At 53.8% G+C, this 230,686-nt stretch carries 219 protein-coding genes, 4 tRNA genes, 2 pseudogenes and 1 riboswitch (2 of these 226 running past the window's edge); of the genes and pseudogenes, 214 read left to right on the top strand and 11 right to left on the bottom strand.

Annotation, left to right across the window (positions count from 1 at the left end):
* Nucleotides 1–2,148, top strand: partial view of a helix-turn-helix domain-containing protein gene (locus ACI1P1_RS02405; RefSeq protein ID WP_416214740.1) — the 3' portion only. It extends 153 nt beyond the left edge of the window; only the last 2,148 of its 2,301 coding nucleotides appear in the window; its start codon lies off the left edge, out of view; its stop codon occupies nucleotides 2,146–2,148.
* Between the two features lie 56 nt (nucleotides 2,149–2,204).
* Here ACI1P1_RS02405 and ACI1P1_RS02400 read toward each other — a convergent pair whose 3' ends face one another.
* Nucleotides 2,205–3,062, bottom strand: coding sequence for a helix-turn-helix transcriptional regulator (locus ACI1P1_RS02400; RefSeq protein WP_416214739.1), 858 nt, complete (start codon nucleotides 3,060–3,062; stop codon nucleotides 2,205–2,207).
* Between the two features lie 222 nt (nucleotides 3,063–3,284).
* Here ACI1P1_RS02400 and ACI1P1_RS02395 point away from each other — a divergent pair, with 222 nt between their 5' ends.
* From ACI1P1_RS02395 to ACI1P1_RS02365, 7 genes are all read left to right on the top strand, one after another.
* Nucleotides 3,285–7,607: a hypothetical protein gene (locus ACI1P1_RS02395; protein WP_416214738.1), complete on the top strand. Its 4,323-nt coding sequence runs from the start codon at nucleotides 3,285–3,287 to the stop codon at nucleotides 7,605–7,607.
* Between the two features lie 451 nt (nucleotides 7,608–8,058).
* A complete protein-coding gene (locus ACI1P1_RS02390) occupies nucleotides 8,059–9,708 on the top strand; it encodes a type 2 periplasmic-binding domain-containing protein (RefSeq protein ID WP_416214737.1) in 1,650 nt (549 codons plus the stop codon).
* Between the two features lie 43 nt (nucleotides 9,709–9,751).
* Nucleotides 9,752–10,672 (top strand): ABC transporter permease, encoded by a 921-nt coding sequence (locus tag ACI1P1_RS02385; protein WP_416214736.1) that lies wholly within the window; start codon nucleotides 9,752–9,754, stop codon nucleotides 10,670–10,672.
* Nucleotides 10,673–10,693: 21 nt separating this feature from the next.
* Entirely contained in the window at nucleotides 10,694–11,590 is an 897-nt protein-coding gene (locus tag ACI1P1_RS02380) for a carbohydrate ABC transporter permease (RefSeq protein ID WP_416214735.1), read from the top strand.
* 97 nt (nucleotides 11,591–11,687) lie between these two features.
* Nucleotides 11,688–13,286: a DUF5060 domain-containing protein gene (locus ACI1P1_RS02375; RefSeq protein WP_416214734.1), complete on the top strand. Its 1,599-nt coding sequence runs from the start codon at nucleotides 11,688–11,690 to the stop codon at nucleotides 13,284–13,286.
* A gap of 129 nt (nucleotides 13,287–13,415) precedes the next feature.
* Nucleotides 13,416–14,006 carry an AAA family ATPase gene (locus ACI1P1_RS02370; RefSeq protein WP_416214733.1) on the top strand — a complete coding sequence of 197 codons (591 nt, stop codon included), beginning with the start codon at nucleotides 13,416–13,418 and terminating at the stop codon, nucleotides 14,004–14,006.
* A 28-nt stretch (nucleotides 14,007–14,034) separates the two neighbouring features.
* Nucleotides 14,035–14,430 (top strand): CBS domain-containing protein, encoded by a 396-nt coding sequence (locus ACI1P1_RS02365; RefSeq protein WP_416214732.1) that lies wholly within the window; start codon nucleotides 14,035–14,037, stop codon nucleotides 14,428–14,430.
* 2 nt (nucleotides 14,431–14,432) lie between these two features.
* On the opposite strand, the gene ACI1P1_RS02360 is transcribed toward ACI1P1_RS02365, so the two are convergent.
* Nucleotides 14,433–15,992 carry a YifB family Mg chelatase-like AAA ATPase gene (locus tag ACI1P1_RS02360; RefSeq protein ID WP_416214731.1) on the bottom strand — a complete coding sequence of 520 codons (1,560 nt, stop codon included), beginning with the start codon at nucleotides 15,990–15,992 and terminating at the stop codon, nucleotides 14,433–14,435.
* A gap of 152 nt (nucleotides 15,993–16,144) precedes the next feature.
* Entirely contained in the window at nucleotides 16,145–16,945 is an 801-nt protein-coding gene (locus tag ACI1P1_RS02355) for a DUF2935 domain-containing protein (RefSeq protein ID WP_416214793.1), read from the bottom strand.
* Nucleotides 16,946–17,807: 862 nt separating this feature from the next.
* On the opposite strand from ACI1P1_RS02355, the gene ACI1P1_RS02350 reads away from it, so the two are divergent.
* From ACI1P1_RS02350 to ACI1P1_RS02060, 59 genes are all read left to right on the top strand, one after another.
* Nucleotides 17,808–17,883 (top strand) — tRNA-Phe (locus ACI1P1_RS02350).
* A gap of 1 nt (nucleotide 17,884) precedes the next feature.
* Nucleotides 17,885–17,956: transfer RNA gene (locus ACI1P1_RS02345), tRNA-Arg, on the top strand.
* Between the two features lie 35 nt (nucleotides 17,957–17,991).
* Nucleotides 17,992–18,117 carry an alternative ribosome rescue factor ArfA gene (arfA, locus tag ACI1P1_RS02340; protein ID WP_416214730.1) on the top strand — a complete coding sequence of 42 codons (126 nt, stop codon included), beginning with the start codon at nucleotides 17,992–17,994 and terminating at the stop codon, nucleotides 18,115–18,117.
* Between the two features lie 355 nt (nucleotides 18,118–18,472).
* Complete coding sequence (locus ACI1P1_RS02335) at nucleotides 18,473–18,745, top strand: hypothetical protein (RefSeq protein ID WP_416214729.1); 273 nt, start codon at nucleotides 18,473–18,475, stop codon at nucleotides 18,743–18,745.
* Nucleotides 18,746–18,979: 234 nt separating this feature from the next.
* The gene (gene sucC, locus ACI1P1_RS02330) at nucleotides 18,980–20,140 is read left to right on the top strand and encodes an ADP-forming succinate--CoA ligase subunit beta (protein ID WP_416214728.1); all 1,161 of its coding nucleotides are present in this window, start codon (nucleotides 18,980–18,982) and stop codon (nucleotides 20,138–20,140) included.
* A 28-nt stretch (nucleotides 20,141–20,168) separates the two neighbouring features.
* On the top strand, nucleotides 20,169–21,101 hold the full coding sequence (gene sucD, locus ACI1P1_RS02325; RefSeq protein ID WP_416214727.1) for a succinate--CoA ligase subunit alpha: 933 nt from the start codon (nucleotides 20,169–20,171) through the stop codon (nucleotides 21,099–21,101).
* A 109-nt stretch (nucleotides 21,102–21,210) separates the two neighbouring features.
* Nucleotides 21,211–22,317: a DNA-processing protein DprA gene (gene dprA / locus ACI1P1_RS02320; protein WP_416214726.1), complete on the top strand. Its 1,107-nt coding sequence runs from the start codon at nucleotides 21,211–21,213 to the stop codon at nucleotides 22,315–22,317.
* Between the two features lie 42 nt (nucleotides 22,318–22,359).
* The gene (topA, locus tag ACI1P1_RS02315; protein WP_416214725.1) at nucleotides 22,360–24,465 is read left to right on the top strand and encodes a type I DNA topoisomerase; all 2,106 of its coding nucleotides are present in this window, start codon (nucleotides 22,360–22,362) and stop codon (nucleotides 24,463–24,465) included.
* A 162-nt stretch (nucleotides 24,466–24,627) separates the two neighbouring features.
* A complete protein-coding gene (gene trmFO, locus ACI1P1_RS02310; RefSeq protein WP_416214724.1) occupies nucleotides 24,628–25,944 on the top strand; it encodes an FADH(2)-oxidizing methylenetetrahydrofolate--tRNA-(uracil(54)-C(5))-methyltransferase TrmFO in 1,317 nt (438 codons plus the stop codon).
* Between the two features lie 564 nt (nucleotides 25,945–26,508).
* A complete protein-coding gene (gene hslV / locus ACI1P1_RS02305; protein WP_416214723.1) occupies nucleotides 26,509–27,051 on the top strand; it encodes an ATP-dependent protease subunit HslV in 543 nt (180 codons plus the stop codon).
* A 21-nt stretch (nucleotides 27,052–27,072) separates the two neighbouring features.
* Nucleotides 27,073–28,467, top strand: coding sequence for an ATP-dependent protease ATPase subunit HslU (hslU, locus tag ACI1P1_RS02300; protein ID WP_416214722.1), 1,395 nt, complete (start codon nucleotides 27,073–27,075; stop codon nucleotides 28,465–28,467).
* A gap of 44 nt (nucleotides 28,468–28,511) precedes the next feature.
* Nucleotides 28,512–29,291 carry a GTP-sensing pleiotropic transcriptional regulator CodY gene (gene codY, locus ACI1P1_RS02295; protein ID WP_416214721.1) on the top strand — a complete coding sequence of 260 codons (780 nt, stop codon included), beginning with the start codon at nucleotides 28,512–28,514 and terminating at the stop codon, nucleotides 29,289–29,291.
* Between the two features lie 245 nt (nucleotides 29,292–29,536).
* A complete protein-coding gene (flgB, locus tag ACI1P1_RS02290) occupies nucleotides 29,537–29,938 on the top strand; it encodes a flagellar basal body rod protein FlgB (RefSeq protein ID WP_416214720.1) in 402 nt (133 codons plus the stop codon).
* A gap of 2 nt (nucleotides 29,939–29,940) precedes the next feature.
* Nucleotides 29,941–30,399 (top strand): flagellar basal body rod protein FlgC, encoded by a 459-nt coding sequence (gene flgC / locus ACI1P1_RS02285; protein ID WP_416214792.1) that lies wholly within the window; start codon nucleotides 29,941–29,943, stop codon nucleotides 30,397–30,399.
* An 18-nt stretch (nucleotides 30,400–30,417) separates the two neighbouring features.
* Nucleotides 30,418–30,726: a flagellar hook-basal body complex protein FliE gene (fliE, locus tag ACI1P1_RS02280; protein WP_416214719.1), complete on the top strand. Its 309-nt coding sequence runs from the start codon at nucleotides 30,418–30,420 to the stop codon at nucleotides 30,724–30,726.
* Nucleotides 30,727–30,772: 46 nt separating this feature from the next.
* Nucleotides 30,773–32,353, top strand: coding sequence for a flagellar basal-body MS-ring/collar protein FliF (gene fliF / locus ACI1P1_RS02275; protein WP_416214718.1), 1,581 nt, complete (start codon nucleotides 30,773–30,775; stop codon nucleotides 32,351–32,353).
* A gap of 11 nt (nucleotides 32,354–32,364) precedes the next feature.
* A complete protein-coding gene (fliG, locus tag ACI1P1_RS02270; protein WP_416214717.1) occupies nucleotides 32,365–33,393 on the top strand; it encodes a flagellar motor switch protein FliG in 1,029 nt (342 codons plus the stop codon).
* Nucleotides 33,386–34,222 carry a FliH/SctL family protein gene (locus ACI1P1_RS02265; RefSeq protein WP_416214716.1) on the top strand — a complete coding sequence of 279 codons (837 nt, stop codon included), beginning with the start codon at nucleotides 33,386–33,388 and terminating at the stop codon, nucleotides 34,220–34,222. The genes fliG and ACI1P1_RS02265 overlap by 8 nt, the downstream gene beginning before the upstream one ends.
* Nucleotides 34,223–34,224: 2 nt before the next feature.
* A complete protein-coding gene (fliI, locus tag ACI1P1_RS02260; RefSeq protein ID WP_416214791.1) occupies nucleotides 34,225–35,538 on the top strand; it encodes a flagellar protein export ATPase FliI in 1,314 nt (437 codons plus the stop codon).
* Nucleotides 35,539–35,546: 8 nt separating this feature from the next.
* Nucleotides 35,547–35,987 carry a flagellar export protein FliJ gene (gene fliJ, locus ACI1P1_RS02255; RefSeq protein WP_416214715.1) on the top strand — a complete coding sequence of 147 codons (441 nt, stop codon included), beginning with the start codon at nucleotides 35,547–35,549 and terminating at the stop codon, nucleotides 35,985–35,987.
* A gap of 28 nt (nucleotides 35,988–36,015) precedes the next feature.
* Nucleotides 36,016–36,951 carry a magnesium transporter MgtE N-terminal domain-containing protein gene (locus ACI1P1_RS02250; protein WP_416214714.1) on the top strand — a complete coding sequence of 312 codons (936 nt, stop codon included), beginning with the start codon at nucleotides 36,016–36,018 and terminating at the stop codon, nucleotides 36,949–36,951.
* 41 nt (nucleotides 36,952–36,992) lie between these two features.
* Entirely contained in the window at nucleotides 36,993–38,321 is a 1,329-nt protein-coding gene (locus ACI1P1_RS02245; protein WP_416214713.1) for a flagellar hook-length control protein FliK, read from the top strand.
* Between the two features lie 37 nt (nucleotides 38,322–38,358).
* Complete coding sequence (gene flgD, locus ACI1P1_RS02240) at nucleotides 38,359–38,805, top strand: flagellar hook assembly protein FlgD (protein ID WP_416214712.1); 447 nt, start codon at nucleotides 38,359–38,361, stop codon at nucleotides 38,803–38,805.
* A complete protein-coding gene (locus ACI1P1_RS02235) occupies nucleotides 38,802–39,182 on the top strand; it encodes a TIGR02530 family flagellar biosynthesis protein (RefSeq protein ID WP_416214711.1) in 381 nt (126 codons plus the stop codon). Before flgD ends, ACI1P1_RS02235 begins: the two co-directional genes overlap by 4 nt.
* 108 nt (nucleotides 39,183–39,290) lie before the next feature.
* On the top strand, nucleotides 39,291–40,112 hold the full coding sequence (gene flgG / locus ACI1P1_RS02230) for a flagellar basal body rod protein FlgG (RefSeq protein ID WP_416214710.1): 822 nt from the start codon (nucleotides 39,291–39,293) through the stop codon (nucleotides 40,110–40,112).
* A 98-nt stretch (nucleotides 40,113–40,210) separates the two neighbouring features.
* Nucleotides 40,211–40,432 (top strand): flagellar FlbD family protein, encoded by a 222-nt coding sequence (locus tag ACI1P1_RS02225; protein WP_416214709.1) that lies wholly within the window; start codon nucleotides 40,211–40,213, stop codon nucleotides 40,430–40,432.
* Between the two features lies 1 nt (nucleotide 40,433).
* Nucleotides 40,434–40,913 carry a flagellar basal body-associated FliL family protein gene (locus tag ACI1P1_RS02220; RefSeq protein ID WP_416214708.1) on the top strand — a complete coding sequence of 160 codons (480 nt, stop codon included), beginning with the start codon at nucleotides 40,434–40,436 and terminating at the stop codon, nucleotides 40,911–40,913.
* A gap of 40 nt (nucleotides 40,914–40,953) precedes the next feature.
* The gene (gene fliM, locus ACI1P1_RS02215) at nucleotides 40,954–41,955 is read left to right on the top strand and encodes a flagellar motor switch protein FliM (RefSeq protein ID WP_416214707.1); all 1,002 of its coding nucleotides are present in this window, start codon (nucleotides 40,954–40,956) and stop codon (nucleotides 41,953–41,955) included.
* Entirely contained in the window at nucleotides 41,945–43,258 is a 1,314-nt protein-coding gene (gene fliY, locus ACI1P1_RS02210) for a flagellar motor switch phosphatase FliY (RefSeq protein ID WP_416214706.1), read from the top strand. Before fliM ends, fliY begins: the two co-directional genes overlap by 11 nt.
* Before the next feature lie 24 nt (nucleotides 43,259–43,282).
* The gene (locus ACI1P1_RS02205) at nucleotides 43,283–43,645 is read left to right on the top strand and encodes a response regulator (protein ID WP_113019117.1); all 363 of its coding nucleotides are present in this window, start codon (nucleotides 43,283–43,285) and stop codon (nucleotides 43,643–43,645) included.
* A 28-nt stretch (nucleotides 43,646–43,673) separates the two neighbouring features.
* Nucleotides 43,674–44,291: a flagellar biosynthetic protein FliO gene (locus tag ACI1P1_RS02200; RefSeq protein ID WP_416214705.1), complete on the top strand. Its 618-nt coding sequence runs from the start codon at nucleotides 43,674–43,676 to the stop codon at nucleotides 44,289–44,291.
* Between the two features lie 2 nt (nucleotides 44,292–44,293).
* Nucleotides 44,294–45,049 (top strand): flagellar type III secretion system pore protein FliP, encoded by a 756-nt coding sequence (gene fliP / locus ACI1P1_RS02195; protein WP_416214704.1) that lies wholly within the window; start codon nucleotides 44,294–44,296, stop codon nucleotides 45,047–45,049.
* A 37-nt stretch (nucleotides 45,050–45,086) separates the two neighbouring features.
* Nucleotides 45,087–45,356, top strand: coding sequence for a flagellar biosynthesis protein FliQ (gene fliQ / locus ACI1P1_RS02190; protein WP_416214703.1), 270 nt, complete (start codon nucleotides 45,087–45,089; stop codon nucleotides 45,354–45,356).
* Nucleotides 45,357–45,366: 10 nt separating this feature from the next.
* Entirely contained in the window at nucleotides 45,367–46,149 is a 783-nt protein-coding gene (fliR, locus tag ACI1P1_RS02185; protein WP_416214790.1) for a flagellar biosynthetic protein FliR, read from the top strand.
* 42 nt (nucleotides 46,150–46,191) lie between these two features.
* The gene (gene flhB, locus ACI1P1_RS02180; RefSeq protein WP_416214702.1) at nucleotides 46,192–47,289 is read left to right on the top strand and encodes a flagellar biosynthesis protein FlhB; all 1,098 of its coding nucleotides are present in this window, start codon (nucleotides 46,192–46,194) and stop codon (nucleotides 47,287–47,289) included.
* A 21-nt stretch (nucleotides 47,290–47,310) separates the two neighbouring features.
* On the top strand, nucleotides 47,311–49,344 hold the full coding sequence (gene flhA, locus ACI1P1_RS02175; protein ID WP_416214701.1) for a flagellar biosynthesis protein FlhA: 2,034 nt from the start codon (nucleotides 47,311–47,313) through the stop codon (nucleotides 49,342–49,344).
* Nucleotides 49,341–50,741 (top strand): flagellar biosynthesis protein FlhF, encoded by a 1,401-nt coding sequence (gene flhF, locus ACI1P1_RS02170; RefSeq protein WP_416214700.1) that lies wholly within the window; start codon nucleotides 49,341–49,343, stop codon nucleotides 50,739–50,741. Before flhA ends, flhF begins: the two co-directional genes overlap by 4 nt.
* Entirely contained in the window at nucleotides 50,734–51,612 is an 879-nt protein-coding gene (locus ACI1P1_RS02165) for a MinD/ParA family protein (protein WP_416214699.1), read from the top strand. Before flhF ends, ACI1P1_RS02165 begins: the two co-directional genes overlap by 8 nt.
* Before the next feature lie 46 nt (nucleotides 51,613–51,658).
* Complete coding sequence (locus ACI1P1_RS02160; protein WP_416214698.1) at nucleotides 51,659–52,915, top strand: protein-glutamate methylesterase/protein-glutamine glutaminase; 1,257 nt, start codon at nucleotides 51,659–51,661, stop codon at nucleotides 52,913–52,915.
* 88 nt (nucleotides 52,916–53,003) lie between these two features.
* Nucleotides 53,004–55,073: a chemotaxis protein CheA gene (locus ACI1P1_RS02155; RefSeq protein WP_416214697.1), complete on the top strand. Its 2,070-nt coding sequence runs from the start codon at nucleotides 53,004–53,006 to the stop codon at nucleotides 55,071–55,073.
* A 24-nt stretch (nucleotides 55,074–55,097) separates the two neighbouring features.
* Nucleotides 55,098–55,562 carry a chemotaxis protein CheW gene (locus tag ACI1P1_RS02150; RefSeq protein WP_416214696.1) on the top strand — a complete coding sequence of 155 codons (465 nt, stop codon included), beginning with the start codon at nucleotides 55,098–55,100 and terminating at the stop codon, nucleotides 55,560–55,562.
* Entirely contained in the window at nucleotides 55,563–56,183 is a 621-nt protein-coding gene (locus tag ACI1P1_RS02145; protein ID WP_416214695.1) for a chemotaxis protein CheC, read from the top strand. It begins immediately after the preceding gene.
* Nucleotides 56,180–56,674, top strand: coding sequence for a chemotaxis protein CheD (locus ACI1P1_RS02140; protein ID WP_416214694.1), 495 nt, complete (start codon nucleotides 56,180–56,182; stop codon nucleotides 56,672–56,674). Before ACI1P1_RS02145 ends, ACI1P1_RS02140 begins: the two co-directional genes overlap by 4 nt.
* 2 nt (nucleotides 56,675–56,676) lie before the next feature.
* Nucleotides 56,677–57,090: a hypothetical protein gene (locus tag ACI1P1_RS02135; protein ID WP_416214693.1), complete on the top strand. Its 414-nt coding sequence runs from the start codon at nucleotides 56,677–56,679 to the stop codon at nucleotides 57,088–57,090.
* Nucleotides 57,091–57,140: 50 nt separating this feature from the next.
* A complete protein-coding gene (locus tag ACI1P1_RS02130; RefSeq protein WP_416214789.1) occupies nucleotides 57,141–57,896 on the top strand; it encodes a FliA/WhiG family RNA polymerase sigma factor in 756 nt (251 codons plus the stop codon).
* A gap of 21 nt (nucleotides 57,897–57,917) precedes the next feature.
* Nucleotides 57,918–59,327, top strand: coding sequence for a DUF342 domain-containing protein (locus ACI1P1_RS02125; RefSeq protein WP_416214788.1), 1,410 nt, complete (start codon nucleotides 57,918–57,920; stop codon nucleotides 59,325–59,327).
* A gap of 15 nt (nucleotides 59,328–59,342) precedes the next feature.
* Nucleotides 59,343–59,672 (top strand): hypothetical protein, encoded by a 330-nt coding sequence (locus tag ACI1P1_RS02120; protein WP_416214692.1) that lies wholly within the window; start codon nucleotides 59,343–59,345, stop codon nucleotides 59,670–59,672.
* A 42-nt stretch (nucleotides 59,673–59,714) separates the two neighbouring features.
* On the top strand, nucleotides 59,715–60,278 hold the full coding sequence (locus tag ACI1P1_RS02115) for a hypothetical protein (protein ID WP_416214691.1): 564 nt from the start codon (nucleotides 59,715–59,717) through the stop codon (nucleotides 60,276–60,278).
* Nucleotides 60,265–60,780 carry a hypothetical protein gene (locus ACI1P1_RS02110; RefSeq protein ID WP_416214690.1) on the top strand — a complete coding sequence of 172 codons (516 nt, stop codon included), beginning with the start codon at nucleotides 60,265–60,267 and terminating at the stop codon, nucleotides 60,778–60,780. The genes ACI1P1_RS02115 and ACI1P1_RS02110 overlap by 14 nt, the downstream gene beginning before the upstream one ends.
* A gap of 219 nt (nucleotides 60,781–60,999) precedes the next feature.
* Nucleotides 61,000–61,698: a 30S ribosomal protein S2 gene (gene rpsB, locus ACI1P1_RS02105; RefSeq protein WP_416214689.1), complete on the top strand. Its 699-nt coding sequence runs from the start codon at nucleotides 61,000–61,002 to the stop codon at nucleotides 61,696–61,698.
* A gap of 153 nt (nucleotides 61,699–61,851) precedes the next feature.
* On the top strand, nucleotides 61,852–62,502 hold the full coding sequence (tsf, locus tag ACI1P1_RS02100; protein ID WP_416214688.1) for a translation elongation factor Ts: 651 nt from the start codon (nucleotides 61,852–61,854) through the stop codon (nucleotides 62,500–62,502).
* A gap of 152 nt (nucleotides 62,503–62,654) precedes the next feature.
* Nucleotides 62,655–63,383: a UMP kinase gene (gene pyrH, locus ACI1P1_RS02095; protein ID WP_416214687.1), complete on the top strand. Its 729-nt coding sequence runs from the start codon at nucleotides 62,655–62,657 to the stop codon at nucleotides 63,381–63,383.
* Entirely contained in the window at nucleotides 63,384–63,938 is a 555-nt protein-coding gene (gene frr / locus ACI1P1_RS02090) for a ribosome recycling factor (RefSeq protein WP_416214686.1), read from the top strand.
* Between the two features lie 70 nt (nucleotides 63,939–64,008).
* Nucleotides 64,009–64,782 carry an isoprenyl transferase gene (locus ACI1P1_RS02085; RefSeq protein WP_416214685.1) on the top strand — a complete coding sequence of 258 codons (774 nt, stop codon included), beginning with the start codon at nucleotides 64,009–64,011 and terminating at the stop codon, nucleotides 64,780–64,782.
* Nucleotides 64,783–64,800: 18 nt separating this feature from the next.
* Nucleotides 64,801–65,595: a phosphatidate cytidylyltransferase gene (locus ACI1P1_RS02080; RefSeq protein WP_416214684.1), complete on the top strand. Its 795-nt coding sequence runs from the start codon at nucleotides 64,801–64,803 to the stop codon at nucleotides 65,593–65,595.
* A 25-nt stretch (nucleotides 65,596–65,620) separates the two neighbouring features.
* The gene (locus ACI1P1_RS02075; RefSeq protein ID WP_416214683.1) at nucleotides 65,621–66,763 is read left to right on the top strand and encodes a 1-deoxy-D-xylulose-5-phosphate reductoisomerase; all 1,143 of its coding nucleotides are present in this window, start codon (nucleotides 65,621–65,623) and stop codon (nucleotides 66,761–66,763) included.
* A gap of 156 nt (nucleotides 66,764–66,919) precedes the next feature.
* Nucleotides 66,920–68,176: an RIP metalloprotease RseP gene (rseP, locus tag ACI1P1_RS02070; RefSeq protein WP_416214787.1), complete on the top strand. Its 1,257-nt coding sequence runs from the start codon at nucleotides 66,920–66,922 to the stop codon at nucleotides 68,174–68,176.
* A 22-nt stretch (nucleotides 68,177–68,198) separates the two neighbouring features.
* Nucleotides 68,199–69,647 (top strand): proline--tRNA ligase, encoded by a 1,449-nt coding sequence (gene proS, locus ACI1P1_RS02065; protein WP_416214682.1) that lies wholly within the window; start codon nucleotides 68,199–68,201, stop codon nucleotides 69,645–69,647.
* Nucleotides 69,648–70,044: 397 nt separating this feature from the next.
* A complete protein-coding gene (locus tag ACI1P1_RS02060) occupies nucleotides 70,045–74,385 on the top strand; it encodes a PolC-type DNA polymerase III (RefSeq protein ID WP_416214681.1) in 4,341 nt (1,446 codons plus the stop codon).
* Nucleotides 74,386–74,474: 89 nt separating this feature from the next.
* Here ACI1P1_RS02060 and ACI1P1_RS02055 read toward each other — a convergent pair whose 3' ends face one another.
* A complete protein-coding gene (locus ACI1P1_RS02055; protein ID WP_416214680.1) occupies nucleotides 74,475–74,951 on the bottom strand; it encodes a DUF2798 domain-containing protein in 477 nt (158 codons plus the stop codon).
* Between the two features lie 110 nt (nucleotides 74,952–75,061).
* On the opposite strand from ACI1P1_RS02055, the gene ACI1P1_RS02050 reads away from it, so the two are divergent.
* From ACI1P1_RS02050 to sleB, 28 genes and pseudogenes are all read left to right on the top strand, one after another.
* Complete coding sequence (locus ACI1P1_RS02050; protein WP_416214679.1) at nucleotides 75,062–75,484, top strand: MarR family winged helix-turn-helix transcriptional regulator; 423 nt, start codon at nucleotides 75,062–75,064, stop codon at nucleotides 75,482–75,484.
* Nucleotides 75,485–75,746: 262 nt separating this feature from the next.
* Complete coding sequence (rimP, locus tag ACI1P1_RS02045; RefSeq protein WP_416214678.1) at nucleotides 75,747–76,205, top strand: ribosome maturation factor RimP; 459 nt, start codon at nucleotides 75,747–75,749, stop codon at nucleotides 76,203–76,205.
* 49 nt (nucleotides 76,206–76,254) lie between these two features.
* Nucleotides 76,255–77,352 (top strand): transcription termination factor NusA, encoded by a 1,098-nt coding sequence (nusA, locus tag ACI1P1_RS02040; protein ID WP_416214677.1) that lies wholly within the window; start codon nucleotides 76,255–76,257, stop codon nucleotides 77,350–77,352.
* A gap of 54 nt (nucleotides 77,353–77,406) precedes the next feature.
* Nucleotides 77,407–77,718, top strand: a complete 312-nt coding sequence (gene rnpM / locus ACI1P1_RS02035; RefSeq protein ID WP_416214676.1) for an RNase P modulator RnpM — start codon at nucleotides 77,407–77,409, stop codon at nucleotides 77,716–77,718.
* Nucleotides 77,711–78,031 (top strand): L7Ae/L30e/S12e/Gadd45 family ribosomal protein, encoded by a 321-nt coding sequence (locus ACI1P1_RS02030; RefSeq protein ID WP_416214675.1) that lies wholly within the window; start codon nucleotides 77,711–77,713, stop codon nucleotides 78,029–78,031. The genes rnpM and ACI1P1_RS02030 overlap by 8 nt, the downstream gene beginning before the upstream one ends.
* A pseudogene (locus tag ACI1P1_RS29730) lies at nucleotides 78,028–78,165 on the top strand (translation initiation factor IF-2 N-terminal domain-containing protein); the annotation flags it as partial. The gene ACI1P1_RS02030 and the pseudogene ACI1P1_RS29730, both read left to right, overlap by 4 nt.
* Nucleotides 78,166–79,269: 1,104 nt before the next feature.
* A complete protein-coding gene (infB, locus tag ACI1P1_RS29725) occupies nucleotides 79,270–81,324 on the top strand; it encodes a translation initiation factor IF-2 (RefSeq protein WP_463605672.1) in 2,055 nt (684 codons plus the stop codon).
* A gap of 7 nt (nucleotides 81,325–81,331) precedes the next feature.
* Nucleotides 81,332–81,682, top strand: a complete 351-nt coding sequence (rbfA, locus tag ACI1P1_RS02020; protein ID WP_416214673.1) for a 30S ribosome-binding factor RbfA — start codon at nucleotides 81,332–81,334, stop codon at nucleotides 81,680–81,682.
* Entirely contained in the window at nucleotides 81,679–82,695 is a 1,017-nt protein-coding gene (locus ACI1P1_RS02015) for a DHH family phosphoesterase (protein WP_416214672.1), read from the top strand. Before rbfA ends, ACI1P1_RS02015 begins: the two co-directional genes overlap by 4 nt.
* On the top strand, nucleotides 82,692–83,639 hold the full coding sequence (gene truB, locus ACI1P1_RS02010) for a tRNA pseudouridine(55) synthase TruB (RefSeq protein ID WP_416214671.1): 948 nt from the start codon (nucleotides 82,692–82,694) through the stop codon (nucleotides 83,637–83,639). The genes ACI1P1_RS02015 and truB overlap by 4 nt, the downstream gene beginning before the upstream one ends.
* 30 nt (nucleotides 83,640–83,669) lie before the next feature.
* Entirely contained in the window at nucleotides 83,670–84,611 is a 942-nt protein-coding gene (locus tag ACI1P1_RS02005) for a bifunctional riboflavin kinase/FAD synthetase (RefSeq protein ID WP_416214670.1), read from the top strand.
* 154 nt (nucleotides 84,612–84,765) lie between these two features.
* Nucleotides 84,766–85,035 (top strand): 30S ribosomal protein S15, encoded by a 270-nt coding sequence (gene rpsO / locus ACI1P1_RS02000; RefSeq protein WP_113019150.1) that lies wholly within the window; start codon nucleotides 84,766–84,768, stop codon nucleotides 85,033–85,035.
* Between the two features lie 373 nt (nucleotides 85,036–85,408).
* The gene (pnp, locus tag ACI1P1_RS01995) at nucleotides 85,409–87,487 is read left to right on the top strand and encodes a polyribonucleotide nucleotidyltransferase (protein WP_416214669.1); all 2,079 of its coding nucleotides are present in this window, start codon (nucleotides 85,409–85,411) and stop codon (nucleotides 87,485–87,487) included.
* A 660-nt stretch (nucleotides 87,488–88,147) separates the two neighbouring features.
* Nucleotides 88,148–89,116: a helix-turn-helix transcriptional regulator gene (locus ACI1P1_RS01990; RefSeq protein WP_416214668.1), complete on the top strand. Its 969-nt coding sequence runs from the start codon at nucleotides 88,148–88,150 to the stop codon at nucleotides 89,114–89,116.
* A 121-nt stretch (nucleotides 89,117–89,237) separates the two neighbouring features.
* Nucleotides 89,238–90,185, top strand: coding sequence for a MerR family transcriptional regulator (locus ACI1P1_RS01985; RefSeq protein ID WP_416214667.1), 948 nt, complete (start codon nucleotides 89,238–89,240; stop codon nucleotides 90,183–90,185).
* A 267-nt stretch (nucleotides 90,186–90,452) separates the two neighbouring features.
* Nucleotides 90,453–91,523 (top strand): polysaccharide deacetylase family protein, encoded by a 1,071-nt coding sequence (locus ACI1P1_RS01980; RefSeq protein WP_416214666.1) that lies wholly within the window; start codon nucleotides 90,453–90,455, stop codon nucleotides 91,521–91,523.
* 91 nt (nucleotides 91,524–91,614) lie between these two features.
* On the top strand, nucleotides 91,615–92,895 hold the full coding sequence (locus tag ACI1P1_RS01975; RefSeq protein WP_416214665.1) for a M16 family metallopeptidase: 1,281 nt from the start codon (nucleotides 91,615–91,617) through the stop codon (nucleotides 92,893–92,895).
* 22 nt (nucleotides 92,896–92,917) lie between these two features.
* On the top strand, nucleotides 92,918–93,304 hold the full coding sequence (gene dut, locus ACI1P1_RS01970) for a dUTP diphosphatase (RefSeq protein WP_416214786.1): 387 nt from the start codon (nucleotides 92,918–92,920) through the stop codon (nucleotides 93,302–93,304).
* Between the two features lie 200 nt (nucleotides 93,305–93,504).
* Nucleotides 93,505–94,404, top strand: coding sequence for a dipicolinate synthase subunit DpsA (dpsA, locus tag ACI1P1_RS01965; RefSeq protein WP_416214664.1), 900 nt, complete (start codon nucleotides 93,505–93,507; stop codon nucleotides 94,402–94,404).
* On the top strand, nucleotides 94,401–94,997 hold the full coding sequence (locus ACI1P1_RS01960; protein ID WP_416214663.1) for a dipicolinate synthase subunit B: 597 nt from the start codon (nucleotides 94,401–94,403) through the stop codon (nucleotides 94,995–94,997). The genes dpsA and ACI1P1_RS01960 overlap by 4 nt, the downstream gene beginning before the upstream one ends.
* 85 nt (nucleotides 94,998–95,082) lie before the next feature.
* On the top strand, nucleotides 95,083–96,297 hold the full coding sequence (gene dapG / locus ACI1P1_RS01955; protein ID WP_416214662.1) for an aspartate kinase: 1,215 nt from the start codon (nucleotides 95,083–95,085) through the stop codon (nucleotides 96,295–96,297).
* Nucleotides 96,298–96,352: 55 nt separating this feature from the next.
* Nucleotides 96,353–97,243, top strand: coding sequence for a 4-hydroxy-tetrahydrodipicolinate synthase (gene dapA, locus ACI1P1_RS01950; protein ID WP_416214661.1), 891 nt, complete (start codon nucleotides 96,353–96,355; stop codon nucleotides 97,241–97,243).
* A gap of 284 nt (nucleotides 97,244–97,527) precedes the next feature.
* A complete protein-coding gene (locus tag ACI1P1_RS01945; RefSeq protein WP_416214660.1) occupies nucleotides 97,528–99,204 on the top strand; it encodes a ribonuclease J in 1,677 nt (558 codons plus the stop codon).
* Nucleotides 99,205–99,356: 152 nt separating this feature from the next.
* Nucleotides 99,357–100,088 carry a ClpP family protease gene (locus tag ACI1P1_RS01940; protein ID WP_416214659.1) on the top strand — a complete coding sequence of 244 codons (732 nt, stop codon included), beginning with the start codon at nucleotides 99,357–99,359 and terminating at the stop codon, nucleotides 100,086–100,088.
* Complete coding sequence (locus ACI1P1_RS01935; RefSeq protein ID WP_416214658.1) at nucleotides 100,085–100,312, top strand: YlzJ-like family protein; 228 nt, start codon at nucleotides 100,085–100,087, stop codon at nucleotides 100,310–100,312. The genes ACI1P1_RS01940 and ACI1P1_RS01935 overlap by 4 nt, the downstream gene beginning before the upstream one ends.
* A 201-nt stretch (nucleotides 100,313–100,513) precedes the next feature.
* Nucleotides 100,514–103,048, top strand: coding sequence for an FtsK/SpoIIIE family DNA translocase (locus ACI1P1_RS01930; protein WP_416214657.1), 2,535 nt, complete (start codon nucleotides 100,514–100,516; stop codon nucleotides 103,046–103,048).
* Between the two features lie 448 nt (nucleotides 103,049–103,496).
* Nucleotides 103,497–104,156 carry a general stress protein gene (locus ACI1P1_RS01925; RefSeq protein WP_416214656.1) on the top strand — a complete coding sequence of 220 codons (660 nt, stop codon included), beginning with the start codon at nucleotides 103,497–103,499 and terminating at the stop codon, nucleotides 104,154–104,156.
* Nucleotides 104,157–104,484: 328 nt separating this feature from the next.
* Nucleotides 104,485–105,291 carry a spore cortex-lytic enzyme gene (sleB, locus tag ACI1P1_RS01920; RefSeq protein WP_416214655.1) on the top strand — a complete coding sequence of 269 codons (807 nt, stop codon included), beginning with the start codon at nucleotides 104,485–104,487 and terminating at the stop codon, nucleotides 105,289–105,291.
* 55 nt (nucleotides 105,292–105,346) lie between these two features.
* On the opposite strand, the gene ACI1P1_RS01915 is transcribed toward sleB, so the two are convergent.
* On the bottom strand, nucleotides 105,347–106,387 hold the full coding sequence (locus tag ACI1P1_RS01915) for a YeiH family protein (RefSeq protein ID WP_416214654.1): 1,041 nt from the start codon (nucleotides 106,385–106,387) through the stop codon (nucleotides 105,347–105,349).
* A gap of 119 nt (nucleotides 106,388–106,506) precedes the next feature.
* Between ACI1P1_RS01915 and ACI1P1_RS01910 the strand changes: the two genes are divergently transcribed.
* From ACI1P1_RS01910 to ACI1P1_RS01645, 54 genes are all read left to right on the top strand, one after another.
* Nucleotides 106,507–107,406: a LysR family transcriptional regulator gene (locus ACI1P1_RS01910; RefSeq protein WP_416214653.1), complete on the top strand. Its 900-nt coding sequence runs from the start codon at nucleotides 106,507–106,509 to the stop codon at nucleotides 107,404–107,406.
* A 135-nt stretch (nucleotides 107,407–107,541) separates the two neighbouring features.
* Nucleotides 107,542–108,813: an EF-P 5-aminopentanol modification-associated protein YfmF gene (gene yfmF / locus ACI1P1_RS01905; RefSeq protein WP_416214652.1), complete on the top strand. Its 1,272-nt coding sequence runs from the start codon at nucleotides 107,542–107,544 to the stop codon at nucleotides 108,811–108,813.
* A 24-nt stretch (nucleotides 108,814–108,837) separates the two neighbouring features.
* Entirely contained in the window at nucleotides 108,838–110,127 is a 1,290-nt protein-coding gene (gene yfmH, locus ACI1P1_RS01900; protein WP_416214651.1) for an EF-P 5-aminopentanol modification-associated protein YfmH, read from the top strand.
* Nucleotides 110,124–110,873, top strand: a complete 750-nt coding sequence (ymfI, locus tag ACI1P1_RS01895) for an elongation factor P 5-aminopentanone reductase (RefSeq protein ID WP_416214650.1) — start codon at nucleotides 110,124–110,126, stop codon at nucleotides 110,871–110,873. The genes yfmH and ymfI overlap by 4 nt, the downstream gene beginning before the upstream one ends.
* 81 nt (nucleotides 110,874–110,954) lie before the next feature.
* On the top strand, nucleotides 110,955–111,215 hold the full coding sequence (locus ACI1P1_RS01890) for a DUF3243 domain-containing protein (RefSeq protein ID WP_416214649.1): 261 nt from the start codon (nucleotides 110,955–110,957) through the stop codon (nucleotides 111,213–111,215).
* 128 nt (nucleotides 111,216–111,343) lie between these two features.
* Entirely contained in the window at nucleotides 111,344–112,207 is an 864-nt protein-coding gene (locus ACI1P1_RS01885; protein ID WP_416214648.1) for a type 1 periplasmic-binding domain-containing protein, read from the top strand.
* 175 nt (nucleotides 112,208–112,382) lie between these two features.
* On the top strand, nucleotides 112,383–113,144 hold the full coding sequence (locus tag ACI1P1_RS01880; RefSeq protein ID WP_416214647.1) for a DUF3388 domain-containing protein: 762 nt from the start codon (nucleotides 112,383–112,385) through the stop codon (nucleotides 113,142–113,144).
* 67 nt (nucleotides 113,145–113,211) lie between these two features.
* Complete coding sequence (locus ACI1P1_RS01875) at nucleotides 113,212–114,072, top strand: helix-turn-helix domain-containing protein (RefSeq protein ID WP_416214646.1); 861 nt, start codon at nucleotides 113,212–113,214, stop codon at nucleotides 114,070–114,072.
* Between the two features lie 83 nt (nucleotides 114,073–114,155).
* Nucleotides 114,156–114,317, top strand: coding sequence for a hypothetical protein (locus ACI1P1_RS01870; RefSeq protein ID WP_181592634.1), 162 nt, complete (start codon nucleotides 114,156–114,158; stop codon nucleotides 114,315–114,317).
* A gap of 134 nt (nucleotides 114,318–114,451) precedes the next feature.
* The gene (locus tag ACI1P1_RS01865; protein ID WP_416214645.1) at nucleotides 114,452–114,943 is read left to right on the top strand and encodes a YajQ family cyclic di-GMP-binding protein; all 492 of its coding nucleotides are present in this window, start codon (nucleotides 114,452–114,454) and stop codon (nucleotides 114,941–114,943) included.
* A gap of 162 nt (nucleotides 114,944–115,105) precedes the next feature.
* Nucleotides 115,106–116,434, top strand: coding sequence for a 30S ribosomal protein S12 methylthiotransferase RimO (gene rimO, locus ACI1P1_RS01860; protein ID WP_416214644.1), 1,329 nt, complete (start codon nucleotides 115,106–115,108; stop codon nucleotides 116,432–116,434).
* On the top strand, nucleotides 116,431–117,009 hold the full coding sequence (gene pgsA / locus ACI1P1_RS01855; RefSeq protein ID WP_416214643.1) for a CDP-diacylglycerol--glycerol-3-phosphate 3-phosphatidyltransferase: 579 nt from the start codon (nucleotides 116,431–116,433) through the stop codon (nucleotides 117,007–117,009). Before rimO ends, pgsA begins: the two co-directional genes overlap by 4 nt.
* Nucleotides 117,010–117,100: 91 nt before the next feature.
* Nucleotides 117,101–118,354, top strand: coding sequence for a competence/damage-inducible protein A (locus tag ACI1P1_RS01850; RefSeq protein ID WP_416214642.1), 1,254 nt, complete (start codon nucleotides 117,101–117,103; stop codon nucleotides 118,352–118,354).
* A gap of 276 nt (nucleotides 118,355–118,630) precedes the next feature.
* Nucleotides 118,631–118,813, top strand: a complete 183-nt coding sequence (locus tag ACI1P1_RS01845; protein ID WP_416214641.1) for a hypothetical protein — start codon at nucleotides 118,631–118,633, stop codon at nucleotides 118,811–118,813.
* 599 nt (nucleotides 118,814–119,412) lie between these two features.
* Entirely contained in the window at nucleotides 119,413–120,468 is a 1,056-nt protein-coding gene (recA, locus tag ACI1P1_RS01840) for a recombinase RecA (RefSeq protein WP_416214640.1), read from the top strand.
* Between the two features lie 79 nt (nucleotides 120,469–120,547).
* Nucleotides 120,548–121,216 carry a RecX family transcriptional regulator gene (locus ACI1P1_RS01835; protein WP_416214639.1) on the top strand — a complete coding sequence of 223 codons (669 nt, stop codon included), beginning with the start codon at nucleotides 120,548–120,550 and terminating at the stop codon, nucleotides 121,214–121,216.
* Nucleotides 121,217–121,724: 508 nt separating this feature from the next.
* Nucleotides 121,725–123,269: a ribonuclease Y gene (gene rny, locus ACI1P1_RS01830; protein WP_416214785.1), complete on the top strand. Its 1,545-nt coding sequence runs from the start codon at nucleotides 121,725–121,727 to the stop codon at nucleotides 123,267–123,269.
* 127 nt (nucleotides 123,270–123,396) lie between these two features.
* Nucleotides 123,397–124,191, top strand: coding sequence for a TIGR00282 family metallophosphoesterase (locus ACI1P1_RS01825; RefSeq protein ID WP_416214784.1), 795 nt, complete (start codon nucleotides 123,397–123,399; stop codon nucleotides 124,189–124,191).
* Between the two features lie 137 nt (nucleotides 124,192–124,328).
* Nucleotides 124,329–124,589 (top strand): stage V sporulation protein S, encoded by a 261-nt coding sequence (locus ACI1P1_RS01820; protein WP_113019194.1) that lies wholly within the window; start codon nucleotides 124,329–124,331, stop codon nucleotides 124,587–124,589.
* A 126-nt stretch (nucleotides 124,590–124,715) separates the two neighbouring features.
* A complete protein-coding gene (locus tag ACI1P1_RS01815; RefSeq protein ID WP_416214638.1) occupies nucleotides 124,716–125,648 on the top strand; it encodes a dipeptidase in 933 nt (310 codons plus the stop codon).
* A 295-nt stretch (nucleotides 125,649–125,943) separates the two neighbouring features.
* A complete protein-coding gene (locus tag ACI1P1_RS01810) occupies nucleotides 125,944–127,689 on the top strand; it encodes a 2-oxoacid:acceptor oxidoreductase subunit alpha (protein ID WP_416214637.1) in 1,746 nt (581 codons plus the stop codon).
* Nucleotides 127,677–128,543, top strand: coding sequence for a 2-oxoacid:ferredoxin oxidoreductase subunit beta (locus ACI1P1_RS01805; RefSeq protein WP_416214636.1), 867 nt, complete (start codon nucleotides 127,677–127,679; stop codon nucleotides 128,541–128,543). Before ACI1P1_RS01810 ends, ACI1P1_RS01805 begins: the two co-directional genes overlap by 13 nt.
* Nucleotides 128,544–128,670: 127 nt before the next feature.
* Entirely contained in the window at nucleotides 128,671–129,240 is a 570-nt protein-coding gene (pduL, locus tag ACI1P1_RS01800; RefSeq protein WP_416214635.1) for a phosphate propanoyltransferase, read from the top strand.
* A gap of 184 nt (nucleotides 129,241–129,424) precedes the next feature.
* Nucleotides 129,425–129,886, top strand: a complete 462-nt coding sequence (locus tag ACI1P1_RS01795) for a MarR family winged helix-turn-helix transcriptional regulator (protein ID WP_416214634.1) — start codon at nucleotides 129,425–129,427, stop codon at nucleotides 129,884–129,886.
* Nucleotides 129,883–130,977 carry an SDR family NAD(P)-dependent oxidoreductase gene (locus ACI1P1_RS01790; RefSeq protein ID WP_416214633.1) on the top strand — a complete coding sequence of 365 codons (1,095 nt, stop codon included), beginning with the start codon at nucleotides 129,883–129,885 and terminating at the stop codon, nucleotides 130,975–130,977. Before ACI1P1_RS01795 ends, ACI1P1_RS01790 begins: the two co-directional genes overlap by 4 nt.
* 89 nt (nucleotides 130,978–131,066) lie before the next feature.
* Nucleotides 131,067–132,662 (top strand): tRNA (N6-isopentenyl adenosine(37)-C2)-methylthiotransferase MiaB, encoded by a 1,596-nt coding sequence (miaB, locus tag ACI1P1_RS01785; protein WP_416214632.1) that lies wholly within the window; start codon nucleotides 131,067–131,069, stop codon nucleotides 132,660–132,662.
* Nucleotides 132,659–133,099 carry a YlbF/YmcA family competence regulator gene (locus ACI1P1_RS01780; protein ID WP_416214631.1) on the top strand — a complete coding sequence of 147 codons (441 nt, stop codon included), beginning with the start codon at nucleotides 132,659–132,661 and terminating at the stop codon, nucleotides 133,097–133,099. The genes miaB and ACI1P1_RS01780 overlap by 4 nt, the downstream gene beginning before the upstream one ends.
* 22 nt (nucleotides 133,100–133,121) lie before the next feature.
* Entirely contained in the window at nucleotides 133,122–134,003 is an 882-nt protein-coding gene (locus ACI1P1_RS01775; protein ID WP_416214630.1) for a sugar phosphate isomerase/epimerase family protein, read from the top strand.
* A gap of 207 nt (nucleotides 134,004–134,210) precedes the next feature.
* On the top strand, nucleotides 134,211–134,870 hold the full coding sequence (locus ACI1P1_RS01770) for a stage V sporulation protein AA (RefSeq protein WP_416214629.1): 660 nt from the start codon (nucleotides 134,211–134,213) through the stop codon (nucleotides 134,868–134,870).
* Nucleotides 134,851–135,279 (top strand): stage V sporulation protein AB, encoded by a 429-nt coding sequence (locus ACI1P1_RS01765; protein WP_416214628.1) that lies wholly within the window; start codon nucleotides 134,851–134,853, stop codon nucleotides 135,277–135,279. Before ACI1P1_RS01770 ends, ACI1P1_RS01765 begins: the two co-directional genes overlap by 20 nt.
* A gap of 227 nt (nucleotides 135,280–135,506) precedes the next feature.
* Nucleotides 135,507–137,168: a spore germination protein gene (locus ACI1P1_RS01760; RefSeq protein ID WP_416214783.1), complete on the top strand. Its 1,662-nt coding sequence runs from the start codon at nucleotides 135,507–135,509 to the stop codon at nucleotides 137,166–137,168.
* 86 nt (nucleotides 137,169–137,254) lie between these two features.
* Nucleotides 137,255–138,586 (top strand): diaminopimelate decarboxylase, encoded by a 1,332-nt coding sequence (lysA, locus tag ACI1P1_RS01755; protein WP_416214627.1) that lies wholly within the window; start codon nucleotides 137,255–137,257, stop codon nucleotides 138,584–138,586.
* A gap of 158 nt (nucleotides 138,587–138,744) precedes the next feature.
* Nucleotides 138,745–139,179, top strand: a complete 435-nt coding sequence (locus ACI1P1_RS01750) for a peptidylprolyl isomerase (protein ID WP_416214626.1) — start codon at nucleotides 138,745–138,747, stop codon at nucleotides 139,177–139,179.
* A gap of 177 nt (nucleotides 139,180–139,356) precedes the next feature.
* Entirely contained in the window at nucleotides 139,357–141,441 is a 2,085-nt protein-coding gene (locus tag ACI1P1_RS01745) for a sensor histidine kinase (RefSeq protein WP_416214625.1), read from the top strand.
* A 2-nt stretch (nucleotides 141,442–141,443) separates the two neighbouring features.
* Entirely contained in the window at nucleotides 141,444–142,160 is a 717-nt protein-coding gene (locus ACI1P1_RS01740; RefSeq protein WP_416214624.1) for a response regulator, read from the top strand.
* A gap of 289 nt (nucleotides 142,161–142,449) precedes the next feature.
* Nucleotides 142,450–143,763: a hemolysin family protein gene (locus ACI1P1_RS01735; protein ID WP_416214623.1), complete on the top strand. Its 1,314-nt coding sequence runs from the start codon at nucleotides 142,450–142,452 to the stop codon at nucleotides 143,761–143,763.
* A gap of 71 nt (nucleotides 143,764–143,834) precedes the next feature.
* Nucleotides 143,835–144,035, top strand: a riboswitch (FMN riboswitch).
* A 157-nt stretch (nucleotides 144,036–144,192) separates the two neighbouring features.
* On the top strand, nucleotides 144,193–145,326 hold the full coding sequence (gene ribD, locus ACI1P1_RS01730) for a bifunctional diaminohydroxyphosphoribosylaminopyrimidine deaminase/5-amino-6-(5-phosphoribosylamino)uracil reductase RibD (RefSeq protein ID WP_416214622.1): 1,134 nt from the start codon (nucleotides 144,193–144,195) through the stop codon (nucleotides 145,324–145,326).
* Between the two features lie 20 nt (nucleotides 145,327–145,346).
* The gene (gene ribE / locus ACI1P1_RS01725; protein ID WP_416214621.1) at nucleotides 145,347–146,021 is read left to right on the top strand and encodes a riboflavin synthase; all 675 of its coding nucleotides are present in this window, start codon (nucleotides 145,347–145,349) and stop codon (nucleotides 146,019–146,021) included.
* 66 nt (nucleotides 146,022–146,087) lie between these two features.
* The gene (locus ACI1P1_RS01720; protein ID WP_416214620.1) at nucleotides 146,088–147,344 is read left to right on the top strand and encodes a bifunctional 3,4-dihydroxy-2-butanone-4-phosphate synthase/GTP cyclohydrolase II; all 1,257 of its coding nucleotides are present in this window, start codon (nucleotides 146,088–146,090) and stop codon (nucleotides 147,342–147,344) included.
* 2 nt (nucleotides 147,345–147,346) lie between these two features.
* On the top strand, nucleotides 147,347–147,814 hold the full coding sequence (gene ribH / locus ACI1P1_RS01715; protein ID WP_416214619.1) for a 6,7-dimethyl-8-ribityllumazine synthase: 468 nt from the start codon (nucleotides 147,347–147,349) through the stop codon (nucleotides 147,812–147,814).
* An 18-nt stretch (nucleotides 147,815–147,832) separates the two neighbouring features.
* Nucleotides 147,833–148,627 (top strand): segregation and condensation protein A, encoded by a 795-nt coding sequence (locus ACI1P1_RS01710; protein WP_416214618.1) that lies wholly within the window; start codon nucleotides 147,833–147,835, stop codon nucleotides 148,625–148,627.
* The gene (scpB, locus tag ACI1P1_RS01705) at nucleotides 148,596–149,201 is read left to right on the top strand and encodes an SMC-Scp complex subunit ScpB (RefSeq protein ID WP_416214617.1); all 606 of its coding nucleotides are present in this window, start codon (nucleotides 148,596–148,598) and stop codon (nucleotides 149,199–149,201) included. The genes ACI1P1_RS01710 and scpB overlap by 32 nt, the downstream gene beginning before the upstream one ends.
* Nucleotides 149,202–149,390: 189 nt before the next feature.
* Nucleotides 149,391–150,071, top strand: a complete 681-nt coding sequence (locus tag ACI1P1_RS01700; RefSeq protein WP_416214616.1) for a DUF2953 domain-containing protein — start codon at nucleotides 149,391–149,393, stop codon at nucleotides 150,069–150,071.
* A 96-nt stretch (nucleotides 150,072–150,167) separates the two neighbouring features.
* Nucleotides 150,168–150,659 carry a GerW family sporulation protein gene (gene ytfJ / locus ACI1P1_RS01695; RefSeq protein WP_416214615.1) on the top strand — a complete coding sequence of 164 codons (492 nt, stop codon included), beginning with the start codon at nucleotides 150,168–150,170 and terminating at the stop codon, nucleotides 150,657–150,659.
* Between the two features lie 271 nt (nucleotides 150,660–150,930).
* Entirely contained in the window at nucleotides 150,931–152,106 is a 1,176-nt protein-coding gene (locus tag ACI1P1_RS01690; protein ID WP_416214614.1) for a D-alanyl-D-alanine carboxypeptidase family protein, read from the top strand.
* A 38-nt stretch (nucleotides 152,107–152,144) separates the two neighbouring features.
* On the top strand, nucleotides 152,145–152,738 hold the full coding sequence (locus ACI1P1_RS01685) for a nucleoside recognition domain-containing protein (protein ID WP_416214613.1): 594 nt from the start codon (nucleotides 152,145–152,147) through the stop codon (nucleotides 152,736–152,738).
* A 6-nt stretch (nucleotides 152,739–152,744) separates the two neighbouring features.
* Nucleotides 152,745–153,278 (top strand): spore maturation protein, encoded by a 534-nt coding sequence (locus ACI1P1_RS01680; protein WP_416214612.1) that lies wholly within the window; start codon nucleotides 152,745–152,747, stop codon nucleotides 153,276–153,278.
* Between the two features lie 269 nt (nucleotides 153,279–153,547).
* Nucleotides 153,548–153,889 (top strand): hypothetical protein, encoded by a 342-nt coding sequence (locus ACI1P1_RS01675; protein ID WP_416214611.1) that lies wholly within the window; start codon nucleotides 153,548–153,550, stop codon nucleotides 153,887–153,889.
* Nucleotides 153,890–153,909: 20 nt separating this feature from the next.
* The gene (locus ACI1P1_RS01670) at nucleotides 153,910–154,680 is read left to right on the top strand and encodes a pseudouridine synthase (RefSeq protein WP_416214610.1); all 771 of its coding nucleotides are present in this window, start codon (nucleotides 153,910–153,912) and stop codon (nucleotides 154,678–154,680) included.
* 160 nt (nucleotides 154,681–154,840) lie between these two features.
* The gene (locus tag ACI1P1_RS01665) at nucleotides 154,841–155,368 is read left to right on the top strand and encodes a redoxin domain-containing protein (protein ID WP_416214609.1); all 528 of its coding nucleotides are present in this window, start codon (nucleotides 154,841–154,843) and stop codon (nucleotides 155,366–155,368) included.
* A gap of 47 nt (nucleotides 155,369–155,415) precedes the next feature.
* Nucleotides 155,416–157,062 carry a cytochrome c biogenesis protein ResB gene (resB, locus tag ACI1P1_RS01660; RefSeq protein ID WP_416214608.1) on the top strand — a complete coding sequence of 549 codons (1,647 nt, stop codon included), beginning with the start codon at nucleotides 155,416–155,418 and terminating at the stop codon, nucleotides 157,060–157,062.
* On the top strand, nucleotides 157,059–158,276 hold the full coding sequence (gene ccsA, locus ACI1P1_RS01655) for a cytochrome c biogenesis protein CcsA (RefSeq protein WP_416214607.1): 1,218 nt from the start codon (nucleotides 157,059–157,061) through the stop codon (nucleotides 158,274–158,276). Before resB ends, ccsA begins: the two co-directional genes overlap by 4 nt.
* A 74-nt stretch (nucleotides 158,277–158,350) precedes the next feature.
* Nucleotides 158,351–159,067 carry a response regulator transcription factor gene (locus ACI1P1_RS01650; protein WP_416214606.1) on the top strand — a complete coding sequence of 239 codons (717 nt, stop codon included), beginning with the start codon at nucleotides 158,351–158,353 and terminating at the stop codon, nucleotides 159,065–159,067.
* Complete coding sequence (locus ACI1P1_RS01645; RefSeq protein WP_416214605.1) at nucleotides 159,064–160,860, top strand: HAMP domain-containing sensor histidine kinase; 1,797 nt, start codon at nucleotides 159,064–159,066, stop codon at nucleotides 160,858–160,860. Before ACI1P1_RS01650 ends, ACI1P1_RS01645 begins: the two co-directional genes overlap by 4 nt.
* 197 nt (nucleotides 160,861–161,057) lie before the next feature.
* Here the strand turns inward: ACI1P1_RS01645 and serA are convergent, their stop codons facing one another.
* Nucleotides 161,058–162,644, bottom strand: a complete 1,587-nt coding sequence (gene serA / locus ACI1P1_RS01640; RefSeq protein ID WP_416214604.1) for a phosphoglycerate dehydrogenase — start codon at nucleotides 162,642–162,644, stop codon at nucleotides 161,058–161,060.
* A 458-nt stretch (nucleotides 162,645–163,102) separates the two neighbouring features.
* On the bottom strand, nucleotides 163,103–164,023 hold the full coding sequence (locus tag ACI1P1_RS01635) for a hypothetical protein (RefSeq protein WP_416214603.1): 921 nt from the start codon (nucleotides 164,021–164,023) through the stop codon (nucleotides 163,103–163,105).
* Between the two features lie 109 nt (nucleotides 164,024–164,132).
* On the opposite strand from ACI1P1_RS01635, the gene ACI1P1_RS01630 reads away from it, so the two are divergent.
* From ACI1P1_RS01630 to ACI1P1_RS01615, 4 genes are all read left to right on the top strand, one after another.
* The gene (locus ACI1P1_RS01630) at nucleotides 164,133–164,732 is read left to right on the top strand and encodes a CPBP family intramembrane glutamic endopeptidase (RefSeq protein WP_416214602.1); all 600 of its coding nucleotides are present in this window, start codon (nucleotides 164,133–164,135) and stop codon (nucleotides 164,730–164,732) included.
* Nucleotides 164,729–164,890 (top strand): hypothetical protein, encoded by a 162-nt coding sequence (locus tag ACI1P1_RS01625; protein WP_416214601.1) that lies wholly within the window; start codon nucleotides 164,729–164,731, stop codon nucleotides 164,888–164,890. The genes ACI1P1_RS01630 and ACI1P1_RS01625 overlap by 4 nt, the downstream gene beginning before the upstream one ends.
* A 327-nt stretch (nucleotides 164,891–165,217) precedes the next feature.
* Nucleotides 165,218–166,228, top strand: a complete 1,011-nt coding sequence (locus ACI1P1_RS01620) for a 2-oxoacid:acceptor oxidoreductase family protein (protein WP_416214600.1) — start codon at nucleotides 165,218–165,220, stop codon at nucleotides 166,226–166,228.
* A gap of 24 nt (nucleotides 166,229–166,252) precedes the next feature.
* A complete protein-coding gene (locus ACI1P1_RS01615; protein WP_416214599.1) occupies nucleotides 166,253–168,562 on the top strand; it encodes a thiamine pyrophosphate-dependent enzyme in 2,310 nt (769 codons plus the stop codon).
* A 63-nt stretch (nucleotides 168,563–168,625) separates the two neighbouring features.
* Here ACI1P1_RS01615 and ACI1P1_RS01610 read toward each other — a convergent pair whose 3' ends face one another.
* Nucleotides 168,626–169,381 (bottom strand): GNAT family N-acetyltransferase, encoded by a 756-nt coding sequence (locus ACI1P1_RS01610; RefSeq protein ID WP_416214598.1) that lies wholly within the window; start codon nucleotides 169,379–169,381, stop codon nucleotides 168,626–168,628.
* 33 nt (nucleotides 169,382–169,414) lie between these two features.
* Nucleotides 169,415–170,287, bottom strand: a complete 873-nt coding sequence (locus ACI1P1_RS01605; RefSeq protein ID WP_416214597.1) for a polysaccharide deacetylase family protein — start codon at nucleotides 170,285–170,287, stop codon at nucleotides 169,415–169,417.
* A gap of 170 nt (nucleotides 170,288–170,457) precedes the next feature.
* On the opposite strand from ACI1P1_RS01605, the gene ACI1P1_RS01600 reads away from it, so the two are divergent.
* From ACI1P1_RS01600 to ACI1P1_RS01490, 23 genes are all read left to right on the top strand, one after another.
* Nucleotides 170,458–170,775, top strand: coding sequence for a hypothetical protein (locus ACI1P1_RS01600; protein WP_416214596.1), 318 nt, complete (start codon nucleotides 170,458–170,460; stop codon nucleotides 170,773–170,775).
* A gap of 247 nt (nucleotides 170,776–171,022) precedes the next feature.
* Nucleotides 171,023–179,158 (top strand): discoidin domain-containing protein, encoded by an 8,136-nt coding sequence (locus ACI1P1_RS01595; RefSeq protein WP_416214595.1) that lies wholly within the window; start codon nucleotides 171,023–171,025, stop codon nucleotides 179,156–179,158.
* Nucleotides 179,159–179,522: 364 nt separating this feature from the next.
* A complete protein-coding gene (locus ACI1P1_RS01590) occupies nucleotides 179,523–180,125 on the top strand; it encodes a genetic competence negative regulator (RefSeq protein ID WP_416214594.1) in 603 nt (200 codons plus the stop codon).
* 270 nt (nucleotides 180,126–180,395) lie between these two features.
* Entirely contained in the window at nucleotides 180,396–181,094 is a 699-nt protein-coding gene (gene prsW / locus ACI1P1_RS01585) for a glutamic-type intramembrane protease PrsW (RefSeq protein ID WP_416214593.1), read from the top strand.
* Between the two features lie 59 nt (nucleotides 181,095–181,153).
* Nucleotides 181,154–181,312 (top strand): hypothetical protein, encoded by a 159-nt coding sequence (locus ACI1P1_RS01580; RefSeq protein ID WP_416214592.1) that lies wholly within the window; start codon nucleotides 181,154–181,156, stop codon nucleotides 181,310–181,312.
* Nucleotides 181,313–181,461: 149 nt separating this feature from the next.
* Entirely contained in the window at nucleotides 181,462–182,814 is a 1,353-nt protein-coding gene (ypeB, locus tag ACI1P1_RS01575) for a germination protein YpeB (RefSeq protein ID WP_416214591.1), read from the top strand.
* A gap of 215 nt (nucleotides 182,815–183,029) precedes the next feature.
* Nucleotides 183,030–183,683, top strand: a complete 654-nt coding sequence (locus ACI1P1_RS01570; protein ID WP_416214590.1) for a flagellar brake protein — start codon at nucleotides 183,030–183,032, stop codon at nucleotides 183,681–183,683.
* An 87-nt stretch (nucleotides 183,684–183,770) separates the two neighbouring features.
* Entirely contained in the window at nucleotides 183,771–183,992 is a 222-nt protein-coding gene (locus ACI1P1_RS01565; protein ID WP_416214589.1) for a hypothetical protein, read from the top strand.
* A gap of 186 nt (nucleotides 183,993–184,178) precedes the next feature.
* A complete protein-coding gene (gene cmk, locus ACI1P1_RS01560; RefSeq protein ID WP_416214588.1) occupies nucleotides 184,179–184,853 on the top strand; it encodes a (d)CMP kinase in 675 nt (224 codons plus the stop codon).
* 94 nt (nucleotides 184,854–184,947) lie between these two features.
* The gene (locus tag ACI1P1_RS01555) at nucleotides 184,948–185,502 is read left to right on the top strand and encodes a lysophospholipid acyltransferase family protein (protein WP_416214782.1); all 555 of its coding nucleotides are present in this window, start codon (nucleotides 184,948–184,950) and stop codon (nucleotides 185,500–185,502) included.
* Between the two features lie 86 nt (nucleotides 185,503–185,588).
* Nucleotides 185,589–186,866: a 30S ribosomal protein S1 gene (gene rpsA / locus ACI1P1_RS01550; protein WP_416214587.1), complete on the top strand. Its 1,278-nt coding sequence runs from the start codon at nucleotides 185,589–185,591 to the stop codon at nucleotides 186,864–186,866.
* 19 nt (nucleotides 186,867–186,885) lie between these two features.
* A complete protein-coding gene (fni, locus tag ACI1P1_RS01545) occupies nucleotides 186,886–187,977 on the top strand; it encodes a type 2 isopentenyl-diphosphate Delta-isomerase (protein ID WP_416214586.1) in 1,092 nt (363 codons plus the stop codon).
* 89 nt (nucleotides 187,978–188,066) lie between these two features.
* Nucleotides 188,067–188,672, top strand: coding sequence for a hypothetical protein (locus ACI1P1_RS01540; protein ID WP_416214585.1), 606 nt, complete (start codon nucleotides 188,067–188,069; stop codon nucleotides 188,670–188,672).
* A gap of 19 nt (nucleotides 188,673–188,691) precedes the next feature.
* Nucleotides 188,692–189,600 (top strand): YIEGIA family protein, encoded by a 909-nt coding sequence (locus tag ACI1P1_RS01535; protein WP_416214584.1) that lies wholly within the window; start codon nucleotides 188,692–188,694, stop codon nucleotides 189,598–189,600.
* A 21-nt stretch (nucleotides 189,601–189,621) separates the two neighbouring features.
* On the top strand, nucleotides 189,622–189,807 hold the full coding sequence (locus tag ACI1P1_RS01530; protein WP_416214583.1) for a capping complex subunit for YIEGIA: 186 nt from the start codon (nucleotides 189,622–189,624) through the stop codon (nucleotides 189,805–189,807).
* A 146-nt stretch (nucleotides 189,808–189,953) separates the two neighbouring features.
* On the top strand, nucleotides 189,954–191,273 hold the full coding sequence (gene der / locus ACI1P1_RS01525; protein WP_416214582.1) for a ribosome biogenesis GTPase Der: 1,320 nt from the start codon (nucleotides 189,954–189,956) through the stop codon (nucleotides 191,271–191,273).
* A 51-nt stretch (nucleotides 191,274–191,324) separates the two neighbouring features.
* A complete protein-coding gene (plsY, locus tag ACI1P1_RS01520; protein WP_416214781.1) occupies nucleotides 191,325–191,930 on the top strand; it encodes a glycerol-3-phosphate 1-O-acyltransferase PlsY in 606 nt (201 codons plus the stop codon).
* A 39-nt stretch (nucleotides 191,931–191,969) separates the two neighbouring features.
* Nucleotides 191,970–193,010: an NAD(P)H-dependent glycerol-3-phosphate dehydrogenase gene (locus ACI1P1_RS01515; RefSeq protein ID WP_416214581.1), complete on the top strand. Its 1,041-nt coding sequence runs from the start codon at nucleotides 191,970–191,972 to the stop codon at nucleotides 193,008–193,010.
* A gap of 96 nt (nucleotides 193,011–193,106) precedes the next feature.
* Nucleotides 193,107–193,391 (top strand): stage VI sporulation protein F, encoded by a 285-nt coding sequence (locus tag ACI1P1_RS01510; RefSeq protein WP_416214580.1) that lies wholly within the window; start codon nucleotides 193,107–193,109, stop codon nucleotides 193,389–193,391.
* 127 nt (nucleotides 193,392–193,518) lie between these two features.
* Nucleotides 193,519–193,863: a 2Fe-2S iron-sulfur cluster-binding protein gene (locus tag ACI1P1_RS01505; protein WP_416214579.1), complete on the top strand. Its 345-nt coding sequence runs from the start codon at nucleotides 193,519–193,521 to the stop codon at nucleotides 193,861–193,863.
* 362 nt (nucleotides 193,864–194,225) lie between these two features.
* Nucleotides 194,226–195,704 carry a stage IV sporulation protein A gene (gene spoIVA, locus ACI1P1_RS01500; protein WP_416214780.1) on the top strand — a complete coding sequence of 493 codons (1,479 nt, stop codon included), beginning with the start codon at nucleotides 194,226–194,228 and terminating at the stop codon, nucleotides 195,702–195,704.
* 243 nt (nucleotides 195,705–195,947) lie between these two features.
* Nucleotides 195,948–196,220, top strand: coding sequence for an HU family DNA-binding protein (locus ACI1P1_RS01495; protein ID WP_416214578.1), 273 nt, complete (start codon nucleotides 195,948–195,950; stop codon nucleotides 196,218–196,220).
* 232 nt (nucleotides 196,221–196,452) lie between these two features.
* Nucleotides 196,453–196,529, top strand: a tRNA-Pro gene (locus tag ACI1P1_RS01490).
* On the opposite strand, the pseudogene ACI1P1_RS01485 reads toward ACI1P1_RS01490, so the two are convergent.
* A pseudogene (locus ACI1P1_RS01485) lies at nucleotides 196,508–196,567 on the bottom strand (translation initiation factor IF-2 associated domain-containing protein); the annotation flags it as partial. The gene ACI1P1_RS01490 and the pseudogene ACI1P1_RS01485 sit on opposite strands and share 22 nt — an antisense overlap.
* 68 nt (nucleotides 196,568–196,635) lie before the next feature.
* On the opposite strand from ACI1P1_RS01485, the gene ACI1P1_RS01480 reads away from it, so the two are divergent.
* From ACI1P1_RS01480 to ACI1P1_RS01330, 31 genes are all read left to right on the top strand, one after another.
* A tRNA-Pro gene (locus ACI1P1_RS01480) sits at nucleotides 196,636–196,712 on the top strand.
* Nucleotides 196,713–196,826: 114 nt separating this feature from the next.
* Entirely contained in the window at nucleotides 196,827–197,057 is a 231-nt protein-coding gene (mtrB, locus tag ACI1P1_RS01475) for a trp RNA-binding attenuation protein MtrB (protein WP_416214577.1), read from the top strand.
* A gap of 105 nt (nucleotides 197,058–197,162) precedes the next feature.
* A complete protein-coding gene (locus ACI1P1_RS01470; protein WP_416214576.1) occupies nucleotides 197,163–197,675 on the top strand; it encodes a hypothetical protein in 513 nt (170 codons plus the stop codon).
* A gap of 106 nt (nucleotides 197,676–197,781) precedes the next feature.
* Nucleotides 197,782–198,651, top strand: coding sequence for a heptaprenyl diphosphate synthase component 1 (locus ACI1P1_RS01465; RefSeq protein WP_416214575.1), 870 nt, complete (start codon nucleotides 197,782–197,784; stop codon nucleotides 198,649–198,651).
* A gap of 7 nt (nucleotides 198,652–198,658) precedes the next feature.
* The gene (locus tag ACI1P1_RS01460) at nucleotides 198,659–199,402 is read left to right on the top strand and encodes a demethylmenaquinone methyltransferase (RefSeq protein WP_416214574.1); all 744 of its coding nucleotides are present in this window, start codon (nucleotides 198,659–198,661) and stop codon (nucleotides 199,400–199,402) included.
* A complete protein-coding gene (locus tag ACI1P1_RS01455) occupies nucleotides 199,392–200,258 on the top strand; it encodes a UbiA-like polyprenyltransferase (RefSeq protein ID WP_416214573.1) in 867 nt (288 codons plus the stop codon). The genes ACI1P1_RS01460 and ACI1P1_RS01455 overlap by 11 nt, the downstream gene beginning before the upstream one ends.
* Complete coding sequence (locus tag ACI1P1_RS01450) at nucleotides 200,258–200,896, top strand: UbiX family flavin prenyltransferase (RefSeq protein WP_416214572.1); 639 nt, start codon at nucleotides 200,258–200,260, stop codon at nucleotides 200,894–200,896. The genes ACI1P1_RS01455 and ACI1P1_RS01450 overlap by 1 nt, the downstream gene beginning before the upstream one ends.
* The gene (locus ACI1P1_RS01445; RefSeq protein WP_416214571.1) at nucleotides 200,862–201,719 is read left to right on the top strand and encodes a menaquinone biosynthetic enzyme MqnA/MqnD family protein; all 858 of its coding nucleotides are present in this window, start codon (nucleotides 200,862–200,864) and stop codon (nucleotides 201,717–201,719) included. Before ACI1P1_RS01450 ends, ACI1P1_RS01445 begins: the two co-directional genes overlap by 35 nt.
* Nucleotides 201,716–202,690, top strand: coding sequence for a polyprenyl synthetase family protein (locus tag ACI1P1_RS01440; protein WP_416214570.1), 975 nt, complete (start codon nucleotides 201,716–201,718; stop codon nucleotides 202,688–202,690). Before ACI1P1_RS01445 ends, ACI1P1_RS01440 begins: the two co-directional genes overlap by 4 nt.
* A 158-nt stretch (nucleotides 202,691–202,848) precedes the next feature.
* Nucleotides 202,849–203,292 carry a nucleoside-diphosphate kinase gene (ndk, locus tag ACI1P1_RS01435; protein ID WP_416214569.1) on the top strand — a complete coding sequence of 148 codons (444 nt, stop codon included), beginning with the start codon at nucleotides 202,849–202,851 and terminating at the stop codon, nucleotides 203,290–203,292.
* Nucleotides 203,293–203,539: 247 nt separating this feature from the next.
* Nucleotides 203,540–204,316 carry a CheR family methyltransferase gene (locus tag ACI1P1_RS01430; RefSeq protein ID WP_416214568.1) on the top strand — a complete coding sequence of 259 codons (777 nt, stop codon included), beginning with the start codon at nucleotides 203,540–203,542 and terminating at the stop codon, nucleotides 204,314–204,316.
* A gap of 122 nt (nucleotides 204,317–204,438) precedes the next feature.
* Complete coding sequence (locus ACI1P1_RS01425; RefSeq protein ID WP_416214567.1) at nucleotides 204,439–204,612, top strand: hypothetical protein; 174 nt, start codon at nucleotides 204,439–204,441, stop codon at nucleotides 204,610–204,612.
* Nucleotides 204,613–204,699: 87 nt separating this feature from the next.
* The gene (locus ACI1P1_RS01420; protein WP_416214566.1) at nucleotides 204,700–205,527 is read left to right on the top strand and encodes a phosphotransferase; all 828 of its coding nucleotides are present in this window, start codon (nucleotides 204,700–204,702) and stop codon (nucleotides 205,525–205,527) included.
* Nucleotides 205,528–206,346: 819 nt separating this feature from the next.
* Complete coding sequence (gene aroC, locus ACI1P1_RS01415; protein ID WP_416214565.1) at nucleotides 206,347–207,510, top strand: chorismate synthase; 1,164 nt, start codon at nucleotides 206,347–206,349, stop codon at nucleotides 207,508–207,510.
* Between the two features lie 3 nt (nucleotides 207,511–207,513).
* Nucleotides 207,514–208,614, top strand: a complete 1,101-nt coding sequence (aroB, locus tag ACI1P1_RS01410) for a 3-dehydroquinate synthase (protein WP_416214564.1) — start codon at nucleotides 207,514–207,516, stop codon at nucleotides 208,612–208,614.
* Nucleotides 208,615–208,617: 3 nt separating this feature from the next.
* The gene (aroH, locus tag ACI1P1_RS01405; RefSeq protein WP_416214563.1) at nucleotides 208,618–208,983 is read left to right on the top strand and encodes a chorismate mutase; all 366 of its coding nucleotides are present in this window, start codon (nucleotides 208,618–208,620) and stop codon (nucleotides 208,981–208,983) included.
* A 510-nt stretch (nucleotides 208,984–209,493) separates the two neighbouring features.
* The gene (gene trpE, locus ACI1P1_RS01400; protein ID WP_416214562.1) at nucleotides 209,494–211,038 is read left to right on the top strand and encodes an anthranilate synthase component I; all 1,545 of its coding nucleotides are present in this window, start codon (nucleotides 209,494–209,496) and stop codon (nucleotides 211,036–211,038) included.
* A 66-nt stretch (nucleotides 211,039–211,104) separates the two neighbouring features.
* Nucleotides 211,105–212,148: an anthranilate phosphoribosyltransferase gene (gene trpD, locus ACI1P1_RS01395; protein ID WP_416214779.1), complete on the top strand. Its 1,044-nt coding sequence runs from the start codon at nucleotides 211,105–211,107 to the stop codon at nucleotides 212,146–212,148.
* Nucleotides 212,138–212,938 (top strand): indole-3-glycerol phosphate synthase TrpC, encoded by an 801-nt coding sequence (gene trpC / locus ACI1P1_RS01390; RefSeq protein ID WP_416214561.1) that lies wholly within the window; start codon nucleotides 212,138–212,140, stop codon nucleotides 212,936–212,938. Before trpD ends, trpC begins: the two co-directional genes overlap by 11 nt.
* Before the next feature lie 8 nt (nucleotides 212,939–212,946).
* Nucleotides 212,947–213,648: a phosphoribosylanthranilate isomerase gene (locus ACI1P1_RS01385; RefSeq protein ID WP_416214560.1), complete on the top strand. Its 702-nt coding sequence runs from the start codon at nucleotides 212,947–212,949 to the stop codon at nucleotides 213,646–213,648.
* A complete protein-coding gene (trpB, locus tag ACI1P1_RS01380; RefSeq protein WP_416214559.1) occupies nucleotides 213,645–214,844 on the top strand; it encodes a tryptophan synthase subunit beta in 1,200 nt (399 codons plus the stop codon). Before ACI1P1_RS01385 ends, trpB begins: the two co-directional genes overlap by 4 nt.
* Complete coding sequence (gene trpA, locus ACI1P1_RS01375) at nucleotides 214,844–215,650, top strand: tryptophan synthase subunit alpha (protein WP_416214558.1); 807 nt, start codon at nucleotides 214,844–214,846, stop codon at nucleotides 215,648–215,650. The genes trpB and trpA overlap by 1 nt, the downstream gene beginning before the upstream one ends.
* Before the next feature lie 684 nt (nucleotides 215,651–216,334).
* The gene (gene hisC, locus ACI1P1_RS01370; protein WP_416214557.1) at nucleotides 216,335–217,444 is read left to right on the top strand and encodes a histidinol-phosphate transaminase; all 1,110 of its coding nucleotides are present in this window, start codon (nucleotides 216,335–216,337) and stop codon (nucleotides 217,442–217,444) included.
* Nucleotides 217,441–218,529: a prephenate dehydrogenase gene (locus tag ACI1P1_RS01365; RefSeq protein WP_416214556.1), complete on the top strand. Its 1,089-nt coding sequence runs from the start codon at nucleotides 217,441–217,443 to the stop codon at nucleotides 218,527–218,529. Before hisC ends, ACI1P1_RS01365 begins: the two co-directional genes overlap by 4 nt.
* 594 nt (nucleotides 218,530–219,123) lie before the next feature.
* A complete protein-coding gene (locus ACI1P1_RS01360) occupies nucleotides 219,124–219,717 on the top strand; it encodes an RNA polymerase sigma factor (protein ID WP_416214555.1) in 594 nt (197 codons plus the stop codon).
* Entirely contained in the window at nucleotides 219,714–220,334 is a 621-nt protein-coding gene (locus ACI1P1_RS01355) for an anti-sigma factor family protein (protein ID WP_416214554.1), read from the top strand. The genes ACI1P1_RS01360 and ACI1P1_RS01355 overlap by 4 nt, the downstream gene beginning before the upstream one ends.
* A gap of 191 nt (nucleotides 220,335–220,525) precedes the next feature.
* Nucleotides 220,526–221,647 (top strand): hypothetical protein, encoded by a 1,122-nt coding sequence (locus ACI1P1_RS01350; protein WP_416214553.1) that lies wholly within the window; start codon nucleotides 220,526–220,528, stop codon nucleotides 221,645–221,647.
* A 65-nt stretch (nucleotides 221,648–221,712) separates the two neighbouring features.
* Nucleotides 221,713–222,222, top strand: coding sequence for a gamma carbonic anhydrase family protein (locus ACI1P1_RS01345; RefSeq protein ID WP_416214778.1), 510 nt, complete (start codon nucleotides 221,713–221,715; stop codon nucleotides 222,220–222,222).
* 166 nt (nucleotides 222,223–222,388) lie between these two features.
* Nucleotides 222,389–222,589, top strand: coding sequence for an IDEAL domain-containing protein (locus ACI1P1_RS01340; protein WP_416214552.1), 201 nt, complete (start codon nucleotides 222,389–222,391; stop codon nucleotides 222,587–222,589).
* Between the two features lie 123 nt (nucleotides 222,590–222,712).
* A complete protein-coding gene (locus ACI1P1_RS01335; RefSeq protein ID WP_416214551.1) occupies nucleotides 222,713–223,336 on the top strand; it encodes a DUF1405 domain-containing protein in 624 nt (207 codons plus the stop codon).
* A gap of 42 nt (nucleotides 223,337–223,378) precedes the next feature.
* Entirely contained in the window at nucleotides 223,379–224,257 is an 879-nt protein-coding gene (locus ACI1P1_RS01330) for a sporulation protein YpjB (protein ID WP_416214550.1), read from the top strand.
* A gap of 18 nt (nucleotides 224,258–224,275) precedes the next feature.
* Here the strand turns inward: ACI1P1_RS01330 and ACI1P1_RS01325 are convergent, their stop codons facing one another.
* Nucleotides 224,276–225,145 carry a YitT family protein gene (locus ACI1P1_RS01325; protein WP_416214549.1) on the bottom strand — a complete coding sequence of 290 codons (870 nt, stop codon included), beginning with the start codon at nucleotides 225,143–225,145 and terminating at the stop codon, nucleotides 224,276–224,278.
* Nucleotides 225,146–225,396: 251 nt separating this feature from the next.
* Here ACI1P1_RS01325 and ACI1P1_RS01320 point away from each other — a divergent pair, with 251 nt between their 5' ends.
* From ACI1P1_RS01320 to ACI1P1_RS01290, 7 genes are all read left to right on the top strand, one after another.
* A complete protein-coding gene (locus ACI1P1_RS01320; RefSeq protein ID WP_416214548.1) occupies nucleotides 225,397–225,744 on the top strand; it encodes a nucleotide pyrophosphohydrolase in 348 nt (115 codons plus the stop codon).
* A gap of 46 nt (nucleotides 225,745–225,790) precedes the next feature.
* The gene (locus ACI1P1_RS01315) at nucleotides 225,791–226,309 is read left to right on the top strand and encodes a tetratricopeptide repeat protein (protein ID WP_416214547.1); all 519 of its coding nucleotides are present in this window, start codon (nucleotides 225,791–225,793) and stop codon (nucleotides 226,307–226,309) included.
* A gap of 53 nt (nucleotides 226,310–226,362) precedes the next feature.
* Nucleotides 226,363–227,166, top strand: coding sequence for a 4-hydroxy-tetrahydrodipicolinate reductase (gene dapB / locus ACI1P1_RS01310; protein WP_416214546.1), 804 nt, complete (start codon nucleotides 226,363–226,365; stop codon nucleotides 227,164–227,166).
* A 93-nt stretch (nucleotides 227,167–227,259) separates the two neighbouring features.
* A complete protein-coding gene (gene mgsA, locus ACI1P1_RS01305) occupies nucleotides 227,260–227,682 on the top strand; it encodes a methylglyoxal synthase (protein WP_416214777.1) in 423 nt (140 codons plus the stop codon).
* Nucleotides 227,679–228,380 carry a bacillithiol biosynthesis deacetylase BshB1 gene (bshB1, locus tag ACI1P1_RS01300; protein ID WP_416214545.1) on the top strand — a complete coding sequence of 234 codons (702 nt, stop codon included), beginning with the start codon at nucleotides 227,679–227,681 and terminating at the stop codon, nucleotides 228,378–228,380. Before mgsA ends, bshB1 begins: the two co-directional genes overlap by 4 nt.
* 33 nt (nucleotides 228,381–228,413) lie before the next feature.
* The gene (gene bshA / locus ACI1P1_RS01295; protein WP_416214544.1) at nucleotides 228,414–229,604 is read left to right on the top strand and encodes an N-acetyl-alpha-D-glucosaminyl L-malate synthase BshA; all 1,191 of its coding nucleotides are present in this window, start codon (nucleotides 228,414–228,416) and stop codon (nucleotides 229,602–229,604) included.
* Between the two features lie 4 nt (nucleotides 229,605–229,608).
* Nucleotides 229,609–230,686: the 5' portion of a CCA tRNA nucleotidyltransferase gene (locus tag ACI1P1_RS01290; RefSeq protein ID WP_416214543.1), read on the top strand. It continues 224 nt past the right edge of the window; the window shows 1,078 of its 1,302 coding nt (coding positions 1–1,078); the start codon lies at nucleotides 229,609–229,611; the stop codon falls past the right edge of the window.

Raw genomic sequence — 230,686 nt, 5'->3', positions numbered from 1 at the left:
AGCAATCTGAGATTGAAGGAGGGAATGGATTCCCTGGAGGACCAGATTATCAAGGCACAGGAAATTACGAACATCTTGCAGCAGGAGGAAACCTTTAAACACCTGTTTTTTTTGGAGGGCCCGCCCACCAGTGAATATTACGTGGATATGAATACCCTTCAAAACAAATTGAAAAGTCTGTCCCTGACCCAGGATATGCTGTCCAATGTATACATCATGTTTCGGGACAATCCCGTTTTTATCTCCAACTACATTTCGTCTGACGATTACGCGAATGTGTACAATTTGTATTTTAACTATCCCGAGCTGCCGGTGGGTCAATTTCATGATTTACTGTTTAAGGGAAATGCGCTGGTACGGTTGCTGCCATCTATGAAAACGGTTTCTTCTTATTATAACCGGGGCAGCTTCAACGGTTTGACGGCCATCATCAGCAATTCCTACTTTAACGCTACAGATCAGAAAAGTGTGATGGCTATTGTATTGGATGAAGCGGATATGATTCGCAATATTCTGCGCGAGGCCGATCTTGACGATCATTTCGCCTACATGGCCGACAGCCAGCAGCAGCTGCTGTTTTCGCATAACTACGCGGACAGTGAAGTGCTTAACCATGCCGAAAATATGGAAGAGATCACCCTATCCTCGAAGAAGTATATCACGCTTACCTATACCACTCCCAAGCTGGGACTGCAAACCGTCATTGGAATTCCGCTCTACACCTTCCAGCAAAATGTGAATGCCATCCTGGAATTGGTCACCCTCTACATCCTGATCGGCGCTGCCGTTATTGTGCTTCTGTCTGTGCTTTTTTCCATGAAGGAGACGTTGTGGTTGAAAAGGCTGGTGGAGGTTGCCTCCGATTCCACGGATACCAAGTTCAACGCCCGCAATGAATATTCGTACATCGATCATGCCTTTACCCATATCAGTGCTATCAATAAGGAGCAGCTGGACAAAATTGACTACCTGAATACGTCCGTCAAGAACTCGGTGCTGAAGCATTTGTTGATGCTTGGTGTGTATACGGAGCGGGAGAAGGAGGAGGCGGACAGCTATTTCGGGCAGCAATTTCAACGGTTTTGCGTGGCGAAGGTGGGATTTCGTCTGGATGAGAGTGATCAGGGCACCCGCAATATCCAGCAGAGGCTTGTCATTGAGCTGGAGCAATTGGTTAAGGAGACCATCAAGCATGAGTATACGGTGCTTAACTTCCATTCTAATGAAGTCATATTCGTTCTATTCCCGGAAGAAGAGATTACCATCGAGGTCATCAAGGATCAGCTGTCCGAGATGATCAGGGCGATGAAGAGCGAGCTTTTTTTGACCATAAATGTGGGGCTGAGCCGGATTGCCCAAGGCAATATGAATGCCAAGGCAGCGTATCAGCAAGCGAAGTATGCCTTCAGCAGCAATGAAAATGAGATTTCCAGCGGTGTTTATTTGTACGAGGCTTTGGCGGAGCAGACGGACAGCCAGATTTTTGACATGACGCTGCTGTTGAAGCTGAATGATGCCCTGATTGCCGGTGAAAAAGGAATTGTAAGCCGGCTGTTTGAGGATAGCATCCAAGGCTGTATGATGCGTCCGGCAACAGAGCAGCAGCTGCAAATGTTCTTCCTGCACCGGCAGGCTGTTTATAATGCCTACCGGATGATCGTCCATGAAGTAATAGATTCCGAAAAACGCTCCGTCATAACCATTCCTCAGTATGATCAGGTAACAGAGATAAGCAAGCTGTTTCTGGAGCTCAAACAGGCCGCGCTGCAAATATGTGATTATGTCGGTATGAACAAAAGGAGCAACAATGAACGGCTGAAGGTGGATATTCTCCGCTACATTCAGGACCATCATGGAGAGCTGTCGCTGTCGGCCAGCAGCATTGCCGAAGGCCTGCTTATTTCAGAAAAGTATGTTTTCTCCTTCATCAAGGAGCAGACCGGAAAAAGCCTGGGAAAATATATCGAGGAGATCCGCATCAATAATGCGGAGCGGTTACTTTTGGAGACGGATTATCCCAACAGCAAAATTCTGCACATGTGCGGATTCGGCAGTGAAAATACATTTTACCGCTCCTTCGCCAAAAGACATGCTGTTTCACCTAATGCCTGGCGGGAAATGAACAGAAATTTGCATCAGAAGCCATAGTGGAGCCTGGGCAGGATGCATTTTCCTTGTCCGGGATTTTCCGCATTCTCCTTGGCCTATCTATAGTCCGTACGGTAATGAAGCGGCGCTGTTCCATACCTTTTCTTGAATATCCGGCAAAAGTAGGTCACATCCGCATAACCGACCTTACTGGATATTTGGCTTACCGGCAGGGAGGTAGTCAGCAGCAGCAGGCTGGCCTCCTCCAGCCTTTTTTTGTTGATGTATTCGGTGATGGTATTGCCGGTATGGCTGCGGAACATTCTGGACAGATAGCTGGGAGACAGGTGAATCTCCGAGGCCAGCTTCTCCAGTTGGAATTGCTCCTGGTAATGCTGCTCCAGCCAATCCATGACGATCTCAATATGCCTGGAGGCCCTCGGCTGAAGGAGGTGGCCGGGGAGATGGCTGCCGGCAATGATTCTTGTCTGGAGATAGGAGAGGAAGGGGGCGAGAAAGGAGAAAAAATGCTGCCTCCGGTCCGAGTGAGGAGTCAAGGCAAGGGTTTCGTTCAGAAGGCGGAATTGGCTGACCAGCTCCAGATCCTGCCTCTCATTCAGCAGGAATACTTGCTCCTCCGGCTGCAAATGAATCAGGGAGGAGATGAAGGCATGTATGGACGGGAACAGAGCGCCAAAACGTTCATCCAGAGGCAGCTTGATTTTGAGAAGGGTACGGGTATAGGGAATATCCATATTGAAAGAATGGATCTGGAAAGGCTGATAAAACAACAGCATATGCGGCTCGATCCTGTATTGACGGCCGTTTAGGATAAGCTGGCCCATCCCTTCATGAACATAAAGGAATTCCATTCCCTCGTGAGCATGGATAAATTCTACCGGATGATCCTGGAAACGGTTGGCATAGGTAAACAAGAACACATCAAGCCAAGGCATGGGCGTTAACTGAATCATATGTATGCCTCCTCCTCTTGAAATCAACCATGTGCAGCCGACCGTTCCGCGGCCAGATGAAGAAGAATATCCCACTTTGCAGGCGCATCCGCATTGTAGCATAAATCAATATGTAAGCGCTACCGCGAAGTGGGAAAGGAAGTTCAATTCTTTCAAAAATTCCTATATCCGCCCCATGGTACAATTTGAATGAGTTATATTCAAACATAAGGAGGAATAAGGATGGTTTTTCGAAAAGCTTCGAGGGTTTTGCTTGTTTGGTTATGCGCTGTATTAATGCTGAGCTTCAGCTTTCCGGGGATGCTGTCGGCGGCAGCCGATCCGGAGGATGTGCCGGCAGGTGTTGAACTGACGGTTGACGCCGGCACAGTGGTGGCCCCGATGAAGGATACCATTCGTGGTACAAACATCGGACTGTGGACGAATAACGAATTTCATCCAGTTAGCAGCCGGTCAGAGAGGTATGTAAATTTAATCAAGGAGGCGGGGATTACTCTGGTGCGCTTTCCCGCCGGCAGTGAAGCCGACAGCATCTACTGGGACAGGACCAACTCCTATAAGTGGTACCAAGGGCCAAGTCCTTATGCCAAGACGCTGACAGCAGCTACCTTCGACAGCTATATGGACATGCTTCATGTGGTGGGGGCGGAGGCGCTGGTAACGGTGAATGCCAGGATTAACAACAGTGCGATGGCAGCAGATATGGTGCGATATGCCAATGTGGAGAAGGGCTACAACATAAAATACTGGGAAATTGGCAATGAGCCCGAATACTACAGCGGTGAGTTCAAAATCACCCCTGTGCAGTTTGCCCTCCGGATAGAGGAGTATACGGCTGCCATGAAGGCTGTAGATCCGTCCATTATCATCGTGGGTCCGGCCAATGGCGGTATCACGGGTTTGATGACGGGTTGGGTAAAGCCCACTTTAGAAAAGCTGCATACGGACAATAAGCCGGTGGATGCCATATCTGTCCATTGGTATCCGCTGGCGGGAGATCAGACCAATCCGGGGTCCTCTGCCTTTCCGAGCATTGAGAATCTGCTCACCTATGAAGGAACCGATTGGCAGCCATCCTACATGAACTGGGCGGACAAGGTAGCTGAAACCATGCCTGTGGATAATTTGATCAATTACCGCAATCAGTATGCCCCCAATGCCCTGATTGGGTTGACCGAATTGGGACAAGTCACCTCCAAGGGAGAAGGAGTTGCAGACAGCCTGGCAGGAGCTGTATGGCTTGCCGATATTTTAGGCAGATTTGCTTACCATCAGGTGGATTATATTACCCAATTCCTGCTTCAGGGTGACCAGACGTATTCCTTATTCAATATCGCCAAGGAGCTTCGGCCCGCTTATTATGTCTATCCCCTTATCACCCGTTACTTCGGTGACACCCTGCTGTCATCCAGCAGCAGCGACAACCAGAATTTCACCGTGTGGGCCAGCAAACGTACAGGAGAGGACAATAAGCTGTATGTCATGGTTATCAATAAGAATATAACCGAGGATTTGCCGGCAACGCTCAATCTTGCCCAATTTAATCCGCAATCTGCCGCATCGGCCTGGGTGCTCAATGGTCCGGCTGCCAATGCATTAACCGGGACCAATATCAACGGAGTCCAAGCAGCGGCTAACGGTACGCTGGGTGAAATTCCCGGTGCCCCTGTTTCAGGAGTGTCAGACAGCTTTACCAGAACCTATCCTGCCCATTCCGTTACTGTAATGGAGCTGACGGCCAAACCGGAGACCAAACAATCCACCCGCTACCTGGGGCAATATACGGAGGGAGTCAGTGAAAGGAAGACGGCAAAGGATTTTCCCGGAAATGCTACCCATACACCGGAGGGCTTCGGCAAAATATGGGCCACCGGATCAACCCAATTCAAAGTAAATATCCCCGAGACCGGCGTTTATGACTTCTCGGCGCTTGCTTACGGGGAAGGGGGCAATCCATCCTTTAATGTCCTGTTAGACGGACAGAGCGTTCCCGGCGCTTCGTGGGGCCTGACCAATAGCTGGAAGCAGTATCAGGGAAGTCTGGGAACGGTAACCGCCGGTATGCATACGATTCGAATTCACAACAATAGTCCGGCCGGTAATAATCTGGATCTGGCGCATCTGGATATCGTTGGCGCGGCACCGGCTCCGTTCAGCCAGATATTACCGGCTAACAATGCCACTATTGACTCCAGATCTGTAGTGCTGGATTGGAAGCAAACTATTGGAGGAAAGCTGTTTGCCCCCTTCGGAGCAGATGACTATTTTCTCACGGTAGCGGATAATCCGCAGTTTACCAATCCTGTGGTGAATAGAAGAGTCACTGCGACCAGCTATGAGTTAACTGGCCTGCAATATAATAAAACGTATTACTGGAAGGTGACTGCTAATAATACCAACGGCTTAACCCCCTCTGAAGCCGTGTTCAGCTTCACTGTGGATGGCGAAGCTGCCCGTTTTTGGGCCTCCTATGCAGATGGTGTCCAGGAGAGGAAAGCACCTTCCGACCTGCCTGGCAATCCGGTGAATACCCCTCAAGGATGGGGAAGAGTCGGGCCGGGGGAATCAGCCAAATGGTCTGTTCATTTCCCGGAAACAAAGGCTTATAATGTGACAGCCAGTGTATATGGCGAGGGTATGAACCCCTCCTTTCAATTGAAAATCGATGGTCAGAGCATCCCTGGCGCATCGTGGACCGCAGGAAACGCTTGGAATGCGTACACCGGCAGCCTGGGAACTGTTCCGGCAGGCATCCATACGGTTGAGCTCAGCAACAGTAGTACCTTGGAAGGGAGCGGCATCAATGTTTCGCATCTGGATATACTGGGTGCGGCTCCGGCTTTATTCAGCCTCGCTTCTCCGGCAAATCATGCAGCTGCGGGGCCAACTGTAACACTAGACTGGGCGCAGCAAGTGGATGGCAGGCAGTTTGCTCCCCAGGGAGCAAATGACTATACGGTTATGATCGCCGATAATGCAGGGTTTGCCAATCCGGTGTTGGAAACCACCGTTAACTCTACCAACCTGCTGGTGAATGATTTGGCCTACAGCTCTACGTATTATTGGAAGGTCATCGCCAATAATGCCAACGGCATCACGTCATCAGGAACAGCCTTCAGCTTTACGACCCCTGCAGTTCCTGCGGCTCCTGTGTTTACCCGCCATCTGGCTCAATATGCCACTGCCATGAGTGAACGGAAGCTGGCAGGGGATTATCCGGGAAACAGCAGCAGCACCCCCAATGGATGGGGCAAGATCTGGATGAGCGCGTCCGGTAAATGGTCTGTCCATATTCCCCGATCAGGCAGCTACAATGCTGTTATCCGGGCATTAGGGGAAGGCACCGCCACAATGGAAGTAAAAGTGAACGGAGTGACGGTTCCTGCTTCCTCCAGGGCTCTGACCAACAAGTGGGTGGATTATACAATAAGCTTGGGTGCACTCTCTGCAGGTAAGCATACTGTGGAAATCCGCAACAGCAGTGCCACTACAGGCAATAATGTGGATGTGGCCTGGCTGGATATCGCCGGGGCGGCACCTGCTCCCTTCACCTTGATGCAGCCGGCGAATGACGCCATCATGGATCCAGCAGCTGTGACGCTGGATTGGACCCAGGTGGTGGGCACCAAAGCCTTTGCTCCCTTCGGTGCAGCGCAATACAGTGTGGTTGTTGCCGATAATGCCGGGCTGCTTAATCCCATTATCAATGCCACTGTAACCGGGACCACCTATCAAGTGGATAACCTGCAGTATCAATCCACGTATTATTGGAAGGTGACCGCCCATAATGCCAATGGCTCTACACCGGCCAACGCTGTATTCCGCTTCAACACACCAGCTGCACCGGAAACATACGCAGCAGCCCGTTATCTGGGACAATACGCACCATCGATGACGGAAAGAAAAGCGGCAGCGGATTATCCCGGCAATACCAAGGATACACCAAACGGGTGGGGCAAAATCTGGATGAGCGCTTCAGGTAAGTGGACTGTCCATGCTCCGCGTACGGGTATCTACATCGCCGATATCCGGGCTTTAGGAGAGGGCACAGCAACCTTCGAGGTGAAAATTGACAGTGTGGCGGTTTCCCGCTCTTCCCGGACTCTGACCAACAAATGGGCAGATTATCAAGTAGGCCTGGGAGTTATGACAGAGGGCAATCATACAGTGGAGCTTCGAAATGCCAGTTCCGTAACCGGCAACAACGTGGATGTGGCCCATCTGGATATCTATGGGGCAGCACCTGGCCCATTCACCTTGATGCAGCCTGTGAATGGAGCAACGGTAAATCCGGCAGCTGTTACCTTGGATTGGACACAGATCGTTGGCAGCAGGCCATTCGCCCCTTTCGGTGCTGACTCGTACCAGGTTGAAGTCGCCGATAATGCCCAGTTGATCAATCCGATCATTAGCACCACTGTTACGGGAACCACCATTCAAGCAAACAATCTTTCGCACCAGGCCACCTATTATTGGAGGGTGACAGCTAATAATGCCAATGGCTCAACAGCAGCCGATTCCGTATTCCGCTTCACGACCGAGTAAGAAGAGGTAGTCAATCCATTCCGGTTCAAACGCTCACGTATTTGCGGGTATTTCCCTCCCGTACAACACGTGGGCGTTTTTGCGGGCGGGGAACTAAGAGACTGCGACGAAATAAAGTACCGCTAATTTGCTGACAAAACTTCCTGAGGGCTTTCCCAAAGGAAAGCCAGCTTCGTAAGCATCAGCTAACCATGGAGATTTTGTCAGCAAAAGCGGGTACTAATTTCCTCGCAGCTCCTAAAATTGTCTTTACTGTGTTCTTCCCCCTATTTACAATGGAAAATGAGATATAAAATCTTACTGTGTGAGAGTGTCATACAGAAATGCCAGTAGCCAATTCATACCCAATGACAGCAGATCTGAGGAATATCTGTATAAAGAAATTACGGAGCAGGTTATATTGAAAGCGGTTACGATAAGGAATGCACACATAAAAAGGAGGCGCTTTAGCTTGAAGAAAAAAGAAGCTTCATTCGGAAAAAGGTTTGCGGCTGCTGCTTTGCCTGTAGCCCTGGCGATTACGATGCTGGCCGGCTGCCAGTCCAAGGAGGAGCCCAAGGCGGCAGGAACAAGCCCTGCCGTCAATGAGGCCAGACCCAAAATAACGGTGGCCGTCACAGCCAATCCCAATGTGGAGGATTACGAAACTAACTTTTATACGAAGAAGATTGAAGCGGAAATGAATGTGGATTTGGATTTTGTTGTACTGCCCAGCAATGTGAATGAAGCCAAAACCAAGCTGTCCCTGATGATCTCCTCCGGACAGCCCCTGCCTGATGTGATTAACTTTTATCTGGATGCCACTACGTTGAACGACTATGCCACCAAGGGTGTCATTGTGAAGCTGGATGAGTATTACAAGAACCCCGCTCTTGCCGTGAATTTCAACAAAATCCCGGAGAAGGATTTTCTCCTGAAGAAATTGCAGCTTGCCGACGGCAATGTCTATTCCCTGCCCAAGTATATTAAGCAGGAATGGAATGAAGGCCCCAACCGCGCATGGATTAACACAGAATGGCTGAATAAATTGAATTTGCAGACCCCTACCACCACGGAGGAGCTTTATCAGGTTATGAAGGCCTTTGTGGATAAGGATGCCAACGGAAACGGCAAGAAGGATGAGATCGGCATGGTAGGCTCCAAGGACGGTTGGGCGCAACGGCCATTGGTTTATCTGATGAATTCCTTTATTGAAGCCAACCCCGACAGAAGCTTCTTCTATCTGAAAAACGGGAAGATTACCCCTGCCTTTACCCAGCCGGAATGGAAGCTGGGATTGGAATATATGAATAAGCTGGTCAAAGAGAATCTGTTATCCCCGTTAAGCTTTACCCAGGATCAAACGCAAATGAAAGCTCTGATTAACACCAAGGGCGGTATGGTGGGGATTGTGCCTTCAGGCAGCTACAGCGCATTCGATCCTGCCATTCTGGAGAATAAAATGACGCTTCTGTCACCCATGAAGGGACCCCAGGGGATTGCCTATTCACCCCGGAATGAAACCCTGCCGGATAAATTATGGGTTGTCACCAAGAATGCTAAGAACCCGGAGCTGGCCTTTAAGGTGGGGGATTACATGCTGGGTGCGGAGCCTTCCTTGATAAACCGTTACGGTGAAAAAGGAGTGGACTGGTCTGATGATCCGGCCATTGCTTCCCAGTATGTTGGGGAATTCGATGAAAGCGAAGGCTTGAAGGCTAAATATGCGGTGCTGAATCCGAAAATTTGGAACAATCCGCAAAACAAGCACTGGAACCAAATGTCTCCCGGTTATATTCCTTCCGAGGTTTCAAAGGCGGTTTCAGCACTGAAAAAGGGCGACACCAATGCTTCGCCTAACTGGCAACCCTTGTTCGCCAATCTTTATGTGCCTTTCTTCCCCAAGGAGCCGTTGTCCGCTCTCAGCTTCAACTCGGAGGAGCTGAAGAAAATCGCCAATAATAAAACGGCTATTGATCTGTATGTGAATGAGAGTGCAGTCGCCTTTATTACAGGCAACAAGCCGTTGTCCCAATGGGACGCGTATTTGAAGGAACTGGCCAAGATGGGGCTGGAGGATTATGTCGCAACCTCCCAGATCGCTTATGACAGAAGCAAATAACAGCGAAGGAGCCATTCCTCAACCGGCTGGAGGGACCAAAAGCATGTTATCCGAGAGCTTTAAGAAGCAATATTTGCAGAATTGGCAGCTGTATATATTCCTGCTGCCGTCCCTCGCCTTTATCCTTACCTTTGCTTACGTTCCCATGGCGGGGATTCAGATTGCATTTAAGGAGTACAACTTCAACCTGGGGATATGGGGCAGCGAATGGGTAGGATTAGCCAATTTCCGGCGGTTTTTTGACTCGTATCAATTCACGACTCTGCTGTGGAATACGGTCTCCCTTTCCTTTTATGCTCTAATAGCAGGATTTCCTCTGCCTATTATCTTTGCTCTGCTCCTTAATTCCTTCACCAGTGCCAAATACAAGAAGCTGGTACAGTCCATCTCCTACATGCCGCATTTTATCTCCACCGTGGTTATTGTCGGTATGCTTATCCAGCTGTTTAATCCGAGAACGGGGGCATTTGGCGCATTGTTCACCCTCTTCACCGATTCCATGCTCCCGGATGCCTTCGGAAAGCCCGGCGCTTTCCAGCACCTGTACGTATGGTCGGGCATTTGGCAGGGCATCGGCTGGGGCAGCATTATCTATATCGCCGCCCTGTCTGCTGTGGATGAGGAGCTTCACGATGCGGCTCAGATCGATGGGGCTACCCGCTTCCAAAGAGTCCGGCACATCGATTTTCCGTCTATCCTGCCAACAGCAACGATTATGCTGATCCTGTCGGTAGGGCATATCATGGATGTAGGCTTCGAAAAAGTATATTTGATGCAGAATGACTTGAATATTTCCAAGAGTGAGGTTATTTCCACGTATGTATATAAAGTGGGTATGACCATCGGTTCAGGTGATTTTTCCTTTGCTACAGCCATTGGGCTGTTTAACTCCCTGATCAATTTCGCTCTGCTGATCACCGTTAATCTGGCATCCAAAAAATTCAGCAATACAAGTCTCTGGTAGCTAGGGGGAGGAGAGAATCATATGGCAGCAGGAAAAATAAAATATTCGGCCTCAGATCGTATCTATTTCGGCATCTCAGGCTTTCTGTTAACCTTCGTGCTCATACTGGTATCCTATCCGCTGATTTATGTGTTATCGGCCTCCTTCTCCTCAGGAAGCGCGGTTTCCTCAGGGAAGGTACTGCTTTGGCCGGTGGATTTCACACTGGAGGGTTATCGGGCGGTTTTCAAGAACAAGGATATTGTCGGGGCCTATTTAAATACCATTTTCTACACATTCGCAGGTACGGCGTTGAATGTGACTATGGTGATGACCTGTGCCTATGCGTTATCCAGGCGTACGTTAAAGGGACGGAATGTGTTTATGTTTATTTTTACCTTTACGATGTTTTTCGGTGGCGGTCTGATTCCCTTTTATATTCTGCTGAAGGACCTGGGCATTCTGAATACAAGATTGGCCATGATCGTACCCGGTGCCTTATCCGTGTACAACATGATTATTGCCCGAACCTTTATCCAGTCCTCCATTCCCCATGAGCTTCTGGAGGCGGCAAAAATAGACGGCTGCAGTGACTTCCGCTACTTTTTCTCCATTGTGCTGCCCTTGTCCAAGGCGGTTATTGCCGTCATTGCCCTGTTCTCTATGGTTGGCCATTGGAATGCTTATTTCAACGCCTTGATGTTCCTGAATGAGAGAACCTTATATCCGCTGCAGATTATTCTGCGTGAAATTCTGATCATGAATCAATATGATCCTACGATGGTTATTGATCCTGAGCTGCAGGCTGCCAATGCCCAGGTAGCTGCCGTGTTAAAGTATGCACTTATTGTCGTAGCTACAGTTCCTATTCTCTGCGTGTATCCGTTTATTCAGAAATATTTTGTGAAAGGGGTTATGATTGGTTCGCTGAAGGGATAAGAAAAAAATGTAAATAATGTAAAATATAATCAGGATGGCAACGGCAGGCTGCTGAAACACGGATGCAGCCTGTTATTGCCATTCAGGGGAGGAAGCCATGGAATCGAGGACTCTTAACGTCCCCCAATACGGTCGGGCGGAGCTAACCCTGCACACAACGTCCGCCTTCGGCAATCCCTATACGGATGTAGATCTGAAGGTGGAATTTACGCTGCCGGATGGTTCGATCATTCTTGCAGACGGCTTTTATGACGGGGGGAACTGCTTTCGTGCCCGGGCTTATGCTTGCAGATGTGGGGTATGGAGGTGGCGCTCTTTGTCCAGCCACCCGGATATGGACGGACAGGCGGGAGAGTTCGCAGTGCATCCCTCACTTCTGCCGGGAAAGCTGCGGATACACCCGCGGGACCCTTATCAGTTTGCTTATGACAATGGGGAATGGTTTCTTCACATCGGCGATACGGGATACCGTTATCTGGCGTCTGCGGAAGCTGGGTGGCAGGAATATCTCGATCAGGCCGCTGCCTGCGGCTTCACCAAAATCCGCACCTGGTTCAGTCTGGGACGCAGCGATGTCAAGAATCTGCTGGAGCATAATCGAAAGCGGCTGAATCTGGCATATTGGCAGGAAATGGACCGCAGGTTGGCCTATGCCTGGAGCCGCTATCCCAGGGTGATGCTCCAGCTTATTCCCTTCGGCGAGGACCTGGAGGAGGTGCTGAATTATGGCGAGGGGGAGGAGGGCGCCCGGCTGATTCTGAAGAATGCTATCGCCCGCTTCTCCGCCTATTCCAATGTGCAGTGGTGCTTCTCCAATGATCTGCAGCTGGAAAGCAGTTTCTCGGGCAAGTCGGAGCGGGCAGGACAGGAGCGGGAAATGGAAATGGCCGACCGGCTTAAAACGTCCATTAACAGGGTTGGCGGGGACTCCGCCGTAATGGAGCCGTGGGGAACGCTACGGACCAATCACCAAAGCCGTTTCTCCGGCTACTCCTTCCTGGATGCTCCCTGGTCGGACCTGATTACGCTGGAGGATTTGGGTCAGGTGGACGGTGCGGCCTTGCTCCACTACCGCTCTCTATCCGCGCAGCCCGCTGTGCTGGATGAGGATCGTTATGAATCCTGGCGGGCCCCATGTCATCCGCGGTACTTCTTCCGCCGTCTTATGTGGGCGTCGCTGTTGTCCGGAGGCCACGCCACTTATGGAGGCTTGCGCACATGGGATGCTTATGATGGAGACTTGTGCGGCATGCAGGGGTATTTCAAAGCCTGCGGGGACGGTAAGCTGTCGGAGGGAGCCCATGACTTCGTCCATATTCACCGCTTCTTCCGGGAGACCGGTCTGTCTCTGGCGGGTATGATCCCGGATGATGGGGCGGCCGGTGCTGATCCGTTGCGGTGGAAGGCATGCAGGGACCAAGCGGGCTGCACGTGGATCATCTATCTGGCCAATCCCGACCAGTATGAGGGCCATGCGCCGGACGGCTTCGATGGTCTCTATACCGACGAACTGGCAGCACCGTCATGTGAACCGGCTTCTGTAGCACTACCCGCGTATGTCCTGGCAAACGCAGTCTCCGCCTGGTACAATCCCTCCACAGGGCAGTGGATCGAAGCTGACGGTAGCAAGCCGGTGATGATTTCGCCGGGTGGAGGGGATTGGGTGCTTTTGGTACGGGGTGGACAGGCCGTTTAGAGTAGATATGAACCCGGCTCCGGTAGCGGGTTCTTTCTTTTTATTCCTGGAAAATTTATCCCGGACGGAGTATACTGACAGCGATTCATTCATATCCGCTTATGGGCAGGGGAAGGAAAAATCTACTATATGATTCTTTGGATAAACGGGGCCTTCGGCTCCGGCAAAACGACCAGTGCCTATGAATTGCACCGGCGGCTGCCGGGTTCATTCGTGTATGACCCGGAGAATATCGGTTATTTCCTGTTTAAGAATATGCCGCGCCGGCTGCGGATGAAGGATTTTCAGGATTATCCCCAGTGGCGGCTGTTCAATTATGAGATGCTGAAGGACCTGGCGGGAAGGTTTGACGGGGTGATCATTGCCCCCATGACGGTAACCCACCCGGAATATTTCGACGAAATCATCGGCAGGCTGCGGCGGGAAGGGTTTGAGGTCCAACACTATATCCTGTCTGCGGAACGGCCGGTTCTGGAGAAGCGTCTGAACAAACGGCTCCAGAGGGGCGAAACCTGGGCCAAGGCGCAGATTGACCGCTGCCTGTATGCGTTTACCCACCATATCACGGAAGAGAAAATTATGACCGATCAACTCAGCATAGATGACGTGGTTCAAGAAATTGCCTCAAGAAGCGGACTGGTGCTGCTGCCGGACTACAGAAGCCCGTTGAAGAAGTGGAAGGACCGCATGTTTACGCTTCTCCGCCATATTCGCAAATAATGGTCCATTCCATAAGGAGGCCTGTACCATGGCCCTTGTCAAATCCCCCGGTGGCTCCATCTTTCCTTATTTCTACAAGAACGGAGAGATCCATTGTTTGAAATACGGCAGCTATTATGAACAAGAAGAGGCGCTAATCCGGCTGATGAAGGAAGAGGAGATGTTTTTGCTGAACCAGCCCAAGCGGCTTCCGGTTTGGGTGGACCTGTACAAAACCAAGCTCAACCCCCGGGTGCTGGGGGCTCTGCTGAATAACCTGGACACCCTCCAAAGCCGTATCCTCCGATTAGCTTTGGTTGGGATGTCCTTCGGGGCTAAGCGGAAGTGGGAGCGGCTCCTTAAGAACCGGGAAAGCGGATTTCCCTTTACAATCCGCCACTACAGCGACCCGGAGGAGGCCAAAACCTGGCTGGTGGGGGAGTGAGGCTAGCTTTTTTTGTCCAGCTTCCGGTACTGCAGCGCTTCGGCCAGATGGTTCAGCAGGATATCCCCGGAGCCTTCCAGATCGGCAATGGTTCTGGCCAGCTTAAGCACGCGGTCATGGGCGCGGACGCTTAAGCCCATGACCTGGAAGGCAGAGGCCAAGAGAGCCTCCGCTTCCGGAGCCGGACGGCAGAATTGGCGCAGCGCCCGGCCGCTCAGCTCTCCGTTGTACCGGTAAGATGATCCCTCATAACGCCGGTCCTGGATGCGCCGGGCAGACATCACCTGTTCACGCATCTCCTGGGAGGATAAATGGCCGCCCGTATCGGTAAATGCCAGATCCTCATAGCGGGTGCGCGGCACCTCCACATGGAGATCGATCCGGTCCAGCAAGGGGCCGGATATCCGGGAGCGGTAATGCGCCACCTTAAGCGGCGAGCAGGTGCAGGCCTCTGTGTCCGACTCGGTTCCGTAGAATCCACAGGGACAAGGGTTCATGGAGGCCGTCAGCAAAAAGTGGGCCGGATAGGTGTAGGTGGCCCGGGCCCGCCCGATGGTGACCTTTCGGTCCTCCAGCGGCTGGCGCAGCACCTCCAGGGACAAACGGCTGAATTCCGGCAGCTCATCGAGAAACAGCACACCATGATGAGCCAGGCTGATCTCGCCGGGCTTGGGGACGGACCCGCCGCCGGCCAAACCGCTGGGGGATACCGTATGATGCGGGGAGCGGAAGGGCCGCAGACGCAGCAGCTGGCCCCGGTCTGTCAGCCTGCCCGCCACACTGTAGATTTTGGTAACCTCTAGTGCTTCCTCATCATCCATCTCCGGCAGAATGGTGGGAAGCCGCCGCATCAGCATGGTTTTGCCTGTGCCCGGAGGCCCGATAAATAAGAGATTATGCTTGCCGGAGGCTGCAATCACCAGCGCCCGTTTGGCTTGGTGCTGCCCGCAGACATCCGCGTAATCCTCTTCTGAAGGCAGTCCGCTGCCAGAGTCCGCTGTTCTGCCCGCACTTGAAGGCTCCACAGACTCTTGCGTTTCCGCCCACACCCGGGTCAACACCAACGGATCCGCCAATTCCCGCAGCTCCCTTATCGTCACTACCTCCAACAGCCCCACAAGAGCAGCCTCCCTGGCATTTTCTATAGGCAGCACCACCCGCCTCAGCCCTTGCCGGGCAGCCTGATGCACCATGGACAGCACGCCCGACACCGGGCGCAGGGAGCCGTCCAGCGCCAGCTCTCCGATCCACAGGGTATCCGCCGCATCCTCTAACCGGATTTGCCCGCTGGCCTCCAGAATCCCCGCAGCAATGGCCAAGTCGAAGGCAGAGCCCTCCTTGCGCACATCCGCCGGAGCCAGGTTCACGGTTATCCGCTCCATTGGGTAAGTAAAGCCGCTGTTACGGATGGCCGCCCGCACCCGTTCCGTAGACTCCCGGATGGCGTTGTCCGGCAGACCCACCACCTGAAAAAACGGCAGGCCGTTGGCAATGTCCGTTTCCACCTCCACCAGCACACCGTCAATTCCGGCCACACAAGCACTCATTAATTTTCCGTACACGAAAAAGCACCCCCGGGACTATACCGGCCTGCGCCGTATGGCACAGTCAGTAAGAAGTCGGCAAGAGGTGCTTCCATCATAACCGTTTGAATTTATCTTACAGCAGCCGCAGCTGAATGTAAACAGGCTGAGGGACGGCCATCTAATATGAGTTAATACCGGAAGCTCGGGTTAGGGGCTGCGCTACCGGTGAGACATTGCTCAAACATTTCGATCAGTGTCAGGAACCGTTCTGCCTCGCGGTAAACATGATCCGCCAGCAGGGGATGGATGATGCTTTTGATCCGGCAGGCTTCAATGAGATCCCGGGCGGTTTTTTTGAAATCGCGCAGGCTGGTGACCGAAACCTTATTCTGGTCCAAAAACTGACTGAGGAGAGGCGGTGTTTGGGACTGGGGCCGCATAGAGCTGAGATCCAGAGCCTGCCACAGCAATTGGTCGAAATCATGGCTGAATTCCCTGGCCTGCTCCACCAGCTTTCGCTCAGAAGGATCCAGCAGATGGCTGATGAATTTGGCGTGATCGGCCATGATTTTGAGGAAAAACACATTCTCGTCGATAATCGCATCAGGCAGAGGCTCCAGGCAGCCTTGGTTCAGCTCAACCAGGCGGCTCCGGAAGTAATTGGCTTCTCTGCTGACGTGGTCCACCAGAAGGGGGAAGTTATTGCCGCCGGGCAGCTTGCAGCTTAATATCAGCCCCAATATCTTTCGCTTGAAGGCCCAAATGTGGGTTGCAGCAGTAAAAACTTCGGTGTTGAATTTGCGGATTTGCTCGGGGTCAGTGGCCGGCGAAAATGCATGGGATCTTGCTTCAATCTGCTCAAACAGGGCATAAAATCCGTTTGCCTCCTGAATCAACTGCGTGTCCTCACACCGAAAGCCCAGCTTCAGAAATAAAGAGTGCTCCTTCATGATTCTCGACCAAAACTGGATTTCGTCCAAGGAGCGCATCACAAAACCATCCACTGCCAGCCACCTCCCGTTTCTTCAAGTAATGTTTATGTTTCCTTTTCTTTTCCAATGACACATGATGAATTCTTTCCCTTGACAGTCAACATGAGCTTGCATTAAGATAAGTTAAATTCAGGAAAAAGAAAGGAGCGTGAGCGGGGATGAATAAGCTAATCTTTTCATTTACATTTAAAAGCATACGGCCCCGCTGCGTGTCCTTTTTCCAAATCCGTCTCTCCATAGCTGTGGGGGACATATAGGCAGAGCCGTGATGTGAACGGATTTGTCCGGATTGGAAAAGACCGCTGGGGAGCCGGCGGTCTTTTTATATTTTTGGAGGAATAAAAAAAGGCGAGGAAATAGAAGAAAAAGGGTTGACATCTATAAAATACCATGATAATATCAATTGTGTAAAGCGGTAACGCGTTAAACTTAAGAAGCGGTTAAAGACAACGATGAACGAAAAATTCTGGTGAAAGGAAGGGATAGGCGATGAGATTCCGGTCATTTTATGAGCATGAACGATTTAGTCACTTTTTTTCAAGCCTATTTCATACCCTGCATCAGTATATTTTACGTACATCGTTGGGGCTGTCCAATCCTTCGGCAAGGAGGACGGAGCTGACGTGATCATGAATCACGGACTGATTCTTCTTTGAATCCGTAGATCCGTAGATCCATAGAACCGTACGTAAAAGGCTGCTTGCATCCGGCAAGTGGTCCATTTGCACATACTTTTCCAAGGCTGAACCTGGAGAACAAGTGCAAGTGGCTACGGCTAAACAAGCGGTTTTTTTGTACCCCTACACGGAACGTATGTTCCTGTTTACTTTTTCAAGTTTAAGGCGCTTTTGGCAGCAATGGTTGGATAGCTCAGTTGGTAGAGCGATGGTTTGAAGAACCATGCGTCGCCGGTTCAAACCCGGCTCCGACCACCATGGGATCATGGCGAAATGGCTACCGCGGCGGGGCACGACCCCGTTATCACCGGTTCAAATCCGGTTGATCTCCACATATATGAAATTTCTTTAATGGAGGCTAAGCACATGAAACAGCGGCGCAGGACCGATATCGGCAGACAAACCTGGGTCCGGAGCCCGGTTACCAGAGTCAAACCCAATAAAAAAGGGAAGGGCTCTTATAACCGCAGCCGGAAAGAGAGTGGAGAATAAATGGTGTATTTCTCGGGCAATCGCAGATTTAGACAAAATAGTAATCCTTTTGACGGGATACAAAAGTGCGGATTTCATCCCTGGTGAGCAGTGGACATTCCGCAAAGCTGCCCACATACCGTTCCGGCCTGAAGCGGCTGCGGATATGCAGCATTCCTGCCCGTCGTATCTGCCGGCGGAGCGGAAGGTCCTCCATAAGGGAATGCCATAAGATCACTCCTTCCTGAATACTATATTCTTCTAAAATTCTGGAAGAGTGATAGTTTTTTCATCCCGCATAAACCTATTTTCCGTTGGCTCTTCCAAGAATAGATACACCTGTCTCTGGGGAATACTGGGGATAGAGGTGAGCATAATGACAGATAACCAAATGCAGGATAAGCCTTATTTTTGCCCCAATTGCCGTTCCAACCGGGTGAAGTTCAACGTGGTGACCACTTATAGCCAAAGCTTCATGAAGGATGCCATTACAGGCTCCGTAACGGTCCAGGAGGATCCGCTGCAGATTGCGGAACCGGAGCCGAATATTCAATGCCGGGTGTGCGGATTTACCGGTAATGAGCTCCGTTTTGTGAAGCAGGCGGAAAGGGAGCCGCGGCAAAACACCAATCCCGGACAAGGGCTGTAATGATGCAGGAACAGGCCAAAACACCGTGCTCACTGGAGCCGGTGTTTTTTTCTTAAAAATAATGATTCCCATTTAAAAATAAAGGCAAAGTTTCTTCGGACGTGATACAATATGAAAAGATTTTCTAAATTGTCATAATTGACGATTGTGTGAAGGATTATTTACCCAGGAAGGCGAATAAGGATTCAAGATGCATGACCCTGTTTCATAATGAATGAGGGAGGACTCGAAGCCATGAATATCCACGAGTATCAGGGCAAGGCTGTTTTGAAGCAGTACGGAGTCGCGGTTCCCGATGGCATTGTTGCGTTTTCAGCGGAAGAGGCAGTGGAAGCAGCTAAGGCTTTGGGGACGACCGTGGTTGTGGTGAAGGCGCAGATTCATGCCGGAGGCCGAGGGAAAGCGGGAGGAGTCAAGGTGGCCCGCAACCCCGATGAGGTCCGCAGCTTTGCCGAACAGATCCTTGGTAAGGTGTTGGTCACTCATCAAACCGGCCCTGAGGGCAAGGTGGTCAAGCGGCTTCTGATTGAACAGGGCTGTGACATCAAGAAGGAATATTACATCGGCGTGGTGGTGGACCGGGCAACAGGCCGGGTGGTGATGATGGCCTCCGAGGAAGGGGGCACCGAGATTGAAGAGGTGGCTGCCCATTCCCCAGAGAAGATTTTCAAGGAGGTCATAGATCCTGCTGTTGGACTTCAGGCCTTCCAGGCCCGGAAGCTGGCATATGCGATCCGCATTCCGGATAAGCTGGTGTCAAAGGCTGTCGGATTTATGACAGCGCTTTATCATGCCTTTATCGATAAGGATTGTTCCATTGCGGAGATTAATCCCCTGGTGGTCACCGGCGACGGCCAGGTGATGGCGCTGGACGCCAAGCTGAACTTCGACTCCAATGCGCTTTACCGGCACCCGGATATCCAGGCGCTGCGGGATTTGGACGAAGAGGACGAGAAGGAGATTGAAGCCTCCAAATTCGATCTGTCCTACATTGCGCTGGACGGCAATATCGGCTGTATGGTCAATGGGGCGGGCTTGGCTATGGCGACGATGGATATCATTAAATATTACGGTGGGGAACCGGCGAATTTCTTGGATGTGGGCGGCGGCGCGACAGCGGAGAAGGTGACCGAGGCCTTCAAGATCATTCTGAAGGATGAGAAGGTTAAGGGGATTTTCGTTAATATATTCGGCGGGATCATGCGCTGTGATGTGATTGCGGGAGGTGTCATCGAAGCGGCGAAGCAGGTGGGGTTGGACCGCCCGTTGGTAGTCCGTCTCGAGGGTACCAATGTGGAGCAGGGCAAGCGGCTTCTCGGGGAATCCGGGCTGAACATCATTGCCGCGGATTCCATGGCTGACGGCGCGCAGAAGATTGTGGCACAGGTAGGCTAATCGATATCCTTCCGGGAGGGCGGTTATTATGAGTATTCTGGTGAACAGGCATACCAAGGTAATCACGCAGAACATGACAGGGACCACAGGCATGTTTCATACCAAGGGCGGTCTGGAGTACGGAACCCAGATGGTGGCCGGGGCGGTTCCGGGCAAAGGCGGGCTGCAGGTGGATTTTTCCTTGGAAAATGGGACAACGGTCCAGCTTCCGGTGTATAATACGGTGAGCGAGGCCAAGGAAGCCACAGGCGCCAATGCTTCGGTGATTTATGTACCCCCCGCATTCGCGGCGGATGCCATCATGGAGGCGGTGGACGCAGACCTGGATTTATGCATCTGCATAACGGAGGGAATTCCGGTGCTGGATATGGTCCGTGTGAAACGGTTCATGGAAGGCAAACGCACCCGGCTGATCGGCCCCAACTGTCCGGGGGTCATCACGCCCGGAGAGTGCAAAATCGGCATTATGCCCGGATATATCCATATGCCCGGCCATGTAGGAGTGGTTTCCCGCAGCGGGACTCTGACCTATGAGGCGGTCCATCAGCTGACTACCCGGGGCATCGGGCAATCCAGTGCAGTGGGCATTGGCGGCGATCCGGTAAAGGGCTCCGAGTTTATCGATATTCTCAAGCTATTTAATGAAGATCCGGATACCCATGCCGTGATTATGATCGGTGAAATCGGCGGTACCGCCGAGGAGGAAGCGGCGGAGTGGGTGGCCGCCAATATGACCAAGCCGGTGGTGGGCTTTATCGGCGGCCAGACCGCTCCCGCAGGCAAACGTATGGGTCATGCCGGAGCGATCATCTCCGGAGGCAAAGGCACGGCAGCGGAGAAGGTGGCGGTGATGGAGCGCTGCGGCATCCGCGTTGCACCTACTCCTGCGGAGATGGGGGCTACACTTGTCGCTGTTCTGGAAGACAAGGGCATTCTCCAGCATTGTGTCACCAGCTCATAATTATGTACGGATAGGCAAGCAGCCTTCCGATGATTCGCGTAACGCGCGGATCTCGGAGGGCTTTTTTATTTTTACCCCATCTTATTCTATTAAAGGAGACCGAAACTCTATGAATCATCATCATGTACTTGTGGCCTTGCACGAAATGGAAGGGATCGGCTGGAAAACCATCCAGCGGCTTACGGACTATTTTCCGGACCTGGAGGAGCTGGCCGGGCTTACCCCCGGACAGTTGGCTGCGCTGCGGTTGGCGCCTGGAAAGGCGGAGCTCTTGTCCAGAGGTTTGTCCCGGGACTATCTGAACCGGATGGAGGAGGCGTATGCCGATTCTGTGGTTGTACCTATCGCCCGGGGGGATGAGGAGTATCCCCCGCTCCTGAATGAGACGGCAGCACCCCCGTGGGTGATCTATACCATCGGGCGGCGGGAGCTATTGAAGAAGTACGCTATCGCCATGGTAGGCACCCGCACCCCTACAGTATACGGCAAAAGAATCGCCTCCCGGATGGCGGAGGAGCTGTCGTGCTCCGACGTCTGTGTGGTCAGCGGCCTGGCCAGAGGCATCGACGGGGAAGCACATGAGGGTGCGCTGAAGGAGGAGGGGAGCACTATCGCTGTTTTGGGCTGCGGCATTGATGTGATTTATCCCCGGGAGCATACCCTGCTTTACCGGAAAGTCGCCGAGCAGGGTTTGGTGCTGTCGGAATATCCCCCCGGCACACAGGCAGCACAGGGGCTGTTCCCCCAACGCAACCGGATTATCGCCGGGTTGACCCTGGGGACGGTGGTGGTGGAGGCGGCGGCCAGGAGCGGCTCTCTGATCACCGCCAAATATGCGGAGGGGGAATTTCGGGAGGTGTTTGCCGTCCCCGGCCAGGTCACGTCTCCCAAAAGCAGGGGCACCCATGATTTGATCCGTGAAGACGGAGCTAAGCTGGTCACCTCCGCGGCGGATATACTGAAAGAATTCGGGCACCTGCCGGACATGGGCCGGAATAGCCTGAAGACGATGGCGTACACTAGAGAATACCTTCCTGTACTCACTGCCGAAGAGGAGCGGGTGGCTGCGGTTTTGGCGGATGGCCCCGCATCCATCGACGAGCTGATAGAGCGCTTGCAAACAAATTTTGGACATTTGCATTCAATTCTGTTATCTTTACAGTTGAAGAAGAGGATCGGGCAACTTCCGGGCTCGTTATATATGCTTCTATCTTAAGTCCAACAGGATACATCGAGTATCCAGGGGGGAGGAAGGCAAATGGCAGACTCTCTAGTTATTGTGGAATCGCCCGCCAAAGCCAAAACCATCGGCAAATACCTAGGCAGCAAATATATCGTGAAGGCCTCTATGGGCCATGTCCGTGACCTTCCGAAGAGCCAAATGGGCGTCGAGTTTGACAACAATTTTGAACCCAAATATATTACCATCCGCGGCAAGGGGGATATCCTCAAGGAATTGAAGGATGCCCGCAAAAAAGTGAAAAAAGTCTATCTGGCGGCTGACCCTGACCGCGAAGGGGAAGCGATTGCCTGGCATCTGGCCCATTATCTGGATCTGGATGATACGGAAGAATGCCGAGTAGTATTTAATGAAATTACGAAGCAGGCTGTGAAGGATGCCTTTAAGACGCCACGGCCCATCAATAAGGACCTGGTTAACGCCCAGCAGGCCAGACGTATTCTGGACCGGCTGGTTGGCTACAAAATCAGTCCGCTGCTCTGGAAAAAGGTGAAGAAAGGCCTCTCCGCAGGCCGTGTACAATCCGTTGCGGTGAAGCTGATCAATGACCGGGAAGACGAAATTAAGGCCTTTATCCCGGAAGAATACTGGAGCATCACCGTTCAGCTCAAGTCCGGGTCCAATACCTTTGAAGCCAAGTTTTATGGCACGGGCGGACAAAAACAGGAGCTGCATACGGAGGCTGAGGTCCAGGCTATTCTCCAGGGTCTGGAGGGTGCTGACTTCATCGTATCCGAGGTGAAGGAGAAGGAACGGAGCCGCAATCCCTCCGCCCCCTTTATTACCAGTACGATGCAGCAGGAGGCCGCCAGAAAACTGAATTTCCGCGCATCCAAAACCATGTCCGTGGCCCAGCAGCTGTACGAGGGCATCGATTTGGGCAAAGAGGGAATTGTCGGCCTCATCACCTACATGCGTACGGACTCCACCCGGATTTCCCCGGTGGCGCAGGAGGAAGCCAAGGGCTTCATTGTGGAAAAATACGGCGAAGCCTATTATCCGGAAACACCTCGGCAATATATCAAAAAAGCCGCTAACGCCCAGGACGCCCATGAAGGCATCCGGCCCAGCTCAGTGCTGCGGACACCTGAGGAAGTCAAGGGATTCTTAAGCCGCGACCAATACCGGCTGTATAAGCTGATTTGGGAGCGTTTCGTCGCCAGCCAAATGTCCTCGGCAGTGATGGATACCATGACTGTGGATATTCTTGCAGGAGCCTCCATGTTCCGTGCCGTCGGCTCCAAGGTGAAGTTCCCCGGCTTCATGAAGGTGTATGTGGAAAGCAGCGACGAGGAAGCTCCTGCCGGCGATGAGGAAAAGTTCCTGCCGCCGCTGGCTAAGGACAATGTGCTGAAGCGTGAGGCAGTGGAGCCTAAGCAGCATTTCACTCAGCCGCCACCGCGTTACTCCGAAGCCCGTCTTGTACGTGCGCTGGAGGAAATGGGCATCGGCCGTCCCAGCACCTATGCGCCGATTCTCGAGACCATCCAGAAACGGGGCTATGTGGCTCTGGAGGAAAAGCGCTTTATCCCTACGGAGATTGGGGAATTGGTAAATGAATTGATGGAGGAATTCTTTCCGGAAATTCTGGATGTGGGCTTTACGGCCCAGATGGAAGAAGAGCTGGATCATGTGGAAGAAGGCCGGGAAGACTGGGTCAAGGTATTAAACGGTTTCTACAAATCCTTCGAAAAGCGGCTGGAGGTCGCCGAAGAGGAAATGAAGGAAATCGAAATCCAGGATGAGGTCTCCGACGAGCTCTGCGAGAAATGCGGACGCCACTTGGTTTACAAAATGGGCCGGTTTGGCAAATTCCTGGCCTGCTCGGGCTTCCCGGACTGCCGTAACACCAAGCCGATTATCAAGGGTACCGGAGTGGTTTGTCCCTCCTGCAATACAGGCAACATTGTGGAGCGGCGCAGCAAGAAGGGCAGAGTGTTCTTCGGTTGTGACCGGTATCCCGATTGCGATTTCGTATCCTGGGACCGTCCGGTGGGACGGAATTGTCCGGAATGCGGCCAGATGCTGATTACTAAAACCAACCGCAGTGGTACGGTTATCCAGTGCTCCAAATGTGACTACAAAGAGGAGCCTGAGGAGGAAGCTGCGGATTTCGAGGATTAAGGAGCTGCATAGGCAGTCTCTACACGGTCAGATGGCGTGCTTCTATTAATGATGGTATGCTTAAACGGCAGACTGCTCTCGATGCGGTCTGCCGGACTTTGTTTTGTGCCCAATTTACAATTAAATGTAACGCAATAATAAGCAATGGGGGAAGGATTCACTGTGACTCAACAACAGCCTGTTATTGTTATCGGAGCCGGATTGGCGGGCAGCGAAGCCGCTTGGCAGCTGGTCAGCCGCGGTGTGCCGGTAATCCTTTACGAAATGAGACCGGTGGAGAAAACGCCGGCACATATTACAGATCAATTCGCGGAGCTGGTCTGCAGCAATTCTCTGCGGGCTAACGGTCTGACCAATGCGGTAGGTCTATTGAAGGAAGAAATGCGTACGTTAGGTTCGCTTATTATACGCGAAGCGGACAAACATGCCGTACCTGCCGGCGGCGCCTTGGCGGTTGACCGTGATGGTTTTTCCGGCGGTGTTACGGAAGCACTCCGCAGCCATCCTCTGGTGGAGGTGCGTAATGAAGAGCTTCGGGACATCCCGGCTGACGGAATCGTCATTGTTGCCTCCGGGCCCTTGACGTCCCCAGCGCTGTCGGAGAGCCTGAAGGCGCTGACAGGAGAGGAGTACCTGTATTTCTATGACGCGGCGGCTCCTATTGTGGAGAAGGATTCCGTAGACATGGACAAGGTGTATCTGGCTTCCCGGTACGATAAGGGGGAGGCGGCTTACCTGAACTGCCCGATGACCGAGGAGGAGTTCAACCGCTTCTACGATGAGCTGATTCAAGCGGAGGCTGCACCGGTAAAGGCCTTCGAGAAGGAGATTTATTTCGAGGGCTGCATGCCCATCGAGGTGATGGCCAAACGCGGGCGTCAGACCGTCCTGTTTGGTCCCATGAAGCCTGTGGGCCTGATCAATCCCCATACCGGCAAGCTCCCCCATGCGGTTGTGCAGCTTCGCCAGGATAACGCGGCAGGGACGCTGTTCAATCTGGTAGGCTTCCAGACCCATCTGAAGTGGGGTGAGCAAAAGCGGGTTTTCTCCCTGATTCCCGGACTGGAGCAGGCGGAGTTTGTCCGTTACGGTGTGATGCACCGCAACACCTTCATTAATTCCCCCCGGCTGCTATCGCCCACCTATCAGTTCAAATCACGGCCCAACCTGTTCTTCGCCGGTCAAATGACAGGAGTAGAAGGGTATGTAGAGTCTGCCGCCTCCGGCCTGGCTGCCGGTCTGAACGCCGCAAGGCTGTGGCACGGTCAGGAGCCGCTGGTGCTGCCGGCAGAAACCTCCATCGGCAGTATGGCCCATTATATCGTCTCTACCGAGTCGGGCCATTTCCAACCGATGAACGCCAATTTCGGGCTGCTGCCGCCTCTGGAGGAACGAATTAAGAATAAAAAGCTGAAGTACGAAAAACTGGCAGAGCGTGCCCTTCAAACAATTCAGAATTTTGTGGGCAATTTGCAGTGATGTCCCTTGTATGCCGTTCATGTGCTGTGTTACTATAATCGTATTGCGCTTATTAACCATTCGAAGGTTGCCGGCAGAACGTGTCTGTAACACGGCCTAGGCCGCATTTGGGCCTTCCGGTGTATCTCGTCAAACCATGTACCTGGACACCCCGCGGATGGCGCCGGCTTGAAGGCCCTCCCGGGGTTTTGCCGCGCCGGACATGTTTCTCGTCGAATGGGAATGACCATGGATGGAATACCGGGACAGGGACTGTGTACGAAAAAGTCGCGTTTTGATTATGAGCGAAGACTTTGGGCCAAAAGGAATTCTAACGGAAGTGAGCGACGTTATTTAGTTGTTTTGGGCCCGTTCTGAAAACTAACGGAAGTGAGCGCGCTTATTGTAGTTGGATGGAGGCGAAATCGGCCTTATTTTGCTAAATAAGGGCTGTGGGTTCCGTTAGCTTGGGAAATAAGCCGTTTAGGAGCGGATAACGGCTTTTGTGTCCGTTAGAATGGGCGAGGCCCGGCAGACGCTTTCGAAGTAGGCTTTGCTGACGCAAAGCCCTCAGGAGGGATTTTCATGGGTGAGTTTCACGCAACTACAATTTTTGCGATCCGGCATAACAATAAAGGCGCTATTGCCGGTGACGGTCAAGTCACCTTCGGCAACAGTATGGTGATGAAGAATACGGCCAAGAAGGTGCGCCGTCTGTACCGCGGCCAAGTCGCAGCCGGTTTTGCCGGCTCGGTAGCGGATGCCATTACGCTGTTTGAGAAGTTTGAAGGCAAGCTGGAGGAGCACCAGGGAAATCTGCAGCGTGCGGCAGTGGAGCTGGCCAAGGACTGGCGTTCGGACCGCGTTCTGCGCCGTTTGGAAGCGATGATGATCGTAATGGACAAGAAGGATCTCCTCCTGATTTCCGGCAACGGCGAAATTATCGAGCCGGACGACGGCATTCTGGCCATCGGCTCTGGAGGCAATTTTGCCTTGGCTGCCGGGAGAGCACTGAAGGCCCATGCCGGACACATGGAAGCCCGTGACATCGCCAAGGCTTCCTTGGAGATTGCGGCGGATATCTGCGTGTTCACCAACCACAACATTATTGTCGAAGAAGTATTGTAGAAACGGATGGAGGGATGGATCATGAAAGGCTCCGCGCTTACCCCTAGAGAAATTGTTTCCGAATTGGATAGATATATCGTCGGCCAGAAGCAGGCCAAGAAATCCGTCGCCGTCGCCCTCCGCAACCGTTACCGGAGAACCCTGCTCCAGGATGTGATGCGCGATGAGATCATCCCCAAGAATATTCTGATGATCGGCCCCACCGGTGTGGGAAAAACGGAAATTGCCCGCCGGCTGGCGAAGCTGGTGAATGCACCCTTCGTAAAGGTGGAAGCCACCAAGTTTACCGAAGTGGGTTACGTGGGCCGGGATGTGGAATCCATGGTCCGGGATCTGGTGGAGACAGCCATCCGTATGGTGAAAGCCGAAAAAACAGAAGCTCTGAAGGATCGCGCAGGCAAGCTGGCAGAGGAGCGGATTGTCCAGTTTCTGGTGCCTGGCGCCAACAAGAACAAGTCCGGACGCAATCCGCTGGAGATGCTTTTCGGCGGCCAGAAGGAGCCTGAGCGGGAGCAAGAGGAGCCGGATTCCGGTGTTACCGCCGGTCGTGCCGCCGTGCGGGAGAAGCTGGCCCGGGGAGAGCTTGAGAATGAACAAATTGAGATTGAGGTAGAGGATCATACCCCATCCATGATGGACATTCTGGGCGGCCAGGGCAATGATCAGATGGGCATGAATATGCAGGAGATGTTCAGCAGCCTGATGCCCAAGAAAACCAAGAAGCGCCGTCTTCCCGTAAGAGAGGCGCGCAAGGTGCTGATCCAGCAGGAAGCCCAGAAGCTGATGGACATGGATGAGGTGATTTCCGAATCCGTGCAGCGGGCAGAGCAGTCGGGCATTATTTTTATCGACGAAATCGACAAGGTTGCCAGCACCGGCAAGGGCAGCGGTCCCGATGTATCCCGGGAAGGGGTGCAGCGTGATATTCTTCCTATAGTAGAAGGTTCTACGGTTATGACCAAATACGGTCCAGTAAAAACGGATTATGTCCTGTTTATTGCGGCAGGCGCATTCCATATTGCCAAACCTTCCGACTTGATTCCCGAGCTTCAAGGGCGTTTTCCCATCCGGGTGGAGCTAGGCAGTCTGAACCATGAAGATTTTGTGCGGATTTTGAAGGAGCCGCAGAACGCGTTGACCAAGCAGTATACTGCTCTTCTGGAAACAGAGGGTATAACGATTACCTTTACGGACCAAGCCATTGACGAGCTGGCGCAAATTGCGGTGGAAGTAAACCAGCAAACGGAAAATATCGGTGCGCGGCGGCTCCATACCATTCTGGAGAAGCTTCTGGAGGATCTGTCCTTCGAAGCGCCGGATCTTCAGTTGGAGGCGTTCCAGGTGACGCCGGAATATGTCCGGGAGAAGCTGTCGGATATTGCCCGGAACCGTGATTTGAGCCAATATATTCTTTAATAAATCGCGGGGAATTGTTGAGTGAAAATAGGGGGATTTGAGAAATGCAATTGCTTTCGAAGACAAGACGGCTGAATCGGCTGCTGCAAAGGGCGGCAGGCAAAGCCTTGTCGTTTATGGAAATGACGGAGGTTTTGCGGGATGCTATGGCAGCCAGTGTGTATGTCATCAGCCGCAAGGGAAAAATTCTGGGCTGTGCAGCCTCCGGAATGTTGGTTTCATTGGAAACAAACCGGGTCCTGTTTCAGGACAAAAGACTCACTCCCGAGCAAAACCAGCTTCTTTTGAAGGTGGAGGAAACTGTTTCCAACCTCGATCCGGAGAATCCGTATGTCCAGGTGACCAACCAACTGCAAAGCCTGTTCGAGCAGCATTACCTGACCATTATCCCAATAATGGGAGGCGGGGACCGGCTTGGTTCCCTGGTGTTGGCCAGGACGGAAGACCCGTTTGGCGAGGATGATCTGATTCTGGCTGAGTACGGAGCCACGGTGGTGGGTATGGAAATTCTGCGTGAGCGCGCAGAGGAAAGCGAGATCGAAGCCCGCCGGAAAACCATCGTACAGGTGGCGGTAGGCTCCCTTTCGTACAGTGAATTAGAGGCCGTGGAGCACATTTTTGAGGAGCTGAAAAGCAAAGAGGGTCTGCTGGTAGCCAGCAAAATCGCTGACCGGGTGGGGATTACCCGCTCTGTGATCGTGAATGCGCTGCGCAAGCTGGAAAGCGCCGGTGTCATCGAAACACGGTCCCTGGGCATGAAGGGAACCTACATTAAAATTCTCAATGACCAGCTGGTTCAAGAGCTCGAAAAGCGGCAGGCCTAAATTCGTGTTAGATTTATATTAGGTTTTAGATTATAAAGTCCTATCTTTCTAAAGATAGGGCTTTTTTCATATTGTATATTTTGCCATTTTTTTGCATGATTTATGATGTCGAATCTTCTCCAGACTCCATGATATGACAGCATTAGCGAAAATTTAAAATAATTTTATTGTCGAAAAAAAGAGGAGAATGAAAGAAAGCTGTTGAATAAGTAACGGTAATCTGTGGCCGGAGGTTGAATCCCATAATGAATATCCTGCAATCAGCAAGTTTTAACCGGTTGGAACGCACCTTGGATGCGGCCGTCCTGAGGCAGACTGTATCTGCCAATAATATCGCCAATGTGGATACGCCTAACTTTAAGCGTTCGGATGTGGTGTTCGAGGAGCTGCTCAGCCAGCAGATGAATTCCAAAACCCTCACAGGCAGACGGACCCATCCCAAGCATATTCCTATTGGAGGCGGAACATCTGCGGTGGAGTCGAAAATTGTCGTGGACAACAATTCGGTTATGAACAATAATTTAAATAATGTAGATATCGATGCCGAAATGTCCCTCGTAGCCAAAAATCAGCTCCGCTATAATGTGGTAGCCCAGCAAGTAACTCACGATATCCGCAATATCCGGACTGTAATTGGAGGGAGATAATGATGAAGCTGACCAACGGGTTTGATATCAGCAGCTCTGCACTTACCGCCCAGCGGCTCAGAATGGACGTAATCGCCTCTAATATGGCTAACGCGGATACAACGCGGGGCAAGCTGGTAGACGGCAAATGGGTACCATACAGCCGGAAAGTGGTCTCCCTGGAGGAAAAGCAGGGCGCTACATTTTCCCAGGTGCTGTCCGGTGCCATGGGCACAACGAAGGCTTCATCCGGAGGCGGGGTCAAGGTAAGCAAGATTTCCGATGATACTGCCCCCTTCAAGCAAGTATACAACCCCACCCACCCGGATGCGGATGAGAACGGTTTTGTGCTGATGCCCAATGTGGATCCGCTGAAGGAAATGGTGGACATGATGTCTGCGACCCGGTCCTATGAGGCCAATGTCACTGCGCTGAATGCAGCCAAGGCAATGATTACAAAAGCTCTTGAAATCGGCAAATAAATTAGGGGGTAACTACAGATGATCGAGAAAATAGGAATCCAGCCAGCCTCCTTGTTGAAGCCGATACAGACGGATGCCAAAGCATCGGCGGGAGCTGCTGACCTGGGGAAATCCTTCGGGGATATGCTAAATCAGGCTATTGGCCAATTATCGGCCCAGGAAAAGAATGTGGAAATACTGAATGATCAATTTGTCCGCGGCGAAGGGGTAGATGCCCATCAGCTGACGATCAATGCGGAAAGGCTGTCCTTGGGACTGGAGCTTACCGTCCAGGTCCGCAATAAGGTGATTGAGGCTTATCAGGACATCATGAGAACGCAAATTTGATCCTAACGTATGATTGACATACGTGCTGGCGGACGAGGTGAAATACGTGAATGAAAGATTGCTCCAATATTGGACGAATGTGAAGCAATATTGGAATCGATTCAACAAAACTTCTAAACTTATGATTGTCGGCATTTTTATAGCGATGATCCTGACGATTGTCCTGTTTGTTTACAACAACTCCAAAATTGAATATGCAACGGCCTTTACGGATTTGCAGCCTAATGACGCGGCATCCATTACCAAGTACCTGAAGGACAACACGATCCCCTACAAAATGAGCGAGGACGGCAAGAGCATCGGAGTTCCCCGCAAAATGGTGTCCCAAGTGAAGGTGGATATCGTCGGCCAAGGATTAACCAAAAGCGGCTCTATCGGATGGGGTGTCTTCCGGGAAAACAGCATCTTCGGCAAAACCGATGCCCAGACCCGAATCATGGAGATGGAGGCTCTCCAAGGAGAGCTGGAGCAGCTGATTAACACCAATGTGGCCATCGCAGGCTCCAAGGTGCTGATTACCCGCCAGGATGACGGCGTATTCCTTCGCCAGAACCAACCGCCTACAGCGTCGATTATGGTAAATACGAAGCCCGGCTACGTCCTCGATCAATTAAAAATCGACACAATGTATCAATTGGTGTCGAAAAGTGTCCCGAATTTGACGGTGGAGAATATCACCATCTCCGATCAGAACGGGGATTTGCTCCCATATTCCAAAACGTCTGCAGGACAGGTTGGGGCAACCAATGCGGCGGCGCAGCAGTTCCAGATCAAGAAGGACTTCGAGCAGGACCTGCGTAAGGAGATTACCCGCCAGCTTGGTTCCATAGCGGGAGCCAACAATGTGATGCCGATGGTGGTAGCTACCTTTAATTACGATAAGAAGACGCAAAACAATGATCTGGTTACGCCGGTTAACGGGGAAAACGGCATTGTGGTCAGCTCCAATGTGAATGAAAAATCCTCAACAGGAGCGTCCAACGGAGGCGTAGCCGGTACAGGCGAAACCGATGTTCCCACTTATCCGTCAGGCACCAACGCCGGCAGCGGTACGTCGGAGGAATCCAACCGGACCTACAATTATGAATTTAACCGGATCAAAGAGGTTATTGAATCCCAACCGTTTTTTGTCAACGATTTGATGATCAGCGTTGGGATCAACCGGAACGCCAATTTGACCGACGCCACCAAAACCGCCATCCAGCGGATGTTGACCAGTCTGGTAGCCACTTCTTTGGCCAATAACGGCCGGACCTATACCAATGAGGAACTGGCAGGCAAGGTAACCGTGTTTGATGAAACCTTTGCAGAAACTGCACCCGGAGCACAAACCGCGGGAGGCACCAATTGGCTTCTGTATGGTGGAATCGGCGCAGCCGCAGCAGCATTGGCGGCAGTGGGCGGCTTCGTGGTGGCCTCGCGCAGACGCAAATCCAGAGAATTGGCGGCGATGGAGGAAGAAGCGGCAGTTATGGCCCAAAACTCCAATGCCAAGGCTGAGTTCCCGAGCATTGATCTTGACAATCTTACTAATGAAAATCAGGCCAGGAAGCAGCTTGAGCAATTGGCGAAGAAAAAACCGGAAGAGTTCGTTAATCTTCTTCGCACCTGGCTTGTAGATGAATAGAGGGGTGTGCAATGGCAGCAGCGAAAGGGGCTTTTCAGGCTCCAGTTCTTACAGGCCGGCAAAAGGCTGCTATTCTGCTGATCAGTCTGGGTCCGGAGGTTTCCGCTCAAATCTTCAAGCATCTCCGGGATGACGAAATCGAACAGCTGACCTTGGAAATCGCCAATGTCCGCAAGGTGGACTCAGGAGAAAAGGACGCCATTCTGGCGGAATTCCATCAAATCTGCATGGCCCAGGAATTCATCTCCCAGGGCGGTATCGCTTATGCCAAGGAGATCCTGGAGAAGGCGCTGGGCAACCAGAAGGCCATCGATATTATCAACAAGCTGACGGCAACCCTGCAGGTTCGTCCCTTTGACTTTGCCCGGAAGGCGGACCCGTCGCAAATTCTTAACTTTATCCAGAACGAGAATACCCAAACCATCGCGCTGGTGCTGTCTTACCTGCAGGCCCAGCAGGCTTCCATGATTCTCTCCGCGCTGCCTGAGGATAAGCAGGCGGATGTGGCCAAGCGGATTGCCCTGATGGACAGCACCTCTCCGGAGGTGGTGGCTCAGGTGGAGCGTGTACTTGAGCAGAAGCTCTCCGCTACGGTTACCCAGGACTACACCTCCGCAGGCGGTATCGAATCCATTGTGCAAATCCTCAATGGGGTCGACCGCGGTACGGAACGTACCATTCTGGATGCCCTGGAAATTCAGGATCCGGAGCTGGCCGAGGAAATCAAGAAGCGGATGTTCGTATTCGAAGACATCGTCAATATCGACAACCGTTCCATTCAGCGCATTATACGGGATCTGGAGAATGCCGACCTCCAACTGGCTCTCAAGGTTGCCAGCGAGGAAGTACGGGAATCCATCTTCCGCAATATGTCCAAACGGATGGCGGAGACCTTCAAGGAAGAAATGGAATACATGGGACCTGTCCGGCTGCGTGATGTGGAAGAGGCCCAAAGCCGTATTGTATCCACCATTCGCCGTCTTGAGGAATCCGGCGAGATTATTATCGCCCGCGGCGGGGGAGATGATGTGATTGTCTAGAGTCATCAAGCCTCAATACTACATTACCTTAGACGATCGAAAGGAAATAAATGTTTCACCTTTTCCTTTACCCCATCATATGCAGCATGAAACCCAGGCCCAGCCTGTTACTGATGAGGAAGAGGCGGAGCTCCGGCAGTTGCTTCAGATGAAGGACCGCATTCTGCTGGATGCGGAGAATGTAGCCGAGGAGCAGATCCGCCAGGCCTTGGAGGATGCAGAGGAGCTTCGGGCTTCCGCCCAGCAGGAAATTGAAGGCTGGTGGGAAGAGCGCCGCGGCCAGGACCGGCAGGCCATGGAGGAAGCACGGCAGGGCGGATTCGCGCAAGGGTTCCAGGAGGGACAGGAGCAGGCCGAGGTTAAGGTGCTGGAGCAATATGACCAGCTTCTCGGTGATGCCCGTACTGTACTGGAGCAGGCGTACGAGCTGAAGCGGCAGATCATCCAGGAATCCGAACCTTTCCTGGTGGAGCTGGCGACTGCCATTGCAGGCAAGATCATCCAGCAGGAGCTGAGCGTGAATCCCCAATGGGTCATTGAAATGACTAAGGGGGTGCTGGCCCGCAAAAGGGAAAAAGGAACCATTACCCTTTGCGTAAGCCCTAAGCAGTTCGCCTATATCCGGGACGCCCGGGATGAGCTGAAGCTGTCCGTGGATTCCCAAGCGGAGCTGGAGATTCTTCCCGATTCCACCATTGATGATTACGGATGTGTGGTCCGCACCGCCTTCGGCAGCATTGATGCCCGTGTGGACACACAATTAAAGGAAATCAAGCTTGCGCTGCAGCAATTGTCCATGGAAATGGCGGAGGGAGAAGAGGAAGCATGAACATGCCCCAGGCTTCGCGTTATATCGAACACCTTCGTCATATCGACCCTGTGCTGGTGAACGGCAAGGTAACCCAGGTTATCGGGTTGACGGTTGAGTCCGAAGGTCCCGACGCCAGCGTAGGCGATGTCTGCTATATCTATCCCTATAAGTCCACCAAGCCGTTGAAAGCGGAGGTTGTGGGCTTCCGGGACAACAAAGTGATTTTGATGCCCCTCGGTGACCTGCATTCCGTCGGGCCGGGCTGTGAAGTGGTGGGCACCGGCAAGCCGCTCTCCGTACAGGTTGGTTATGAGCTTCTGGGCAAGGTCCTCGACGGCCTCGGACAGCCCTTGGACGGAAGCTTTCTCCCCAGCCGTATGACCCACTATTCCACCCACAATATGCCCAGCAATCCGTTAAAGCGTCCACGGGTGCTGGAGCCCCTCAGCGTAGGCATTCGGGCTATAGACGGGCTGCTTACAGTGGGCAACGGCCAGCGGGTGGGGATTTTCGCCGGCTCAGGCGTAGGGAAGAGCACCTTGATGGGGATGATCGCCCGGAACACCGCCGCCGATGTCAATGTGATTGCCCTAATCGGTGAACGGGGTCGGGAGGTATTGGATTTTATTGAGAGAGATCTGGGGCCGGAAGGACTTGCACGCTCCGTTGTTATTGTGGCTACCTCCGACCAGCCGGCTTTGATCCGGATTAAGGGGGCGCTGATTGCCACCAGCATTGCCGAATTTTTCAGAGACCGCGGTTTAAACGTCATGCTGATGATGGATTCCGTTACACGTTTTGCCATGGCTCAGCGGGAAGTTGGGCTGGCTGTAGGGGAACCGCCTGCAACAAGAGGATATACCCCATCCGTGTTCGCCATGCTGCCGAAGCTTCTGGAACGCTCAGGGACCAATCCCAAAGGCTCCATTACCGCTTTCTACACGGTGCTGGTGGACGGTGATGATATGAATGAACCCATTGCCGATGCCGTTCGCGGGATTCTGGACGGACACATCGTGCTTAACCGCAATCTTGCCAACAAAGGACATTTCCCGGCCATTGATATTCTGGCCAGCGTCAGCCGCGTTATGAAGGAAATCGTGCCGCCTGAGCATCAGGAGGCCGCCCAATTCCTGAATCAGCTTCTTTCTATATATAAGGATTCGGAAGATCTGATCAATATTGGGGCATACCAGCGCGGATCCAACCCGGAAATCGACATGTCCTTGAAATATATACAGGCCATCAATGAGTTCACCCGGCAAAAAGTAGATGAGAAAGTGACATTCACCGAGGTTCAGGAGCGTTTGTTATCCGAATTCAGCGGAGGTTGAGGCAGAGGATGCGGTTTAAGTACACCTTCCAGAAGATTGTGGATCTGAAATCCAATGAAAAGACTCAGGCTGAATGGGTATTGTCCGGTGCCATCGGCCACCTCCGGGAAGAGGAGGAGAGCCTTTCCACCTTGTTTTCCGAAAAAAACAGTGTAGAAACTGAGCTCGTCTCGGCAGCACAGCATACTACCGCCTCGGAGCTGATGAATTACCAGTATTATCTGGATCATCTGAATAACAGAATCCGGTGCAAAACGGCAGATGTCCGGCTGGCCGAAAAGGACGTAGTAGAAAAGCGGGGTATTCTCTCCTCCAAAATGGTGGAGGAAAAGGTTTGGGATCAAGCCCGCAACAAGGCATATCTGCTTCATCAGGCTACGGTGCTGAAGAAGGAGCAGGAAGTCCTGGATGAAATGGCCACCATGCGGCACAAAGCCAGCCATGGATAATAGATCTTGGACAAAAGGAAGTGCATAAATGATGGAGATGGAGGCGGAAAAGCCGACATTCAGCGCGTTTGAACGGTTTTTATACTGGTTTTTTATCCCCATTGTATTCACGATGGTGCTGATGGGGGCGCTCTTCTCCTTGTTTGGCTACAGTGCAACGGATGAGCTCTTGAAAATAGGGAATAAAGTGCCGGGTTTGTCCGCCATTCTCCCTGATCCCAAGGGAGAGGTCAAGGAAGCTCAGGCGCCTGCGCAGGGGACTGCTGCCCATACCGAAGGCACACCTGAGGCTTCCGCAACCGAGGCTTCCGCCCAACTGGCTGCCCTGCAGAAGCAGCTGGAAGCCCAGACGGCCGAATTGGCCGGCAGCACCCAGACATTGAAGGATAAGGAGCAGACCATTAAGGATCTGCAGGCCAAGGTTGCTGCTTTGGAAGCGCAGAAGGCAAGTGCGGCCAAAAGCGACGAAGAGTATCAGGCGCTGATTACCGAGACAGCTTCCATGTATGCCAAGATGTCGCCGAGCAAGGCTGCGCCTATTATGCAGAATCTGACCCTGAAGGAGCAGGTGCTGCTGCTTTCTGAGATGAAGACGGACGACCGGGTCCGCATTCTGGAGAAAATGGACGCCAAAAAAGCCGCTGAAGCCTCCATCTATCTGAAGGATGCAGTTCCGGCCAAGGACAAGCAAATCGCCGCCCTCCAGGAGCGTCTTGATCTGAACAAAACGGCCGCTACCACCCCGTCAAGCGCCATGACCAAGCAGGAGCTGGGTCAGACCTTTGCCGGCATGACGCCCAAAAGTGCTGCTGAGCTTCTGGTAGAAATGAATAAAACGGACTCCGCCAAGGTTGTTGAGATCCTGAACAGTATGGATGTGGCGGGGCGCTCCAAAGTAATGACCTATCTGTCAGACAACTTTAAGGAAGTCGCTCCGGTCATTGCATCCAAGCTGGCTCCATAATTCAAATTAGAACCAGCCCATGAAAGGAGGTGAAAACGAAAATGACAACGATTACCCCATTGGTCATGACTATGCCGGGAAATACCGGAGCCGTTCAAGGGACTGCAGCTGGAACCGCCTCAGCAGCGGGCAGCAATGCTTTTGGCCAAATGCTGGTGCAGGTCATCGGCGGTACAAGCGCCCAAGCTCAAACAAGCACACTCCCCAATTTGTCTACGCTGCTGGCAGGTTTGCTGGCCGGGATGAGCTCTGAGGAGTCGGCAGCCATACTGGCAGGACCCGATTCGGAGGTTTTGGTGAAGCTGCTGGAGCAATTGGCTGACAATCCGGATTTGCTGGAGCAGCATCTTGGAGATGAGGATATGCAGGCTTGGCTGGCCCAGGCGGCACTTCTCCTGCAAGGCATGCAGCTGTTGCCCGCGGCGGTTTTGAACCCGGAGGATGCGTCAACTCTTGCCAATCAGGCGGAGGGAGAATCCACAGCCGCTCCGGCTATGAACGCACACCAGGCGCAAGTGGTGCTGAAGGAATTTGTCCAAGCGCTGAATCAGCATCCGAATGAGATCTTCCTGAATCAGCTCCAGGATAAGCTGGCTGCAATTCTGACGAAGCGCAATCAGCCGGAGCAGACCCTGCCTGTGCATACATTGGAAGACGGTAAAGCCGGTGCCAATAAGTCCGCCGACGTAACGTTTACCGTACTGCCCTCCACAGCCGCTTCCCGGCTGGAGATGCTGGCAGCCAGACATACGCCTATCCAGTTGGCCGATAACGGCAAAGGCGCACAGACCTTACCGCAGGAGCAAGCCGAATCCGGTCAAGAGTCCGGTGACACCCAAGAGGGACCCTTCAGCACAGCACCCGTTAACGGGAGACACCTGCTTGATAGAACCCAGGCTCCCGCAGAGTCCGTCCCGGTACGTGCAGGACAGCTGGCGGAGGATATCAGCAAGTTTATGCTTGGCAAGCTCCGTGTCCAAACCGGCAACGGGATAACCGAAGCGAGACTTTCTTTGACGCCTGAAGCATTGGGGCATGTGGACGTGAGACTCACCCTGCACAACGGACAGCTGGTGGCTCAATTCGCCGCACAGACCGCGATGGGCAAGGATGCGCTGGAATCCCAGCTGGCCCAGCTCCGCAACATGCTGCAAAGCCAGGGTATTCAAGTGGAGAAGATTGAAGTCGCCCAAAGTCCTTCCCTGCAGTCCAGCATGTTCCAGGACCCGCGCGGGCAGCAGCAATCCAGGCAGCCGGGCTCTCACAACCGGGAACAGGCCCGTGATGGAAACGAGGAGTATGCTGTTGAAGCAGCCGCTATTCTGCGCAGAGAGACTTCCGAGGAAGATGGCTTTGACGTGATCGCCTAGATGGCTGGCTCCGTCTTGTGAAAAGGAGGTGTAAACAATGGCGGATTCTCCTATATCCACCCAGAATGTATGGCCTTATTATTCCTCCTCCAACGTCAGCAAAGCGGCGAAAACCAACGGCAGCGAATTGGGGAAGGACCAGTTTCTTAAAATCCTGATTACCCAGTTGAAGAACCAGGACCCGATGCAGCCCTTGCAGGATAAGGAATTCATCGCCCAGATGGCGCAGTTCTCCTCTGTAGAGCAGTTGACCAATATGGCGACGGAAATGAAAGCATTGCGTGAATCCCTGGGAATGGCCTCCGGATTGATTGGCAAATCCATCACATGGACAAGCAAGGATTCCGGCGGTTCTGAAACCGAAGACAGCGGCATTGTCCAATCCATCAGCTTCAAAAAAGGTGTTCAGTATGCCAATGTGGACGGCGTAGAAGTGTCTTTGGAGAAAATTACAAAAATTGAGAACGCGGAGACCACATCATGATGGACAATATGAAAATTGGTCAGATGTATCCCGCCACTCTCCCTCCCGGCAATGTCAGGGTCGGTTCCAAGCCCGGTGCAGGCGCTCCGGATAAAAGCTTCCAGCAGGTGCTTCAGGAGGAAACCCTCAAATTCAGTCATCATGCCGAACTCAGGCTGAAGCAGCGGGGAATTCAATTGGAGCCCGAGCAATTAAGGAAGATCGGGTCTGCCCTGGATAAGGCGGCTGCCAAAGGCGCCAAGGATTCCTTATTGATCATGAATGATCTTGCACTCATTGCCAATGTGCGCAACAGGACCATCGTTACCGCCATGGACGGCGACAATTTGAGAGACAATGTTTTTACTCATATCGATAGTGCCGTGGTTGTATCGTGACAGGAAAGGGCCGGCCCGAACAGGAAGCCTGATTTGCGGATCGAAGGAAGCAAACAGCCTGTCACATCAAAAATTGCCAATTGAAGCATTCGGGGAGGAAATGAATTTATGCTTAGATCTTTGTATTCCGGCGTTTCCGGTATGCGCGGCTTTCAAACCAAGCTGGACGTCATCGGCAACAACATCGCCAATGTTAATACCGTAGGCTTTAAGGGTGGCCGCGTGATGTTCAAGGATATCTTGAGCCAAACGGTTTCCGGAGTTACGGCGCCGAACGGAAACGAATCCGGAGGTGTGAACGCCAAGCAAATCGGCCTAGGCGTTGCACTCAGCTCCATCGATACCATCCATACTCCGGGCAGCGCCATGACCACTAACGTGCCCACCGATCTGCGGATCGACGGCGACGGCTTTTTCGTGGTAAGGGCCGGAGAAGAAGATAATTACTTAACCCGGGCGGGGAATTTCACCGTGGACACCGAACGGAACTTGGTTAATGCGGACGGTCTGCGGGTTCTCGATTCCGAAGGTGCGCCTATCGTCATTGGGGAGGATGTTACTGCCTTCTCCATTGCTAATGATGGAAGTATCATTGCGGTTCAAGCGGACGGCACCTCTGTTCCTACTGGCATTTTGATTGCCGTAGCCAAGGTAGCTAACCCCAGCGGTCTGGAGAAAATCGGCGGCAATCTGTACCGCGTTACACCCAACGCCAATCCGGGTGGAACGCTGGATGTGGCGGGAGCCACTGCTAACAATGCTGCAACCGGCACCGGCGCAATCGTATCCGGCCAGCTGGAAATGTCCAATGTGGATCTGACTGCGGAATTCACCGAGATGATCGTCGCCCAGCGCGGCTTCCAGGCGAACTCTCGGATTATTACCACCTCAGACGAAATTCTCCAGGAAGTAGTTAACCTGAAGCGTTAACGTCTATGAATAATTGATTTACCGGAGGGCCCAAAAACCCTCCGGTACATCCTTTATATGTTTAATGCTTACGATGTAAGAGCCGCAGGAGGGATGGCATGATCACCGTCAGACGGTTAAACGGAAAGCCTATTACCATAAACGCTCTATTGATCGAGACGATTGAGGATACTCCGGACACAGTGATTACATTAACGACAGGAAAAAAGTTTATGGTTCTCGACGACGTTTCAGATGTGATACGCTTGGTGCAGAACTTTTTGTCGGCTATTGGCGGAGTACGGGGGACGATCATGAGCTCGGAGTTGGAGGGGTCTTAAGGTGTTTAAAAACAAACTGTTTATGATCATTATCGCCATGCTCATTGTGATTACCCTGATTTTGGTGGCGTTCTTCACGTTATGGACTGTGATGGACAAGAACAGCCAGCCGTCTGATCCGCAGGAGGCAGCCAAAGCTTCGGTAAGCCAAGTGGAAGGCAAAAAGCTCACACCGGCCCAGGTTAAGGCACAGACCGTTTTTATGGAAAACGTACTGACTAACCTGGCAGAAAAAGGCCGTGTGGTGAAAGCAAGCTTCGCGTTTACCCTGGATAACAAAAAAAGCAAGGAAGAGTTCGAAACCATTGTGTTCCAGGTGAAAAGTATTGTCATCCAAACCCTGGCTGACATGAAAGCCGAACAGATTCAGGGCAGCAAAGGCCAGGAATTCCTGATCTCCACCCTGATGAACAAAATCAATGAATTGCTTTCTGAAGGCAAAGTGGTCTCCATTTCCCTTACGGATTATTATGTGGAGTAGCCGATGATTATGGACAGGAAGTATCCGAGGAGGTGACGATATGGTAGACGTACTTTCGCAAAATGAGATCGACGCCCTGCTGGCGGCCTTGTCCTCCGGCGAGATGGATGCGGAGGAGCTGAAGAAGGAAGAGACGCAGAAAAAAGTGCGGGCGTACGACTTTAAGCGCGCCACGCGGTTCTCCAAGGACCATCTGCGCAGTCTCACCCGGATTCATGAGAACTTCGCCAGGCTGTTGACCACATATTTTTCCACACAGCTGCGCACGTTTGTGCAGATCAATGTGGTGCAGGTGGAGCAGCTGCCTTACGATGAGTTCATCCGCTCCATTCCCAAAATGACAATCCTGAACATTTTTGAAGCGGAGCCGTTGGAGGGTCGGATGGTTTTGGAGGTACATCCCAACGTCGCTTTTGCCATGCTTGACCGCTTGTTGGGTGGGACAGGCATATCCCCTTCGAAAATCAATGCCTTGACTGAAATCGAAACCATTATTATGGAACGGATTTTCAGCCGCGCGTTAGATACATTGCAGGAAGCGTGGAAAACCGTGTCGGATTTGTATCCGCGGCTGGAGGCTCTGGAGACAAATCCGCAATTCATGCAAATCGCTTCCGCTAATGACACCATTGCCCTGATTTCCCTCAGCACGAAGATCGGGGACACTACCGGCATGATCAACCTGTGTATTCCCCATGTGGTGATCGAGCCTGTGATGCCAAGATTGTCCGTGCACCATATGTTTGTAACTCACAAGAAGTCCAAGTCCATTGATGAAGCGGATGCCTTGAAGCAGCGGGTAACCAAAGCCAAACTTCCGATTATCGCTGAGCTGGGCCATTCCGAGATATCCGTTAAGGAGTTTCTCAATCTCTCTGTGGGGGATGTTATACCGCTAACCAAGCCTGTGGAGCAAGGCCTTCATATTTTGGTAGGGGAAAAATTAAAGTTTATCGGCAGTCCCGGAACGCTTAAGGGCAAGGTAGCTGTTCAAATTTCGGAGATTGTAGAAGAAGGAGCCGAGGAACAAAATGGCGAATAATAAGGATTATTTGTCCCAGGAGGAAATTGATGCCTTGCTTCGGCAGTCCTCCGATGACACAGCTGCACAAACTGCGCAGGAAGCGCCTTCCGTACAGGATTATTTATCGGATATCGAGCAAGATGCTCTAGGCGAAATCGGGAATATCACATTCGGCAGCGCAGCAACTGCCCTTTCCACACTCTTGGGCAAAAAAGTGGACATTACCACGCCGAAGGTGGATGTCATTTTCCGGGAACAGCTTCATAATGAATTTCCTAAGCCTCATGTGGCTGTGCATGTGAATTATGTGGACGGCTTCCACGGGATCAATCTCCTGGTGATCAAAACCCGGGATGCGCAAATCATAGCGGATTTGATGATGGGCGGAGACGGCACCAATCCGGCCGGTGAGCTGAATGAGATTCATATCAGCGCCGTACAGGAAGCCATGAACCAAATGATGGGCTCCTCGGCCACCTCCATGTCCACCATCTTCAACCGCTTTGTGAACATTTCGCCGCCGGGTATCGATATTATGGATTTGGCTAATGGCGGTATGGAAACTCTTCCGAACGAAGAGGTGTACATCAAGGTTTCCTTCCGGATGGTCATCGGAGATTTGATCGACTCTTCCATCATGCAGCTCCTGCCTGTGAAATTCGCCAGTGACATGGTCAGCACATTGATGGGCGGAACTAGCTCGGAGCCGGTAGCACCTGCGCCGTCCGCACCGCAGAAGCAGCAGGCGGCGCCTGCACCCGCGGCCCATGCCGCACCGGCAGCAGCGCCTGCGCCTCAGCCGCAGCAGCCACCGCAGCAGCCAGCAGCAGCGTATCAGCAGCCGCAAGCTTACCCGGATCCGGCAGCGTATCAGCAGCCGCCTTACGGGTACCCGCAGCCCGGCTATGGCCAGCCCGGTTATCCGCAGCCACCCATGATGCCTCCGTATCCCGGACAGCAGCAAGCGGCGGCAGCAGCATACTCCGCGCCGAACCGGAATGTGAATGTGCAGCCGGTACAATTCACGAATTTTAATCATCCGAACAATTTGATCCCGGATGATTCCAATTTAAATCTTTTGCTGGACATTCCCCTCCGAGTCACGGTAGAGTTGGGTAGAACACAAAAAGTGATCAAAGATATTCTGGATCTGTCGCAAGGCTCCATCATTGAGCTGGACAAGCTTGCAGGCGAACCAGTAGACATTCTGGTGAACAACAAGCTGATTGCCAAGGGTGAAGTGGTGGTTATTGACGAGAATTTCGGCGTTCGCGTCACCGACATCATCAATCAATGGGATCGTATCCAAAAACTTCAATAATTACTCTCGAGGAGGATATTACTAATGGCAAACCGTATTTTGATTGTGGACGACGCAGCATTTATGAGAATGATGATCCGGGATATTCTGACGAAGAACGGATACGAGGTATGCGGCGAAGCCAATGACGGGGCCCAGGCAATCGAACGCTATAAGGAGCTTCACCCGGATCTGATTACCATGGATATTACCATGCCGGAAATGGACGGCATTAACGCTTTGAAGGAAATCAAAAAAATCGACGCCAACGCCAAGGTGATTATGTGCTCCGCCATGGGCCAGCAGGCTATGGTTATCGACGCCATTCAGGCAGGCGCCAAGGATTTCATCGTGAAGCCGTTCCAAGCTGACCGCGTAATTGAAGCCATCAAGAAAACGCTTGGCTAATTTCCCAAGCGGGAAGGCAGGCATTTGCATGAAGAGGGTATGTAAGGGGCTTTTGGCAGCGGGGGCATGCGTTCTGCATGCTTCCATGACGGCAGGAATTAGCTATGCGCAGGAGATTGACGGGATGCCCGATCTTCAAGGCGGCAGCTCCCTATCCGTTTTTTGGATGATTCTGAAGGTCATTCTCTTTCTCGTTGTCATTATCGGCATTTTCCTTGTGATAATGAAGACCGTATCCCAAAAAGGGAAGTTATTCCGGGCAGACCGCTCCTTGCGGACCATCGGCGGCGTCGGATTGGGACAGAACAAATCCGTCCAGCTGGTGCAGATCGGCAATGCCTTGTATGTCCTGGGAGTCGGTGAAGAAGTGGGGCTTGTGGATAAAATTACGGATGAAGCGGAGATCCGATACATTCTGGATAATCTCCACGCCAGCCCCGCTGCCGGCACCGGCACATTTTCCTCCGTAGGCGGCTGGTTGAAGGGATTCGACAAAAACAGGCCAAGCTCCGAGGAGCTGGATGTGACGCCTTCCTTTCAGGCTGTTTTTCAGGAAAAAATGATGAAAATGGCCAACCGGCAGAAAAAGGTTGAGGAGCTTATCACCGAGGACCGCCAAAACCCACATGATCGGCTGGATGACTAATCATGAATAAGAAAATGCTAGCTTTGCTTGTTTTGTTTTGTTTCGCAGGTTTGGCCTTTTCATCCATCGCCTTTGCCGCGGATCCGATTCCCGACATTAATCTGAGCATCGGCAACGGAGGCGGGGAGGCAGGGGGCTCCAGCACCATCTCGATTATCCTGCTTTTGACTGTACTGAGCTTGGCGCCATCCATATTGGTGCTGATGACCAGCTTTACCCGGATTGTCATCGTGCTGGGTTTTGTCCGTACATCACTGGGTACGCAGCAGATGCCACCCAACCAGGTGCTGATCGGACTATCCTTATTTTTGACGCTTTTCGTGATGGCGCCCACCATCGGCGAAATCAACCAAACGGCTTATCAGCCTTATGCTCGCGGAGAAATTACGCAGATGCAGGCACTGGAGCAGGCGGCTGTGCCGTTGAAGCATTTTATGGGTGAGCATGTGCATGAGAAGGATCTGAAGCTGTTCCTGGACTTTTCCAAGGCCGAGAGGCCCGAGGGTATCGATGATACACCCTTGACTGCACTGATTCCGGCTTATGTTATCAGCGAGCTGAAAACGGCGTTTACGATGGGCTTTATTATTTTTATTCCGTTTCTGGTTATTGACATGGTCATTGCCAGCACTCTGATGGCAATGGGGATGATGATGCTTCCACCTGTCATGATCTCGCTGCCTTTTAAGATCCTGCTGTTTATCCTGGTTGACGGCTGGTATCTGGTTGTTAAAGGGCTATTGCTCAGCTATGGTTAACGTTTCGTCGTTTGATCGGTAAGGAGAGGATAAAGCCTTGAGTCCAGAATATATAATGAAGCTGGCCGGAGAAGCCATGTATGCGGTGCTGAAGGCCAGTGCCCCCATGATGGTTATTGCCCTGGTTGTCGGGTTGGTGGTCAGTATCTTTCAGGCTACCACACAGATTCAGGAGCAAACCCTGGCGTTTGTTCCGAAGATCTTGGCGGTGTTCATTTCCATCCTGATTTTTGGGCCGTGGATTATGACCACTCTGGTAGAATTCACCTACAACCTTTTGAATAATTTGCATCAATTCGCGGGATAAGCAGATGAACATGGAACTGATTCTGCAATCCTTCTCTGGTTTCATGCTTGTTTTTTGTCGGATTACAGCTTTTTTTGTCACAGCACCTGTATTTTCTTCTCGAAATGTCCCGACGTCCTTCAAAATCGGCTTTTCCGTTTTTGTCGCTTTCCTGACCTTTTCGGGTTTGGGATTGCAGCCGGTGCCGATGGATGGGCTGTATGTGCTCTCCATCTTCAAGGAAATACTGGTGGGTTTATTGCTTGGTTTTATCGGCTACATGTTTTTTGCAGTGATTCAGACGGCCGGCTCCTTCATTGACATGCAGATGGGGTTGTCAATGGCCAACATTTTGGACCCGATGACCGGGACCTCATCACCCCTTATCGGCAATATGAAATATATGCTGGCCATGCTGTTGTTCCTGTCCTTCAACGGTCATCATCTTCTCCTGACGGCCATCCATGACAGCTACAGCTGGATTCCGCTGCAGAATGATGTGTTTGCCCGGATGTACAGCGACAATATGGTTGATTTTATGCTCAGAACCTTTACGGATTCCTTCGGCCTCGCCTTCAAAATGGCCGCTCCTCTGGTGGTAGCGCTGTTTTTGACGGATGTGGGACTGGGGATTCTGGCCAAAACCGCGCCTCAGTTTAACATTTTCGTGATTGGGGTTCCGATGAAGATTATTATCGGACTGATCCTTCTGGTCTTTTTGTTCCCGGGGATGCTATCGATCTTCGAAATGGTGTTTACTGCACTTTTTACCGCTATGGAAAAATTCATGACACTTTTGTCCGGGTCACCCTGACAATGCCGGAATAAGCGCGAAGAATCAAGGAGGGGACAGGGCGTGGCAACGACTCCATTCCGCTACAAACTGAACCTGCAGCTGTTTGCCGGAGAAAAGACCGAAAAGGCCACACCGAAAAAACGGGCGGATGCCCGTAAAAAGGGCCAGGTGGCCAAAAGCAATGACCTGCCGGGAGCATTGATCCTGCTGTTCTGCTTTATGACGCTGCTCATGTTCGGCGGTTTTCTGAAGGACAAGATCTTCCTGCTGATGCAGGGCACATTAAAGGATTATTTGACCACTGAGATCAGTATGAGCAATGTCATGCCTCTGATGACGGACCTGATGGCTCAAATTCTTATTATGCTGGCTCCGATTTTTGCTGTTACTGTTCTTATCGGAATTCTCGCCAATTATATGCAGGTCGGATTTCTTGTCACCGGTGAAGCCTTCAAGGTTAAATTCAGCAAGCTGAACCCCATTGAAGGGGCAAAGCGGATGTTTAGCCTCAAGGCGCTGGTGGAATTCGGGAAAACGCTGCTGAAGCTGATTCTGATCGGATACCTGGTTTATTCCTCCCTTTGGGGGGAGAAGGAAAGCCTGATCAATCTGGCCCGTATGCCGCTAACCGATGTTCTTGCTTATGTGGCCCGGCTCACTGTCATGATGGGCATCAAAATCGGCGTTGCTCTTGTGATCTTAAGTCTTTTCGATTATATGTACCAGAAATATGAACACGAAAAAAATCTCCGTATGTCCAAACAGGACATCAAGGATGAATATAAAAAATCCGAGGGTGACCCGCAGATCAAGGGCAAAATCAAGGAAAAGCAGCGCCGGATGGCGTTGGCCCGGATGATGCAGGATGTGCCTAAGGCGGATGTGGTCATCACCAACCCAACCCACTTTGCCGTCGCCATTCAATACGATAACGGTAAAATGGATGCGCCACGGGTTGTGGCCAAGGGGACCGACTTCGTCGCATTGAAGATTAAGGAAATCGCCAAGGAAAACGGGGTTATCACCATGGAAAACAGGCCGTTGGCCAGAGCCTTGTACGATCAGGTCGAGATTGGCCAGACGATCCCGGCAGAGCTGTTCCAGGCTGTGGCGGAAGTGCTTGCATATGTGTACCGCTTAAAAGGCAAGGCAAAATAACGGGAAGGGAGGATGTTCATCATGCGTGTGAAAGATCTAACGGTGCTTTTGGGCGTAATCGGAATTGTATTGATGATGGTCGTTCCTGTCAGTGTGCATGTAGTGGACGTTCTGCTCATCATTAATATATCTCTTGCGCTTATGATTCTTCTTGTCGCGATGAACACCCAGGAAGCACTGGACTTCTCCATCTTCCCGTCACTTTTGCTGATTACCACCTTGTTCCGACTGGCCTTGAACGTATCCACCACCCGGAATATCCTGAGCCATGCCGACGGCGGCAGAGTGGTTGAAACCTTCGGCGGTTTTGTGGCCCAGGGCAATCTGGTGGTGGGTTTTGTTGTGTTCCTGATTCTGGTTGTTGTGCAGTTCATCGTCATCACCAAAGGCTCCGAACGGGTGGCTGAGGTTGCGGCCCGGTTTACCTTGGATGCGATGCCCGGCAAACAGATGAGTATTGATGCCGACCTGAACGCAGGTATGATCAATGAAACACAGGCCCGGGAGAGAAGACGGAAGATCGAACGGGAAGCCGACTTCTACGGCGCCATGGACGGTGCCAGTAAATTCGTTAAGGGCGATGCCATCGCCAGTATCATTATCCTCATCATCAATCTGGTCGGCGGTCTGATTATCGGGATGATTTACCATGGTATGGGCGTGGCGGAAGCAGCCAGTCTCTTTACCCAAATGTCCATCGGTGACGGTTTGGTGAGCCAGATTCCCGCGCTGATGATCTCGACTGCTTCCGGTCTGATTGTGACCCGGGCCAACTCGGAGGGCAACCTGGCCTCCGACCTTACCGGGCAGCTGCTGCAGAATCCCAAGCTTCTGTTTGTTGTGGCAGGTACCATCGCGCTTTTGGGCATCGCTACTCCCATCGGGGTTTTGATTACCTTCCCCGTTGCCGCCGTTATTCTCTTCAGTGCCTTCCGCTTGCAGAAGAATCTGAACCAGAAGCTGGTGGAGGATGAAAAGGCAGAGGAGCAACAGCAGATCGAAGAGGTACGGAGTCCGGAAAGTGTTATCAGCCTGCTGCAGGTGGACCCCATCGAATTCGAGTTCGGCTATGGCTTGATTCCGCTGGCGGATACCCAGCAGGGCGGGGATTTGCTGGACCGGATTATCCTCATCCGTCGACAATGTGCGCTGGAATTAGGCATTGTTGTGCCTGTTATCCGAATTCGCGACAATATTCAATTAAAACCGAATGAATATGTCATCAAAATTAAAGGAAATTCAGTGGCCCGTGGTGAATTACTACTTAATCACTACTTGGCGATGAGCCCGGGTTTTGATGATGAGTCCATCTCAGGCATTGAGACCATGGAGCCGGCCTTCGGCCTTCCTGCCCTGTGGATCGATGATTCAACGAAGGAACGGGCCGAAATGTCCGGTTATACTGTGGTGGATCCGCCCTCCGTGGTGGCTACCCATCTGACCGAGATTATTAAGCGCCATGCCCACGAGCTCATCGGACGTCAAGAAACCAAGGCGCTGGTGGAGAATGTCAGAGAAAGCTACCCGGCTTTGGTGGACGAGCTAATCCCCAATGTGGTTACGGTTGGCGATCTGCAGAAGGTCCTTTCGAAGCTGCTCAAGGAGAAAATATCTGTCCGCGATCTGGTAACGATAATGGAGACATTGGCCGATTATGGCGGCTACACCAAGGATCATGACATTCTGACCGAATATGTGAGACAAGCCTTATCCCGTCAGATTACCCAGCAATACGCCGGCGGCGGGGATGCGCTGAAGGTGATTACGGTAGGGCCGTCCTTGGAGAAGAAAATTGCGGAATCGGTGCAGCAGACGGATCAGGGCTCTTATCTGGCTCTTGACCCGTCGTCCTCCCAGACCATCTTCCACAAGCTGAATGAGCAGGTGACAAGAGCCGTACAGGGTGGACTCCAGCCCGTCATTCTGACATCACCCACCATCCGCATGTATTTGCGCCAGCTGCTTGAACGGACCTTGCAGGATATCCCGGTATTGTCCTACAGCGAGCTTGAGCCAAATGTCGAAATTCAAAGCATGGGAGTTGTGAATCTATGAGAGTAAAACGGTATGTTGTAGATTCCATGCCCGACGCCCTTGCGCAAATTCGGACGGATTTAGGCAAGGATGCCGTCATTCTGAATACCAAAGAAATCCGCTCAGGCGGGTTTTTAGGGTTATTCAGCAAGAAAAAAATCGAAGTGATTGCAGCGACGGATGCCCTTGGCAAAGCCGAATCCAAACCGAAGACCGCACCGGTTCAACGTGCCGTCACCCCGCAGTCTGCCACCCCAGTCGCTGTATTGGAGCAGCCGCGGACCGCCAAGGAGGACAGGACGGCCGAATTGTTGGAATCTATCGAACGTCTGGCTGGCAAGCAGTCCGCACCGGCTGAACCGGAGCCTGCGCCGCGTCCGGTGGTGCCCATGAGTTTGGGTGCAGCGGCATATGGCGCCAAATCTGTGCAGGCGTCCGCTTCCGCAGCGCCCGTGCCTCCCGTTCCCGCGACAGCTCCTGCAGTGCCCCTCAAATCTGCCGCGGAGCCCCGCAGAAAGCCGTTGGAGGAGCCCGTGGCAGAGGACCCGGTATTAAGCGAGCTCCGGGCTATGAAGCTGATGATGAAGAACTTTTCCCGCGCAGGTGCTGTTCTGCCGGAGCCCGATCCGGTTCTGGCCGCTCTTGAAGCGAGGCTGCTGGAGCAGGAGATCCTGCCCGAGCTGGCCAAAGAGGTGGTTACAACAATTGAAGAGGGTTTGACGGAAGAAGAGGACGGTTTAACGCCGGCGCGCGCGAACCAATTGGCTGCGGAGAGGCTCAAACAGATTTTGGGTGATCATCCGCGTAAGCCGCTTCAACCTGAAACCCGCATCGCCCATTTTGTGGGTCCAACCGGGGTAGGCAAAACCACCACCATCGCCAAGCTGGCGGCCGAGCAGGTGCTCCGTCACCGCCGGAAGGTGGGTTTTATCACCTCCGACACATACCGGATTGCGGCTGTGGAGCAGTTGAAGACTTATGCCACCATTTTGGGCATTCCGCTGGAGGTAGTATTTTCACCCCAGGATCTGAAGAAGGCCTTCGATAATTTGAAGGAATGCGATATTGTGTTCATGGACACCGCCGGACGCAACTTCCGCAATGAAATGTATGTATCCGAGTTGAATGCTCTTCTGCAGGGCGATCCCAGAAGCGAAACCTTCCTGGTGCTGAGCCTGACCATGAAATACAAAGACATGAAGGCTGTTGCCGAAAATTTCTCCCGGTTCAGGCTGGATAAGGTTCTTCTTACCAAAAGGGATGAAACGGAGACCTTCGGTCCCATTCTCAATCTGCTTCATGAATATCCGTTGGCGCTGTCGTACATCACGACCGGGCAAAATGTCCCTGACGACTTCAATGTGGTGAGCGAGGATGAACTGATCGCCTTGATACTGGGGGAACAGGCAGATGAATGACCAGGCGCAAATGCTCCGGGACTTGGTTCAAAAGCGTGAGCTGGCCCGCAGCGCCGGCAGAAAAACCCGCATTATCACGGTCACCAGCGGTAAGGGCGGGGTAGGAAAATCCAATTTTACGTTGAATTTCGCTCTGGCGCTCCAGGCTAAGGGGTTGAAGGTGCTGGTATTCGATGCGGACATTGGTTTGGCCAATATCGATGTTCTGATGGGGGTCACCCCCAAATACAACCTGTACCATCTGCTCAAAAAAGAAAAAACCATCTGGGAGATTATCCATACCGGCTACAACGGTCTGGAGTTTATCGGCGGCGGTTCGGGCTTCAATGATCTTCTTGATCTGAAGGAAGAGGAGCTGAATTATTTTGTGGAGCAGGTCAGCCAATTAAACGGCCACTGCGACGTGATCCTCTTCGACACCGGCGCCGGGTTATCCAAGGAAACGCTGAAGTTTATATTGGCGGCGGAGGAAACCATCGTGGTCACGACGCCTGAGCCTACTTCCATTACCGATGCTTATGCAATTATCAAAATGGTCAATAACCTGCAGTCCGGGATCAATTTCCGCCTTATCATCAACAGGGTGACCGAACCCAAGGAAGGCAAGCAGACTGCAGATAAAATAACACTGGTGGCGAAGAAGTTTTTGCAGATGGATATTCCCACCATGGGTTTTGTGTCCGATGACAATCATATTTCCAAAGCGGTGAAACGGCAGATTCCGTTCACTGTTGCGTATCCCCATTCACCTGCCTCGCGGAATCTGCAGGAGATTGCCGACCAGTACGTGCAGGGCAGACCTGTAGAGAATGCCGGCGCGGCTTCGGGTGTGAAGGGGTTCCTGTCCAAAATGATGAGGCTTATGAAGTAAGGCTCCAATCACAGATATTATTGCTAACCAGAGGGGGAGGACCGGGATGACGAAAAAGCGGGTTTTAGTGGTTGACGATTCCGTTTTTATGAGAAGAATTGTCTCGGATCTCGTTGGAGAACATCCGGACTTCCAGGTGATCGCCACAGCCAAGAATGGTGTGGAGGCCGTACAGATGGCCAAAGAACTGCAGCCGGACTGCATCACCATGGACGTGGAAATGCCGGAAATGAACGGCCTTGAAGCGCTGAAACGGATTATGAAGGAAAATCCGCTTCCGGTGATTATGCTCAGTTCGTTAACCAAGGAAGGGGCTATGGAAACCATTCAGGCGCTGGAGGCCGGAGCCATTGACTTCGTGCAGAAACCCTCCGGCTCCATTTCCCTGGATTTGTTCAAGGTTAAGGAAATGCTCCATGAGCGTTTGGAAATTGCGGTCAAATCCAATATAAAGCGGTTGAATTCATCGTTCCCGGCAGTGGGGGCACCGCCTCCGGCCGATCCGGCTCCGCCGAAAGCACCACCGCGAAAAGAGCCTCCCGCAGCCCCCAGGCTCCGGTCCATGATGCCTCCGGCACCACTTGCTGCGGAGCAGACCAAGCAGCAGCGGCCCCATGTGCAGCCGGAACGCAAGGCTGAACGCCCGCAGCCGCGGCCCGAACCCAAGGCGGTTCCACCCTCCGCTCCGCCGGTAAAGCCGGCAGCTCCCGTTGCGAGAGTGCCCGTGAAGCATTTGGTAGCCCTGGGAACCTCAACGGGAGGGCCAAGAGCGCTCCAGCAGGTGCTTACCGGTTTGCCGGAGGATTTTGGGGCACCTATCGTTATCGTGCAGCATATGCCGCCCAATTTCACCAATTCCCTGGCGGTAAGGCTGAACAGCAATTGCCGTATACAGGTGGTGGAAGGCCAGGACGGGATGATTTTGCAGCCAGGGACCGCATACATAGCTCCCGGCGGATTCCAGATGCGGGTCATATCCGAGGGCGGCGGCGTTTACCGGCTCGGCATAACAGCTGAACCGCCGCGGGGCGGGCATAAGCCCTCCGTGGATACGCTGTTCGAATCGGTACTGCCCCTGCAGGAGCTGAAGCGCCATATTGTCATTATGACAGGTATGGGCAGCGACGGGGCCAAGACGATGCTGGAATTGAAGAATCAGGGAGCCGCAACAACCATTGCCGAATCCGAGGAAACCTGCGTTGTATATGGCATGCCCCGTGCTGCCGTAGAGCTGGGCTGCGTGGATCACTTGCTGCCGGTGCATGAAATCCCTAATCAATTGATACGCGCGTTAATGAAGTGATCCATAAGCGCTTAAAGAGCAGGGCCCTTGTCCCGCCGGTGAGCAAAAGCGGGAACAATGCGGTATAACCAGTCGGAGGTGCATAGTATTGGAACTGAATCAGTATCTGTCGATGTTTATTGATGAATCAAAGGACCATCTGCAGGCCATTAATGAAAATTTGCTCGCTCTGGAGCAAAGCCCCGAGGATATCAGCATAGTCCAGGTGATTTTCCGGTCGGCCCATACGCTTAAGGGTATGTCGGCAACCATGGGTTTTGAGGACCTGGCCAAGCTGACCCACGAGATGGAGAATGTATTGGATCTGGTGCGGAATAACAAGCTTTCCATGAACTCATTCATTTTTGATTGCCTCTTCAAAAGTACGGATGCCCTGGAGACCATGGTCAATGACATTATCGAAGGGGGCACCGGCCAGGCCAATGTGTCCGATATCGTCAAAGCTCTGAAATCCATCGTAACCGGAGATTATGCGAAGGAGCCTGCAGCCTCTGAGGCACAACCGGCTGAGGCAGGAGGCGGCGGCTCGTCGGCTATGCAGATCGACGAGTTCCAATATTCCGTGCTGGAGCAGTCCGTATCTGCTGGACATAACGCCTATTTCATCGAGGTTGGCGTTAGAGAGGATTGCGTTTTGAAAGCGGCGCGGGCTTATATGGTGTTTGATATCTTTGAGCAGAACGGGGAAGTGATTAAATCCGTCCCCTCCATTCAGGATATCGAGCAGGAGAAATTCGACAGAGTCTTTTCCGTATTCTATGTCACCCAGCTGCCTCAAGCCGAGCTGGACAAAATGATCGGCAATGTGTCAGAGATCGATTCCGTTAAATCCGTTTTGTTCGATCAGGAAAGTCTGAAGGAGCTGAAGGAGCAGAAGCAGGAAAAGCCTGCAGCTCCCGCTCCGGCCGCTTCCGAAGCACCGACGGCAGGACAGGCACCGAATGCGCGGGAAGCCACCCCGGCACCCCAGGCCCCGGCAGCTGCCAAAACGGGCCATCAGCCTGTGGCCAACCGCACCATCCGGGTGGATATCGACCGTTTGGACATGCTGATGAACCTGTTCAGCGAAATGCTCATCGACCGGGTGAGGCTGGAGCAGCTGGCCAGCGAAATCCGCCGCCAGGAGCTCACGGAAACTGTAGAGCATATGGCCCGGGTCAGCAGCGATCTGCAGAATATTGTCCTGAAGCTTCGGATGGTTCCGGTGGATACCGTGTTTAACCGGTTCCCGCGGATGGTGCGGGACGTGGCCAAATCCTTGAACAAAAAAGTGGATCTGGTGGTTACCGGAGCCGACACGGAGCTTGACCGGACGGTTGTGGATGAAATCGGCGATCCCCTGGTGCATCTGCTCCGCAACTCCATCGACCATGGCGTAGAGCCTATCGATGACCGCGTGGCAACAGGCAAGTCGGAAACCGGCACCGTATGGCTGCGGGCCTTCCACAGCGGAAACCATGTTTTCATCGAGATCGAGGATGACGGACGGGGTATCAACCGCCAGAAGGTTCTCCAGACTGCCATCAAAAAAGGCATCGTCCGCGAGGAACAGGCGGAGCGTATGACGGATGATGAAGTGGCGGCTCTCCTGTTTGCTTCCGGCTTCAGCACCGCAGACAAAATCTCCGACATTTCCGGACGCGGCGTCGGTCTGGATGTGGTCAAGACCAAGATTGAATCCCTGGGCGGCGTGGTGGCGGTGGAATCCAAACCCGGCAAGGGCACCAAATTCTCCGTACAGCTTCCGCTGACCTTATCTATCATTTCGGCCATGCTCATCCGGGTGAATGATGAAAAGTATGCGATTCCGCTGTCCTCCATCGTGGAGACGGCTGTTATCCGCAAAAGCTCGATCCGCAATGTTCAGGGTGTGCCGCTTCTGGATTACCGCAACTCGGTGATTCCGCTGGTATCCCTGGCGCAAATTTACCAGGTGCCGGACAACGGGCAGCCTGAGCGGGACGAGACGGAAATCGTCATTATCAAAAAAGGCGAGAAAATGGCGGCGTTAAGTGTTTCCGAGCTTATCGGACAGCAGGAGATCGTGCTGAAAAACCTGGGCAAATACCTGAATAATGTGTTTGCCGTATCGGGAGCCACCATTTTGGGTGACGGACAGGTTGCACTTATCATGGATACCAACGCACTTATCAAATAGGGGTAACAATTAGGAGGAAGAGGCATGGGAGCTGAACTGAAGGTTATTGTGTTTGCGCTGGCCGACGAGGAATACGGCGTCGAAGTGGAGAAGGTCAAAACCATTGAACGCATGATGCCCATGACGCGGGTGCCAAAAACCTATTCATTCGTCAAAGGAGTCATCAATCTCCGCGGCGTCGTGGTTCCGGTCATCGATCTCCGCGGCCGCTTCGGGCTTCCGGAGCAGGATTATACCGATAATTCCCGGATTGTTATCATTGTCGTCAACGAAATGGAGGTAGGCCTGATTGTGGACTCCGCCAATGATGTGATTGATGTGGACAGTGATGCGATCCAAGATCCGCCGGAAATTGTGGGTGGGGTCAGAGCTAAGTATTTGCAGGGTGTGGCCAAGCTCGGAGACCGGCTTCTGGTGCTCTTGAACCTGCAGGAGGTTCTGAACAAGAGCGAAATTGTGAAATTGGAAGAGCTGGAAGGAGCGGAGTAAGTGAGCGATTTCAGGCCTTTTGCCGATTTGCAGCTGGACGTTCTGAGGGAAGTCGGAAATATCGGCGCAGGCCACGCGGCCACTGCCCTCGCTAAATTATTGGACAAGCCTGTGGACATGATGGTGCCCAAGGTGCGGATTGTGCCTTTTGAGGAGATTGCCGAAAGCGTCGGCGGTGTCGAACAGGTGGTTGTAGCCATTTTCTTGCGCATTGATGGTGAAACGCCGGGCAACATGTTTTTTATCCTGACACAGGAGTCCGCCAAACGGCTCTTGCGGAAGATTGTTGGCATTGAAGTGGAAAACGATGCATTTTATTCGGAAATGGAGCTTTCTGCACTGAATGAAATCGGCAATATTCTGGCCGGGTCTTATCTTTCCTCTCTTGCGGATTTTACCAATCTTAATATGCAGCCGACCGTTCCGTCTCTTGCCATTGATATGGCCGGTGCGATTCTCACCTACGGCCTTTTGCAGTACGGGGAGATGGGGGACCACGCACTGTTGATTGATACGGCATTCCTGGAGGGCAAAGATGAAGTGGAGGGGCATTTTTTCCTGATTCCCGATCCTGAGTCCTTTGACAGAATTTTTGTAGCGTTGGGAGTGCCTCACGAATGACCCAAGACGGAATTATCAAGGTTGGAATGGCAGACTTGAATGTGGCCGCCACGACGGGCATTCTGAAGACGACGGGTCTCGGCTCCTGTGTCGGCGTTACGCTGTATGACGCCAGAACCAAAATCGCCGGTATGGCGCATGTGATGCTGCCGTCTTCGGATATTGCCAAGGAAGGGAGCCTTAACATCGCCAAATATGCGGATACGGCACTTCCCGACATGATTGCCAAGATGGAAAAGCTGGGAGCGGCGGTCAGCCGGATGGAAGCCAAGATGGCGGGGGGCGCACAAATGTTCGCCTTCTCCAACAACAGCGACACCATGCGGATCGGTCCCCGGAATGTGGATTCCTGCAAGGAAATGCTGGCCCGCTACCGGATCCCGATTCTGTCTGAGGATACCGGCGGCAACTACGGACGCACCATTGAGTTTGATTGCACGACCGGAAAGCTGATGATCCGCAGTGTACAACACGGAGTAAAGGAAATATAGCCATGGCCGGAAACATGAAATGGAACCTTGTGACGGGATTAATCGGCTTTGCGGGCACCTTGGCCCTCTCCATGCCGCAAAACATCTTGAAGACGGCATTCATTCAGAGCCTATACAGCTTTATCTTTCTTTTTCTAATCACGTTTTTGGCTCGTTGGCTGCTGGGGCTTATCGCCCAGTCCGCCCATACTCCGGAATCGGCGGCGGAAGCCGTTAGCCGGGAGCTGGAGCGGGAGGAAGAAGTAAGAGGAACAAGGATTGACCTGGCCACACCGGAGGATGATTCGCCCGTATTACCCCAGGCAGAAACCGACACCGGCTTTACGCCTCTGAATCCGCCCAAGCTTTCCACCGATTTCGGGGAGCACCGGACCGAGGACGCAGTAAAGGCATTACGCCAGATGACTGATAAATAAGGTGGTGAACCTTGACCTTGATGGAGCATAAAACATCCAAAATTTCCCATATGGAGCTATGGCGCTTATGGAAGGAAGAAGGCAAGGTTGAAGCCAAGAAGGAATTGATTGAGCTTTTCTTGCCGCTGGTGGATTTCGTCAGCAACCGGTTAGCCATCGGGCTTCCGCGGAATGTTTCCAAGGAAGATTTGAACAGCTACGGCATACTCGGTCTCATCGATGCTGTGGAGAAGTTTGATTACCTGCGCGGATTGCAGTTTGAGACCTACGCCTCCTGGCGGATCCGCGGTGCCGTCATCGACGGGCTCAGACAGGGTGATTGGGTTCCCCGCTCCGTGCGGGAGAAAGCCAAGAAGGTGGAAGACGCATACCAAAAATTGGAGCAACAATATTTGCGCTCGGTTTCCGACGAGGAAATGAGCGTGCATCTTCAGATCTCCATTCCCGAATTCCAGCAGATGCTTCAAGACATTGCCGTCACGACCATCGGATCCTTCGATGATCCCATCCGGGATGAGGAAGCGGAGACCCGCTTGTCCTTGCTGGTTGACGAACGGGCTGCCAAACCGGAGGATACCGTCAACGAGGTATTCCTCAAGGAAATGCTGGCCAAGTCTATTGAACGCCTGACGGAAAAAGAACGGACAGTGGTTTCCCTCTTTTACTTCGAAGACCTATCCCTAAGCGAAATCGCTGAAGTCATGTCTCTTTCACCTTCTCGAATATCCCAGCTTCATTCCAAGGCCATTCTCCGGCTGCGTGGTGGTTTAAGCCGGTTCAAGTTACAATTAATGCAGAATTCATGAGTGTCGGAAGAAGGTGCGATGATGGATGAGCAGGTCCTGCCTTTGGAATATTACGTGAACCTTACGGTTTCCAACGACAAGCTGAAGGCGTTTGTTCATTTTACGAACGTGGAGCAGGGATTTTCGTGCAAGCTGTCCCAATTGGAAGAGCTTCTGAAGAATAATCACATTGTTTATGGCATTGATCAGGGAATACTGGAGCAGATCGCCAGGGATGCCGGCCCTTTTCTTGCAAGAAAAACAATGGTGGCTTCAGGAGAAGAGCCTGTAGACGGCAAGGACGGCTATATGGAATGGGTCTTCGATTTGGATACGAAAACAAAAAGACCCATGGAACGTGAGGATGGGACTGTTAATTATAAAGAAGTAACATCCATTAACAATATTCAAAAAGGCCAAATCATCGCCCGCCGCATTCCGTCCGAAGAGGGCAAAAACGGCAAAGCTGTTACAGGCGAGCCCCTGTTTGCCCGAACCGGCAAGGAAGTGCGCTTCAAGCTGGGGAAAAACGTGATTACCGATGCCGAGCAAAGCGGCATCTACGCGGCTATCGACGGTGTTGTGGTGAAAACGGACCGTGATAAAATCAATGTATTCCCCATCTATGAAGTAAACGGGGATGTGGACTTCAATGTTGGCAATATTAACTTTATCGGCTCCGTTGTCATCCGCGGGAATGTGCAGCCCGGCTTTAAGGTCCGGGCTGCAGGGGACATCCGCATAAGCGGCGGGGTAGAAGCGGCGGAGCTGGAGGCGGAAGGGTCCATTGAAATCAGCGGAGGGATCCTCGGCCAGAATAAAGGCAGCGTAAAAGCCGGGAAATCCATTAAAAGCTCGTTTATCCAGGATGGCATCGTGGAGGCGGGGGAGGATGTTATCGTCTCCCAAAGCATTATGCACTCCAGTGTCCGTGCCGGCCGCTCAGTTGTCTGCCAGGGGACCAAGGGACTGATTGTCGGGGGCACCGTACAAGCGGGCGAGAAGGTTGTGGCCCGGACGGTAGGCAACTCTATGTCCACCATTACCGCCATTGAGGTGGGGGTGGCTCCGGAGCTGCGGAACAAGCTGGTGCAGCTGCGGCAAAGCTTGCGTGAGCATATGGATAATATGGACAAAACGGTAAAAGCCCTGGTACTGCTGGACCAAATGGCCGCCAACGGACAGTTGAATCCCGAACGCCTCAGCATGCGGATCAAGCTGGTGCATACCCGCAAGCAACTAGTGGAGGCCATGTCGGTCATTAAGGATGAAATTCTGGTGATTGAAAAATCGCTGGAGGATACGGATAAGGCAGTGGTGATGGTCACCTCGATGATTTATGGCGGAGCCAAGGTCGTAATCGGGCGGTTCACCCGGTTTATTAAGGACCCCGCCTCACATGTATGCTTTAAGATGGAAAGCGGGGATATTGTAACCACAGCCAATTTTTAATGCGGGAGGGGGATAATGATGAGCCTCAAAGCGGTGGACATGTCATTTGCCGTACATAAGAACGCCGATGCCGGGCAGCTTCAGCGGGAAATCCAGCAGAAGCCCCAGGTGGACCAGATGGCCTTGGCCGAGGTGCAGCAGCGGACTGCAGAAGGTGCCCGCAAGCGCGCCGAAGGGTTGAAGGAAACGGATAAATCCGCAATCCGCAACGGTCAAGAGGAGAAAAAACGCAGGCAAGGCAGCGCCGCCCAAACTTCCCAAGGCACATCAGACCCCTCCCCCAGCCAGACTCCAGTCCAGGCGGAGCATCCCTACAAGGGCCATCATGTGGATGTGTCCCTGTGAAAACAAGGGCCTTACGGCCGGAAGAAGCGGAAGTGACGGTTTATGAATGAGCCATACATATATGTAGTTCTGATCGGGTTATGCATACTGGTGTTTTCCTTTTTGTTCGCCAAACCCAAAAAACAGGCTCCGTCCGAATCCCCGCAGATTATGCAGGAGGTGGAGGAAACCATGGAAGGGTTTATGGCCGAGCTGGAGGAGGACAATAAGAAGCTTCTGGACACCATCGCCCATATGAAGGAAAACCATAACCAATCCCTCCACAAGATGACCGAGCGGATGGAACGGCTGGAGCAGGAATTTCAGCAGGAGCGCCAGGACTGGAAGCGTCTTGTATTGATGACCGCGGAGACGGGGCAGGCGACTGCCAGAAGCGCCGTGACGCCTCAAGCGCAGCCCCTTCCCCAGCCGGAGCCGCTTCCGGTTCCGGAGGAGACGCAGAAGCCCGCCGCGGGCATCCGTGGGCGTTACGAGGAAGTGCTGCGTCTTCATGATGACGGCAAATCGGTGGATTACATTGCCCGCAAGTGCGGCCTGAATAAAGGCGAGGTTAATCTGATCATCCAGCTGGCCCTACAGGAGGAGGAGGCAAATGCAAAAAAATAAGCCTTTCCAATACGGATTGGGCACCGGTATGATTGCCGGCGCCCTGCTGCTGCAGCTGATGATCTCGGCCAAAGGAGCGGGCACGCCGGTTCTCCCGGAGCCCGGAATCCCGTCTTCCGCCCCGCAGCTGACCGCCCAGGAGATCCGGGATAAGGCGGATGCCTTGAATCTCCAGGTCTATGACAAGGGGATCAAGCTTTACAAGCAAAACGAGCTGGATGATTCAGTATCCAAGGCTGTTGCGGCAGCCAGAGCGGAGGAGGCGGCCAAAGCCCAGGCGCCGGGCAAGGAAATCACCGTCTTTATCACCGAGGGAATGTCGGCCTCCATGGTCTCCGACTACCTGTTCCGCAGCGGAGTGATCAGCGACAAGCAGGCATTCGATGAGGCGCTGCGGTCCAATCAATTAAATACGAAAATCCGCTCCGGGCTCTACAGCTTCGGGGCCAATCATAATATCCAGGACGTGGTCGCGCGTTTGACAACACTTCCCCCCACCTGACACCCCCGCTGTCTCCCAAGGAGGCAACCGGGGTTTTTGCATATCCTGGGGCCATTATTCGACAGTTGCATCCATTGTCATGTTATGCTATATTTAATAGCGGTGTTAAAAAACACACGCCGGCGAATCCCGGAAACGGTGCTCTCAAGCAGAGTTTTTCCGTGGAGATGAAGTTGGCGGAGGGACACTAAAAACCAAATTGTGAGGAGGTGTGTGAGGATGGCAGTTATTTCCATGAAACAGCTTTTGGAAGCTGGGGTACACTTCGGTCACCAAACCCGTCGTTGGAATCCGAAAATGGATAAATACATCTTCACCGAAAGAAACGGCATTTACATTATCGACCTGCAAAAGACAGTTAAGAAGGTCGAGGAAGCTTACAACTTCGTTAAGTCTGTCGCAGCAGAAGGCGGCACTTTCCTGTTTGTAGGCACCAAGAAACAAGCTCAGGATTCCGTAAAGGAAGAAGCTGAGCGCAGCGGCATGTACTACATCAACCAACGTTGGTTGGGTGGTACTCTGACCAACTTCTCCACCATCCAAAAGCGGATCGACCGCCTGCATGAGCTGGAGCGTTGGGAGCAAGACGGCACCTTCGACGTGCTGCCGAAGAAGGAAGTTATCATCCTGCGCAAGGAAATGGAGCGTTTGGAGAAATTCCTGGGCGGCATCAAGAACATGAAGGGCCTGCCGAGCGCATTGTTCATTATCGATCCCCGCAAGGAACGCATTGCCGTTGCCGAAGCTCGCAAGCTGGGTATCCCGATCGTTGGCATCGTGGACACCAACTGTGACCCGGACGAAATCGACTATGTGATTCCCGGCAACGACGACGCTATCCGCGCAGTTAAGCTGCTTACAGCTAAGATTGCCGATGCCGTTATCGAAGCTCATCAAGGCGAACAAACAACTGCGTAAGCAGTGATATAACCAAACGGCAATATACCAGGGGTGGGTTGAAGGTGTAATAACCTATCACCACCCCTTTTTTTCGGGAAAACCGTGTTAAGCCCAACCCAATTTTTCGATTCCCGGCTACCGGGGACGATCACTTTCAGGAGGTCAAACCATATGGCAGTTTCTGCTTCCGCAGTAAAAGAATTGCGTGAAAAAACAGGCGCCGGCATGCTGGATTGCAAAAAGGCGCTGGACGAATCCGAAGGCAACATCGAAAGAGCAGCTGAGATTCTTCGTGAGAAGGGCCTTGCCGCTGCCGCCAAGAAGGGCGGACGTGTTGCCACTGAGGGCGTAGTTGAAGCTTATATCCATGCCGGCGGCCGTATCGGCGTCCTGGTGGAAATCAACTGCGAAACCGACTTCGTAGGCAAGACTGAGCAGTTCCGCGAATTTGCCCGCGACATCGCCATGCAAATCGCCGCTGCTAACCCGAAATTTGTGCGCCGTGAGGAAGTTTCCGGTGAAGAGCTGGAGAAGGAAAAGGAAATCCTCCGCGCTCAAGCCCTGAACGAAGGCAAGCCGGAAAAGATTGTAGACCGCATGGTAGAAGGCCGCATCAACAAGTATTATGAAGAGTACTGTCTGATGGAGCAATCCTTCATTAAGGATCCGGACAAGACCATCGACACCCTTCTGAAAGAAAAGATTGCCGCCATCGGCGAAAACATCTCCATCCGTCGTTTTGTTCGTTATGAGCTGGGCGAAGGTCTGGAGAAGAAGCAAGACAACTTCGTAGAAGAAGTTATGGCGCAAGTGAAGCAATAAGACTGTGCCGGATAGCACGCAAAAGTCGGAACACGATTGGTGTTCCTTCTTTTTTGCGGGCGACATCCTAAAAAATGGGGGACAGCTGCGGCTTTTCCCCTTTTTTTGCAAAAATGAGTTGGAAAGAATCGGGTATATGGAGGTTGACAGGATTGGAAGAGCCAGTATTCAAAAGAATCGTATTGAAGCTTAGCGGAGAAGCGCTGTCTGGTCAAACGGGGTATGGTATTGAATCCCAAACCATCGTAGCCATTGCGGAACAGATAAAGGCTGTTCATGTACTGGGTGTTGAGGTTGCCATTGTGGTTGGCGGAGGCAATATCTGGCGCGGTATCGCAGGCAGTGCAAGGGGCATCGACAGAGCCACCGCCGATTACATGGGAATGTTGGCTACGGTCATGAACGCGCTGGCTTTGCAGGACGCTCTGGAGAATGCCGGCGTGCCGACGCGAGTGCAATCTTCCATTACGATGCAGCAGGTGGCGGAGCCTTATATCAGACGGAGAGCCATCCGTCATCTGGAAAAAGGCCGGGTCGTCATTTTTGCCGCAGGAACAGGCAATCCTTATTTCTCCACCGATACCACTGCAGCTTTGCGTGCGGCGGAAATTGAGGCCGAAGTGATTCTGATGGCTAAGAACAAGGTGGACGGAGTCTATTCAGCTGATCCGTTCAAGGACCCTAATGCAGTGAAGTACGAGACCCTTACCTATCTGGACGTGCTTAACAAAAACCTGGGAGTTATGGATTCCACAGCTTCCTCACTTTGCAAAGACAATAACATTCCATTGATTGTTTTCTCGATTACGGAGAACGGCAATATCAAACGCGTGGTGCTTGGTGAGAAAATCGGCACCATAGTAAAAGGGAGTGTAGAATAGATGGCTCAATCCATTAAGAAAAATGCTGAAGAGCGCATGGAAAAGGGAGTAGCTTCTCTGAAAAAGGAACTGGCTTCCCTGCGTGCCGGACGTGCCACAACCAGCCTTCTGGACCGGATTCAAGTGGAATATTACGGTACAATGACGCCAGTTAATCAATTGGGCAATATTACCCTGCCGGACTCCCGGACACTGTTGATCCAGCCTTGGGACAAGTCGGTTATGAGCGCCATCGAGAAGGCGATTATGAAGTCCGATCTGGGACTTACTCCCGGCAACGACGGCAGCACCATCCGGCTGGTGATTCCCGCCCTTACGGAGGAGCGCCGCCAGGAGCTGGTAAAGCTGATTCGGAAATACGGTGAAGAGGCCAAGGTTGCCATCCGCAATATCCGCCGTGACGCCAACGACGATATTAAGAAGCTGGAGAAAACCGGCATGCCGGAGGACGAATCCCGCCGCCATCAGGATGATATCCAGAAGCAAACCGATAAGTACGTGGCTGAAATCGAGAAGGTTTTGGCAGCGAAAGAAAAGGAAATCATGGAAGTGTAAAACAACAGCCCCTTTCAATAAGGGGCTGTTCGGCCAAATCGGCCAAAACATGTGTGCCGGGGGAGATGACATGTTTCATTTGTTCAGAAAGGGAAAAACCGAGGAGGCGGCTCACGGGGAGATCACGAGAGAATCGCTTCTCCAGGGCCAGGTCCCCCGGCATGTTGCTGTCATCATGGACGGCAACGGACGGTGGGCCAAGCAGCGCGGACTTCCCCGTATCGCCGGACACCACAGCGGTATGAAGGCGGTCAAACGGGCCACCATCGCCGCTGACGACCTGGGCGTCAAAGTATTGACTATGTATGCCTTTTCCACGGAAAACTGGACCAGACCCCAGGAGGAAGTGGACTTTCTGATGAAGCTTCCCCAGGAGTTCCTGGCCATTGAGCTGGATGAGCTGGTGGAGAAGAATGTGCAGGTCCGCATGACCGGGATCAAAGAAGGGTTGCCGGCCCATACGCTGAAGGCGCTTGAGGAAGCGGAGGCACGTACCCGCGGCAATACCGGTCTTATCCTTAATTTTGCCCTGAACTACGGCGGCCGCAGTGAAATGCTGATCGCCATGCGGCAGGTGGCGGAGCGTGTGAAGAGCGGCGAGCTTGTCGTGGAGGATATTCAGGAGGAGACCATTCAATCCTCTCTCCTAACCTCCCATCTGCCGGATCCGGATCTCCTGATCCGCACCAGCGGGGAACTGCGGCTCTCCAATTTTATGCTTTGGCAGATGGCCTATACGGAGCTGTATTTCTCGCCCTTGTACTGGCCGGATTTTGGGGAGAAGCAATTCTTCGAGGCCGTACATGAGTATCAGAGAAGGTCGAGACGTTATGGCGGCCTGTGACCTATTGGAGGAATCGGCTTGAAACAGCGGATTATCACCGGCTTGCTGGCCGGAGGCGTATTTGTAGCAATGCTGGCGCTGGGCGGCTATTGGTTTTTGGGACTAGTGCTGCTTATGGCCATAATCGGTTATGATGAATTCATCCGGATGAACGGGCTGCAGAAGCAGCATTTCACCCGGTTTTTCGGCATGGCAGCCACCGTATGTCTGGTTGTTCCGTGGGAAACGGACCGGATCGGCTTCGGCTTGCCGGCAGAATCCTTTGTTTGGCTGATTCTGTTCGTGCTGCTGGCGGTAACGGTTATTTCCAAAAACAAGGTGACCATTGACCACGCGGCGGTTGTGTTTGTTGGTATTATCTATATCGGCTTCGGTTTTCATTATATGGTGTCGTCCCGCTGGATTGAAACAGACGGCCTGTTTTGGACGCTGCTGACCTTTCTGTGCATCTGGGCTTCGGATGCCGGTGCTTATTTCGCCGGAGTGGCTTTTGGCAAAACGCCCATGTGGCCTACAATCAGCCCGAAGAAAACCATTGAAGGGGCTGTTGGCGGCCTGCTGTTAGCCGTTGTGGTAGCGCTGGCTTTCCATTTTTATGCCCCGGATATTCTGAGTATTGGAAGAGCGGCGGCAATCGGCGTTTTGGCTGCAGCCGTGGGCCAAATGGGGGATCTGATCCAGTCGGCTTACAAACGTGTCAAAGGGATCAAGGATACAGGCTCCATTCTTCCCGGCCACGGAGGCATTCTCGACCGGGTGGACAGCTGGCTGATTGTATTCCCGTTCCTCTGTCTGGTTTCCCTTATTCCGTAATCAAGAAGCAAAGGACGTGCACACCATGAAAAAACGCATAGCGGTGTTGGGCTCAACCGGCTCCATCGGCACGCAGACCTTGGATGTGGTCGCCCATGACCCGGATTCCTATCAGGTGGAGGCGCTGGCGGCGGGCAGCAATCTGGCCTTGCTGCTGAAGCAGATCCAGATGTTCTCCCCGAAGCTGGTTTGTGTGTCCAACCGTCAGCTGGCGGATGAAGTGGAGGCCGCGGCAGGTCCGGGCATCAAGGTAGTGTACGGCGATGACGGACTGGTTGAAGCCGCAGCGGCTACCGAAGCCGAGCTGGTGGTGACTGCCGTTGTAGGCAGCGTCGGGCTGAAGCCTACCCTTGCCGCTATTGATGCAGGCAAAAGCATTGGGTTAGCCAATAAGGAAACCCTGGTGTCTGCGGGGCATCTGGTTTGTGAGCTGGCCCGCAAACGGGGCGTGTCCCTGTTGCCTGTGGACAGCGAGCATTCCGCCATCTTCCAATGCTTAAACGGGGAATCGCCCAAGGATATACATAAGCTGATTATCACTGCATCGGGCGGCTCCTTCCGGGACCGTACCCGGTCGGAGCTGGTTGGTGTTACGGTGGAAGAAGCCCTGCGCCATCCCAATTGGTCCATGGGCGCCAAGATCACCATCGATTCCGCCACCATGGTCAACAAAGGGCTGGAGGTCATTGAGGCCCATTGGCTCTTCAATATGGATTATGACCACATTGAGGTGATTCTCCATCCGGAAAGTGTGATCCACTCCATGGTGGAGTTCCGGGACCATAGCGTAATGGCTCAGCTGGGTACGCCGGATATGCGGATTCCCATTCAATACGCACTCACATACCCCCACCGGAAGCCAACGCCGGCCGAGCCCCTGCGGCTGACGGAGATCGGAAGGCTCAATTTCCGCACCATGGACATGGAACGGTATCCTTGCTTGGCGATGGCCTATGAAAGCGGAAGAGCCGGAGGTACGGCTCCCACCGTGTACAGTGCCGCCAATGAAGCGGCGGTTGCGCTGTTTCTGCAGGGCAAAATTGAGTTCCTGGAAATTGAGGACCGGATCGCCAGAGCCTTGGACGCCCACCGGAACGTGGCGCGCCCGGAGCTGGAAGAGATTCTGTTAGCTGATCGGCAGGCCAGAGAAATTGCCTCGCGTTTGTAATGTATCCATGTGAATAAGCCTCCCCCGAAACGGCATATGCTTAGGTATTAAAAGCGTCCAATACGGGCTCCAGGGCAGTCGGCTTGTATTGCCCTCGGTCTTAATGGTACTCTTTATGAAAGGACCTTTCTTTTACCAACTAAGGGGGAATCGATGTTGTCCAATATACAAGTCGGTCTTCAGATCGTGCTGATGTTCTTCGTGCTGGTTACCCTGCATGAATGGGGGCATTTTTACTTTGCCAAACGGGCGGGGATTCTGGTTCGGGAATTTGCCATCGGCTTCGGGCCGAAGCTTTTTTCGTACAAAAAGGGTGAAACCACCTATACGCTTCGGATTCTGCCCATCGGCGGGTACGTCCGGATGGCGGGGGAGGACCCGGAGATTGTACAGGCCAATCCCGGCCAAACCATCGGTGTACGGTTGAAGGACGAGGTGGTTACCCATCTGTTTTTGGACCAGCTCGACCAGCGCTCAAACGTCATTCAAGGTGAAATTGAGAGCATTGATCTGGAACGGGAGCTGTATGTCCGGCTGATTGTGGAAGGGGAACCGGTGCGTTTTGCCGTTGCCGAGGATGCCATGATGGTGGCCCGGGGCAAGGAAACCCAGATTGCCCCCTGGAACCGCCAGTTCGGCGGCAAAAGCGTCGGCAAACGGGCTTTGTCCATTTTTGCCGGTCCGGCCATGAACTTCATTCTGGCTTTTGTGTTGTTTCTGATCGTGATGATGATGAACGGGATGCCCACCAATGTAAAGCTGGGCAAAATTGAGCCTGGCAAACCGGCGGCTGTTGCCGGTCTGATGCCGGGGGATGTTGTGTTGGAGGTTAACCACACCCCCATCGGCAAGGACCAGACCCAGCTGTCCCAGCTGATCAAGAATTCCAAGGACCAGCCTATGCTTTGGATTATTGAACGCAACAAGGAGCAGATGCAGAAAACCATCACTCCCGTGGATATCGAAGGGACTGTCCGGGTGGGGGTGGAGCTGGGCTTTGACAAGCGCAGTGTCACCCCGGTGGAGGCTGTAGCCGGCGCATGGGACAATACCGTATTTATGACCAAGAATATATTGCTGGGCTTCAAACAAATGATCTTCGGCCAGTTCAAAATGGATGATCTGGGCGGACCCGTACGGATCGTCCAAATCTCCAGCGATTTCGCCCAGGCTGGCTTAAGCTCCATGATTTCACTGACCGCCTTCCTGAGCATCAACCTGGGGATCTTCAATCTGCTGCCCATTCCCGCATTGGATGGAAGCCGGCTGTTGTTCCTGGGGATTGAGGCCATCCGGGGGCGTCCGGTGGACCCCAACCGGGAGAGTATGGTGCATTTTATCGGCTTCGCCATGCTGATGCTGTTGATGATAGCCGTAACGTACAACGATATTGTACGATTGATACAGGGATAAACATTGGAGGTTTGTAACGCACATGTCCAAGGAAAAGCAATTTGTTAAGGAGATCACACCGCAAAGCGAGGACTTCTCCCGCTGGTATATCGACGTGATCAAAAAGGCCGATCTGATGAGCTACGCTCCTGTCCGCGGCTGTATTGTATTCAAGCCGGACAGCTATGAAATCTGGGAGAACATCCAGAAGGAGATGGACAGCCGCTTCAAGGAAACGGGCCACCGTAACGCCTACTTCCCGCTGTTTATCCCGGAGAGCTTCTTCCAGAAGGAGAAGGAGCATGTGGAGGGTTTCAACCCGGAGCTGCCGTGGGTAACGGAAGCGGCCGGCGAGAAGCTGGAGGAGCGCCTTGCTGTCCGGCCCACCTCCGAAACCATGTTCGGCCACATGTACGCCGAATGGATCAACTCTTACCGCGATCTGCCGCTGCTGATTAACCAATGGGCCAATGTAGTCCGTTGGGAGAAGCGCACGCAGCCGTTCCTGCGCACCAGCGAATTCCTCTGGCAGGAAGGACATACCGCCCACGAGGACGAAGCGGATGCCCGCCGCGAGACCATGCAGATGCTGGAGATCTACCGCGACTTCGCCGAGAACTTCCTGGCGATGCCGGTGATTACCGGCCAGAAGACCCCCTCGGAGAAATTCGCCGGCGCCGTGGACACCTATTCCATCGAAGCCATGATGAAGGACGGCAAGGCGGTACAAGCGGGCACCTCCCACTATCTGGGCACCAACTTTGCTGTAGCCTTCGATATCAAATATCTGGACCGCGACAACCAGCATCAATTCTGCCACACCACCTCCTGGGGCACCAGCACCCGTCTGATCGGTGCGCTGATCATGGTTCATGGTGATGACAGAGGGCTGGTGCTTCCGCCCAAGGTTGCCCCGACTCAGGTGATCATGATTCCCATCGGGCCGCCCAAAACCCGGGAGCCTGTTGTGGCGAAGGTGAACGAGTTGTATGCCGAGCTGAAGAAGGCCGGCGTACGTGTGAAGGTGGACGACCGCGAGGGCCAAAGCCCGGGCTGGAAGTTCAACGAGTACGAAATGCGCGGTGTTCCGATCCGCGTTGAGTTGGGTCCACGTGATCTGGAAGCCGGTCAAATGGTGCTGGTCTCCCGGGTCAGCGGCGAGAAGAAGGTTATCCGCCAGGAGGACTTCGTCCAGGAGGTCCAAACCATGCTGGAGGAGATTCACACCGCCATGCTGGAGAAGGCCCGCCAATTCCGGGACGAGCATATGACCGATGTGGATACCATGGACCAGTTCAAAGCATTCCTGGACGAGAAGCGCGGCTTCGCGTATGCGGGCTGGTGCGGCTCGGCCGACTGCGAGGCTAAGGTGAAGGAAGAAACCGGCGCTACCAGCCGGAATATTCCCTTCCAGCCGGCCGTCACCAAAACCACCTGCATCTGCTGCGGCCAGGAGGCCAAGCATACGGTTGTCTTCGGACGGGCGTACTAAAGATAAGAAGCGTTTACGGAGCTACCTCCGCTAAACGCTTTTTTTATTTTGAACATAGATGGTCGTTATGAACGGACTCAAAAGCCGTTGTCGCACGGAAAAACGCTGTTTTTTCGTTGGGGCGGACACAGGAGCCGTTATTGGCTGAAAAGGGCCCGAAATTGAGGGGAGAAGATTGGAATAAGGTATCGTGTGTCCGCGAAATTACCAAAAGTCCGATTTTTAGCAAAATAACGGCTTTCCAGTCCGCTTAAGAAGGGTGAGCAACCACCTCCAGGAGAAGGTGCCCGCAATTGCCTCCAAAAGGTCTTGACGAACCTTGTCTCTTCCCCCCACAATAGAAGGTGCGGCATTTACGGCTGTGACTGGCAAGATTGGAAGATACGGAGGTGTCCCCATGAGTAACCCTGCGGAGAAAAGGAAACGGTTTGAGCTGCTGCTTGGGCAGGCTCAGGTTCCCGCAGACGTGGCGGAAGCATATTTTTCGGATGGGTACATCGATATGGTGGAAGTCAGCCGCTCCAACAGGGAGTGGCATTTTCATCTCGTGAATGCGGTTTTGGTGCCGCGGGATATTTACCGGAGCTTCGTGAAGCTGATCCGGGAGCAATTCCGCCATATTGCGGATATCAAATTGACCTTCCACTATACAAATGCAGTAACGCCGGAGACGCTGGCGGAGGAATACTGGAGCCTGTTTGTGGAATGGGCCCAGCGGGAGTCCGCTTCGATCAACGGCTGGTTGGCCAAGGCTAAGATGGAAGCCAGCGGCACGGTGCTGACCGTGACCCTTCTGGATCAAATCGGATTGGAGCTGGCCAAAAAGAAGCAGGTGGACAACCTGGTGCGCCAGTTTTATGAACGGTATTTCGCCGGAACCTACCAGGTGAAGCTGAAGGTAACGGAATCGGTGCAGGAAAAAGAAGAGATCTACGACCAGTTTGCCCGTCAGGTGTCCGAGGAAGGCAAAAGCGTCACCCAGGAGATTCTTACCTCCATCGTCCGCGAGGAGGAAGCGTCCAAGGGTTCGGATGCGGAGCTGAAGCTGATGGTGGGCTACGATATCCGTGAGGATGCCGTTCCCCTGCAGCAGATTACCGAGGAAGAGAAGAAGGTTGCCATCCAGGGTATGGTCTTCGGCTTGGAGTCCAAGGAGCTGAAGACGGGAACGGTGCTGTTCTCCTTCAATATTACGGACTTTACCGATTCCCTGTCCATCAAGGCCTTCGCCAAAACCAAGGAAGATGTGAAGATTTACAGCCTGATCGCCAACGGCAAGTGGCTGAAGCTGCGGGGCAAGGTAGAGTATGACCGCTTCCAGAACCCGCCGGAGCTGATGATGATTCCTCAGGATGTCAATGAGGTGCTGCCGCCGGCAGAGCGCAAGGACAATGCTCCCGAGAAGCGGGTGGAGTTCCATGTTCACTCCAATATGAGCGCCATGGACGGATTGACCCCCGTGGACGAATATATCAAAACGGCTGCCAAATGGGGCCATAAGGCCATTGCCATCACCGACCATAGCGTAGTCCAGTCTTATCCGGATGCCAACAAAGCAGCCAAAAAGCACGGCATCAAGGTGCTGTACGGGATGGAAGCCAATGTGGTCAACGATAGCGTGGCCATAGTGCTCAATCCGGAGGCACGTCCTCTGAAGGAAGCGGAATATGTGGTGTTCGATATCGAGACCACGGGTTTATCGGTTATTAACAACAAGATCATCGAGTTGGCCGGGGTCAAAATGCGTGACGAAAAGGTGATCGACCGGTTCGCCACCTTCGTGAATCCCCATGAACGGATCCCGTATAACATCCAGCAACTGACCAACATTAACGACGATATGGTCCGGGGCGCCCCAGAGCTGGAGGATGTGCTGCCCAAATTCCGTGAGTTTGTGGGAGATGCGGTGCTGGTTGCCCATAACGCCCGGTTCGATATCGGCTTCATCCAGGCCAACCTGAAATCTCTGGGCCAGCCCCCAATGGATAATCCCGTGCTGGATACGCTGGAGATGGCCCGGCTGCTTCTCCCCAATCTGAAGAATCACCGGCTGAATACCCTGTCGGACCGGTTCAAGGTTTCTCTGGAAAATCACCACCGCGCCGTGGACGATGCGGAGGCCTTGGGGTACGTGCTGTACCACCTGATCAAGGAGGCGGACAACCGGCGTATTACCGGGTTGGCGGAGCTTAATGAGCATGTGGGCAAGGACTTGTCCAACCAACGGCCCTTCCACTGCTGCATCTACGCCAAAACCCAGGCAGGGAAGAAGAACCTGTACAAGCTGGTTTCCCTCTCCCATACCAAATATTACAATCGGGTGCCCTGTATCCCCAAAAGTGTGCTGACCGAATACCGGGAAGGGCTTCTGGTGATCTCCGGTTGTGAGAGGGGCGAATTCTACGAGACAGTTCTCAATAAGTCGGTAGAGGAAGCCGAGAACGTGGCCCTGTTTTACGATGTGCTGGAGATCCAGCCCGTCGAGGTGAATATGCACCTGGTGGAAAAAGGTCTTGTCGGCAGCAAGGAGGACTTGGAGGGGGCGATTCGCCGGGTAATCGAAATCGGCCGCAAGCTGGGCAAACCTGTGATTGCCACCGGCAATGTCCATTACCTGACTCCAAGGGATAAGATCTGTCGGGATATCACCATAAACGGCATTACCGGCTTCAGTCCGCTGAAGGACCAGCGCAAGCCGGATGTGCATTTGCGCACCACTGAGGAGATGCTCCGGGAGTTTGCTTTTTTGGGCGAGGAAACGGCATATAAGGTTGTGGTGGAGAATACCTCCGCGCTGGCGGACGAGTTTGAGGAAATCAAGCTGTTCCCCAAAACGGGGGGCCCTACAGACAACGGTCTGTTTTCTCCTATTATTGAAGGTTCCGAGGAGGAAATCCGCACCAAATGTTATGACACGGCCAAACGGATGTACGGCGAACCTGTGCCTGAGATTGTAACCGCACGGCTGGAGAAGGAATTAAAGCCTATTATCGGCTACGGCTTCTCCGCCAACTATCTGATTTCCGAGCGTCTTGTGAAAAAATCCAATTCGGACGGATATCTGGTCGGCTCCCGGGGCTCCGTAGGCTCCTCCTTTGTGGCCACGGCACTGGGCATCTCCGAGGTTAACCCGCTTCCGCCTCATTATATGTGTCTCTCCTGCCAATACAGCGAGTGGTTCACGGACGGCAGCATTCCCTCAGGCTTTGATTTGCCGAATAAGGATTGTCCGAACTGCGGTGCACCGCTGAAGGGGGAAGGCCAGGATATTCCCTTCGAAACCTTCCTGGGTTTTAAAGGGGACAAGGTTCCCGATATTGACTTGAATTTCTCCGGCGATTACCAGCCGATAGCCCATAACTACACCAAGGTGCTGTTCGGCGAGAAAAATGTATTCCGTGCAGGCACCATCGGCACCGTAGCCGAAAAAACTGCCTTCGGCTTCGTCAAGAAGTTCGAGGAGGAAAAGGGCGGCAACTGGCGGCTGGCGGAAATCAACCGGCTGGCGGCCGGCTGCACCGGCGTGAAACGGAGCACCGGCCAGCATCCGGGCGGCATCGTGGTTGTCCCCGATTATATCGACGTAGAGGATGTAACGCCAGTCCAGTTTCCGGCGGATGATACCAGCGCTGACTGGCAAACCACCCATTTTGACTACCATGCTTTTGAGGAAAATCTCCTCAAGCTGGATATTCTGGGACATGACGATCCGACCATGATGCGGATGCTCCAGGACCTGACGGGCATTGATCCTACGACCCTGCCCATGAATGATCCCAAGGTGATGAGCATGTTCAACTCTGTGGAGGCATTGGGCGTTACTCCTTCACAGATCCGTTCTACCGTAGCCACCTACGGCGTACCCGAAATGGGCACCAAGTTCGTCCGCCAGATGCTGGAGGAATCACAGCCCACCACCTTTGCCGATTTGCTGCAGATTTCCGGTCTGTCCCATGGAACGGGTGTATGGCTGGGAAATGCCCAGGAGCTCATCAAAAACGGTACCTGCTCCATCAAAACGGTGATTGGCTGCCGGGATGACATTATGCTTTATCTCATATATAAAGCGGGTATGGATGCGGGGCTGGCCTTCAAAATCACCGAAAGTGTGCGGAAGGGCCGGGGCTTAAGCGAAGAGTGGAAGGATGAGATGAAGAAGTGCAATGTACCGGCCTGGTACATTGATTCCTGTGAGAAAATCCAGTACATGTTCCCGAAGGCGCATGCCTCGGCTTACGTTATTTCCGCGGTGCGGACGGCCTACTTCAAGCTGTATCATCCCATTGAATTTTACGCCACCTACTTTACGGTCCGGGCGGAGTCCTTCGAGGTGGAGCTGTTCTGCCAGGGTTATGACGCTATCCTAAGCAAGCTACTGGAGATTGAAGCCAAGGGTTTCCAGGCTACACCCAAGGAGAAGGGCATGATTTCCTTTCTGGAAATGGCTCTGGAAATGACCGCCCGCGGCTTTGGTTTTAAACCGGTGGATCTGTACCGCTCCCATGCCACCAAGTTCCTGGTAGACGGGGACAAGCTTTTGTTCCCCTTCTCTGCAGTGGACGGCATCGGCGAAAATGCGGCCAAGCAGATTGCGGCAGCCAAGGATGAAGGGGGAGATTTCCTCTCCATCGAAGACTTCCAGCAGCGCAGCCGCGCCACCAAAACCATTGTGGAGCTGTTGAAGACCATGGGCTGCTTCCGGGGCCTGCCGGATTCCAACCAGCTTTCGCTCTTTTAATATCATAAAGAGGACATATGCAAAAAAAAGGACTGGACAACGGCTTAGGCCGTTCCAGTCCTTTATGCGTAGGTTGGGCGTTGCGCTTGTCAGGAGGCAAGGCCTGCCGGTTTCTTGGATAGGAACATCCGGGTAAAAAGAAAGCGGGTCAACGGACCGACCACCAATAGCTGAAGCGGCAGAGCGGCCAGCAAATTCAGCCCGTAGGTCTTAAGCCACCGCAGAAGCAGGCCGGAATCCACCCCGCCATGCATGAGTGTGCCGAACAAGGACATGCAAAGCGCCATGCCCAGTACCATGCAGGTGGAAATAACCAGTACCTTTTTCACGGGATGGGCATCCGGCGCAAGCAGCTTGAAGGCCAGCCCTTTGGCGACTTTGCCTACAATAAAGATATCCAGCACCAGAGCCACGGCCAACGCCGGAAAGAAAGCCACAGCAGCCTCAGCGAAAATGGCGGTTGTGAAGCCTTCGGACAGCATCACATTGTACATACACATAAACAAAACCATGAAAAAGCACATTACGGACGTAAACACCAGCATTTCTTTTTTGTTTCTCCCCATGGGACAGCTCCTTTATCTCTATTGAGATTCGTTTTATACTGGATTATCATAACGAATCATCTCGAATACTGTCAACCTAGTTTACAATAAATCCGGCAGAGGAGGCTAACATGATGAGTGACGTCAAACGTTCCTTGGGTCTCATTGACCTGATCAGCGAAAAGCATATGGAGCTGCGCAAAAAACTGCATGAGGCAAGCGGCCAGCCGGTTAACAAGTCGGAGGCGCATATCCTGGCTGTTCTGGAGGCAAACGGGGTTCTAAGCATATCGCAGATCGGCCGGTTGATCGGTATGACCCGGCAGGGTGTTCATAAATATATGCTGGGCTTACAGACGGCAGGGCTGGTTGCCCCTGCCACCGCAGACGGGAATGCCCGGGACCGCCGGGTGGAACTGACCCCGCATGGGCGGGAGACTGTAAGGCTTCTGGAGGAGACGAAGCAGCGGCTGGAGGAAGAGATCACCCGGCGTCTTGGAAAAGCAGAGATGGAACGTCTTTTGGAGTTGCTCCGCGGCAAATGGCTGACTTAATCGGCCTGAAAAGTGGAATAATTGATTAGAACGGATTTTCCCGCTCCCTACGGCCGTTCCTTGGCCCGGCCTTCCATGGTTTCTATTGTAAATAATACGACATCTGTGATATACTTCTATAGGTGATGTTGGATACTGCACGACGGTCGAGAGTGGGGAAACCCACTCTTTGCTCTTTGAATAAGGAGTTTTAGGGCTCCGGGGGCAAGGTTTGCAGAGGAACAATAAGCAGAATTAACCGCGTATGAGGGGGCATTGTGTTTTGAGCTTGCAGATAAAATCGGCAGTTGAAAGCATGGTCAAGCCGTTTCTCGACGAAAACGGTTTTGAACTGGTGGACATTGAATATGTGAAAGAGGGAAGCAACTGGTTCCTCCGGGTTTACGTGGACAAGGACGGCGGCATCGATATCGACGATTGCGGCAGGGTCAGCGAATACGTGAGCGAGAAGCTGGACGAGAATGATCCCATTCCGGGGGCGTATTTCCTGGAGGTTTCTTCACCCGGCGCCGAACGCCCATTGAAGAAGCCTGCGGATTTCGTGAAAGCGGTAGGCAAGCACGTATTCGTCACCACCTATGAGCCGGTGGACGGACTGAAGGAATTCGAAGGCACGCTGGAAGCGTATGACGAAGCGGGCCTTACGGTCAAAATGGGCAAAAAAACCCATGCGATTCCTTCCGCGAAGCTGGCCAGCGCGCGTTTGGCCATCGTGTTTTAACACATAACGACTTGGACGGTTGCACATTGAAAGGAGGAATTCCATTCCCATGAACGCTGATTTTATCGAAGCCCTGTCGGAATTGGAGAGAGAGAAAGGAATAAGTAAGGATATTCTTCTGGAGGCTATTGAAGCGGCGCTGATTTCCGGATACAAGCGCAATTTCAATACGGCCCAGAACGTGCGGGTGGACATCAACAAAATGACAGGCCTCATCAAGGTCTATGCCCGCAAGACAGTGGTGGAGAATGTGCTGGACCCCCGGATGGAAATTTCCGTGGAGGCCGCGCGCCAGGTTAGCCCCAGCTATACGCTGGAGGATATTGTGGAGATTGAGGTTACCCCGAAGGACTTCGGACGGATTGCCGCCCAGACGGCCAAGCAGGTGGTGACCCAGCGCATCCGTGAAGCGGAGCGCGGCCTGATCTACAATGCTTACATTGATAAGGAAGAGGACATTGTAACCGGCATTGTGCAGCGCCAGGATCTGCGTAATCTGTACGTGGATCTGGGCAAGGTGGAGGCGGTGCTTCCCGTTGGCGAGATGATGGCCGGTGACAAGTTCACCCACGGCGATCGGGTAAAGGCGTACATCACCAAGGTGGAGAATACCACCAAGGGTCCGCAGATTATTTTGTCCCGGACGCATCCCGGCCTGCTGAAGCGTCTGTTCGAGCTGGAAGTGCCGGAAATTTACGACGGTGTGGTGGAAATCCGCTCCGTTGCCCGTGAAGCCGGCTTCCGCTCCAAGATTGCCGTCCATTCCCGCAATTCCGAGGTAGAGCCCGTCGGGTCCTGCGTTGGCCCTAAGGGAGTCCGGGTGCAGACCATCGTCAATGAGCTGAAGGGTGAAAAAATCGACATCGTGCGCTGGTCCGAAAATGTGGACGAATATGTGGCTAATGCGCTGTCCCCCTCCAAGGTGGTAGAGGTGAATGTATTCGAGAGCGAAAAAATGTGCCGGGTCATTGTGCCGGACTACCAGCTCTCCCTGGCCATCGGCATCAAGGGGCAAAACGCCAGACTGGCAGCCAAGCTGACCGGCTGGAAGATCGACATCAAGAGCGAGACGCAAGCCGAGCAGGAATATGGCCGGCCCAAAACCTCGTCCGAGCTGATGCACCAGGATTCGGTAAGCATCGACTAGCCGCAGGCCTGGAGCAAGGAAGTGTGAATTTTGCGGCAAACGGGTGGTGGAACAATGAAACCTAGGAAAATCCCTCTCCGGAAGTGTGTAGCCTGCCAGGAGATGAAGGCCAAGAAGGAACTCATTCGCGTCGTCCGCACCCCGGACGAGCAAATTCTCATAGACTTATCCGGCAAAAAATCCGGCCGGGGCGCGTACTTGTGCGGCAAGGCCTCCTGCTTTAAGCTGGCGAAGAAAAGCAAGGCGCTGGACAGAGCCCTGAAGCAGGCGGTAAGCCCGGATATTTATGACCAGTTGGAGCAGGATTTCATTCGGGTAGAGGATGAGTTCCACGCGCTGAAGGAATTGGAGCCTGAAGATGAATAAATCATTGTCTACGTTGGGGCTTGCCATGCGTGCCGGAAAAGTGCTGGCAGGCGACGATACTGTGTTGAAGGCGGTCCGCTCAGGCGAAGCCAAGCTGGTGATTCTGGCTGTGGACGCCGCTGCCAATGCGCAGAAAAAGTACAGGGATAAATGCTCACATTACCAGATTCCGTTAGTGGAGTATGGCACCCGTCTTGAGCTTGGTGGGGCAGTGGGCAAGGTTGATCGGGTGGTCCTGGCCGTGACGGATGACGGATTCGCCGGCAGAATCGCCCAGGGCTTGGCAAAACCTGCGGAGGTGGAAGAACATTGACAAAACAGGACAAACAGGATAATAAAGATAAACTGAGAGTCTATGAATACGCCAAAACTTTAAATATGAGCAGTAAGGAGATTATTACTATTCTAAAAAGACAGGGAATTACCGTAAACAATCACATGAGTGTGCTGGAGCCCAACATGGTCGGCTCCGTGGAACAATTTTTCCGTGACGTTAAAGCCAATGCCGCTGCAAAGCGGGTGGCGGAAACTTCAGGCAATGTAGCAGCATCCACACCGCCTGCTCCGGAGAAGAAGCAGGCATCTATGGTTCAGGCTCAGCCTGCCAAGTCCGAATCCCCTGCAGCAAGTGCAGAAACGGCCTCCAAGCCGCAGCAGTCCGAAGAGAGCTCTGCTCCGGCCCCGCGTGCACCGGAAGCTTCTGCATCTGCACCGGCTGAGCGCCGCGAAGGTCAAAGCAGCAGCCAAGGCGGCTATCAGCGCCGTGAAGGCCAAGGCAGCAGCAGCCAAGGCGGCTATCAACGCCGTGAAGGCCAAGGCAGCGGCGGTCAAGGCGGGTACCAGCGCCGTGATGGCCAAGGCAGCGGCGGTCAAGGAGGTCAAGGCGGGTACCAACGCCGTGATGGTCAAGGCAGCGGCGGTCAAGGAGGCCAAGGCGGCTACCAACGCCGTGAAGGCCAAGGTACTGGCGGTCAAGGAGGCCAAGGCGGCTACCAGCGTCGTGAAGGTCAAGGTACTGGCGGTCAAGGAGGCCAAGGCGGCTACCAACGCCGTGAAGGCCAAGGTACTGGCGGTCAAGGAGGCCAAGGCGGCTACCAGCGTCGTGAAGGTCAAGGTACTGGCGGTCAAGGAGGCCAAGGCGGCTACCAACGCCGTGAAGGCCAAGGTACTGGCGGTCAAGGAGGCCAAGGCGGCTACCAACGCCGTGATGGTCAAGGCAGCGGCGGTCAAGGAGGCCAAGGAGGCTACCAACGCCGTGAAGGCCAAGGTACTGGCGGTCAAGGCGGTTACCAGCGCCGTGATGGTCAAGGCAGCGGCGGTCAAGGAGGCCAAGGCGGCTACCAACGCCGTGATGGTCAAGGCAGCGGTGGTCAAGGAGGCCAAGGCGGTTTCCAACGCCGTGACGGTCAAGGAGGCGGTCAAGGCGGGTTCCAACGCCGTGATGGCCAGGGAAGCGGCGGCCAAGGAGGCCAAGGCGGCTTCCAACGCCGTGATGACCGTGGACCGGGACTGGGTGCTATGGCATCGGCTTTGCAATCTGCAGGCGCCCCCGTGTCCAGCAGCTCTCCTACCCGCAGAAATAACGACCGGGACAAAAACCGCGGCGAGCACGGCCGCAATGACTATCAAGCCAGAAAGCCCGTACAGGATAAGCCGATCCGCGTACCAACCAATGTATCGGCGGATGACGATATTGTGCTCGATCTGCCCGCAGCAGGCGCAGCCAAGGTAGGCAGCGGCAAACGCGGCAAACCGGCTCCCAAACGTTCCGACGACCGGGGCGGCAACAACCGTTATGGCAACAGAGGCCGCAACCAGCAGCAAAACGTTGTCAGGAAAGAAAAGATCGACAATACCCCCAAGAAGGTGATTGTCCGCGGCACCATGACTGTCGGCGAATTCGCCAAGCTGCTGCATAAGGATGTCTCCGAACTGATTAAGAAGCTCCTGTTCTTGGGTGTGATGGCTACCATCAACCAAGAGCTGGATTTGGATACCATTCAGCTGCTTGCCACCGATTATGGTGTGGAAGTGGAACTGAAGATTCCCGTTGACGAAACCAACATCGAAGCAACGGAAGAAAATGACGATCCCGCTGATTTGCAGGAGCGTCCTCCGGTTGTCACCATCATGGGCCACGTTGACCATGGTAAAACCACCCTGCTGGATGCAATCCGCCATACCAATGTGACGGAAGGCGAAGCAGGCGGCATTACCCAGCATATTGGAGCATACCAAGCGGAAATCAACGGCCGGAAGATCACCTTCCTGGATACCCCGGGCCATGAAGCCTTCACATCCATGCGTGCCCGCGGCGCCCAGGTCACAGATATCACCATCCTGGTAGTTGCAGCCGATGACGGTGTTATGCCTCAAACCAAGGAAGCCATTGCCCATGCCAAGGCGGCCAAGGTGCCGATTATCGTGGCTGTTAACAAGATCGATAAGCCGGATGCCAATGCGGACCGGATTAAGCAGGAATTGATGGAATTCGAACTGGTTCCTGAGGAGTGGGGCGGCGAGACCATTTTCGCCAGTATCTCTGCCAAGCAGCGCATCGGTTTGGAAAACCTTCTTGAAATGATCCTTCTGGTAGCGGATGTCCAGGAGCTTAAGGCTAACCCCAACAAACGCGCCAGAGGCACTGTTATCGAAGCCGAGCTGGATAAGGGCAAGGGACCGGTTGCACGGGTACTCGTGCAGAACGGTACGCTTAAGGTGGGCGACTCCTTTATCGCCGGGAACACCTTCGGCCGTGTACGGGCCATGGTCAATGACAAGGGCAAGCGTCTGAAGGAAGCCGGTCCGTCCACACCAGTGGAAATTACCGGTCTGACAGAAGTGCCGCAAGCCGGCGATATGTTCCTTGCCTTCGAAGACGAGCGCAAGGCACGGGAAATTGCCGAGAAGCGTACTACCAACCAGCGTCAAGCCGATATGGGAGCTAATACCCGGGTAACCCTGGACGATCTGTTCAAGCAGATTAAGGAAGGGGAAATCAAGGATCTCAACGTCATCATCAAGGGCGACGTACAAGGATCTGTTGAAGCACTCCGCGGCTCCCTGGAAAAGATCGAAGTGGAAGGCGCGCGGGTTAAGATTCTGCATGCAGGCGTAGGTGCTGTCACCGAGTCTGACATCATTCTGGCTTCCGCATCCAATGCGATTATCATCGGCTTTAACGTCCGTCCTGAACCTGCTGCTCTTGCAACGGCAGAGCAGGAGAAGGTTGATATCCGTCAGCACCGCGTTATCTACAAGGTTATTGAAGAAATTGAATCTGCGATGAAGGGCCTTCTGGACCCTGTATTCAAGGAAAGTGTCATCGGCCAGGCGGAAGTCCGCAACACCTTTAAGATTTCCAAGGTGGGTACGATTGCGGGTTGTATGGTCATTAGCGGCAAGATCGCCCGTTCCGCAGAGGCCCGCCTGATTCGTCAAGGCATCGTGGTTTACGAAGGCAAATTGGATTCCCTCAAACGCTTCAAGGACGACGCCAAGGAAGTGGCGCAAGGTTACGAATGCGGCATTACCCTTGACCGGTTTAACGACCTGAAGGAAGGGGATATTATAGAAGCATTTATCATGGAGAGCGTAGAGAGGTGAAATAGGCATGGCCAAAATTCGCACCGGCCGGGTAGGGGAGCAAATCAAGAAGGAACTCAGCCTCATTCTGCAAACCGAGTTTAAGGATCCGCGGATGGGCTTCACCACCATCACTGGTGTAGAGGTAACCAATGATTTTTCCCAAGCGAAGGTATACTTGAGCGTTCTTGGTTCCGATCAGGAACGCCAGGATACGCTGAAGGCGCTGGAGCGCGGCAAAGGCTTTATCCGTTCGGAACTGTCCAAACGGGTAAGACTCCGCATTGTTCCCGAGTTGATTTTCCTTATTGACAGCTCGGTGGCTTACGGCAGCCGGATTGAGGAGCTCATTCACCGGATCAAAGAGGATGAATCATGAGCGGACCGAATCTGTCTTCGCCTGCTGACGCCTACCGGAATCAGCTGGAGGAAGCCAAAGCTTTTATTCTGGCGCATGACCATTTCCTGGTGGTGTCCCACGTGAACCCAGACGGGGATGCCATCGGCTCTACCCTGGCCGTTGGCCAGATGCTTCAGCTGTTGGGGAAATCCTTCGTCACAATCAATGAAGGGGAGGTTCCCTCTAAGTTCGGTATGCTGCCCCGATCCGCCGAGATTCTGAACTATTCCCGGCGGAGCAGCGCTGAGCCGCTTCCTCCTTTCAACTGTGTTATTGCTGTCGATTGTGCGGATTACCAGCGGATTGGGCTTGTTAAAGAATGGTTTACCACGGAAACGCCGATTCTTAATATCGATCATCACCCCACCAACGACGGCTTTGGCCGGGTCAACCTGATCCGTGCCGATGCCGCCGCTACGGCGGAGGTGCTGTACGATCTGGCTACACTGCTGACCATCAGCTGGGCGAAGCCGCTTGCGGACTGTATCTATACCGGGCTTTTGACCGACACGGGAGGCTTCCGGTATTCCAATACCACTCCCCGCGTGCTAAAAATTGCCTCCGAAATGCTGGAGTATGGTGTAGACGGCAATGATCTGGCGGACCAGTTCTTGGAGAAATTAACCTTATCCCACGTGATGGTGCTGCAAAAGGCGCTTGCCTCCTTGAACTTTAACGTGGACAAGCGGATTGCCTGGGTGAGCGTGTCGCTGCAGGATGTGGCGGATGCCCATGCCCAGAATGCCGATCTCGAAGGGCTTGTAAATTATCCCCGCAATATTGAAGGCGTCGAGGTAGGACTTTTGTTCAAACAGATTGACGGTGAAAAGTGGAAGGTCAGCTTCCGCTCCGCCGGATTGGTGGATGTGGCTGATGTGGCCAAGCATTTTGGCGGCGGGGGTCATATCCGGGCGGCTGGCTGTGCCGTTAAGGGAACGCTTGACCAGATCGAGGAGCAGGTTCTCCAGGAAATTCAAAGGAGGCTGCCATGAGTTTGGAAGGTGTTCTGCCCATCTGGAAACCCGTTCAATTTACATCCCATGATGTGGTGGCGAAAGCACGTGGCATACTCAAAATGAAGCGGATTGGACACACGGGCACCCTGGATCCCATGGTAACCGGTGTCCTTCCCTTATGCTTGGGCAGGGCGACCCGTTTGGTGGAATATATCCAGGAAATGCCCAAGGAATATGAGGCCAAACTGGTAATCGGGCTGGCCACGGATACGGAGGATCTCACCGGCAGCGTCATTGAACGCGTGGATCAGGTGACGGTCAACGAACAGCAGATTCAAGAGGTTATGGACCGGTTTACCGGTGTGATTGAACAGATTCCCCCGATGTATTCGGCAGTGAAGGTGGATGGGAAACGATTGTATGAGCTTGCCCGCGGCGGCGAGGTAGTGGAGCGCCAGCCCAGGCAGGTTACCATCCACAGCATACATATCCTATCGGTCAAGCTGGATGTATCGGAGCCGGAGATTGTGTTCCGGGTCCGCTGCTCCAAAGGCACGTATATCCGCACCCTGTGCTCCGATATCGGACGGGCTCTGGGTTATCCGGCGGTTATGGCAGAGCTGGTCAGAACCGGAACAGGCGGTTTGACCCGGGCGCAGTGCGTCACTCTTGAGGAGCTGGCCGAGGCCAAGCAGCACGGGGACGGGGCTTTGGCCCAATGGCTGATTCCCGCTGACCAGGCAATTTCCTTTTTTCCAGCCGTCGAGGTTGGAGGAGAGGCGGCGGTTCATGCCCGCCAGGGCAAAAAAATCCGTTTAGCAGCGGACGAAGCCGCCAAACAGCCGGACATGGAGCTGCCTCTGCAGATGCGCAGGCTTAAGCGGGTGTACGGACCCGGAGCGGACTTCCTCGGCCTGTTCAGGCTGGAGGAGGACGACCGGACGCTGGCGGCAGAGAAAGTGTTTTTGCCGGAGGCTTGATGAACCGGTTCTATAGGCAGGTGGAGAGAGTTGGAGATATTTCGTATACAGGCAGCCCCTGATGAGATTGCCCGCATCATTGCATCCGGTCCCCCTCAGGTGATGGCCATCGGTGATTTTGACGGGGTCCATGCCGGGCATCGCAAGGTATTGCTTACTGCTGTCGAGAACGCCGAAACCCATGAGTTGGCTCCGGCGGTGATGACCTTTCATCCCCATCCCCGTGAGGTGCTGGGGCATCCCCAATACCGGGATTCTTTGACACCAATTGAAGATAAATTGCGTCTGTTCGAAGCTCTGGGATTAAAGCGGGTTTATCTGGTGGGGTTTGATGAAAGCTTCGCACAGCTGTCCCCTGAGCAGTTCGTCGAGGATATTCTGGTATCCGGCAAACTGGCATCCGTTGTGGTCGGGTTTGACTTTACCTTCGGCCACAGGGGGGCAGGCAGCCCGCAGCGGCTGAAGGAGCTTGCCCAGGGAAGGTTTGGGGTGGAAGTGGTGAGCCCGTACCACCTCAACGGGGAGAAGGTCAGCAGCACCCTGATCCGGGAATCTCTGGCCAATGGCCAGGTGGAAAAGGCGGCCCGGCTTCTGGAGCGTCCGTATTCCATTACGGGTAAGGTCGTCGCAGGCGAAGGCAGAGGCAGCACCATCGGCATTCCTACTGCCAACGTGGAAACTACTGAAGGGTATGTGATTCCCGGAAGAGGGGTCTATGCGGTCCGGTTCCTGCATGACGGCCAGTGGCATTTCGGAGTAATGAATATCGGCTGGAAGCCCACCTTTGCCAAGAAGGAGGGGGCTATATCCCTGGAGACGCATTTATTTGACTTCAATAAAAAGATCTATGGGGATGAAGTTTCCATCCGGTTTATCGGCTTTATCCGGCATGAGCGGAAGTTTGGCTCAGCGGAAGAATTGGTGGCGCAGATCGGCAAGGATATCGTTTCGGCAAAAGAAATGCTAAGCTGACATTTACTTGACGCAAGGCTTGTGCTATACTGGTTCTTGTCGCCTGAAAACAAATATTTCCGGCGTCAATCATGAACCTTAGCTTGGTCTCCCGCTGCTCCGGCGGTCACTGGGCTAATGGGGATGTATCTACTATATCAAGGAGGTGAATAGGATGGCATTGACACAAGAACGCAAGAACCAACTGATTCTGGACCACAAGACTCACGAATCCGATACCGGATCTCCCGAGGTTCAGATTGCTATCCTTACGGAAAACATTACAAACCTGACTAACCACTTGCGCGTGCATAAGAAGGATCACCATTCCCGCCGCGGTCTTCTGAAGATGGTCGGTCACCGTCGTAGCCTGTTGGCATACTTGAAGAACAAGGATGTTAGACGCTACAGCGCTCTTATCGAGAAACTGGGTCTTCGTAGATAAGGTTAGAGGCCTATGACGTTTGTCATACGCTGTTAGCTTAAACTGCGGGTGCCGCAGCGTCCGTCTAACGGGCCCCAAGGCTGCGGTGCAGATCATGGGAAAGCAACCAATGATTGCCGTGCTGTTACCGACGCATGGATCAGAATTGGTTGCTTTTTCTGTATTTTCGCCAGATTAGGCATGAAAAAGAAGGAAATACTAGACAACATGTTGAAATTATCAGTCATTGCCGTCCGTTTCTAGTCCTATTGATCTTCGGTGTAAAAAGGACAGGCAGGGCGTTACATAATGTAGAAACAGACAGCTCAGAATGCCTTAAGGCAAGCGAATATTGCCAGATTCTGCTGGCGCAAAATTGATCAGGAGGCAAGGTATGGAGCAAATAAAATTGGAAATCGGCGGCCGCACGCTTATTCTGGAAACAGGCAAGCTGGCCAAGCAAGCCAACGGAGCCGTTATGGCCCGTTATGGTGATACCGCCGTATTGTGTACGGTAACCGCGTCTAAGGACCCCAAGGATCTTGACTTTTTCCCGTTAACGGTAAACTATGAGGAACGCTTGTATGCAGTCGGCAAAATTCCCGGCGGCTATATCAAGCGCGAAGGACGTCCCTCCCAGAAGGCGATTCTGTCCAGCCGGTTGACTGACCGTCCCATCCGTCCGTTATTCCCGGAGGGCTTCCGGAATGATGTGCAAATCGTAAATTTGGTTATGAGTGTGGATCAGGACAATTCTCCTGAAATTACCGCTATGATCGGTACCTCCTGTGCATTGGCTATCTCTGATGTTCCGTTTAGCGGACCTATTGGCGGTGTGATTGTTGCCCGTGTTGACGGACAATTCGTCATTAACCCCACGGTGGAGCAATCCGCCAAGAGCGAAATGTATCTCGTGGTTGCCGGCACCAAGGACGCCATCATGATGGTGGAAGCCGAAGCCCATGAGCTTCCGGAAGAAGTGATGCTGGAAGCAATTATGTTCGGCCACGAAGAAATCAAGAAAATTTGTGCCGCCATCGAGGAATTTGTCAAGCAAGTGGGCAAACCCAAGATGGAGGTTGTCCTTCATGCTGTTGACGGTACTGTAAACAGCGACGTGCGCGCTTATGCCCAGGAAAAGCTGGTGCAAGCAGTGCGTATCGCCGAGAAGCATGCCCGTACGGAAGCGATTGAAGCGGTGAATGCGGAAACCGTTGAGCATTTTAAAGCCGTGTATGAGGATGATTCCTCTAAGATTGCCGACGTGAAGGAGGTTCTTTACGATATCGTCAAGGAAGAAGTCCGCCGCCTGATCACCCATGATAAGGTGCGTCCTGATGGCCGTGGTTTGGATGAAATCCGTCCTATCTCCTGCGAAACTACACTTTTGGCACGTACACATGGCTCCGCTTTGTTTACACGCGGCCAAACCCAGGCTCTCTCCATCGCAACCTTGGGCTCCATCGGCGACGAGCAAATGCTGGACGGCATTGATCTGGAAGAACGTAAGCGGTTTATGCACCACTACAACTTCCCTCCGTTCAGCGTAGGCGAAGCCCGTCCGCTCCGTCCGCCGGGACGCCGCGAAATCGGCCACGGCGCCTTGGGCGAACGCGCTCTGGAAATGGTGCTGCCGGATGAGAAGGAATTCCCGTACACCATCCGTGTGGTATCCGAGGTTCTCGAATCCAACGGCTCCACCTCCCAAGCTTCCATTTGCGCCAGCACCATGGCTTTGATGGACGCAGGCGTACCGATTAAGGCTCCTGTTGCCGGTGTGGCTATGGGTCTGATTAAGGATGGGGAGCATGTTTCCATTCTGACTGACATTCAAGGCATGGAAGACCACCTGGGCGACATGGACTTTAAGGTAGCCGGTACTGCCAAGGGTGTAACCGCCATTCAGATGGATATTAAGATCGACGGCATCGACCGCAGCATTCTGAAGGAAGCCCTCCAGCAAGCTTACAAGGGCCGGATGTTCATCATGGAAAAGATGCTGGCCACTATCGACAAGCCCCGCAAGGAGCTGTCGCAATATGCGCCTAAGATCATCACCATGTCTATTCACCCGGATAAGATCCGTGAGGTTATCGGTGCAGGCGGCAAGGTGATCAACAAGATCATCGAGGAAACCGGCGTTAAGATCGACATCGAGCAGGACGGCAGCATCTTTATTGCTTCCAGCAATCAAGCGGCCAACGAGCGTGCCCGTGAGATCATCGAAAGCATCGTCCGCGAGGTTGTGGTGGGTGAAACCTACCTGGGCACCGTGAAGCGCGTGGAGAAGTTCGGCGCATTCGTTGAGGTGCTGCCGGGCAAGGAAGGTCTTGTCCATATTTCCCAGCTGTCCACAGAGCGTGTAGCTAAGGTGGAGGACGTGGTGAATGTGGGTGACAAGATCACGGTTAAGGTTACCGAGATTGACAACCAAGGCAGAGTGAATCTGTCGAGGAAGGCTACAATGGCTTAATGATTTCGAATCCCCCCTTCCCCCTTTCGCCAAAGGGGGAGACTTGGGCGCTGGCCGCCCCAAGACCCCGGCAAGGCTTGCGGTTGAGGGGCGGGGCCGTCGTTGAAGCGGCGGGTGGCGGGGGAGTCGCTTACACAGCCCGGAGAAGACGCGTGATCCGCGTTTTCTCCGGGCTGTCCGCTTTAGGTGGGTGTTCTTCCTGTACGTGGTGCCCGTGGGGGGAGCGGCGGTGGCGGGGTTGGAGGGGGTGGGGGTGTAGGAGCCGCCTCCACGCTGCTGCGTGAAAGCTCGGGGGTTAAAACCTTAAAGCAAGACCCAAACCCTTAAAAGCCTGACCATTCCGCGTCGCTTCCGCTGGCTCCCTGGTCGTTGGCAGATCAAAACCTTAAACCTTGACCATTCCGCGTCGCTTCCGCTGGCTCCTGGCCGTTGGCAGATCAAAACCTTAAACCTTGACCATTCCGCGTCGCTTCCGCTGGCTCCTGGTCGTTGGCAGATCAAAACCTTATACCTTGCCCATTTCGCATCGCTCCGCTGGCTCCTGGTCCTCAGCAGACCAAACCTTAGAGGCTTCAGCCTATTCCGCAAGTCAAATCAAGTCTCGCAATTTCCTTTACCCTATAATGGCTATAGAGTGGTTGAAATGGGGTGAACAAACGAATGTACGAGTGGCAGAAGCAAATTCAACTCATCGTCGATGAAATTGATGAGTGCATTAAAAATCGGAATGGTGAAGCAATAACACTGCGTTTTCTCTCGCGCAAGTTGGGTTATTCCGAATTTCATACGACTCGAAAGTTTAAAGAAATATCGGGTATGCCTTTTAGGGATTATCTGCGGCACAGGAATTTAGCCTTTGCGCTCAAAGAGGTACGGGACAGCGAAAAAAGCATGTTGGATATTGCCTTTGATTATGGCTTTTCCTCTCATGAAGCGTTTACCCGGGCATTTAAGGCAGCCTATGGGGTGACGCCGAGCGAGTATCGCAAAAAACCTCTGCCTCTTGTGCTTCGTACCAAAATAAACCCCTTTGACCGCTACTTTTTTGGGTTGGGAGAGATTGGTATGATGAAGTCTACAGATGATCTAAAGATTTATGGCGTCACGATTCCCGCACACAAATTTTTACACATTAAGAACTATGAGAGTAATGGATATTGGGATTTTTGGCAAAAGCAAAGTGTTATTCCGGGGCAGGACTGTGAGACGATTTGCGGTTTACTCGACAGCATCAAGGGCAAGCTGGATGACGATGGCGGGAGCGAAACCAACAGCAGCAGCGGTCAAATTATGGCGTACATTCATGATCCGGTTGGCAGGCTCTGTGATTGGGGAATCCCCCGTACGGAGTGTTACGGTGTCCGTCTTCCTGTTGACTATAAAGGCGAAATACCGCCGCAAATGCTTATGATGGATATTCCCGAAGCCGAGTATATGGTTTTTGAACATGGGCCCTTTGATTATGAACAGGAAAACCGCAGTGTGGAGGAAAAGTTGGAGAAGGCCATGGCAGACTTTGATTTTGCCGGCAGCGGTTACTGCTTGGATACGTCACCCGGCCGAATCGTTTATGTGTTTCATGATCCGGAGCGGTTGTGGAAGTATATCCGGCCTGTGCGGAAGCTATAATCCATATATCCTGACACGGCTCTTCCAGCTTATAAATTTTCGGTCCTGCCCCTTGACTTTGACGCAGGGGAAGGGAGTATGCTGAAGCTGCAGAAATCAGGCTTAGCTGGGAGGAGTTAGCATGGAAGAGCTGGTGAAGATCAGGGAAGTGGCGTTGAAGTATGATATTACGGCCCGCACGCTCCGGTATTACGAGGACATGGGTCTGCTTGCGAGTGTACGAAGCGGAGATTATGCGTACCGGATGTATGACGGACAGGCGTTAAAACGGCTGGAGCAGATTCTGGTGCTGCGCAAGCTGAACATTAGTGTAAAGGATATCTCCCGCATTTTCAGTTCTCCCGGTACGGAGGTATTAATGGAGGTGCTTAGCGGGAAGGTAGCGGGTATCGATGGGGAGATGGCGCTTTTGCAGGAGCTGAAGGAGATTGTGCTGGAGTTTATCCGGCTGATTGAAGGCTCTCCTTTTCCCGATGCCGGGGATATCCGCCTTCTTTTCGAAAAAGCCAAAGGAATGGAAGGCCAGCTGGTTGCTGCTTCCCTCGATGAGGATCAGCCGGAAACAGTTACCCGGATGCTGGAGGTGACGGAGAAGCTGGAGCGGCTGCCTGATGTCCGTGTGATCAAGCTCCCTCCGGTGAAAATGGCCTGTTCGGGAGAGGCGGAGCTGGAAGTGTTTGACCGTTGGTTCAGCGCCATCGATACCCGGCATTACCTGACACCCCGGGATTTTATGTGGTTTAATACCCGGACCAACCGGTTCGAGTGGCTGTTTGCGCTGACCCATGGAATGGAGGATACCGGCGGATTTGAGGTCATTTCTTTTCCGGGCGGATTGTATGCGGTTGCATCCGCAATTGATGGTGACGAAATACCGAAGGTGAATGCCCTGATTCACAAGTGGGTGGATCAGAATGAGCACTTTGAGGTATCGACCTCCGCTAATGATCCGCATGAACGTTATGATATGGGACATATTTTTACGCCGAAGGTGTTTAAAGAATGTACGGGATACCATATGATGGATTTGTTTGTGCCTATAGTGCTCCGGCAGCCTGCCCGCTCCTGAAATGCAGGTGGCCGCACCAGTATGGAGTAGCATACATAAAATGATTGCTATTGCTCAAAATGCCTCATCTCAGTGGGCATGACTTACCCTGTATAGTTTGGTTTCCTCACCATGCAGCTATCTCTGTCTGACCATAGCTCCCTTCGTATCTGCCCCTATACGCCTTTTCCGGCGCGGGGCGGATTTTTTTGCATTCCTCATCACATAACCTTGTCCAATTAGGCATACTATGAGAAAAATAAGTATATGTCGAGGTGCTTAACGTACATGAATGTGAGAGATCCGCGGATAAAAGCCCTGACACTGTTGTCGGTGGCATTGATGGTATGGGGGATCAGCCGCACGCCTGCGGTGATGCAGTATATAACGGATGTGCAAAACGGGACCGGGACCCAGCAGAGGCGGATGACTGCCGCAAGCGTAAGGGAGGCGTCACTTCCTGGAGGAGAACCCCAGGCAGTGGCCGTATGGGGCCGCGCGGCGGAGGACTCCGACCCGCAGCTTCTGGAGCGGATCCGGGATGAAGCCGAGAAAACCCGCATCTCTCCTAAGAATGCCCGGCTGGACCGGATCTGGAAGGCCATCCCGGAGCTGAACGGACGGGAGATCGACGTGGACAAAACCTACCGGCTGGCCCTGCCGCTTCCATCGGGAAGCCCAATTCCTTATGTATATAAGGAGATAACACCGCAGGTAAAGCTGGATGATCTGGGGGCGCAGCCCATTTACCGGGGCAATCCCGACAAAAAAATGGTGTCCATGATGATTAATGTGGCCTGGGGAGATGAGTACCTGCCTTCCATGCTGGAAACGCTGCGAAAGGAAAATGTCCATGCCACCTTCTTTTTTGACGGGACCTGGTTGTCCAAAAATCTGGAGAAGGCCAAGGAAATCGGAGCGGCCGGGCATGAACTGTCCAATCACGCCTATACACATAAGAATATGAGCCAGCTGTCCCGCACCAAGGCGGAGGAGGAAATCCGCAAAACCCAGGAGCTGCTGGAGAAGATCGGGGTAAAAAATACGCTGTTTGCTCCACCTTCAGGGGATTACGACCAGGAGACAGTTGAGATTGCATACAGCATGAAGCTGCGGACCATTCTGTGGACTATCGATACGGTGGATTGGCAAAAGCCCCGGGCGGAGGATGTGGTCACCAAGATAACGTCCAAGCTGGAGCCGGGGGCCATGATTCTGATGCATCCCACTGCCTCGGCCTCCCAGGCACTGCCCGGCATGATCAGGGCTGCCAAGCAAAAGGGGCTTGCCTTGGGCACGGTTAGTGAATTAATTTCTCCCGAACGGGTGCCGGAACTGGAAACCAGTCTGGGCAAGTGATAAACTTAAGGTTGCGCAGCACGAAGAATGACCCACGGATGCTTGCGAAGCCAGTTTTCGCTTACGCGAAAACCCTTAAGGAGGAACACATTTGAATCATTATACATTGCCTAACGGATTGAGAGTTGTGCTGGAGCATATCCCCACTTGCCGGTCCGTTTCCTTTGGCATATGGGCCAAAACGGGCTCCCGCAACGAGACCCGGGCCCAAAACGGGATTTCCCACTTTATCGAGCACATGCTGTTTAAAGGAACGGACCGCCATTCCGCCAAGGATATTGCGGAGATTTTCGATGGCATCGGCGGTAACATAAATGCGTTTACCACCAAGGAGTATACCTGCTACTACGTGAAGGTTCTGGATGAGCATCTGCCTCTGGCCATGGAGGTGCTGGCGGATATGTTCTTCCACTCCCGCTTCGATCCGGTGGAGCTGGATAAGGAGCGCAACGTCATCCTGGAGGAAATCTCCATGTACGAGGATACTCCGGATGATCTGGTTCATGACCTGATGGCCAAAGCGGTATTCGGCGATCACTCCCTCGGGCAGACCATTCTGGGTCTGGAGGAAAATCTCCACCGATTCCAATCCGAGGATCTGAAGACATATATGGAGGAGTTTTACGGCATCGGCAACATTGTTGTGAGCATGGCCGGCAATTTCAATGACGATGTGATGAAGCTGGTGGAGGAGCACTTCGGCGGGTACGCCAATGCCGGGAGGGACATCCCTCTGGAGAAGCCGGTATTCCATTCGGATTTGCTCTATCATCATAAAACAACGGAGCAAAACCACATCTGTCTGTCCTTGCCGGGCTGCTCTATGAAGGATGAACGGCAGTATGCCATGATTCTTTTGAACAACGCCATCGGCGGCGGCATGAGCTCCCGTCTGTTCCAGGAGATCCGCGAAAAAAGAGGGCTGGCTTATTCGGTCTATTCGTATCATACGGCGTATCTGGACTCCGGCGTATTTACCATCTATACCGGCACAGCGCCGAAACAAACCGAGGAAGTGCTGAAGGTCTCCATGGAGATTATCGGGGACATCATCCACAACGGCATGTCCGAGGCCGAGCTGCGCAAGGGCAAGGAGCAGCTGAAGGGCAGCCTGATTCTGAGTCTCGAAAGCACCAGCAGCCGCATGAACCGGTTGGGCAAAAACGAGCTGATGCTGGGCAGGCACTACACCTTAGATGAGATCATTGAGCGTATCGAAAGCGTACAGCTGGAGCAGGTGCGGGAGCTGACCCGGGAGATTTTCAACCGTCCGTTTGCATTGGCCATGGTAGGCCAGTCGGACGAAGCCATCAAGGAATTCAGGAGGGATACCTTTGTTTCAAGTGCAACTGAAAAGACTGCCGGGCAATGAGGATGTTCTCTTACCCAAGCGGATGTCAGAGCTGGCCAGCGGCTTTGATCTCCACGCTGCGGTAGCCGAGCCGGTTATCCTGCAGCCCGGAGAGCGGAAGCTGATTCCTACCGGGTTTGCCATGAGCATGGAGCGTGGCCTGGAGGCCCAGGTCCGTCCGCGCAGTGGGCTTGCGTTGAAGCATGGCATCACCTGCCTCAACTCGCCGGGCACCATAGATGCGGATTACCGCGGCGAGGTGAAGGTGCTGCTCATTAATTTGGGGCAGGAGCCGTTTACCATCACCCGTAACGAACGGATTGCCCAGATGGTAATTCAGATTGTACCTGAGGTAGCCCTGATGGAAGTAGAAGCACTGACGGACACCGAACGGGGTGCCGGCGGCTTCGGGCATACCGGAACCAACTAAACCAACATAGCGCGGATTCTCCGCCTGTTAAGAAACGCCGGGTCTCTCCAGGGAGATGCCGGTGTTTTTTTGTTTCTGTGCGAATTAGGGTGCCTGTTCAGGTTTGCTCTCTAAGCTCCCAGCGGACAGGCTGGGCAGTAACCCAGCGCTCCCCTCGCGCATACCATGAGATATTGAAGGACGGAAAGGGGTGTGTATGGGTGCTCACCGAAACGCAGGTGGTATTGATCGGCGGGGATGCCCGCCAGCTGGAGGTGATCCAGAAGCTGCTGGAGCTGGATGCAGGTGTGCAATTAATCGGCTTCGACAATCTGCAGATGCCTATAAATGGAGCGGCCCGGGCCAAATTGACGCTGGATGTGCTGGAAAAGGCGGATGTGCTCATTCTGCCGGCTGTCGGCACGGATGATGCAGGCAAGGTGGAATCAGTCTTCGGAACGGAGGAGCTGGTGCTGACCCGTGAACTGGTGGCGGCGCTGCCTAAGCATGCGAAGATTTTTACAGGCATGGCCAAGAATTATCTCCGCGAGTTGTGTAAGGAGGAGGGAATCCGGCTCGTCGAAATGTTTGACCGTGACGATGTGGCGATTTTCAATTCTATTCCCACAGCGGAAGGCGCCATTATGATGGCGATTCAGCATACCGATTTTACGATCCACGGCTCTGTCAGTATGGTGCTGGGCATCGGACGGACGGGGTTGACCCTGGCCCGTACCTTGAAGGGGCTGGGTGCCCATGTTAAGGCCGGAGTCCGCAAGCCGGAGGATTATGCAAGAGCGTGGGAGATGGGCTTCCAGCCCTTTTATACCCGGGATCTGATCGCCCAGGTGCAGGATGTGGATTTCCTGTTCAACACGGTTCCGGCTCCAATTGTAACCGCACAGGTGATAGCGCATATTCCTCACCGTGCCTTGATTATTGATTTGGCCTCCAGACCGGGGGGCACGGACTTCCGGTTTGCCGAAAAACGCGGTGTCAAGGCTATGCTGGCTCCGGGGCTTCCCGGGATTGTGGCGCCGAAGACGGCAGGGAAGATCATCGCCAAGACGGTTGCGGATATTCTGATGGAGGATCTTGTGAAGGGAGGGAATGCCCCATGAGTATTTGGAAAGGGAAAACGGTAGGTTTTGCCCTGACGGGTTCACATTGCACCTTTGAGGAAACCATGCCCCAAATCCAGCGTTTTGTGGACGCCGGAGCCAATGTCATCCCCATTGCTTCCTACAGTGTGCTCAGCACGGACACACGGTTTGGGAAGTCGGAAGATTGGCAAAAGGGGTTGAAAGATATAACCGGGAATGATATTATTTCTACAATTGTAGATGCAGAACCGCTGGGACCTTCGAAGCTCTTGGACGTGCTGGCGATTGCTCCCTGCACCGGCAACACCACAGCCAAATTGGCCAATGCCATGACGGAGAGTCCTGTTCTGATGGCGGCCAAGGCTCAAATGAGAAACCAGCGTCCTCTTGTGCTGGCCATTTCCACCAACGACGGGCTGGGCCTGAATGCGGCCAACATTGCCAAGTTGCTGGTGGCCAAGAACATCTATTTTGTGCCATACGGGCAGGATGCTCCAACCGCCAAGCCCAATTCTCTGGTCGCCCGGATGGATCTGCTGCTGGAGACCTGCGAGGCGGCGCTTTTTGGCAAACAGCTTCAGCCTATGGTGATCGAACGGTTCAAATATTGAAGCTTTTTCGAAGCGGCGTAACGGCGGGCCCTGCGCCGCTTGAGTCCGGTTGAAGTTACGCCTAACTCTGGAGGGACGAGAAGTGATGCGGATTCTAGTACAGAAGTTCGGGGGGACGTCATTATCCACACCCGAAGCGCGTCAGCATGTCATCCGTCATATCCGCAAGGCATTGTCGCTGGGTTATCAGCTGGTGGTTGTGGTTTCGGCAATGGGCAGAAAGGGTGACCCGTATGCTACGGACACCCTATTGGAGCTGGTCCGCCAGAATGGGGACAGTCTTCCCGCCAGGGAGCGGGACTTGCTCATGTGCTGCGGCGAAACGATCTCGGCTGCAACCCTGTGCAGCAGCCTGAACGCCGAAGGAATTCCCAGTGCCGTGCTTACAGGCGGGCAGGCAGGCATTCTTACCAGCGATGATTTCGGCAATGCGCATATCCTGACGATTCACCCTAACCGCATCCATGATGTTCTGGAGCAGGGCAAGGTTGCCATTGTGACCGGCTTTCAGGGCAAAACGGCCAATGATGATTCCACCACCCTGGGCAGAGGCGGCAGTGATACCTCTGCTACGGCATTGGGCGTTGCCTTGAAGGCGGAAATTGTCGATATTTTTACAGATGTCGGCGGCATCCTAACCGCTGACCCGAGACTGGTGGAGAATGCCCGTCTGCTGTCCCAGGTCAGCTTCTCCGAAATTGTCAACATGGCCCATAACGGAGCGAAGGTTATCCATCCCCGAGCAGTAGAGGTGGCGATGCAGGCCAATCTCCCCATCCGCGTCCGCTCCACCTTCGAGGAGGACGAGGGCACGCTGGTAGCCAACTTTGACGCCCTGAAGCATGAACGAAATGAAGTGCGGGACCGTTTTGTTACCGGTATTGCCCACGTGCCCAACGTAACCCAGATTGTGGTGCCAAATCCGCAGGCGGGCTTCGACATGCAGGTGCGGGTGTTCAAGGCTATGGCGGAGCGCCAGATCAGCGTGGATTTCATCAATGTGAATCCTTCCGGTGTGATGTACACGGTCTTCGATCATGAGGGCAAACGTGCGGAGGCGGCACTGCAGGATATGGGCTTTGAGCCCAGACTTACCCCCGGCTGTGCCAAGGTTTCTGTTATCGGCGGAGGCATTCACGGGGTTCCCGGGATTATGGCGCATATTGTAGAGGCCTTAACCAATGAAGATATCAGCATCCTCCAGTCAGCCGATTCCAATGCCACCATCTGGGTGCTGGTGCAGGGGACGGACCTGGTGAAGTCCGTAAAAGCGCTCCATCAGGCATTTTTGGCCGAATAAGAGAAATAAATTGTTATCTTAAGATATTCATTTTTGTTCAGGGAGGTTTTGGGCGGTGACCGATTTTGGCAGACTTGTTACAGCAATGGTTACCCCGTTTGACGAACGTCTGGAAGTCAATTGGGAGCAGCTGCCGGCGCTGGTGGATTATTTAATCGACGTGCAGAAGAGTGAGTCCTTAGTAGTATGCGGCACCACAGGAGAGTCTCCCACCTTGACGGATGAGGAGCGCAAGCGGATGGTGGAGAGTGTGGTCCGGTTGGCTAAGGGACGCGCCAAGGTGATTGCCGGCGCCAGCAACAATGACACGCTCCACAGTGTGCAGCTTACGCTTGAGGCGGAAGCGGCAGGCGCCGACGGCGTACTGATAGTCGCCCCGTATTATAACCGGCCGTCACAAGCCGGGATTTATGAGCATTATAAGGCGATCGCCAAAGCTACCAAGCTGCCGATTATGATGTACAATATCCCATCCCGCTGCGGCATTGACGTGGAGGTGGATACTACCATCCGGCTGGCGAATGAGTTCGAGAATATTGTGGCCTCCAAGGAAGCGCATGGAGACCTGGACCATATTACCTCTCTTGTTGCCAAAGCGCCGTCCCATCTGAAAATTTATTGCGGAGACGACTCCTTAACGCTGCCTTATCTCTCCGTTGGCGCCCACGGTGTGGTCAGTGTGGCCAGCCATGTGGTCGGCAGCCAGATCCGCAGCATGGTCAACGCGTATGCCGAAGGTGATCCGGTGAAGGCCCGGAGGCTGCATCATGAGCTGTTCCCGCTGTTCCGCGGCATGTTCTTTTGCCCCAACCGGGTGCCTAATCCGGCCCCTGTGAAGCACGCATTGAACCTGAAGGGGATTCAGGTTGGCGGCTTGCGTCTGCCTATGCTGGCGGTAAACGAGGCGGAGGGTCAATTTATCGAGGAATTGCTGAGCCATTTATAAGAGAACGGAAGACAGGGCCTCTGCCCTGTCTTTTTTTGGCCCGCTTCAACACCGGCAACAGTCCCGAAAAATTGGGGATGGTGTCCATTATTCTGGACGCCAAAAAGCCGATAATCATTGCCAATGGTCATTAAAAATGCCGCGGATGAAGCTAAGGGAAACAGGCAATAATGACTTTAACTTGTATTTCCTCAGGTCATTCCTGTATAATGTTGTCAAGTGACTGGTGCGGTTCTTAACATGCTTGATAAGGTCGTCGCAATTTAATCCAAGGAGGTATACTCTTGTCTAAGAAGAATAACGACAGATTATTGGTCTTCGCTCTAGGCGGCGTGGGCGAGATCGGCAAGAACATGTATGTAGTGCAATATGCGAATGATATTGTTGTAATTGATTCGGGTCTGAAATTTCCCGAGGAGGACATGCTCGGCATCGATATTGTCATTCCCGACATCAGTTATTTAATTGATAACAAGGATAAGGTTCGGGGCATTCTGTTGACGCACGGCCATGAGGATCATATCGGCGGCCTGCCGTATGTACTCAAACAGTTGAATGTTCCGGTTTACGGCACGAAGCTCACATTGGGCCTGGTGGAAGCGAAGCTGAAGGAAGCAGGGCTTCTCGGGGAAACCAAGCGCATTCTCATCAATGCGGATACGGAGCTTCAATTGGGCGGACTGAAGGCAACCTTCTTCCGGACCAACCACAGTATTCCCGATTCCGTGGGCATCTGCGTCGAAACGCCGGAGGGCCGGGTTGTGCATACCGGCGACTTCAAGTTTGACCAGACGCCGGTGAACGAGCAGCATGCGGATTTGCACCGGATGGCAGACTTGGGCAATCGCGGAGTGGCACTGCTCCTGTCGGACAGCACCAATGCCGAACGCCCTGGTTATACAGGCTCCGAGCGCAACGTGGGTACGGAACTGGAAGAGGTATTCCGCAAAGCCCGCCAGCGTGTAGTGGTGGCGACCTTTGCTTCCAATGTCCACCGTCTTCAGCAGGTGTTCGATGCGGCGGAAGCTACCGGTCGGAAGGTAACGGTTATTGGCCGCAGCATGGTGAATGTGGTGAACATTTCCCAGGAGCTTGGCTATCTGCGGATTTCTGACGGCATGCTGATCGAGCCGGAGGAAGTCAACAAGATGGCTGCGGACCGTGTGGTCATTCTGTCTACGGGAAGCCAAGGGGAGCCCATGTCGGCGCTTACCCGGATGGCGCGCAACACCCACCGCAAGGTGGACATCCTTCCCGGCGATACGGTGATCATTTCCGCAACCCCTATTCCCGGCAACGAGAAATATGTGGGACGTATTGTGGATGATCTGTTCCGTCTGGGAGCTAACGTTATTTACGGACCGGGCTCCGTATCCGGCGTACACGTCTCCGGACATGGCAGCCAGGAAGAGCTGAAGCTGATGCTTAACCTGATGAGACCGAAATATTTTATGCCGATCCACGGTGAATACCGGATGCTGCGCATGCATGGCCAACTGGCCGAGAATGTGGGCGTGGAGAAGGAGAATATTTTCATTTGCGATATCGGTGAAACACTGGAAATCCAGAACGGCACCGCCCGCAAGGCAGGCAAGGTATCCTGCGGCAATATTCTCATTGACGGATTGGGTGTAGGCGATGTGGGCAATATTGTGCTCCGCGACCGGAAGCTGCTGTCCCAGGATGGCATTCTCGTTGTGGTGGTTACCCTGTCCAAGCAGGACGGGAAGATCATGTCGGGTCCGGATATTATTTCCCGCGGTTTCGTTTATGTGCGGGAATCCGAAGGTCTTCTGGAGGAAGCCAACAAAATTGTATCCAACACTCTTACCAAGCTGATGAGCGAAAATGTTAATGAATGGGCTTCTCTGAAAACCAATGTCAAGGAAGCACTAGGACGATTCTTATACGAGCAAACAAGAAGAAGGCCGATGATTCTCCCGATTATCATGGAGGTATAGTCATCCCTCGCACACCAAGTCGCTTAAAGATCCCCGGGATTCGCACCCCCGGGGCTTTTTTGCATTTTGAGGGAATGTCTGCATGAAAGGAAGGGGCGCACTCCATACTATGACGGGATATGTTAGCAAGTATGTGAGAGGGGACGAAGCGCATGACGAACAAAGCGGAACAGCCCACTCCGGCGGAGCCGATGCCGGTGGAGGAGAAAAAAACAGTAGAAGCCATTACCCAGCTGGGTCAGGTCCAGCCTGCCAGCAACGGGGAAACGAATATTTTTACGATGACGATTATCGGGCAGATCGAAGGGCATATTGTATTGCCGCCCCAGAACAAAGCCACCAAATATGAGCATCTGATTCCCCAACTGGTAGCCGCCGAGCAAAACTCGAAGATAGAAGGCATTCTGGTAATTCTGAATACAGTCGGAGGGGATGTGGAGGCAGGTCTGGCCATTGCCGAAATGATCGCCACCCTGTCTAAACCTACCGTAACCCTGGTGCTGGGGGGCGGGCACAGCATCGGTGTCCCTATCGCCGTATCGGCGAATTGCTCGATTATTGCGGAGACTGCTACGATGACCATCCATCCCATCCGCTTGAACGGCCTGGTTATCGGCGTACCCCAAACCTTCGAATATCTGGACAAAATGCAGGAGCGGGTAATCCGTTTTGTGACGAAGCATTCGTCCGTCACGGAAGAGAAGTTTAAGGAGCTGATGTTCACCACAGGGGAGCTGACCCGGGACATCGGCACGACAGTCATTGGGGCAGATGCTGTGAAATACGGGCTTATCGACCGGATCGGCGGCATCGGGGAGGCCATTGCCGAATTAAACAGACGTATTGATGAACGGAAGAAACAGGGGGGAGGGCTCCTTCAATGACCTTGTATACCATTATGCCCGATGAAGTGATATGGGCCGGCCAGGAAAGCTTTCAGCCGGAATACATGGATGTGGAGATTAACGGCATCAGCATGCAGGTGGAGCGGCTGAACGCCTCCCAGGCCCGGGTTGTCCGTCTGTACAGCGGCAACGTCCAGGATTATCTGAATCCGGCCTATGCGCCGGGTTCGATGCTGGAGTTCCAGCCGTTTTTCCGCCAGTAATTTCGGAGCTTTCTTAACATATCCTAGCCTGCGGCTTGGACCATGCTATTCAGGGTAACCTGCCATTTTGTGTAAATCCGGAGCGGATGAGGGTTCGGTGCTTGTGCGAACGGTCATTCGCTTTTTTTGGCTGAAAGGGGGTGCCCCCTAGTGTATCCGGGCTTCCAATATGGTATAATCTGTAGCGTTGGGGGTGGCGGAGTGGCCAAAAGTAAAGCGCGCAAACGCTCGAAGAGAGGTTCCAAGGCAGTTAAAGAAGTGCTGAAGTACGAGCTGTACGGGATTATCATCATTGCACTGTCCGTTATTTCATTGTCCCGGGAGGGCTCCGTATCCCGTGCCTTGACGTATATGTTCCGGTTCCTTGTAGGCGAGATGGATTTTGTGATTCCTGTGGCAGCCGTCTATGTGGGCTTATATTGTATGGTCAAACGGGCGTGGCCCAATGACTGGACCGCCCGCAAAACCGGTATTCTCTGCCTGCTGCTGGGTTTTGTGCTGATGAACCATATGTCCATGTTTGAAGCTCTGGACCCCAATGAGGACTTCCGGATGCCCTCGTATATCCTGGGGGAAACCTGGCGGACCATGACGGAGGGGTTAAGCCTGTCCCACAACGGGACAAGCATTCTCCAGAATAATATCGGCGGCGGCATGATCGGGGCGCTTCTGTATGCCCTGCTTTATTTTTTGTTCGGCAATCTTGGCTCGTCCCTGCTGGTCTGGACCTTGTTCGGCATCGGTATACTGCTGGTTACAGGCATCTCGGCCGTCGATGTGCTGGGCAAGCTGAGGGGCGGGGCTTCTAACGTTAATACCGGCTTCCGCCACAGATTGGCGGAGCTGTTCGGAGGAGGCAAACGGGCGAAGCCGGCCCGTGCAGCCGCTGCCAAAACCCGGGTTTATATCCCCGAGGATGATTCCGATTTAGAGGAAGGTTACATACCGGTTCCCCGCCAGCCGAAGAAAAAGCCCGCCTTCTTCCAACTCCTGCAGTCCCAGAAGCAGGGGGATGAAGAGGAGGATGGAGAGGCGGAGGTGCTGGTTTCCGCTTCCGGGAAAAACAACAATGTCATGGATGACGAGGCGGTGCATGGGAATGGCCATCCGGGGGATGAGGATGCGGCAATTCCTGTAGTGCGTGATTTCCAGGATCATATCGACCCGCTGCCTGAAGAACCTATGGGCGAGCAGGCGGGGATTGCGAAGCCTGCATCTGTAACCGCGGCCGGCAAGCCGGAGGGCGTACAGGCGGAACCGGGGGATATGGCCTTGTCTCTGGAAGCCAAGAAGCCGGAGCGGCCTTATGTGCTGCCTTCTCTAACCCTGCTGTCCCGGCCCGCGGGCAACTCCAAGGCATCCGATGCGCTTGATTTTAAGGCCAATGCGCGCAAGCTGGAAGCCACCATGGAGAGCTTCGGTGTACGGGCCAAGGTGCTGGAGGTGGTCCGCGGGCCGGCGGTTACCCGTTATGAAATTCAGCCTGATGTCGGCGTGAAGGTCAGCCGGATTGTCAGTCTGACGGATGACATCGCGTTGGCTTTAGCGGCCAAGGACATCCGGATGGAGGCCCCGATTCCCGGCAAATCCGCCATCGGCATCGAGGTGCCCAATACAGAGGTATCTGTGGTTACCCTCCGGGAGGTTATGGAGAACGGAGCATTCCAGGATTCGCCCTCCAAGCTGACCATTACCCTGGGGCGGGATATATCCGGCCAGCCCATTGTCGCCAATCTGGCCAAGATGCCCCACTTATTGGTGGCGGGAGCGACGGGTTCGGGTAAATCCGTATGTATCAACGGGATTATTACCAGCATTCTGTATAAAGCCAAGCCCGATGAGGTTAAGCTTCTGATGGTGGACCCGAAAATGGTAGAATTAAATGTGTACAACGGCATTCCCCACCTGCTGGCTCCGGTGGTTACCGATCCGCGGCGGGCGTCCCTGGCTCTGAAGAAGATTGTAGTGGAGATGGAAAAGCGGTACGAGCTATTCTCCAAAAGCGGTACCCGTAACATGGAAGGCTACAATGCCATGGTGACGGACCCCTCCAACCCCAATCCCCTGGAGCCGCTGCCGTACATTGTCGTCATTGTGGACGAGTTAGCGGACTTGATGATGGTAGCGGCGGGCGATGTGGAGGATGCAATTTGCCGGCTGGCCCAGATGGCCCGGGCGGCGGGCATCCATCTGATTATCGCCACCCAGCGGCCTTCCGTAGACGTCATTACTGGTGTTATCAAAGCCAATATTCCCTCACGGATTGCCTTCGGCGTATCCTCCCAGGTGGATTCCCGTACCATCTTGGATATGGTGGGAGCCGAGAAGCTTCTGGGCCGGGGCGATATGCTCTTCCTGCCGGTAGGCGCATCCAAGCCCATTCGGGTGCAGGGCGCATTCCTTTCGGACCAGGAAGTGGAGCATGTGGTCAATTATTGCCGGAATCAAGGCCAAGCCGAGTACAAGGAGGACCTGGTGCCGGAGCTGGATGAGCACGAGGAGGAAGCCGAGGACCAACTGGATGAGCTTTATGATCAGGCGGTGCAGATTGTGGTGGAAGCCAAGCAAGCATCCGTATCCCTTCTCCAGCGGCGGATGAGGGTGGGTTACACCCGCGCGGCGCGGCTGATCGATACTATGGAGGCCAAGGGTGTTGTAGGGCCATATGAAGGCAGCAAACCCCGTGAGGTTCTGGTCTCCCAGGAAATGTACTTTGGACAGAACCGGAGCGGATAAGCTTAGGTTGTACATAGCATGTTACAGTCAGAACTGCTTTAAAGTGGAGAGCCAGCCGTTCATCCCAATGGGGATGGAGCGGCGGCTCTTTTTTTGCCTGGATGGCAGCTGATATTAGATGCTTCTTCATCCTGCCTGAAGCTGTGCTAACAGAACTATGAGGCTCTTAAAGGCCAGAAAAAGGCCGATGTTTTTTGTAACGGAACCAGATGATGCTTAGAGGGGGATTTGGACTCCAAAGAGACGTTGTTTTCCTTGTAAGGGTGGCTCAGTTCCGTAAGAAACATAATTGCCGTAATTCACGTTTTAAGGGGCCCTGGGTTCTGTTAGCAACGGGGAAGTCTGTTGGTTGAACAAAGACGGAAGATTCACTCTGCTCCGGTTGGTTTAAGTATAGCTTGTAACACATCTTAACAAGATCCTAAATCGATTTGAGGAGGCGGTAACAATGAGACATGATCAGACTATTCATGGAAGTCGCCATATTGTAGGTGTTTTCGAAACGGAGCAGGCTGCTATTTCGGCTATTGAGGATTTGAAGTCCTTGGGCTATGCGCCCGACGATATCTCGGTTATCAGCCGTAGACGGGACGATGCGGATTTTATTGAGGAAGCTACGCAGACCAAAGCTCCGGAGGGTGTAGCCACAGGTGCAACCGCAGGCGGTGTTCTGGGCGGTGTAACCGGGCTGTTGGCCGGGTTGGGGGCATTGGCCATTCCGGGTATTGGACCGCTGCTGGCGGCAGGACCGATTGCAGCCACGTTGGCAGGAGCAGCCATCGGCGCCAGCGCCGGCGGTATCGTGGGCGGACTGATCGGGATGGGTATCCCGGAAGAACAGGCCCAGCTTTATAACGATTATGTAGAGGATAATAAATTCCTGGTGATTGTGGAAAGCGATCCTGCTAAAAGCCAGCGGGTATTCGATATCTTCCGCAGCTACGGTTCCTTGAACTCCGATTCATACGCAGGGGTCAACGAAAGCCGGAGCAATCTGGTGGACGAATCAGCTTATGAGGCCATGGAGTACGGCGGAGCAGATACGGATACGGTTGAGGCAGCCCGCCGGGATAGAAGGGATCTGGAGCGGCCGGGGCCCAGATTGTAAGGACTATGTCAAATTAAAAGCGTCCGAACAACTGAATAACACCTTCAATTTGACTGTGTCAAATTCCAAGCTTCCGAACAACTGAATAACACCTTCAATTTGACCTTGTCAAATTCGAAGCTTCCATAACTTATCCGGCCTCTGGCTTGGACCAAGTTATGGAAGGGGACGGTCTCTGCCGCGAAACTTTCGCCGGGGGCCGTCTTTTTTGTGTACCGGTACATACCGCCGGACGTTAATCCGTGGGTCTGAAGTATAAAGCCAACCTGGGTTTCAAATAATAGCCCTATCACAAACACAGCATCCGAAGGAAAGGTTGGTCCGCTCAATGAACAAGCGACTGATTGCATTTACTGTGCTGCTGTTGGTTTCGCTGTTTGCCGGCATGCAGCTCAAGCACCATGAAAACCCCCAGGCCGCTGAGGATGTGTTCAGCAAACAGACCATCCGGTATGGCGCTTCCGGCGACGATGTGTATGAGCTGCAGGGGCGCCTGAAGTTTCTCGGGTATTACAACGGCAATATCGACGGCTCTTTTGGTTATCAGACCCTCCGTGGAGTCAAGGACTTCCAATACAAATTCGGCATGAAGGTGGATGGTATTGTCGGCCCCAAAACCAAGCTGAAGCTGTGGGAGGCGACCAAAACCTGGGCTCCGACGGAACCGAAGCAAACCGCAGGTGGCGGCGGTGGGGGAGGCGGCTCTGGCGGCGGGGACCGGGTAACGGAAACGGCAACCGGCAATCCCACCAATCTGACTCCGTCCAATAACGGGGGATTATCGGAGAATGATATCCGGATTATGGCCAACGCCGTATACGGAGAGTCCAGAGGAGAGCCGTATGAAGGGCAAGTGGCGGTAGCGGCGGTTATTTTGAACCGGGTCCGTTCTCCTTCCTTTCCAAACACAGCTTCCGGTGTTATCTTCCAGCCGGGCGCGTTTACGGCGGTAGCGGACGGGCAAATTTGGCTGACACCCAACGAAAATGCCAAACGCGCCGTCAAGGATGCCATTGCCGGATGGGACCCTTCGGGAGGCTGCCTGTATTACTTCAATCCGGTGACAGCCACCTCCAAGTGGATCTGGACCCGCCCGCAGGTGAAAACCATCGGCAAGCATATTTTCTGTAAATAAAAGAAAAAGCAATCTGCGTAAAAGCGCGGATTGCTTTTTGCTGCCGGCGGATTAGTTACATTGTGAAATAGGTCAGAGCAGATAACAGAATCGACGTGACCACCATCGCGTAAAGTGGACGAAGTGCTTTGGCCCGGAGCTCCTTCAGGTTCACATTCAGACCCAATCCCGCCATGGCCATCGTCAATAAAAAGGTGGTGATTACCGAAATCTGCTCCATTACAGGAGCAGGTATAGTGATATATGTGCCCAGCACATAGCTATTGAGCAAACTCATGCCGATAAAACCGGCCAAAAACCAGGGGAGCGCGACTTTTGCAGAGCTGTCCGCCGGTTTCTGTCCTTTGCATATGCATTTATGGACCGCTACTAAGATAAATGATAATGGGATCAACAAGAAAACGCGGCCAAGCTTGGAGAGGATTGCGGCAGTCATGGCAGAGTCACCGGCAGGTGCTGCCGCAAGCGCTACATGGGCAATTTCATGCAAGGTGCTTCCTGTCCACACCCCATACACTTCAGACGGTATTGGCAAAAAAGGCAGCAAAAGCGTATATCCGATGGCAAAAATGGTGCCCACCAAGGCAATCAAACCTGCAGCCATTGCGGTATCCTTCTCCTCGGATTTCAGGATGGGGGAAACCGCGGCAATAGCTGCCGCGCCGCACACTCCGGTGCCAATAGCAAGCAGGAACGATAATGACCTATCCGCCCGGAACAGCCGGGCCAGCAGAAGAGTCATCCCAAGCGCGAACAGAATGACAGCTGCATCACGGATCAACAAAGCGGGACCCTGCTGAAGCACAATGGCGATATTAAGCTTCAGCCCGAACAGGATAATGGCCAGCCGCAGCAGGGTCGTGGAGGAGAAGCGGATGCCTGACCGGAGCTCTTCGGGATAACCGCGAAGCTGCCTATATAATACTGCGAGCACAATGGCGCAAGCCATTTGACCCACACGGTCTAAACCGGGCAGTTTGGCAAGGACGTAACCTGCCGCAGCAATGAAAAATGTAAATAAAATTCCCTCTGCAAACCGGGAAGAGAATTTCAGCTCCTTCAATCGGGGATGGGGCATGACTGGCTGCAACTTCATACACTTACGCCTCCATTAACAATGATGAGATGTAAATAGCGTAATCCCATTACTACAATAAGTAAAATAAGTTATAATGATGATTATAATAACAAAACGGATATGATAGGGGCGGTCTTATGGATCAGGCGCTTCAGGTTTTTATGACTGCCGCAGAGCAGCGGAATTTCACAAGAGCGGCTGAGCTGCTGCATATGACCCAGCCTGCAGTCAGCAGCTACGTGCAGGGTTTGGAACGGACTCTTGATTGCAAGCTTCTGGAGAGGACGAACAAATATGTGCGGCTTACCCAAGCGGGAGAGGTGGTATACGCCCATGCTCGAGAGATTCTTGGATTATATACACGAATGGCCAATGTGCTTGATGATTTGAAGCATACCGCCCATGGGCCGTTGTCCATTGGTTCCAGCTATACGTTTGGCGAATATATTCTTCCTTATGTAGTCGCTGAGGTGGTAAAGGAATATCCGTCTGTCCAGCCGGTGATTACCATCGCCAATTCCAGTGACATAACCGGACTGGTCAACCGTCATCAGCTGGATATCGGCATAGTGGAAGGAGAGGGAGTGGAAACCACAGGGATAAGCATCCAGCCTTTTGCGGAGGACAGGATGGTGGTTGCTGTTTCATCCAATCATCCTCTAGCAGACTGTAATCCGGTGAAGCTGGAGGAATTGGCGGAGGCACCGTGGATCGTGAGGGAAACGGGCTCCGGAACACGGGAGATGCAGGAAAAGGCGGTAATGCAATTAGGAATTGACCCAAAAGCCAGAATGGTGTTTGGGAGCACACAGGCGATTAAGGAGTTTGTACAGGCAGGTATGGGGGTAACCCTGCTTTCTCGGTGGACTCTCCGCAAAGAATTGCAGGCAGGGGAACTGAAGGCATTGGAGCTTCCCGGCTTACCGCTGCTGCGCCGCTTCTCTCTGGTGGTTCCGGACATGGGCTTCCAGACCAAGGCAACCAAGGTGTTTACAGACTTTTTGATGGAAAACCGCGGGTTTCCCTATCTTCCTTGATTTCTGTTCAATCTAAAATGGCTAAGGGCGCATTCATTTTCTCCCGCGAGAAATAATACCTGAAAACACTTTTGCTTCCGAGTGTGCAATAGGCATATAATGGAACCATTCCAACCTGGAAGGAGCATGAAGCTATTGGATAAACCAGCCTTCATTCGCGATCAGATTGACCGGGTGAGACTCCACGTCTGGCCTACCGACAGGTTCAAAACATACGCCATTTCGGCCTACATAGGGGCGCCCTTGACAGAGGATCAGGTTACACCCACAGCGCTTGCTCCCTTTGTTCTGCGGAGAGGCACAAGCAAGCTTCCCGAAACCAAAAGCTTCCGGGAGAAGCTGGACGATATGTACGGGGCGGGTTTTGGCTTCGATATCTACAAACGGGGCGATTACCAGATTGTCCAATTCCGCATGGACATTATTGATGACCGTTATGTATCGGGAGCCGACCATCTGCTTTCGGAGGGGCTGACCTTTTTGGGAGATGCATTAACCCGTCCTTTTGTGGAAAATAGCGCTTTTTCCGCCAAATACGTGGATTCCGAAAAGCTGACCCTCAAGAAGCGGCTGGAAGCCATTATTAATGATAAAATCCGGTATGCCGCGGAGCGGTGTATGGAGGAAATGTGCAAGGATGAGCCTTACCGCCTCCATCCCTTGGGACGGCTGGATGCCATTGATGCCATTACACCAGCCAGCCTGTATGAAAACTACCGCAATTGGCTTGCCGAGTCTCCTATTGATCTCTATGTGGTGGGCAATACCACCATGGAGGAAGTAAAGGCGCTGGTCAGCCAAGCCTTCGATTTGAAGGGTCAGGGAACCGCCGCTTACACCATGCAGACACCCCGGAGCACCGTTGCTGAAGAGAAGAGAGTAGTGGAAAAGCTGGAGGTCAGCCAGGGCAAGCTTAACATGGGCCTGCGCACCGGCGTCACCTACGGCGATGACCGTTATGCCGCGGCGTTGGTGTATAACGGAATTTTGGGCGGGTATCCCCATTCCAAGCTGTTCGCCAATGTCCGGGAGAAAGCAAGCCTGGCTTATTACGCCTCATCCCGTCTGGATGGCCATAAGGGGATCCTCACCATTCAATCCGGTATTGAAATCGCCAATTATGAAAAGGCGGTAGAGATCATCCGGCAGCAGCTGGAGGCGATGAAGCAGGGGCAGATTGGGGAGCTGGAATACAGCCAGACTCTGGCGATGATCAAGAACCAATTGAAGGAGATGGAGGATTCCGCCTTCGAAATGATCTCCTTTGACTTCAATACGATTTTGTCCGGTGTTGAGCGGACGGTGGCGGAGCTTATTACCCAGGTGGAAGCCGTAGATGTGGCTGCTATCCGTGCGGTGGCGGAGCAGGTGAAGCTGGACACGATTTATTTCCTCACCAGCAAGTAATTCTATTGATCAGGAGGGGATCGGATGGAAGCCATTAAAGCGGAACGCTTGAATGAAACTCTGTATACGGAGCAATTGCCCAACGGGCTGACAGTTTATATCCTTCCCAAGCCGGGCTACCAGAAGACCTATGCAACCTTTTCCACCAAATACGGCTCGGTAGACAACCATTTCCAGGTGACCGGTAAGGAAGAAATCAGGGTTCCGGACGGCATTGCCCACTTCCTGGAGCACAAGATGTTCGAGGAGCCGGAAGGGGATGTATTCGCCAAGTTTGCCTCCAATGGCGCTTCGGCCAATGCCTTCACCAGCTTTGACCGGACGGTTTACCTGTTTTCGGCCACAGAGAATCTGAAGGAAAACCTCAATACGCTGCTGGATTTTGTGCAGAATCCCTATTTTACCGATGACAATGTGGAGAAGGAAAAGGGGATTATCGGGCAGGAAATCAAGATGTACCAGGATAATCCCGATTGGCGGGTGTACTTCGGCCTGATCGAAGCCCTGTACCAGAAGCATCCCGTCCATATTGACATTGCCGGAACCATTGAATCCATTGCCCAGATTACCAAGGAAACCTTATACACCTGCTACCACACCTTTTACCATCCGGAAAATATGGCCTTTTTTGTGGTGGGCGGTGTGGACCCGGTAGAAATTATGGAGCTGGTCCGCGCTAACCAAGCGGGCAAAACCTTTCCGCCGCAGGGGGAAATTCTCCGGTATTTCGACCCTGAACCAGCAGCCGTACGGCAAAAGGAGCGGATTGTGCATCTGCCGGTTTCCTTGCCCAAGTGTTACATCGGCTTCAAGGAGGAGTCTGCCGGACTGACCGGCAGGGACGCTTTAAAGCAGGAGCTGGCCACCAAGGTGATGCTGGATGCCCTGTTCAGCCCAAGCTCGGATTTTTATCAGCGGCTGTATGACGACAATCTCATCTCCGACAGCTTCGGCAGCGAATATAATCTGGCGGAGGGATATGCTTTTACCGTCATCGGCGGGGAAACCCGTGATCCCGACGAGCTTTTGGTCCGCTTGAAGGCAGAGATTACCGCCATGGACAAAACAGGGATTCCCCAGGCGGCCTTCGAGCGCAGCCGGCGCAAAAAGCTGGGAGGTTTCCTGCGGATGATGAATTCTCCGGAGTCCCTGGCTAATGAATTTACCCGTTACGCCTTCCGCGGCGCCAATATGTTCGATATTTTGCCGGTTTATGAGGAGCTGACTCTGGAGGATGCCAACGCGCGGCTCCGGAAGCTTTTCGACTGGGAGTCCATGTCGGTCTCGGTTGTAAAGAGCGGTGGAGCCTCTTGACCATCGCCTTAAACAGGCAGACGGCTCTGGTCACCGGCGCAAGCCGGGGGATCGGAGCCGCCATCGCCGAACGTTTCGCCACCTTGGGCATGAATGTCATCATCCATTATTCCGAATCCCATGAGTCGGCCAACCAGGTAGCCCGCCGCTGTATTTCCCTTGGGGCGAATGCCGTCACCTTATCGGCGGACATCCGAAGCGCCGAAGAGGTGGCACGGATGAAGGAAAAGCTGGAGTCCCGCGGACTTGTTCCCAATATTCTGGTCAACAATGCGGGTGTGTCCCATTTCGGCTTGCTCTCCGACATGAGCGAGGAAGAATGGGATCAGGTGATGAATGTGAATCTGAAGGGCGCATTTCTGTGCACCAAGGCTTTTATGCCGGCTATGATTACCGCCAAGTATGGGAGAATCATCAATATTTCCTCCGTCTGGGGAATTTCCGGCGCCTCCTGTGAAGCGGCCTATTCCGCCTCCAAGGGTGGGCTTAACGCCCTGACCAAGGCTCTTGCCAAGGAACTGGCCCCCTCCGGCGTAACCGTCAACGCAGTGGCACCGGGAGCAGTGGAAACGGACATGCTGGCTACCTTCAACAAAGATGAGATTGCGGCGCTGCAGGAGGAGATTCCCGCGGGCCGGCTGGCCCAGCCGGATGAGATTGCTTCGCTGGTGTACTTCCTGGCTCTGCCGGAATCCGGATATATTACCGGACAGGTGATCAGCCCTAACGGGGGATGGGTGACCTGACGGCTAAGAGGGTATAGAGGTCTGCCTTCCTGCTCATACTACTCGTGCAGTATGAATTCAATTCAGGGAGGCAATCACAACATGGCGAATACTGTACTCACATCCTTCGACACATGGAAGCAGTTCCTGCATGACCGTGTTCAGGCTGCGGAGAACATCGGCATTTCCGAGGAGCAAATTTCCAAGCTGGCTTTTAAAATCGGCGATTTTCTGGCCAACAAGGTAGACCCGGAGAATGTGCAGGAGAAGCTGCTGGCGGATCTATGGTCTGTTGCCGACACCACAGAACAGAAAACCATTGCCAGACTGATGGTCAAAATGGTTACCGACGGCAAAAAATAAACGGATGCGGCAAATATTCTAGAGGCCTCCGATTCATGGAGGCTTTTCTGCTTTTCCCATGTTATACTGAATCCAAACGCCTATGATTGAAATAACTACCTGTATCAAAAAAAGGAGTAATCTGCCACATGCAAGCAAAAGCACGGACAAAACGAACGCTGCTGGCAGCAGCTCTGCTGCTTCTTGCGGCAGCGGGAAGCGGGTGCGGACGCACCCTGCCTGCCATTGACGCCGTTACACTGGAGGCGCGCAAAGCAACTCTGGTCCTGGCCGGCTCCTCCCTTACACCGGAGGAAACGGAAGAAATCCGCAGAGCCGCCGGTGAAAAAGCGGCCTCAGAGAAAATTGCGTTGGAATTTGTCGCAAATTCGTCAACCAATCCGGACGATCTAGCGTCTATTATAGGGAAGGGCAAATTTGACAGCATCATCGGTGCCGGCAGTGAATTGGCTCCGCCGTTGTCCCAGCTGGCCGCTCATGATCCCAATACCCGGTTTGTTGTACTGGGCAACGGGATTGCGGCCGCCGTTCCGGATCAGATGCCTGCCAATATGCTGCTCAAAAAATTGGATGATACCCTTAAAGCCGGGCTGTGGGACAATTGGGTTCAGCTTCAGAAGGCTTCGGGATTGACGGTGTTGTGGATTCAGAAAACCGGTTCCCCCGTTCCGGCGGAATGGTCGCCTTCGGAGGAAGCGGATAAGGTGCTTTCCCTGGATATCTATCCCGGAGATACCTGGTTTCCGCAGCTGACCTATCAGGTGTCGGCGGTGAAGCCGAGTATGATTGCGTTGTACACCACGGTGGACGATGCTGTTCTTGCCAAGATCAAAACGCTGAAGCTGCCTGTGGTGGATACGGTGGGAGGACTTTCGGCCCAGTACCGGTGGAGCAGTATCCTGCCTGAGGTTATGGCATCTTCCTTGGGTCCAGCCCCCAGAGGCGGAACCGAGCTGTATACAGCAGAAGAGGCTGCAATAAATCGCAAATAATTTCTGTTGACAGGTGAAGGATAATAGGGAAACCTGTAGAATAATCTTATGGTAAGCGGCCTTGTTAAAAACAAAGAGGCCCTCAAACCGGCTTTGCCGGTTTCGAGGCTTCCATAACTTTATCCGGCCTGCGGCAAGGACCAAGTTATTACAGAATGGGATGTGTACATACACAATGACAATGAATCAATGGTATATGGAATATAGAATCCACAAGAACCGTCCGGGACTTTTGGGGGACTTGGCGTCCATTATGGGTATGCTTGAAATCAATATTATTACCATCAACGGGGTGGAGGACCGCACCCGCGGGCTTCTGCTGCAGACGGATGATGATGAAAAAATAGAAATTTTGGGTAAAATGTTAAGAAAGGTGGATAATATAACCGTTACCGCCTTACGTGCGCCCAAACTGGTGGACGTGTTAGCCATTCGTCATGGCCGTTATATCGAACGGGATTCGGATGACCGCAAAACCTTCCGCTTTACCAGGGATGAGCTGGGGCTTCTGGTGGACTTTCTAGGCGAAATCTTCAAGAAGGACGGAAACCAGGTGGTGGGCCTGCGGGGGATGCCCCGTGTAGGCAAAACCGAATCCATTATTGCGGGAAGTGTATGCGCCAACAAACGCTGGACCTTCGTTTCCTCTACGCTGCTGCGGCAGACGGTGCGCAGCCAGCTGTCCGAGGATGAGATGAACCCGCATAATCTTTTCATTATAGACGGAATTGTCTCCACCATCCGCTCCAATGAAAAGCACCATACTCTGCTGCAGGAAATCATGAGTGCTCCGTCCACCAAGGTCATTGAGCACCCTGACATATTCGTACGGGAATCGGAATACGACTACAACACCTTCGATTACATTATCGAGCTGCGCAATACGCCCGATGAGGAAATTGTCATTGATATTCCATCCTCCTACGATGGTTATTAAAGCAACGGAATGACGCCTGCGCTATTGGGTGAGCAAGGTATTTTAAAAGATACGGAGGTGAAACTGTTTGTCCGAGTTGGGTCAGTTATTAAAGAAAGCTAGACTGGAGCAGGGCATCACCCTGGATCAGCTCCAGGAAACAACCAAAATCCGAAAACGTTATCTGGAGGCTATTGAGGAAGGGGATTACAAATCGCTTCCGGGTAACTTCTATGTTCGGGCATTTATCAAAAGCTATGCAGAGGCTGTAGGGCTTGACCCTAATGAAGTGCTGTCCATGTACCGCAACGTATTCCCGGATACGAATGTCGGAACGGTTACGGAGAGCTTGTCGCCTAAACGCACCATCACCAAACGTTCGGACAAGTGGAGCAAGTTCGCCACAGGTGTGATGCTGGCTTCGTTTTTTCTTCTGATTGTGGGGCTGATTTATTATTTTGCCTACCGCAATCATGACGGCGTCAACCAGTCCGTCAATGGCAGCAATTCCTCACCCATAACGGATAAGGTGGCTACCGTCAATCCCAATGGTTCCCCAGCCGGGGGGAATGTGGAGGTGAAATCTGCGGCGACGCCTTCACCTACTCCTGTCCAGCCCGAGCTGAAGCTGGTCAAAAGCGAGGGGAACATGGATTATTACCAGCTAACCAACGCGGCTTCACTCAGTCTCGAAATGACTCTGACCGGTACGGACTGCTGGTTCCAGATTGACAAGCTAACTCCCAACGGAAACATTTTTGACCATTCCATGATCGAGCAGGGCAATCTGGCCAAGCTGGGCTCTCCGCGAAAATGGGAGTCCGACCAGCCGATTTTTATGAATATCGGCCTGCCTAAGGCCATCGAGCTGAAGGTGAATGGCATTGTTGTTCCGTTGGGTGAAATCTCTAACCCCAAAAAGCTGCAAATCCAAGCTGCAGGCTTGTAATGCTGGCGCATGTATAGGGTTGGAGATAATGGGCATCCTACTCACTGGTGACACATTTCACTAAAAGTGAGGCATGATGTGCAATGACAGTGAGCTGGATTGTAACCGGGCTTGGCATTGTGGTGAGCCTGCTGGGGTGGTACCTGACACCTGATGCTTGGGGATACGGCATCTTCGGCTTTGGTCTCGCCCATATTGTTTTGGGGATTCTGGACATGTTCCGTGAGCCGGCAAGGAATAAATAAATGAACGGTGATTGGGTGAGGCATTTCCGCCAACGGGGATGCCTTTTCTTTGTCTCCAATTATTGCTATACTTAACTACTAGTTGAAGGTCTCCCCAAATTATTTTCCGGTGAAAGAAGGGACGTGTTTTACGTATGGCAGCAGATAATTCGTTTGATATTGTATCCAAGGTGGATATGCAGGAAGTTAATAATGCCATCAACCAGGCGCAGAAGGAAATCGACACCCGGTTTGATTTTAAGAACAGCAAATCCAGCATCTCGTTGGAAAAGGAAGATATCGCGCTCACTTCTGACGATGAATTCAAGCTTCAGAATGTCGTAGATATCCTCCAGTCGAAGCTGACCAAACGGGGAATTTCCATCAAGAACCTGGAATACGGCAAGGTGGAGCCCGCCTCCGGCGCGACCGTCCGCCAGAAGATTAAGCTGAAGCAGGGGATTTCCCAAGAGATCGGGAAGAAAATCAACACCATCATCAAGGATTCGAAGCTTAAGGTGCAAACCCAAATCCAAGGTGATCAAATCCGTGTTACCGGCAAGAGCCGCGACGACCTCCAGCGGGTGATTTCTCTCTTAAGAGAGGCTGATCTGCCCATCGAGCTGCAGTTTCTTAATTTCCGGTAAGCGCTGCGGCACCCCCCGGCTCCACATTGTGGGGCTCTTTGCATTTTTGACACCACCTTTTCGTTGTATTATACTTTTTGGGGATAGGAGCCCTGTGCCGGCGAAAAAGCGGTGTGGGCCCAGAATAAGCAATTTTTAGATTACTATTGGGGGATTGCAGGGATGTCTGAGAAAATCAAGGTTGTTACCCTTGGATGTGACAAGAATCTCGTAGATTCGGAGATTATGTCCGGGTTGATTCATGAACGCGGGTACACCCTTGTTGAGGATCGTGAAGAAGCGACGGTTATCATTGTGAATACATGCGGCTTTATTGATGCGGCGAAGGAAGAATCGGTGAATACCATTCTGGACCTGGCCGAGCTGAAGGAAACCGCCTCCCTGAAGGCGCTCATCGTCTCCGGCTGTCTGACCCAGCGCTATAAGGATGAATTGATGAAGGAGATGCCCGAGATTGACGGCATTGTCGGCACCGGGGATTTTGACAAGATTACCGATATTATCGATGAGGCGTTGGCCGGTGCGAAACCCAGCTATGTGGGGAACCCGGTTTTTAACTATGATGCGGTGCTGCCCCGCAAGGTGACAGGCCCCCGCTATTCGGCCCACATTAAAATTGCCGAAGGCTGCGACAACGCCTGCACCTTCTGCAGCATTCCGATTATGCGCGGCAAATTTCGCAGCCGTTCTATGGAATCCATTGTGGCGGAGGCGGCGAATCTGGCTTCCCAGGGAGTCCGGGAGATCAGTCTGATCGCACAGGATTCCACCAATTACGGCATGGATCTGTATGAGAAGTTTGCGTTGCCTGAGCTGATGGAGAAGCTGACCCTGGTTCCCGGAGTGGATTGGGTCCGGCTGCACTATGCGTATCCGGGATTTTTTACGGACGAGTTGATTGATGTGATTGCCAACAACCCTAAAATATGCAAATATGTGGATATGCCTCTGCAGCATAGCGAGGACTCCATTCTGAAGCGGATGCGGCGTCCGGGCAGGGGGCGGGATACACGGGAGCTTCTCCAGAAGATCCGCAGCCGGATTCCCGGGGTTGCGCTCCGTACTTCTCTGATTGTCGGGTTCCCCGGAGAAACCGAGGAGGACTTCGAGAAGCTGAAGCAGTTTGTGAAGGAAATCCAATTCGACAAGCTGGGTGTATTTACCTACTCCCAGGAGCAGGACACACCCGCAGCTCGGCTTCCGGACCAGATTCCGGAGGATCTCAAGGAAGCCCGGGCCAATGAGCTGATGGAGCTGCAGCGGCAGATTTCCAACAGCCGGAACGGCGGCCGGGTCGGCGAGGAGCTGGAGGTGCTGCTGGAGCGTTATGACGGCCGCAACGACGTATATGTAGGACGTTCGCAGTATGACGCCCCGGAAATCGACGGCGAAGTGTTTGTTTCCGGCTATAAGGGCAATATCGGCGATATTGTGAAGGTGAAAGTGACCCATTCCTTTGAGTTCGACCTTGCCGGGGAGGCGATCGCATGAATTTGGCCAACCGCATCACCATGGCCCGGATTTTTCTGGTTCCGTTAATCATGTTTTTTTTGCTGGTGAAGATGCCTTTGCCCAATCTGGTTATCGGTAATTTCGTCATTTCCTACAACCAGGTGATCGCGGCGCTGATCTTCATTATTGCCGCCAGTACGGACAGTCTGGACGGTTACATTGCCAGAAAGCGGAAGCTTGTCACGAATTTGGGCAAGCTTCTCGATCCGCTGGCCGATAAGCTGCTGGTGACGGCAGTGCTGGTATCCCTGGTGGAAATGGATAAGGTAGGCGCGTTTATTGTCATCGTGATCATCAGCCGGGAGTTTGCCGTTACGGGCCTGCGCCAGATTGCCCTCTTGGAGGGGATTGTTTTGGCCGCGAGCAAATGGGGTAAATGGAAAACAGCCACTCAGATCACGGCAATTATCGCACTCCTGCTGAACAATTTCCCGTTCCACTTCCTGAATTTCGATTTCGATTATTGGGCAAGCTGGGTGGCGGCGCTGATCACCATCTACTCCGGTGTGGATTATTTCCTCAAGAACAAGCATGTGATAAACGTTCATACATAAGGGCCTGTTGCACAGGTCCATGCAGAAGGGCTTTCCTCCACGGGAAGGCCTTTCGCGTATGAAGGTTCATTCATTCCAGGAGGTGTCTTCTATGAAAGCGGAAATTATTGCAGTGGGCACGGAGCTTTTGCTGGGGCAGATTGTGAATACCAACGCCCAGTTTTTGGCGGCGGAATGCGCCTCCATCGGAATTGATACATACTTCCAGACAGTTGTCGGCGATAACGAGCAGCGGCTGGTGGAGGCTTTGGACATTGCGTCGAAACGGGCCGATCTGGTGATCTGTACAGGTGGACTGGGACCCACCCAGGATGATCTGACCAAGGATGTGCTGGGACGGTATCTCACCAAAGCGCTGATCCTTCATGAGCCTTCTATGGAGCGCATCCGCAGCTTCTTCGAGGCGCGGGGCGTCCATATGGTAGAAAGCAATGCCCGGCAGGCGCTTATGCTCGAGGGCAGCGATCCACTTCCCAATGATACCGGGCATGCGGTGGGAGTGGCTCTTGAAGCGGAGGGCTGCCGCTACATGCTGCTTCCCGGGCCGCCCAAGGAAATGAAGCCCATGTTCACGGGCTACGGCAAACCCTGGCTGCTGAAGGCGATGGGGGAGGAGCGCCCCTTGTATTCCCGCATGCTGAAGTTTGCCGGGATTGGGGAATCCACGCTGGAGCATGAGCTGCTGGATCTCATTGAACGCCAGCAGGACCCGACTATTGCCCCGTATGCAAAAGAAGGCGAGGTCACCATCCGGCTGGCCACCAAAGCCTCCAGCAAGGAGGAGGCCGACGGGAAGCTGCAGCCGGTGGAGGATGCCATCTGCCAGCGGGTGGGGCAATATCTCTATGCCCGGGAGGATATCGGCATCGAAGAAGCGGTGCTCCGCCTCCTGAAGGAGCGGGGAGAGACGCTGGTGACAGCGGAGAGTTGCACCGGCGGGCTGCTGTCGGATCTCCTGACCGGCCTTCCGGGGAGCTCTGCGGCCTTCAAGGGAGGCATTGTCAGCTACTCCAACGGGCTGAAGCACAAGCTGCTGGAGATCCCCATGGAGGTGCTGGAGGGGGAAGGTGCGCCGGGAGCAGTGAGCGACCGAACCGCTGAGCTGATGGCGGCTAATCTGCGCAGCTCTCTGGATGCGGACTACGCATTGTCGGTGACGGGTGTGGCCGGACCGGATTCGTCGGAGGGCAAACCACCAGGGCTGGTTTATATCGGCTTAGCCAAACGGGACGGTCCCGTAGAGGTGACCAAGAACCGGCTGGGCGGCAGCAGGGAGATTGTGAAGCTGCGGGCAGCCAAGCAGGCGCTGTACATGCTGTGGCGGCAGCTGGTGAGTCAAGGCTAGGCAGAATGATGGCTCCGGCTGCTGTGGGCGTTGGCGAGGCGTGTAAGCGGCTGTGCGGCAGGCCTGTGGGGCAGGAACGGAAAAAGTTGGTCTGAGGAGCGAAACCTCTGCAGGAGCGGGATGCTTTTACAGTAACCAGGGTTTCTGAGTTATAGGCGTCTTGGGATGTGGAATATGGTGGAGAAGCAGGAGTGTTATATACGGCACGTTTGGCTGGGGCGGGAGAACCAGCAGTTCTTTTGGCAAATTAGCGGAGTTGGGATAAAAGTGTGATGTTTGCCAGCCAGCAGCGTCGGGTATCCGTATGTGGTGATACTTATCCTTGCGGGCAGCTATTGGGCTAAAGAGGGCAGATACCGGGCTAACGGCGGCCACAGCCCTTATTTCGGCAAAATCGCCACTTTGGAAATTCTAACGGCGGGCAGCGCCGCTATTTGGTTCTTTTTGCCCCTTAAATAGGCCAAACACCTCTAATAACGGCGCTCACTTCCGTTAGATTTTCAATTCGCCGATTTGTTGGCAAATAGCGGCTCTGGCTTCCGTTAGAATCGGCCCGAGCCCAGCGGCAGTCGTCACTGGCTATTGCCTGGCTACCGAAACCGGTTGCCGCCTTTTGGCCCTTGTGCAGCGGCCGCAGCTCATGCGGCAGTCTTCGCCGGCTTAAACGCATAGCTTTCCTGCGTGCCGCCGCCACACTTGCTTCTGCAGCCCCGCTGCAAAGGGAAACAGCAGCCCAGTCAGCCGCTAATGGAACCAGGGAGCGCTTAGCCGTCACTGCCGCAGGTTCAAACTAAATCAGATATCGCGCCAAGCTGCGCCAAAACGTGAGTCCGGGCCGCGTTTTTTTGGCAGGTTCCGGCACATTTCATTTGCAATCGTCCGGGTGCGCGGGTATAATATAGGTATATGTTTGCGGAAGAACCGTAACAGGGAGGACCTCTTGGTTGCGGTTTTTTGTTTCCCAAGCATGCGAATGTATGTTCGAAAAAACCCTTGGCAAAACCGCAAAAAGCAGTTATCATAGTATTATCATCCTAAATCAAAGGGAAGTGAGTCTCTTGGCAGATCGTCGCGCAGCACTGGAAGCGGCACTTCGCAATATTGAAAAGCAATTCGGCAAAGGCTCTATTATGAAGCTGGGAGAGTCCACCCATATGCAGGTGGAGACCATCCCCAGCGGCTCCTTGGCACTGGATATCGCCTTGGGCGTAGGCGGATTTCCGCGGGGGCGGATTATTGAAATATACGGACCGGAATCCTCCGGTAAAACGACAGTAGCACTGCATGCCATTGCAGAGGTACAGAAGACAGGCGGACAAGCCGCATTTATCGATGCGGAGCATGCTCTTGATCCTCTGTACGCCAGCAAGCTCGGCATCAATATAGACGAGCTCCTCCTGTCCCAGCCGGATACAGGCGAACAGGCCCTGGAAATTGCGGAAGCCCTGGTACGCAGCGGCGCCGTGGATATCATTGTTGTGGACTCCGTGGCGGCCCTGGTGCCGAAAGCGGAAATTGAAGGCGAGATGGGAGACTCCCACGTGGGTCTGCAAGCACGGCTTATGTCACAGGCCCTGCGGAAGCTGTCCGGCGCCATCAACAAGTCTAAGGTTATCGCCATCTTTATCAACCAGCTCCGCGAGAAGGTCGGCGTGATGTTCGGGAACCCGGAGACCACTCCCGGCGGCCGTGCGTTGAAGTTCTACTCCACTATCCGTCTGGACATCCGGCGTATCGAGTCCGTGAAGCAGGGCAACGATATTGTGGGCAACCGCACCCGGATCAAGGTAGTGAAGAATAAGGTAGCTCCGCCCTTTAAACAATGCGAAGTTGATATCATGTACGGCGAAGGCGTATCCAAGGAAGGCAGCATCGTGGATATCGGCGCCGAAATGGACATCGTCCAGAAGAGCGGCGCATGGTTCTCCTACAGCGGCGACCGGCTGGGTCAAGGCCGCGAGAATGCCAAGCAATTCCTGAAGGATAATCCGTCGGTGCGCGACGCCATCGAGAAGAAAATCCGCGAAAACAGCAACCTTATCACCACCATTCCTCCCGTTTCCAATGAGGAAGAGGAAGAGGATGATTTGGAGGATTTTGAAGACGCGGAATAAGCAGTCAGCTATACCTACAACCGTAAGGGCACCCTGGATAAACAGGGTGCCCTTCTTGCAGAAAGGAACGTAGAAGGATATGTCGAACGGCGAAGATCAGGTCGGGTGGATCACTTCGGTAGAACGGCAGAAGGGCAATAAGAAGCGGTACAACCTTTTTATTGATGATGTGTATGCCTTTTCGGTGCATGAGGATATTATGATCCGCCACAGGCTTCTGAAGGGGGAGTCGGTGGACAGCGAGTCCATTGCGGGGATTGTAATGGATGACGAGCGGCACCAGGCGTATCTGGAGGCTATCCGTTACATAGGCAGGCGCCCCCGGTCGCAGCAGGAGGTCCGATTGCATTTGAAGGAGAAGGAATACGAGCCGGAGCGGATCCGTGAGGTGGTGGAACGCCTGTCCGGGGAAGGTTATCTTAATGATGAGACCTTTGCCAAGCTTTGGACCGAGAACCGGATCCGGAGCCAGAAGAAGGGCCGAAAATGGGTGGAAATGGAGCTTGCCCAGAAGGGTGTGGAGGATGCGGATATTTCGTCCGCGCTGGGCAGCATTGATCCTGAAGAGGAATATGCGGCCGCACTGGATTCAGCCGTGAAGAAATGGCGGATTACCGGAGGAGAGCTCTTTGAACGGAAACGCAAGGTGATGACCTATCTTCTGCGCAGGGGATATTCCCATGAATTGGTGAAGCGGGTGGTCCGGGAGGCGTCCGAGCAAACGGCTGAGGATGACGCGGAAATCTGATCATGTTCGGGCTTCCAGCCAGATACCGGACGGAAAGCCGGTAGAGTTCTCCCGCGGCTGGGAGCGGTCCCCCCCAATTTCCGAGAGAAGCAGGTTTTGGCGAATGTTCGTTTCAGGCAAGGCCATTTCGGGTTAAATCACCGGGGGTGCACAAGATAAAAGTAACGCAGCCAGGGGCCAAAAGCGGCTAACGGTACCCTCATGAGGGGATGAATACAGGCCCTAAAAGAGGAACCATAATGCCTTCCTTACACGGCAGGGTAGAAATGTATTGGATTTGATTGTCAATAGCTTGACAATGTTCTTCGACAAAAGCTAAAATGTTCATGTATATTTTATTTTGCTTTAAATATGCAGGAGCTTTCGCCAATTCATTACTTCCGCCGTAAGACCGCAATAACCCGAAAACGATTGAGCATGCGTAAAGCAGACTGAAACCCACGGATTAAAAACCGAATACCCCCAAGCTACACCTTGGAGAAACGACGAGGAGGTGACGCAGATGTCTATGCAAGAAGTCATCATCACCATCGCAATCTCGCTCGTGACTGGTCTCATTGGCGCTTGGATCGGTTTTCTTATCCGCAAATCGATTGCTGAAGCGAAAATTTCCAGTGCAGAGCAGGCAGCCGAGCAGATTATCGAAGGTGCTAAGAAGGAAGCCGATGCACTGAAGAAAGAAACGGTTGTGGAAGCGAAGGACGAGGTTCACCGTCTCCGCACCGAAGCTGAAAAAGACATTCGTGAGCGTCGTAATGAAATTCAACGACAAGAACGGCGATTGTTGCAAAAAGAGGAAACGCTGGATAAAAAGATTGATTCCCTGGAGCGCAAGGAAGAGCAAGTTGCGAATAAAGAGAAGCGCATTGAAGAAACCCAGGCTCAAATTGACCAGCTTTACAAGGACCAGGTATCTGAGCTGGAGCGGATCTCCGCACTGACAATGGAAGAGGCCAGAACCATCATCCTCACCAATGTAGAGCAGGAAGTACGCCACGAGACCGCCCAAATGATCAAGGAGATCGAGTCTCAAGCCAGAGAGGAAGCCGATAAGAAGGCTAGAGAGATCATCACTCTCGCCATTCAGCGTTGTGCTGCCGACCACGTAGCGGAAACGACGGTATCTGTCGTCTCCCTGCCCAATGAGGAAATGAAGGGCCGGATTATCGGCCGTGAAGGACGCAATATTCGTGCGTTGGAAACCTTGACAGGCATCGATTTGATTATCGATGATACACCGGAAGCGGTAATCCTGTCCGGATTTGACCCCATCCGCCGGGAAATCGCCCGGACCTCACTGGAGAAGCTGGTGGCGGACGGCCGGATTCACCCGGCCCGCATCGAAGAAATGGTGGAGAAATCACGCAAGGAAGTGGATGAACGCATCCGTGAATACGGAGAGCAAGCCACCTTCGAGGTGGGCGTTCACGGTCTGCACCCGGATCTCATCAAGATTCTGGGACGTTTACGGTTTCGTACAAGCTACGGCCAGAATGTGCTTAAGCATTCCATGGAAGTGGCCTACCTGGCCGGACTTATGGCGGGAGAACTGGGAGAAGACGTTACATTGGCGAAACGTGCCGGACTTCTTCATGATATCGGCAAAGCGCTGGATCATGAAGTGGAAGGCTCCCATGTTGAAATTGGCGTAGAAATTGGCAAAAAGTATAAAGAACATCCCGTAGTGATCAACAGCATCGCATCCCATCACGGGGATTGCGAAGCCACCTCCGTCATCGCCATGCTGGTAGGTGCAGCAGACGCCTTGTCTGCCGCGCGGCCTGGTGCACGGAGAGAGACGCTGGAGACCTATATCAAGCGTCTGGAGAAGCTGGAGGATATCTGCGAGTCGTTCGAGGGCGTAGAGAAGTCGTACGCCATTCAAGCGGGCCGGGAAATCCGGGTTATGGTCCAGCCGGATAAGGTGGACGATACCGAATCCTTCCGTCTGGCAAGGGATATTACCAAGAAGATCGAAAGCGAGCTGGATTATCCGGGACACATCAAGGTTACCGTGATCCGGGAAACCCGAGCAGTCGAGTACGCGAAGTAAACAACAATAGGAACAACGGGAGAGTGGCTGATAAGCCACTTTCCTTTTCTTTGCAGGGCCTAAACGGCCTGCGGCATAGACCTTGCAGGACCGGGTCTGTGTGAACAAGGCAATTGGAGGGATTACCATTAAACTGTTATTTATCGGCGATATCGTGGGTTCTGTAGGCCGTAAGGCGCTCAAGAACGTGCTCCCCGGACTGAAGTCCAAATACCGTCCGGATGTCGTTCTTGTGAACGGTGAGAATGCCGCCCATGGACGGGGCATCAATCAGGCCATCGCAAGAGAGTTTTTTGACCAAGGCGTTCATGGCATCACCATGGGCAACCATACCTGGGATAACCGGGAGATCTTCGACTTTATCGACGATGAGCCCCGCCTGATCCGCCCGGCCAACTTTCCTTACGGCACACCCGGGAACGGGTATATGTCCTTGAAGGCGGCAGGCAAGGACCTGCTGGTAATCAATCTTCAGGGCAGAACCTTTTTGCCTCCGTTAGACTGTCCATTCCAAACAGTGGATGCCATTCTGGAGCGGGAAGGCGGCCGTCATCAATATATTTTTGTGGATTTCCACGCGGAAGCCACCTCCGAGAAAATTGCCATGGGCTGGTATCTGAACGGCCGGGTATCCGCCGTAGTGGGTACCCATACGCATGTGCAGAGCAATGACAACCGGGTGCTGCCCGGAGGAACGGCCTATCTTACGGATGTGGGAATGGTCGGACCCCGGGACGGGATCTTGGGTATGGAGCAGGAGGGTGTGATGCACCGGTTTTTGACCCAGCTGCCGTCCCGGTTTGTGGTGGATGAGGGTAAATGGCACTTCCACGCAGCCCTGATCGAGCTGGATGAGCAAACAGGGCTGGCGAAGAGCATCCAGCAAATCCGTACGGACGAGGATAATTACATCAGCGAATAAATTCACCTTAAATGCCGAAGAAGCTGTCCGTAACCGGGCGGCTTCTTTTTTTTGTCAACAGGGATGGTATGTTATGAAAATCCTGCGAATATGATGGGTACTGGAATCCATCACCTATCCCCTGGGAGGTACCTTTCATGGAAGTATTAAAGGTTTCAGCAAAATCCAACCCAAACTCCGTAGCAGGTGCGCTGGCTGGCGTGTTGAGGGAAAGGGGAGCGGCAGAACTTCAGGCGATTGGAGCAGGCGCACTGAACCAGGCCGTGAAGGCCGTAGCCATTGCCCGCGGCTTTGTAGCTCCCGGCGGAGTGGATCTGATCTGTATACCGGCGTTTACGGATATAGTCATAGACGGAGAAGACCGCACGGCAATCAAGCTCATCGTCGAACCCCGTTAGAATCTGGAGCAGTTGTGCTTCACCAATGGGGACATATGCAGCACCGCCTGTTTACGGGAAGCAGTAGACAGGTTTTTTTGTGTTCGTGCATATAGTGAAACGAAAGAGAGAAAAGGAGGGAACCCTATGAAAATTTTCGATGCCCATTGTGATCTGCTGGATAAGATGAATCTGCACGCCGAGCTGAGCTTTAAGCAGGACAGCATCTACGCGGATGTCTCCTTTCCCCGTCTTAACAAAGCGGGTGTGGCCGTGCAATGTTTCGCGGTGTTTGTGTCCAACCGGCCTCATGTATCCTTCACTCAACTGCTGGAGGCCTTCGATACCTTCCACAACCGCATTGCCAGCCACGAAGGTGTCCGGCATATCCGCAGCAAGGCCGACTTGACGGAAGCGGAGGCTTCGGGAAAGCTGGGGGCCATCCTCACCCTCGAAGGGGCGGACGGGCTGGAGGGGAGCCTGGTGAATCTTCGTACCGCCTTCGCCATGGGCGTCCGTATGCTGGGACTGACCTGGAATTATGCCAACTGGGCTGCGGACGGTGTGTTGGAGCCGCGGAACGGGGGGTTTACCCTGAAGGGCAAAAAGCTGATCGAGGAATGCACCAAGCTCGGATTGATCCTGGATGTTTCTCATCTAAGCGATAAAGGTTTTTGGGAGCTGGCCGAGCTTTCATCCGCGCCCTTCTGCGCCAGCCACTCCAATGTCCGCAAGCTGTGCCCCCACCCCCGGAATCTCACTGATGAGATGATCCAGGTCCTGATTGCCCGCAAAGCTGTGATGGGGTTAACCTTCGTGCCTTGGTTTATCAAGGCGTCCGAGCCTGCCATTAAGGATATCCTAACCCATCTGGACCATGTAGCGGCATTAGGCGGGAGGGAGCATGTAGGCTTCGGCTCGGACTTCGACGGGGTGGACTATCATATACCCGGGCTGGAGCATGCAGGCAATTATGACCGTTTAGCCAACGAAATCTACCGCAGATATTCCGCAGAGGATGCGGAGGGGGTTCTCTATGGAAATTGGCGGCGATTTATGTCGGAAAATCTGCCGGGATAAGCAATTTCTTTCATTCCTCTAGAAGATGATTAATATAACTACTTATCTATAATAAGTATAATTATGAGCGAAAAGAGTTATGTAACAAAATCGTCAAATTTACTTGCAAATCTAACATGGACAGCATAGAATTTTGGTGAGAGACAAATAAATGCTTACAGCAGCACTAAAGATTGCGTTTACATTTTGAAAGAGAAAAATGGAAGATTACTATCATCCGGGGTCCCCGCATTTCTTATGGGAGTATGCGGCAAGCTTGTTTGCGGGGGATGTCACCAGCTAAGGAGTGGGCGTCATGATCAGTCAACTGTCATGGAAGATCGGAGGCCAGCAAGGGGAAGGCGTGGAAAGCACCGACCGGATTTTCTCCACGGCATTGAACCGGCTGGGGTATTACTTGTATGGGTACCGGCATTTTTCATCCAGGATTAAAGGTGGACATACCAACAACAAGATCCGGATCAGCACCAAGCCTATCCGTGCCATATCCGACAGTTTGGACATTCTGGTCGCTTTCGACCAGGAGAGCATCGATGTAAACGCATACGAGCTTCGTGAGAACGGCGTGGTTGTGGCCGACGCCAAATTCAGCCCTGTGCTGCCGGAAGGTTTGAAGGCCAGGCTGTTCGCGGTTCCCATCACCCAGATAGCTGAGGAACTGGGGACCTCTCTGATGAAAAATATGGTGGCTTCCGGCGCTTCCTGGGCACTTCTGGGGCTGCCCCTGTCCGTCTTTAACAAGGCGGTGGAGGAGGAGTTCGGCCGCAAGGGCCCGGCAGTTGTGGAGAAAAATGTGGAGGCGGTCAAACGCGGCGCCGAATTTATTCTGAGCCAGGCAGGCGGTCCGCTGGAGGAATTCCGGCTGGAGCAGGCGGATGGCAAGGAAAAGCTCTTTATGATCGGGAACGATGCTATTGCCTTGGGGGCTTTAGCCGCCGGCTGCCGGTTTATGCCCGCATATCCCATTACTCCCGCGTCGGAAATCATGGAATATCTGATCAAGGCGCTGCCTAAATTCGGCGGCACCGTTATTCAAACAGAGGATGAAATTGCGGCGATTACCATGGCCATCGGCGCCAACTATGGCGGAGCGAGAGCGATGACCGCATCGGCAGGACCCGGCCTGTCGCTGATGATGGAGGCAATCGGGCTGGCCGGTATGACGGAAACACCGGTGGTGGTAGTGGATACCCAACGCGGCGGCCCGTCCACGGGACTCCCCACCAAGCAGGAGCAAAGCGATGTATTCGCCATGATTTACGGCACCCACGGGGAAATCCCCAAGATCGTACTGGCGCCCAGCACTATCGAGGAGTGCTTCTACGATACTATTGAGGCCTTCAATCTGGCGGAGGAGTACCAATGTCCGGTTATCCTCTTGACGGATCTCCAGCTTTCTTTGGGCAAACAATCCTCGGATGTTTTCGATTACAAGAAAATCGCCATCAAGAGAGGCAAGCTGAGGGACCAACTGCCTGAATTGGGTGAGCATGAGCTGTTCAAGCGTTATGCTGCAAGCTCTGACGGGGTGTCCCCGCGGGTGCTGCCGGGTACGAAACACGGTCTCCATCATGTAACGGGTGTAGAGCATGACGAAGCCGGGCGTCCTTCGGAATCGCCGGTTAACCGCAAGAACATGATGGACAAACGGCTGGCGAAGCTCAAGTCGATTCATGTAAACGATGCCATCAAGATTCACAAGGGCCACGCTGAACCGGATATGCTGATTATCGGCATGGGCTCCACTCTGGGCACCATCGACGAAGGCAGAGCGCGGCTGGAGGAGGAGGGCATCAAAACCGCCCATATCACCATCCGGCAGCTGCATCCGTTCCCCACAGAGGAGCTGACGCCCCATCTCAACCGCGCCAGAAAGGTAGTTGTGGTAGAGAACAACGCCACCGGACAGCTGGCAAGTCTCCTGAAGCTGAATCTGGGCCAGGCGGATAAGATACACAGTGTCCTGAAATACGACGGCAATCCGTTCCTGCCGGCGGAAATTCATAAAGCATGCAAGGGGCTGATCGTATGGCAACGATGAAGGACTTCCGCAATAATGTGAAACCCAACTGGTGTCCGGGCTGCGGGGATTTCTCCGTACAGGCCGCCATTCAGCGCGCTGCGGCCAACGTGGGGCTGACACCGGAAAGCTTGGCTGTGGTGTCGGGCATCGGTTGCTCCGGCCGGATCTCCGGCTATATCAATGCCTATGGCTTCCACGGCATTCACGGACGCTCCCTGCCAATCGCCCAAGGCCTCAAGATGGCCAACCGCGAACTCACTGTCATTGCCGCAGGCGGAGACGGGGACGGATTCGCCATCGGCATGGGCCATACCGTTCATGCCCTTCGGCGGAACATTGACATCACCTATATCGTTATGGATAACCAAATTTACGGGCTGACCAAGGGACAAACCTCACCGCGCAGCGCCATGGGCTTCAAAACCAAAAGCACACCGGGAGGCTCCATTGAGTCGACCTTGTCGCCATTGGAGGTTGCCCTGTCCGCCGGCGCCACCTTCGTGGCCCAATCCTTCTCCAGCGAGCTGAAACAGCTCACCGCCTTGATTGAAGCAGGCATCCGGCATAAGGGCTTTTCCCTGATCAACGTGTACAGCCCCTGCGTTACCTTTAACAAGGTGAATACCTATGACTGGTTCAAGGAAAATCTGGTGAATCTGGATCAGGAGGAGGGATATGATCCCGGCAACCGGATTCAGGCAATGACCCGATTAATGGAGACGGGCGGCCTGCTTACAGGCCTCATCTATCAGGATACCACCAAACCCTCCTACGAGGACCAGGTAACGGGTTTTAGGCAGGAAGGGATTTCCAAGCAGAATATCCAGATTACGGAGGATGAATTTGAACGTTTGGTGGCAGAATTTAAATAATGGTTTAAAAAAATTCCGGCATATGTGAAAAACATATGCCATTTTTACGCGGTCTTGTTATAATAGAAATCGAGTATAACAGTTCCTCAAAAATATGAATACAGTTGGAAGGCAGGAGACCTCAATCATGAAACTGGTTCCCGTAGGCGTATCGGCCCGGCACATCCATTTATCCCGCGAACACATCGACATCCTGTTTGGAGCAGGCTACGAATTGAAGAACATGAAGGACCTTTCCCAACCTGGCCAATATGCCGCAGAAGAAACTGTAGCGGTTATCGGCGCCAAGGGCAAGTTCGATAAAGTCCGGATCCTGGGTCCGGAACGCCCCAAAACACAGCTTGAAATTTCGAAAACAGATTCCTTTGCATTGGGCGTAGCGGCTCCCGTACGGGAATCCGGCAAAACCGAAGGCACTCCCGGCATCAAGATCGTCGGCCCTGCCGGCGAAGTTGTAACCGAGGACGGCGTTATCGTCGCTGCCCGCCACATTCACTTCCACACCTCTGATGCCGAGAAGTGGGGCATTAAGGACAAGCAGCTGCTGTCCGTTAAGGTGAAGAGCGAACGTCCGGTTATCTTTGAGGACGTGATCGCCCGCGTCAGCGATTCCTTTGCTTTGGATATGCATATCGACACAGACGAAGCCAATGCTGCCGGCGTTAAGAACGGCGACCAGGCTGAAGTCCTGCTGTAAGTGATTCCCGCCGGTCCGGTTTAACTCCGAGGCCGGCCTTTTCATACCCTTCATACAGTGTCCTGCTGCGTGTTTAACACCGGTGGGGCATTGTTTTTTTATGAGAGGGAGTTGGCTAAAGCATGATCTTATGCAATAATAGTTAAAAATATTTAATTAAAAATAGTGAACAAAGGTGGAGCCCATGAAGGCACAGCTTGCGTACATCGCCAACTTTATGTGGAGAGAGTCCTTGCGCAATATAAATGCCCAACTGTCCGCTTCGGAGGCCAGACAGTTCAATTCCAATGATTATTATTATTTGACGACGATTTATTATCAGGGCAACCCCCGGTTCTCTCAAGTTGCGGAAGCGCTCCAGCTGACCAAACCGGCCGTGTCCGCCATTGTGCGGAAGCTGTCAGGGCTGGGCTTGGTGGAAAAGAAGCAGTCTCCTGATGACGGCAGAGTTTATTTTGCAGTGGTGACCGAAAAGGGAAGGCGCATCGTGGAGGGGGATGAGCAGCTGTATGGGAGGCTGGAGACGCTTATTCTGGCTTTCTTGCAGACGAAGGAACGCCAAACCATGATGGAGGAGCTGCTTAGCGCTATGACGTTTGAAATGGAGAAGCTGATCCGCGACGGTAAAACGGAGGAGAACACATGAAACAGCGGTTTATTAACAAGAGGGTAGTGATTATCGGCGCAACCGGAGGATTGGGGGAGGCTTATGCCCAAGCCTTCCTGAATGAAGGAGCAAGCGCAATGCTGGTTTCACGGAATCCGGAGAAGGCACAAGCCTTGAGGGAGCGGCTGGGAGGAGAAGCGGCTGTTGCGGAAGGGGATATTACGGATGAATCCGCAGTCCGGAAGCTTGTGGAGGCTGTGGGCCAGTGGAACGGCAGCGGTGGCATCGACGTGGTGGTCAATGCAGCCGGCTTCGACGTGCGTAAGCCCTTATCCGGGCATGAACCGGAGGAAATCAGACGGACGCTGGACACCAATCTCCTGGGAGCGATTCTGATTACCCGCCACTTTCTGCCGGTGATGAACAACAGCTCCGGAAGCACCATCGTCCATATGGGCGGTTTTGCAGACGGAAGGCTGGCATTTCCTTATTACAGCGTAGATGTGGCCAGCCGGGCCGGAATCCATGCCTTCGCAGAAGCAATGAACCGGGAACTGAAGCAGGAGGGCAGCAGAGTTACGGTAACCTACTTCTGCCCGAATTCAGCGGACACGCCCGCAGAGCGTCCGTTTCACCAGGTGTGGAAGGAGATGGGCATCACTATCTCCTCCCCGGAGCAGGTAGCCTCGGAGCTGCTGGATACGGTAGCACGCAGGCGGACAGTTTGGCTGATGGGCGGGCTGCCCACAAGGATTTTTGCCAAGCTGAATGTGCTGTCACCAAGACTTGCGGATAAGCTCCTGATGAACCGGTATGGACGGATCTTGCAGAAGCACTTCGGCGGCGGGGAAACCTTGCTTTCTCCACAGGCAGTCACAAAGAAACCTTTGAGGACAGCAGCCATTGTTTTGATTGCCTTATCATTTCTTCTGTATGCGCTGCTCCCGGTGCTTCCTTTCCTGCCGTTGACAGTCACAACGAAATCGGTAGCCGGCGGTGTGATGATCGGCGCAAGTGAAATCGTTTTTTTGACGGGGGCCGTCATTCTGGGGAAGGAAGCAGTGGCGAAATACAAGAGGTGGATGAATCCCCTTCATTGGTTTTGCTGCGGGAAACGGTCTGGGGTTTGATAGGACTTCCGCCTAACCTATGCTATAATCAATGTTGATTGCCTGTTTTTAGCGCTTAATATATCAGACATATAAAGGTGGAATGACAAATGAAGAAGGAGAGCCAACAACCAGCGGACTTAAAATCCGACCCGGTCAAGGATTACTCCGCCTATTTTGATTTTTCCGATGCCAAGGTGCTGGAGGAAAAGGACGGCAAAACCACATACCGGATCAAGGGCAGAACAGTGCAGATCAACAGCCAGCCCGATTACAAGGAAGGCAAACGCCGCGGCCGGGAGGAAATCCAGGTCCAATACGAATCTTCTATTCCTGAGGAATTGAAAGGATTGGGCAAGGGCAAGTATTATACGATCTACACCTTCGGCTGCCAGATGAATGAGAATGATACCGAAACCATGAAGGGCATTCTGGAGGAGCTGGGGTTCCAGGAGACCCAGGACCGGAAGCAGACGGACCTGATTCTTTTCAACACCTGTGCCGTCCGGGAGAATGCGGAGGATAAGGTTTTCGGCGAACTGGGCCATATGAAGGTGCTGAAGCAGGAAAAACCGGGGCTTATTCTCGGCGTCTGCGGCTGCATGTCCCAGGAAGAAAGCGTAGTCGGCCGTATTTTAAAAAGCCATCCCTTTGTGGATCTGATCTTCGGCACCCACAATATCCACCGGCTGCCCTTCCTGCTGCAGGAGGCCTATTTCGATAAGGAAATGGTCGTGGAGGTATGGTCCCGGGAAGGCAATATTATTGAGAATCTCCCTAAGAAGCGGGAGGGCATCAAAGCCTCAGTGAATATCATGTACGGCTGCGACAAGTTCTGCACCTACTGCATCGTTCCTTATACCCGGGGCAAGGAGCGCAGCCGCAGGCCGGAGGATGTGATTGCCGAAGTAAGAGAGCTGGCGCGCCAAGGCTTCCAGGAGGTCATGCTGCTGGGGCAGAACGTAAACGCCTACGGCAAGGATTTCACGGACCGGACCTACAGCTTCGGGGAATTGATGGATGAAATGAGGCAAATCGGCATTCCGCGGATCCGGTTCACCACCTCCCATCCCCGGGATTTCGACGACCATCTGATTGATGTGCTGGCCAAAAGGGGCAACCTGATGGAGCATATCCATCTGCCGGTGCAATCCGGAAGCTCTGCGGTGCTGAAGGCCATGACCCGCAAGTACAACCGGGAGCAATATCTGGAGCTGGTGCGGAAAATCCGCCTGGCTATCCCCGATGTTGTGCTGACCACAGATATTATTGTAGGCTTCCCCGGCGAGACGGACGAGCAGTTCGAGGAAACCATGTCCCTGGTGCGGGAAGTGGGATATGATGCGGCCTTCACCTTCCTGTATTCACCGCGGGAGGGAACTCCTGCCGCCAAGATGCAGGATGATGTGCCGGAGCAGGTGAAGAAGCAACGGTTATACCGCTTGAACGAGCTGATGATGGAGCTGAGCAAGGCCAGCAACGACAGGCTTAAGGGCCAGGTGGTGGAGGTGCTGGTGGAAGGGGAAAGCAAGACCAATTCCAGCGTGCTGGCCGCCAGAACCCGGACCCTGAAGCTGGTCCACTTTGAAGGGTCGAAGGAGCTGATCGGGCAGCTGGTACAGGTACGGGTTACCGAGCCCCAATCCTGGCTGCTCCGGGGCGAGCTTATCCATGCAGATACAGGAAAGGTAGGGACACCGGCATGAGCACACACAATAGCGCGGACGACATGATGTCTCCTGCAGCCGGCGATACTGCCGGACGTGAAACAATTATGGCCAAAGCCCGGGAATTGGCGGAGCTGTTTGCGGACTCGTCGGAGGTGGACACCTACCGCAAGGCGGAGGAGCAGATTGCCGTGAATCCCCATGTCCAAGGTCTGATCAGCACTATTAAGAAGAAGCAGAAGGAAGCAGTCGCCTTCGAGCAAACCTTCAAGAACAAGGAAATGGTCAAGGCCATCGATGAGGAAATTGAAGCCCTGCAGAATGAATTGGATGCGATTCCGATCGTCTCGGAGTTTCAGGAAACCCAAAGCGACTTGAATTATATGCTGCAGCTGGTGATGGGCGCCGTCCGGGACACGGTTTCGGAGAAGATTCAGGTGGAAGAGGGCAAGGTGGAAGTAAGCCGGTGCGACTAAAACGCAAAGTGAGCTGATCCAAATGGAACGGAAGCTGGTAAACCCCATCGGTGTCATTGTCGACAGCTTCGGCGTCGGTGTCCGGGAGGGCTTGAGGAAGGCCAAGGAAGTGGGAGCCGACGGGGTACAGATTTATGCGGTAAAAGGGGTAATGGACCCTGATGCGCTCTCGGCTGCGGACCGCAGAGAGCTCAAGAGCTTCATAAACAGCTTGGGGCTGGAGATCTCCGCTCTGGTTGGCGACCTGGGGGGACATGGCTTCCAGGATGCGCAGGCTAACCCGGCCAAGGTCGAGAAATCCAAACGGATTCTGGACCTGGCTCTGGAGCTTGGAACAGCAGTGGTCACCACCCACATCGGAATTGTGCCGGAGGACGCCGCAAGTCCCGTGTACTCGGCTATGCAGGAGGCCTGTGAGGAGCTGGCCGGGTATGCTCACCGGAACGGTGCGTTTTTTGCCATTGAGACAGGTCCGGAGCGGGCGTCACATCTTAAGAGCTTTCTGGATACCCTGTCCACCAAAGGGGTATCCGTCAATTTCGACCCCGCAAACATGGTTATGGTAACGGGGGATGACCCGGTTCAGGGCGTGTATACCCTGCGGGATTACATCGTGCACACCCATGTGAAGGACGGCCTGCAGCTGCAGGCCACCGATCCCCGGAACATCTACGGGGCTTTGGGTTATGCGCCTATGGACCATGAAACCATCTCGCGTATGGTCCGGGACGGGGCGTTTTTTCGGGAGGTTCCGCTGGGAGAGGGCAAGGTTAACTTTGATGCCTATTTTGCCGCACTCCAGGATATTGGCTACACCGGTTACCTGACCATCGAGCGTGAGGTGGGCGATCAGCCTGAGACGGACATCCGGCGGGCGGTAGAGTTTATCCGGCGGTATAAGTAAATCCGGTTACGATGGAAACAAACGAAGGGTAGCGGAGGAATCCGCTGCCCTTTTTGACATGCCGCTGCAGATTTTGGCAAACCCGGGCAAGGCCACGCAGCGGTTAGAGAATGTGGAAAGATTGCATACTAATCTCACCCGGGGGTGAAGTCTTGGACTTGATTCCTCTTGTGAGTTGACGTTACCGGCAAAAGGGAGGGGATTTGGATGATTGCACCGGATTCTGCGGCGCCCAGCCTATATCTCCGCTTCCGCAAGAACATCACGGTCAAAAAGGGCGAGGCGGTGACGCTGGGACACGCAGCCGATCTGTATACAGAGCCGGAGCTGCTGCCGGAGATTTCCGCTTTGGTGCTTTTCCGGCCGGAGGTGGAGGACGGCAATCGGCTTCTGGTGGATATGATGCTGGTAACCAGACGGGTCAAGGAGGTTGTGCCGGAGATGCAGCTGGTGCATTTCGGCGAGCCTCATGCCCTGATCCAGGTGATGGAGGCCGAGCGCAAATGCCATCCTGTTTTGTTTGCGGCCGTATGGCTTCTTTTGTTTATCGGCTCGGGGCTGGCCATCATGAACTTTCACGAGGACGTGAGTATGCCTGCGGTGCACGGGCGGATTTACGAGCTGTTGACGGGAGAGCGTCCGGAGCACCCTTATTGGCTGCAAATCCCGTATTCCTTGGGCATCGGTGTGGGGATGGTGCTGTTTTTCAACCACGTGTTCAAGAAGAAGTTTAACGAGGAGCCTAGTCCCCTTGAGGTGGAAATGTACCTGTACCAGCAAAGTATGAACCAGTATGTGGTTGCCGAGGAGTACGGAAAAGCCGGCCACAAAGGAGGGAAGCGGCCCCATGAGCGGGATAGCTGCTAATGCCTTGATCGCGTTTATCGGTTTGGCCGGGGGGATTGCGGTGGGCAGCGGCATGGTGGCCTTCCTGCTGGTGTTGGACATTGTCCCTCGCCTGGCCCAGCTGACCCGCTCCGCGGACCGGATTCACGGCTATGAAACGGCAGTGGTGACCGGCTCCGTGTTCTGGACGGTGGCGGATTTTATGGACTGGCGCTTCTCCGGTACGGTATTGTCCCCTGCGGTTATGGGACTTTTCAGCGGGGTGTTCGTGGGTATGCTGGCGGCGGCGCTGACGGAGGTTATTAATGTGCTGCCCATTTTGGCCAAGCGGCTTGGCATGTCCCGGCATATTCTGTCCTTGCTGATGGCAATGATCTTGGGAAAAGTGGCGGGTTCGCTGTTTGAATGGCTGGTTTACCACGGCAAATAGCTATGCCCGGCTGCCTCCCCGGAGGTTTGGCCGGGTCACCTAGGCCGTGTTTGCAAACACACCCTAGAATATGAAAGCGAGGTGGCTTCACAATGGGTCCTGATGAGATGAATCCGGAAGAGCATCACGGGCATTCCGGCCATATGCCGGTGCCTCCCTTTCGGGAGGAAGCAGGGGAGGAGGGCGGACACGCAGCTCCGCGCCGGAAGACGCTTCTCCGCAGGCCGATGGAGGTCGGTGCGTTCCACAGACACGAGCAGGAAACCGGAGAGAAGCGTGAGGAGCATAACGGCCCGCATAAACACTCCGGCAAGGAAGCGGCTCAGAAGAAAGAAGAGCAGGAACCCAAGGGGCGCAGCCACAAAAATCAACAAAGCGGCGCCCAGAGCAGAATGTCGGAGGAAGAAAACCGGCTGAAAAATATGAAGGAAATACCGGATTCTATGGAGGACGTAAAGCGCGCTCTGGAGGAAAAAGTCGGCCTGGGCATCAGCTTTGACGTAACCTTCCGGGAAATGATATTCGGGGGTGTCCGCTGCAGCTTCCTTTATATGAACGGCTTCGCTAAGGACGAGGCCCTGATCGAGGTAATCAAACGGCTGACCTATGCCAGCGAGGAGGAGCTGGGAGACGATCCGCTTGAAAAGCTGAAGGATAATTTGGTGGCCCATATCCAGGTGGAAAGTCTGGAGAAGTTCGATGAGGTCATCGATAAAACACTGGCGGGGATGACGGCGCTCTTCGTGGAGGGCGCCCGTGCCGCGCTGGTCATAGACGCCAAGAGCTTCCCGGTCCGTTCCACCTCGGAGCCGGATCTGGAGCGGGTGGTCCGGGGAGCCAGGGACGGCTTCGTGGAAACCCTAATGACCAACGTCACGCTGATCCGCAGAAGACTTCGGGATCCGCGGCTTAAATTCGAGGTGGTGCAGGTAGGGGAACGCACCAAAACCGATGTGTGTATCGCCTACATCCAGGATGTGGCCGCCCCGGAACTTATCGATACCTTCCGGAATAAGGTGGAGGAGGTCGTGATTGACGGTATTCCCTTGGGCGAAAAACAGCTGGAGGAAATTCTGGTCAACAAGTCGGGATGGAACCCCTACCCGCTGGTCCGGTATTCGGAGCGGCCCGATGTGGTGGCCGCCCACCTGCTGGAGGGCCATGTGGTGCTTCTGGCGGACACCTCCCCCAGTGCCATGATCCTGCCCTGTACCATGTTCCAGCTGATGCAGCATGCGGAGGAATACCGCCAAAATCCTGCAGTGGGCACCTACTTCCGCTGGGTGCGGTATTTCGGGATCATCGCCTCTCTCTTTCTGTTGCCCATCTGGTATCTGATGGTGGTCCATCCGGAGCTCAAACCGGTGGGGATGGAGTGGTTAGGGCCGGAAAAAACGGCGCGGCTCCCGGTAATCGTGCAGTTTCTCATCGCCGAGCTTGGCGTCGATCTGATGCGGATGGCCGCGGTGCATACACCAACACCGCTGGCTACTGCAATGGGCTTGATCGCTGCTATCCTCATTGGCCAAATCGCCGTAGAAACCGGTATGTTCGTAAACGAGGTCATCATGTACATGGCGGTAGCGACTATCGGCACCTTTGCTACACCCAGCTATGAATTGGGGATGGCTAACCGCATTTCCCGGATCATTCTGCTGCTGGCAGCCGCCACCTTGGGAGTGCCGGGGCTGGTGGGCGCAACCACCATCTGGCTGATCATACTTACCGTGCAGCGCTCGTACAACTCTCCCTACATGTGGCCGTTTATACCGTTTAATGCAAAGGCGCTTTATACGGTGTTGATCCGCAGACCCTTTGGCGAGAGCCGCCACCGGATCAGTCTGACGGATACGACAGACAATACCCGGCAGCCGGTCTCCGACGGATAGTACAAATCAATCGGCCGTTTGTGTATGGCACAGACGGCCGTTATATGTTATTTTGTTGTTAGACCAATTGACAAGGAGAAATGGCAATGTATCTGCATGGGACAAGTCGAATTAATGATCACGGCCATCTGGAAATAGGCGGCGTTGATGCCGTTCAACTTAGAGAACAATTTGGAACCCCCCTTTATGTCGTCGATGAGGAGCTCATCAGAAGACGCTGCCGTGAATTCATCGGTGCCTTCAAATCCTCCGGACTCAAGTTTCAGGTGGCGTATGCCTCCAAGGCCTTCTGCACCATGGCCATGTGCCGGATCGTAGATGAGGAGGGGCTTTCCCTCGACGTGGTATCTGACGGCGAGCTGTACACCGCTCTCCAAGCCGGATTCCCTCCAGAGCGGATCCACTTCCACGGGAACAACAAAACCCCCCGGGAAATTGACATGGCGCTGGAAGCCGGCATCGGCTGCTTCGTTGTCGACAACTTTGTGGAGCTGGAGCTCCTGAATGCTATGGCCGGCGAACGCAACCGCAAGGTGAATGTGCTTCTCCGCATTACACCGGGCGTGTCCGCCCATACCCATGAATATACCTCTACCGGCCAGCAGGACTCCAAGTTTGGCTTTGACCTGGGCAACGGCTCGGCATTCCGTGCCGTGGAAGAGGCATCGCGCCAGCCGAACCTGGTGCTCTTAGGCCTGCACTCCCACATCGGCTCCCAGATTTTCGAGGTGGAAGGCTTCAAGCTTGCCGTGGAGAAGGTAATGAGCTTTGCGGTGAAGGTTCGCAGTGAGCTGAACGTGCTGTTTAAGGTAGTGAACCTGGGCGGCGGCTTCGGCATTCGTTATGTGGAAGGGGACAGCCCGCTGCCCGTTGTGGAATATGTCCATGCCATCGTTGACAGCATTCATACCTCCTTTGCCGGCCAGGACTATCCCGTTCCGGAAATCTGGATCGAGCCGGGCCGCAGCATTGTAGGGGATGCAGGCACTACCCTTTATACTGTGGGCACTTATAAGGAAATTCCCGACATCCGCAAGTATGTGGCCGTTGACGGAGGCATGACGGATAACCCCCGTCCCGCTCTCTATGAATCCCAATACGAGGCCATGCTTGCCAACCGCGCTACCGCAGCTCCGGAAGAGGTTGTTTCCATCGCCGGCAAATGCTGCGAAAGCGGGGATATGCTGATCTGGGATCTGTCCCTGCCCAAGGTTAACTCCGGTGATCTTCTGGCAGTAGCCTGCACAGGCGCGTACAATTATTCCATGGCCAGCAATTATAACCGGATTCCCCGACCCGCCGTGGTCTTCGTCAAGGACGGCAGCGCCGATCTGGCGGTGAAGCGCGAATCCTACGAGGATATTGTTGGCAATGACTTGATTCCCGAGCGGATGAAGAAGGCTCCCGCAAGAGCATAATCATAATCCCTATCCCTGCCGAGGCTTCTTATGAGCACGGCAGGGTTTTTGCTGTTTATGGAGGTTTGGGGGTGGGTCCCGTTTTTGAAACATTTGTATTTCCTTTCGCAATCCGATACAATAAGTCAGATCGATTCCATTTACAAAGGAGACTCCCCATGAAAAAAGGTACCATCACATTGGAGAACGGCGGCACGATCAATCTGGAGTTTGATGCGGAGCATGCCCCGAATACCGTTGCTAATTTCGAAAAGCTGGCCAATGAAGGCTTTTATAACGGGCTGACCTTCCACCGTATCGTTCCCGGTTTTGTCGCACAAGGCGGCTGCCCCCGCGGCAATGGCACAGGCGGTCCCGGATATAACATCAAGTGTGAAACTGCCGGCAACCCTAACAAGCATGTCCGCGGCGTAATCGCCATGGCACACGCAGGCAAGGATACAGGCGGCAGCCAATTCTACATTACCTACGACTCCTTCCCGCATCTGGATGGTGTACACACCGTATTCGGCAAGGTGACAGAAGGTATGGAGCATGTGGATGCCCTGAAGCAAGGCTCCAAAATGTCCGAAGTGAAGGTTTGGGAGGAATAATCCCCTACATGAACCCATGTTCACCTATAGCCCAAGAGCATCTCCGGGTAATCCGGAAGCCTCTTGGGCTTTTTGGACAACCATTGCCCCGGGCTCTTCCAAAAAGGCCTGTTTACCCTTATTGCGTTATTCTGTTATGATGAATACTAGAATGCATGAAGGGCAAGTGAACGCGCGATGACAACCAGACATAAGGAAGCGGCCCGCTTGTTTTGGGGATTTACTGTTCTGCTGATTTTATTTGCGGGGGGAGCGGCTTTTGCGCTTTTTGCCAGCCGCCAGCCGGAACCGCCGGCACAGAATGGAATCCTGGATTTGTCGGAGTGGGATTTCTCCCAAAACGGATCCCTGCTATTAACCGAAGGGTGGGAGCTGTACCGCAACCGGCTGGTTGAGCCTGAGAGCTTCGCTTTGAACTCTCAAAAGCCGGATGAATACGTCAAGCTCCCCCATATGTGGAGCGGCGGCCGGCCGGAGACGGGGGAAGAGCTGGCCACTTACCGGCTTCAGGTGAAGCTGGGACCGGAGCAAGCGGGTACCCGCAAAGCTTTGGGCATCCGTGACATCCAATCGGGGTACCGGATTTATGTCAACGGCCAGCTCTATGGCGATGGAGGAGTGTTGGGGAAATCCCCAAGCCCCCCGGAAGCGGCTATTTATCCGTCGATTATCGGGTTTCCTGTAACGGCAGGAAATAATGAAATCATTGTCCAGGTCGCCAATTCGGCTTATCAGAGAGGCGGCATACATTCTACCTTTACCTTCGGGAATTCTCTTGACATCTATCAATACCGGGAGAGGACCCTGGTATGGAAAATATCGGTGATGGCCGCTTTGGCTACCTTGGGCATCTACCACCTGGCTCTGTTTTGGATGCGCAAACGGGATTCCATGAGCCTGGTGACCAGCATCACCTGCTTATTAATGTCGGTCCGGATTATGGTGCTGGACGAAGGCATCCTGACTTTCCTGGCCCCCTCCCTTGCGCCATGGTGGTCCAGACTATCCTATTTCACCTTATACGCCGGTATTCCGTTCCTGCTGGCCGTTATTCAGCTGCTGTATCCCCGGGAAATGAACAAACGGGTGACCCGGACAGTATGGATCTTCAGCGGGGGGCTGGCCTTATCGGCTCTCATTCTGCCTGTCAGGGCATATACCTGTACCTTTATTCCCTTTTTGGTGGCGCTTTTGATCGTTCTCGGGTACTGTCTGTACGTCCTGGCGTATGCCGTTGCGCGGAGCCGCACCGGAGCCTGGATCAATGCCTTATGTGTTCTGATCATGATCGGCACTGTTGTGAACGATATTCTGCTTGAGCAGGGTGTCATCCAAAGTTATTCCCTGATGCCCATCAGCGTGTTTCTGCTGGCCTTTGCCGAAACCCTGGTCATTGCCCACCGCTATTCCAAGGCGTATGTGGATGTGGAGAATGTATCCGGGCAGCTGGCACAGCTTAACCAGCAGCTGGAGGAGAAAATCAAACAGCGAACGGAAGCGCTGGAAATCACCAATGCCCATCTGATGTATGCCAATGAACATCTTCATCAGCTGGAAACCTCGCGGCGGGAGCTTATCGCCAATGTAACCCATGAGCTGGGAACACCCATGACTTCCATCCAGGGATATATGAAGGCCCTGCTGGACGGGGTGATCCAGCCGGAGAAGCAATATATCCAGCTCTTGTATGACAAGATCCAGATGGCCGACAGGCTGGTGCAGGACTTGTTCGATCTGACGAAGCTGGAGGAGGGGCAGACCACCTTCCATATGGTGGATGTGATTGTGGACGATTTGTTCGATGAATATTTCTCCAGCTTCCAATGGGATGTGGAGAATCAGGGGATCCATTTCCAGCTGCTAAAGCCGGAAACGACCCAGGAGGGGTTGCCTGTAGCCCGGATTGACCCCATCCGCATTCGTCAGGTGATTACGAACCTGGTGCATAATGCCCTTAATTATACGGAAGAAGGGGGCGCCATCATCATACGCGGCGAATACGGGCGGGACCGGCTGGTGATTCAGGTGACGGATACCGGCAAGGGAATTGACCCGCAGCTGCTGCCTCATATTTTTGACCGTTTTGTGAAGGGGAACGGCAAAAAGAGGAGCGCCAGGGACGGGTCAGGGCTCGGTTTGGCCATTGCCAGGGAAATCGTCATGCATCATGGAGGAATTCTGACTGTCCACAGTGAATACGGTAAAGGCAGTACCTTTCAGTTTGATATTCCGATTGAATTCATTCCAATGGTGGTGGACTAAACGTGACTTCGGAGAAGTTGCTGGTTGCAGAGGATGACCAGGAAATCAGAGATCTCATAACGTTGTATCTGAAAAAGCACGGCTTTCAAGTCTTTGTTGCAGAGAATGGTCTGGAGGCACTGCGGGTATTCGAAAAAGAGCTTCCGGAGCTGGTTCTGCTGGATATAAATTTGCCGCTGATCGACGGGTTCGGCGTATGTCGCGAAATCCGCAAGATATCCAATGTGCCTGTTATTTTTATCAGCTGCCGGAATGACTCGGAGGATGTGGTGAACGGTCTGGAAATCGGCGGTGACGACTATATTGTGAAGCCCTTTGACCCTGCGGTGGTGCTGGCCCGGGTCCAGGCAAATCTGCGCCGCGCGCCAATTTTCAACCGTTTTCTGGCCCAGCCGGCGGTGAAGGAAATTGCGGATGTGCTTCATTTTGGTGAAATGACCATCGATCTCAAAAATTATGCGGTGCGGTTGGACCAAGTGCCGGTCCCCTTGTCGGCTAAGGAGATTCAGCTGTTGTTTTTTATGGCGCAAAATCCTAACCAGGTATTCACCACCGAGCAGTTGTATCATCGGGTATGGGGAGCCGAAAGCAATTCGGATACCCGAACCGTTTTGGTGCATATCAGCAGCCTCCGCAAAAAAATTGAGCCGCTGCCCTCATCTCCGAAATTTATCCATAATATCAGGGGCATCGGCTATAAATTCAGCCCATCCGTCTGATCAAGGAATGGCGGGCAAAATTGATTTATCAGATTTTTTTATGAAATTCCCCCGAAAACCCTCAAGATTGAGGAAAAGACGCCTTTAGAGCGCTTTTTATGAAACAATCAGCCGTTTCTCAGCCTGTGGCAAGGAGAAGGCGTGAATCAGTGGAATTTTCACGGTTTGACGATGGACACAAAAAACGTATATAGTTTTATTATGTATCCATTTTGAACTTATAAAGGAGGTGTATCCTAGCCGGTCCCCTGGACGGTTAGGAGCTAAATTGGGCATAGACCCTTTACCTATGTGGGTGAAATTGGTTTTGATATTGGTGTTTGTTTTGTTGAACGGATTGTTCGTGGCAGCGGAGTTTGCGTATGTGAAGGTTCGGGCCAGCCGGATTGAGGCGCTTGCCTTGGAGGGGAACTTCCGGGCGAAGATCTCCCACAAGATCCTTCATAACCTGAACGCTTACCTGTCCGCCTGCCAGTTGGGTATAACCCTGACCTCACTGATTCTCGGTTGGCTGGGTGAACCGACCATCTCACGGCTCCTGGAGCCGCTGTTCGATATGATGGGACTGCCTGCGGCTGCGGCGCATACGATTTCGTTCATCATTGCATTTGCTATTGTTACTTCCTTTCATATCACATTGGGTGAGCAATTCCCGAAGCTTTACGCAATTCAGCAATCCGAAGCCGTGACGTTGTGGACAGCCGTCCCTGTGTACGTCTTCAACAAAATGATGTACCCTTTTATCTGGTCTCTGAACGGAGCTTCCAACTGGATGTTGCGTAAATCCGGCATTGAGCCGGGCAATGGCCACGAAACCGCCCACTCTGAGGAAGAAATCCGTCTCCTGATGCAGGAGAGCCACAAGAGCGGCCTTATCGACAAGGCCGAAATGACCCTGATGGACAACATCTTTGAATTCAGTGAAACCACAGCCAGAGAAATTATGATCCCGCGGACGGAAATGGTGTGTTTGTACGCCAACCTGTCCATCGAGGATAACATCGAGATCGCAATTCAGGAGATGCGGACCCGCTATCCTGTTTGTGACCCTGACAAGGATAATATTATTGGGTACATTCATATTAAGGATTTGTTCAACCCGCGGGACCGCATCCGGGATATCCGCAGTGTGCTGAGACCCTTGGCCACTGTGCCGGAGAGCATGTCCATCAGCACGCTGTTAGCAAACCTGCAGCGTAAGAAGCACCAGATGGCCCTCTTGATTGATGAATACGGCGGTACGGCCGGTCTGGTCACCGTCGAGGACATTCTTGAAGAAATTGTCGGTGAGATCCAGGACGAATTCGATGAGGAGCGTCCCAGTATTGAAGCCCGGGATAACCAGGTGTATTCGGTTGACGGACTGCTGCTTATCTCCGAATTTAACGATTTCTTCGGAACGGATATCAGTACGGAGGAGTACGATACCATCGGTGGATGGGTGTATTCCCAGATGGAAATTCCGCCGCGGAAGAACGATAAGATCCTCTATGAGAATGTGGAATTTATAATAGAAGAAACCGATAATCTCCGCATTGCCCGTCTTCTGGTCCACAAGGTGATTACCGGAAACGAGGAGCAGGTGGAGGAGATCGGGGCGTAACCGTTACTCTCTTGCAAATTCAGCAGCGGGATGATACACTTCATGGCAATAGCATGATAATTTCATATCGAAGTTACTTTCGGGGCAGGGTGAAATTCCCTACCGGCGGTGATCCGTAAGGCGGAGTGGCGCACAAGCGCACTCCTGCACCCTTGCGGTCAGTCCGTGACCCGGTGAAGCTGGCTCTTTGCCCGGCGCCTCTGGCGCTGTTCATCGGAGGACTTGGTGCAACTCCAAGACCGACAGTATAGTCTGGATGGGAGAAAGTGATTTTCGTATCTGCGTTTTATTCACATAGGCAAGTTCCTTTTTTCACATGTCAAAAGGAAACAGCTCTATTCGGTATGCGCCGCTACGGACCTCTAAACTGTCCCCTTTCCATTTTGTGGAGAAGGGTTTTTTTGATTTTGCGGATAAGGAGGGGGAAGCATGAACCCCCAGGACGTGATGAATGATGAATGGTATATGCGGCTGGCGCTGCAGCTGGCTGCCGGAGCGGCAGGGCAAACGGGGATTAATCCTGTGGTAGGCTGTGTCATCGTTAAGGATGGACGTATTCTCGGCATGGGCGCCCATCTCCGCCGGGGCGGGGACCATGCAGAAATCCACGCCCTTCGGATGGCAGGCGGTGAAGCGGCCGGTGCAACAGCTTACGTGACCTTGGAGCCATGCAGCCATTACGGCAAAACACCTCCCTGTGCTAAACGGCTGATCGAGGCAGGTGTCATCCGGGTAGTAGCCGCTGCCAAGGACCCTAACCCGTTGGTTTCCGGTAACGGGCTGGCCATGCTGGAGGGGGCAGGGATAGAGGTTGAGGCAGGTATCCTGGAGCAGGAAGCCACACAGCAAAATGAGGCGTTTAACCATTATATTGTGCACCATACTCCCTTTATCACGTTGAAAACAGCCAGTACCCTGGACGGACGGATTGCCAGCCGGACGGGTGACAGCCGGTGGGTGACAGGAGAAGCAGCAAGGGAATATGTGCATACGCTGCGGCACCGCCATCAGGGAATTATGGTGGGCATCCAAACGGTGATCGCGGATGACCCTTCTCTGACCACCAGACTTGATGTTCCAGGCCTGGATCCGGTTCCGGTCATTGTGGATTCGATGCTTCGGATTCCCGAGGATGCCCGCCTGCTGGAGCGTCCCGGTGCTATCCTACTCAGTACATACCAAGCCCCTCCAGACAAAATTAAACGGCTGGAGGATAGAGGACACCGGGTGCTGCTTACCGGCTTCGGGCCTCATGTGGATCTGGAGGAGGCCATGCGGCTGCTGGGTGAACGGGAGATCGCCTCTGTGCTGCTGGAAGGTGGAGGCAAGCTGAATGGGTCCATGCTGGAGGCTCGGCTGATCCATAAATGCGTATTGTTTTTCGCCCCGAAAATTATCGGGGGAGCGGGTGCACCTGGTAACTTTGACTTTGCCGGTTTTGAAAAAATGGGAGATGCCATAGTTCTGGACCGGTTGAAGGTGGAGCAGATGGGCCAGGATGTATGCATCAGTGGTTATCCCCGCTACGGACAGGCTGAAGAAGAGCCGGCTGGAACGGAATGACCTAGAGAGGATGGAGCGCCATGTTTACAGGAATTATAGAAGAAATGGGCCGTATGCGCCGGGTTTACCGCCAAGGACAGGCCATGCTGCTGACGGTGGAGGCGTCCAGGGTGCTTGAGGATGTGGCCATAGGAGACAGCATCGCTGTGAATGGTGTGTGCCTTACCGTTGTCGCTTTTGACGGTGATTCTTTCACAGCGGATGTGATGCCGGAAACCTACCGCCAGACCAATCTCGGTGAGCTCCGGTCCGGCAATCCGGTGAATCTGGAGCGGGCTATGGGCGCCCAGAAGCGCTTCGGCGGCCATATCGTGCAGGGCCATGTGGACACCTCCGGGCGGATTGTAAGCCGGCAGCCCGAGGAGAACGCGGTGGTCTTCACCCTGGAGCCGGATGACAAAAGCATGCTCCGGTATGTGCTGGCCCGCGGCTCTATTGCCATTGACGGCATTAGCCTGACGGTGATTCGTACAGACAATGAAACCTTCGCCGTCTCCATCATCCCTCATACTTTGGCCGAGACGGTGCTGGCTCTGAAGGGACCGGGGGACCGTGTCAATCTGGAGGCGGACATCCTGGGCAAATATGTGGAGCGGCTTCTCAGCTTCCAAAGCGGGGAGCAGCCGGGGACAGGCCGCGGACGGAAAAGCGGAGGTTTGACCGAAGCGTTTTTGGCGGAAAACGGCTATTTGTAGGGAACCCCCCGATTAATAATCCACCAAAAGTGAAGCGCAGCTCAATAACTATAGGGAGTGATGGAGATGGAAGAGAAAAAGACGCTGGATAGCATTGAGGAAGCGATCTATGACCTGATGATGGGCAAGCCGGTTCTGGTGGTGGACGACGAGGACCGGGAGAATGAGGGGGATCTTATTGTGCTGGCGGATAAGGCAACGCCGGAGGTAATCAATTTTATGATCCGCGAGGCCAGAGGTCTGGTCTGTGTGCCCATTACGGAGGAACGGGCCCGGGAGCTGCAGTTGGATTTGATGGTCCACCACAATACGGATTATCACGGCACAGCCTTTACCATTTCTGTGGACCATACGGATACCACCACCGGCATTTCGGCCTTTGAACGGTCCCGGACCGTAAAGGGACTTATTGATCCGTCCTCCCGTCCCCAGAATTTTCGCCGTCCCGGCCATATCTTCCCGCTTATCGCCAAAAAAGGGGGGGTCCTGCGCCGCGCGGGCCATACGGAGGCGGCCATTGACTTGGCACGGATGTGCGGCTCTTATCCAGCTGCCGTAATCTGCGAGGTGGTCAAGGAGGATGGCACCATGGCCCGGCTTCCTGATCTGCAGATCTTCGCGCAGAAGCATCAGCTGAAGCTGATCTCCATCCAGGATTTGATCCACTACCGCAACGAAAAGGAAAACCTGATCAAACGTGAGGTGGAGGTCCGGCTGCCCACAGATTACGGTGAATTCACCGCTGTTGCCTATACCAATGAGGTGGATGACAAGGAGCATGTGGCGCTGGTCAAGGGCACCATCAATCCGGATGAGCCGGTGTTGGTCCGTGTCCATTCCGAATGTCTGACCGGGGACGTGTTCCACTCCCACCGCTGCGACTGTGGTCCTCAGCTCGCTTCCGCATTGAAGCAGATTGACGAGAACGGCTCGGGCGTTCTCCTGTACATGCGCCAGGAGGGCCGGGGGATCGGGTTGATCAACAAGCTGCGGGCGTATAAGCTTCAGGAGCAGGGGATGGATACGGTAGAGGCCAATCTTCAGCTTGGTTTTGGAGCGGATTTACGGGATTATGGGATCGGCGCACAGATATTGAAGGACCTGGGCGTCGAAAAAATCAGATTGTTGACGAATAATCCAAGAAAAATTAAAGGATTGGAAGGATACGGGCTGCAGGTTGTCGAAAGAGTAGCGTTGCAGATGCTAGAGAACATCGACAACACCCGCTACCTGCACACCAAGCGGGAAAAGCTCGGACACCTGCTTTCGTTTCAGGATGATTTAGCTGCCGCTGCTGCAACGGAAACCGAAAGGATGAGATGAATATGGGACACACGTATGAAGGACATTTAGTATCGGAAGGCCTGCGGTATGGAATCGTCATCGGCCGGTTCAATGAATTTATTACTGCCAAGCTGCTGGGCGGAGCGTTGGACGGGCTGAAGCGCCACGGCGCCAAGGATGAGGAAGTGGAGGTGGCATGGGTACCGGGCGCCTTCGAGATTCCTCTGGCAGCCCAGCGCATGGCCCAAAGCGGCAAGTATGACGCTGTGATTACCCTGGGCGCCGTTATCCGGGGCTCCACACCGCATTTTGACTATGTATGCGCAGAGGTATCCAAGGGCGTGGCGGCCATCAATATGAAGACCGGAGTCCCTACTATTTTCGGCGTATTGACCACCGACTCCATCGAGCAGGCAGTGGAGCGCGCAGGCACCAAAGCCGGCAATAAAGGCTGGGATGCTGCGGTAACGGCAATTGAAATGGCCAATCTGCTGAAGCAGCTGCCGTAAGTAAGGAGCGAATGACCCATGAAGGTGACCTTCAAGCTCGAAACCTTCGAAGGCCCGCTGGACCTGCTGCTGCACCTCATCGATAAGGCGGAGGTGGATATTTACAATATCCCCATCAAGGAAATCACCGACCAGTATCTGGAGGTTCTAGATGGCATGCAGGAGCTGGAGCTGGAGGTCACCAGCGAGTTTCTGGTGATGGCCGCGACACTTCTGGCAATTAAAAGCAAAATGCTGCTTCCCAAGCCGCCGGTGGAGCTGCTGCCCGATGATATGGACTGGATGATGGACGGAGAAGACGGCTTCGACCCGCGGGATGAGCTGGTGCAGAAGCTGGTTGAATACCGCAAGTATAAGGATATCGCCGACCATCTCCGGGAAATGGAAACGGAGCGCAATCTGATTTACACCCGGGAGGCAGTGGATTTGACTCCTTACGTCCATCAGGCTCCAACGAACCCAGTTGAAGGGTTGGATCTAACCGATTTGCTCCTGGCCTTCCGCAAGGCGCTGAAGAAGCAGGTTAGCCGCAACCGGGTAGCCATGATCCATCGGGATGAGATTTCCGTGAAGGACAGGATCACCCAGGTAGTGGATATTCTTCAGGAGGCAGGGGGCAAGCTTCTGTTCTCGCGGCTATTGTCCCCGGAGAACAGCCGGGAGGAGATTGTGGTGACCTTCCTGGCGCTGTTGGAGCTGATGAAGATGAAAACCATTGTTTGCTATCAGCATAAATTATTCGAGGATATTGTGATTCAGGCAAGAGAGGAAGGTAGCTGGGATGCAGTTGCCCAAATTGAAGTCGATTATTGAGGGGCTGCTGTTCGCCGCAGGGGATGAAGGGCTCGAAGTGAAGCAGCTGGCCGAAGTGCTGGAGCTGGATGTGAAGTTCACCGCATCGCTGGTGGAGGAACTGAAGGCGGAGCTGAAGAAGAAAGGGAGAGGCATTCAGATTGTGGAGATTGCCGGTGCTCTCCAACTGACGACACTCCCTGCGCATGCACCCTATCTGGAACGGCTGGCATCGTCGCCTACGCGGGCGGCATTGTCCCAGGCCGCTTTGGAAACCCTGTCCATAGTGGCCTATAAGCAGCCCATTACCCGGGTGGAAATTGAAGAAATCCGGGGAGTCAAATGCGACCGGGCCCTGCAGACGCTGGTAGCCAAGGATCTGATCGAGGAAAAAGGACGTGCCGAAGCGGTGGGCAGACCCATTCTGTACGGGACGACCAAATCTTTTCTGGACTATTTTGCGTTGAAGGGTTTACAGGATTTACCGGATTCCTCCAAATTTGAGCATGAAATTGATTTGGAAGAGGAAACCCAGCTGTTGTTCGGCAGGCTGGAAGCAAAGCAGATGACGATTGATGAACTGGACCCGGAATAGGCGAATGCCCTTCGGTCCATCAGGATACAATAAGTTCCGATTGACGGTTTTCATGCCAATTGCGGTATGAAAGCCCGGTCGGAGCTTTTTTTGACTGTTTTTACGGGGGCTCCCCCAAAAGTACTCGGATTTGGCTTCAGAGCATTTCGTCACTTTTGGGGGGGTTTTGGATAAAAGGGGGCCTTATGCATGACATGGTGGGGGTGGATGCTTGCCGGAGGCGCCGCTGCGGCAATTGCGCTGTTGGCCAGCAAGGTATCCTTTGAATTGTTTTATTCCCGGGTTAAGGATAACGACCGGCTCTATATTTATTGCAAGGCTGTTTATGGCCTGATCCAGTACCGGTTTGAGGTGCCGGTTATTGCCTTTAAGGGGTTTAAGAAGGGCGTGGTGCTCAAGGAGGAACATGTGAATGAGCGGGGGGACAAGCTTCTGGGAGAGGGCACGGCAGAGATCAATAAGGACAAGGTGCTCCTGTATTTCAAGAAGGCCAAAATTTTCGTGGAAGCCACCTATCACATGCGGGATTGGCTGTACGATACCATGTCCAAGGTTACCTGCACCCAACTAAAATGGTCCACTCGGATCGGGCTGGGCGATGCGCCGGAGACCGCCATCACCACGGGCATTGTCTGGACCCTCAAATCCTCACTATTAACCTTCATGTTTACCCATATCAAGCGCTGTGGCAGTCCGGACATTCAGGTTATCCCGGATTACAGGCAGACTGTGTTTACTACAGAGCTGACGTGGAAGGGGCAGATGCGGTTCGACCAGGCTTGCGCTTCGCTGGTGCTGTTTGTGGTGCGGGCCTTCAAGAACAGGGGCAGCTTCAAGGCCTGGCAGAAGATATTGTCCAAATCCCCTTGAGTCGGGCGAAGGTTACATACAACCTGCAGGGATCGGAAATGCTAGTTCTGATGGATTGTCAATAATGCGTTTACGCATGAGAAGGAGGAAAACTGCATGGCCGAGCATCCGATTCAGGGTTTAATGAAAGTAGCCATGGAAAATATCAAGGAAATGGTTGACGTCAATACGATTGTTGGGGACCCGGTGGAAACCCCGGACGGCAGCGTCATTATGCCCATCTCCAAGGTCGGCTTCGGGTTTGCAGCAGGAGGCAGTGAATTCTACGGGGACATGGAGGAATCGTCGGGCAGCGGCGGCCAGCAAAACGGCAACGACGCCAACAACGCCACGGTGATGCTCCCCTTCGGCGGCGGCAGCGGCGGCGGTGTGTCCATCACTCCCATCGCCTTCCTTGTGGTTAACAAGCTGGGTGTGAAGGTCGTGCCGCTGGACAACCAAACCCACATTTATGAGCGTCTGATCGATTCCGCCCCGCAGGTGGTGGAGAAAATCCAAAGCATGCTGAAGAGCAACCGCAACGGAATTGCAGACCAGGACATGGACGACTCCTCCCGCCTGTCGGGAACTTACGATCCAAGCATCTAGGGTGTGCCTGAAAACTCCGAGGGGCGAATAGGCGCTAAAAGGTGCCCTCAAGGGAGTTTTCAGACACGTCCAAATCTGTAATTCAATAATTCAGCATAAATCCCGCTGCATCCGATTGGCGCAAGCCAACTTCCCGGATGCAGCTTTTTTTGTGCGGACATGCATTTCATCAGGGATACTCCCCATTGGGGCATGTTCCACACCGCACAAGCATATATTGGTGGTACAAGTATGGGCAGGTACATGAATGGGTGGAAGGAGCAATGAACCAATGAAAAAGCTGCTGGCAGCGTTCGTCGCCTTTGTTGTATGGGCCGGTGCGGGTACCGGAGCGGCCACCGTCCGGGCGGAGCCGCCGAAGCCGGGCACCAGTGCGGAGGCCGCCGCGTTGATTGATGTGAAATCGGGGAGGCTTCTGTATGCGCAGCAGGGGGACAAGCGGATGCGGATTGCCAGTCTCACCAAGATCATGACGGCCATTGTGGCCATTGAGCAGGGCAAGCTGTCCGATCAGGTCACCGTCAGCAAAAATGCCTTCGGCAAGGAGGGCTCCTCCATTTACCTGAAGCTGGGCGAGGAAATGAGCCTTCATCACCTGCTGTATGGCTTGATGCTCCGTTCCGGCAATGATGCGGCCACCGCCATTGCCGAGCATGTGGGCGGCTCTGAGCAAGGGTTTGTCTATCTGATGAATGAAAAGGCCCGGGAGCTGGGGATGGAGCATTCCCGGTTTATGAATCCCCACGGTCTGGATCATAACGACCATTATTCCACTGCCAACGATATGGCCAAGCTGACTGCGTATGCGCTGCAGAATCCCACGTTCCAGGAAATTGTCAAAACAGAGGTTAAAAAGGTCCCCAACCCCACCGAATCCTGGGACCATGTCTGGAGCAACAAGAACAAAATGCTGAATATGTACGACGGGGCGGACGGGGTCAAAACGGGGTATACCAAAATCGCCAAACGCTGTCTGGTATCCTCAGCCACCCGCAATGGACAGCAGCTGGCAGTGGTGACTCTGAATGATTCCAACGACTGGCTGGATCACCGGAACCTGCTGGATTGGGGCTTTTCCCATTACAAGCTGACCCCTCTGGTCCAAAAAGGGGAGATTCTTCAGCCGGGTTTGGCTGCCGGCCATTCCTTCCAATATGCGCTCTCCGAGGGGGAGGCCTCCGGTGTGTCCAGAAGCCTGCAGCTTCAGGACGCCAATTCTCCCGAGTACCGGTTGGGGCTTGCAGGTACGCTGACCTTAAGCCTGAACGGCAAAACCATCGGTTCAGTGCCGGTGTATCCTGAAGGCAGCCCAAGGCTGGCCCAGGAGCCGGATAACCGTCAAACCATGTTTCGGGCAACCGGACTGGATGCGGCCGTCACAGGAAGCGGACGGGGCTGGTTCACCAATCTGGAGCAGGTGGTTAAAGCGTTGTTTGCCGGCGCGTAAGGAATCACGTTAACGGACATACAAAGGAGGCCGCTCCCGTGGTCAATTGGATATGGCTCTTTTTCCTGGTGGCCGGTTTTATTGTGGCCGCGATCCAGGGCAATATCGACTCCGTCACCCAAGCGGTATTCGACGGTGCCAAAACCGGCGTAACCGTTTCCTTCGGCCTCATCAGCATTATGGTATTTTGGCTGGGGATCATGCGCATTGCCGAGGATGCGGGGCTGGTCAAAAAGCTGGCCCGGCTGCTTCGGCCGATAGTGCGGCTATTGTTTCCCAGTGTGCCGCCGGACCATCCGGCCATGGGCTACATCATGTCGAACATGAGCGCCAACATCCTTGGGCTTGGCAATGCCGCCACCCCTATGGGCATCAAGGCCATGCAGGAACTGCAGAAGCTTAATCCGCACAAGGAGGAAGCCACTGCAGCCATGTGTACGCTTCTGGCTATCAATACCGCCAGTATCACCTTGATTCCTACCACCATTATTGCCTACCGCCTGTCCATGGGTTCGGTGAACGCCGCTGAAATTGTCGGCACTACGCTGATTGCCACAGCAATCGCCACCGCAGCCGCCATCGTGCTGGACAAGTGGTTCCAACGGAACAATTTTCCTGCCGGGAAAGGATGACCGCCGATGTACGCAATCATATCCATGATCTCTATGTGGGCAATCCCGGTGGTGATTGTTTTTATCCCCTTATATGCCGCCTACAAAAAACTGCCTGTCTATGAAACCTTCACCGAAGGGGCCAAGGACGGCTTCGATACGGCAATCCGCATCATTCCCCATATGGTCGGTATGATGGTGGCCATATCCGTGTTCCGGGCATCTGGAGCTATGGATTTGATCATCGGGCAGATCCAACCCCTGTTGAAGCTGATTGGTATTCCGGCAGAGGTGCTGCCATTGGCTATTCTGCGTCCGATTACCGGGACAGGCTCCTTGGCGTATACGGTGGATCTGTTCAAGCAATTCGGTGCCGACTCAATGATCGGGAGGATTGCTTCCACCATCCAGGGCAGCACGGATACGACACTCTATGTGCTGACCGTCTATTTCGGGGCTGTGGGGATCCGCAAATCCCGCTACGCCCTGAAGGTGGGCCTGCTGTCAGACCTCGTTGGCTTCGTCGCAGCTATTGCTGTGTGTTTTCTCGTGTTTGGTTAGGGAATAAATATTCATGTGAAATGACTGGGAGGGAAAGGGGTGACTTGAGGGCGAGTTTTTTGGCGGCTTTGAATCCATACCCCGTTCAATCCAATCAAAGCCGACAAAACGTGTTTGAGCATCCAAGGCACCCCTTTCCCGGTAAGGAATGAAACTCGATGAATATTTATTCACCACAATCAAACCGACGGTCTAAATAAGCTGAACCACCCCGCCCGCACCTTCATATACTACAACACCCAACAAGTGCAAGCGGAGGTGTGTGATATATGAATGCTGCGGGTATAATCGTCCATCATTCCGCATGCAGCGCCATTAACGGCAAAGGCTACGACTATATGATTATGAAGAATGGCTCCATCATCCCCGCAACCGCGCCAACCGATCCCAATTACATCCATATTTGTCTGGAGGGGGACTTTTCCCAACCGGGAGCGGGTTTATCGCATGAGGCAGCGGAGCAGATGTTTCTTCTGGTGAAGCTGTCTTTGCGGCTGTCCGGGTTGATGCATTTTACAATGCAGGACATTTATTCCCATTCGGAGGAATGCCCCGGCTCATTTTTTCCGTGGTCCATGCTTGTGATTTCCGGGAAGGACGGGTATCATTAGCATGAGGTGACAGACGACGAATGGAAAGATTGCAGAAGGTATTGGCTCAGGCCGGGATCGCCTCCCGGAGGAAATGCGAGGAATATATTACGTCAGGCCGGGTTCAGGTCAATGACGTTGTTGTGCGGGAGCTCGGCACCAAGGTGGACCCCGCAGCAGATCTAATCAAGGTGGACGGCAAGGCCATTAAGGCGCAAAGCAAAACCTATTTGATGCTGAACAAACCCAAGGGGGTTATCACCAGCGCTACCGATCCGGAAGGGCGCAAGGTGGTGACGGATTTCCTGCCGGGAGTGAAGGAACGGGTGTACCCGGTAGGGCGGCTGGATTACGAAACGGAAGGGCTGCTGATTCTCACCAACGACGGAGAATTCGCCAATCTGCTGACCCATCCCCGGAACCATGTGCCGCGGACCTACCTGGCTACGGTGAAGGGCAACCTTCACGGCTCCGTTCTGGACAAGCTGAAGGCGGGGGTGAAGCTGGATGACGGTATGACCGCTCCGGCTGAAGCGGATTATTATGATATCAACCCCGAGAAGAATGAAACCGTAGTGGTCATCACCATCTTTGAAGGGCGGAACCGGCAGGTACGGCGGATGTTTGAGGCTGTGCATCATCCCGTTATCCGACTGAAGCGGGTGATGTTCGGGCCGCTGGAGCTGGGGGGACTTCCCCGCGGCAAGTTTCGGGCCTTGTCGGAGAAGGAAGTGCAGGCACTGCGGGAGGAAGCAGCTGCAGCAGGCGCTTCCGCCACTTCGGAAGAAACGGACGGGACAGACCCGCAGTAATGCTTTAAAGTGCCGGACGCCTTATGGCCCCGGCTTTTTTTTGCGGAAATGTCCAATGAAGCATATTTTCATCGGGGGTTGATTTAAGTTGCCGCCTGCGTTCTATTATATTACACTTAGGAAAATCTGATAGAAGTAGAATGCAGGCAGGTGAAGAGGCTTGAAATCGGGCAAACAATGGCTTCAGATCGCCGTTCTGGCAGTGGTGGTTCTTGCCGGCGGACTGGCTATCGGGAATGCGCTGTTTAACAGGGGGCAGATTCCCCATGCCGGGGATAAGGCACCTCCGTTTCAGGTGGCGGATCTGGAGGGCGGGCGGCGCAGTCTGGGGGATTGGTCCGGCAAGCCGCTGGTGCTGAGCTTTTGGGGGACCTTTTGCCCGCCGTGTACGGAAGAGATGCCTGCTCTCCAGAACCAAGCGGCCAAATGGGCCGAGCAGGGCGTAGGAGTAGTGGGGATGAACCTGGGGGAGAATGCCGTCACCGTCAGAAGCTTTATCCAGCAGTATGGGATACGGTTTCCTATTTATATGGATGTGGATGACATCGTCCGTAAGGCGTACGGAGTAAATCAATATCCTACCACCTTCTTTATACGGCCGGATGGCCGGATTCATAAGATCATTATGGGTAAAATGGACGAAGCCACGATTGATAGCTCGGTGGAGGCCATGCTGGCCTTGCCGTAATCCGGTTTGCGTGAATCGACCTGCGAATCCATACGGGGAGTGATGCCATGTTCAACAACACCAAATGCGAATGCGGCCACCAGAACCCCGCATCCACGGTGCTGTGTGAGGCCTGCGGCAAACCCCAGGGGGAGGGCGGGGAGGAAGGTCCGCTGGAAATGCGCTATGACGGCATTCTCCGGCGCTCGCAGCGTGCCGGCTCCGGTCTTATCGACCGGGTGTGGCGTTTTCTTTCCTCCGTCAGGGTTGCAGTTTGGCTCATCGCCGCCACCCTGCTGCTGTCCACCCTCGGCACGGTGTTTCCCCAGGAGAATACCCTTCTGAACCAGGACCCGGCGGTTTATTACGGGAAAACCTATGGCGTTATCGGACGGGTGTATTATCAACTGGGTCTCTCCCATACATACGAATCCTGGTGGTTTGTCACGTTGATCATGATGATCGGCGCATCGCTGGTCGTCTGCAGTCTGGACCGGGTGCTGCCCCTGTACCGCGCGCTTAACCGGCAGCAGCTCCGCAAGCATCCACAGTTTATCCGGCGCCAGAGACTCTCGTATACCGGACCGGTTCCCGGCCGGGAAGAAGCGGCTTCCGGAACCCTCTGGGTCAAGGACGCAGCCGCCGCCCTGAAAAGAAAGGGCTACCGGGTCCTTATGGAGCCGGATGGACAAGCCCTGATGGCAGAAAAGCACCGGTTCAGCCGATGGGGGCCCTATGTGAACCATATCGGGCTTATTATCTTCCTGGGGGCTGTGTTGGCCCGGAATATCCCTGGCTGGCACATGGACCAGTATCTTGCCTTTCCGGAAGGGGAGCCGGTGAAAATTCCGGGAACGCCTTATTACCTGACGAACGAAAAATTTACAGTGGAATTCTACGAGGCCGATTCGCAGGTGCCCCGGCTGTATGAGACCCAGGCCGTTCTGTATACCTGCTCGGCTGATTGCGGAGACCCTGACAAACCGCCGGTTCTGGAGCGGGTACACGCCCAGAGCATTGCCGTCAACCATCCCCTGCAGTATCAAGGCCTGCTGGCTTATCAGTTTGATTATAAAGAGGCGCCTATGCTGTTAGCGGTTACTGCAGCTCTCCGGGATAAAACAACCGGTTCAACCTACGGGGCCGTCCAGTTGGATATGCGTCATCCCCGGACGGAATATGAGGCCGGGCCGTATTCACTGGTGCTGGACAGCTATTATCCCGAGTTCGGCTTAAACGGGGACGGCCAGCCTGTCACCCTCTCCAAGGAGCCGGTTGCCCCGGCGTTCCTGTTCCGGATCCGCGGACCCGGGCTGCCGGATCAAGGAGCCTATTATATGTACTTCCCCCGGGCGGAGGATCAGCAGCGGTTCAGGCAGAATGAACTGAACGGGGAGCCGGGTAAACGGCTGGAGCTGGTTTTACCGGACACGGAGGATGTGAAAGTGTCTCTTTACACCAGTTACCTGAATATCCGCAAGGAAAAAGCCCTGCCCTTCATTTGGGCCGGCGCCGCTGTTTTTATGATTGGTCTGGTGATGGGTTTTTATTGGCAGCACCGTCGGATCTGGCTGCGTGTTGACGAAGGGATGCTCTTATGGGGAGCGCATACTAACAAGAACTGGTTCGGCCTCCGCAAGGAATGTGCCTCCGTTCTCGAGCGAACAGGCATCATCGTGGATCCCAAATCCCTGGAGAAGGGAGGCTTGTCATGAACGGATTTCTTGACAGAGTGGAGGGGGCAAGCGGCGGCTTCCTGCTTGGCGCATTCCTGTTGTATTGCGCTGCCTTTCTCCTGTTCGGAGCGGCGGTTACCGCCAAGCGCCGATGGGACAAAGCCGGCTTCCTCGCCGCCGCCGCAGGGTTTGTCTGCCATCTTCTGTTTTTCTTCACCCGCTGGTACATAAGCGGTTATATCCCCGTCAGCAATATGTATGAGTTTATGACCTTTTTGGCGATGATGATCGTTTTTGCCGTTCTGGTATTATATCTGCTGTACAAATCACCTGCACTTTGCGCCTTCAGCCTGCCGGTGGGAATTGTGATTCTGGCGTACGCCTCCGTGTTTCCCAAGGAGATCACTCCATTGATTCCCGCGCTCCAAAGCCGCTGGCTGGCCATCCACGTCACCCTGGCCGCCTCCGGTGAGGCCTTCTTCGCCGCAGGTTTTGCTGCAGGACTGATGTACCTGATCCGTAATGTGGACTTCCGGTCAACGGATGCCCGCTGGAAAAGGCGGGGGGTGGAATTCACCTTCTTCGCCATGCTGGCGGTCATCGGGTTTGCCGTCAGCAGCCTGGGCTTTCAGGCTTCCGGCTTCCGGGCGGTCTTTGAGGCTCCGTCTGCCGGCCGAGAGGGGCAGGCTGTGGAAAACCGCTACACACTTCCCCCTCTGGTGAGTCCACATGAAGGAGTTTACAAGGAAGGCAGCGTGTTTTTGGGGATGCGGAATGGATTGCTCCAGGCTCCAGGCTGGATGAAGGGAGTGCAGGCCGGACGGAAGCTGAATACGGTGGTGTGGTCTCTCCTTGCAGGAGGTGTGCTGTACGGGGGATTAAGGGCAGCAGCCCGTAAGCCGCTGGGAGCGGTGGCCCAGCCGTTTCTCCGGAGGATGGACCCGGAGGACCTGGATGAGATCGCTTACCGCTCCATAGCCATCGGATATCCGGTGTTTACCTTAGGTGCCCTGATCTTCGCCATGATCTGGGCCCATGAGGCATGGGGGCGGTTTTGGGGCTGGGATCCCAAGGAGGTTTGGGCGCTGATCACTTGGCTGTTCTATGCCATATACCTCCATTTGCGCCTTTCCAAGGGCTGGCATGGGGAAAAATCTGCCTGGTTGGCGGTTTTGGGCTTTATAATTGTTATATTTACGCTGATTGGGGTAAATTTAGTTATTACAGGACTTCACTCTTACGCCGGAGTATAATATAATTTGTCATAACATGTCCTAATTTTCACATGATACCGAGCAGGATATTTCGATAAAGGAGTGATTGCGGCTTGGCAGATCTTGGATTGAATATACTGATTGTCGACGATGAAGAACGAATCCGCCGGCTTCTCCGTATGTACCTGGAGAAGGAAGGCTATAGCATTGAGGAAGCCGAGGACGGAGAGACCGCCCTGCAGCTGGCACTGGAGAAGGATTATGATCTGATTCTGCTGGACCTGATGCTTCCCGGCATCGATGGGGTAGAGGTCTGTGCGCGCCTCCGCCAGTTCAAGGCGACGCCCGTGATTATGCTGACGGCCAAAGGGGAGGAAGCCAACCGGGTTCAGGGCTTTGAAGTGGGCACCGATGACTATGTGGTTAAACCCTTCAGTCCGCGCGAGGTAATTTACCGGGTCAAGGCTATTCTGCGCCGCTCATCCGCTACAGCCTATTTGTCCAAGGATGCCAACTCCAGCAATAACATTGTCTTCCCCCATCTGGTTATCGAGCATGACGCCCACCGGGTGACGGCCGGCGGCCAGGAGGTGGCATTAACACCGAAGGAATATGAGCTTCTGCACTATCTGGCGATTTCCCCGGATAAGGTATTTTCCCGGGAGGAGCTTTTGAAGGACGTATGGAATTACGAGTTTTTCGGAGACCTGCGGACCGTGGACACCCATGTCAAGCGCCTGCGGGAAAAGCTGAACAAGGTCTCGCCTGATGCCGCCGCCATGATCACCACCGTATGGGGTGTCGGCTACAAGCTTGAGGTTCCTAAGTGAGTATTTTGCAGAACATCGTAGGCAAGCTCTGGATGACCATTATCAGCCTGGTTGCTGTTGTGCTCATAATCCTGGGCTTGTTTCTTTATCGGTACATTGACACCAATTTCCCCAAGCTGGGCGAGCAGCAACGGGATTTGGAGCAATTGGCTTTCAAGATTGTGGCCGAGGTATCCGATAAGGGCAATGACAGCAGCTACTTTGCCGCGATGAATGATGTACTGAACGCCCAAAGCATTGGCTTGCAATATCTCCGAAGCCCCTCCGGCACGTTGGGCGGGGCGCTGCCCTTGGAGGAAATCTTGACACCCCAGGAGCAGCAGCAGGCCTTGGAGGGAACGGTTATCCAAAAGCAGTTTTTTGCGGAGGCGGGAAGCGGGGATAAGGAGGAGTATCTGGCCATTGCCATACCCGTTACGGAATCGGGCAACGACGATGTCATCGGCTCCATTGTGATGTACCAGCCCATCAAATCCTCGGAAAGTCTCCAGGATTATGTGAAACGTTTGTTTGCCCTGGCCTCCTTTATGGGGTTCCTGCTTACGACCTTCTTTGCCTTTTTCCTGATCACGCGGCTGACCAAACCCTTGAAGCAGCTTCGTCAAGCCGCCAACCTCATTACCCAGGGCCAATATTCCACCCGGGTATATGTGGGCTCTCACGACGAGTTGGGTGAGCTGGCCCGGACCTTCAACCTGATGGCGGAGCAGCTGGAGGAAACCATTAAGCTCCTGAACAACGAAAAGGCCAATCTCTCCAGAGTGCTGCGCAGCATGTCCGACGCGGTGATTTCCTTCGACACGAAGCATAAGGTGATTTTCGCCAATCCCCAAGGGGAGACCATTCTGAAGGAATGGGGCGAGATCATGTGGAATGATCCCGATCCGGACAACAGCCAGGCCGCCAATTCCATTCCCGAGCCCCTGCTGCTGCTTTTCGACGAAGTGATCCAGGAAACCAAGGTGGTGACCACCAAGCTTCATGTCCAGCAGGGCGTATGGTCGGTGGTGATGGCTCCCCTGTATTCCCACAGACGGGCGCGCGGCGCAGTGGCTGTACTGCGGGATGTGACGGAGGAGCACCGGCTGGAGAAGCTGCGGAAGGATTTTGTGGCTAATGTGTCCCATGAGCTGCGGACGCCCCTGTCCATGCTCCAGGGCTATAGCGAGGCGCTGCTGGATGACATTGTCACTACGCCGGAGGAGAAGCATGACCTGGCCCAGGTGATCTACGATGAATCCTTGCGTATGGGGCGTCTGGTAAAGGATCTGCTGGATTTGGCCCGGATGGAAGCCGGCCATATGGAGATGAACATGGGACAGATGGAGCTGGCTCCGCTGTACCGCAGGGTTCACCGGAAGTTCCTGGTGCTGTGCAAGGAAAAGGACATCCGTCTGGAATGTGTGCTGCCCTCCGATGACATTGTGCTGGAGAAGGCGGATCAGGACCGGCTGGAGCAGGTGCTGACCAATCTTCTCGGGAATGCCATCCGGCATACCATGCCGGGCAAATCCATCTATCTTCGCTACCAGACTCTGACGTACCAGAATTCCTCGGCAGCGTTAATTGAGGTGGAGGATGAAGGGGAGGGAATCCCACCGGAAGACATTCCCTATATTTTCGAGCGCTTCTACAAAGCCGATAAAGCCCGCACACGCGGCACGGCAGGCGGGACAGGGTTGGGTCTGGCCATCGTCAAAAACATTGTAGAGGCCCATCAGGGCTCTGTTAATGTACGGAGCATCGTGGGGCAGGGGACGACATTTTCAGTCATATTGCCGCTTGATCCGTAAAGGCAACTAAAGAAGCATTGTTCAGTCTTCCATGAACAATGCTTCTTTTTGTTGAAAGCCACAGGATATTATTGATTCTCGTGAAACAATTGCCCCGGGAGCACCATGGTTCGAGCCGAAGGCCGGATAATGGTGCTCCCGCCTCGAAATTGGCGAAGCCAATTTGAGGGAAGGGTTTGTCTTTTGGGGGATGCTTCTTACAGCCGCACAGCCTTTGCAGTAGTAATCTCCGGCAGGTTCTTCAGGGCGCCGAGCAAAGCGTCGTCGGCTTCCTTGTCGATGGTCAGCAGCATGATGGCGTCGCCGCCTACAACCTTACGGCCTACCTGCATGGTGGCGATATTGACGCCGGTATCTCCGAGCAGGGTACCGACCTTGCCGATAATGCCGGGTTTATCGTTATGGGCGATGAAGAGCACATGACCTTCCGGTGAGATGTCTACCGGATATTGGCCGATTTGGACGATACGTTCGCCGTATCCGGCAAGAAGCGTACCGGCAGCCACGCTGTCCTTGTCGTCTGTTTTCAGCGTAACAGTTACCAGGTTGGTGAAGCTCTTGGTAGCGGAAGTTTTGGTAACCACTACGTTAATATCCCGCGCCTTGGCCAGATGCAGGGCGTTAATCACATTGGCATCCTCGCCCAGGTGGTTGGAGAGCACACCCAGCACAATGTAACGGGTCAGAGGATTCACATCCACATCGGCCAAATCACCGGCGTAGTTGATGGCAATTTCATGAAGCCCGTTGTCAGCCAGCTGTCCGGCTACCTTACCCAGCTTTTCTCCGAGGTTGAAGAAGGGCTGCAGCTTTTTCAATACGTTGGCCGGTACGGAAGGCATGTTGACTGCATTCTTAAAAGGTTCGTTGCGCAGGATATGCAGGATTTCCTCGGATACGTCTACCGCTACATTCTCTTGCGCTTCCACAGTGGAGGCACCCAGGTGAGGGGTGACGATGATCTTCGGATGGTTCAGGAACGGATGGTCAGCTTCCGGCGGCTCCTTGATGAATACGTCAAAGGCTGCTCCGGCCACGATGCCGGCGTCGATGGCTTCCACCAACGCGGCTTCGTCAATAATGCCGCCGCGGGCACAGTTGATGATGCGCACGCCCTTTTTCATCACTTCGAATTGAGGACGGCTGATGATGTTGCGGGTATCGTTGGTAAGCGGCGTGTGTACGGTAATGAAGTCGGCGTTGCGGACGATCTCATCCACGGTGCCCAGCTTTACGCCAATTTCCTCCGCGCGTTTGTCGGTCATGAAGGGGTCGAAGCCGATGACGTTCATACCGAAGGCCTTGGCGCGTTTGGCGACCTCGCTGCCGATCCGGCCCATGCCGATAATACCCAGCACCTTGTTGCGTAGTTCCACACCCACGAAGGTTTTACGGTCCCATTCGCCGCCTACGGTTTTTTTGTACGCCTGGGGAATCATCCGGGAGAGGCCGAGGATATGGCCGAAGGTCAGCTCGCAGGTGGCAATGGTGTTGCCGTCCGGGGCATTGACTACCACGATACCGCGTTTGGTAGCGGCTTCCAGATCGATATTATCCACACCTACACCGGCGCGTCCGACAACCTTGAGGTTTTTGGCGGCTTCCATCACGCGGGCGTTTACCTTGGTTTGGCTGCGGACCATTACGGCATCATACTCGGCGATTACCTCTACCAGCACATCCTCGGGCATAGTGGCCTTGATGTCCACCTGAACATCGGGAGCATCCTTAAGCAGTTGAACACCTTGATCGCTGATTCCATCCAATACCAGTACTTTTACCATTCTTCGTTTCCCTCCTGTATATGTTCCTTGATCCCGCCGGCGCGTATGGGCCGATTACGGGTACAACAAAAAAACTCCACGTCCGCTTCCCGCTAAAAATCGCGAGAAGGGACGGGAGTATGATCTCCGTGGTGCCACCCTTGTTCGCCGCACATTCGCATGTGCAGCCTTAGCCGGTCATGACTGACCGATAGAAGAAGATAACGGCTTCCTGCCGGATATACTTGGCCGCGATAGCGGGTTCGTAGATCTGCTCCGGAATGGACAGTATTATTGCGGCCGCCGGTTCACACCATCCACCGGCTCTCTGAAGGCTTCCTAATACGTTGTTCCTTCAATGCTTTGTCGTGTTAAGGTTTTTCATAATGTAACATGCGGCGTCAAACCTGTCAACAAAAATCTTTTATGGGTTTTTGGAAAAGCGAAAACCTGTGCCTATGCACAGGTTCTGCGGTTCCTTACTCAATTTTGGAGAAAAAGGGAAGCTGCGGAAGCATTTCGCCCCCGTAATATTTGGTCTTGCCTTGGACAAAGTCCCCGGGACGTACAGCCTGGGTGTTCACCAAAAGCTCCACCACCTGCGGAACGGTGGTCAGATTCAGCTTTTTGGCCTGGCCGGTGCGGATCATATCGTCCACCCGCAGGGTTACATCCTGCGGCGTATAGGAGCCGAAGGTTCTGGATTGAATCAGAAGACCGGCCAGGTAGGCATTCTTCAGGTTCAGATCCAGCTGGCTCCAGTCATTGAAGGCCAGCTCGCCGTTCAGAGCCTCCGTACCCTTGGCGGAGGAGTCCATCAACTGATGCCACTTTACAATGGAATCAAAATATTTCTTTTGCGCGGAGAGGGCGTAGTTCATGGCTTCTGTGAATGATGCGTCCTTGCTGATATTGCCCATAAGAACAGTGGGGGCCACCTGATTGGCGCTTCCTTGCATGTTGTCTGCCGCCTTGCTGAACAGCTTCAAGCTCTTCAGATACTCCTCCTGCGCTTCCACCAGCAGGGGAGAGGTGTCGGGCACAGTTTGGGTTAACGTGTTTTGATATTTGTCCTCTGCCAGCTTGGACAGGCTTTTAAGTAGAGAAGAGGCATCCGTGCCGCCGGTTTGGCTTTCGATTTGCTCCATACTTTCGGACCACTTCAAATTGAATTCTCGAAACGGTAAATATACGGTATGATAAAAGGATACGAGATACGATTGATTGTACGCGGTCTGATCACCGGAATCCTTACGCAGCTTCACCAAGTCATAGTATTTGGCCTCGGTCCGGTCCGTGCCTATTTTCATACCGAAGAAAAAAGCGCCCAAGGCGAAAACAAGCATGAAGATGAAGACCAGAATAAAAACAAAGTCCGACCTCGTCAGGCGTTTATCCATACAAAAATGCTCCTTTGTTAGACAATGTTGTCTGCGACTAGTTTCGACATAAGATTAGTATAGGGGATAACTCTCCAAAAGAAAATAAGTAGAATGGACTGGAAAAAAGGTGAAAAAACTGAAATTTCGTGATACATTACGCAGGACTCTGGAAATAGATGCAGCCAACGACAGGCTCCTTCTTATGAATCTATACATGACCCAAGGCCTGACACTGGCCGTTTCCCTCATTATCTTTCTCATCCAAAGACAAAATCCGCTTCGTTTGTTTCATACGGCCGATCCCGGCGCGGCTGCGGCTTGGGGGATCGGCTTCGGTGCCGCAGTGCTGCTGGCGGACCTGTTTGTGTCCCGCTGGGTGCCGGAGGAAGCTGCGGATGACGGCGGCATCAATAAGATGCTGTTCGGCAGCCGGGCCGTATGGCATATTGCGCTTATTTCCGCTGTAGCAGCCGTCTGTGAGGAGCTGCTTTTCCGCGGCGCCATCCAGCATGCCTGGGGTCCGTATTGGACAAGCATATTATTTGCCGCCATCCATATCCGTTATCTGAGGCATTGGGTGCCAACTGGACTTGTCTTCTGCATCAGTTATGGATTAGGATGGATTTATCAGGAAACGGGTACGATTTGGTGTCCGATTCTTGCGCATTTTGTCATCGACCTGGTGATGGGCTTGATATTGAGATTCGGGAAGGGGGAAGCGACATGACGGAGAAGGAGCTGGAGGCGACGCAGCTTCCTCCGCGAAGCAGGCTGCATGCCACGGACAGGAGCAGATGGAGCAGGCGTTTTTACGGATTTCTGGTGGGGATTTTCACGTCGCTGATCGTGGTTTTGATCGTCTGGTCGTACCTCGGGGGATTGTGAAAAAATTCATTTGCTTGAATAGCTGTATTACACATTTACAAGGAACTGTTATATATCTATAATGAGAAAAGAGCAGGAAGGCTTTTCCCGATTTAGCAGGCGTGGACACCGTTTTTGGGCTGTTGTTGCGCTTTCATGAAAGCTTATCCTGAACTGCTAATAAAAACTGTTGCTACTCTTTTCACTTCTTGTTATAATCACTTGTAAAGAATATTAATTTTATTTTTTCGCAATTTTGTCACGTTGTTTTGCCTGACGGGAATCATTGATTTTCATCGGGTTATATATACTTCCTCCGATTCGAGGGAGAAAGGGGATAACACTTATATGTCTATCTTACCCAAGAAGAATGAACTCGGATTCTTTGAAATCCGCATGGAATCCATCGGCGGCCTCGGGGCTAACCTGGCCGGCAAGATGCTGGCTGAGGCAGGCGTTGTCGGCGCAGGCCTGAACGGTGTCAGCTTTTCTTCTTATGGCTCGGAAAAGAAAGGATCTCCGGTTAAGGCGCATATCCGCTTCTGCGATATTGATACCAACATCCGGGATACCACTCCCGTTGAGCACCCCCATGTGGTGGTTGTGTTCCACGAGTCCCTCTACAAAACTATGGACGTCACCAGCGGCGTAACCGAGGACAGCATCATTCTGGTCAACTCCACCGCCACACCGGAGGAAGTAAAGCAGAAGCTGAAGCTGAAGGCGGGCACCGTAGCTGTTATTGATGCCATCGGCATTGCGCTGGAGGAGAAGAACAAGGTTAACATGGCGATGATGGGAGCTATCTTCCGGATCGTCGATTTTCTTGACCCCCAAATCATGCGCGACGTTATCCGCAAGTCCCTGGAGAAGAAATATCCGCAAGCCGTTGAGCCTGCGCTGCGCACCTTCGAACGTGCATATAACGAAGTTCAATTCCAAACCTATAAGCTGGAAGAAGGCGACTCCTTCCCGGCATTCGTGCGCCATGATACTCCGGTCCTGGGTTATGAGACCCAGCCCATCGGCGGCGTAATCGTGAATCCCGGCAACAGCGTATTGAAGAATCTGTCCATTTCCCGCTCCGGTATGATGCCGCATTACCATGAAGACAAGTGCATCCACTGTGCTGCGTGCGATAACGTCTGCCCTGACTTCTGCTTCGTATGGGAAGAGCAGCCGGATAAGAAGGGACGCCCTCAGATGTTCCTTCAAGGCATTGACTATCAATACTGCAAAGGCTGCCTGAAGTGCGTAATCGCCTGTCCGACAGAAGCCCTCACCGGTGAGCGCGAGGAAGGCAACTACGGCGAAGAGCACCGCGTACCGCACCGCTTCGACCTTGCGGCTAACGTTTAATTAAGAGAGGAGCTGAGGATTACTATGTCTATCGAGATAAAGAGAGAAGTTACCGAAGGCACTGTCGAACAACGGATGGTATACGAATCCGGGAACGAAATGGCCGCGTATGCCGCCCATCAAATTAACTATCATGTAATGGGATATTTCCCGATTTCTCCTTCTACCGAAGTGGCGCAGTTCCTGGACCTCATGAAGGCCAGCGGTCAGCATGACGTGAAGCTGATTCCCGCCGACGGCGAACACAGCTCCGCGGGTATCTGCTACGGCGCGTCCACTGCAGGCGCTCGCGTATTCAACGCCACCAGCGCTAACGGTTACCTGTACATGCTGGAGCAGATGCCTGTACAATCCGGTACCCGTTTCCCCATGGTTTTGAATCTGGTCTGCCGTTCCGTATCCGGTCCGCTGAATATCCACGGTGACCACTCCGACCTGTACTTTGCCTTGAACACCGGCTGGCCGATCCTGATGTGCCGCGATCCCCAAGCCGTATACGATATGAACATCCTGGCCATTAAACTGGCTGAAGACCCGGAAGTACGTCTGCCTGTTATGGTCGCTTCCGACGGTTACTTTACTTCTCACCAAAAACGCCGGGTGCAAACCTTCGCCAAACGCGAGGACGTGCATGCCTTCATCGGCGAGCCGCCGCAAATGGCCGGTTACCCCGACGTGCTGGACCGCAACAACCCGATCACCGTCGGCCCGTACATGAACGAGCCAGACTATATAAATAACTGCTTCCAGCAATCCGAAGCCATGTACCGTGCCGGTGCCGTGTATGACCGCATCCGTCAGGAGTACAAGGAACTGACAGGCCGCGATTATCCGATTCTCGACCTGTACCGCATGGAAGATGCGGAGGTTGCTGTGTTCCTGATGAACTCCTCCTCGGAAATCATCAAGGACGTGGTTGACCAGCTCCGCGAAAAGGGCATCAAGGCCGGCTCCATTGCGCCGAACATTATCCGTCCGTTCCCGCAGAAGGAAATTGCTGAAGCCCTCAAAAACGTGAAGGCCATCACTGTTGGCGACCGTGCGGATTCCTACGGCGCATACGGCGGCAACATGGTTAACGAAATTAAAGCGGCGCTCTTTACCCATGGCAATACATCCACTATGGTGATCAGCCGGATTTACGGCCTGGGCGGCAAGGACTTCTTTGCCGAAGACGGCCACGCCATGTTCGAATTTGCTCTGGATGCCGTTGCGAAGAACAAGGTTGAGGTTCCGTTTGCTTATTACGGACATACTCCCGGCGACCCTGACAAGAAGATGAAGCGGGTTCTGAACCCGATGAAGTTTGAAGACCTGAAAACCGGTCTGATCACGGTAACCAAGGACGAAGCGTCCGGCAAGCTGAACGTGAAGGTTCCGCCGCTCCGCGCTTTGACCAAAAAGCCCAAGCGGATCGCCCCCGGACACGGCGCATGTCCCGGCTGTGGTATTTTCTCCGGTCTGGAGCTGTTCTTCAAGGGTATCGAAGGCGATATCGTTTCCCTGTTCCATACAGGCTGCGCGATGGTTGTTACCACCGGCTATCCGTATTCTGCCCACAAAGCAACGTATATTCACAACCTGTTCCAAAGCGGTGCCGCTACCCTGTCTGGCGTAGTGGAAGCCTTCTGGCAGCGTAAAGCCCGCGGTGAACTGGATCATCTGGGTCTGAAGGACGACTTTACCTTTGTAATGGTCACTGGCGACGGCGGCATGGACATCGGTATGGGCGCAGCTATCGGTGCCGCTCTGCGGAACCACAAGATGATCATTCTGGAGTACGATAACGAGGGTTACATGAACACCGGTGCCCAGCTGTCCTACTCGACTCCGTTGGGACACAGAACCTCCACCTCCAACGTAGGCAAGCACCAAGGCGGCAAGATGTTCCACCACAAGGACACCGCGCAAATCATGGCGGCAACCAATATTCCTTACGTCTTCACAGGCTCCGAGGCATTCCCGCAGGATCTGGTGAAGAAGGCTGCCAAGGCTCAATGGTATGCTCAAAACGAAGGTCTGGTTTACGGCAAAATCCTGATCACCTGCCCGCTGAACTGGTTGTCCGAGGAGAAGGAAGGCACCTCCATTATCGGCGCTGCTGTTGATTCCTGCTTCTTCCCGCTTCTGGAAATTGAGCATGGTGTCACCACCATTACCTACAATCCGGAAGACAAGGGCAAGCGGGTTCCGCTGTCCGACTGGCTGAAAACCATGGGCAAAACCAAGCATATGGTGAAACCCGAATATGAGGAAGCCTACAAATCCTTTGAAGCAGAAGTGGAACGTCGTTGGGTCCGCCTGAAGGCTCGCCACGAAAACGAATATTTGTAAGATACAGCAAAGCCCCGGCTGGGATTATTCCCGGCGCGGGGCTTTTTGTACGTTTCGGCCTACTTAAAGCTTTGCAAGAATATCGGAAAACTTCTTTTCCGACAGAATTTCCTGGGTCACAAAGCTGCCGTTATAAAACAGACTGTAGGTTGTAAAGGGAGAGGGACAGGCTTGGGCCTCCTCCATAGATTCCAGCTTCACCAGCCGGAAAGGCAGGTGCCGCTCCTGAGCCATGTCCCGAATGAGCGGCGCGTATTTGTCGGTATACGGGCACTGATTGGTGTAATACAGGACAAATCCCTGGTCCTCATCTGTTTTGCCCGGCTTGGCTGTTTCTCTAAACCGGGGAAGAGGAGCGTCGGCTTCAAAGGGAAGGTAAAGCAACTCGAAGTAAGGTTCGGCCCGGTCTGCCACAAAGAACCCCTTTTTCTTCAGATAAGCCGCATCCGATAAAAAAGGCTGTTTTTTGGGGGATGACAGGATAGTCAGCCCCAATTTGCCCTTGGCCTTGGCGTCAGCAATACATTCCTCCAGAAGACGGCTGCCATAACCTTGGCCCTTGAATTGTCCGGATACCCAAAAACAATTGATATGCATATAACCATCGGCATGGATGGGGCACCAGGCTTTTTCCGCCGGTATGTATTCAATAAACACCTTGCCGCGGGCATCCAACCGCTTGAATACCAGACCGTCGGCAAAACGGTCCGACATCCAGGCTTTTTTGGAGGAAACGCAGGTTTCCCCCTTCTTATCCGCGATGACACAACAAATGTGCTCCCGGTCGATATTGTCAGGTGTAAGCTGAATAATGTTCATTACTCCTCCTAATAAACGTCCCTTACTCCGGATTTATTCCAAGGCAATGGAGGACGGGTCCACAAAGCTGTAGCCCTTCGCCTCCAGCTCCGTCAGCAGCTTGTCCAGCGCTTCCGCTGTCCAGGCAAGCTCATGCATGAGAATATTGCTGCCGGCATGGAGCTGCTTCATGACATTATCGATAACCTCTTGGGGTTTATCCGCGGTTTTGGTCTCCCAATCCAGAGAGCCGTTGGACCAGGTCATATAGACCATACCCGCTTTTTTCACCGCTTCGCGGACATAATCATTGCCTGAGCCATTGGGCGGACGGAAGAATAGCGGCGCTTCCCCGATCAGCTCCTTGACAATCGTCTGTACATCGTTAATTTGGCTGTCCACTCTTTCGGGCGGTTCTTTCTTCAGATCCATATGGTCCCACGTGTGGTTGCCAATGGTTTGTTTGCGTTCATGGATGAGCTTCAGCAAACCGGGGTTCTGCTTGACGCGGTTTCCGTTGACGAAGAAGATGGCTTTGGCTTTATGCTTATCCAGGGTATCCAGAATCAGGGTCAGCATGTCTTCTTTTTTGGGCCCGTCGTCAAAGGTAAGCAGAACCACTTTTTTATCGGCTTCTGGAGCGGTATCCAGGGGAACCACATCATAATTTTTGTTGATCCGGTATTGTTTGACTGCAGCGGCGGGCGAGGGACTGGGCGTTGGCGCCGCCGTGGTAGTCGGTGCTAAGGTTGCAGGAGGCGTCTGGCTTGCCGCCGGAGCCGGTGATTGTATGGAGGCTGGACTGCCTGCAGGTGAAGCGGACACGGGTGTTTTTGAGTTGGTTGACGGCGTGCCGCAGGAGACCAGCATTAAGGCTGCCGCAGCCGCGGCAGTCAGAGACGCAGCCTTTTTTCGTTTTAAGCTCATAAAGTTACCACCTTTCCGGCTTATTTTACCACAATGGCCCCGTGAATCCCTATTTTTTTCTCACATAAGAGTCGGGTCTGGAGCAGAAAATAAACCCGAAAGAACAATCGCACTTGGGTGTGTCCTCAAGCGAGCTTCAGGCACATCCTAAAAAAAGGAGGAGAAAATCAATGCGGTTTACAAGCTTCCTGGTAGGTGCAGCTGCTGGCGCGGCGGCAGTCATGTATATGAACAGGACGAACAAAACGGTTTTGATGGGATTTTCCCAAATGGGGGATAACCTCTCTAAGGTAGTGGACAAGGCAATGATGTCCATGGCCGACCGGGGCATCAAAACCCATAAGGAACCCGAAACCAATCAATCCTTGGACCGGGTGGAGGAGCTCATTAAGCAGGACCCGGGCGTAAAGCATGAGGTGGATCAAATCCTGTCCAATAATCATTTGGGCGCCACGGATGTGACTAAAGGACAATTGGGCACACATTAAAGGGCAATCGTGATCTTATCAGGCCGGCGCAGGCAAAAGCGCCGGTTTTTTGCCGTCCGGATCGGGTTTTGGACATTTGGTTAGTAGTGGGAAATATGTATGTTGCCCCGAAATACCAATGCAATTACCATGTAGCTGTGCCGGAAAAGTAATAATATTACTCGTGGGGAGGTGTGACACTGAATTGTTCGGAAGGCTTGTCAGTTCTAATAGTAAGGGTTAGTACGGGACTATACGAAGGAGGCATATGATGAAGAGAATTGCTAAAAAATGGACATCCATCATGGTGGTCTTAACCGTAATAATGGGACTGGTTTCTTCTGTTTTTCCTGCCCCATTTGTGAAAGCGCTTGCGGATACTCAATCTCCAACAGCTCCTGCCAATCCAGGCTCCATATGGAGAACACTGGATTCCATCCATTTGGTTTGGACACCATCCACGGATGATGTTGGAGTGGTGGCGTATGACATATATGACGGAGGGACACTTGTTGGCTCCACCTCCAATGGATCGCCCCATTATTGGGTCAACGGTCTTGCCGGGGGAGGAACTCACACCTTTACAGTCAAAGCCAGGGATGCCGCAGGCAATACCTCTGCCGCAAGCCAAGCGTATCTTTTGGTCAATGGGGCATTAGATCGTGCGGGTTGGTCCGTAAGCGCTTCACATAAAACAACAGAGGCAAAACTTGCGGTTGACCATCTAAGCTCTACCCGGTGGACATCCGGTACAGCCCAAAGTGCGGGAATGTGGTTTCAAATTGATACCGGGGCTGCTCCCAAAACCTACAGCAAGCTGGTATTGGAGGGGGGCGGTGATTATATCCGGAAGTACAGCGTGGCGGTATCCGCGGACGGGAGCACATGGGGAGCGCCTGTCGCCACCGGAACAGGAACTGCCTCCTTGCTGACCATAGAATTCCCTGCCCAAACGGCCCGTTATATCCGGATTACAGCGAATGCCGCCAACGGCAACTACTGGTCCATTAATGATCTGAATCTGTTCGGGGAATGGAGCCCGGACAACGTGCCGCCCTCCGCTCCGGCCGGTCTTCAGGCAAGCGCCGTATATGATACGGAGGTTCAATTGAGCTGGACACCCTCAACGGACAATTCCGCTGTATACGGATATGACATTTATTCGGGAGCCCAATGGATGGGCTTTTCACAGACCAATTCTGTCAAAATTCCCGGACTTGCCGCGGGATCAAATTATTCGTTCACCGTAACCGCTTTGGATGCAGCCGGAAATTCATCGCCTGCCGGAACTCCCCTGCAGGTGACCACCACCGGTGCTTTGAACCGCACTCTGTGGACCGCAAAGGCTTCTGCAGGTGATGGGTCCGCCAAACAGGGTATTGATGCCAGCACCAGCACCCGGTGGACCTCCGGTTCCGCCCAAACCTCGGGCATGTGGTACCAGGTGGATACCGGTCCGGGAGATAAAACCTACAATAAGCTTGTAATGGACGGAGGAGGGGACTATCCGCGGAAATACGAGATCCGCGTCTCCCATGACGGTACCAGCTGGAGCGAACCTGTTGCGGCAGGAACCGGCAGCACCTCGCGCATTACGGTCACCTTTCCGGAGCAAACCGCCAAGTTTGTAAGGGTTGTTCTCACGGGCTCGGCTGGGGTCTACTGGTCCATCAATGATTTGAACCTGTACGGCACCGCGGCGCCCGATAACGAGCTGCCGTCGAAACCAACCGGACTTGCCGCAGCCAATGTTCTGGATACCCAACTGGATTTAACATGGAATACGGCTACGGACAATATCGCTGTTATGGGTTATAACCTGTATTCCGGCAACCAATTAGTGACGTATACCACCGGCACCTCCTGGCAGCTCACCGGATTGTCCCCGGCTACCGCGTACAGCTTCCGTGTGGAGGCTGTGGATCTGGCAGGCAACCGTTCTGCGCCAAGCGACGCGCTCCAGGTGGTTACCCAAGACGTGATTCCGGCTCCTCTCATTGCGCGTTACGAAATGGAGCCCGATGCTCAGAATGCTAGCCTTCTCACAGACAGCAGCGGCTTAGGGCTGTCGGGAGCCATAACGGCCCCTGCCTCTTTTGTGGATGGCAGGACGGGAGGGGGCAAGGCTCTGTCCTTGACCGGCGCCAATCAGGCCAAGGTAGCCAATACCGGCTTGCTGGATAAAATCAGCAACGAAATGACCATCTCCGCCTGGATTAAACCCCAGGACCTGAACTCCTACCAGCCCATCGTCAGCAAGCGGGATGCCAACTGGAAGGGAACCACCTTCTATTTGGGCTTAGAGGGCAATAAGCTCCGCTTCGGCTACGATTACGGCGAGAAATGGAATATCTGGACCTTCACCTCTCCGGATATCCAGGCGGGACAATGGTTCCATGTGGCCGTCACCTTCAAGGAAGGGACCGGTGTCAAATTTTATGTAAACGGGACTCTGATCGGGTCAGTGAATGGTTCCGCTGTTAATCCGGGTGCACTTCCCAATGATGTGGATATGCTGATCGGCACGGAGTGGCACTATGACTCCTCCTTACGAGCGATGATCCAATACAGCTACCGCGGTCTTCTGGACTCTCTCCGGATTTACGGGGCTGCTCTGACCTATGACCAAATCCAGGCTGACAAAAACGGCACCATTGCCACCCGTGTGGCCGTAGCATCAGATTTCGATGTTCCGGAGAAGTATGCCACCTTCCGGCTGGAGCGTTTTGATATGCCCCTTGGCCTGGTCACCGGCTCCAGCACCAACGCCAAAACCCGGCAGCTGGCAGCCCGTGTGGATGGACCCGATGGGGTGGATTGGCCGGCTATCACTCTGACCATTCCCCAGCCCGCCGGCCCGGCCAAAACCGTTCAGCCCTTCGCAGCAGGCGCGGAATACAAGACGGAAATCTGGCTGCAGCAAAGTCCCAACAACATGCCGACTCTCCGGCAGCCCTACGATAACGTGCTGAATCCCGGGAACCATTGGGTCCGGGGACTGTACTGGAGATGGGGGCAAACCTTCATGTACACCACCGATCCGACAGCAAGGACGTGGGGCTGGGACCATTCGTTGTGGGTCTTTCCGGTGAAGATTGCAAGCTCTGCTGCAGGTTCGGTGAAGAATGTGGTGCTGAAGTCCGAAGGGGCGGAGATTTACAACAGCGGCAATAAAACCTACAACTCCCTGACGCTCCTCCTGCCACAGAATGAAAAAGGAAAACCTTATGAGCTTTGGGTAGATGGACGGGGGCCTGTCAGCTTTGATGTTGGGCTCAAAGAGATAGAGCCGGGTAATCCCAAGGATGAGCCCCTCGCTATTGATTTGCAGCTTCCCGGTAGCGGTCCGGCCATTACCGTCAAGGCATTGGAAAAGCCGGATACCTTCCCTAACCAGGCGAAGTGGAATGAGGATGTAACGGCGCTGTCTGCTGCCAAACCGGTGACTCCGTCATATACGCCTGCGTCGTCCTCCCTGAAAAGCCGGGTGGGTCTTGAGGTGCCGCGGTCACCGTTGGGCGTGAACTTCGTTTATTTGCCCCATGGCATGAGCGCAGGCGGTTTCTTCCATTCGGAGCATCCGGAGAATGCCGCCAGCTATCAGAATATCGGCAGTCCCGCGGATTATGCCGCCTATGTGGCGGACACAGGATATGACCGCGTTTTCGAGTATGCCAACTTCAGCGCTAATTCGCCGGAGTCCAATAATCACGACAAAGTAGCCAAGGAGCTGGCCGACCGTGGAGTCCAATTCGGGCTGATTCCCATGACGGACTTGAACTATTTCGACTTGCGCAGCCAGAATTTGCCGTTCTATACGACTTATTTGCCGGATTATCATCAGCCGCTGTACCGGATTCTGCAGCTGGGGCTACAGCGTCTCGGCGTTTATCCCAATCTGGCAGGAGTCAGCCTGGGTGCGGACAATGCGGGTTATGCCCAATACTGGGACTGGGCGCCGCCTCATCCCAACCGTCCGTGGGGAAGGGCGTATGAACAGTTTCGGGCCTTGGACGGCCAATCCCTGATTACCCCCATTGCCCCCAGCCTCCAGGGGTCTTACAACCCGAAGGCCCATGAGCAATTTGCGGATAACACCAAGTCATTTACCGATTACATTACCCGTTATAACGAGACCTTCCGGAATTACGGGTACTTCGCCCAGGCAGTAAAAGCTGTTGATCCGAGTCTCGCCATGACCACCGGCTCCTTCGGCAGCTCTCCCGGCGTAGGTGCGCGGGGCGGCTGGAATTGGGCTACTATCCCGGGCAAGGAGATGCATGAGGAAATACCGGTGCAAAGCGCTTACGACTGGAATGAGCTAGATACCTCCAAGCCTCTCCATCAAGTGGCCCTGCTGGACCGGCTGAAGAGCTATAATCCTGTGAAGCCTACCTGGTCCCTTCAGGATGATTTCTCCTTATTCTTCGGCAAGGCAGACCGGGAAAAAACCTATGCCATGACGTTAACCCGGGGCATTCAGTCCATCGGCACCAACTCCCTCCCCAACGACAAGGGAAGTCTGGCGAAGCCGCAGATGATTGCCGAGCAGAAGGAGCTGTACCAGTGGATCCACAAGTACGGCGGGGCATATGCCATAACCGAGCCAGAGCCGTCCGTCGGCATCCTGTATGTCAACGAGCAAGCGCTCCTGCGGGCGGGTTATGCGCCGGATAATGCCGGTTCCGCCCCTACCGAGCAGGGACTGCTGAACGCCTCCCATGAGGGCAAGGTGACGGAAGCCTTGTTTATGACCCATGCCGCCGGCTGGCCCTCCAAGGTCATTACGCCGGAGGAGCTGAAGAGAGGGCTGCCTTCCTCAGTGAAAACGATTCTGCTTACCGGTCTGAACCAATACGACGACAGCTGGCATTGGTATGACGGCATTACGGCAGAGCTGGCTGCATTTGTGGATAACGGCGGAACCATACTCCGTGATGCGGAATCCGTTTCTCCGGTGCAATCTGTGGCTTCCGGTATGAATATCCGGGCCTATACGATTCAGAGCCATACGGATCAGACCCAATTACTCTTGTCGCGGAATGCCGAAAATATCTCCATTCTCCGCAGCCTGATGGCAGCAAAAGAACAGCCTGTAGCCGCATCCGCCAGCTCCACCGTATGGGCTGTGCCCACCCGGGCGGGGGATACCCGCTATGTGACGGTGCTCAATGAGCTCCACCGCACAGATTCGGGGAACGAGCAGCATCTTGTGGGGCAAACCGGGGAAATTTCCTGGAATACCTCGCGCCCCATTTATGATGTGCGTCTTGGGAGGAAGGTGACTGAAGCAGAGGCGTCCCAGGTGGATCTCCAAAGCCATGGCTTCCAGTGGTATGCACTGCCTCCCGCTGAAGTCACAGCACCTGAAATTTCGTTAACCGCCGGTGAATCCGGTTATTATGAGGCCTCTGCGGTTATTGCCAACCCTGACCCCATGACGGGGATTCCGCTGGAATGGACAATCACAGCCGCAGACGGAAGCAATCCTGCCACCGTATATTCGGCTACCGGATTGAACGCCCGGTTACCTGTGAAGGCAACTGATGCAGGCAGTTATACGGTGACGGTCAAAGAGCTGCTGAGCGGGTTGGCGGTTAATGTCCCGCTTACCGTGGCTCCCCAGCCTGCCGCAGCGGCAGGGAATGTGACAATGGACCGCGATGAACAGGTGCATGCGTTTGCCGCCCGTACGGATAAACCTCTCACCATTGCGCTGACGGCCGGCCAGAACGCCGACCCGGCCATTGTGGCACAAGCCAGCCGCCTGGTCCAATATTATACGGCGAAGGGCCGCAGTGCTGCCCTTGGGCTTGCGGAGCCTGGGGGTGTGGTAAGGAGTCTGCAGGAATACAAAACCTATTTGGCTTACCCCCAATGGAAAACGGAGGAGTCCGATCTGGTCCTGATGGGCTCCAGCTCCACCAATGTGCTGATTCTGGACCAAGCCAGAGGGTTCCTGCTGCCGGAGCAAGGAACCGGTTTGTCGGCAGGAAAAGCGGAGATCTCTTATACCAACTCGCCTTTTGTAGGCGAGTATGACGTTTTAAACATCGTTGCCAACGATGCGGCAGGGATTACTGCAGCGGTGGATGCGTTGACCATGCTCCCTGAACCTAAGCCTCAAGCGCCAAAGCTGCTGCAGGCCACTCTGCGTACAGCCTCATCCATCGGATTGTCCTGGAGCGGCGAAGCCTCGGGCTATACGGTTGAACGGCGTTACAACGGCAATCCTGTCTGGGAAACGGCGGGCATCACAAGCCAAGGGCAAACCATCTTTACGGATAGCGGGCTGCTACCGGATTCTCTCTATACCTACCGGATCCGTGCCACCGGAACAACCGGCGCATCCGCCCCCAGTGAAGAGGCGCGGATGTATACCTCGGGAGGGGCAGGAGAGGGGGCGTTGCTTAAGGCGCCCACCAATCTTGCCGCGGTTGGCCAACGTGAAACGGAAATCGATCTGGTCTGGACTGCCTCGCCGTCTGCTGGCGGCATTGCCGGTTACGAGATCTATGCAGATGGCGCAAGGGTGAATCCGTTGGAGGTGACGGGAACCGCCTATACCGTTACCGGGTTAAATCCGGGTGTAAGCTATGTGTTCACCGTCCGGGCAAAGGATACGGCAGGCAGCTTGTCGGCTGCCAGCTCCGGCCTGACGGCATCCACACTTCCGGGCGCATTGTCCCGTGAGGGATGGACCGCCACTGCCTCCCACAATTCGGCAGGTGCAGTCCGCGGTGTAGATGCCAGCGCTTCTACCCGCTGGGATACCGGCGCCAACCAGGCGGCAGGGCAGTATTACCAGGTGGATCTGGGCCGAACAGCGGTCTTTAATAAGCTGGTGCTGGACGCTTCGGGCAGCTCTGGCGACTTCCCCCGCGCATATGCTGTGACCGTCTCCGCAGACGGCAACACCTGGAGTGCCCCTGTGGCTACCGGAAGCGGGGCGGCTGTGACAACAGTCACCTTCGCGGAACAGCAGGCCAGATATGTAAGGGTTACGCTGACCGGTGGTATTTCCCGCTATTGGTCCATCCATGATCTGGCCCTGTTTAACCAGGACACAGAGGCTCCGGCAGCGCCCGGGCAGGTGGAGATCGTCAAGATCACCTCCAACTCGGCGGATCTGGTGTGGCAGCCGTCTCAAGACAATCTGGCCGTAAGCGGTTATGACGTGTACGCCAATGGCAGCAAGCTTAATTCGGTGATTGTCACCGGGACGTCCTATACCGCCATCGGTCTTACGCCTGCGACGGTTTACACCTTTACCGTCAAGGCGAAGGACCTTGCCGGGAATGTGTCAGCGGACAGTCCGGCCGCCACTGCCAAAACCATGGATGCTCCTTTGAACCGAACGGGGTGGACTGCTGTGGCATCGCCTAATTCCAGCCAAGCCGCTTTGGCGTTGGACGGGAACAGCAGCACCCTGTGGAGCACCGTTACGGGCCAGACCTACGGAAATTATTTCGAGCTTCATTTAGGCGCAGAGCAAAGCTTTAACCAAGTGGTACTGGATTCAGGTACTCATTCCGGGGAGTATCCCGTAAGCTATCAGCTTTATGTTTCGGGGGACGGAGTAAATTGGGGCAATCCCATAGCCGGGGGCGAGGGAGCACCCGTTACGGTGATTTCCTTCCCGTATGCAGCGGCTGCTTATATGAAAATCGTCCAGACCGGAGCCTCTTCCACTCCTTGGACCATTGATGAAATCCATTTGTACCGCACCGACAATGAAGCGCCTTCCATCCCGACTGGGCTCACCGCCTCTGCTATCACAGAGACAACGGCACGCCTGGCCTGGCAGCCATCGGTTGATAATGGAGAGGTGGCCGGTTACCGGATTTTCAATGGCACGGAGCCTTATGGTGCTCAGCTGGTGACAGGCACCACCCATACCCTGGAAGGGCTGGTTCCGGCAACTCAGTATACCTTCCATGTGGTGGCGGTGGATACGGCAGGGAATGTCTCACCCTTGAGCGGCCCCGTCTCGTTTACCACGAAGGAGCCTTATTTGGACCGCACCGGCTGGACGGCAACCGCCTCCCATAATTCCTGGAGCGCTGGAAGAGCACTGGACGGCAATGCCTCAACCCGTTGGGATACGGTATCCAATCAGGTGTACGGCCAATATTTCCAAATTGACATGCAAGCTTCTCAAACCGTTAACAAACTGGTGCTGGATGCATCCGGCAGCTCCAGTGATTTCCCCCGCGGCTACAGTGTATATGTTTCGCAGGACGGAGTGGAGTGGGGGCAGCCGGTAGCTTCCGGCACCGGGAGTGCGGTAACCACCGTCACCTTCCCTGACCAGACTGCCCGGTTTATCCGGATTGTGCAGACCGGTGCGGTCGCCCGGTATTGGTCCATTCATGAGGTTTACGTTTATTACATTCAGCCTTAACACGATTGGTTAAACTGAAAAAGGCCGGAGGGCGCTTTCATTGCCTCCGGCTTTTTGGCATGAATTGGGAAACCGGCGGAGCTGCCGGAGCATGAAACCTTTCCCTCTATTTCCCGTAAAAACTGTACTTGGTTATACACAAATTTTCCGGTGCAATTCGCATTCAATAGTGGTAACATGCTATAATAATAGCAGCTGGCTCGTCGGAACTTAAGCGATTCTGTCGAAGGCGGCCGGCAGCTTGTCTCTAAGCAGCAGCGGGGACAAGCGAGGTAATTTTTGTACACTTTTTGTGCATTTCCTTCATAAACTATTACTATGGTATGCTTTTGGTTCCGAGCTGGCCAAAAAGGAGGGTCCTGTAATGAAAATTGAACGTTTGAGTACCGATAAGATAAGGATTTTCCTCACTTTCGACGACTTGACGGAGCGCGGGATCCAAAAGGAGGACATGTGGCGGGAGATTCCCAAAGTCCACGAGCTGTTCAGCGAGATGATGGAGCAGGCCTATTCCGAATTAGGCTTCGATGCATCCGGTCCGCTGGCGGTTGAAGTGTTCGCGCTGCCCGCCCAAGGCATGGTGGTCATCGTGACCAGAGGCAAGATGAATAGTACCTCTTCTGATTCCGCGGATGAAGAGGAAGATATATATGAGATGGAAGTAACGCTGGAGGAGAGCGAGCTGATATCCTACGCCTTCTCCGATTTTGAGGATTTGCTCCGGATGGCGAAGGTTGTCCTTCCTATGCTGCCTGAAGGCGGCAAGCTGTTCTCTTATAAGAACCGGTACATTCTACAGGTTGAGCCTTCCGATTGGGATGAGAAGGACAGCCGTTACCAGGCCTTAATTGCGGTTATGTCCGAATACGGGGAAGCAACCTCGGTTACACAGGCAGTGCTGGAGGAATACGGCAAAACCGTTATTGCCGAGAACGCGGTTCAAGTGTTGTGCAGCCATTTCCAATAATGCATAGAAGGCGCGCTGAAACGTTGCCCGGCCTTGTGCATCCTCAACACAGCGGTGGGTGAGGGTGCATTTTTTTGTTCCTATTCGTCAATTAGCAGACCCGGCAGGGGCTGAGTTGTGATAGAATAAAGTCGTGTTGTTTTTGGCCAAGGGTTGAACCTGGTTGCTTTGTGGGGAAGAACCCTCAAATCGGCTGTGCCGATTTCGAGGCTACCGCAACCAATCCGGCCTAAGGCCTGGACCTGGTTGCTTTGAAGGGGGGACGTTTGCTTGTTCCTGTTGTCTATTTTGGCGGCGGCCATTGCGCCGGGGCTTTCCTTGCTCGCCTACTTTTATCTGAAGGACCGCTATGAGTCGGAGCCGGTGCATACGGTCATCCGCATGTTCATTATGGGGGTACTGCTGGTATTTCCCACCATGGTGCTGCAGCGGGCCTTTGTCCTGGGTTTCGGTGAGAACCCGTTTTTGTACTCATTCGTCTATTCCTCCTTCCTGGAGGAATTCCTGAAGTGGTTCATCCTGTACTTCCTCATTTATAAGCATCAGGCTTTCGATGAGCCGTACGACGGCATTGTATATGCAACAGCGGTTTCTCTGGGCTTTGCCACCATGGAGAATGTCATGTACGCGCTTTTGTTCGGCCCCTCGGTTTCCTCCTTGGTTATGAGGGCGTTGCTGCCGGTTTCGGGCCATGCGCTGTTCGGGGTGATGATGGGCTATCATATGGGCAAAGCCAAGTTCCGCGGCGGAACATCCGAACGTTCGGAGCTTGCTTATTCCCTCTGCTTGCCGGTGGTGTACCACGGTGTGTTCGATTACATTATCCTGGATGCCAAGCCCTATTGGATGTGGCTGATGATCCCCTTGATGCTGTTCCTGTGGAGGAAAAGCATGATGCGGATTAACCGGGCCAATGACCGGTCTCCCCTGCGGGCTGTGATCCGGGAAGAGGAGATTAAAATTTCCTGAACCTGTCCATACTGGATATAGAGTTATGGGACTATATCGCAAGTAGTACAGGAGGCGCTATGGATCGGGGCCGGACCAAAGTGAAAATCTACTGCAAGCAGTGCGGCGAGAAGTTCGTGCTGAAGGGCAAATGGGAAAAAGGCAAGCTGGAAACGGGCTTCCGGCAATGCTTGTGCAGCAACGAGAACGATTTTGACATTGAGGTTGAGGATTACTGAGAAAAGAGACGTCCTACGCGGCAGACGCGTTTACAGGAACGTCTCTTTTTTGTTTTGTTGTCCATGGAACGGTGTGCATAATCTGGCTGCCCGGAACGCAACCTACAACCAACCGAACCATTTTTTCGAAAGGGGAAGCTGATGCCATCATGTACAGACGATTGAGCATGATCTTGTTCCCGATTATGACCCTGGCCTTTATCGGGACGGCCATCTGGGGCTACCAGGAGAATCAGGAGAAGAACACCATGCTGATTAAGGCGGAGAACCAGTACCAACGCGCATTCCATGACTTGTCCTACCATGTAGAGCAGCTGCAGACGGAGCTGGGCAAAACCATGGCCGCCAATTCCACCTCCAACGACTATTACCGCAGAAGCCTGACCAATGTATGGCGCATTACCAGCCAAGCGCAGAATGAAATTAACCAGCTGCCGCTGACCTTGCTGCCCTTTAACAAAACCGAGGAATTTCTTTCGAATATCGCCAATTTCACCTACCGGACCGCTGTCCGGGATTTGACCAAAAAACCCATGACCCCGGAAGAGCAAAAGACGCTGCAAACCCTCTATGACCATGCTAACGAGATCAATGGTGAGCTCCAGCAGGTGCAGGGCAAGGTGCTCTCGGAAAATCTCCGGTGGATGGATGTGGAGACCGCCCTGGCCACCCAGGAGAAGCAGATGGACAATACCATCGTGGACGGCTTCATGACCGTGGACAAAAAGGTGTCCGAATACGAGGAGCTGGACTGGGGCCCTTCCATGGCGTCCACCTTCCAGAAGCGCAGCTACAATTCGCTGCCGGGGATGGAAATCAATGCGGAGGAAGCCAAGCAGAAGGCGGCGCAGTTCCTCCAGCTCCCGGACGGGACCAGTGAACTGGAGGTTGCGGAGAACGGAGCGGGAACGGAATTCAGCAGCTTCAGCGTAAAGGGCAAAAACCCCTACTCCGGGGAGGATATGCAGCTGGATGTCTCCAAAAAAGGCGGGCACATTATTTATTACATGTCCTCCCGTAATGTAGGTGAGCGCAATGTGGACCTGAAGGGTGCACAGGACGCCGCTGCCGAATTTTTGTCCGCTCATGGTTATGACTCCATGCTTCCTGTGAATTACGACGAATATTCCAACACGGCTTCCTTTACCTTTGCCAGGAAGGAAGGGGAGATTGTAGTCTACCCCGAAAAAGTCGTAGTCAAGGTGGCGCTGGACAATGCGGAGGTAACAGGGCTCCAGGCGGGGGATTATATCTACGAGCACAAGAGCAGAAGCTTCCCCAAACCGGCCATCTCCGTGGAGGAGGCCCGGAAGGACGTGAATCCTTCCCTGAAGGTGGAATCCGTCAACCAGGCCTGGATCAAGAACGACCTGGACGATGAAGTGCTGTGTTATGAGTTTATCGGCAAAATGAACGACTCCAGCTACAAGATCTACATTAGCGCCGAAACCGGACTGGAGGAGAAGGTGGAGGCGTTTAAGGAAGTGCAGGAAGGGGCTTAAGTCCGGTCGCCGGTAAGGCTTAAGCATTAAGTAGTGGTCAGCAGCTTCCCTGCCGTTCTGCGGCGGGGAGGTTTTTTGCTGTTCTGCATACGATGGAGCCCGTACAAAAATAGGACTGGTCTTGTCCGGCAATAATGTTATAATTCCTAGGGAGTGATTGCAAACACTCCCTAGTAGACTACCGGGCAAGGAATAGACGAGGAGGCAAACCCTTCATGCTCCCCAAAATCAACCAGGTCCTGCACATCCAGATCAACTCTATCGACGAGGATGAATCCATGCAGGAGTACAAATCAAGAATTTCCGACATAACTGCGGATTATATGGAAATTGAAGTGCCGATGAATGAACGCACCGGACGGCTGAAGCGGCTGTTCCAGGGGGATGAGCTGTCGGTTTATTTCCTGACGGAAGGCGGCATGAAGAATTTTTTTATGAGCACGGTGCTGGGCATCCGGGATAACGAGTTCCGTACGGTATTAATCAGGAAGCCTGCAGAGGAATCCATTACCAAGGTCCAGCGGCGGAGCTTTCTCCGTGTGCCTGCAGAGCTTGATATTGCGGCGAGCCTCGGGGAGCAGGTTCGGTTCACGGGTGTCACCGATGATGTGGGCGGAGGCGGGGCCTCCTTTATCTGCGAGGGCAATATTCCCGTCAAGATAGGGGATGCGCTATCCTGCTGGCTGCTCCTGATTTCACGGAATGCGAAGCCGGAGCATATTCCCTTTAAAGGAGAGGTTGTCCGCACCAAAGCGCTGGAATCGGGCCGGCAGCAGGTGATGATGCAATTTTCGGAGATCTCCGATAAGGACCGCCAGAAGATTATCCGGTTCTGCTTCGAGCGCCAGCTGGAAATCCGGAAGAATTAGGATAATAGTTGCGGGGGTTGGCAATAATGCATGTCGTACATGCTAGAGCGGGTTTGCAAACACGTTCTAGGCGGAGGTGCGGCAGATATGAAAAAACCGACCTATGAGGAAATGTTTAAGACCTTCTCTGCAGCTGTGGAAAAAAAACTGCTTGCTATCGCCCTTGTGCTGGCGGCTCTGCTGCTGGTGTCGCAGCTGCTTCTGCAGATACCGGCAGTTCGTCATGCCCTTCTCCGGGTGGAAAGGCTGGAAGGAACTCCCTTTCCGGTTTTGGAGGAAAGAAACGTGGAGGAGAGAAAAAAACCTTAGCAGCTTTTGCATAAATAAGAGGTTCTATGGTATAATTTTCAACGTTCGCAGGCGCGGCCTGCTTTTTGCGTTTCTTTAAATCTCGGGCGCGCTCTATTGGGGCGATCGTCCCGATTTATGGGTAAACGTGCGGTGACATTAGGCCGCCGCCGGGCGTTTATCCTCGCTACTGGGGGGCCGAGGCTTTTGGGGAAATTCAATGTTGCGCTGGATGGTCCGGCAGGAGCCGGGAAAAGCACGGTTGCCCGCATGGTGGCCAAAGAGCTGGGATATGTGTATGTGGATACGGGAGCGATGTACCGGGCGATCACCTGGAAGGTCCTGCACAAGGACATACCTCTGGAGGATTTGTCCGCCATCGCCGATATGACCGCTTCCACCCGTATAGAGCTGCTGCCCGGCTTGACCGGCCAGACTGTGCTGGTGGACGGGCAGGATGTTACCGAGCGTATCCGCTCCAAGGAAATTAATCTCCATGTCTCGCATATAGCGGCGATTCCGGATGTCCGGGAGAGGCTGGTCAGCATGCAGAAATCCATGGCTGCCGCCAAGGGCGTCGTTATGGATGGCCGGGATATCGGGACAAGTGTGCTGCCGGACGCAGAGGTGAAGGTTTTCCTCACGGCCAGCGCCCGCAAGCGGGCGGAGCGGCGGTATCTGGAGATGAATGCATCCGAGATTTCGCTTGATGACCTGGAAAGGGATATCGAACGGCGGGATCAGCTGGACCGCGGCCGCAAGGTGTCTCCACTCCGGCAGGCCGAGGATGCGGTGCTTCTGGACAGCACGGAAATGTCCTTGGACGAAGTGGTCAACGCGGTCCTCGAACTGTGCAGAACCAAGGAGCTGCGGGGAAACTAGCATCCAATGCCGTTTGCCATTCGTTCAGCTTCTAAATTGGAGTGGAGGTAACAAGGTGGTTTTGTATCGAAGCATACGGTTTATGTTTCGGGGCATGTTCAAGGTGCTGTTCCGCGCGGAGATAATAGGGGCCGAGAATGTCCCTGCCGCGGGTCCCGTGATCTTGTGCTGCAACCATACCAGCAACTTTGACCCGCCCTTTGTCGGATGTTATCTGGAGCGCCAGATTCACTTTATGGCAAAGGCAGAGCTATTCCGGGTTCCCGGCTTCGGCTGGATCATTAAGGAGCTGGGCGCTTTCCCCGTGAAACGTGGCGGGGTCAGCAAGGAATCCATCAAGCTGGCCATCTCCCATCTGCGGGAGGGCCATATGCTTGCTATCTTCCCCGAGGGCTCACGCAAAAATGCCGGAGGCATGGGGAAGAAGGGAGCTGCCAGCCTTGCTCTCCGCTCGGGGGCGACAGTCGTTCCCGCTTGGATTGAAGGGGGCTACAAGCTGTTCCGGCGCACCACCGTTACATACGGCAAGCCTGTGGATTTGTCGGAATTTGACGGAGGAAGCTCGGAACAACAGGAAGCGGCTACCGAGAAGATCATGGAAGCCATCCGCAGTCTCTCCCAGGCAAAGAAAAATGCGGTTTCAAATTGATTGAAATGAATGGAAATGGTATCTTGGAATTATACTACACCCATCATAAATATGGGGTTTGGTTGTTAAACAAGGAGGAATAGACAATGGCTGAAGAAATCAAGATGGATCAAACAGAAAACGGGGCGACAGAAGCATCCGCAGTTGAAGCGGAAGTGCCTGCAACAGAAAATACAGTGGACCTGACTCAAGTGATGACTGTCAAGAAGGGCGACATCGTCAAGGGCAAGATCGTGAAAGTGGAAGCCGATCAGGCGATCGTGGATATCGGCTATAAATATGACGGCATCATCCCTCTCCGCGATCTGTCCTCCGTACAGCTGGACAACGCTTCCGACGCTGTGCAAGTAGGCGACGAAGTGGAGCTGAAGGTTGTTAACATCAATGACGCCAAGGAGACACTGCAATTGTCCAAACGCGCCATCGACAGCGAAAAAGCATGGAACTTGCTGCAGGAAAAGCTGGAATCCAAGGAGATCCTGGAAGCCAAGGTTGCCGATGTAGTGAAGGGCGGTCTGGTTGTAGACGTAGGCCTGCGCGGTTTCGTACCCGCTTCCATGGTGGAACGCCATTTCGTGGAAGATTTCTCCGATTACAAGGGCCGTTCCCTGCGCCTGCGCGTGAAGGAAATCGACCGTGAGAAGAACAAGGTGATCCTCTCCCAGAAGGATGTTCTGGATGAAGAGTTCGAAGCCAGCAAGAAGGAAATCATCGGCGGGATCAAGGTTGGACAAGAACTGGACGGTACCGTTCAGCGTCTGACTCCGTTCGGCGCGTTCATCGACATCGGCGGCATCGACGGCCTGGTGCATATTTCCGAAATGGCTTGGCACCATGTTGAGCAGCCGTCCGAAGTGGTGAAGGAAGGCGACAAGGTTCGCGTACACGTGCTGAAGGTAGATCCTGCCAGCGAACGCATTTCCCTGTCCATCAAGGCTACCCAACCGGGACCTTGGCAGAGCATTGCCGGCAAGGTGAACGTGGGCGACATCATTGAAGGCACCGTGAAGCGTCTGGTAACCTTCGGCGCATTTGTGGAAGTGGCTCCCGGCGTAGAAGGCCTGGTGCACATCTCCCAAATCTCCCACTCCCACATCGGCACACCTCATGAAGTGCTGAAGGAAGGCCAAGAGGTTCAAGTGAAGGTATTGGACATCAATACCGACGAGAAGCGTATTTCCTTGTCCATCAAGGACACCCAGGAAGCTCCCGTAAGAGAGCCAAGACCGGAACGTGAACGCGGCGAACGCGGACACCGCTCTGGCCGGGATACCTCCAATGCTGAATTTGCACCGCCTTCCCAAAGCCTGAACCTGACATTGGGCGAGCGTTTCGGAGACAAGCTGAACAAGTTCAAAAAATAATCGGGAGCGGGGTCAAAAGATGAGGATATCCCGCAAGATGGAGCATATTCATCACGCCCTGTCCCTCCGGCCCCAAGGCCGCAATGGACTGTCGGACGTGAGGCTTGTTCCCAATGCCCTGCCGGACATTTCTCTCTCTTCCGTTTCATTGGCTACACGAATCGGCGAACTCAATTTGAGTTCGCCGATTCTTATTAATGCCATGACTGGGGGAGCGCAGGAGACGGAAGCCATTAACGGCCAATTGGCTGTTGCCGCCAGGGAAACAGGCCTGGCCATGGCGGTCGGGTCCCAAATGTCGGCTATCAAGGATAAATCCATGAGGGCCAGCTACCAGGTTGTGCGCAAAATGAACCCGGACGGTATTGTGATAGCCAATTTGGGGGCAGAGGCCACCCTGGAGCAAGCGTTGGAGGCGGTGGACATGATTTCCGCCGATGCATTACAGATTCATTTGAATGTAATGCAGGAATTGCTCATGCCGGAGGGAGAGCGGGATTTCCAGGGAACCGTGGAGCGGATTAGCCGGATTGCAGAGGCTGCGGGTGTGCCGGTTATCGTCAAGGAGGTTGGCTTTGGGATAGCTGGCGAAGCGGCAGCACGCCTGAAGGCGGCAGGGATCCAAGCTCTTGACGTGGGCGGATCGGGCGGGACGAGTTTTGCCGCTATCGAGAATGCCCGCCGGAGCCGGCCCCTCCAGGCTCTCAATCAATGGGGATGCAGTACGGCGGTTGCGCTGCTGGAATGCGCGCCTGTTTACGGCAATGGCGGTATGATCGCCAGCGGAGGCCTCCGCAACGGCTTGGAGGTTGTTAAATCTCTGGCTTTAGGCGCATCGGCGGCTGGAATGGCGGGTTTGTTCCTCCGGCTGCTGCAGCAATCGGGTTTGGAGGGTCTTATCCGGGGCATTACGGAGATCAAGGAGGAGACGCTTCTGGTGATGTCTGCTCTGGGGGCCGGAACGGTACAGGAGCTGTGGAACTGTCCGGTCGTGATTCTCGGGGAAACGGTGGAATGGTGCCGTGCCCGGGGACTGGAACCGGAGGCTTTGGCCAGAAGAAGCAGGGGCAAGCCGCACTCGCATGAAAGTTCTTCCGGTAACTCATACTAGAGGTGGGTTCCAAACACTTACAGCGTGAGTGGGGCTCCCCCTGAAAGCTTCATTTTCTTTTTGGGGGATTATGTAATCGGGGGATGGATATGAATCCTGGCTACTTGTCCCTGGTTTTAATCAGTGTGACCATGATCCTTCTGGCCAGCGGCTGGAAGGATATCCTGCTTCCCGGAATCCCGCTTGCGGGCCTTCTTGCTTTTTTTACGGGATGGCTGATCGCTGCTATGTTTAAGGTGGAATGGGGCGGGGTGGAGGTCCAATTTACACTCCCGTATCTACTGATCTGCGCAGCGGCGGTGACCGGCATACTGAAAACCCCGCTCCTCCGCGCCCATGTTTGGGTATGCGGCTTACTCCTGGGCACCTTCGACTGTTTGCTGCGGGAGCTGGGCGGATGGGCTGCAGTGGCGCCCCAAGGACATGCATGGCTGAATGGTGCTCTTATCATTGCCGTTATTACGCTGCTCCTGGGCAGAGGGGCGCTTTGGCAATGGATTGCCCTGTCTATAGGTCTGACTGTCTCTGAGGCGCTGTATGTCTGGTTTCACCGGTATTCCGCAAGCTTCGCCGGCGGCGCCGCTTTTGCGGACCACTGGTGGCTTGTGCTCTGTTTGACCAGAGGACTGTCGGTTCTGCTGGAGGCTGTGAGCAAGCTGGCGTCAAAAGGCATGAGGCAGGGGACCAAACGATAACGGGACGGGAGGGATGTGAATGGTGATGGAGCTTTTCGAATCTCCCTATACAGCCGGAATCGTAACAGGGATTGTGTTCGGCATATTGGCAAGACTGTCTATGCTCCGCACGGATTACAGGCAATATCCCACCTACCCCCATGGCCGGATCATCCATCTGGCGTTGGGGCTAATCGCCGCCTCCCTGGGGTCGCTTGCGGTTCCGTCGCTGCTGGAAAAGCAATATACCGCCGTCACCTTTCTGACGCTGGCTGCACAGCAATTCCGTGATGTCCGGAACATGGAGCGGCAGACTCTGACCAATATCGACAGTATGGAGCTGATACCGCGGGGCGCCACTTATATAGAAGGAATCGCCATGGTTTTTGAGGGGCGCAATTACATGGTTATGTTCACGGCCCTGGTGGCCTCCATGTGCGGCATTCTGTTCGGCTGGTATTGGGGAGCCGCGGCCGGAATTCTGGCGCTTCTCATCTCCAATTATTATAAAACCGGCAAATCCTTGTCCAGTATCGCCCATGTGGAAGCAGCCCTGGTACGCATAGACGGACCTGATCTTTATGTGGGGGATATCTATATCATGAATGTGGGATTGGATGAAACCAGGCGGCTGATCCGCGAACACGGCATCGGCTGTATTCTGAAGCCCAAGGATAAGAACAGCCGCATCACCTTGTCCAGCATCGGCCAGCGGCAAGCCCTGCTGCATGACGCCTGTACGATAATGGGAGTCTACCGGGACACAGGCGAGCCCTCCCTGCTGCCAATGGCCAAGCTGGACATGAATGACGGGCGTCTGGCGGTAATGCTGCTTCCGCCCCAGCCTGACCAGGGGCTGGCCCTGTCTGTGGTCAAGCGGGTGCCGCTTCTGGAGAGTGCGGTCCGGCTTCCGGTGGAGGCCCATGTCCATTCGGGAGACCGGCTTTGAGCAGGAGAGGGGGAAGGAACCATGGGGAAAATCGTAGCGGTTGTCACGTCTGACCCTAGCACCGTTGCCGGAGGCGGCGCTCCCGTCTTTATTGCTGCGTTGGAGGAAGACCGGCAAAAGCTGGCGTTCCGTCTGGAGAAAATACTGGACGCCTCGGTCCATGATCTGGGAAACGGGCAGCTGATTGTGGTGGACCACAAAGCATAGGGACGGTAGGGAAGGTAGTCTTGTGCTGCTCCCGCCTCCGGATGAAGGCAAGACTTCCCTTTGTGAGGTTATTTTGTTATCATGAGACATGCAGGTTTTTGGAAGCTTTTGCGAGACAGATAGTAATGATGTAGGGAGTGAACGGATTGGCCAAACCTATTATTGCGATTGTGGGGAGACCCAACGTGGGCAAATCCACAATCTTTAACCGGATCATTGGCGACCGGTTGGCCATTGTGGAGGATAAGCCCGGTGTGACCCGCGACCGGCTTTACGGCAAGGGAGTATGGCTGGAGCAGGAATTTAACATTATCGATACCGGCGGCATCGAAATCGACGGCGAGGATGAAATCCTCCGTTCCGTGCGCGTTCAGGCGGAGCTGGCCATTGAAGAGGCCGATGTCATTATTTTTATGGTGGACGCCAAAGCGGGCGTTACCGCAACGGATGAGGAAATTTCCGAAATTCTGTACAAATCCGGCAAGCCGGTTGTCCTGGCGGTAAACAAGGTGGATAATATCCAGCGGCAGGACGATATCTATGAATTTTATACCCTGGGCTTCGGGGACCCGGTAGGCATTTCCGGAGCGCATGGGTTGGGCATTGGCGATCTTCTGGATGAGGCCAGCAAGCATTTTCCGGAGGATACGGGGGATGAATACGGCGAGGACGTCATCAAGGTGGCGCTGATCGGCCGGCCCAATGTGGGCAAGTCCTCCCTGGTGAACGCTATGCTGGGTTCGGAACGGGTTATCGTCAGCGATGTGGCGGGAACCACCCGGGACGCCATTGACACCCCGTTTGAGAAGGACGGCCAGAAGTATGTGCTCATCGATACGGCTGGTATGCGCAAGCGGGGCAAGGTCTATGAATCTACTGAAAAATACAGTGTGATGCGGGCTATGAAGGCCATCGAGCGGGCGGATGTGGTGCTAGTGATCATCAACGGCGAGGAAGGCATTATCGAACAGGATAAGCATATTGCCGGGTATGCCCATGAAGCGGGCAAAGCCAGCATTATTGTGGTGAATAAATGGGATGTGGTGGAGAAGGACGATAAAACCATGCAGCAATTCACCACCAAAATCCGGGACCATTTCCTGTTTATGTCCTACGCCCCTGTTGTATTCGTCTCCGCCAAAACCGGCCAGCGCCTGCAAAAGCTGTACCCGGTGGTGAATAAGGTGGCCGAAAATCACTCCATGCGTGTGGTCACTCACGTCCTGAACGACCTTATCAACGAGGCGGTGGCGCTGAACAGCCCGCCGACGGATAAGGGCCGCCGTCTGAAGCTGAACTATGCCACCCAGGTGGCGGTGAAGCCGCCGACATTCATGATATTCGTCAATGATCCGGAGCTGATGCATTTCTCCTATGAGCGGTATCTGGAGAACAAAATCCGGGAAGCATTTGATTTCGAAGGAACTCCACTGCGGCTGTTCACCCGCCGCAAATCGGAGGATTAATAGGTAATAGAAGAGCAAGCCTTCCCCTAACGGAAGGCTTTTTGGGGAGTGTTGGTTATGTGGATGGTTGCAGCGGTTATTGCGTATCTGTTGGGCTCCATCAGCTTCAGCTACCTGATGGGCCGGATGCTGAAGGGCATCGATATCCGCCAGCACGGCAGCGGGAATGCGGGGGCGACCAATACCCTCCGCGTGTTGGGCAAAGGACCGGCGATAGCGGTGCTGAGCCTGGATGTGCTGAAGGGGATTGCCGCCGTGTGGCTGCCGGTTTGGTTGGGTCAGGAGATGATCTGGGCCCGGATCATCTGTGGGGTTGCGGTAATTGTCGGCCATAACTGGCCGGTGTTTTTTGGCTTTAAAGGGGGCAAGGGAATTGCCTCCACCATCGGTGTTATGGCGTCGCTTGCTTTTTTGCCGTCATTATTGGCAGGGATTATCGCTATTGTTACGATTGTGATCACCCGGTACGTTTCTTTGGGATCGCTTTTGTTTACTGCATTCATTCCCGTTTTTATCCTGCTTTTGGACCGGTCGATGGAGCTGTTCTGGATCAGTCTGCTGGTGGCGCTGTTCGCCTTCGTCCGGCACCGCAGCAACATTGTCAAGCTGGCCAAGGGGAAGGAAAACAAGCTGGGAGCGAAGAAGAAGGTATGCTAAGTGTATTCCCTCAAATGTGACAAGGGAGGTAGGTCGCCTGTGAAAAAAACCGCTGTGCTTGTAGCGGGCAGCTGGGGAACCGCATTGGCCTCTGTGCTGGCGGACAATGGCCATGAGGTTGTCTTATGGACCCGGCATCCCGAGCAAGTTCATGAAATTAATGCCCTACATACCAATAGCCGTTATTTGAAGGATGCGGTCCTTTCCGGGAACATCCATGCCACCCTCAGCCTGGAGGAAGCGGTACGAGGCGCAGCGGCTGTTGTGCTGGCTGCCCCGTCGTCGGGGATGCGTGAGGTAGCGGGCAATATGCAGCCCTTCCTGTCCCCCCACACGCTGGTCATACATGCCGCCAAGGGCTTCGAGGCCGACTCTCTGAAGCGGATGACCTCCGTCATCGCCGAGGAGCTGCCGCAGCAGAACCCGGACCGGATCGTGGTCCTGTCCGGGCCGAGCCATGCGGAGGAGGTCATCGTGAAGTGTCCCACCACGATTGTGGTGGCAGCCAAGCAGCTGGAAGCCGCAGAGGCGGCTCAGGACCTCTTCATGAGTCCGTATTTCCGGGTATACACCAACCCTGACGTAGTCGGGGTGGAGGTGAGCGGTGCGCTGAAGAATATTATCGCCTTGGGAGCGGGGATGAGCGACGGCCTGCAGTTTGGCGACAATGCCAAGGCGGCTCTCATGACCCGGGGGCTGGCGGAGATCGCCCGCCTGGGTGTGGCTCTGGAGGCCAATCCGCTGACCTTCGCGGGACTATCCGGCTTCGGGGATCTGGTCGTAACCTGCACCAGCCGGCACAGCCGCAACTGGCGGGCCGGGTATATGCTTGGCCAAGGCAAACCTTTGGCTGTGGTGCTGGAGGAGATGGGCATGGTGGTGGAAGGGGTCAAGACTACCCGCGCCGCCTACGAAATGTCCAAACACCATCAGGTGCGTATGCCCATCACCCAGGTGCTGTACCAGGTGCTGTTTGAGGGCAAGGAGCCCAAGCGGGGCGTGGAGGATCTGATGGGCCGCGTCCGCACCCATGAGATTGAGGAGATCGCCCAGGAGGCCGCGGGCAAGTGGTTAGGCTGATCATATAAGCCTACGTCCGCCCAAACCAATTCCGGGACGTTGTCATACAATACCCTATCCGGCGATGAACGCCAATGGAATAGGGGAGGTATACCGATGCCCGGCAAAGATATGTCCAAGGATGTGCTGAAGGCTGTCAAGAGCAAAACCGGCAAATCCGTTACCCAAAAGGATATTCATAAGCTCGCCAGCAATGTGAAGCCCGGCACTATGCAAAGCGAGGAGCAGCTGCGTCAACTGATAAAGCAGGTGGCGTCGATGGTGAATGTCCCGGTTTCGGAGCAGACGATGAGTGAAATTGTGAAGGCAGTTAAGGGAAGCAATCTGAATCCCAACAATATGGAAGCCCTCATGAAAATGATGATGGGCGGCAAAAAATAATATTTTGCTCTTCTTTTACCGGCCGCCTCAGGGCGGTCTTTTTGCGTAATCGGATTTTCTGATTTTCCCTCGGATGGTATGATGATAGCATGCATCATTTGAAAGAGATAGAAAGGGGAGATGCCTTATGCCGGAGGTAGAGTTTTTGCCGGATGGGAAGAGGGTGAACGTCCGTGCGGGATTGACGCTGCTGGAGGCGGCGAGACAGGCGAAGGTGGCGGTCCGAACCAGGTGCAGCGGCGGTTTAAGCTGCCTGATGTGCAAGGTGCGGGTCGTCGGCGGGGTGGAAGGGCTTACGGAGCCGAAGCAAGCGGAGAAGGCCAAGCTGGGGGCTCTGGAGGCCCAAGGATACCGCTTTGCCTGCCAAGCCAGGGTGACGGGGGCCGTAACGGTAGAATTGCCGGAGGACCCGCTTAAAGCGGCCATAAGAGCGCAGCTGAAACGCCAGCAGGAGGAAGAGGATTTGTGGTAAGGACAAGCATGGAGCTGCTGCGGCAGCTTTTTTTGCGTTCAGGCTTTTTTTTAGATTGGCGTGCCATGCATAAGCCCTGCTGACCGCTCATATATCATAAATCGGGGAAGCTTTGCGCATACCTTGCGGAAAGCCGAATTGGACCGTGGGCACTCCCGGGAATTTTACTATAGAATTCTCTGTCATATTCCGGGGCTGTACACATATATTTTTACTAGTCCAAAAGATGGTACGAGTGTGGCTTCCAATGCGGTGCACATCAGTCATCTTTTTCGGGTACAGGAAGGGCAGGAGAAACGGATCGGCGGGATGCTCCGGCGCTTGGTGTACTACATTTTGAAGGAATTCAGGAGGGGATCATGTTGGAACGAGTCGATATCATTAAGGACATTGCTGAACGCACCGGCGGAGACATCTATCTCGGGGTGGTCGGAGCGGTACGGACAGGGAAATCCACCTTCATCAAACGGTTTATGGAGTCGGTGGTTATTCCCAACATCAAGAACGAGTCGGATCGGGTGAGAGCGGTGGATGAGCTTCCGCAAAGCGCCGCCGGCCGCACCATCATGACTACCGAGCCTAAGTTTGTTCCCAACAATGCGGTTCAAATTTCGGTTGGTGAAGGCTTGAACGTGAATGTCCGGCTGGTGGATTGCGTCGGTTATGCCGTACAAGGGGCTAAAGGCTATGAGGATGAAGCCGGTCCCCGGATGATCTCCACCCCCTGGTTCGATGAGCCGATTCCCTTCCAGGAGGCTGCCGAAATCGGCACCCGCAAGGTGATTCAAGAGCATTCCACCCTCGGTGTAGTCATTACCACAGACGGCAGCATCGCCGAAATTCCGCGTTCCTCTTACGTAGATGCGGAAGAGCGGGTGGTAGCCGAGCTGAAGGAAGTCGGCAAGCCGTTTATTCTGGTCATCAACACGATGAAGCCTGACAGCGAGCCGGCTCAAGAGCTGCGTGCCGAGCTGTCCGCCAAGTATGATATACCGGTCATGGCCTTGTCCGCCGCAACCATGGGTGAAGATGACGTGCTGTCCGTGCTGCGCGAGGTGCTCTACGAATTCCCCGTGCATGAAGTGAACGTGAACCTGCCCAGTTGGGTGATGGTGTTAAATGAGAAGCACTGGCTGCGTACGGAGTTCGAATCCTCTGTCCGTGACACGGTGCAGGACATCCGCAGGCTGCGGGATGTGGACCGTGTGGTAGGCCAATTCGGGGCCTACGACTTTATCGAACGCGCCGCCTTGGCGGATATGAACATGGGCCAGGGTGTAGCCGAGATCGATCTGTTCGCCCCGGATGAGCTGTATGACCATATCCTCCAGGAAGTAGTCGGTGTGGAAATCCGCGGCAAGGACCATCTGCTGCAGCTGATGCAGGACTTTACCCATGCCAAGCGGGAATACGACCAGTTCGCAGAGGCACTGGAAATGGTCAAAACCACCGGCTACGGCATTGCACCGCCTACTCTGGCCGAAATGGCGCTGGATGAGCCGGAGCTGATCCGCCAAGGCTCCCGGTTCGGTGTACGCCTGAAAGCCACAGCCCCCTCGGTACATATGATCCGGGTAGATGTGGAGTCGGAATTCTGCCCCATCATCGGGACGGAAAAGCAAAGCGAGGAGCTGGTCCGTTATCTGATGCAGGATTTCGAAGAAAATCCGCTGAAGATTTGGGAATCCGATATCTTCGGCCGGTCGCTCCATTCCATCGTCCGGGAGGGCATCCAGGGCAAGCTGGCCATGATGCCGGACAATGCCCGCTACAAGCTCCAGGAAACCCTGGGCCGGATCATCAACGAAGGCTCCGGCGGTCTGATCGCCATCATTCTCTGATTACAAGCTTCCCCCTCCATAAAGCTCCGCCTGTGGAACCCCGGTCCGCAGGCTGGGGCTTTTTGCCTATTTATGCTCCAATACACGCAATTTGTCGTATCCGTAAGGGAAAACTTCATTTATCGACTTGAAATTGGGCCGACGGTGTATTACTATGAATTTGTTCGTTTTTATCCAATGGACACGTATAATTCCGAAAGAATCGGTAAACACATGTAATATACCGGGGGGAGGTGAATATGCATGAATAAATCCGATTTGATCGCCAAGGTTGCAGAAAGCTCCGAACTGTCCAAGAAGGACGCTACGAAAGCTGTCGAAGCGGTATTCGAGGCCATCACCGAAGCGCTGCAAGGCGGCGACAAAGTTCAGCTTGTTGGATTTGGTAACTTTGAGGTTCGTGAGCGTTCCGCTCGCAAGGGCAGAAACCCGCAAACCGGCAAGGAAATCGACATTCCCGCAAGCAAGGTGACTTCCTTCAAACCCGGCAAAGCTCTGAGAGACGGTGTACAATAATCTCTCGTACATAGATGCTTATACGGAAAAACGACAGGCCGTGGAATCTGATTTTCGGATTCTTCGGCTTTTTTGATGCCCTGCGGGTATCCGCGGAGCTCCTTCGACGGAAAAGTCTGATTTGTCCTGAATTGTCTGACTTTAAAAAAGTGATATCGAAAAGGTTGACACACCTTGCGAAATAAGGTAAACTCATTTTTGCCGCCGGGAAATGGCGGGCGCTTAAAGGTATCGGGGTATAGCGCAGCCTGGTAGCGCGCACCCTTGGGGTGGGTGAGGTCGCACGTTCAAATCGTGTTACTCCGACCATGTGAAGAAGACATCGTCAATTGCGATGTCTTTTTTCTTTTTTTCTCTGGAACTCTTTACAAATGGTTAAAAAACGAATATAATCGTTTTTGTTGACTTAAGGTATCGGGGTATAGCGCAGCCTGGTAGCGCGCACCCTTGGGGTGGGTGAGGTCGCACGTTCAAATCGTGTTACTCCGACCATGTGAGGAAAGACATCGTTAACTGCGGTGTCTTTTTTCTTTTCTCCGGGGTTTGACAGGAGAGGGACAATCCAGCATCATAGGGATAGGAAGCTTTTAGAGGAGGTCCAAGCAGATGGACAAGGAGCAGGCGCAGAGCGGAGAATATTTCGTAGTGAAGGCCAAGGATAACGGTGTGCATGTAATCGGTTTGACAAGAGGACAGGACACCCGCTTTCACCATACGGAAAAGCTGGACAAAGGGGAAGTAATGATCGCCCAGTTCACGGATCATACCTCTGCCGTGAAGGTCCGGGGCAAAGCAATCATTTGGACAAAATATGGAGTTGTTGATACGGAAGAATAAGAATATCGGAATAAGCAGGCATAGCCTGCTTTTTTCTTTTGTACAATGGAAAGGGGGAATATGAATCGGCCGGGCCTTGGTTCCGGCGGCTGGAGTTGATAAACAATGAAGCTGGCTGCGCGTTTGGCCGCGGCACTGCTGGTGTCACTGGGGATTGCCTGGGGACTGTCCTGGCTGCCCCAAGGAAGCTCACAGGCGGATCCGGTCTTCCAACCGGGGGGCGCCGGTTATCTGACGGAAACCAATTTGGTGGACGCGCTTGCCTCGGTACCGCTGGATCTGGAGATTGCCAGCGCCAATCTGCAGCATGGTGTACTGTCGGTGGATCTTTTTTTGCCGAAGGGTGTGAGCGGAGAAAGATTCGTCTATCATGATTTGTATGGGCTATGCAGCTTCTCCTGGAATTCCACCGCCAACGTGAACCATCTGCTGGTTCGGGTGCTGCAGCAGAACGCCGGCGACCGGCATTCCAAGGAGCTCCTGCTTGCCATGGAGGCTAAACGGAGCCAATGGAACAGGGAGGTGCTGCCTGCGGAAAGTCCCGTTGCCCTCTTCAAGAGCGAGCTGGAAAAGCAGGGAAATTTCAGCTACACCCCCCTATGGATGAAACAAAACTGACTGCCGCCACAAAATATTCACGAAATCGTGCGGTCAATTGCAGGTTATGCTATAATTAAATGCTGTAGATTTGAGTGTGATTTTCATCATGTTCGGAGGCAACCGGATGAGTTCATTTCACCTGCCCGAGTTGGCAAAGCAATATACACAGTACGATATGATCAGGCTTCACACGGAAGTGCCCGCTTTTCCGGAGGCACGCTCCAGGCTTCTTTTGGCCTTTCTTCATGAATCCGGCAATGCGGGGAAATCGGCAGAAAGCTTGACGCTGGCCGTATCTCTGGTTCAAATGGGCATCGATATCCATGAGATGGTTTCCATGTCCAATCAGGTGAAAGAAAAGAAGGCTGTCCGTTCCCGCCAGTTGAAGGTATTGGCGGGTGATTATTTCAGTTCAGGATATTATCATCTCCTGTCCGAAGCCGGGGAGATCGGCATGGTGGAGCATATTGCAGGTTCCATATGCGAGGTCAACCGGCTCAAAATGACGCTGTACGCCCGCATCCGGCAATTGAAGCTGACTGCGGAGGAGTATCTTCAGCAGATGGCGGGCATCCGCGCACAGCTTTTCGCAAGGTTCGACCATCTCATGAAAAGTGGGCTGGGCAAAGCATGGCAGGACATTCTTGAATGCTTCACCCGCTGCGAGCTGCTGGCGGACGAGTTGGACCAGCTTGGCAACCCGGAGCGGCTTCGGGAAAGCTGGGCATTCTGGCGGATGAGGGAGCAGGGGTACGGAGAACTTCTTGGCCAGCTGGAATCGTCCGCGGACAAGCAGGAGCAGATCAACGCCTTGATGCAGAAATGCAGGATTAAAGAACAGCTTCTACAGTTATTGGATGAGCAAGTGGGTCATTTATATGAAAAAGCAAGGCGACTGGATTCGGACAGACTGATGCAGGAGCTGCTGCAGATCGGGGATCCTTTTCTCCGTCTGGTGCGGCAGCCGCCGGCTGCTGGAGGAGCGATGAGGTGACAATCAGATGAGTTCCACCCAATCCAAGGAAAAATTTGTGCATGAGGTCTTTGAGAGCATCGCCCCTAAGTACGATCTGATGAATGATGTGCTGAGCTTCAGGCAGCATAAGTTATGGCGCAAGCGAACCATGAAACGGATGGCCATGAAGCCGGGGGATACGGCCATCGACCTGTGCTGCGGCACCTGCGACTGGACCATCTCCATGGCCCAGGCCAGCGGCTCCGGGCGGATTGTCGGTCTTGATTTCAGCCGGAATATGCTGGAGCGGGGGAGAGTTAAGGTCCGGGATGTGGGGCTGGAGCGGCAGATCGAGCTGATGGAAGGCAACGCGATGGAGCTTCCGTTCCCGGATAATACCTTCGATTACGCCACGATCGGCTTTGCGCTCCGCAATGTACCCGATCTGGTTAAGGTGATTGAGGAGATGCGGCGGGTGGTAAAACCCGGCGGGATGGTGGTTTCATTGGAATTGTCCAAGCCTACCTGGCAGCCCTTTAAGTCGATTTATTATTTTTACTTCCAGCGGATTCTTCCTGTGCTGGGGCGCCTGCTGGCTAAGCGGTACGAGCAGTACAAGTGGCTGCCGGAATCATTGATCACGTTTCCCGATCATAAGGAATTGGCCCGGATATTCAGGGATTGCGGCCTGGAGCGGGTAGAAGCAAGGCCCTTCACAGGCGGAATAGCCGCTCTGCATCTGGGGATCAAACCCCGGCAGGAGAAGGGAGACTCGGCGCATGTGGAATAAAATTAAGATTTTCTTGGAAATGATTAAGTTTGAACATACAGTGTTCGCCTTACCCTTTGCTTATATGGGCGCCCTGCTGGGTTCGATGACGGTGAACGGGCATCTGCCCTCTTGGAGCCAGATCGGCTGGGTAACCCTGGCGATGGTGGGAGCCCGAACGGCCGCCATGAGCCTGAACCGGGTCATTGACAAGGCCATCGATGCACGAAATCCCAGAACGAAAAACCGCGCTATTCCCGCGGGTCTCATCAGCTCGGCAGAAGTCATCCTGTTTATTGTGGCCTCATTCGCCTTATTAATCTGGGCCAGCTCCCAGCTGAACCCATTATGCGTCAAGCTGCTTCCTATCGCCGTATTTTTCCTGGTCTTTTATTCTTATACCAAACGGTTTACCTGGCTGTGCCATATCATTCTTGGCTTAACCATTGCGCTTGCGCCGCTGGGCGGCTGGGTGGCGGTGACCGGACGGATCGACTGGATCTCGATTGTGTTTTATTTGACGGTTGCATGCTGGACTGCAGGATTTGATGTTATCTATGCCTGCCAGGATGTGGAGTATGACCGTTCTGAAGGACTGCATTCCATTCCGGCGCGCTTCGGGATTGCCAAGGCTTTGATTATCTCCAGAGGGCTCCATGTGATGACTGCAGTCGGTTTTGCGGCTCTGTACCTGATTACGGATTTAAGCTGGGTATTTTTTGCGGGACTCATTATTGCTTATGTAATTCTGTATTATGAGCACCACCTGGTGAAGCCTCATGACCTGAGCAAGCTGGATACGGCGTTCTTTACGATGAATGGCATTCTGAGCATGCTGGTATTCGTATTTACCTTATTTGATATGGTGGTGCATTGATGTCAAAGGCAAGGAAGCCGTGGATCGTCGGTATAACGGGAGCAAGCGGTGTAGTGTACGGCGTGGAGCTGTGCCGCGAGCTGCTCCGGCAGCGGATCCCCGTGCACCTGATTGTAACGGATGCCGGGTGGCGGGTGTTGAAGGACGAGCTGGGCTGGGACACCTCGGACCGCACAGCGGAGCTGAGAGCGCAGCTGGACCCGGATGAAGGCTTGCTTACCCTTCATCCGGTCCGGGATGTGGGAGCGTCTGTAGCCAGCGGCTCCTTTCTCACATCCGGTATGGTCATTGTTCCTTGCTCCATGGGGACCCTGTCCGCCGTGGCGAGGGGGGCTTCCGACAATCTGCTGGAGCGTGCGGCGGACGTGGTGCTGAAGGAGGGCAGACCCCTCCTTCTGGTGCCGCGGGAAACACCCTTGCATGCGATTCATTTGGAAAATATGCTAATTCTTGCCCGGAGCGGAGTGAAGATTATTCCTGCCATGCCGGGCTTTTACCACCAGCCCCGGAGCCTGGAGGATATTGTCCGCTTCCTGGTTGGGAAAATTCTGGATATGATGGATGTCGAGCATGATATGTATACAAGATGGGGAGCGCATACGAATGAATCCATATCCGATACGGATCGGCCGGATTGATTACACCAATGTGTGGCCGATTTTTCATCACTTTCCTGAACACCGATTCACCGGACGTGTGGAACTGCTCCGTCAGGTTCCCGCCAGCTTGAACCGGGCTATGGCGGAGGGAACGGTAGCCATGGGACCCATATCCAGCTTCGCCTACGGCGAGCATGCGGATGAATATGTGCTGCTGCCGGACCTGTCCGTCAGCGCCTGGGGGCCGGTGAATTCCATCCTGCTTTTCCACCGGAAGCCGCTGGCCGAGATTGCCAACGGCCGGATTGCCCTGGTGAACACCTCGGCCACCTCCGTAAATTTGCTAAAGATCATCCTGGAGCATTATTATAAAGGGACACCGTCTTATTTTTCCTCCCCGCCCAATTTGGACGCCATGATGCAGGAAGCCGACGGCGCTCTTCTTATCGGGGATGACGCCATCCGGGCAAGCTGGCTGGACCACGGTTACCAGGTAACCGACTTGGGTCAGGAATGGAACCGGCTGACGGGGCATTGGATGTCCTTCGCTGTCTGGGCCATCCGGGAGGATGCGGTGAACGCGTATCCGGAGCTGGTCCGCGAGGTGTACGAATCCTTCGTAGAAAGCAAGGAGAAGGGCTTGAAGGATGCCAGCGGCATGATCAGCTTGGCCGTTGCTACAATTGGGGGCACTGAAGCCTATTGGGACCGGTACTTTCATCAGCTGACCTACGACTTTGCCGAGCCCCAGTGGAAGGGATTGTCGCTGTATTTCAAGCTGGCTGCGGAGCTTGGTCTGTTGGACAAGCAGCCAACCATCCGGATCTGGAAGGAAAATACCTTAATGCAGGTGAAGGAATGAAAATAGTCGACATTTATGCCCGCTTAAAAAAAGATCTGAATCACATTGAAAAAGAGCTGGACCGTTCCGTCCGTTCGGAGCATGTCCAACTGAGCGAAACCTCCCTGCATCTGCTTAAAGCGGGCGGCAAGCGGCTGCGTCCAGTGTTTGTCCTGCTGTCCGGCCAGTTCGGCCGGTACGATATGGACAGGCTGAAGAACATTGCCGTTTCCATGGAACTGATCCACATGGCTTCGCTGGTCCATGACGATGTGATTGACGATTCGGACACCCGCCGCGGCCAACCCACCGTCAGGGCCAAATGGGATAACCGGGTGGCCATGTATACGGGCGATTACATTTTTGCCCGGGCCTTAGAGGTGATTACCCAGCTGGCTGATCCCCGTATCCACCGCTCTATGTCCTCCGCCTTGGTGGAGATGAGCATCGGTGAAATGGAGCAGATCCGCCTGTTTTTCCATTCAGGCCAGCGGGTAAGGGATTATCTGCTCCGCATTAAGCGGAAAACGGCCCTTCTCATCGCAGTAAGCTGCCAGCTGGGGGCATTAGCGGCAGAAGCGGGTGATGTGATCAGCACCAAGCTGTACCAATACGGTTATTATGTCGGTATGGCTTTCCAGATCAGGGATGATGTGCTGGATTTAAGCGGAACGGAGGAGCAGATTGGCAAACCGCCGGGAAGTGATATCCGCCAGGGTAATATTACCCTGCCGGTCATCTACGCGCTCCGGCAGGAGGATTTGAATGTGGAGCTCCTGACGGAAATTGAGCGTATCCAAGCTGCCGACGGACAGACGGACATCAGCCGGTTTTTGGAGCTGGTGCTCTCCAGCCGGGGTGTGCAGCGTGCCGAAGCCTTGGCTGAGCGTTATATCCAAAAGGCCATTCAGGTGTTGGAGCCGCTTCCCGCAGGCCGCCATAAGGATGATCTGATCCGCATTGCCCATTTTGTGGGCAACCGCTCGTATTAGAAGCTACTCCTGATCCCGCTGTGTTTTGACGAAGAAAACCAAGGATTTACGTTAGGTGCCGCTCCGATACATAAGCATCGTTTGCATTTGCGAATCATACTTATATAGAGTACACTAGTCATGTGATTTTCGTCATACATAAACTGAGGTGATGACAGTTGGATAAGACTTTCTTGATGGTGAAGCCCGATGGTGTGCAACGCGGATTAATCGGAGAAATTGTGAAGCGCTTTGAAATGAAAGGGTTTCAACTTATCGCCGCCAAGCTGTTGATTGTCTCGAAGGAACAGGCGGAATTTCATTATGCGGAGCACCGGGAAAAACCGTTCTACGGGGAATTGGTGGATTTTATCACCTCCGGACCGGTGTTTGCCATGGTTTGGCAGGGGGATGATATTGTCACCCTCTCGCGGCTGATGATGGGCAAAACCAAAGCAGTGGATGCAGTTCCCGGCACAATCCGGGGCGATTTTTCAATACATACGGGCATGAACCTGATTCACGGCTCCGATTCGCCGGAAGCGGCGGTAAGGGAAATCGGCAACTTCTTCCCTCCGGAGGAGCTCGTTGCCTATGAACGGGCAAATAACAGATGGATTTAAGCGTTATCATGCCGGACACCTGGATTCCTGGAATCCGGGTGTTTTTGTTGTCTGCCGAGGCACGGATTTTTTGTCGGGGCAAGAAGGAGTTTGGCGCAAACGCATGGAATACATAGCGGAGCCGAACGCATTTATCCGAATGTGTCCCGTCCGGCGGTTCAAAAAAGTGAACAAGCATCGTAAGCATCAGCTGTGGGTCTCATGGAAAGACTTCCTAGCGTATGCCGACCCGGGAGGAAAATTGACGATGGAAGACAAGGATTTTGCCCTCTTTATTAAAAAAGTTAAGGATTTTACCGCGATTGATTTGTCGCAATACAAAGAAGCGCAAATGAAACGGCGTCTCACCACTCTGCGTGAAAAAAAGGGTTATAAAACCTTTGCGGATTTTTTCGACGCCATGATGAAGGACAAGAACCTGTTCTATGAATTTTTGGACAGAATGACCATCAATGTCTCTGAATTTTGGCGCAATCCGAACAGGTGGGAGATTCTGGAGAAGCAATTTGTGCCGGAGATGCTGAAGGCCACCAGACGCCCCAAGGTATGGAGTGCGGCCTGCTCCACCGGCGAAGAGCCGTACACCCTGGCGATGATTCTGGCGGAGCAAGGCAAAGGGATGGATATTCAGCTGCTGGCCACGGATATAGATGAAGGAGCGCTGGAGAAGGCCAAAAAAGGGGTTTATCCGGACCGCTCCATCCGGGATGTGCCTGCCTCCTACCTGAAGAAGTTCTTCCGTCAGGACCAGCTGACCTTTTGTGTGACGGATGAGCTGAAGCGTATGATCCGGTTCCAAAAGCAGAATTTGCTGGTGGACCAGTTTGAGGAAGGCTTCGATTTGATCGTTTGCCGCAATGTGATGATCTATTTCACGGAAGAGGCCAAGCATTTGCTGTACCACAAGTTTGCCAAGGCGCTGAAGCCGGGCGGAATCCTGTTTGTCGGCAGCACGGAGCAGATTTTTTCGCCGGGCCAGTATAACATGGAGCCTGCAGATACATTCTTTTACAGGAAAAAGTAAAGGGGAGTATAAGGGTTCCCAGCTTTTCCTATACTATACACATAAGCCGCTTTTTCCAATGACTCCAGACGCAACCAAAAGGAAGCGGCTTGACTTCCAGATCGCATGAGGGGGCCGTCGAGATGGATAAGCGGAAGGTGATTACAGCTTACCGCCGCGGGTTTATTACGATGCAGGAGTGTGCGCAGATATTGGGCATCGATTTGTCTCAGCTTACCGGCATGATGAACGATCCCGAGCTGCAGGAGGTACGGATGCGGAAGGATTCGTCTCCATCCTCTCTTCCACTGTTGTAGCGTGGCGTATAAAGACCCGGCTGCAGGGATCGATTCCTTGCAGCCGGTTTTTTGTCTTTGTGGGGGAGGATGGAGGAGGGGAATGGAATGCGTGGATGGGTGGAGAGGCAGTTGGGTGAAGAGGTGCTGAACATTATCCCTACTGAATTCGGAAGCGGAGCTACCTCTATCGTTCAAACCCAAAAGGGACGTTACATTGCCAAAGTGGGAGAACGGCAGGATTTTTTGGATTTGTACGAGAAGGTATTGCCGTTTTTAGAGTCCTCCGGGCTTAAACAAAGCCATATTATAGCCCGTAGTAATCGGTTAGTTCTATATGAATGGATAACTGGGGACACTTGTAAGGTTTTTTCCGAAGTACAAACTAAACAGGCAATTAAATATATAAAAAAGTATTTTGAAGCATTGCGAAGCTTTCCGATTAACGATGTTAAATTGGAAAGACAGAATGCTTGGGACGATGCTCAATCATTGGAGTTCCTTTTGGATAAATTACCGGATACCGGAATTTTCTCGGTTTCTCCTTCTATTGCAGAAGCAACAGCAAGGTTATCCAGGATGAGGGATTTAATCACAACGTTGCCGAAGCAGCTCATTCACGGTGATTTAGGTGCAGATAACTTTCTGATGCGTGGGAATATGGTTACGTCCATAATCGATTTCACTCCACAAATTGCCCCCGAGATGTATGGGCTCTGTCAATTTTTATACTGGAATGTATTAAGGCAGGAGGAATCTGCAGCTTCACTTCACACCTGGGCAAAAGTATATTCGGAAGTAATGAATGAAGAAATATTTGATTGTTGTATGCTGCAGGCCACCTTGTATCGTGTTGTTGGTCCATTATTGAATGGTGTTACCACAGTACATAAGCGGGTTCATCTGTTAGAAGTATTATTGGAGAGCAGCATATGAGGGTGTACTTGATTAAAGGGCCGAATCCGGTGAGTGCTTGTGAAATATCATGTTAATTAGTCTGGTGGAGAAGCAGGTTCCTTTTTTAACGGAACTCAGCCGACCTTAAACGGGAAAAAGTCACATTGCCGCCGGGTAACGGAACTCTCCGACCCTTAGAGGCGGTAAACAACGTAGTATGCTGCTGAAAACGACTCTAAGGAACGCTGAGTTCCGTAAAAATAGCAAACAGCCTGTTTTTGCTCGCTAAAGGTTTCTTAGTTCCGTTAGCGGCGGACGGGTGCTGCTTCATATTGGCGGGAGCAGCGGTGATCGATTGTGATAATGGCTTGACTGCGGCCTGTGGCCTGCTGCCGTGTCATCGTCGATGACCGGCAGAGATGACTGGCAGCCGCTACGGCTGATTCTAACGGAAACCAGAGCCGCTATTTGCCTACAAATCGGCAGCTTGAAAATCTAACGGAAGTGAGTGCCGCTATTAGTGGGATTTAGCCTGATTAAGGGGCGAAATGAGACAGATAGCGGCGCTGGCCGCCGTTAGAATTTCCAAAGGTGCGATGTGGCCGAAATAAGGGCTGTGGCCGCCGTTAGCCTGGTCCACCTGAGTGCGAGGGTATCCGCCACCTCCGGAGATTCATACCTCCAATGCCTAGATAACCTCCAAAGCTCCTCCCAGCAAACATGAAGTGGAGCAAGGGATTGTCAAACCGGCGGATCTGTACTATAATAACCCATAAGTTAGTGCATAAAAGCGCTAAAGTAAAATGCGGATTTGATGACACGCTTTAAAGCGATACAGAAAATAGAGGAGAATTGCTCATGAGATATTTGACGGCAGGCGAAACCCACGGACCGCAGTTGACGGCGATTATCGAAGGCCTCCCCAGCAATATGAACGTATTGGCGGAGGAGATTAATAACCAGCTGGCCCGCAGGCAAAAGGGATACGGCCGGGGTCTGCGGATGCAGATTGAGAAGGACACGGTGAACATTGTCGGCGGTGTCCGCCATGGCAAAACCACCGGAGCTCCGGTTGCCTTAGTGGTGGAAAACAAGGATTGGGCCCACTGGACCAAGGTGATGAGTGTGGAGCCGGTGGAAGAGGAGAACGAAGGCAAACGCCGGGTGAACCGCCCGCGTCCCGGACATGCGGATCTGAACGGCGGATTGAAATATAACCAGCGAGACTTGCGCAATATTCTCGAACGCTCCAGCGCCCGCGAAACGACTGTAAGAGTTGCAGTGGGGGCGATTGCCCGGGCCTTCCTGGCGGAATTCGGCATCAAGGTGGCCGGCCAGGTGATCCGTATCGGCGAGGTGGAGGCAGTACGCCAGGAACTGCCGCTGGATGAGCTGATCCGGCTGACGGAGGAATCTCCGGTCCGCGTGACGGATAAAGGGGCGGAAGCCAAAATGATGGCGGCCATCGATCAAGCCAAGTCGGAGGGGGATACTCTGGGCGGGATTGTGGAAGTGATTGTGGAGGGTGTGCCTGTAGGACTTGGCAGCCATGTGCAATGGGACCGGAAGCTGGACGGCCGTATTGCCCAAGCCGTTGTGTCCATCCAGGCCTTCAAGGGTGTGGAATTCGGCATCGGGTTCGAAGCGGCATCTACCAAAGGGTCTAAGCTCCATGACGAGATTCTTTATTCCGAGGAAGACGGCTTTAACCGCAGAACCAACCGGGCGGGAGGTTTGGAGGGTGGCATGACCACTGGTGAGCCTATTGTGGTGCGGGGGGTTATGAAGCCCATCGCAACCCTCTATAAAGCTCTCCCCAGTGTGGATATCGACACCAAAGAGGTCTTTACCGCTCAGATCGAACGCTCCGATACCTGCGCCGTGCCTGCTGCAGGCGTTATTATGGAGAACGTTGTGGCATGGGTGGTGGCTCAGGCGTTTATGGAGAAATTCGGCGGGGATTCCATTGAGGAAATTCGCCGCAATTATACAAGCTACCTGGAACAGGTGAAGGAGTACTGAGTCATGGAGACCAAAATTCTGAACGTGGACCTGGGAGAGCGCAGCTATCCCATCCATATCGGCGAGGATGTGACGGCTTCCATCGGAAGCCTCTTGGCGGACAGGGGGATCAAGCCGGGTACCTCTCTCTTGATTGTGACAGATCGGAATGTAGCGGCGCTGCACCTGGACCGGATTGTTGGACTGTTGGGCCAAGCCGGCTACAAGGTCGGCACATACATCGCGGAGCCGGGTGAAGCTACCAAGTCGCTGGCTGTGCTTCAGGACATTATCGGCACCGCATTGGACACAGGGCTGGACCGGAATTCGGTGTTTATCGCTTTGGGCGGAGGAGTTATCGGGGACTTGTGCGGGTTTGCAGCGGCCAGTTACATGCGCGGAGTCCGTTTCGTGCAAGTGCCCACTACCATTTTGGCCCATGACAGCAGTGTTGGCGGGAAGGTTGCCGTTAATCATCCCAAGGCTAAGAATGTTATCGGGGCTTTTTATCAGCCGGAGATTGTCATTTATGACACCAAGCTGCTGTTGACCTTGCCCCCGCGGGATGTCCGCTCCGGTCTGGCGGAGGTAGTCAAGCATGGCCTGATTTGGGATGAGGACTTTACCTCCTGGTGCAATGAAAATGCAGGCAGGCTGCTGAGTCTGGATTTGGAAGCGTTGGGCGAGGCGCTGTACTTCGGTTGCAAGGTAAAGGCGCAGGTAGTATCCGAGGACGAGAAGGAGAACGGGCTGCGGGCAATCCTGAACCTGGGTCACACGCTGGGCCATGCCCTGGAGGCTGTAGCAGGTTATGGCGAGCTGACCCATGGAGAGGCAATCTCCATTGGAATGGTGGGGGCGGCCCGTCTTGCGGGTAAGATGGGGTACCCCGGGGACATTCATACCGTCACCAAGGCGCTTATGGAGAAGTTCCAATTACCTGTGGTGATCGATGCGGCTTACAGCACGGATGACATTATGTCCGCGATGCAGCATGACAAGAAATTCCGTGACGGCAAAATGGTCTACATTGTGCCAACAGCCATCGGTAAGGTTAAGATCGACAGCTCGGTTTCGGCGGATATGGTGCGTGCCGTAGTGGATGAGCTTAAAGGAGGAGAGTAATCCATGACAGTACGCGGCATACGCGGCGCAACTACAGTCGCTTTGGATAATGAACCGGAAATCCTGCAGGCCACCTCGGACCTGCTGCTCCGGATTGTGGAGGATAACCATGTGGAACCGGAGGATATTTGTAGTGTGTTTGTCACTACAACGGAGGATCTGACCGCTGCTTTTCCCGCCAAGGCTATCCGCCAAATGGAGGGTTGGGAGCTGGTGCCTCTGATGTGCTCTCTGGAAATACCCGTTAAGCCCAGCCTGCCCAAGTGCATCCGGCTGATGGTGCATGTGAATACGGACAAAGCCCAGAAGGAAATCCGTCATGTCTACCTGAATGAAGCCAGGGTGCTGCGGCCGGATATTGCCGGATAGGTTAAGTGGAAGTGTGTTATGCCTACGGGCAACGGGTCTGTCCATAAATTTGCGGCTATCCATTGTCTATTGACGGGAACGGGAGCATGGGGTATAGTGGATAACAAGCAATGAGAGTCAGTTGAGGGCAGTAGATGCCAAGCCAGAGAGCAAGTTGGAAGAGTTGAGCCGAGTGAAGCAGAGTCGAGAAGGCCGGGGACGCAGGAAGCGTACCGGTGTCTCTTGCCGCATTCCTTGTTTGCCGTATTAGCCGCAACCAGGGTGCTTATTTCCTATTGGACTCATTTCTTCCATAACGACTCGGCAGCCTCTACTTCCAAAGTAGGGGCTTTTTTGCATACTTGGAGATATTGAATTAGGGGGCTCCCCCAAAAGTAATCGGAATAGACTGCAGAGTTGAACTTCACTTTTGGGGGATTGGTTAGACGGGGCTCCCCCAAAAGTAATCGGAATAGGCTGCAGAGCTTATCTTCACTTTTGGGGGACAAAAAAGGAAAGGAGAAGGTGCCCATGTACTCACCTAACGTCGGAGAGGTGATCCGCCTGGCGCGGGAATATAATCTGATTCCCGTTGTCCGCCATTTACTGGCCGATACGGAAACGCCGATCCGGGTGTTTCAGCAATTTTATAACGAAAAGCGTGCGTTCCTGTTGGAAAGTGTGGAAGGTGGAGTCAAGTGGGCCCGCTACTCCTTTATTGGAACCGATCCGTTCCTGCTGGTGAAAGCCAAAAACGGGATCACTGAAATCCAAAATGGCAAGGAACATGTCCGTTACGAGGAGCAAAAGCCGGTGGAGGTCCTGAAATCCCTTCTCCGGTCGTATAGAAGTCCATCCATACCAGATCTGCCCCGGTTCACCGGAGGCGCCGTCGGATTTTTCGGTTATGATCTCCTGCAATATTATGAACGGCTGCCCAAGCACAAGCTGGATGATCTGGAGATGGACGATATCCACTTCATGTTCTGTGACCAAGTCATCGCCTTTGACCATTTTAAGCAGCAGCTGAAGGTGATCTCCAATGTTCATATCCCGGAGGGGGCGACAGATGCCCAGATTATCCGGGCCTACGACGAAACATGTGCCAAAATTGACGCGCTGATCACCAAGCTGACCCGGCCTGTCCCGGCCAACCGGATGATTCACCGCCCCATACCCGACAATGTGGAGCTGGGCGATATCCGCTCCAATGTAACCAAGGATAAATTTATCGCCAATGTGGAGGCGGCCAAGGATTATATCCGGGCCGGGGATATTTTTCAGGTGGTGCTGTCCCAGCGCTTCGAAATCGAAACGGCCGTGGAGCCTCTTCAGGTCTACCGGATTTTGCGGACGATGAATCCTTCCCCATATATGTACGTGCTGAAGCTGGATGACGAGGTGATCGTCGGCACTTCCCCCGAGCTGCTGGTGCGGGTGGAGGATGAGCAGGTGGAAACCCGGCCTATTGCCGGCACCCGGCCAAGAGGCGCAACTCCAGAGGAGGATGAAGAGCTGGAGCGTGACCTCCTTGCCGACGAAAAGGAACGGGCGGAGCATCTGATGCTGGTGGACCTGGGCCGCAACGACCTGGGCCGGGTTTCCGAATTCGGCACCGTCAAATGCAACACCTTCATGGAAATTGAGCGTTACTCCCACGTGATGCACATCGTATCCAACGTGACCGGACGGATCCGGCGGGATAAGGATTTCTTCGACGCTTTCCTGTCCTGTATGCCGGCAGGTACCGTCTCCGGCGCTCCCAAGCTGAGGGCTATGGAGATTATCGCCGAGCTGGAAAATGAAGCGAGAGGCTGCTACGCTGGAGCCATCGGCTACCTGGGTTTCTCCGGTAATCTGGACACCTGCATCACCATCCGCACAGTCGTGTTCAAAAACGGCAAAGCCTATGTTCAAGCTGGCGCCGGTATTGTCTGGGATTCCGTCCCCGAGAAGGAATACGAGGAGACGGTAAACAAGGCCAAGGCGCTGTTGAAGGCCATCCGCACAGCAGAAGCGGTGTTCGGCGCGGAGCCGGCGGTTACGGTGAATGGGGATTATTTTATCGGAGGCTGAGAAGGTGATGCGGTTGTCCGGTTGTCCGCATGTTGAGCGGAGATCAGGCTATATTTGACAGGGGGATTGAACGTGGAGACGTTTACTATTCAGCAGGGCATCGCCCAACTGGTGGAGGGCCGGCATTTGAACCGTGAGCAGGCCGCCTCCGTGATGGCTCAGATAATGGAAGGACAGGTCAGCCAGGCGCAATTCGGCAGTTTGGTGACGGCCTTGCGGATCAAAGGCGAAACCATCGAGGAGGTCACCGGTTTTGCCCAGTCCATGCGGCGGTATGCCCGAAAAGTGGCCACGGACAGCGCCAATCTGCTGGATACCTGCGGAACCGGCGGGGACGGCGCGCATACCTTCAACATCTCCACCGCATCGGCGCTGGTGGCGGCTGCTGGAGGCATCCGCGTAGCGAAGCACGGGAACCGGGCGGCCTCCAGCAAAAGCGGCAGTGCGGATGTGCTGGAAGCGTTGGGCGTGAATATCGCGCTGGATGACGCGGGAGCTGCCCGCTGTCTGGATAAACTGGGGATTTGCTTCATGTTTGCCCAGGTATTCCATCAGTCGATGAAGCATGCCGCCGTACCCCGCAAGGAGATCGGTATCCGTACTGTATTCAATCTGCTGGGTCCCTTGACCAATCCGGCTTCGGCGGACCGCCAGCTGCTGGGTGTATTCGATCTGGAAAAAACCGAGCTGATGGCCAATGTGCTGAAGGAGCTGGGGCTGAAGAGGGGAATGGTGGTAGCCAGCCGGGACGGGCTGGACGAAATCAGTATTTCCGCACCGACACGGATCACCGAGCTGAAAAACGGGGAGGTATCCACCTTCGAGCTGACGCCGGATGATCTGGGGCTTCGGGCATCGGGCATCGAGGCCATTGCCGGCGGAGACGCGTCAACCAATGCGGACATCATCCTGTCCGTGCTCCGCGGCGAACGGGGAGCCTACCGGGATGTGGTGCTGGCCAATGCGGGAGCCTGCTTCTATGTGTCCGAACGCTGCACCACCCTCCAGGAGGGAGTCAAGCTCTCTGCCGCTGCCATCGATTCGGGACGTGCTTACCAGAAGCTGCAGGAGCTTATACAATATACCGGGGAGCTGAGCCATGTTTCTTGATCGGATTGTCTCCACCAAAAAGCAGGAAGTAGAGCAGTTGAAGTCGGTCTTTTCCTTGTCCAAGGCGGAAGCACAGATCGCCGGAATGGCTCCTTGCCTCGGGTTTGCGGATAAAGCGGGCAGGAACAGCAACAGGCCGATGGGGCTGATTGCCGAGGTGAAGAAGGCCTCCCCCTCCAAGGGTCTCATCCGGGAGGACTTTCACCCTGTGCGTCTGGCAGAGGCGTACCGTGACGCCGGGGCTGATTGCATCTCTGTGCTGACCGACAAGGACTATTTCCAGGGCAGTAACGACTTTCTGCGCGCTGTCCGCGAAGCGGTAGCACTGCCGCTGCTGCGTAAGGATTTTACCATCGATTACCGCCAGGTCTATGAAGCCCGGCTGCTGGGAGCGGATGCAGTGCTCCTGATAGCCGCCATCCTGAAGCCCCAAGAGATGAAGGAACTGCTCACCATTGCCCGGGACATTGGTCTGGATGCTTTGGTCGAGGTGCATGACCGGCCTGAATTGGAGCGTTCCCTAGAGCTGGGTGTGCCGCTTATCGGTATCAATAACCGGAATCTGCATACCTTCGTGACGGATATCGGCACTACGGAGGAGCTGATCCGGTATGTGCCCAAGGAGGTTCCGGTTGTCAGCGAAAGCGGCATCGGACGTCCTGAGGAAATCAGCTACTTGCAGAACGTAGGAGCCAAGGCTGTGCTCATCGGCGAGCACTTCATGCGCCAGCCGGATGTAGGGCAGGCGGTTATTGATCTCTTAGGTCCTGTCGTGGAAGGTAAGAGGTGAAGCCGCTTATGCCAACAGTGAAAATTTGCGGCATCCGCATGCCGGAAACGCTCTTGGCCATGAAGGGGCTCCCGGTGGATCATATCGGCTTTGTTTTCGCCAAAAGCAAAAGGCAGGTCAGCCCGGAGGAAGCGGGCCGTCTGATCCGGCTGCTCCGGGAGGAGGGCTTCCAGGAGCAGGGGGGCTTTCTGGCAGCGGGAGTGTTCGTTAATCCCACCCTGGAGGAATTGGAGGCTGTGCTGGCGGAGGCGCCTCTGGACATTGTACAATTGCATGGACAGGAAACGCCTTTATTTTGCCAAGAGGTTAAGGAACGCTTCGGTGTAGGAATCTTTAAGGCAGCCAGTTTACCGGAGTCAGGGGAAGGCGGAGTGGGTGATCTGGCCGAGGTTACGGTTGCCCGATTGACGGAGACACTGGAGCCCTATGTGCCTTATACAGATGCGTTTCTGCTGGATACCTTCGATCCCGTTATAGGTGGAGGCAGCGGCAGGACGTTCCCGTGGCAGGCGATTCCCCCTGTCCGTGATTGGGCCCGCAAGGCGGGGCACAGGCTGATTATTGCCGGAGGGCTTCATGGAGATAATGTGGAACAGCTGTTGGCGGATTATGGTCCCGACGGCGTGGATGTGTCCAGCGGTGTGGAGACGGATGGTGTGAAGGACCCGGATAAGATCCGGATTTTCGTGGAAAGGGTGAAACGATCATGAGTATCGGACAAGTGCCTGACCAATATGGCCGATTCGGCAAATTCGGAGGACGGTATGTCCCCGAAACCTTAATGAACGCCCTCCTTGAGCTGGAGGAGGCATATAAGAAATACTCCAAGGACCCGGAGTTTATCGCCGAGCTGAACGGGCTGTTGAAGCATTATTCCGGACGCCCCACCAATTTGTATTATGCGGAGCGCCTGACGGAGCATTTGGGCGGTGCGAAAATTTATTTGAAGCGCGAGGATCTGAACCATACCGGTGCGCATAAGATCAACAACACCATCGGACAGGGGCTCTTGGCCAAACGGATGGGCAAAAAGAAGGTCATCGCCGAAACCGGGGCAGGCCAGCACGGTGTGGCTACCGCTACCATTGCTGCTTTGCTGGGGATGGAATGCAAGGTGTTTATGGGAGAAGAGGACACCAAACGCCAGCAGCTGAATGTTTTCCGGATGAACCTGCTGGGCTCCGAGGTAGTGCCGGTGACCTCCGGCTCCCGGACACTGAAGGACGCAGGGAATGAAGCGCTGCGCTATTGGGTCAGCAATGTAGAGGATACCTTCTACATATTGGGCAGTGTGGTAGGACCGCATCCTTATCCCATGATGGTGCGGGACTTCCAGCGTGTGATCGGGGACGAGGCCAGAGCGCAGATTCAGGAGATGGAGGGACGTCTTCCCGATCTGGTTATCGCGTGTGTAGGGGGCGGCAGCAACGCCATGGGAATATTCTATCCCTTCGTGGAGGATGAATCCGTCAGGCTGATGGGTGTAGAGGCCGCAGGCAAGGGTGTGGATACCGACAAACATGCCGCTACCATGTCCAAGGGCAGCCACGGGGTATTCCAAGGCTCGTTGAGCTATCTTTTGCAGGATGAATTCGGCCAGGTGGTGGAGGCCCATTCCATATCCGCCGGTTTGGACTATCCGGGTGTGGGACCCGAGCACTCTTATCTGAAGGATACGGGCAGAGCCGAATATGTGCCGATTACCGATGCAGAGGCGCTGGAGGCCTTGCAGCTGCTGAGCAGGCTGGAGGGCGTGATTCCTGCGCTGGAGAGCGCCCATGCCATTGCTCAGACCATGAAGGTGGCGCCTAGCATGAAGAAGGATGAAATTATTGTCGTCAGCCTGTCCGGCCGGGGCGATAAGGACGTTGAATCGATTATGAAGTATCTGGGAGGCGGCTTGTAATGAACGGGATTGATGCGGCGTTTCAACAAAACCGGGCAGCAGGGAAGCTGACGCTGATCCCGTTTATTACAGTAGGTGACCCTGATCTGGACACCTCTGTGGATATTCTCCGGGAGCTGGAGCGGGCAGGCGCGGATATTGTGGAGCTGGGAGTTCCTTATTCCGATCCGCTGGCGGACGGTCCGGTTATTCAGGCCTCCTCCTCCCGGGCTCTCCGGCATAAGGTCAGCATCGTTGACTGTATCCAGGTGGCCGGTCGGGCCAGAAAACAAGGAATCAGCCTGCCTTTTATCATCTTCACCTACTACAATCCCGTGATGCAGCTGGGCTTCGACCGGTTCTTCCAGCTGCTGGCGGAAAATGACATTCATGGCGCCATCATCCCCGATTTGCCCTATGAGGAGAACGAGGAGGTACGGGGGCTTTGCGAGGCCCACGGCGTCCATCTGATTCCCCTGGTGGCACCAACCTCCAAGGAACGGATCAAGCGGATTACGGAAACAGCCCAAGGCTTCATCTATTGTGTCTCCTCCTTGGGCGTAACCGGGACCAGGACGCAATTCTTCGGCGGGGTGGAGGAGTTTATCTCCGATGTGAAGCGGTCCACGGATCTGCCGGTGGCGGTGGGCTTCGGTATTTCCAGCCGGGAGCAGGTGGAGCGCTTCGGCAAGGTATGCGACGGTGTGGTGGTCGGCAGCGCCATTGTGCGGACGGTTGGTGAAGCGGAGTCGCTGCTGGCAGAGGCCGGTACGCGGGAGCAGGGGCTTGGCCGCATCCGGGAGTTTGTTCGGGAGCTGAAGGGTTAAACAATAGCGTTATGATGAGCTCCGGCCGGGTTGAGGCCGGGGCTTGTTATGTTTTTGCTGAGGACAGGGGCTGCCGTTACGGCTAACGGCGCTTGTGCAAGGGGGAGGTGCCAGTGCTAACGGTGGTGAGAGCCGCTCCGTAAGCTTTCCACCCTTATGCTGCAAAAGTGCATCTATTCTGCCGGAATTCCGCCTCTTCCTGCATTCCAAATGCAAATGTGCATCTATTTTCTGCTGCGGAGTAAGTCTTGCTCCCATCTGACGAAAATAACTGCACTTTTGCAGGATAGACCGAAAAACGAAGATTTGTTTATCAAATACCTGCACTTTTGCATTTCCCAAGAGGTTGGGAGCAACGTTCCCACGTGTGTGTCCCTCTCCAGTTCGCCAACCTGCTCCAAACTCATTGCCGCAAACTCTGTTTGGAGCCCAATAAAGGCGCAGGCTTCCGTATAAATCGGCTACGGTTCAGTGGCCCTCCTTTACATTTTCTATTTACATTCCGGCATGCCTTGTGCGACAATTAGAGGCATACCTGCTTTAAAGCGCGAAAAGGCTCCTTCTGTCACAAGCCTTTCCGCATATATGGGATGTGCCCCGGATGGTGAAAGCTCACAGCTGATCCGCTTGGCGGACTTTCCCAAAAAGCATACAGATCAAAAAAAGACGGGGTGTTGAACAACCATGCAGCCAAAGCCGAATATTGTCCATTTGCCGGTTTACCAGCCCGGCAAGCCTATAGAAGAAGTGAAACGGGAGCTGGGATTAACCGAGGTGACCAAGCTGGCCTCTAATGAAAATCCCTTTGGTTCGTCTCCTGCCGTTAAGGATGCACTTATCCGTGAAATGGAGCATATGAGCCTCTATCCCGACGGAGGCGCTGTTGAGCTGACGGAGGCGGTGGCTGCCTTCTGGGGAGTAGGGACCGATCAGATTATTTTCGGGGCGGGCTCCGACGAAGTGATCCTCATGCTTGCCAGGGCCTACCTGGTGCCGGGTGACGAAACCGTGATGTCCACTCATACCTTTGGGCAATACAAGCATAACGCTGAGATTGAGAATGCCGTCATTCACGAGGTTCCGTTGAAGAACAACACCTATGATCTGGACGCCATGCTGGCCAAGGTAACCCCTAAGACCAAGCTGATCTGGATCTGCAATCCCAATAATCCCACAGGAACCATGGTAACCCACCGGGAGCTGAAGGCGTTCATGGAAAAGGTGCCCTCCACCGCCCTGGTGGTGCTGGATGAAGCCTATGCCGAATATGTCACCAGCCCGGATTATCACGATGGTTTGAAGCTGCTGGAGGAGCATGCCAATGTGATCCTGCTCCGGACCTTTTCCAAGATCTACGGCTTGGCCTCCATGCGGATCGGCTACGGCATCGGCCGTCCCGAAGTGATCCGGACTATCAATCTGGTGCGGGAGCCCTTCAATACCACTCGTTTCGCCCAGGTGGCCGCCAAAGCCGCATTGGCCGATCAGGCTTTTGTAGAGGCGTGCAAGGAACGGAACAGGGGGGGGCTGGAGTATCTGACGGCTGAGTTTGACCGGTTGGGGCTGACCTGGCTGCCTGCGTACGGCAATTTCATTATGGTGGAGCTGAACCGGCCTGCAGGCGACGTATTTGATTCACTTCTGAGAAAAGGTTACATCATCCGCGGCGGACACAAGCTGGACTTCCCCACTATGATCCGTGTGACCGTAGGAAGCCGCCAACAGAACGAGGGTTTTATTGCAGCATTGGTAGAGACATTGGCGGAAGTTCCGGAATTGGAGGCGGCTCCATGACCAAAATTACGATCTTTGGCGTAGGTTTGATGGGCGGGTCCCTGGCGTTGTGCTTCAAGGGCAAACCCGGCCTCCACGTTGTCGGACACTCCCGGAGTCAAGCCTCCGTGGATAAGTATCTGAAGCGGGAGGTGGTGGATTCCGCAACCACCTCCATGCGGGAGGCGGCGGAGGGGGCGGATTTTATCTTCCTGTGTGTTCCCGTGGGGAATCTGGAGGAATACCTCTTGGAGCTCCAAACCTTCGATCTGAAACCCGGCTGCATCATCACCGATGTAGGCAGCACAAAAGGTTCGGTAGCGGAAACTGCCTCGCGCCTGGATTGGAAAGGCGCCTGGTTTATCGGTGGCCATCCCATGGCCGGTTCGGAGCGCTCCGGGGTGGAGGCGGCTTCGTCCCATCTCTACGAAAACGCCTTCTACGTGCTGACTCCCTCGGAGCAAGTGCCGCAGGAAATTTACGGCCGCCTGGAGGAGCTTCTCCGGTTGACCAAGGCGCAGATTGTCCGGGTGGATGCACGGCAGCATGACGATATTGTAGGGGCTATCAGCCATTTGCCCCACATTATTGCAGTGGCGCTGGTGAACCAGATCGCCGGTTATAACCGGGAGGACTCCCTGTATGAGTCGCTCGCCGCGGGCGGCTTCCGGGATATTACCCGGATTGCCTCCAGTGAACCGGGCATCTGGCGGGACATTCTGTTGAACAACAGACGGGTGGTGCTGCGTCTGTTGAAGGACTGGGGTCTGGAAATGGACCGCTTCGCGCAGATGCTGGAATATGAGGACGGCGACGGAATCGAGAATGCCTTCGGCTCAGCCAGGGAATTCCGCAGCCGTCTGCCGGAGCGCCGCAAGGGTGTGCTGACGTCGCTGTATGACGTATACGTGGATGTTCCCGACCATCCGGGCATTATCGGGCATATCGCCTCCATCTTGGGCGATCAGCGGGTCAATCTGAGCAATATCCAAATTATTGAAAGCCGTGCTGATGTGCCGGGTATCCTGCGGCTGAGCTTCCGCAACCAGGCGGATCAGGACCGTGCCGTGGAACTGCTGAAAACCCATTACCCGATACACATGTAACCCATGGGAAGCTCCTTCGGATGTCTCTTTCGAAGGAGCTTTTTTCTTGGCGGATGGGTGGCGATAATGCAACCAACTAAAAAAGGAATCGTTTTCAAAAAAGGGTTGACAGATTGAAAACGGATACATATAATAAAAGTACAGTATGGTTTCTCTCCACTCCTATCCGAATTGCACAATGTGCACCCGCCGTGTGAACGGCGGTTTTTTTTTGGCCAAAGACGGGTATGGAACCCTTACAGGGAAACTTCCGCCGAATTTAATTCCGAAAATATTCCGGGATTGCACCCTAATGCTCTCTGCTTACGTATAAATAGAGAGCTATTGTAAGGCATTTCTTTTCCAAATTGAGGGAGTTTTGTGTGGCATGTACTTTTTTGTCGAAGCTAGCAGGAGTTTTGACCCCTCATCTAGAATTATTGTTGCAAGGTTATGCAGCGCATACCTTTTCAGATGTCATGTTTCCAAAAATTCGTCCATACCTTACATAGATAAAGGTTTTTATAGAAGATCGCGCAACTTTTTTCCGCGCCAGGGGTATTTATGTGTGAAGCCAAAACCTGGGGCGGATGCAAGCAAGGAGGGTTGCTTGTAATGACCGATTCCCAGTTAATCCGAGAAATTAAAGACGGCAATGTGGAACTGTATGCTGAACTGATGCGTCGTTACGAGCGGAAGATACTCGCCTTCGTATTCCACATGTTGAAAAGCGCCCACATGGAAATCATGGCAGATGATTTGTGCCAGGAGACCTTTTATAAAGCTTACCGCAGTCTGCAGACCTTCCGGGAGGTGGACGCCTCCTTTTCCACCTGGCTGTACACCATTGCCCGCAATACGGTGTTAAGCGAGCTCCGGAAACAGAAGTTTGTCCGGGTGTCCCTGGATGAGTCGGGCCATGTGCCCCGCGCTCCGCTGGACTCTATGCCCGAGCAGAGCATGCTCAAGAACGAGAAGGTAAGCATGGTCCGGGAGGCCATCAACAATCTGCCGGAGAAGCAGCGTTCTGCGCTGATCCTCAGGGAATATGAGCAGATGGATTACCAGGAGATCGCCAATATCCTGGGCCAGACGGTCAGTGCCGTGAAGTCGCTGCTTTTCCGCGCCAGGGCCAGTGTGAAGCTTCAACTGGAGCCATACTTTTCGGATCCGATCTTTGAAGAGGTTGAGGGGATGAATCAACGATGAAATGCGAAGATATTCAAGAACGGCTGGGGATTTACTTTGACCTGCCAGAGGGAGACGAGGACCGCATTGCCGTGGATGAGCATATCCGGCAGTGTGAATCCTGCTGGGAAGAATTCCGTATCTGGGAAGAAAGCGCTGATTTGATCCGGCTGTCCCAGGAGGAAACCGAACCTGTCCTTTACAGCGCCCCGATGGTAACGGATCAGGTGATGAAGCGGATCTACCAGCAGGAGGCCTGGCGCACCCCCATCTCCAACAGAATCTATTCAATTTCCTTTGCTCTTAGGCGCAAGCTGACGATCATGGCTGCCTTCTTCGTAGCTTTGTTCCTGGTCAGCTTTCTGCATACGGCTTATAATACCCAGCATTCTGCGGAGCCTGTCCCTACCAAGGATTACGGGATTAACCAGGCTGCCAAAGCCACCATTAACCCCGCGGATTCGTTGAACGTTCACTCCATGCCGAACACAGCCATGGCCAGTGTCAGCCCCACGATTATTGATCCTGTGAAAATCGGGCCGCTGCGGAGTATGCCTGACTATATGCTGTCGCTGTCCATCCTGGGTTTAATCTCAACGCTGCTGATTATGAATTGGCTCTCACGCACACGTACGTAACGGCGGGATGCCACACCGGAATCAGCTCTACAGCCACATATATTCAAAACGGGATGCGTCCCTGTCTGAAAAGCTCTCCCTTGCGGGCCTGCAAGAGGGGGCTTTTTTTGCTGCCGGCATTTCCACCGCGTATACAACCTGCCGGATCGTTCCATAATGGTAATAAATGCTGGTCCTTTGGAGGGGAACCCATGAACTTGGCAGAGATGCTGAATTACACCGATATTCAAGAGCTGGGCCGCATCGCCCGGAATTATAACTGCCAATGCAGCACCCATTCCAAAAACGAGCTCATTCAGTCGATTTTGTCCACAGTGGGGCGGCAGCGTGTGCTGGATGAAATGGTAGCCGGGATGGAGAAGGCGGACATCCAATTTCTCAATTCGCTATTGTTTGAAGAACGGAAGGCTTTCAGCTTGGAGGATCTTATGGCCCGCGCCAACAACTCCCGGCCAGAAGAAAAGGAGGGAGTAGAGTGGAATCCGCGGGAGCTGGTCACCCGGTTTAAGCAGCATGGCTGGCTTTTTAACGGCTATTCCCGGGAGTCCCAATACCTGTTCCAGGTGCCCGACGATCTGAAGCGGCGGTTCACAGAAGCGCTGGAGAGGCATTACGGCCGGAAGCTGGAATATCTGGACACGACTCCCCGGGTATACCGGGACGAGCAGAACCGGTTGGCAGAGGATGTCTACATGCTCCTGAAGGTGCTGCTGCAGTCCGCTTTGCCGGTTAATGCGGAGGGTTTTCTCTACAAAAAACAGGTGCAGCAGCTCATCGGCCAGTTGTCCGTCCAGGAGGAGCCGGTGGCCAAAACCGCATGGCGCTTCGGCTACGGAAGACGGTACCGGGAATATCCCATCCGGTTTTCGTTCATCTATGACTATTGCTTCTATCACGGACTTCTGCAGGAAGAGGGAACAGAGGTAAGACTGACCCCCTCAGGACGGAAGTTGGCAGAGTCAGGCGTCCGGCCGACAGTGAAGGAGCTCTACACCTTCTGGCTCCGTCTTTACCGCGAGCCTGTGCCTAATCTCCAAGCGCTGACCCATTGGCTCTCCAGACTGGTTGAACGGTGGGTAACGGCGGAATCGGCGGCGCAGGTGCTTTGCCCGCTGATCAAGCCCTATTATTATGACACCCCACGGGACATTCTGGAATCCCGCGTGCTTCCCATGCTGATGCATCTGGGTCTGTTGAGAATCGGGGCGGACGATGGAGGTGCAGCGGTGATTCAGGTATCCGCTTTGGGCAAAAGCGTGATTCAGGGCACCTGGCTGCCGGAGGAGGACAAGCTGAACGTGGAATGCAAATAATTGACAATCCCGCCGCAGGTGCGTTAGAATTCTCCCCAAACCATGGGTGAGAGGCGGGAGAAATGATGTTGATTCCTTACAACGGGATTTTACCGGCCATCGGTGCAACGGCTTATATTGCCGAAGGAGTGAAGCTGATCGGCGACGTGACCATCGGGGAAGAAGCCTCCGTTTGGTTCAATGCGGTGCTTCGGGGCGATCTGGCACCGGTTGTCATCGGCAGGGGCTCCAATATTCAGGATGGCAGCATCGGGCATGTGAATGAAAGGCAGCCCCTTCTGGTGGGCGAGGATGTTTCCGTAGGCCATAATGCCATTATCCACGGCTGCCGGATAGGCAGAGGCACATTAATCGGCATGGGGGCTATCGTACTAAACGGCGCAGACATCGGTGAATATGCTTTAGTAGGAGCCGGATCTCTTGTAACCGAAAATAAAATCATCCCTCCCTACACGTTGGCAATGGGCTCTCCGGCCAGGGTGGTGCGGGAACTGACGCAGGCGGATCTGGATCGGATGCGGCGCACCTCCGAAGGATATATCCTTCGGGGCAAAGAGTACCGGCAGGGCTCCTGAAGAAAATGACGCCATAAGCACATCCATGACTGTGCCTCCAGCGCACTCTGAAATAACCTGTTCCTTGCCATTGGCCGGATCAGGTTGTGGAAGCCTCGAAACGGGCGAAGCCGATTTGAGGGCCGTGTCAGCACGCAAAGGGAAGGGTACGAGGAGGTTCATGTCAATGGGAAAAATGTATGCATCTTATGAAGCCATGCTGTCGCTTTATGCTGAGCTGGTGCTGGACGAATCCGTACGCAAATATAAGGAAAAGACGCTATATCATGAAATTGACGCGGCATTGGCCAAACGGGATGAAAAACGCTTCCTCTTCTTGACAAATGAACTCCGTTTGCTCAAAAAGACTTATGAAATGATATCCTAATTTCGTAAGTCTTTTTTTTGCCGTTTTGTGGTACTATGAATTCAGTTTCGGTTACCACACTACATAGACAAAGGTCGGGATTACACGTTGCAGGAACGATACTTACGGAGTGTTGGATTTTGGTTGGGGGAAAAAGGACTGTTATCCCCTTTTATGCTGAAAAGCCTGTTTTGGATCAATGCCTTGGGAACGGTGTACGGCTACTACTGGTACTGGGGACAGCTCCAGGAGGTGTGGGACACCAAGCCGGCGTGGATGGTGCTGTTGGTGCCGGACAGCCCTACGGCCAGCCTGTTCTTCACCCTTGCCATCGGATGGCTGTGGCTTGCGCCGGAACGGCGGCTCTCCAACCCCAATACGCTGATTATCCGCAGCTTCGTGGAGGTTTTTGCGGTGGTCACGTCGTTTAAGTACGGGATTTGGGCGGTTGCCATGATATTCGGCGGACAAGCCCAGGGGGATATCCTCAATTGGCAGCATTATATGCTGGTGGCCTCCCATCTTGGCATGGCAGCGGAGGCGCTGTTGTATGCCCGTTTTTTCCGTGTCCGTCCGGGAACGTTGGCTGCCGTGGCTTTCTGGACCCTGTACAACGACCTGGCAGATTACCGCTTCGGCATCTACCCGTATTTGCCCAATGTGCTTGATGACGATCTGACGGTAATCCAAGCCTTTACCATGCTGCTCAGTGTAACCGGGCTGTGTCTTGCCTGGTGGATATGCGGCAGGAGAAAGCGGTCTAAATAAGGACAATCCCCCATATGCTTGTCTTAAAGGGGGATTTCCACAATGAACATTGGTAGAATTGGCAGGATCCCGCTATGTCTGCTGGGGCTATTCGTGATGCTGGCTCTGGCAGGCTGCGGGCGCGGACAGACGGACAGCGCAAACAGCATACAGGTGCCGCCTGCGGAGGAAGCAGGCCAGCTTCAGACTTTGAATATAAAGGCGGACGAGCTGTACAAACATGCCGCTGCCGGGCAATATCTGGAGGCCAGGCAGGCGCTGGAGGAATTCGGGACACTGGCGGCTTCCGCTTCGTATGCGGGCGTAACTGGCATTGAGGGCGTGAATGCGCTGACGGATGCGGTGGTGGAGGCCAAGCGTCAATTCAATGCGGCCCGGCTGGATCCGGAGAAGGTAGTCCACTCGGCAGCGCGGCTGAAGCTGGCTGCAGATGCCCTGACCCACAAAAAACAGCCCATGTGGCTCCATTATTATAAGGTCTTAAACGGGGATACCGGCCGTCTGGAGGAAGCGGTAGCGAAGGGGAATCAGGCTGCGGCGAAAGCGGCTTTTGTGGCGCTGTCCGGCCATTACGATGCCATCCGGCCCTCCGTCTGGATCAGCCGCACCCCGGAGGAGGCGGAGCGGATGGATTCTCTTTTGACCTTTTTTGCGAAGCAGGTGGAGCCGGCGGCATTCCAGAAGGAAACCCTCGAAGGCGGCCTCCGGCAATGGCGGGAGACCCTCTCGGCCCTGTTCCGCAAAGGGGACGATCAGTCCGTCTATTTGCCCATTATCGAGCCGGATCAGCCTATTCTGTGGACACTGACCATCGGGATGGTCATTGCCACTGTTTTGGCCTTTGCCGGATGGCGGATGATCCGCGTGGAGCGTGAGGCCGTGCGGCCGCCCCGCTTCCGGGGTATGGGCGGAGGAAGATGAACCGCGCAAGCAAAACGGCTACTCCTTCTTAAACCCTTCACCCAGCACGTCGTGCACATCGTTGATGACGATGAAGGCCTGCGGATCGACGGCTCGCACCAATGTCTTGAGGCGTCTAACCTCGGCGCGCCCGACAATGCAGTACACCATACTTTTGGCGGCTTGGGAATACGCCCCGATAGCAGGCAGCAGCGTTACTCCCCGGTCCAGCTCCTTGGTGATGGCTGCGGCAAGCTCCTCGCCTTTATCGGTAATGACGGTAAACTCCTTGGCCGCGTAAGCCCCTTCGGTAATGAAGTCGATCATGCGGGTCGCAATGAATACCGAAACCAGAGTGTACAGCACCCGTTCCTGAGGCAGATAAAACAGAGCCGCACCGATCACCACGGCATCAAAACCCAGGATCACCTGGCCCATACTCCAGCCCCGGTATTTGTTGCCGAGACGGGCGATGATATCGCCGCCTCCCGTGGTGCCGCCGAACCGGAATACCAGCCCCAAGCCCGTTCCCAGGGTGATGCCTGCATAAAGGGCAACCAGCAGAAGATCATCCGGCTTCTCGAAGGGTTTAATCCAGCCTGCGTGAATCCACCGCTCCATCAAGGCGAGAAACAGGGAAACCGCAACGGTGCCCAGAATCGTCAGCCGCATGGCCTGTTTGCCAAGAATGCTCCAGCCCAATATGAACAAGGGGATGTTCAGGACCAAGGTAGTCACAGAAGGGGGAAAACCGCCGGCGTAATACAAGAGCAGGGCGATGCCGGTAACGCCGCCTTCCATCAGCTGGTTGGAGATGACAAAATAATGGAGTCCGAACGCATAGATGGCGGCCCCCAACACAATGAAAAACACCGTTTTCCACAAGTCCCATTGCCGGCGGTTTGGCATTCTGGTCCCAACACCCCTTCCTAGAATCAAGCCCAAGTGAATTTCAGGGTTACGATGGCTGCACACAGCATCCATTATACCCTGTTTTTTCTTTTTATGGTCGTCGGGCGGCCGCTAAATGAATCGGGCTTGGGCTGAAGACAGGCGGCTTTCTTATTTCCCTATGTGCAAAACCCGACAATCAATGCTATTATCGTATGTAAACATGCACCAAGACAACAAGCAGGCTACGATCAAGGAGGCGGAAGGCGTTGCAGGCGAAGACGCTTCAGGATATCCAGCAGGAAGTGGACCAATACATATCCCAGTTCAAGGAAGGCTATTTCAGCCCCATGACCATGCTGGCCCGGATGACGGAGGAAGTCGGGGAGCTGGCGCGGGAAGTAAATCACCAGTTCGGCGAAAAACCGAAAAAACCCGATGAAGCCGAGAACTCCATTGAGCTGGAGCTGGGCGACATTTTGTTTATTACCGTGTGCTTCGCCAATTCCCTCGGGATTGATTTAACGGAGGCACATCATAAGGTGATGCACAAATTCAATACGCGCGACGCCAACCGCTGGCAGCGGCGGGACACCGATAGCGAGCTCCCGTCATAAAATATCTCATCCACCCGGTTTGAAACGGGTTATGGGAGGGGATAGAATGAATGGCGCGGAGGCAATCCAACGAGCGTATGAGGCGATTTTGAAAAGCGACTTTGAAGCGGCTGTGGAATGGTTTCTCGAAGCGGTTGCCCTGGAGCCGGATAATCCGGATTATTATTACCGGCTGTCCATCACCTGCGCCAGAAGCGATAAACTGCCCGCGGCTTTGAGTTATGCCCGGGAAGCGCTGCGGCTGTCGGCCGGTGAGCCGGTGTACCAGCTGCATCTGGATTATCTTTTGGCCAAGGAAAAAGCGGTTCAGGCAGAGGCCTGCCTCAAGCAGGGCGGATCTCAGCTGTACTTGGCGGTTACGCTCTTGAAGGAGGCGATCCGGCTGGATCCCTTGTCGGTGGAGGCGCGTCTGCTGCTGGGATATGCCTTGGGCGAGCTGGAGGAGTACCCTCAGGCGATTGCCGCTTTGAAGGAGGCTTCACGGCTGAATCCCCAGCACGAACGCGTCCGCGGACTGCAGGCCGAGCTGGAAAAGCGGCTGTCCAAGACGCTTCGAAATAAGTAGTAGCACGAATAGCAGACAATAGAGATCAAGATGGAAGGAACTAGGTGAAGCGGATGACAAACATCATTAAAGTTGCGGTATCGGGCGCAAGCGGGCGGATGGGCAAAGAAGTAGTCAAGATGGTCCTGGAGGACCCGGAACTGAAGCTTGTTGCCGCTGTGGACCACTACGGGGAAGGCCAGGATGCGGCAAGCCTGGTTGGGCTTCCGGATTGCGGAGTTTCTCTTACCCGGGATCTGGAGGAAACCCTCATCCGGACCGGCCCCGATGTTCTGGTGGATTTCACCATTCCCCAATCTGCTGTCGTGAATACCAGTGTGGCCATCCGCTGCGGCGTACGGCCGGTTATTGGCACCACCGGCTTTACGCCGGAGGATATTGCCGAATTGGACAAGCAGTGCCTCGAGAGAGGGATCGGCGGGCTGATCGCCCCCAATTTTTCCATTGGGGCTATTCTCATGATGAAGTTTGCCGCTCAGGCTGCCAAGTACATGCCGCATGTGGAGATTATCGAATTCCACGGGGACCAGAAGCTGGATGCGCCCTCGGGTACGGCTATCAAAACAGCTGAGCTCATCGCGGAAAACCGCAGGGAGCTGCGCCAGGGCAATCCCGAGGAAGAGGAAACTATTGAAGGAAGCCGCGGCGGGTACTACAATGGGTTTAGAATCCATAGCGTCCGTCTTCCCGGTGTATTCGCCCAGCAGGAGGTTGTGTTCGGCGGTTATGGCCAGACCCTCAAAATCCGCCATGATTCCTTCGAACGCGCCGGATATATGCCCGGAGTCAATATGGCCGTCAAGAAGGTCCTGCAAACCACGGGGATGGTGTACGGCTTCGAGCATTTTATTGATTGAACCTGTGGTGTAACGAAAAAGAGAGAGAATGAAGCGAGCCGGAGGCTCAATGCGTTCCTTCGAATGACAAGAAGGGGAGAGAGTACGATGCCCATGAAGATAGCCTTGATCGCCCACGACCGAAAAAAAGAAGAAATGGTCAATTTTGTGGTGGCCTTCGAACATGTATTCTGCGATGACCACGAGCTGTTTGCCACCGGCACCACCGGGCAACGGATTATGGATGCCACCAACCTTACCGTCAAACGTTTTATGTCCGGGCCGCTGGGAGGCGATCAGCAGATCGGCGCTTTGGTTGCCCAAAATGAGATGGACCTGGTCATCTTCCTGCGTGATCCGTTGATGGCCCAGCCCCATGAGCCCGACATCACCGCGCTCCTGCGCCTGTGCGATGTCCAGGGGATTCCGGTCGCTACCAATATCGCGACGGCGGAGATTCTGATCAAGGCTCTGGAGCGCGGGGATTTCGCCTGGCGGGAGCTGGTTCATAAATATAAGCCGGGTGTTGAGGGATGACGGACGGATTGGATATCCTGATTTTCGGGGCCCATCCGGATGATGCCGAAATCGGCATGGGAGCCACCATCTATAAACATACCTCCGCCGGTCTCCGGGTAGGCATTTGCGACCTGACCCGGGCGGAGATGTCCTCCAACGGGGATGTGGAAACCCGTATGCTTGAAGCGGAGCAGGCCTCAGAGGTTCTGGGTCTTACGCTCCGCACCAATCTGGGGCTCCCGGACCGGGGGCTGTTTATTTGCAAGGAGCATATTGACGCCATCACCTTAGAAATCCGCAGGCACCGTCCCCGGATCGTAATGGCGCCATATTGGCAGGACCGGCACCCTGATCATGTGGCTTGCAGCCATCTGGTAAAGGAGGCGGTATTCAATGCCAAGCTGCGGCGGTATCTTCCGGAGAGTCAGCCGGTTGTGGTGGAGAAGCTGCTGTTTTATTTTATCAACGATGTATATGATGCCGATTTGGTTGTGGATGCGGGAGAGGTTTATGACCGCAAAACAGCGGCCCTGTCCGCTTACCGGTCCCAATTTACGGCGGCCGGGCCGGATAACGATTATGTGGCCACTCCGCTTAACCAATCGTATCTGACCCGGGTGGAGGCTAGAGACCGGCTGCTGGGACAGAAGCTCAGCCTTACATATGCGGAAGGGTTTGTTTCCCTCATGCCTCATGAGGTGAATTTGTTTATATAAAGGAATGTCCCGGCAAGAGAAAGGGGATCGGATATGAGCGAAACCTTGCGGATCGGCATCACCTGCTATCCAACGCTGGGCGGCTCCGGCGTGGTTGCCACAGAGCTGGGAAAAATGCTGGCGGAAAAGGGACACGATGTTCATTTCATCACGCACAGTATCCCGTTTCGTCTGGGCAGATTCGATAAACATATATTCTTCCACGAGGTGGAAGTGAGCGATTATTATGTATTCCGCTACCCTCCCTACGATCTGTCGCTGGCCAGCAAGCTGGCGCAGGTAGCCAAACGGGAGAAGCTGGATTTATTGCATGTGCATTATGCCATCCCGCATGCGGTGTGTGCGCTCCTCGCCAAACAAATGGTGGGGGACCACTTGAAGGTCGTCACCACCCTTCATGGCACGGATATTACGGTTCTGGCCCAGGATGATTCCCTGTCGGACCTTATCCGCTACGCCATCAATCAAAGCGATGCGGTAACCGCCGTGTCGGAGGATCTGATCCGGGAAACCCGGGAGACTCTGCTGGTTGACCGGCCCATTGACCTGACCTATAATTTCGTGGACAAACGGGTGTATTACCCCCGCAATGTCAGCAAGCTGAGAGCTGAATTCGCCCATGTGGATGAAAAGATTCTGATGCATATCAGCAACTTCCGCCCGGTGAAGCGGGTGCTGGATGTGGTGGAGGTGTTCGCCAAGGTGAACGACAACATCCCGTCCCGGCTCCTGTTCGTAGGAGAAGGGCCGGATCTGTCCAAGGTGATGGCCAGGGTGAAGGAGTTGGGCATCAGCGACCGGGTTTCCTTCTGCGGCAAGCAGGATGATGTGGCGGAGGTGATCTCCTTGGCCGATCTGTTGCTGCTTCCTTCCGAAAAGGAAAGCTTCGGTTTGGTGGCCCTGGAGGCGATGGCCTGCGGCGTGCCGACGGTAGGCTCCTTGGCCGGCGGTATTCCGGAGCTGGTGAAGGATGGGGAAACAGGCTATCTGTCCCCAGTGGGAGATACGGACAAAATGGCCAGGGATGCCATCCGTCTGTTGTCGGACGGCGACCTGTACCAGCGTATGGTAGAGGCTTGTCTGTCCAGAGCCCGCAACGCCTTCTGCAATAACCGCATTACGGCGGATTATGAGGATATTTATTACCGTGTACTGGGGCGGACCGCACCGGAGCGCAATGCCGGGGACGGAAGCGCCGATTCTAAATTAAGCTGTCTGGGGTAATGAAATGGTGTGGAGCAAATTGGAGAAGCTGGGCATCGGCCTGTTGGAGACGTTGGAGCAGGCTGGTTATGAGGCCTATTTTGTCGGAGGCTATGTGCGGGACAAGTACCTGGGCAAGCCGGTAAAGGATATTGATATTGCCACCTCGGCCAGGCCGGAAGAGGTGGTTAGGCTGTTTGCGCGGACGATTCCCACCGGATTGAAGCATGGCACGGTGACGGTGCTGGCGGAAGGAGAAACCTTCGAGGTGACCACCTTCCGCAAGGAATCCGATTACGCGGACTTCCGCAGGCCGGATGAGGTGGAATTCATCTCGGAGCTGGAGGAGGACCTGCGGCGGCGGGATTTCACCATGAACGCCATGGCCATGGACAGGCATGGAGGCATCCGCGATCCCTTCGGCGGAAAAGAGGATCTGAAGGCCGGGCTGCTCCGCTGTGTCGGGGACCCGGCCGAGCGGTTCCGGGAGGATGCGCTGCGGATGCTGCGGTGCGTCAGGTTCGCCTCGGTCTATGATCTCACCGTAGATGAGGCCACCTGGCAAGCGGTGCTGGAGCGGCGGGAGCTGCTGCTTCATGTGGCGATGGAGCGCGTGCGGGTGGAGCTGGAACGGATGATGGGAGGTCCCCATCCGTACGAAGGCTGGCGGCTGCTTGCCGAAAGCGGCCTGCTTGGGTTTACCAAGGACAAGCTGGCTTGGTCCTATTCGGAACCATCCAGCCCCAGTCTGCCTGCTGAGCTGAAGACACTGCCCGCATTGGCCGAATCGGACCGGCGCTGGATTCTCGTGGTCCTGCTGTCGGGTTTGAATGCCGGACAATGCCGGGAGCTGCTGCGTAAGATGACCTTCTCCTTGAAGGATGTGGAACGTTTCTCCAGAGCTGCCGAGTTTGGCGAGTGGGTAACGGCCATAGAATGGTCGCCGGGCATGAGCCGGGTATGCAGTGAGCTGGAGAACTGCTCTGCAGCTGAGGTGTGGCAGCTCGGCACTCTGCAAATCGGGGTAGAGGCTGCTGCGGACTGGCTTGCGGTGATGAAAGCGTTGGAGCGGGAAGGTTATCTCGTGACAGCCGGACTCAGAC

It is taken from the genome of Paenibacillus mesotrionivorans (assembly GCF_046098205.1).
Lineage (GTDB): Bacteria > Bacillota > Bacilli > Paenibacillales > NBRC-103111 > Paenibacillus_AR > Paenibacillus_AR mesotrionivorans.
Note: the sequence above shows the minus strand (reverse complement) of the source record. Positions and strands in the feature narration are given on the sequence as shown.

Bases quoted from the DNA above. Each gene is read 5' to 3' on its own strand.
- ACI1P1_RS01820 (WP_113019194.1), top strand. From the start codon at position 124,329: ATGGAAGTATTAAAGGTTTCAGCAAAATCCAACCCAAACTCCGTAGCA.
- dapG (WP_416214662.1), top strand. From the start codon at position 95,083: ATGCGGATTCTAGTACAGAAGTTCGGGGGGACGTCATTATCCACACCC.
- ACI1P1_RS01790 (WP_416214633.1), top strand. From the start codon at position 129,883: ATGAAACAGCGGTTTATTAACAAGAGGGTAGTGATTATCGGCGCAACC.
- ribD (WP_416214622.1), top strand. From the start codon at position 144,193: ATGAACCCCCAGGACGTGATGAATGATGAATGGTATATGCGGCTGGCG.
- ACI1P1_RS02140 (WP_416214694.1), top strand. From the start codon at position 56,180: ATGACCCAAGACGGAATTATCAAGGTTGGAATGGCAGACTTGAATGTG.
- rpsA (WP_416214587.1), top strand. From the start codon at position 185,589: ATGGCTGAAGAAATCAAGATGGATCAAACAGAAAACGGGGCGACAGAA.
- ACI1P1_RS01735 (WP_416214623.1), top strand. From the start codon at position 142,450: ATGTGGGTGAAATTGGTTTTGATATTGGTGTTTGTTTTGTTGAACGGA.
- ACI1P1_RS01425 (WP_416214567.1), top strand. From the start codon at position 204,439: ATGGATAAGCGGAAGGTGATTACAGCTTACCGCCGCGGGTTTATTACG.
- rbfA (WP_416214673.1), top strand. From the start codon at position 81,332: ATGGCCAAAATTCGCACCGGCCGGGTAGGGGAGCAAATCAAGAAGGAA.
- ACI1P1_RS01710 (WP_416214618.1), top strand. From the start codon at position 147,833: ATGAAGGTGACCTTCAAGCTCGAAACCTTCGAAGGCCCGCTGGACCTG.
- trpC (WP_416214561.1), top strand. From the start codon at position 212,138: ATGTTTCTTGATCGGATTGTCTCCACCAAAAAGCAGGAAGTAGAGCAG.
- ACI1P1_RS02115 (WP_416214691.1), top strand. From the start codon at position 59,715: ATGAATGAGCCATACATATATGTAGTTCTGATCGGGTTATGCATACTG.
- ACI1P1_RS01555 (WP_416214782.1), top strand. From the start codon at position 184,948: ATGTTCAAGGTGCTGTTCCGCGCGGAGATAATAGGGGCCGAGAATGTC.
- pduL (WP_416214635.1), top strand. From the start codon at position 128,671: ATGAAACTGGTTCCCGTAGGCGTATCGGCCCGGCACATCCATTTATCC.
- ACI1P1_RS01680 (WP_416214612.1), top strand. From the start codon at position 152,745: ATGTACGCAATCATATCCATGATCTCTATGTGGGCAATCCCGGTGGTG.
- arfA (WP_416214730.1), top strand. From the start codon at position 17,992: ATGAAACAGCGGCGCAGGACCGATATCGGCAGACAAACCTGGGTCCGG.
- flhF (WP_416214700.1), top strand. From the start codon at position 49,341: ATGAGAGTAAAACGGTATGTTGTAGATTCCATGCCCGACGCCCTTGCG.
- ACI1P1_RS01910 (WP_416214653.1), top strand. From the start codon at position 106,507: ATGGATCAGGCGCTTCAGGTTTTTATGACTGCCGCAGAGCAGCGGAAT.
- serA (WP_416214604.1), bottom strand. From the start codon at position 162,644: ATGGTAAAAGTACTGGTATTGGATGGAATCAGCGATCAAGGTGTTCAA.
- ypeB (WP_416214591.1), top strand. From the start codon at position 181,462: ATGTACAGACGATTGAGCATGATCTTGTTCCCGATTATGACCCTGGCC.
- sucC (WP_416214728.1), top strand. From the start codon at position 18,980: ATGAATATCCACGAGTATCAGGGCAAGGCTGTTTTGAAGCAGTACGGA.
- ACI1P1_RS01925 (WP_416214656.1), top strand. From the start codon at position 103,497: ATGAGACATGATCAGACTATTCATGGAAGTCGCCATATTGTAGGTGTT.
- ACI1P1_RS02235 (WP_416214711.1), top strand. From the start codon at position 38,802: ATGATGGACAATATGAAAATTGGTCAGATGTATCCCGCCACTCTCCCT.
- ytfJ (WP_416214615.1), top strand. From the start codon at position 150,168: ATGGCCGAGCATCCGATTCAGGGTTTAATGAAAGTAGCCATGGAAAAT.
- ACI1P1_RS01745 (WP_416214625.1), top strand. From the start codon at position 139,357: ATGACAACCAGACATAAGGAAGCGGCCCGCTTGTTTTGGGGATTTACT.
- ACI1P1_RS01540 (WP_416214585.1), top strand. From the start codon at position 188,067: ATGAATCCTGGCTACTTGTCCCTGGTTTTAATCAGTGTGACCATGATC.
- rny (WP_416214785.1), top strand. From the start codon at position 121,725: ATGCAAGAAGTCATCATCACCATCGCAATCTCGCTCGTGACTGGTCTC.
- ACI1P1_RS02110 (WP_416214690.1), top strand. From the start codon at position 60,265: ATGCAAAAAAATAAGCCTTTCCAATACGGATTGGGCACCGGTATGATT.
- pnp (WP_416214669.1), top strand. From the start codon at position 85,409: ATGGAGCAAATAAAATTGGAAATCGGCGGCCGCACGCTTATTCTGGAA.
- ACI1P1_RS01935 (WP_416214658.1), top strand. From the start codon at position 100,085: ATGACCTTGTATACCATTATGCCCGATGAAGTGATATGGGCCGGCCAG.
- ACI1P1_RS02150 (WP_416214696.1), top strand. From the start codon at position 55,098: ATGGGAGCTGAACTGAAGGTTATTGTGTTTGCGCTGGCCGACGAGGAA.
- ACI1P1_RS02030 (WP_416214675.1), top strand. From the start codon at position 77,711: ATGAATAAATCATTGTCTACGTTGGGGCTTGCCATGCGTGCCGGAAAA.
- ACI1P1_RS02225 (WP_416214709.1), top strand. From the start codon at position 40,211: ATGATCACCGTCAGACGGTTAAACGGAAAGCCTATTACCATAAACGCT.
- ACI1P1_RS01870 (WP_181592634.1), top strand. From the start codon at position 114,156: ATGACAGTGAGCTGGATTGTAACCGGGCTTGGCATTGTGGTGAGCCTG.
- ACI1P1_RS01760 (WP_416214783.1), top strand. From the start codon at position 135,507: ATGGAGGTCGGTGCGTTCCACAGACACGAGCAGGAAACCGGAGAGAAG.
- ACI1P1_RS01340 (WP_416214552.1), top strand. From the start codon at position 222,389: ATGGGAAAAATGTATGCATCTTATGAAGCCATGCTGTCGCTTTATGCT.
- mgsA (WP_416214777.1), top strand. From the start codon at position 227,260: ATGAAGATAGCCTTGATCGCCCACGACCGAAAAAAAGAAGAAATGGTC.
- ACI1P1_RS01750 (WP_416214626.1), top strand. From the start codon at position 138,745: ATGAAAAAAGGTACCATCACATTGGAGAACGGCGGCACGATCAATCTG.
- ACI1P1_RS01990 (WP_416214668.1), top strand. From the start codon at position 88,148: ATGTACGAGTGGCAGAAGCAAATTCAACTCATCGTCGATGAAATTGAT.
- ACI1P1_RS01810 (WP_416214637.1), top strand. From the start codon at position 125,944: ATGATCAGTCAACTGTCATGGAAGATCGGAGGCCAGCAAGGGGAAGGC.
- trpB (WP_416214559.1), top strand. From the start codon at position 213,645: ATGAGTATCGGACAAGTGCCTGACCAATATGGCCGATTCGGCAAATTC.
- ACI1P1_RS01465 (WP_416214575.1), top strand. From the start codon at position 197,782: ATGAGTTCATTTCACCTGCCCGAGTTGGCAAAGCAATATACACAGTAC.
- fliP (WP_416214704.1), top strand. From the start codon at position 44,294: ATGAATAAGAAAATGCTAGCTTTGCTTGTTTTGTTTTGTTTCGCAGGT.
- sleB (WP_416214655.1), top strand. From the start codon at position 104,485: ATGAACAAGCGACTGATTGCATTTACTGTGCTGCTGTTGGTTTCGCTG.
- ACI1P1_RS02125 (WP_416214788.1), top strand. From the start codon at position 57,918: ATGGATGAGCAGGTCCTGCCTTTGGAATATTACGTGAACCTTACGGTT.
- ACI1P1_RS01530 (WP_416214583.1), top strand. From the start codon at position 189,622: ATGGGGAAAATCGTAGCGGTTGTCACGTCTGACCCTAGCACCGTTGCC.
- ACI1P1_RS01775 (WP_416214630.1), top strand. From the start codon at position 133,122: ATGGAACGGAAGCTGGTAAACCCCATCGGTGTCATTGTCGACAGCTTC.
- trpE (WP_416214562.1), top strand. From the start codon at position 209,494: ATGTACTCACCTAACGTCGGAGAGGTGATCCGCCTGGCGCGGGAATAT.
- ACI1P1_RS02085 (WP_416214685.1), top strand. From the start codon at position 64,009: ATGTTTCATTTGTTCAGAAAGGGAAAAACCGAGGAGGCGGCTCACGGG.
- ACI1P1_RS01605 (WP_416214597.1), bottom strand. From the start codon at position 170,287: ATGAGCTTAAAACGAAAAAAGGCTGCGTCTCTGACTGCCGCGGCTGCG.
- ACI1P1_RS01360 (WP_416214555.1), top strand. From the start codon at position 219,124: ATGACCGATTCCCAGTTAATCCGAGAAATTAAAGACGGCAATGTGGAA.
- yfmH (WP_416214651.1), top strand. From the start codon at position 108,838: ATGGAAGCCATTAAAGCGGAACGCTTGAATGAAACTCTGTATACGGAG.
- pgsA (WP_416214643.1), top strand. From the start codon at position 116,431: ATGAATTTGGCCAACCGCATCACCATGGCCCGGATTTTTCTGGTTCCG.
- flgD (WP_416214712.1), top strand. From the start codon at position 38,359: ATGGCGGATTCTCCTATATCCACCCAGAATGTATGGCCTTATTATTCC.
- ACI1P1_RS01440 (WP_416214570.1), top strand. From the start codon at position 201,716: ATGAAAATAGTCGACATTTATGCCCGCTTAAAAAAAGATCTGAATCAC.
- ACI1P1_RS02015 (WP_416214672.1), top strand. From the start codon at position 81,679: ATGAGCGGACCGAATCTGTCTTCGCCTGCTGACGCCTACCGGAATCAG.
- ACI1P1_RS01350 (WP_416214553.1), top strand. From the start codon at position 220,526: ATGAACTTGGCAGAGATGCTGAATTACACCGATATTCAAGAGCTGGGC.
- ACI1P1_RS02055 (WP_416214680.1), bottom strand. From the start codon at position 74,951: ATGGGGAGAAACAAAAAAGAAATGCTGGTGTTTACGTCCGTAATGTGC.
- fliY (WP_416214706.1), top strand. From the start codon at position 41,945: ATGGCGAATAATAAGGATTATTTGTCCCAGGAGGAAATTGATGCCTTG.
- ACI1P1_RS02335 (WP_416214729.1), top strand. From the start codon at position 18,473: ATGACAGATAACCAAATGCAGGATAAGCCTTATTTTTGCCCCAATTGC.
- rpsO (WP_113019150.1), top strand. From the start codon at position 84,766: ATGGCATTGACACAAGAACGCAAGAACCAACTGATTCTGGACCACAAG.
- rnpM (WP_416214676.1), top strand. From the start codon at position 77,407: ATGAAACCTAGGAAAATCCCTCTCCGGAAGTGTGTAGCCTGCCAGGAG.
- ACI1P1_RS01940 (WP_416214659.1), top strand. From the start codon at position 99,357: ATGACGAACAAAGCGGAACAGCCCACTCCGGCGGAGCCGATGCCGGTG.
- fliG (WP_416214717.1), top strand. From the start codon at position 32,365: ATGGCAGCAGCGAAAGGGGCTTTTCAGGCTCCAGTTCTTACAGGCCGG.
- ACI1P1_RS02050 (WP_416214679.1), top strand. From the start codon at position 75,062: ATGATGAGTGACGTCAAACGTTCCTTGGGTCTCATTGACCTGATCAGC.
- dprA (WP_416214726.1), top strand. From the start codon at position 21,211: ATGAATCATCATCATGTACTTGTGGCCTTGCACGAAATGGAAGGGATC.
- ACI1P1_RS01700 (WP_416214616.1), top strand. From the start codon at position 149,391: ATGACATGGTGGGGGTGGATGCTTGCCGGAGGCGCCGCTGCGGCAATT.
- ACI1P1_RS02355 (WP_416214793.1), bottom strand. From the start codon at position 16,945: ATGCGCTCCTTGGACGAAATCCAGTTTTGGTCGAGAATCATGAAGGAG.
- ACI1P1_RS02200 (WP_416214705.1), top strand. From the start codon at position 43,674: ATGAAGAGGGTATGTAAGGGGCTTTTGGCAGCGGGGGCATGCGTTCTG.
- ACI1P1_RS01690 (WP_416214614.1), top strand. From the start codon at position 150,931: ATGAAAAAGCTGCTGGCAGCGTTCGTCGCCTTTGTTGTATGGGCCGGT.
- ACI1P1_RS01330 (WP_416214550.1), top strand. From the start codon at position 223,379: ATGAACATTGGTAGAATTGGCAGGATCCCGCTATGTCTGCTGGGGCTA.
- ACI1P1_RS02400 (WP_416214739.1), bottom strand. From the start codon at position 3,062: ATGATTCAGTTAACGCCCATGCCTTGGCTTGATGTGTTCTTGTTTACC.
- ACI1P1_RS01915 (WP_416214654.1), bottom strand. From the start codon at position 106,387: ATGAAGTTGCAGCCAGTCATGCCCCATCCCCGATTGAAGGAGCTGAAA.
- ACI1P1_RS02205 (WP_113019117.1), top strand. From the start codon at position 43,283: ATGGCAAACCGTATTTTGATTGTGGACGACGCAGCATTTATGAGAATG.
- ACI1P1_RS01595 (WP_416214595.1), top strand. From the start codon at position 171,023: ATGATGAAGAGAATTGCTAAAAAATGGACATCCATCATGGTGGTCTTA.
- ACI1P1_RS01565 (WP_416214589.1), top strand. From the start codon at position 183,771: ATGAAAAAACCGACCTATGAGGAAATGTTTAAGACCTTCTCTGCAGCT.
- ACI1P1_RS01675 (WP_416214611.1), top strand. From the start codon at position 153,548: ATGAATGCTGCGGGTATAATCGTCCATCATTCCGCATGCAGCGCCATT.
- flhA (WP_416214701.1), top strand. From the start codon at position 47,311: ATGCGTGTGAAAGATCTAACGGTGCTTTTGGGCGTAATCGGAATTGTA.
- rimO (WP_416214644.1), top strand. From the start codon at position 115,106: ATGTCTGAGAAAATCAAGGTTGTTACCCTTGGATGTGACAAGAATCTC.
- ACI1P1_RS02160 (WP_416214698.1), top strand. From the start codon at position 51,659: ATGACGAAAAAGCGGGTTTTAGTGGTTGACGATTCCGTTTTTATGAGA.
- lysA (WP_416214627.1), top strand. From the start codon at position 137,255: ATGTATCTGCATGGGACAAGTCGAATTAATGATCACGGCCATCTGGAA.
- ACI1P1_RS02075 (WP_416214683.1), top strand. From the start codon at position 65,621: ATGAAAAAACGCATAGCGGTGTTGGGCTCAACCGGCTCCATCGGCACG.
- fliM (WP_416214707.1), top strand. From the start codon at position 40,954: ATGGTAGACGTACTTTCGCAAAATGAGATCGACGCCCTGCTGGCGGCC.
- ACI1P1_RS01610 (WP_416214598.1), bottom strand. From the start codon at position 169,381: ATGAACATTATTCAGCTTACACCTGACAATATCGACCGGGAGCACATT.
- sucD (WP_416214727.1), top strand. From the start codon at position 20,169: ATGAGTATTCTGGTGAACAGGCATACCAAGGTAATCACGCAGAACATG.
- ribH (WP_416214619.1), top strand. From the start codon at position 147,347: ATGGGACACACGTATGAAGGACATTTAGTATCGGAAGGCCTGCGGTAT.
- bshB1 (WP_416214545.1), top strand. From the start codon at position 227,679: ATGACGGACGGATTGGATATCCTGATTTTCGGGGCCCATCCGGATGAT.
- dut (WP_416214786.1), top strand. From the start codon at position 92,918: ATGTCAGAGCTGGCCAGCGGCTTTGATCTCCACGCTGCGGTAGCCGAG.
- ACI1P1_RS01495 (WP_416214578.1), top strand. From the start codon at position 195,948: ATGAATAAATCCGATTTGATCGCCAAGGTTGCAGAAAGCTCCGAACTG.
- aroB (WP_416214564.1), top strand. From the start codon at position 207,514: ATGGAGACCAAAATTCTGAACGTGGACCTGGGAGAGCGCAGCTATCCC.
- hisC (WP_416214557.1), top strand. From the start codon at position 216,335: ATGCAGCCAAAGCCGAATATTGTCCATTTGCCGGTTTACCAGCCCGGC.
- ACI1P1_RS01315 (WP_416214547.1), top strand. From the start codon at position 225,791: ATGAATGGCGCGGAGGCAATCCAACGAGCGTATGAGGCGATTTTGAAA.
- aroC (WP_416214565.1), top strand. From the start codon at position 206,347: ATGAGATATTTGACGGCAGGCGAAACCCACGGACCGCAGTTGACGGCG.
- trpA (WP_416214558.1), top strand. From the start codon at position 214,844: ATGAACGGGATTGATGCGGCGTTTCAACAAAACCGGGCAGCAGGGAAG.
- hslU (WP_416214722.1), top strand. From the start codon at position 27,073: ATGAAAGGCTCCGCGCTTACCCCTAGAGAAATTGTTTCCGAATTGGAT.
- mtrB (WP_416214577.1), top strand. From the start codon at position 196,827: ATGGACAAGGAGCAGGCGCAGAGCGGAGAATATTTCGTAGTGAAGGCC.
- ACI1P1_RS01780 (WP_416214631.1), top strand. From the start codon at position 132,659: ATGAGCACACACAATAGCGCGGACGACATGATGTCTCCTGCAGCCGGC.
- ACI1P1_RS01570 (WP_416214590.1), top strand. From the start codon at position 183,030: ATGCTCCCCAAAATCAACCAGGTCCTGCACATCCAGATCAACTCTATC.
- ACI1P1_RS02250 (WP_416214714.1), top strand. From the start codon at position 36,016: ATGATGGAGATGGAGGCGGAAAAGCCGACATTCAGCGCGTTTGAACGG.
- dapB (WP_416214546.1), top strand. From the start codon at position 226,363: ATGACAAACATCATTAAAGTTGCGGTATCGGGCGCAAGCGGGCGGATG.
- nusA (WP_416214677.1), top strand. From the start codon at position 76,255: ATGAACGCTGATTTTATCGAAGCCCTGTCGGAATTGGAGAGAGAGAAA.
- ACI1P1_RS02380 (WP_416214735.1), top strand. From the start codon at position 10,694: ATGGCAGCAGGAAAAATAAAATATTCGGCCTCAGATCGTATCTATTTC.
- ACI1P1_RS01470 (WP_416214576.1), top strand. From the start codon at position 197,163: ATGAAGCTGGCTGCGCGTTTGGCCGCGGCACTGCTGGTGTCACTGGGG.
- ACI1P1_RS01505 (WP_416214579.1), top strand. From the start codon at position 193,519: ATGCCGGAGGTAGAGTTTTTGCCGGATGGGAAGAGGGTGAACGTCCGT.
- fliJ (WP_416214715.1), top strand. From the start codon at position 35,547: ATGCGGTTTAAGTACACCTTCCAGAAGATTGTGGATCTGAAATCCAAT.
- ACI1P1_RS01850 (WP_416214642.1), top strand. From the start codon at position 117,101: ATGAAAGCGGAAATTATTGCAGTGGGCACGGAGCTTTTGCTGGGGCAG.
- ACI1P1_RS01765 (WP_416214628.1), top strand. From the start codon at position 134,851: ATGAGCGGGATAGCTGCTAATGCCTTGATCGCGTTTATCGGTTTGGCC.
- bshA (WP_416214544.1), top strand. From the start codon at position 228,414: ATGAGCGAAACCTTGCGGATCGGCATCACCTGCTATCCAACGCTGGGC.
- aroH (WP_416214563.1), top strand. From the start codon at position 208,618: ATGACAGTACGCGGCATACGCGGCGCAACTACAGTCGCTTTGGATAAT.
- tsf (WP_416214688.1), top strand. From the start codon at position 61,852: ATGGCAGTTTCTGCTTCCGCAGTAAAAGAATTGCGTGAAAAAACAGGC.
- ACI1P1_RS01890 (WP_416214649.1), top strand. From the start codon at position 110,955: ATGGCGAATACTGTACTCACATCCTTCGACACATGGAAGCAGTTCCTG.
- ACI1P1_RS01430 (WP_416214568.1), top strand. From the start codon at position 203,540: ATGGAAGACAAGGATTTTGCCCTCTTTATTAAAAAAGTTAAGGATTTT.
- flgC (WP_416214792.1), top strand. From the start codon at position 29,941: ATGAAGCTGACCAACGGGTTTGATATCAGCAGCTCTGCACTTACCGCC.
- ACI1P1_RS01450 (WP_416214572.1), top strand. From the start codon at position 200,258: ATGTCAAAGGCAAGGAAGCCGTGGATCGTCGGTATAACGGGAGCAAGC.
- miaB (WP_416214632.1), top strand. From the start codon at position 131,067: ATGAAGAAGGAGAGCCAACAACCAGCGGACTTAAAATCCGACCCGGTC.
- ACI1P1_RS01420 (WP_416214566.1), top strand. From the start codon at position 204,700: ATGCGTGGATGGGTGGAGAGGCAGTTGGGTGAAGAGGTGCTGAACATT.
- ACI1P1_RS01960 (WP_416214663.1), top strand. From the start codon at position 94,401: ATGAGTATTTGGAAAGGGAAAACGGTAGGTTTTGCCCTGACGGGTTCA.
- ACI1P1_RS02365 (WP_416214732.1), top strand. From the start codon at position 14,035: ATGGCCCTTGTCAAATCCCCCGGTGGCTCCATCTTTCCTTATTTCTAC.
- fliI (WP_416214791.1), top strand. From the start codon at position 34,225: ATGCCCCAGGCTTCGCGTTATATCGAACACCTTCGTCATATCGACCCT.
- ACI1P1_RS02120 (WP_416214692.1), top strand. From the start codon at position 59,343: ATGATGAGCCTCAAAGCGGTGGACATGTCATTTGCCGTACATAAGAAC.
- fliE (WP_416214719.1), top strand. From the start codon at position 30,418: ATGATCGAGAAAATAGGAATCCAGCCAGCCTCCTTGTTGAAGCCGATA.
- ACI1P1_RS01770 (WP_416214629.1), top strand. From the start codon at position 134,211: ATGATTGCACCGGATTCTGCGGCGCCCAGCCTATATCTCCGCTTCCGC.
- ACI1P1_RS01795 (WP_416214634.1), top strand. From the start codon at position 129,425: ATGAAGGCACAGCTTGCGTACATCGCCAACTTTATGTGGAGAGAGTCC.
- ACI1P1_RS01620 (WP_416214600.1), top strand. From the start codon at position 165,218: ATGTCTATCTTACCCAAGAAGAATGAACTCGGATTCTTTGAAATCCGC.
- ACI1P1_RS01590 (WP_416214594.1), top strand. From the start codon at position 179,523: ATGAAAATTGAACGTTTGAGTACCGATAAGATAAGGATTTTCCTCACT.
- ACI1P1_RS02165 (WP_416214699.1), top strand. From the start codon at position 50,734: ATGAATGACCAGGCGCAAATGCTCCGGGACTTGGTTCAAAAGCGTGAG.
- fliR (WP_416214790.1), top strand. From the start codon at position 45,367: ATGGAACTGATTCTGCAATCCTTCTCTGGTTTCATGCTTGTTTTTTGT.
- ACI1P1_RS01365 (WP_416214556.1), top strand. From the start codon at position 217,441: ATGACCAAAATTACGATCTTTGGCGTAGGTTTGATGGGCGGGTCCCTG.
- ACI1P1_RS01445 (WP_416214571.1), top strand. From the start codon at position 200,862: ATGAATCCATATCCGATACGGATCGGCCGGATTGATTACACCAATGTG.
- ACI1P1_RS01600 (WP_416214596.1), top strand. From the start codon at position 170,458: ATGCGGTTTACAAGCTTCCTGGTAGGTGCAGCTGCTGGCGCGGCGGCA.
- rpsB (WP_416214689.1), top strand. From the start codon at position 61,000: ATGGCAGTTATTTCCATGAAACAGCTTTTGGAAGCTGGGGTACACTTC.
- ACI1P1_RS01510 (WP_416214580.1), top strand. From the start codon at position 193,107: ATGCCCGGCAAAGATATGTCCAAGGATGTGCTGAAGGCTGTCAAGAGC.
- ACI1P1_RS01805 (WP_416214636.1), top strand. From the start codon at position 127,677: ATGGCAACGATGAAGGACTTCCGCAATAATGTGAAACCCAACTGGTGT.
- ACI1P1_RS01580 (WP_416214592.1), top strand. From the start codon at position 181,154: ATGGATCGGGGCCGGACCAAAGTGAAAATCTACTGCAAGCAGTGCGGC.
- ACI1P1_RS01880 (WP_416214647.1), top strand. From the start codon at position 112,383: ATGACAATGAATCAATGGTATATGGAATATAGAATCCACAAGAACCGT.
- ACI1P1_RS02385 (WP_416214736.1), top strand. From the start codon at position 9,752: ATGTTATCCGAGAGCTTTAAGAAGCAATATTTGCAGAATTGGCAGCTG.
- resB (WP_416214608.1), top strand. From the start codon at position 155,416: ATGTTCAACAACACCAAATGCGAATGCGGCCACCAGAACCCCGCATCC.
- ACI1P1_RS02060 (WP_416214681.1), top strand. From the start codon at position 70,045: ATGAGTAACCCTGCGGAGAAAAGGAAACGGTTTGAGCTGCTGCTTGGG.
- ACI1P1_RS01980 (WP_416214666.1), top strand. From the start codon at position 90,453: ATGAATGTGAGAGATCCGCGGATAAAAGCCCTGACACTGTTGTCGGTG.
- ACI1P1_RS01635 (WP_416214603.1), bottom strand. From the start codon at position 164,023: ATGGATAAACGCCTGACGAGGTCGGACTTTGTTTTTATTCTGGTCTTC.
- frr (WP_416214686.1), top strand. From the start codon at position 63,384: ATGGCTCAATCCATTAAGAAAAATGCTGAAGAGCGCATGGAAAAGGGA.
- ACI1P1_RS01355 (WP_416214554.1), top strand. From the start codon at position 219,714: ATGAAATGCGAAGATATTCAAGAACGGCTGGGGATTTACTTTGACCTG.
- ACI1P1_RS01720 (WP_416214620.1), top strand. From the start codon at position 146,088: ATGGAAGAGAAAAAGACGCTGGATAGCATTGAGGAAGCGATCTATGAC.
- ACI1P1_RS01670 (WP_416214610.1), top strand. From the start codon at position 153,910: ATGGAAAGATTGCAGAAGGTATTGGCTCAGGCCGGGATCGCCTCCCGG.
- hslV (WP_416214723.1), top strand. From the start codon at position 26,509: ATGGGTGAGTTTCACGCAACTACAATTTTTGCGATCCGGCATAACAAT.
- topA (WP_416214725.1), top strand. From the start codon at position 22,360: ATGGCAGACTCTCTAGTTATTGTGGAATCGCCCGCCAAAGCCAAAACC.
- ACI1P1_RS01615 (WP_416214599.1), top strand. From the start codon at position 166,253: ATGTCTATCGAGATAAAGAGAGAAGTTACCGAAGGCACTGTCGAACAA.
- truB (WP_416214671.1), top strand. From the start codon at position 82,692: ATGAGTTTGGAAGGTGTTCTGCCCATCTGGAAACCCGTTCAATTTACA.
- ACI1P1_RS02245 (WP_416214713.1), top strand. From the start codon at position 36,993: ATGACAACGATTACCCCATTGGTCATGACTATGCCGGGAAATACCGGA.
- ACI1P1_RS01325 (WP_416214549.1), bottom strand. From the start codon at position 225,145: ATGCCAAACCGCCGGCAATGGGACTTGTGGAAAACGGTGTTTTTCATT.
- ACI1P1_RS01345 (WP_416214778.1), top strand. From the start codon at position 221,713: ATGTTGATTCCTTACAACGGGATTTTACCGGCCATCGGTGCAACGGCT.
- ribE (WP_416214621.1), top strand. From the start codon at position 145,347: ATGTTTACAGGAATTATAGAAGAAATGGGCCGTATGCGCCGGGTTTAC.
- flgG (WP_416214710.1), top strand. From the start codon at position 39,291: ATGCTTAGATCTTTGTATTCCGGCGTTTCCGGTATGCGCGGCTTTCAA.
- ACI1P1_RS02130 (WP_416214789.1), top strand. From the start codon at position 57,141: ATGGAGCTATGGCGCTTATGGAAGGAAGAAGGCAAGGTTGAAGCCAAG.
- ACI1P1_RS01835 (WP_416214639.1), top strand. From the start codon at position 120,548: ATGTCGAACGGCGAAGATCAGGTCGGGTGGATCACTTCGGTAGAACGG.
- proS (WP_416214682.1), top strand. From the start codon at position 68,199: ATGTCCAAGGAAAAGCAATTTGTTAAGGAGATCACACCGCAAAGCGAG.
- ACI1P1_RS01460 (WP_416214574.1), top strand. From the start codon at position 198,659: ATGAGTTCCACCCAATCCAAGGAAAAATTTGTGCATGAGGTCTTTGAG.
- ACI1P1_RS01535 (WP_416214584.1), top strand. From the start codon at position 188,692: ATGGTGATGGAGCTTTTCGAATCTCCCTATACAGCCGGAATCGTAACA.
- flgB (WP_416214720.1), top strand. From the start codon at position 29,537: ATGAATATCCTGCAATCAGCAAGTTTTAACCGGTTGGAACGCACCTTG.
- ACI1P1_RS01885 (WP_416214648.1), top strand. From the start codon at position 111,344: ATGCAAGCAAAAGCACGGACAAAACGAACGCTGCTGGCAGCAGCTCTG.
- fni (WP_416214586.1), top strand. From the start codon at position 186,886: ATGAGGATATCCCGCAAGATGGAGCATATTCATCACGCCCTGTCCCTC.
- ACI1P1_RS02370 (WP_416214733.1), top strand. From the start codon at position 13,416: ATGATTCTTTGGATAAACGGGGCCTTCGGCTCCGGCAAAACGACCAGT.
- ACI1P1_RS01985 (WP_416214667.1), top strand. From the start codon at position 89,238: ATGGAAGAGCTGGTGAAGATCAGGGAAGTGGCGTTGAAGTATGATATT.
- ACI1P1_RS01455 (WP_416214573.1), top strand. From the start codon at position 199,392: ATGTGGAATAAAATTAAGATTTTCTTGGAAATGATTAAGTTTGAACAT.
- ACI1P1_RS01625 (WP_416214601.1), top strand. From the start codon at position 164,729: ATGACGGAGAAGGAGCTGGAGGCGACGCAGCTTCCTCCGCGAAGCAGG.
- ACI1P1_RS01865 (WP_416214645.1), top strand. From the start codon at position 114,452: ATGGCAGCAGATAATTCGTTTGATATTGTATCCAAGGTGGATATGCAG.
- ccsA (WP_416214607.1), top strand. From the start codon at position 157,059: ATGAACGGATTTCTTGACAGAGTGGAGGGGGCAAGCGGCGGCTTCCTG.
- ACI1P1_RS02395 (WP_416214738.1), top strand. From the start codon at position 3,285: ATGGTTTTTCGAAAAGCTTCGAGGGTTTTGCTTGTTTGGTTATGCGCT.
- ACI1P1_RS02375 (WP_416214734.1), top strand. From the start codon at position 11,688: ATGGAATCGAGGACTCTTAACGTCCCCCAATACGGTCGGGCGGAGCTA.
- scpB (WP_416214617.1), top strand. From the start codon at position 148,596: ATGCAGTTGCCCAAATTGAAGTCGATTATTGAGGGGCTGCTGTTCGCC.
- ACI1P1_RS02135 (WP_416214693.1), top strand. From the start codon at position 56,677: ATGGCCGGAAACATGAAATGGAACCTTGTGACGGGATTAATCGGCTTT.
- ACI1P1_RS01385 (WP_416214560.1), top strand. From the start codon at position 212,947: ATGCCAACAGTGAAAATTTGCGGCATCCGCATGCCGGAAACGCTCTTG.
- ACI1P1_RS01815 (WP_416214638.1), top strand. From the start codon at position 124,716: ATGAAAATTTTCGATGCCCATTGTGATCTGCTGGATAAGATGAATCTG.
- codY (WP_416214721.1), top strand. From the start codon at position 28,512: ATGCAATTGCTTTCGAAGACAAGACGGCTGAATCGGCTGCTGCAAAGG.